Raw genomic sequence first — 230,686 nt, forward strand, 5'->3', positions numbered from 1 at the left:
CAGCGAAACCCTGGGTAAGGTCGCTGACGAAGCTGTGCAGATTTTCGGTGGCATGGGCTTGATGGATGAAGGCCCGGTGGAGCGTATCTGGCGCAACGCGCGGATCGAACGGATCTGGGAAGGCACTTCGGAAATCCAGCGCCATATCATCGCCCGCGAACTGTTGCGGCCCCTGTTGCGTTGATCGGCGCGGAGAACGCTCATGTCCCAGGCTATTCGCGACAATCTCAAGCGCCTGCTGGCGCCCCGGCACCTGGCGTTCGTCGGCGGGCGCAGCATGGCCCGTGCCCTCAAGCGTTGTGCCGAGGGTGGCTTTACCGGGCCGATGTGGCTGGTCAATCCGCAGCATGACCACCTCGAGGGTATTCCCTGTGTGCGCCGCGTCGCCGACCTGCCGTGCGGCCCGGACGCGGTATTTATCGCCACCCACCGTGAGCTGACGTTGACCTGCGTCGCCGAGCTGGCGGCTATCGGCACGGGCGGCGCCATCTGCTATGCCTCTGGCTTTGCCGAAACCGGTGCCAGTGGCGCGGCGTTACAGCAGCAGTTGCTGGCGGCGGCGGGGCAGATGGCCTTGCTGGGGCCCAACTGCTACGGCCTGCTCGACTACCTGCACCGCTCGGCGCTGTGGCCGGTGGCCCATGGCGGCAAGGCCGTCGAGAAGGGCGTGGCGGTGCTGACCCAGAGCGGCAACTTCGCCTATAACCTGTCGATGAGCGATCGCTCGTTACCGGTGGCCTATATGGCTTCGGTGGGTAACCAGGCGCAGCTGGGCGTTGCCGAACTGATGGATGTGTTGCTCGATGAACCACGCGTTACTGCCATCGGCCTGCACCTGGAAGGTTTGAAGAATGTGCCGGGGTTTGCCCGCGCCGCGCATAAGGCGCTGGAGAAGGGTATTCCGATTATCGCGTTGAAAACCGGCGTGTCGCAGATCGGTGCCGAGCTGGCGTTGAGTCATACCAGTTCGTTGTCCGGCTCCGATGTGTTGTACGACAGCCTGTTTGCGCGGCTGGGCGTGATCCGGGTCAGTGGCCCGGTGAGTTTTGTCGAGACGTTGAAGGCGGCAGCGTGCGGCAATCTACCGGGCGGCCATCGCCTGATTGCGCTGGCCTGTTCCGGGGGCGATGCCGGGCTGATCGCAGACTATGCCGAGCGCAACCGCCTGGCCTTGCCCAAACTGGATGAAAACCAGCGCGGTGAACTGGCGCAGGTGTTGCCCAGCTACGCCAACCTGGTCAACCCATTGGACTTCACCACTGCCATCTGGGGCGATAGCACGGCACTCAACAGCATGCTCGACACGGTCCTGCGTACCGACGCCGATGCTGCGATGCTGGTACTGGACTACCCGGCTGAATTCACCGGTGAGCGCCAGGAATGCGACCTGTTGCTCGAGCTGTTCTGCAATGCGCTCAGTCGGCACGGCAAGACCGGTTTCGTCACTTCGGCTTTTCCCGAATTGCTGCCGCTCCATGCCCGTGAGCGTTTGCATGCCCAAGGCATTGCTGCGTTGCAAGGTGTGGAGGACGCACTCGCAGCCTGGGGACGGATCGCTGGGTATCAACATCAGCGGCGCATCTTGCTGGCGCGGGGCGAATCCCGCCTCGCTCCGCTGTGCCCCCTCCCTTTGCAAGGCCAGGGCCTGGCGCTGGATGAGTGGGCGTCCAAGCAAGCCTTGCGGGTTTTCGGCTTGAACACCCCGGCCGCGGTTTTGAGTACACCGGGGCGGGCACTGGCCGATGCGAGCCTGTTGGGCTACCCGCTGGTGCTCAAAGCGGTCAGCGCTCAGTTACCGCATAAAACCGAAGCCGGGGCCGTGGCGCTGAACCTGCAAAACGGCGAGGCCCTGGCGACTGCGCTTGAGCAGATGCGCACGCACATTGCCGCGTACGCACCGGGTGTGGTCTTCGATCAATTGTTGCTGGAATCCATGGCGCCGCCGCCGTTGGCCGAGTTGATCGTCGGCATCAAGCGCGAGAATGACTTCGGCCTGGCCCTGGTGATTGGCGCCGGGGGCGTCCTGGTGGAATTGCTCAAAGACAGCCGCAGCCTGCTGCTGCCCACCACGGATGATGCGATCCGCCATGCTGTGCTCAGCTTGCGCAGCGCTGTCTTGCTGCAAGGCTTTCGCGGGCGCGAGGTGGCGGATATGGACGCGTTGGTCGCCGCCATCCGTGCAGTGGCCGACTACGCATGCGCCAACGCCGGGCAATTGCTGGAACTGGATGTAAACCCATTACTGGTCAATGCCCAGGGCGCCACGGCGGTCGATGCGTTGATTCGTTTAGGAGATGAGCATGCACGATAAAACGATGACCGGCGGCCAAGCCCTGGTGCGATTGCTGGCCCACTATGCGGTCGACACGGTGTTCGGCATTCCCGGCGTGCACACCCTGGAGCTGTATCGCGGGTTGCCTGGCAGCGGCATTCGCCACGTGTTGGCTCGCCACGAACAGGGCGCAGGCTTTATGGCCGACGGTTATGCGCGGGTCAGCGGCAAGCCGGGGGTGTGCTTTGTGATCACCGGGCCCGGCGTGACCAATGCGGCAACGGCCATCGGCCAGGCTTACGCGGACTCGATCCCGATGCTGGTGATTTCCAGCGTCAACCACACCGCCAGCCTGGGCAAGGGCTGGGGCAGCTTGCATGAGACCCAGGACCAGCGGGCGATCACTGCGCCGATCACTGCGTTTTCAGCGGTGGCCTTGAATGCCGAGGACTTGCCCGAATTGATCGCCCGTGCCTATGCCGTGTTCGACAGTGAGCGGCCACGGCCGGTGCATATCTCGGTACCACTGGATGTGTTGGCGGCGCCCATTCAAAGGGACTGGAGCCATGAGGTGGTGCGGCGTCCCGGGCGCGGCCTGCCTGCGGCGCACTGCCTGGATCAGGCGGCGGCGAAACTCTCTGCGGCCAGGCGCCCGATGATCATTGCCGGCGGTGGCGCGCTGGCGGCCGGTGCGGTGTTGCGGCGCTTGAGCACAGTGCTGGCGGCACCGTTTTTCACCAGTGTCGCGGGTAAAGGCCTGTTGCCGATCGATGACCCGTTGAATGCCGGTGCGACCCTTTGCGTGGCGCCGGGCTGGCAACTGATCAGCGAGGCGGATGTGGTGCTGGCAGTCGGCACCGAGATGGCCGACACCGATTATTGGTGCGAGCGTTTGCCGCTCAAGGGCGAGCTGCTGCGGGTGGATATCGACCCGCGCAAATTCAATGATGTCTACCCCTGTGCGGTGGCGCTTAACGGCGACGCCGAGCAGACCTTACGGGCCTTGCTGGAACGCCTGCCGTCTGCACCGCGCGACGCTGACGCGGCGGCATCACACGTCGCGACGTTGCAGCAGGCAATAGCGCGGGGGCACGGTCCATTGCAGTCGATCCACCAGGCCATTTTCGAGCGTATCCACGCCGAGTTGCCCGTCAACGCCTTCATCAGCAGCGACATGACCCAACTGGCCTATACCGGCAACTATGCCTTCCAAAGCCGCGCGCCGCGCAGCTGGCTGCACCCCACTGGCTACGGCACGCTGGGCTATGGCCTGCCGGCGGGCATCGGTGCCAAGTTCGCCGCGCCGCAACGCCCGGGGTTGGTGCTGGTGGGCGACGGCGGTTTTCTCTACACCGCCCAGGAACTGGCGACCGCCGTCGAGGAACTGGACAGCCCGCTGGTGGTACTGCTGTGGAACAACGACGCCCTTGGCCAGATCCGCGATGACATGCTGAGCCTGGAGATCGAACCTATCGGCGTGCTGCCGCGCAATCCGAATTTCGCGCTGCTCGGCCAGGCATTCGGCTGCACGGTGAACCAGCCACAGAACCTGGATGAACTGCAAACGGACTTGCGCAACGGCTTCAAGCGCAATGGCGTGACCTTGATCGAGCTGAAACATGCCTGTGCCTGTTGACCTTCAGAGGAGCAAGACCATGGGCGAACACCACATGACTCAAGCCATGCACCTACGGGACATCCTCAGACCCAGCGTCGTGGCCGAGCGGTTTGACTGGCCCAACGGGCGGCGCACACTGCTTGAGGAACTGACATGAAAGTTTTGATTGTGCATGCCCATCCGGAGCCGCAGTCGTTTACCGCCGCGTTGCGCGACCAGGCCATCGCCACGCTGCAAGGACTGGGGCATGCGGTGCAGGTCAGCGATTTGTACGCCATGAACTGGAACCCGGTGGCATCGGCGTCGGATTTTTCCACCCGAGAGAATCCCGACTACCTGGTGTACGCCCTGGAGCAGCGCCTGGGGGTGAAAAAGCAGTCGATAGCGGCGGATATCCAGGGCGAGCTGGATAAGTTGCTGTGGGCCGATCTGTTGATCCTTAATTTTCCGATCTTCTGGTTCTCGGCACCGGCGATGATCAAGGGGTGGATCGACCGGGTGCTGGTGTCGGGGGTGTGTTACGGCGGTAAGCGCTTTTACGATCAGGGTGGGCTGGCGGGCAAGCGGGCACTGGTCACGGTAACCTTGGGTGGGCGCGAGCATATGTTCGGCGAGGGGGCGATTCATGGTCCGTTGGAGGAGATGTTGCGCCCGATTCTGCGCGGGACGCTGGCGTATGTGGGGTTTGAGGTGCTGGCGCCGTTTGTGGCATGGCATGTGCCGTATATCAGCACGCAAGCGCGGCAGGATTTTCTGATGGGGTACGAGCAGCGGCTGCAAGGGCTGGCGGATGAGCAGCCCCTGGTGTTCCCGAAACTTGAGCAGTTCGACGAAGCGCTGCACCCCCTGTCCTGAACCGAACATCCCTCCGATGGGGGAGGGGGCCTGTCCCCTCCCAGATGCCCGTCAGTGGGCTGCGCGGTGTTCCCGCAAACGCTCTGCCGCATTGCGCAGCAACTGCTCGGTGCTATCCCACCCCAGGCAACCATCGGTCACCGACACGCCATAGTTCATCGATGTGCTCAACGGCTGGCAGCCTTCGAACAGATGACTTTCCAGCATCATGCCGATCAGAGCGGTATCCCCTTGCAGGCGTTGCTCCAGCACATCATTGAACACCGCCGGCTGACGCAGCGGGTCTTTGCCGCTGTTGGCATGGCTGCAATCGACCATGATCCGCGCGGCCACCTTGGCCTTGGCCAGGTCGAGTTTCACCTGGGCCACACTCTGCGCGTCGTAATTCGGCCCACGGTGACCGCCGCGCAGCACCAGATGGGTGTCGGGGTTGCCCGAGGTCTGGATGATCGCCGGGTGGCCCTGGCTGTCGACGCCGAAGTGTCGATGCGGGTGGGAGGCCGAGCGCATCGCGTCACAGGCAATCGCGACGCCGCCGTCGGTACCGTTCTTGAAGCCCACGGGCAGGCCCAGGCCGCTGGCCATTTCGCGGTGGATCTGCGATTCGGTGGTGCGCGCGCCAATGGCGACCCAACTGAGCAGGTCGTCGAAGTAGCCGGCGGCCATGGGTTGCAGCAGCTCGGTGGCAACCGGCAGGCCCAGGCGCAGCATTTCGCGCATCAGCTCGCGGGACAGGGTCAGGCCAGCGGCCATGTCGTCGCTGCCATCCAGGTGGGGATCGTAGGCCAGGCCTTTCCAGCCGATAGTGGTGCGCGGTTTTTCGACGTAGGCGCGGATCACCAGCAGCATCTGGTCGCTGACATCCAGGGCCAGCCTCTTCAGGTTGCGCGCGTATTCCATGGCCGATTTCGGGTCGTGGATCGAGCAGGGGCCGACAATCACCAGCAAGCGAGAGTCGTCGCCATTGAGGATGGCACGCACGGCTTGGCGATGGGCGTGGATCTGCTGGTCGAGGAACGGGCTGAGGGGCAACTGGTGCTTGAGCTCAAGCGCGCTGGGCAAGCGCTGGGTCAGGGCTTCATTGGCGCTGGTCAAGGCGCTGTTCAGGGCAGAGAGGGGCAGAGCGGCGACGGAGGAGTTCATATTCAAGGCTTCCTGGGCAAGCGGCGGGCTGTTCCCGCACGCTTGGCCCTACTGGGGTGTTCGACAATTGGCCGTATTGGCTACGTGAGTTGGCTTGCCACCAATAGGTGACCGATCGGAGGCGGCAGGCTGTCCCGAGCGGAGCTTGCTAAATCGCCATGCAGTGGAAGTGTCGTAGCGGTAATAAGTGGCGTAGTTCATGACGTGATTCCTTTAAGTGTTCTTGATCAATCAAAAAAAGTGGCGGCCTGAAAAAACAAAACCCCCGGTCGGGGAGCCGACCGGGGGTTAGATTTCTCTGGTAGGCGACCCCTTGAGTAGTGGGCGCCGATTTCAGGTATCAGGCGCGCCAGTGGCTAAACCAATACCCAAAATAAAAGCTGACCAGTGCGCTCAAACCGTTAACGCGGGTAGCCACGACCGAGCGCGGGGCGCTGGAAGCAGGGCAAACCTGGGTTTGGGTGAGTTGCAACATGGTATGTCTCCAAATGATGGGGGGAGCTTACTAGAGGCTTGCGGTTGGATTCAATCAGTAATTTCTATTACGTGGAGGTACTTACGACTATGGGGGGAGTGCCGATATGCTGGTCGCACTTCGATAATGATTGCGGGGACGCGACCATGACTGCCTTGACCCTTGCAGCAGCCCAAACAACTTCCATCGCGGGCGATGTGCCGGCCAATCTTCAGCGGCACCTGGCGTTCATGCGGGCGGCAGCCGGCCATGGCGTGCAATTGCTGGTGTTCCCAGAGCTGTCATTGACCGGGTATGAACCGTCCCTGGCGGATGAATTGGCCATAGCGCCTGAAGACGCACGGCTGGCGCCCCTGCGGGAAATGGCGCGAGAGCTGCGGTTGACGGCGGTGGTGGGCATGCCGATCCGATTGGCTCCAGGCACAGGCGTGTTGATCGGTGCCCTGGTGCTGGGGGCGGATGGCTCCTTGGGGGTCTACACCAAGCAGCATCTGCATCCCGGCGAAGAGGTGGCATTCATTGCGGGACAGGGCGGTGCAGCGTTGGCGTGGGGAGACGATCGGATTGCGCTGGCGGTGTGCGCAGATTTCTCCCACTCAAGTCATCCGCGCAATGCCGCGCAATCGGGAGCAAACGTGTATGCCGCCGGCGTGTTGATCAGCGAGGCTGGCTATGCTGCCGATACCACTCTGTTGCAGGGGTACGCGGCTGAGCACCGTATGCTGGTAGTGATGGCCAACCATGGGGCCCCAACGGGCGGCTGGACCTCTGCCGGGCAAAGTGCCATCTGGGCTGCCGATGGCCTGGTTGCTGCGGCGTCCGGCACTGGCGAAGCACTGGTCATTGCGCGTCGCGAGGCTGGGCGCTGGACCGGACGGCAGGTGGCGATCTGAAAAGGGAGGGCGTGACGGTATGACATTCCACTTGCGCGAGGCGACGGATCAGGACCGGCTGTTTGCACGTACGCTCACCCGTGAAGCGATGAATCGTTACTACGAGCAATTCGGTTTCATCTGGTCCAATGAAGGCTTCGATACAGCCTGGGCGGGACGAGAAAGCTGGTTGATCTGTCGCGACGATGCCGTGATAGGTTTTATCAGCCTGAGCCGGGACGATGAGGCGCTGTTCATCCGCGAGTTACACCTGGTCGAGGCGTTTCGCGGGCAAGGCGCGGGCAGTTGGGTGTTGGAGCAGATGGTCCTCAAGACTCGCGCGTTGGGTTTGAGGCTGCTGCGTCTGACGGTGTTCAAGACCAATCCTGCCAGGTTGCTTTATCTCCGGCACGGATTGAATGTCGTCCGGGATGAAGAGTGCTTCTGGCAAATGGAGCGTCTTTGTCAGACTCTCGACTAAAACAGGCACTGCACTTGAATTAGCGCATACTGGCTTCAGGAAACTACTTCTCTATCGCTGTGCTGGACTTCAGGTTCATCCAGGATAATCCCTTCTTTCATGCCCAACAGCACTGCCACCTTGTGGGCCTCTCCACGCCGTCCCTTTTTGCGCCCAGCGAGCACTTGATACGTGGTTGCCGGGTCCACGCCGTGTTCCCGGGCGAATGCTTGAACTGATTTACCTTGGTGTTCAAGCCAAGCCTTGGCTTGTGCAGCGGTGCGGATTCCGGGCATAGTTCAAAACCGTTCAAATTTGTTTAACCAAGGGATGAACGTATCACCTCTTGGGGTGTGCCAATTTAGGATCATACATCCAAATGAGTGGAATCGGTTCGCGTTTAAGGCAAGAAAGAGAGCGGCTTGGCCTGTCGCAAAAAGTTTTTGGTGAGATAGGAGGCGTAGAGGCCAACGCCCAAGGCAAGTATGAAAACGGAGGGCGCGCACCGAAAGCGGATTACTTGTCGCGCGTGGCAGCGAGAGGTGTGGACATCCTGTACGTGTTGACGGGCACTCCTACTCCGACGCAACTGGATAACCTGAGTCATCTCGAAGAAAAAGTCCTGGGCAACTACCGGGCAATGTTCAAGGAGGACCAGGATGCGATCCGGCGCTTGACCTCAACCTTGGCCGAGCTTTCATCGATAGTGAACGATAAACTCAAGCCGCTGCCCTAGGGTTCCTGACCTTTTGCCCAGGAAACAACGCTGTTCCTCACCCGAGGAACAGGCGCAGCGCGTTTAAACTCTATATATATGACACTTGCAACTAGGTCTGTGCCTTGGTTTTTGCTAAGGTGCTCGGCAACCTATAAGACCATATCGCGAGGTGTCTGCTTGATTAGGGTGCTAGTAGTCGATGACCATGATCTCGTTCGTACAGGCATTACACGAATGCTGGCTGACATCGATGGCCTGCAAGTAGTCGGCCAGGCTGAATCGGGGGAGGAGTCCCTGATCAAGGCTCGGGAATTGAAGCCGGATGTGGTGTTGATGGACGTGAAGATGCCTGGGATTGGCGGTCTTGGCGCCACCACCAAGTTGTTGCGCAGTCACCCGGACATCAAGGTTGTAGTGGTGACCGTATGTGAGGAAGACCCGTTTCCGACCCGCCTCTTGCAGGCAGGGGCGGCGGGTTACCTGACCAAGGGTGCGGGCCTGGCAGAGATGGTGCAAGCCATTCGCCTGGTGTTTGCAGGCCAGCGTTATATCAGCCCACAGATTGCCCAGCAGTTGGCCATCAAATCTTTCCAGCCCACCAGCGACTCGCCATTCGATGCGCTGTCGGAGCGGGAAATCCAGATCGCCTTGATGATTGTCGGTTGCCAGAAAGTACAGACAATCTCCGACAAGCTGTGCTTGTCGCCAAAGACCGTCAATACCTACCGCTATCGGATTTTCGAGAAGCTCGCCATCAGCAGTGATGTTGAATTGACCCTGCTCGCGGTCCGCCACGGCATGGTGGACGCCAGCGCCTGACATGACCACACCGTTTGATCCAAGTGCCTTCCTCTCAACCTGCAGTGGTCGCCCCGGCGTGTACCGCATGTTCGACAGCGAGGCACGCCTGCTCTATGTCGGCAAAGCCAAGAACCTGAAAAACCGCCTGGCGAGCTACTTTCGCAAGAGCGGCCTGGCGCCCAAGACGGCCGCCCTGGTGGCGCGCATCGCCCAGGTCGAGACGACCATCACGGCCAATGAAACCGAAGCGCTGCTGCTGGAACAGACGCTGATCAAGGAGTGGCGGCCGCCTTACAACATCCTGCTGCGCGACGATAAATCCTACCCCTACGTGTTTTTATCCGACGGTAACTTCCCACGCTTGAGCATTCATCGTGGCGCGAAGAAGCAGAAGGGCAAGTACTTCGGCCCTTACCCCAGCGCCGGCGCCATCCGCGAAAGCCTGAGCCTGCTGCAGAAGACCTTTTTCGTGCGCCAGTGCGAAGACAGCTTCTACAAGAACCGTACGCGGCCGTGCCTGCAATACCAGATCAAACGCTGCAAGGCGCCCTGTGTGGGCCTGGTGGAGCCGGCGGAGTACGCCGAAGATGTACGTCACTCGGTGATGTTCCTCGAAGGTCGCAGCAATGCCCTGACCGATGAACTGTCCGGTGCCATGGAGCAGGCAGCCAGCACCCTGGATTTCGAGCGCGCTGCCGAGCTGCGTGACCAGATCTCCCTGTTGCGCCGTGTGCAGGACCAGCAAAGCATGGAGGGCGGCACCGGCGACGTCGACGTGGTCGCGGCTTTCGTCAACCCGGGCGGCGCCTGTGTGCACCTGATCAGCGTGCGTGGCGGGCGGGTGCTGGGCAGCAAGAACTTCTTCCCGCAGACCGGTATCGACGAGGAAGTGGCCGAAGTCATGGCCGCCTTCCTTGGCCAGTACTACGTCAGCAGCCCCGAGCGCGACTTGCCGTCCGAATTGATCGTCAACGTGGTGCATGAAGATTTCCCCACATTGATCGAGGCGATCCACGAACTGCGTGGTCGCGAGCTGGACATCAGCCACCGCGTGCGCGGCACCCGTGCCCGCTGGCAGCAACTGGCCGTGACCAATGCCGAGCAGGCCCTGGGGGCACGTCTGGCCAATCGACAGCACGTGGCCGCACGCTTCGAGGCCCTGGCCGAAGTCCTCAACCTGGACGAGCCACCCCAGCGCCTGGAGTGCTATGACATCAGCCACTCCAGCGGCGAGGCGACGGTGGCCTCGTGCGTGGTATTCGGGCCGGAGGGGCCGATCAAGTCCGATTATCGGCGCTATAACATCGAAGGCGTCACCGCTGGCGACGACTACGCCGCGATGCACCAGGCCCTCACGCGCCGCTTCAGCAAGTTGAAGGACGGGGAGGGCAAACTGCCCGATATCCTGCTGGTCGATGGCGGCAAGGGCCAGTTGTCCATGGCCCGTGACGTGCTTAACGAACTGGCGGTGCCTGACCTGATCCTGCTCGGCGTGGCCAAGGGGACCACGCGCAAGGCTGGTTTCGAGACGTTGTACTTGAATGATGCCGCCCATGAGTTCACCTTGAAGGGCGACTCCCCCGCGCTGCACCTGATCCAACAGATCCGCGACGAGGCGCATCGTTTCGCCATTACCGGCCATCGTGCCCGTCGCGGTAAAACCCGGCGAACTTCAACGCTGGAAGGGGTTGCCGGGGTTGGCCCGACACGCCGACGCGATCTGCTTAAACATTTTGGTGGCTTGCAGGAGCTATCCCGTGCCAGCATTGACGAAATTGCCAAAGCTCCCGGTATCAGTAAAAAGCTCGCTGAGTTGATTTATGCCAATCTGCACAGCGAATAGAATGCCTTCTCACCTCGTAGCCAGTTGTGCCGATGAATATCCCTAATCTGATCACCGTTCTACGCGTTCTCCTTATTCCGATTTTCATTCTGTTGTTCTATTTGCCGTACGAGTGGAGCTATATGGCCTCCAGTTCGGTATTTGCTTTTGCTGCCGCAACCGACTGGCTTGATGGCTACCTGGCTCGCCGCCTGGAACAGAGCACGCCGTTCGGCGCATTCCTCGACCCGGTGGCCGACAAATTGATGGTCGCCGTGGCCTTGGTCCTCCTGGTGCAAGAGCACGGTAACCTGTGGTTGACCTTGCCGGCCGCCGTAATCATCGGGCGCGAGATCGTTGTCTCGGCCCTGCGCGAATGGATGGCCGAAATTGGTGCCCGTGCCCATGTGGCAGTCTCGAACATGGGCAAATGGAAAACCGCCGCGCAGATGCTTGCACTGGTGATCCTGCTGGCCAACCCGTCGGATTTCACCTTCTGGGTGCTGCTGGGCTATGCCTTGCTCCTGATCGCCGCTGGCCTGACGTTGTGGTCCATGCTCCAGTATTTACGCGCTGCCTGGCCGCATCTGCGTACCACCGTTGAAAAGAAATAAAACTTTTTTGAATCAAGGGGTTGACGGGTGGTGAGGATTCTATAGAATGCGCATCACCAAGACGCGGGAATAGCTCAGTTGGTAGAGCACGACCTTGCCAAGGTCGGGGTCGCGAGTTCGAGTCTCGTTTCCCGCTCCAAAATTTAAAAAAGCCACTCATCTGAGTGGCTTTTTTTTTGTGCCTTTGCCCCACTTGGAACATTTGAATACAGGACTCGGGCCCGTTGTGCATAACATCGCCGAGTCGTGCAGTTGTAGTTTCAGGCAAGGCCGACACTTGCCGAGGGCCTGGTACGTTTGACCCCCATCATGCGGTATGACCACCGAGCACTTCAGCCACCCAGTCGGCAATGTACTGACCGGCATTGATGCTGTTATCAAAACTTGAATGCTGCACACCCCCTTCGCGTTCGGTGAAAATTTTCAGCTCGCGTTTTGGACTGTTTACCAGTTGCTCATAGGTTCGGTGTGCCCACTTAAGCGGAATCTGCGAGTCCTTTTCACCGTGGGTGACCAGGAAGGGCACCTTGATGCGATCCAGGATGCCGTCCAGATGGACGTTCTCTGCGATGGTCATGAATTCGTCCGTATCCTTGGCGCCCCATACCCACGACACATGCGACCAGTAATGCGGCACCGGGAAACTGCCTTCCTTTTCCATGCGACGCTTCTGCACATCACGCCAGTCATGGTTGGCCCCCCACACTACGCCGCAAGCGAAGCGCGGTTCGAAGGCGACCGCGCGCGGGCAGTAATAGCCGCCGAGCGACACGCCTTCCAGGCCAATACGTTTGGCGTCGATGTCGTCGCGGGTTTCCAGCCAGTCCACCACGCGGCTGGCCCAATGCTCGCTGTCGAAACGCGCCGTCAGGTGATGCAGGCGCAGTGCTTCGCCCGTGCCGGGTTGGTCGATGATCAATGACGACACGCCACGTTTGGCCAGCCAGGCGGGCAGGCCGACGCGGTATTTCATTTCTTTGGTGGAATCCAGTCCATTGACCTGCACCAGAATCGGCGCCGGGCCGCTGACGCCTTCGGCACGAACCAGCAGACCGGAAAGGTGTTTGCCTTCGTAAGGGATCTCAACGCGCTCGCAGTTTTCTCGCGCCAGCTCGATACCGCGTTGGAAGGTGTGCAGAAAGCGTTGGTACAGCTGCGTGCGGCCAGGAGCACCATGGGCCTGCAGGCGTTCGCAGCTCAGGTAATAGGTGGCGGCGCGGTTGTATTTTTCGCCGGCTGACAGCATTCGGCCTTTGGCTTCGTCTTCTTCAGCCAGGCCGCACAGCTTGTCGGCCATGTTCGCCCAGGTTTCACGGAAGGCCTTGCTGCCGGCGGCGTCCGGCTGCTTGGCGGCTTCTTGCAGTGGCGCACACATCTCTTCGATTTCGCCGATGCGGGCGCCCATTTCAATGGCCAGATCGACGGAGAGATTCCATACGTAGTTGGTCGGGAAGTAGCGAAACATGAGGGTAATTGTCCTTGTGCAAGCAAAGGCAGACGGCCAGGTCTTGAGCGGTGATCGCCGGACCTGGCGGTTCGAAGCAGGCTAAGGGGAGGCCCATTGTTTGGCTAATCGCGAGTCAGGATGGGAGGTATTGCGAACGCAGATAGAACGTATGCGCGCCGTCGACCCGAGGGTTTCTACTCGCCCTTCAAGCAGCCACTACTGCTCCAACTCGTTGATGATTTGACTGATCTTCGCCCGCAGCCAACGGTGCATCGGATCCCCCTCCATGGTCCGGTGCCATAGCATGAACTCACGCATCACCGGGATCTTCACCGGGGGTTGCACGATGCGCAGCGGCAGGTAGTCGGCATAGAGCCTGGCCATGCGCTGGAGCATGGTGGCCACGCGTTGGGTGCCGACGATCAACTGCGGCAAGGTGTTGAAGTCGTGGGTCACCACTTCCATGCGCCGCGTGAAACCGTACTGGCTCATCAGCCATTCTTCGACGCTCAACTGCCGGTTTCGGCCGAAAATCACCGAGACATGGCCCATCTCGATGTACTGATCGAGGGTGATGCTGTCGCCCACTTGGGTGTTGCCGTCCCACACCACGCAAACATGCTCTTCTTCGAACAGCAGTTGCGATGGGTGGCCTTCGATCAGGTAGCGCTCGGGCACGATCATCATGTCGGCCTCGCCGCGCATCAGCAGCTCGGTGGAGGCATCGCCAGGGCCCAGCAGTTCGAAGGTAATGTGCGGGGCTTCCAGGGAGATCTTCTGGATCACCCGGGCAAACAGAACGCTGATCAGATAGTCCGACGTGATCAGGCGAAAATGGCGCTTGCTGGTGGCAGGGTCGAACACCGGTTTGGCGGTGATCGAGGACTGGATCGTCAGCAGTACCTGGCGCACGGGCGCCGCCAGTTCGCGGGCGTAGGGCGTGGGTTGCATCTTGCGCCCGACCTGCGCCAGCAGTTCGTCTTCGAAGTAGAGGCGCAGCCTGCCCAGTACGCCGCTGGTGGCGGATTGGGTCATGTGCAGGCGTTCGGCGGCGCGTGTGATGTTCTGCTCTTCCAGTAACACATCCAGCGCCACCAGGAGGTTGAGATCCAAGTGGTTAAAACGCATGGCGGTCTCGATTCTTGTATTTATTTTGTAAATACCTTCCGGCCTTCCTATCGCGCCGTCAAGCCCCCTGACGAGGGGCGTCGGCCTGTGTCTTTGGATTTTTCCCCGTCATTGGGTGCTGCGCGACCAGGTATTGCGTTTGCCGATAGGTCGCATCCCGACAAGCGATTAGTCAGTACGTTTTTGCCACTTCAGTATCGGCCCACAGTCGGTTGGCCGTGACGCTCTATCGACTCCACAACCAGCATCAGCAGCGCACTGCCAGGCATTGCTGTCCGGCCCGTGTGCTGAATAATTCAAATGGAGTGGTAACAATGAACATCATTGGCCTTGATGCCTTGATTTTTGGCGTCGACGACATTCAAGCCTGTACCCATTGCCTGCGTGACTATGGCCTGCAACCTGTCGATGTCGACAGCGAGGGCGGCCGTTTTGAAGCCCTCGACGGCACGGCCGTGATTATCCGTCGTGCTGACGATGCCCGTCTGCCGGCGGCCATCGGGCCAGCGCCCTCGATTCGTGAAACCATTTATGGCGTGGCCAGCGTCGCTGATCTTGAGGCAATCGCCGATGAGTTGGGGCGCGATCGCCTGGTGACCCGTGGCGCGGATGGTTCGGTGCACAGTGTGGACGATATGGGGTTTGCCCTGGGTTTCCAGATCAGTGTACGGCGCCCCTACAGCGCGCCAGCCGACCTGACCAATGCGCCGGGCCATGCCCCCCAGCGTCCGGTCAACCAACCGGGCATCACCCCCGACATGCAGGCCCTGCCACGTACCCTTTCCCATGTGGTGTATTTCGTGCCGGATGCGGCCAAGGCCGAGGCCTTTTACAAACGCCTGGGCTTCACGACCACCGACACCTTCGTGGGCGCCGGCCCGTTCATGCGTCCAGCCGGTTCCGATGACCACCATTGCCTGTTCATGATCCAGACGCCACCGCACATGAAGGGTTGCGAGCACTTCACCTTTCACATGGGCAGCGGCACGGAAGTGCTGCTGGCCGGGCGCCGTTTCGAACAGCAAGGCTGGACCAGCTTCTGGGGGCCGGGCCGTCACCTCTTCGGCTCCAACTGGTTCTGGTACTTCAACAGCCCGCTGGGCTGCCACATCGAATACGACGCCGACATGGACAAGCACGATGACGCCTGGCAAGCGCGCCAGGCGCCGTTGTCGGCGGATAACTCGCAGTTGTTCCTGTTCACGTCCCGGGAAAAATGGTTCCCCAGCGGCCCGCCGCCCAAGCAGGCCTGAGTGCGGATTTCGTCCATGAGTCACGACGTGATTGCGCTATGTCGCCTGGATGAACTGCTCGAAGGGCAGGCCCGCGGGTTCGATCCCCTGGGCACGGGAAAGGACAGCGTGTTTGCGCTGCGCCATGGCGGCGAGGTGCGGGTTTATCGCAACAGCTGCCCGCACCTGGAGGTGCGCCTGGAGTACCGCAAGGACCGTTTTCTCAGCGTCGATGGCAGCCAGATTGTCTGTTACGCCCATGGTGCCCGCTTCCTTCCGGACAGTGGCCTGTGCGTCTACGGGCCGTGTCTGGGCGAGCACCTGACGGCTTTGAAATGGCAGGTGCAGGCCGATTGGCTGGTGCTTGAAGCGGGTCAATTGGAGGCGTGTGCACCTGAGTCAACGTATCGCGGTTGCTGATACATCGTATCCCTACATGCGATTAGTCAAACGCCTGCTTTGCCGAGAAAGTGAGCACAACGCGCTAGCGAATGCGTGCAGAAACAGCCGGTAGTGAGGCTTCGGATCGCTCCGGCAGAACGCTTGCGTGAATAACAAGAATAAGAGTGAGACAAGCATGAACGCAGTGAAAAAGGTGCTTATCGTCGGTGGTGGTATCGGTGGATTGTGCGCCGCAATCGCGTTGCGTCGCCAGGCTATCGAAGTCGACCTGGTCGAGCTCAAGACGCAGTGGACAGTCTACGGTGTCGGCATCATCCAGCAGAGCAACGTTGTGCGTGAGATGGCCAAGTTGGGTGTGTTGGACGGTTACCTGGACGCTGCCTACGCGTTTGAGGATGTGACCATCAATACCACGGCCGGTGAACAGCTGGCGCGAATTCCCGGCCAACGCCTGGCGGGCCCCGAGTATCCGGCCAACGTCGGCATCTCGCGCCTGGCCCTGCATCAAGTCCTCAGCGAAACCACGATTGCCCTGGGTGCTTCGATTCGCCTGGGCCTGAGCGTGCAAAGCCTGGAGCAGGTGGACGAGGGCGTTGATGTGCTGCTCACCGATGGCAGTCGCGATTGTTACGACCTGGTGGTAGGCGCCGATGGTCTGTACTCGCGAATACGCGGTTTGCTGTTCGGTGAGCAGTACCGGCCGCGTTTCACCGGCCAGTCGGTGTGGCGCTACAACTTCCCACGCGCGGCTGGAATCGATCACCTGGCGACCTTCCAAGGCCCCGCCGGCAATGCCGGGCTGGTGCCGCTGGGACGCGACCAGATGTACCTGTTCGTCACCTCTCATGAACCCGCCAACCCGAGGATGGATGCCGCCACGCTGGCGACCCAGATGCGCCAGCGCCTGAACGGTTTCACCGGGCTGATCGGTGAACTGCGCGAGCAGATCCTCGACAGCGACCAGGTGGTCTACAAGCCGCTGGAGGTGGTGTTCGTCAGCGAGCCCTGGTACCGCGGCCGTGTCGTGCTGATTGGCGACGCGGTGCACGCCACGACGCCGCACCTGGGCCAGGGCGCTGGCATGGCCATTGAAGATGCGGTGGTGCTCGGCGAAGAGCTGGTCGCCGACGGCAGCGTCGAACAGCAGCTCGAACGCTTCATGGCGCGCCGATACGAGCGCTGCAAATTCATCAGCGAAAGCTCGGTGCTGGCCGGTGACAAGGAAATGACCCACGACAGCGGCTTCGACCGGATCGGCCTGGTCAGGCGGATGCTCGAAGTCACGGCAGAGCCCATCTAAGGCCCGGCAAGACCGAATTCGCGCTCCCACGGATGCTTTATGCCTGTGCAGGCTTGGCCCGGTTCGTCCGTGGGCGCTGTTTCACCTGAAGAACTGACATACAAAAACAATAAAGAGGGTTACTTCGATGGCTACTCGTAAGATCGCTGCGTCGCGGCGCGTCCCCTTCACCCTGACCCTTGCGGCCAGCCTGGGACTCGGCGCCACGGCCGCCCAGGCATTTCAGATCGATACCGGCAATCCCGATCTCAGCTTGCGTTGGGACAATACGCTCAAGTACAGCGCGGCCTGGCGCCTGAAGGACCCCAGCAGCAAGCTCAGCGAGGGGCAGACGGCGCTGAACCAGAACGACGGCGATCACAACTTCAAAAAGGGGCTGATTTCCGATCGCCTGGATATCCTTTCCGAACTGGACATCGGTTATCGCGACTTCGGCGCGCGGGTGAGCGGTGCAGCCTGGTACGACACCGTTTACCAGGAACGCAACGACAACCACGACGCGGCCAGTGCCAACCAGCGTTCGGTGGGCTTCGACGAGTTCACCAGTGACACGCGTCATCTGCATGGTGGCGATGGCGAACTGCTGGATGCCTTTGTCTACTGGAACGGTACCCTGGCCGACCGTGCCTTATCGGTTCGCGCGGGGCGCCACGGCCTTATCTGGGGCGAGAGCCTGTTCTTCGGTAGTAACGGCATCGCCGGTGCCATGGCGCCGGTGGACGTGGTCAAGGCGCAATCGGTGCCCAACACTCAGTTCAAGGAAATCACCCGGCCGGTCAACCAGCTCTCGACCGCCTACCAACTGACCGACAGTGTGTCATTGGGCGCCTTCTACCAACTGGAGTGGGAGGCCACCCGCTTGCCGGGCGCCGGCAGCTATTTCTCCACCAGCGATACCATCGGCGAGGGCAATGAACGGCTGATCACGGGCGGGCCGTTCCCGGATGTCCTTGGCGGTAATGCCAATAGCCCGGCGGCTTTTTTCCATGGCAAGGATAAGAAAGCCAGGGACTCCGGCCAGGGCGGTCTGCAGCTCAAGTTCAACACCGGGACGACGGATTACGGCCTGTACGCGCTGCAGTATCACGAGAAAACGCCCACATTGTATTTGAAACCGAATGCCACCGGGCCGAACTTCAGTACCGGGCAAATCGGCGAGTATTCCTGGGTCTACCCGGAAGATATCCGTGTCCTGGGCGCCAGTTTCGCGACCTCCATGGACGAGTACAGCTTTGCCGGCGAGGCTTCGATGCGCTGGAACATGCCGCTGGTGTCCAACGCCCAGACCGTCCTGCCGGGCGTTGAGGCGGACAACAACGATAACGCCTTGTACGCGGTTGGCCGGACGGCCCATGTCAACCTCAACGTCCTGGCATCGCTGGGCCCTTCCTTCGTTTCCAATGAAGCCAACCTGACAGGGGAAGTGGCCTGGAACCGCCTGCTGGCCGTGACCCGGAACCGCGCAGCCCTCGACCCCAACGCCACCGATGACGGCCTGGGCTTGAAGCTGGTGTACACGCCCACCTATCGCCAGTTCTTCCCCGGCATCGATATCAGCGTGCCGCTGGGCATCAGCTATTTCCCCATGGGCAAGTCGGCGGTGATCAGCGGGTTTGGTCCCGATAGAGGAGGGGACATGAACATCGGCGTCTCCGCCACCTACCTGGACCAAGTGACCGTGGGGCTGACCTACACGCACTACTACGGTCCCGAGGACACCAGCCTCAACGCCGCCAGCCAGTTCACTTACAAGCAGTCGTTGAAGGACCGGGATTACCTGGCCTTCTCCGTCAAGACCACGTTCTAAGAGGATTCGCGCATGACCATTCAGTTCACTCTAAAGGCCTTGTGCTTGACCCTGCTGGCTGTTGCCGCGCCGATGACGCTGGCCGCCAGCGCCGAACAAGCCGCCGCACTGGGCAAGACCCTGACGCCCTTTGGTGCCGAGAAAGCAGGCAATGCCGATGGCAGCATTCCCGCCTGGGACGGCGGCTACACCAAGGTCGATCCGGCCTACGTTCCGGGGGGCAAGCGCAGCGATCCGTTTGCCGCGGACAAACCCTTGTACAGCATCACCGCGCAAAACGTGGCCAAGTACGCCGACAAGCTCAGCGACGGCACCAAGGAGCTGTTCAAGCGCTTCCCGGACACCTATCGCATCGATGTCTATCCGACCCGGCGCACGGCGGCCGCGCCGCAGTGGGTGTATGACAACACCTTCAAGAATGCGACCCGCGCCAAACTGGTCAACAGCAGCGCCGGCCTGATCCCCGACGGTGCCTATGGCGGGATCCCGTTTCCGATTCCACAGAACGGTACCGAAGCCATCTGGAACCACTTGCTGAACTGGCGCGGCACCTCGGTGGCGGGGCATTTCCGCCACTATCTGATGACGGCCGACGGCAACCAGGTGATGACCAGCGACGGCTTGTTGACCCAGGAGATGCCTTACTACTTCCAGGAAGGTGGCCCTGAAAACTACTCGGGCGACTACTGGCTGGTGCGCTTCGTCAATCTCGGCCCGGCGATTCGTGCCGGCGAACAGATCTTGGGGCGTGAGAACATCAACGGCGACAAATCCCAGGCCCATGTCTATCTGAGCGGCCAGCGCCGGGTGCGCACGTTGCCCAACGCCTGCTGCGATACACCGACGCCGTCCACCGCTGGCGTCATGTCGTTCGACGAGCTGAGCGTGTGGGGCGGGCGCACGGACCGGTTCGACTGGAAACTGGTGGGCAAGCAGGAAATGTATGTTCCCTACAACACCAACAAGGTGCAGGCCGCCGCCCAGCCGCAAGACCTGTTCGCCAAGCACCATCTGAATCCTGACTACGTGCGTTGGGAGTTGCACCGCGTCTGGGTCGTCGAGTCGACGTTGGCCGCCGGCAAGCGTCACCAACTGCCCAAAGGCCGTTACTACCTCGACGAAGACACCTGGCAAGCCCTGCTCGGTGACCGTTGGGATGCCAGCGGTCAACTGGCCAAGACCCTCTGGTCCCTGCCGTCCGTACTGCCCGACCTGCCTGGCCTGGTGCAACTGTCTTCGGGTTTTTATGACCTGACTTCGGGGGCGTGGTTTATCCAGAACGTCTACGCCGGATTGCCGGATCAATATCGCGCGGTTGATCGCTACAAGGCCTCGGAGTTCTCGCCTGCGGCGATGGCCGGACGCGGCGTGCGTTAAACCTGAACCGAGCGTGAAGGGCATGCCCGTCGGCATGTCCTTGGGGTACGAGTGTTTGTCCGAGGTAGGTTATGAACAGAATCAGTCAGGCGGGTGCTTTGCTCCTGGCCCTGTATTTGCCCTTCGTCACGAGCCAGTGCCTGGCGGGGCAGGCTGCGGTGGGCGTGCCGCTCAATACCCCGGCCATGCGGGTACCGGCTGCGCAGAACAGCGTATTGATCGACCTGGCGCGTGCCGGTACACGCCTGGTGGCCGTAGGCGAGCGTGGCCTGGTACTGCTCTCCGACGACAATGGACAAACCTGGCGCCAGGCGTCGGTGCCGGTCTCGGTCAGCCTGACGGCGGTACGCTTCGTTGATGCACAAAAGGGCTGGGCGGTCGGCCACGCGGGCGTGGTGCTGGCGACGCTGGATGGTGGCGAGCACTGGACGTTGCAGCTCGACGGCGTGCGCGTGGCGCAGCTGGAACTGGACGCCGCCAAGGCGGACCAGGCCACGGCTAGCGACCCGGATGCCGCGCTGGTACGGATACAAAATGCCGAGCGTCTTGTCGCCGATGGTCCAGACAAACCTTTCCTGGCCCTGGAATTCGTCGATGCCCGCCGCGGGTTGATCGTCGGTGCCTACGGTTTGGCGCTGCTGACCACCGATGGTGGCGCCACCTGGCAGTCGCTCATGGGGCGTATCGCCAACCCGAACGGCTTGCACTTGTACGCCATCAGTCGGCAGGGCACACATTGGTTCCTGGCTGGCGAGCAGGGTTACCTGGCGCGCTCGGACGACGACGGGCTGTCGTTCAGTCAGTTGGACAGCCCCTACGAAGGCAGTTTCTTCACCCTGCAGAGCCGCGCCGATGGCGCACTGGTGGTCGCCGGCCTGAAGGGCAATGCCTTTGTCTCCCACGATGCCGGCGCAAGTTTCCAGCGCTTGTCAGTTCCCATACCCATCTCCTTCAACGACTCCATCCGCCTGGCCGACGGCCAGCTGCTGCTGGTCAACCAGGGCGGCACGCTGTTTCGCAACAGCGAGCAGACCGGGGCGGCGCTGCTGCCACTGGGCAACCCCTTGGGCAAGCCTGTTTCAAGTGTGATCGAGGCCGCCGATGGCAGCCTGATCGTTGCTGGTTTCACCGGGCTGCAGCGTCTTGCGCAGCCAGCCACTGCCGCTTCGGAGTGAGGTTATGACGTCTCCTGGTAATTTCCCCCAGTCCCCAGCCAATGCGTTCGAAGACTTCGATCCGCGTTCTGGCTCGGTGCTCGAACGAGCCCTGTTCAACCATCGCCTGTGGGTGTTGTTGCTGTGTCTGGCGACCACGTTGGTGCTGGGTTGGCAGTCCAGTCGTGTCGAGCTCAATGCCAGTTTTGAAAAAATGATCCCCACCCATCAGCCTTATATCGCCAACTACCTTGAGCACCAGAAGGAGCTGAGCGGGCTGGGTAATGCGGTGCGCATCGCCGTGGTCAACAAGCGGGGCGATATCTACGACAGCGCCTACCTCAAGACCCTGCAGGCGTTGAGCGACAAGATCTACCTGCTGCCCGGTGTCGACCGTGCGTACATGAAGTCGCTGTGGACACCGGCCACACGTTGGGTGGCGGTGACCGAAGCGGGCCTGGAGGGTGGGCCGGTCATTCCGGATAAATACGATGGCGGCGCCGCGAGCCTTGCGGCGTTGCGGCGCAATGTGCAGCTGTCCAATGAACTCGGCCAGTTGGTGGCGTTCGACCAGGCATCGAGCATCATTCAAGTGCCGCTGTTACAGCGAACCCCGGATGGCCGTGCGTTGGACTACACCCAGCTGTCGCAACAGCTGGAGGCGTTGCGTAGCCAATACCAGAGCGACAGCATCGACATTCGCATCACCGGGTTTGCCAAGAAAGTCGGTGACTTGATTGCCGGCCTGCGGCAGATCCTGATCTTCTTCGCCGTGGCGATCCTGATCACCACGGTCGTGCTTTATTGGTACACCCGCTGCATTCGCAGCACCTTGCTGGTGGTGTTCTGCTCGCTGGTGGCGGTGGTCTGGCAGCTTGGCTTGCTGCCGTTACTGAATTATCAACTGGACCCCTATTCGGTGCTGGTGCCGTTCCTGGTGTTTGCCATTGGCATGAGCCATGGGGCGCAAAAGATGAACGGCATCATGCAGGACATCGGGCGCGGCATGCACCGGGTGGTCGCCGCACGCTTCACGTTCCGCCGCCTGTTTCTTGCCGGGCTCACCGCGCTGCTTTGTGATGCGGTCGGTTTCGCGGTGCTGATGATCATCAAGATCCAGGTGATCCAGGACCTGGCGATGATCGCCAGCATCGGCGTGGCGGTGTTGATCTTCACCAATTTGATCTTGCTACCCATATTGCTCTCCTACGTTGGGGTCAGCCGCCGTGCGGCGCGATTGAGCCTGAAAAGCGAGCACGCTGAACAGGCCGGTCAGCATCGCCACGGGTTCTGGCGTTTCCTCGACCTGTTCACCCAGCGGCGCTGGGCGGCGTTGTGCATCGCCCTGAGCCTGGCGCTGGCGACGCTCGGCTTCATCGTCAGCCTGCAATTGAAGGTCGGTGATCTGGATGCCGGCGCGCCCGAGCTGCGGGCCGATTCGCGCTACAACCAGGATGATGCGTTTCTGACCCGGCATTACGGCGCCAGTAGCGATCTGTTCGCGGTCATGATCAAGACCCCCGCCAGCGCCTGTTCGCGCTATGACATCCTGAACAAGGTCGATGCCCTCGACTGGCAGTTGCGCACGTTGCCGGGTGTCGATTCGACCAATTCCCTGGCGATGCTCAACCGCCGCATGCTGGTCGGCCTCAGCGAAGGCAGCCCGAAGTGGTATGAGCTGCAGAACAACCAGGCGATGCTCAACATGGTCACCGCCGGGGCACCACGCGGGCTCTACAACGAAGACTGCAGCCTGCTGACGCTGTACGTCTACCTCTCCGACCACAAGGCGCAAACCCTCAGCCGCCTGGTGGATCACGTCGAGCAATTCGCCGCGGCGAACAATACCGACGAGGTCCAGTTCCTCCTGGCTGCCGGCAATGCCGGGATCGAGGCGGCGACCAACATTGTCGTCAAACAGGCCAACCGCGAAATGCTGTTCTGGGTCTACGGTGCGGTGATCCTGTTGTGCCTGGTCACCTTCCGCTCCTGGCGCGCCACGATTTGCGCGGTCATTCCGCTGATGCTCACCTCGGTACTCTGTGAGGCGCTGATGGTCTGGCTGAACATCGGCGTCAAGGTCGCGACCCTGCCGGTGATCGCCCTCGGCGTGGGCATCGGCGTTGACTACGCGCTGTACGTGATGAGCATCCTGCTTGGGCATATGCGCCAGGGCACAAGCCTGTCGCAGGCGTATTACCGGGCACTGCTGTCCACCGGCAAGGTGGTGATGCTGACCGGGGTGACCCTGGCGATCGGCGTGGCCACCTGGATGTTTTCGCCGATCAAGTTCCAGGCTGACATGGGGGTGCTGCTGGCCTTCATGTTCGTCTGGAACATGGTCGGTGCCCTGGTTCTGCTGCCGGCCCTGGCTCACTTCCTGTTGCCGAGCAAGCGTGTGAGCAAGGAACCGGTTGGGCACACAGTCGCGGATGAGCCCCACTGCCTGGTCACTGCGGCGCTGACGCCTGTCACCGCCGAGCAGAGGACCAGGGAACAGCACTCATCGTGCAAGAAGACAGTCTCTGTGGCGGCTAATCCGGTCGCGCCATAACAACAAGAAAGGACGTTGCGATGCCTCGTATGTATCTGTTCCGACAGCCTCTATGGCTTGACCTTATCGCCGGCCTGAGCGCCTTCGGCATGGCGTTCTGCGCGACCCAATCAGCGGAGGTGCGTGATGAACGTTGAACGCCAGGCGCGGCTGCCGCAGTCCTTGTTGCTCTTGCTCGGCAGTTGCCTGCCGGTGCTCGGTGCGGTGCTGCTGGCTCCCATCCTGCCGCGTATGCAGGAACACTTTGCCGACACGCCAGGTGTCGCGGTGCTGGTGCCCATCGCCCTGACGCTGCCGGCGTTGATGATTGCGCTGTTGGCCCCCGTCGCCGGGATCATCGCCGACCGATTGGGGCGCAAGCCGTTGCTGATCGGTGCGATGGTGCTCTACACGGTTTGTGGTGTGCTGCCGCTATGGCTGGAGTCGCTGCAGGTCATCGTGATCAGCCGCGCCGGCATCGGTGTGGCCGAGGCGGCGATCATGACCTGTTGCACCACGATGATGGGGGACTACTACAGCGGCGCGCGGCGTGAACGCATATTCGCGCTGCAAATGGTTGCGACCTCGCTGTCGGCGGCGATCTTCATTGCCGTCGGCGGTGTGCTCGGCGAGCACGGTTGGCGCACGCCGTTTGCCCTGTATGGGCTGGGGCTGGTGTTCCTGCCGCTGATGGCCTGGTTGCTGTGGGAGCCGCGCGCGCAGGCCGTTACCGCGGCAACCACGGCGGACAGGGCATTCCCCTGGCGCGCCCTGGCCCCCTTGTATGCCCTGGCATTCCTGGCTGGCTTGAGCCTGTTCATCGTGCCGGTACAAGTCAGTTATCTGCTCAACCTGCTGCATGTCGAAGGGTCGCAGCAGATCGGCCTGACCATGGGCGCCAGTCAGTTCGGCGTACTGGTCGGCGCCTTGAGTTTCCGTCTGTTGCGTGGTGTCCCGGCGCCTCGGCAGATGCTCCTGGCTTTCTTCGCGGCCGCTATCGGCGGCGGGTTGCTGGCGGTGGCCGACCGTCATGGGCTGGTGGTGGTCGCCGTGCTGATCAACGGCTTGGGCATCGGCCTGATGATGCCGACCCTGCTCACCTGGATCATGAGCCAGGTCGACTTCCAGCAGCGCGGCCGCGCGGCCGGCGGCTTCACGGCGCTGTTCTTTGCCGGTGAGTTCGCCAGCCCACTGGTGGTGCTGGCGATCACCGGCGGGGTGATCGGCGCCTTGCCTGCCGCACTGGGAATCATCGCAGGGCTTCAACTTGTGGTGGCCCTGGCCTGCCTTCGGTTGCGAGGCAGCGGGGCCGCTTTTGCCGGCGCGGTCGTCGCAGAGCCTGATCGCTGATCTGTCTATTCGACATTTCATGAAAACAAGAACAATGAGGAGATCATCATGAGTTATTTGCTCAACACCTGGTACATCGCTGGATGGGCAGACGAGCTGACGCAAGGTGGGATGCTTGGCAGGACCATCGTCGAGCAACCCATCGTGTTCTTTCGCAATAGCCAGGGTGTGATCCAGGCGCTCGCCGATCGTTGCCCACACCGTTTTGCCCCGCTGCACATGGGCAAGGTTGTCGGCGATAGCGTCCAGTGTCCGTACCACGGCTTGCGTTTCGATGGCAGTGGCCAATGTACGTACAACCCCCATGGCGATGGGACCGTCCCCAAGGCCGCCTGCGTTCGCGCGTTCGCGGTCGTCGAGCGGCATGGGGCGATCTGGGTCTGGCCTGGCGATTCGAGCCTGGCCAACGAGGCGCAGATCCCTGATTTTTCCTTCCTCGAACAGGCCCCACCCCATGCCAAGGGGCATGGGTATTTGCCAACCCGCGCGCACTACGAGTTGCTGTCCGACAACATCATGGACCTGAGCCACGTTGATTTCCTGCACCCCGATACGCTGGGTGGCGGGGCGTTGTCACGCACGCGCGCGACCATCGAGGAGTTGCCCAACGACCGCGTGCGCATCAGTTGGTGGGCGCCAGACGATGTCCCCCCACCGGCTTTCGGCGCTCATCTGGAAGACCCGAGCCGGGCAGACGTCTGGGCCGAAGTCATCTGGCACGCCCCCGGCCTGATGCTGCTGGGCAGTGGCGCCACGCCGCCCGGGCGCCCCAGGGAAGAGGGGCCCGTGACCTGGAACCTGCATCTGATGACGCCGCAGGACGCGACGAACACCCATTACTTCTTCGCCAACACACGCAGTTTCGAGCAGGACAATGCGCAGTTGAACACCTTCATCCAGGACATGTTGATCGGGATTTTCGCCGGTGAAGACAAGCCCATGGTCGAGGCTCAACAGCGCCAGATCGGCGAGGTTGAACTGCTGGGTCTTAACCCTGTGTTGCTGCCAGTCGATGCCGGGGCCGTGCGTTGCCGACGTGTTCTGCGTCGCTTGATTGCCGCTGAGCAGCCAGTGAGTGCCCCGAGATGATCGATGTCGTGGTGACCCGCAAGCGTCGCGAAGCCGAAGGCATCTACAGCTTTGAACTGGCCCCGGCCGAGGATTCCCTGCTGCCGGCTTTCAGTGCCGGCTCGCATATCGATGTGCACCTGCCCAATGGCCTGGTGCGCCAGTACTCGCTGTGCAATCACCCGGAAGACCGCCACCGCTACCTGCTGGGCGTGTTGCTCGACCCTGCGTCTCGTGGCGGTTCCCAGGCCATGCACGAGCAAGTGCACGAAGGCAGCCGGCTGCGGATCAGCGAGCCACGCAACCTGTTCCCGCTGGAGCATGGGGCGGGGTACAGCGTGCTGTTCGCGGGCGGCATCGGCATTACACCGATCCTCTGCATGGCCGAGCGCTTGGCGCGGATCGGCGCGCCTTTCGAGCTGCACTACTGCGGCCGCTCGGTCGGGCGCATGGCCTTTATCGAGTACCTGCGCCATTCGGCGTTCGCCGATGGCGTGCACGTTCATGTGGACGATGGCGAGGCTAGCCAGCGCCTGGACAGCGCTGGGGTTTTGTCCGCGCCGACCCGTGACCGTCATCTGTACGTCTGTGGCCCCAATGGCTTCATGGAGCACGTGCTCGGCACCGCGCGCGCGCAGGGATGGGCCGAAACGCAACTGCACCGTGAGTACTTTACCGCTACTGCTGACCCGGCGAGTGAGGCGGGCGGGTTCGAAGTGCAACTGGCCAGCACCGGACAGTGTTTCCAAGTGCCGGCCACGCTCAGCGTTGCCCAGGTGCTGCTGGAGGCCGGCATCGACATCCCTTTGTCTTGCGAGCAGGGCATCTGTGGCACCTGCATCACGCGCGTGCTGGAAGGCGAACCGGAGCATCGCGACATGTTCTTGACCGATGCCGAGCGGGCCCGCAACGACCAGTTCACACCGTGTTGCTCGCGTGCCAGGAGTGCCCGGCTGGTGCTCGATCTTTAAGGTTTTCCATTCATCCATCTCTACCCGCTGCGGTGTTTTGCCAACTGATTGAGGAGTCGAACATGCAACAACTTCCAGGTTTCAAACGCGTGGTCACCGGGCACGATGCCCACGGCCAGGCGGTGGTCGCGCTCAGCGGACCGACACCCAACAGCTTCCCGCTCAAGGCCGTGCCCGGTACGGTGTTCCATGAGATCTGGAACAGTGGCGCCAGCCCGGCTGTACTCGACAATGGCGAGGACCCCACCCGCAAGCCGCTTCAGTTGAGTCCGGCGCCGTTGGGCAGCGTTATCCGTGTGGTGGATATCCCGCCCGACAGCGTACAGAACCAAGTCAGCGCCGAGGATGCCGCGGCGGCCTTCGCCGAAATTGGCCAGGCCCATGCCGGCACGGGGCAGGCAGATTCCAAACACAAGCTGATGCACCGCACCGAAACCCTCGATTACGGCGTGGTCACGGAGGGGGAGGTCTGGTTGGTGCTCGATGGCGAGGAGGTGCATCTCAAGCGCGGTGACATCGTCGTGCAGCGAGGTACCAACCACGCCTGGAGCAATCGTACCGAGCAGATGGCACGCATGTTGTTTGTGCTGCTGGATGGCCGCTTCGCGCCCGAACTGCAAGGAGGCCAGGCATGAAGCTCAGTACCTTCAAGAATGATAGCCGCGACGGTCGCCTGCTGGTGGTGTCGCGCGACCTCGCCTGGGCGGCCGATGCCAGCGATATTGCGGCGACGTTGCTGGTTGCCATTGAACAATGGTCGAGCGTCGAAACCGCGTTACGCGCGCGCTACGACGCCTTGAATGAAGGCACCCTGGCCGGCGCCTTCGCCTTCGATCCGCAGCACGCTGCCGCACCCTTGCCACGTGCCTGGCAATGGCTGGATGCCTCGTCCTTCCTCAGTCATGGCGAGCGCATGCAGAAAGCGTTCGCGCTGGATCCGATCGAAGGTGTTGAACACACACCCTTGATGTATCAGGGCTGTGGCGATGATTTCCTGGGGGCCCACGACGACATCCTGCTGCCCAGTGAAAGCCACGGTATCGACTTTGAAGGTGAATTCGCGGTGGTGGTCGATGAGGTGCCCATGGGCTGCTCGGCGCAAGACGCCGCCGACCATATTCGGCTGATTGTGCAAGTCAACGATGTCAGCTTGCGTGCGCTCGCCCCCCGTGAAATGAAGACCGGCTTCGGGTTTATCCAGGCCAAATCCTCGTCAAGTTTTGCCCCGGTGGCGATCACCCCCGACGAGTTGGGCGAGGCCTGGCGGGACGGGCGTGTGCATTTGCCACTGAGGGTCGAATGGAATGGCCAGTGGTTCGGGCATGCCCACGGTGGCGCCATGCATTTCGGCTTTCATCAGTTGATCGCCCACGCGGCGCTGACCCGGCGCCTCAGGGCCGGCTGCGTGATCGGTTCTGGCACGGTTTCCAATGCCGACCCCACGGTTGGCGCGGCCTGCATCGCCGAACGTCGTGCCGTCGAGATGATCGAGCAAGGGGCGCCGCAGACGTCCTTCATGCGCTTCGGTGATCGCGTGCGCATGGAAGTTCTCGACCTGCGCGGGCAGTCGGTCTTCGGGGCGATAGACCAACGTGTCGTGCACGGAGGCCTCCCATGCGCGTGATGATTACCGGGGCCAATGGTTTTGTCGGCCGGGCGCTGGTCAACCGATTGCTCCAGGCGAATGAATGGCAAGGCCGTTCGATCAGCGCGTTGATCCTGCTGGATAAAGAGTTGGTGGGGTTTGCTGACGATAAACGCCTGCGTCGGCATTGCGGCAGTGTGACCGATGCCGCGTTATTGCGTCGCGCCCTGGCCGATGGCATTGATGTGGTTTTTCACCTGGTCAGCATCCCTGGGGGAGCGGCCGAGCAGCATTATTCACTGGGCTATCAGGTCAACCTGCTGGCAAGCCTGGAGTTGCTTGACCAGTTGCGCGCGCAGCCTGGCGCGCCGGTGCTGGTGTATGCGAGCAGCGTGGCGGTGTACGGCGGCGACCTGCCGGCGCGCCTCGATGAGCGCGCCGTGCCACACCCGCAGTTGAGTTACGGTGCGCACAAGGCGATGGTGGAAATGGCACTCAACGACCTGGCCCGACGAGGCGAGGTGGACGGCCGTGCCGTACGCCTGCCCGGCATCGTTGCCCGTCCACGTGAACCCAACGGGCTGCGCTCGGCGTTCATGAGCGACCTGCTGCATGCCTTCGCCGAAGGCCAGCCGTATTGCTGCCCGGTTTCACCGCAGGCGCAGGCCTGGTGGATGTCGGTGCGGTGTTGCGTGGATAACCTGTTACGGGCCGCCGAACTGCCGGCCGCCGAGCTTGGCGAGTCACGCGTCTGGCAACTCCCGTTGTTGCGCCTGTCCATTGCCCAGGTCATCGATGCCCTGGCCGCTGCCTATGGCCAGGAACGCCGTGCGCTGATCAGCTTCGCACCGGATGCCGGGCTGCAAGCGTTGTTTGGCAACTTCCCGGCCATGAAAACCCCTCTGGCCCGTGCTCTTGGCTTTCGCCATGACGGCTCGGCTGCCGCCTTGATACGAAACAGTTTGAATGCTGCTGCCCCGGCGCGTCGTGCGCGTGGGCGGGTGGCGCTTGGAGTGAGCGAACATGCAATCAACTAAACGCCGCCTGGTAGACCTGTCCGTTACCCTGGACAACAACCCCTACACCGATCCACCGCCGTTGCTGCCGAAAATCGACTACATGGACCATCAGCAAGGCTGGCCGGAGATGGCCGCGATGTTTCCCGGCCTGTCCAAGGCGCAACTGCCTGGCGACGAGTCCTGGGCGGCTGAGCGCCTGCAGATCACCACGCACAGCGGTACGCATATGGACGCCCCCTGGCACTATGCCTCGACCACGGATGGTGGCAAGCCGGCTTTCGGCATCGACGAGTTGCCGTTGGACTGGTGCCTGCAACCCGGCGTGAAGCTGGATTTCCGTCATTTGCCCGATGGCCATGTGGTCAGCGCCGCCGAAGTGCAGGCGGAGCTGGCGCGCATCGACCACGTGCTGCAGCCGTTGGACATTGTCCTGGTCAACACCCGCGCCGGCGCGCTGTTCGGTCAGCCAGGGTATCTGGATGCCGGGGTCGGTATGGGCCGCGAGGCTACGTTGTATTTGCTTGAGCGCGGCGTGCGTGTGGTCGGCACCGATGCCTGGAGCTGGGATGCGCCGTTCAAGTACACACGCGAACGCTTCGCGGCCACGGGCGATGCCTCGATCATCTGGGAAGGGCACAAGGCCGGGCGTGACATCGGCTACGGCCAGATGGAGAAACTGGCCAACCTGGAGTGCCTGCCGGCCCATGGTTTCCAGGTGTCCTGCTTCCCCTACAAGATCCGGCACGCGTCGGCCGGTTTCGTCCGCGCCGTAGCGATTTTCGAGGCGTGAACGTGCCGGCGGCCGCAGGAAAAAAACGCAGCAGCCTGTCCCAGGGGCTGGAGGCGCTGCTGTCCGGGCACATTCTGGAGGGGCGACTGCGTGGCGGTGAACAGTTGCCCACCGAGTCGGCCCTCATGCTTGAGCATGGGGTCAGCAGGACCGTGGTGCGCGAGGCCATGTCGCGTCTACAGGCTGCTGGAATGGTTGAGACACGCCACGGGATCGGCACGTTTGTGCGCGGCAGCGCCCTGTCGCTGGGGGCATTCATCGACCCGGCTACTCTTGGCATCCTCGATGATTCGCTGGCGATCATGGAGTTTCGAATCGGTCTTGAGGTTGAAGCTGCCGGGCTGTGCGCCCAGCGACGTCGTCCGGATCAGTTGGCCGGGTTGCGGGGGCTTCTCGATCAACTCGGACAGCCAGCCGTCAGTGTCAATGACAGGGCGGCGTTGGATTTTCAGTTCCATCTGAGCATTGCCCAGGCGACAGGTAATCACTACATCGCCAACACACTGGCCAACCTGGGCGTGATCATCATTCCGCGCAGTCGATTGGATTCTGCGCGTTTGTTTCATGATGAGCCGTTGCACTATGAACAGCGCATGCAAAGCGAGCATGAACAGATCTATCAGGCGATCCTCAACCAGGACGCTGAATACGCGCGCGCGGCCATGCGCCTGCACCTTCAGGACAGTCGCGAGTACCTGCAGCAGGCTCGCCAAGCGTTGAGACCATGAAGGACCTTCAGAGTGCCGATGTACCGGGCAATGGCTCGCACTATCCGGCAACAGCGCTGACCATCATCGATCCTCGCTGGACCTTGTTCGTGCGTGTCGTGGCGGCTGGAAGTCTCAGCAAAGCCGCGGTACTGCTGGATATGCCGCAGTCCATGGTGAGTCGCAATATTGCCTTGCTCGAGTCGCAATGTGGCGAGCGCCTGTTTCATCGCACGGGGCGCGGGGTGGTCCTGACCGAATTTGGGGAGCAACTGCTGCCGTGCATATCGGATCTTCTTGCGGACGCTGAAGGCCTTGCCGATGACATTCGCAACCTGCGGGGAAAGCCGGTGGGGGAGGTGGTCGTGGGCATGTTGCCGTCTGCGGTGCGTCGGTTTGCCGGGACGCTTTTTTCTGCGGTACGCGCCCAGATGCCCGGTGTGAGGTTGCACCTGATCGAGGGCGCGAGCGCTCAACTCGAAGAGCAGTTGCACGATGGTCGTCTGGATATGGCGCTGGTGCTGCGCGAGAGCGAGGCAAGCATCGGGCAGGCCCATCTTGTGGCCAGGCTGCCGTTGCACCTGGTAGGACCGGCCGCCGATCCGCTGTTCGTCAAGCGAGATATTGCATTAAAAAATCTATCGAGGTTGCCATTGGTCGTGCCTGGGCGACCGCATCTGTTGAGGGCCAGGCTCGACCATCTGGCCACCGAGCAAGGCGTGGAATTATGCGTTGCCGTCGAAGCCGACTCCGTGCAGCTCCAATATGAAGTCGTCGCCGCGGGTGGCGGCTATGCGATCGCCTCTGTGCTACCGGGCTCTCTGGACCCGCGACTGAGTTCGTCACGTATCGTCGAGCCGCTTCTCGAGCGCTTTGTGGTACTGGTCGAGTCACCACGTCGCCCCTTGACCCGTGCCTCCCGTGAAGTGCGACGCTTGATCGGCAGCCTGGCGATGCCATCGATTTGAGCGATAGCTGCTTTCGATCCCCAGCAGTATTCGGTGGGGGATGTGCCTCGTAGGGTGTCAGTCAATCACCGACTGATACCCGATTGCGAGGTTAGCGCTATGCATCACGCCCAACAGCACCACGTCGTGGCCCCGACGCTTTTTCTCAGCGATGCCGATGTGGCCTCGCTCGCCGACTGGAGCGCCGCCGTCGCGGCGCTCGCCCAGGCCTATGCCAGCCCCACCTCGGATGCCATGGTGCCGCCCCGTTCGATGGCGCGGGGCGATGGGATCTGGCTGCGCAGTTTGACCGCCGTACCACCGACTGGCGGCCATATGGGCTGCAAGCTGATTGCTGCATCCATGCGGGCACGTTGCGCCAGCTATTTGATCGCGTTGTTCAACCAGCAAACCATGGCGCTCAGTGCCCTGATCGACGGCAATCGGGTAACCGGATTGCGCACCGCGGCTACCGCTGCGCTGGCGGTGGATTTGCTGGCGCCCCAGCGTGCGCTGCGGGTAGGTGTGATTGGCGCGGGGTTCGAGGCGCGGGGCGCCTTGGATTGCCTCAAATCCGTGCGCGATGTCGCCCATGTTCGCGTGTTCAGTCCAACGCCTGCGAGCCGCGAACGGTTTGCCGATAGTTTCAGGCCGGGGCTGGATATTCACGCGGTGGGCAGCGCGCAAGAGGCCGTGCAGGACTGTGATGTGGTGATCTGTGCCGCCCGCAGCCGTGACGAGTCTCCAGTACTGCAAGGCGCGTGGCTTGGCCCGGGTACCACAATCGTATCGTTGGGTTCGACCTTGCCTGAACAACGGGAAGTTGACCCGGTCACGATGGAGCGAGCCGTGTGCATCGTCGCGGATATGCCGCAAGAGGTACTCCACGATACGGGGGATGCCATTGCGGCGATCACTGCCGGTGTCTATGTCGCCGACAAATTGGTCGCGCTGTCGGACCTGGTGGCAGGGCGTGTCATTCCGCGCCAGAACGACAGCGACATCGTTCTCTACAAATCGGTGGGCTCGGCCTTGCAAGACGTTGTCATTGCGCAAGTGCTGTACGAGCGCGCCCGGCAACAAGGCCTCGGCATCGAGTTGCCTGCCAGCATTGTCCCTGTCTCGAAATAACCCCTCCACTGTCCGAAGGAAAATCATCATGGCGACTTACAACAAAGCGGATGCCCGTGCCTGGGCGCGTGAAAACCTGGTGGGCTGCTCGGCTGTCACCCTCCCAAGCTTCAGTGCTGATCTGAAGCGCCTCAATGAGCGTGGCATACGCCACGACATCGAACATACGGTCGGGCTGGGCTACAGCGCCACGTTGCTGTGCAGCGAGCTGGCCATCTCTGCCCAGGAAAACGCGCAATTCACCGCTTGGGCGCGTGAGTCGGGGAAAAGCCTGATCCTGTTCTTCCACGCGGCTTTTGGCACGCTTGCCGAGAATATCGAGGCGGTGAAGCTCGCCGAGAATGCCGGTGCTGACATCGTCCTGCTGTCCTATCCGCCACAGTTCTGGCCGACCAGCGAGCAGGAAATCTACGACTACACCAAGGCATTCTGCGACGCGACGGACCTTGCCGTCATGCTCTTCCCGATTCCGCTCTGGGGCTTTGAGCGCGTGCATCCGGCGGGGATGTCATTGGAATTGGTCCGTCGCCTGCTGGCCGATTGCCCGAATATCGCCGCGATCAAGTCCGAGCAAGGGTTCCCATTGCCGGCGGGCATTTGCGAGATGTACCACCACTTCCGTGACCAAGTGGTGATCAGTTGCCCGATCGAAGGCGATGCGATCCCCTTGATGAGCCTGATGAAGCTGCAGTTTTCCGGCACCAGCAACACCGCCTGGATGAGCGACTACTACCCGAAAGCTTTCGAGCTGGCCCGCACGGGGCGTTTCGAAGAAGCGATGGAACTGTACTGGAAGGTCAATCCGGCACGCAGCGCCAATGGCGCCGCTGCGCAAAGCTATGCCGGCGGCACCGGTGTGCTCAACCGCACGATGTGGAAATACCAGGACTGGCTCGCCGGCTTCAACGGCGGCCCGCTCCGCGCCCCGGCGATGCGTGTGCCGGATCGCTTCATGAAGTCTCTGCGTCAAGGGTTGGTCGCGTCGGGGCTGCCAGTGACTTCGGACCCTGATGCCGCCTTCATGATCGGGCGTCACCCGTGCTGATCAGGAGGGTTGCACCGTGAAGCATTTACTTAAGGACCCGACACTGTGGCGTACCGGAGCCTACATCGCTGGAGACTGGTTGACCGAGACGCCACACGGTCGTTACACGCTGCGTAATCCGGTGGATCAAACGGTGCTGGCCGAGTTGCCGCGCTGTCGCGAAACTGAAGTCCGGCGCGCCATCGACGCGGCGCAGGAGGCCTTTGGGCCGTGGCGTCGCCTGACGGCCAAACGCCGTGGCGAGGTGTTGCGCCGTTGGTATGAGTTGATGGTTGAACATCGGGAGGATATTGCCACGCTGATTACCCTGGAGGAGGGCAAGCCCCTGGAGGAGGCGCGCGGCGAAGTCGATTACGCGGCGTCTTTTGTGCGCTGGTTTGGCGAGGAAGCCACGCGGGTTCGCGGCGAAATGATTCCCGGCGTAAAGGACACTCAGCGCATCGTTGTACTGCGCGAACCCATCGGGGTGTGCGCCGCGATCACGCCTTGGAACTTTCCCGCTGCCATGATTACGCGCAAGGCCGCCCCGGCCCTCGCGGCCGGCTGCACGATGGTCGTGAAACCGGCCAGCCAGACGCCCCTGACCGCACTGGCGCTGGCCGAACTCGCGCAACGCGCGGGTGTGCCGGCCGGTGTTTTCAGCGTGATCACGGGCAATGACACCCGCGACATTGCCGGTGAACTCACGGCCAACCCGTTAGTGCGCAAGCTCACCTTCACGGGCTCCACCGACGTGGGTCGGTTGTTGCTCGCGCAAGCGGCGCAGACGGTGAAGAAATGCTCCATGGAGTTGGGCGGCAACGCCCCGTTCATTGTCTTCGACGATGCTGATCTGGATGCCGCCGCTGACGGGGTGATGTTGGCCAAGTTTCGCAATGGCGGGCAATCGTGCATCGGTGCCAACCGGGTGCTGGTGCAGTCAGGGATTTATGATGCACTGGCCGAACGCATCGTCGAGCGCATGGCACGCCTGAAGGTGGGCAACGGCCTGGAACCGGGTGTACAGGTCGGGCCGTTGATCGATGACGCGGCGCTACGAAAGTCCCAGGCCCTGGTTGATGATGCGCTGGCGCAAGGGGCTCGACTGCTGTCCGGCGGCAAGCCCCACGTGCTGGGAGGAGGTTTCTTCCAGCCCACCCTGCTGGCCGATGTGACCCATGGGATGCGGATCGCTCGTGAAGAGATCTTCGGCCCGGTCATGCCGCTGTTGCGTTTCGACCGCGATGACGAAGCCATTGCGATGGCCAACGACAGCGAGTTTGGCTTGGCGGCCTATCTGTTCAGCCGTGATGCGGCACGCATCTGGCGCAACGCCGCTCGTATCGAATCGGGCATGGTGGGCATCAACTGTGGTTTGATTTCGAATGAGGTCGCACCCTTCGGTGGCGTCAAGCAGAGCGGTCTTGGGCGCGAGGGATCGCACCTTGGGATCGACGAATTTCTTGAAGTGAAATACCTCTGCTGGGACGGCTTGGAAAGCGTGTGAATCCGTGTCGTTGAAGGCCGATTGATTGCGGTTCGAATGAACTGCAATCAATCGGCTTTTTTATTTATCCGTAGGTACGCGGATAACACCGGGTTTTGTCGCAACGCCAAGACCCATCAGCTGAAGCGATACCTCGGATTGTGCAAAGCGATTTCAGCGCAGATAACCAATTCGATAGTCTCGTCGTTGATCTGACATTTTCCGTCGGAAACTCATGACTCTGCAGCATTGACTCGACGACGCCGCAACGCTCGTCGGTGTGCCATGCACTGTCAGCCCGAGTGAATAAGAATAATTAGGAGAGCGTGATGATTGCAGCAGTCAATAAGGTCCTGGTGATCGGAGGAGGGTTCTCCGGTATGACCGCGGCTATCCAGCTCGCCCGCCAGGGGGTGGAAGTTGACCTGGTCGAAATAGATCCTTTGTGGTGCCCTCTAGGGGCGGGAATTACCCTGAGTGGGCCCACGCTACGAGCGCTTGATACCGTTGGGATTCTTGAACAGGTGGCCGCGCAAGGGTATCTGTCGACCAATTTCGATGTGTTTTCACCGGCAGGCGACCTGATTGTGCAGTTGGCGCTTCGACCTCCGCTCAGTGATAAAGCGATTCCTTGTGGCGGCGGCATTCTGCGCCCGGTGCTGGCTCGTATTTTTGCCGACAAGACACGGGAAGTAGGCACCCATGTGCGCCTCGGCATCACGTTCGACGGCATCATCGAGCACGCGGATGACCTTGAAGTGTCTTTCACCGACGGCACCTCTGGGCGCTATGACCTGGTCATTGCCGCCGATGGTGTGCATTCGCAGATACGAAAGGCGTTTTTCCCCGAAGCGCCTGCGCCAAAACCCATTCACCAGAGTGTCTGGCGTGCTGTACTGAGGCGTCCGCCGGAAATCGTGCGGCCCAGTCACTGGCTCGGACGCACCAAGGTTGGCGTCAATCCGATTTCCGAAACGCACATGTACATGTTCCTCATGGAAAGCCGCGAGTTTTCCGAGTGGATCGATCCGGCCAGTTGGCCAGGTGAAATGGCGCGGCTGCTGGGTGAGTTCCCCGCCCCGATCCTGCAGGCGCTGGTGCCTCAATTGTATGAGCCGGGCGCCAATATCGACTATCGTCCGCTGGCCAATCTATTGGTGCCGTTGCCCTGGCATAAAGGCCGCATGGTGATGATTGGGGACACGGTGCATGCCACCACGCCACATCTGGCTTCCGGGGCTGGAATTGGTATTGAGAGCGCCATCGTGCTCGCCGAAGAGTTGCTCGCCAGCGCCGATCTACAGACTGCCCTGAACCGGTTCGAAGCGCGGCGTTGGGAGCGTTGCCAGCTCGTGGTCGAAAACTCCGCGCGGCTGTGCGAGATAGAAAAAAGTGGGGGTGACAAGGACGAGCATGCTCAGATCATGCGCGAGTCTACTGCGATGTTGGCCGAGCCCATCTGAATCAAATAAGTCGCTGTTCTGGTGCCTGGCACTTATGTCTATGGTGCGCGGCACAGGACGCGGACTCAGCGGCTTGAGTCCGCGTTGACGCGCGGTTGAGCACAGTTCCGTTGATTAAGTGTTTACCGGTTCAGGCCCATAATCACCACCTCTTTGACATATACGAAAAAAGACTCCGCTGACACCACAATCCCTTCGTCAGAAAGCTGTTGGAACAGTGCGCGCTGATACTGACGAAAACTGGAAAGAGCGCTTTCATTTTCAAACCACATGCTGCAAGCGCCTTCATATACCGTTATGTCGGGTCCGAAATAGGCGGTTACCCTGTCACCTTCGGGCAGGTATCTGGAACGAACATGTCGGCGGAGTGCACTTTGAAAGTCTGGGTGTCGGCTGATGATTGCCTCGTGCGCCGAATCCCATGCGCTGAAAAACGAATCCAAAGACACCGTTGGATTCTTTTTCAAAAAAATCATCACTTTGCTGTGGAGGGACCCTGCACTTGCAGGGACGGTTTCGACTTCATCCATCAACTGAGCGGCCTGGTTAGACAGGTCCGCGAAGTTTTTTGCATCAGGCCCTACGGTTTGTTGGGTATAGGGATCGCTGAACGTGTGAATCAAACCCGGCATATCATCAAAAAATAACTCCGTGATGGAGTCTCGGTGAAAATTTCTTGTATAGGTCACATCGGAGTCCATTCCGAACGCGCCGTCGATGATATGGTTTTGTACGTATCGTTTGACACTCAATGGTTTGGCTCGAGCGATTTTTCCGTGCTGATGCTCTATATATTCCAAAAACTCAGCATGGGTCATTCCAGGTTTTCGGCGTACGGCGGCTAGCATTTTAATCATGAGAGCTCTCGCGTTTATTGGACTGATTTTAAATGAATGTAGTGTCCTGAATATTTAATGCATATTTGTTATGCGCGATGTTCGGGCGTTACTTTATTCAGCAATAAAATATATAACCAGAACGGACTGGCGAACCAATCAGCGTTTCCGCTAGGAGGTATCGCGCAATAGCATGCTTGACGAGCCTTGGGTGGGTGGTGGCGCGCATTTCCATCGGCTCGGTGGCGAGCCAAATGGCATCGATGCGGATCACTGGAGCCGCTCGCGGACACCGTCGGCCTTAGTGCTGGAGTTCAGAAGGTGACTTGGCCGGACGTACTGTGCGGAGCCTCAGTAGCCATGATCGCGCTTGATCAAGCCTTGCATGGGCTTGCCGACCTGATGACGCCTGATATTGGCCAGCAATACCTCGAACGCGCTCTGCGGTGCCGTCATTGCGCCAACGTGCGGCGTCAGCCAGACATGTGGGTGCTGCCAGAACCGATGATCCGGCGATGGCGGTTCTTCGTTGAGCACGTCGAGAATGGCGTGGCTCAGTTGTCCGCTATCCAGCGCTTGAAGTAGATCGTCTTCCTTGAGATGACCGCCCCGGCCCAGGTTGATCAGGCTGGCACCCTTTGGCAGTGCGGCCAGCGTCCTCGCGTTTAGTATGTCGCGAGTGTCGTCGGTCAGTGGCAGTAGGCAGATCAGAATGTCGCACTGGCTGAGAAAGGACTCGAGCTGGTCGTCGCCGGCATGGCATTGCACACCGTCGATACTCTTCTGCGAGCGCGCCCAGCCATGCAACTGGAAGTTGAACGCACGCAGGCTCTGCAGCACCGCAACGCCCAGATTACCCAGGCCCATGACGCCGATCCGACGTTGCGCTGCCGGGGTCAGGAAGTGGTCTTGCCAGCGCCCGGCCTGTTGTTGATGCAGGTACAGAGGGATCTGTCGGTGCAGGCTCAACACGGCGAAGCAGGCGTACTCGACGATGCCTTGGGCAATGCCGGGGTCGAGCATGCGGACGACCTTGATAGGCTCTGGCAGCTCGCCGAGGTCGAATTGATCGACTCCCGCCGAGGTGGCGAAGATCACTTGCAGGTTCGGGAAGCGTTCATGCAGCTGTCGTGGCGGTTGCCAGGCGGCAAAGTAGCGTACTTGCGACGGGTCGCCAATGTCCGGCCAGAAGCGCACGTCGATGTCCGGCGCGTGTGTTTCGAACAGCGATTTCCAGGCGCGGCCACGGGCCTCGTCGACTTTGAATAGCAGGGTCATGGTGTCTCTCGCAAGCGCTGGCAAGGTGTTCAGACGATGCCAAAGTCACACGCAACAATCTCCCGTATCACGGGCCGTGAACGGAAGATTGCGCGTTATTTGCCGGTTCAGACCGCAGCGGCGATGGCCTTGCCCAAGGCTTCGGTGTTGCCCTTGCCGCCAATATCGGCCGTCAATGGTGCATTATCCGGCCCCATCGCCAGTACGGTTTCGATGGCAGCCAGCACCGCTGCGCCCGCCTGCGGGTGGCCCAGATGTTCGAGCATCATCGCGCCACACCAGATCTGTCCGATCGGGTTGGCGATGCCTTTGCCGGCGATGTCCGGCGCCGAGCCGTGCACCGGCTCGAACAGGCTCGGGAAGTTACGCTCCGGGTTGATGTTGGCTGACGGCGCAATACCGATGGTGCCTGTGCAGGCGGGGCCGAGATCGGAAAGGATGTCACCGAACAGATTGCTGGCGACCACCACATCGAACCAGTCCGGATGCAGGACGAAGTTCGCGGTGAGGATGTCGATGTGGTACTTGTCGACCTTTACCTCAGGAAATTTCTTGCCCATCTCGACGACGCGCTCATCCCAGTACGGCATGGTGATCGCGATGCCGTTGGACTTGGTGGCGGAGGTGAGGTGTTTCTTCGGGCGGCTCCGGGCCAGGTCGTAGGCGAACTTGAGAATGCGGTCGACGCCGACGCGGGTCATGACGGTCTCCTGTAAGACGATTTCCCGGTCGGTGCCGGGAAACATCTTGCCGCCGACGCTGGAGTATTCGCCTTCGGTGTTTTCCCGTACGACCCAGAAGTCGATGTCGCCGGGCGCGCGATTGGCCAGCGGCGCCTTTACCCCCGGCATCAGGCGGCACGGGCGCAGGTTGACGTATTGGTCGAACTCACGACGGAACTGCAGCAGCGAATCCCACAGGGAAATGTGATCAGGCACGACGTCTGGCCAGCCCACCGCACCGAAATAGATCGCGTCGTAGTCTTTGAGAATGTCGAACCAGTCGTCGGGCATCATTTTGCCGTGGGCCAGGTAGTAATCGGCGCTGGCGAAATCGAACCAGTCCCATTGCAGTTCCAGGTCGTGTTTGGTCGCCACGGCGTCGAGTACGCGCACGCCTTCGGGCATGACTTCCTTGCCGATGCCGTCGCCGGGGATCACCGCGATTTTGTACTGGGCTTTGCTCATGGGTTCGACTCCTGGGATTGATGTGGACTGATTGCCAGTGTATGCAGTGGCCCTGTATTAATAATTAGCCTTGAGCGAAAGCCATTCTTAGTTTTAAGGAAAGAATCATGGCGATGATCGATGACTTGAGTTTCTTCCAGCAGGTGGCGACACGCGGCAGTCTCACCGAAGTGGCGCGGCACCTCGGCCTGTCGTTGCCAGCGGTGAGCAAACGCCTGAGCCAGCTTGAAGCGCGTCTGGGCGTGCAGTTGCTGCAGCGCACCACCCGACGACTGTCGCTGACTCCGGAAGGGACCTTGTACCTGGAAGGAGGACGGCCGATCCTGCGGCAACTGGAAGAGCTGGAGAGTGCGCTCAATCGCCGACAGCCGACGTTGCAGGGACGCTTGCGGATCAACGGCACCCTGGGTTTCGGTCGACAACACCTGGCACCGGTGGTCTCCAGCTTCGCCCGATTGCACCCGGAGTTGGAGCTTTCCCTGGAGTTGTCCAGCCAGCCTTCGAGCTTGCTGGATGACCAGTTCGACATGAGCGTGTGCATGGGCGAGCCACCCGATTCGCGACTGATCGCTATGCGCCTGCTGGAAAACCCGCGCATTCTCTGCGCTTCTCCGCAATACCTTGAAGCTATGCCTGCTCTGTCAGGGGTGGAGGATCTGGTCCGGCATAACTGCATCGTGCTGCGTCAGTTCGGCAGTGATTACGCGATCTGGCGTTTCAGCAAGGATGGCCAGGATTACTCGCACAAGGTCAGCGGAACGCTGTCGAGCAACGATGGAGAAGTCGCGTTACGCCTGGCCCTGGACGGGCATGGACTGATCCTGCGTTCTCGCTGGAATGTTCAGGATCACCTTGAAAGCGGGCGCCTGCGGGCGGTTCTGAGCGATTACCAGGCGCCCAGGGCCGATATCTTCGTGGTCTATCAGCATCGCCGGCATACTCCGCAACGCATCTCGGTGTTCGCCCGTTACCTCGCGCAGGAGCTGGCCAGACGCTTGCCGTTCGCGGCGCTCACGTAGGCGAGTGGCCCGCGCGAACGAGGGCAGGTGCCTGTAGAAATAAGCATGATCTGAGGTTATGACATCTCTGACTATTCGTGCATTGCCCTCTGCTGTCATGCTCTTGTAACGTCGAAATGTCCCGCTCGGTCGAACAATAAAATCAAACCTGAGCAAAGCACGTGGGTGCAGGGTGTTCAGTCGAGGTTTTAACGCTGCCGAATTAATCTACGTCCAGGATGATTTGCCATGAAAACCTTGTCTGTTGCTCAAGCGTTCGGTTCCGTCATTTCCCTGTTGAGTCTTTCGGTGGCGTGCGCGATGCCCGCCGTGGCCGCGGAAATCACCTTTGTCTCCCAAGGCGGTGCTTACCAGGAGGCCCAGACCAAGGCCATTCTGGATCCGGCAGCCAAACTGCTGAACATTACCATCAAGCAGGACAGCGCCCCCGACGCCTGGCCGATGGTCAAGGCCCAGGGCGAAGCGAAAAAACCGGTCTGGGATGTGATCGATACACCACCCTCCAACTGCCTGCGCGGTGGCAAGGAAGGGCTTATCGAACCGCTGGACCTGAGCAAGCTGCCGAACGTACAGAACATGCCGGCGGCCTACCGCACTCCATATTCGGTGGCCTACGAGTTCTATTCGTCGGTCATTGGCTACAACAAGAAAAACCTGAAGAAAGTGCCGCAGACCTGGGCCGAATTCTGGGACGTGAAGAACTTCCCCGGCGTGCGTGCCTTGCGTAACGATCCGATGAGCACCCTGGAGGCGGCGCTGCTGTCTGACGGCGTGCCCCGTGACAAGCTTTACCCGCTGGATGTCGACCGCGCCTACAAGCGTCTCGAGCAGATCAAGCCGAACATTGCCGTGTGGTGGACCTCGGGTGGTCAGTCGGCGCAACTGCTCGCCGATGGCGAAGTCGACATGCTGATGATCTGGAACGGTCGAGCCAGCGCCGTGCAAAAGAGTAATCCGGACGTGGCCTTCACCTACAACGACGGCCTGCTGCAAAACACCCAGTTGTGCATCCTGAAAAATGCCCCCAACTATGCGGCGGCTGTGAAGTTCCTCAACGAAGCGGTATCGCCTGAATTGCAAGCCAACCTGCCGCTCTACATTGACTACGGTCCAGGTAACCCGGCGGCGTTCGCCACGGGGAAAATTACCCCCGAGCGGGCCAAGGAACTGCCAAGCTCGCCGGATAACGCGGCCAGGCAAGCGCTGATGTCGGAAGAGTGGTGGGCCTCCGCTGAAGGGATTGCCGCCAAGGATCGCTGGCTCAAATTCGTTCAGTAAGGTGTCGGCATGATCGATTATTTGATTCTGGGCGGTGGTTCGGCCGGCTGCGTGCTGGCCGCCCGGCTCTCGGAGGACCCCGACAAACAGGTGTGTCTGATCGAGGCGGGGCGCGATATTTCCCTGCACACGATGCCCGCCGAGATACGTAGCCGTTACCCGGGGCGCGCCTATCTGGATGCCAGCAATATCTGGCAGCGCCTGACCGCGTTGATGGGCCAGCGTGCCGGTGCCACCCGGCGCTATGAGCAGGCGCGGATCCTCGGTGGGGGCTCGGCGATCAACGCCCTGATGACCAACCGTGGTGCGCCCGCCGACTATGACGAATGGCAGGCGCTGGGGGCCGAAGGTTGGAGCTGGAACACCTGCCTGCCGTACTTTCGCAAGCTGGAAAACGACACCGACTTTTGCGGGCCACAGGACCAGGCGCTGCATGGCCGCGACGGCCCGGTCAGGATCCGGCGTACGCCATCGGAGCGCCTTTCGCCTTTCGTCAAAGGTGTGATGAAGGTCCTGGGCGGGCGTGGCCTCGAGCACAAGGCCGATCAGAATGGGCTCTGGGAGGAGGGCGTGTTCGTGGGTGCCATTGGCGTCAGCGAGCAGGGCGAGCGAATCCCGACATCGGTGTGTTATCTGACCGATGAGGTGCGCAAACGCCAGAACCTGACCCTGCGCACCCGCTGCGTGGTGGATCGGGTGTTGATTGAGGCCGGTCGGGCGACAGGCGCCAGGATTATCGACAGTCATGGCGTCGTCGAGTCCTTGCGGGCGCGTGAAGTCATCGTCTGTGCCGGTGCGATCCACAGCCCTGCGGTGTTGCTACGCAGTGGGATTGGTCCGGCGGACGACCTGACTTCTCTGGGCATTGCCCCGGTGGTGGACCGGCCAGGGGTGGGGGCCAACCTGATGGAGCATCCTTCGATTGCGGTGTCTGCGCTGCTCAATCGCGAAGGCCGCACGGCGTTTCCCGAAGAGCACCATGAGCAGGCCATCGTGCGTTTTTCATCCGGGCTGGATGACACGGTGCCGTGTGATATGCATGGCGCAATCCTTTCTCGATCAGGCTGGCATTCGATCGGTTATCGACTGGGCACGATGTTTTTCTGGGTCAACAAATCCTATTCCCGTGGTCATCTGCGCCTGACATCCAGCGATCCCCATGAGGAACCGCACGTACGCTTCGACATGCTCAGCGATGGCCGCGACCTCGAACGTCTGAAGCAGGCATTGCGCTTCGGCGCCCAGACCTTGTCGGCGCCCGCCTTGAACCGGGAATGCAGTGTGGTGTTTCCATCGAGTTACTCACCACGAGTGGCCAGGGTCGCAATGCCGGGCTGGTTCAATGCACTGCAACGCGGCGCCTTGAGCGTGTTGCTGGATATCGCCGGGCCGTTGCGGGGCTTGCTGATTCAGGGCCTGGTGACTCAGGGGGTCACCCTGAAAAAGCTGCTCGCCGATGACCAGGCCCTGACCGAGTTCGTGCAGCGCAATGTCGGTGGCACCTGGCACCCGTCAGGCACTTGCCGCATGGGGCGCGCCGATGATCCGCTGGCAGTCACCACCGGTGATGGCCGCGTGATCGGTGTCGCCGGGTTGCGGGTGTGTGACGCTTCGCTGATGCCTTCGATTCCCTGCGCCAATACCAACGTCCCGACCCTGATGATCACCGAGCGCATGGCCGATCTGATCAAGGCTGAGGCAAAAATGTCAGGCAGTGTGGCCACGGTGGCGGCTCGACTGTAGCCATCACCTGGCCGGCGAGCCTGTCAGGGCGGGGGCATCAAGCTCCCCAACCGACAATTCCCTTCACTTCCAGAAACGCCTCCAGCCCCCATTCGGCGTACTCACGGCCGTTGCCCGATTGCTTGTAGCCACCAAACGGCGCGCCGGAATCCCAACTCGGATAGTTGATGTACACACTGCCGGCACGCATTTGCAGGGCAACGTCGCGGGCCCGCGCCTGGTCCGTCGATTGAACGTAAGCCGCCAGCCCGAACACGCTGTCGTTAGCCATGCGGACTGCGTGCGCTTCATCCTCGTAGGCCTGGATGACCAGCACCGGTCCGAAAATTTCTTCGCGGGCGATGGTCATATCCTGGGTGACCTGGGCGAAGATCGTCGGCTGTACGTAGTAACCCTGGGGCAGGTGATCGGGGCGACCTGGACCGCCGCACACCAGTTGTGCACCTTCGTCGATGCCGATGGCAAGCATTCGCTGGATGCTGTCGTATTGGCGTTGACTGATCACCGGGCCCATGGTCGTGGCGTCCTTATCGGGCGCGCCAACGATATGTTTTTGCGCGGCGCGACGGGCGATGTCCACGGCCTGGTCGTGCAGCGCGACGGGCACCAGCATGCGCGTAGGCGCATTGCAGGATTGCCCGCTATTGCCAAAGCAACTGTCTACACCGTTGGTCACTGCCGCTTGCAGGTCGACATCGTCGAGCAAGATGTTGGCCGATTTTCCGCCCAATTCCTGATGCACACGCTTGACGGTCGGTGCGGCCAGGCGCGCGATTTCCGTCCCTGCGCGGGTCGAACCGGTAAACGAAACCATGTCCACGTGTGGGTGTGCAGACAGGGCAGCACCCACCGTCGGGCCGTCGCCGTTGATCAGGTTGAAAACGCCCGCCGGCACGCCGGCCTCATGCATGACCTCAGCGAACAGCAAGGCATTGATCGGTGCGATTTCACTCGGCTTGAGGACCATGGTGCAGCCGGCGGCGAGGGCCGGCGCGACCTTGCAGACGATCTGATTGATCGGCCAGTTCCAGGGTGTGATCAGCGCCACCACACCCACAGGCTCGTGGGTAATCAATGTGGTGCCACGGGATTTCTGGAACTCGAACGTGTCGAGGGTGCGCAGCAGTTGCTCCAGGTGACGTTTGCCGATCCCGGCTTGCCAGGCGTGGGACAAGGCTTTCGGGGCACCGACTTCCTGGACGATGGCGTCAGCGATTTCATCGTAGCGCGCCATGAAGACATCCAGAATCCGTTGCAGCAGTTGTTTGCGCTGCGCGGGTGACGTGCGCGAGAACCCTGGAAAAGCGCGCCGGGCGGCCATGACGGCAGACTCGACATCGTTCAGGTCTCCCATGGCGATTTCGCAGAATGCCTGCTCGGTGGCAGGGTTGATCACGGGCAGGCGATCGAAGCTGTGAGGCTCTACCCAGCGGCCATCGATGTAAAACTTCAAGGTGTTTTTCATAGCAGGGAAGGGTCTCGTGAGGGAGAGGAGTGCCGCGCCGAATATCCGTGGGTCGCCTTACGCAGCCGCTCACCAGAATAGGCGGGGTATTTTGTTCGGGACAATTTACTAATAGTTGTGCCAGGCATAAACTCAGGTCATGTCTAATCTACGTCGCAAGGTTCCCAGTTCCAGCTCATTGTTCGTCTTCGAGGCGGCCGCTCGATGTGGCAGCTTCACCCGGGCGGCGGATGAACTGTGCGTCAGCCAACCGGCCGTGAGTCGCATGTTGTCGCGCCTGGAAGAGCACCTTGGCGTGCAGCTTTTCGAGCGTGTTCATGGTGGGGCGAGGCTGACGGAAAGCGGCAGCATTTTGTACCGTCGCGTGCAGGAAGGCTTCAGTACCATCGAGTCGGCAATCAGTGAAATCGAGGCACGGGCGACGGGCATCGAGACCGTGACGCTGTCGGTGTCGACGGCGTTCACCACCCATTGGCTGATGCCGCGCATGAGTCGTTTCAGCCAGCGATTCCCCACTGTCGACATGCGCTATCAATTGATGTCCGGTAGGATCGGCGGCCCCTTGGTGGACGTCGATCTGGGCATGCGTTACCTCGAGGCGGGCAGCCTGAAGGCCACGGATACACTGGTTATTCCAGAAATTACCCTGCCTGTGTGCAACGCCCAGTACCTGGCGGATGTCGTTCAGGGCAAGGCTAAAAAACAGGTGCCGACGCTGATCAGCATGGACAACCAGGACCGCGGCTGGGCCGCCGCTTTTGAAACGCCGGGACGCGCCGACAACGCGCTGGTGTTCTCCGATTATGCCGTGGTGGTACAGGCCGCCTTGTTGGGCCAGGGCATGGCGCTGGGATGGTTGAACGTGGTGTCGAACTCCTTATGCAAAGGCGAGCTGGTGCCGGCGACGGACTCTTTTCGGGTCAACTCCCGGCGTTGCTGCCTGGTCGTTCCGGCCAATCGTCCAGTGCGCCCGATCGTGGAAAGCGTGCGTGACTGGATCATCGAGGAGATGCGTGAGGACATGCTCAGGATCGACGCGCTTTACCCTCATCTGGGGCTGCTTGCCGCCCTGGAATCGAGCCATTGAGCACAGGTGCGGCACGTCGAGTAAAAAAACAGTAGGTTATGCCTCAGGGGTAGGGCAAAACAAAATATTTCGCGAGAATGCGGGCAGATAATGGGCCTGTCCAGTCAGCTTCACCCTTACGACTTTTCTTGCGGAGCGCCCTATGTCTTTCAAGCAGTTCAAAGCCCTGACGTTCGACGTTGTCGGTACCCTGATCGATTTCGAAGCCGGAATCCTGGCCCATGTACGCGAAGTCGCGGGTGAAGCGGGCAAGGCCCGCAGCGACGACGACATCCTCAAAGCTTATCGCGAGGCCCGTGCCTCGACTGATTCGGGCTGGTGGCCGGATGACCTGGAGCGTTGCTACCACGTCATCGCGTCCAAGTTGGGGCTGCCGGACAACGACGACTATGCCAAGGGCCTGGCGCAGGCGGTGAAGAACTTCCCGGCCTTCCCTGATTCTGTCGAAGCGCTCAAGCGCCTGCGCAAGCACTTCAAGCTGGTGGCCACCACCAACTCGCAGATCTGGGCGCTGAACTACATGGCCGAAACCCTCGACCAGCCGTTCGACGTACGGGTCACCGTCGACGATGTGCGCTTCGAGAAACCCGATCCGCAGTTCTTTGCCTACACCCGTGGTGTGCTGGCGACCCAGGGCATTCTGTTCGAGAACATCCTGCACGTTGCCCAGAGTCAGTACCACGACATCGGCGTGGCCATGCGCCTGGGTTATCAGACCTGCTGGATCGAGCGTCGTTTTGCCCAGAAAGGCACCGGCGGCACCCTCGAATCGGAACGCACCGAGCCGCATTACCACTTCACTTCGCTGGCGCAATTGGCCGACGCGGTCGAGAAAGAGCTGGGTTGATCCCCTCGGCGCTTGGGCCTTGGCCGTGAGCGCCAATCCTTATTGAGTCGAGAGGCTGGCATGACTGTTCAGAGCTTATGGGCGGCCACCGCCCAACCGGCACCTGCGCTGCAATCCCTGGAAGGCGAGCGGCAGTGCGACGTGGTGATCATTGGTGCGGGTTACACCGGCCTCTCGGCAGCCCATCACATTGCCCGCAGTGGTCGCGAGCCCCTCATCGTCGAGGCCAATACCCTGGCCTGGGGCGCGAGCGGACGTAACGGCGGTGTGGTGTCACCGAAGTTCCGGGTGGGCTTTCCCACGCTCATGGCGCGCTTTGGTCGTGACACTGCGTTGCAGATGTACCACACCGGTTATGCCGCGGTGGACAGCCTGGTGGAGATGGTTGAAACCCTTGGCCTGACCGGGGCCGAGCTGCATCTGGGCGGGCACATCGCGGCGGCGCACAATGTCCACGCGCTGGGCGCGCTGGAGTCGACCGCGAACTGGATCAAGCGTGAAACCGGCGGTACGTCATCACGGATGATCTCGGCCGACCAGGTGCGGGAAATGACCGGCTCGACGATCTTCGCCGGCGGCCTGCTGACCCCCAATGCCGGCGGTATCCACCCTTTGAACTACGCGCGCGGCATGGCCCGCCACTTGGCCGGCCATAGCGTGAAAATGTTCATCAACAGCCCGGCCGAGCAGGTCCGTCGCGAAGGCGATCGGGTGATCGTGCAGACGCCGCAAGGGCGGGTCAGTGCCAAGCAAGTGATCTACGCTACCAATGGTTATTCCGACCAGACCCGCGCCACCGATACGCTGCACCGACGCTTGATTCCTTTCCGCAGCGCGATCATCGCCACTGAGTCACTGCCACCGCACATCCTTGCCACAATCATGCCGGGTGGGCAGGTGTGTGGTGACACCAAGCGCATGTTGCGCTGGTTCCGCGTTATCGGTGATCGCTTGATTTTTGGTGGGCGGGGAGCGTTCGGCAAAGGCGATTCACAAAGCGCCTTCGATGCTTTGCAGCGCAGCATGGGCGACGTTTTCCCGATCCTGCGCGACCAGCCTATTGCTTATCGCTGGTCGGGCCTGGTGGCCATGACCTTGGATTATCTTCCCCATGCCGGCCAGCTCGATGAACGCAGCTACTACGCCATTGGCTACAACGGTGGCGGGGTCGCGATGTCGACCTGGATGGGCAAGCAACTGGCCGCCATGACGGCGGGCGAGAAGGTCGAGCTCGGTTTGCTCGCGGGCGAGCATTTCAACCCCATTCCTCTGCATGCCTTCCGCGCGCCGGGCGTTCGCCTGGCGGCGGGCTGGCAGCAATTTCTAGACATCATCGGCCGATGAGCGAGCGTTAAGGTATGCCACCGATTCTGCATTACTCCCACCCCTACACTGATCGTCAATTGCCCTGCGCCGCATTCGCCCTGCAGGGCGATCCGCTGGCGGCCGGGCGAGTCATCAACTTCCACGACCCCGTGCAGGGCTATGCCGCAGGCAGTAGTGTCAGCACCGGTGCGAACCTGTTGATCGAGGCGTTTCCCTGGGTTGAACTGGGTGTGGTTGAAGCCGGAGAACTGCGTTTGCAGGGTGAGGGTTTTGACCTGCAACTGACGGCAGGGGATTGCTTCGTCGTGCCTCGTGGACTCCGTGTGCGTTGGCACCATCACGGGCAATTGCGCCGGCTGTTCATGGTGTTTCCGGGGCTTTCAGCCTCCACGCAAATGCCCCGCCTTCCGATCAGGATCGACCTGTCCCAGGCGCTTGCACCGGCGAGTCCGCCGGCAGCCAGTGTGCTGTTGACCGCGACGCCCAAGGCCTGGAGCGAAACCCTGTTCAGCGCCGGCAACCTGCGTGTCGGGCTGTGGCAATGCGAGGCGTACGCGCGCAAGCAGGTCGAGCCGGGTTACAGCGAGCTGATGTTTATCCTTGAAGGCTCGGTGACGTTGCGGGCTGAACAGGGCGACAGCCATCATGTGCGGGCGGGAGAAACGGTGATCGTGCCCCAGGGCGCCACCAATGCGTGGGTCAGCGAAGAGACCGTACGCAAGGTGTTCTGCATCTTGTCGTGAGTTCGGCAAAGGGCCGGCAGGATCCATCCGACCTGCAGCGGTGCGCTGGCCAACGATATGCATGGGTATCTACACAACTTTGGCATGGCCCTGAACCTGTGGCGAGGGAGCTTGCTCCCGTGACTGCTCGGGGGGCGACGGCTATCTAACGGATGCACCGCGACCTAAATGTGGGAGCGGGCGGTGCGACGATTCGACTTGCCCCCGATGGCGGGCTTTGGGCCGACCATTTTTTTGGATTGGATCAGGTACATATCCATTGCTGCGGTAACGGCAACTTAGGGTTCCGCTCTTACAGCGGGTCACTTTTGGAAAAGAGCCCGGGATGCCGGCCCAGCCAAAAGTAACCAAAAGGGCTCTTGCCCCACCACTCGGCACCTCGCCCAGGCTCGGTGTGCCCGCAATCCGACAGTGATTTGGGGGGCCGCCGCCACGCGCCATCCATGGCGCGGGGCGGCTAAACCGGCATCCCTGCCGGTTTACCCCCCAAATCACTGTCGAATTGCGGCCAGCGTGGTTTAACGGGGCGCCTGAGATCAAGATCAAGATCTAAAGCAAGATCAAGAGCGGCTCGCTTCGCATCGTGGTTAGCGTTGGTTGCTACACAGTTGTGTAGATACCCATGCAACGATATGGCCAGCCGCACCGCTGCAGGTTTTTTTTAGACCGCCCGAACCAGGCTGCGCAACGGCACGGTGCTCTTGACCACCGGCGATTTGATCACGATGTAGCTGAAGTACTTCTCGATGCCGATTTCCTTGTCGAGGATCGATTCCATCAGCTCCTGATAGTGCTGGATGCTGCTGCACAGGAAGCGCACCAGGTAGTCGTAGCCGCCGCTGATCAAGTGGCACTCGAGCACTTCGTCGATGTTGCGGATGCTCGATTCGAACTTCACGAAGTCGGCACGCTTGTGATCCGAGAGGGTCATTTCGGTGAACACGGTCACCGAGTTGGCGAACTTGGCCAGATTGACGTGGGCTTCATAGCCGCTGATGTACCCGGCGGCCTCCAGGCGTTTGACACGTTGCAGGCAAGGGCTGGGCGACAGTCCAACGGCTTCGGCGAGGCTGACGTTGGTCATGCGCCCGTCCTTCTGCAATTGGACCAGGATGTTGATGTCGATACGGTCGAGCTTGGTTGCAGCGTCCATTGATCAGTCCTCGCAATGTCAAATCAGGGCCGTCGTACTCAGGTGTGCAATGCCTTTTGATGGGCATGGGCCAAGTCAGCGAGGCTGGCGTATTCACAGCGCTTGCCGTCCATTGCCTGAGGCGAATGGTTCCACGGCTGGTCATGGCCGCGCCGTAGTGTGCAAACCGGAAAATCCACCCGCTCGTTCCACGGGTCATCGCTTTCCGTGCTGCGCACCGGTAATAGTTCCGATCGCTCCAGCCCCAGGCGATGCAACTCGCTCTCCAGGCTGTTGTGCCAATCCTCGTCGCTGGGTTCAATGATCGCATCGAATTCGACCGGCAAGCGACGGGCCAGGGCAAGTACATCGATACCCTGGGGTGGGGCAATCAGTATCAAACGGTAGAACTTGCCCAGGTACTGGAGGGCACCGGGGGCGTCTTCGAAAATCGGCCACCAGGATGAAGAGCTACTGAATGCCACACTTTCATCCCAGCCCGGAATGGTTTGCAAATGTTGCGCCACACGATGGTAGAGCTGGCCGTGGAAAGCCGCTGCGCTGATCTGCGGTGCACGGCTGGCAAGCTCTTGCGCCACCTGTCGGTAAGTACTGAGTAGCTGCGCATCACTGGCGCTGGATTCACTTTGCACTGCCAGCGGTCGCAGGCCTTCGAGGATGCCCCGTTCGCGGTCAACCAACGTGCTGAATGACAAGCCCAACGCCTTGTATTGGGTGACTCTCATGACTTGCTCCTGAGTAGGCCATGCCGGTTCCATCATGATTCAGCCCAGGGCCCGACACTGCCGGGACAGGTCGGGCCGGGTGTTACCGTTACTGCACTCAGCAGGCGGCCAACGCTTTGTCGAGCATCTGCAAGGCTTCTGCCACTTGCTCTGGAGTGGTCACCAGCGGCGCGAGGAAACGCACTACGTTGCGATGTACACCGCACTTGATCACCAGCAAACCGGCGTTTCGGGCTTCATCGATGACCTTTTGCGCCAGTGCTGCATCGGGGCTACGGGCGGCATCGTCGGCGATCATTTCGATCGCCTGCATGAAGCCCAGGCCGCGCACGTCACCGATTCTCGGGTAACGTTTCTGCAAGGCCAGCAACCCGTCATGCAGTTGGGCTGCCAGTGTCTCGCCCTGTGCCAGCAGATCCTGCTCTTCGAACAGGTCCAGCACGGCCAGTGCCGCAGCACAAGCTACTGCGTTGCCACCATAGGTGCCGCCCAGGCCGCCCGGCGTCGGTGCGTCCATTATCTCGGCGCGACCGACCACGCCAGACAGTGGCATGCCGCCGGCCAGGCTCTTGGCGACGGTCACCAGGTCGGGCTGGATGTCGGCATGCTGGAAGCCGAACATCGTGCCGGTACGGCCGAAGCCCGCCTGGATCTCATCGAGGATCAGCACGATGCCGTGCTGGGTGCAGCGGGCGCGCAGGGCTTGCAGGAATTCTTTGGGGGCCGCAAGGAAGCCGCCATCGCCCTGGACCGGTTCGATGATGATCGCGGCGACACGGTCCGGCGCCACGTCGGTGGCGAACAGCTCGTCCAGCTCGGCCAGCGCATCATCGCTGCTGACGCCGCGATAGGCGTTGGGGTAGGTGGCGTGATAGATCTCGGCGGGGAAGGGGCCGAAGTTCTGCTTGTAGGGCTGGCTCATGCCGGTCAGGGTCACGCCCAGCAGGGTACGGCCGTGGAAGCCACCGCGGAAGGAAATAACCGCGGTGCGATTGGTGTAGCCACGGGCGATCTTCACCGCGTTTTCGACGGCTTCGGCACCGGACGTGAACAGCACGCTTTTGTAGTGGGCGTCGCCGCCGATCAGTTTGTTCAGGCGCGCGGCGACCTGAATGTAGTTTTCGTAGGCCACCACCTGGAAGCTGGCATGGGAGATCTCGCCGACCTGCCGACGCACCGCCTCGACCACCTTCGGATGGTTATGGCCGACGTTGAGCACGCCGATGCCGCCGACGAAGTCCAGGTAACGCTTGCCATCGACATCCCACAGTTCGGCGCCCTGCGCGCGCGCCGCGACCACCGGGTGGGCGGTGGCGATACCACGCGGTACATGCTGTTCGCGCAGGGCCAGCAGGCGTTGGTTTTCAGTCAGTGCAGAATTCATCTCGATCTCCGTGAACGCCGAAGGTGGCGGGTGATGTCATCAGGATAAGGATTGCCCGGAACCACAAGCGCTGAACTTGGGGTGCCGCGCGCTGTGATCGACTGTTTTGCAGGGGTGTGACGAAATATTTCGCTGCGCAGGGCGCAGGGTATCGTTTGCGTCAGAAACGACATCGGCCCATGGCCGTGCGATTTGTCGGCGGGACCTTGAATGGTTGACGCCGGCAAACCGTGCTGCCATGGGCCGATAGGTTCTGGCTGAATCAAACCCCGGCGCGTGGCACGACGATGGTGTCTTCCGGATGCAGGCGCATCATCATGGGGGCGCCGATGGGCGGCAGGCTGAGGTTGCCTTCATGATGGCTGGGTTGGCGCAGGCTGACCGTTGGCCCACCTTCGAGGTCGACGAACACCTTCAGGCTTTCGCCCTGGAAAACGATGTCTGCCACGCGGCCACGCAGACGGTTCCACTCCGGCCCCGAGCTGTTGTTGTCCAGCAGCAGTTTTTCCGATTGCAGGGCCAGGAACACATCGCCCGATGCCGGCACCGGACGGGTGGTGCGCAGTGCTGTGCTGCCCAGGGTCAAGCCGTTGTCCGCACTGCGTTGCAGCGGCACCAGGGTGCTCTCGCCGATGAAGCTGGCGACGAAATCGTCGGCCGGGTGATCGTGCAGGCGGCGCGGTGTGTCGACCTGCACCAGCTGGCCGCCGCGCATGATTGCGATACGGTCGCTCATGGTCAGGGCTTCGCGCTGATCGTGGGTCACGTAGATCATGGTGGCGCCCAGGCGCTTGTGCAGGGCTCGCAGCTCGATCTGCATGATTTCGCGCAGTTGCTTGTCCAGGGCCGACAGGGGCTCATCCATCAGGATCAGCTTGGGTTCGAAGACGATGGCGCGGGCCAGGGCCACGCGCTGGCGCTGCCCGCCAGACAGCGCCGCGATGTTGCGGTCTTCGTAGCCCGTCAGTTCCACGGTCGCCAGGGCGCTCTTGACCCGGTCGCGGCTTTTGCTGGCGCTTTCGCCACGGGCACGCAGTGGAAAGGCCACGTTTTCGCCGACAGTCATGTGCGGGAACAGCGCGTAGTTCTGAAATACCACGCCGATTTCGCGTTTGTGCGGCGGCATCAGAGTGACGTCGCGTTCGCCGAATAAAATGCTGCCGGAACTGACCCTGATAAAACCACCCAGAATGCTCAACAAGGTGGTTTTGCCTGAACCGGACGGGCCCAGCAATGACATGAATTCCCCGGCTTCGACCTTGAGGTCCACGTTGTTCAAAGCCTTGAGGTTGCCGTAGTGCTTGCACACCTTGTTAACGCTGACCGATTCAAAACCTTCAGTGAAATTCATGAAGCGTCGTCCTCTGTAGAACCAGGGATTGCCCGATAAGCCTGCTGGTTATCTGAACACAGGCATGGGCCTGGTTCGTGCCGTTTTGGGGGGCCGGACCAACATGATCTGCTGTCCGGTGCGAGTGGGGGACCACAGGCTGCTTTATGCCCGCCTCAATCAGTCCAGGCCGCCGATGTGCCAGGCCTTTATCTCGAGAAACTCGTCCAGGCCATACTTGGAACCTTCGCGGCCGGTGCCCGATTGCTTCATGCCACCGAAGGGCGCCACCTCCATGGAAATGATCCCGGTGTTGAGCCCGACCATGCCGAACTCCAGGCGTTCGCCCATACGCCAGGCGCGGCGCATGTCCTGGGTGAAGTAGTACGCGCCGAGGCCGTAGGGCGTGGCATTGGCCAGGGTCAGTGCCTCGGCCTCATCCTTGAAACGGAAAAGTGGAGCGACCGGGCCGAAGGTTTCTTCCGTGGCCAGCAGCATGTCGGCGTTGGCGTCGCGCAGCACGGTCGGCTGCACATACAGCCCCTCGCCTTGAGGTACGCCGCCGATGGCGATGCTCGCGCCTTTCTCCAGGGCGTCGTTGATGTGCCGTGCCACCTTGTCCACGGCGGCGGCGTTGATCAGTGGCCCGATGGTGACACCGCTTTGCAGGCCGTTGCCGACTTTCAACTCGGCAACGGCAGCGCACAGGCGTTCGGCGAAACGATCGTAGATGCCGTCCTGCACCAGGATGCGGTTGGCGCACACGCAGGTCTGGCCGGCATTGCGGAATTTGCTTTGCATGACGCCGGCGATGGCCAGGTCAAGGTCGGCGTCGTCAAAGACAATGAACGGCGCGTTGCCGCCCAGTTCCAGGCTCAGGCGCTTGATGGTGGCGGCGCACTGGCTCATCAGCAACTGACCGATCCGGGTGGAACCGGTGAACGACAGTTTGCGCACATCGGGGTTGGCGGTCATCTCGCCGCCGACCCCGGCAGGCAGGCCGGTCAGGACGTTGAACACGCCGGCCGGGATGCCCGCGCGCTCAGCCAGTACCGCCAGTGCCAGGGCCGACAGCGGGGTCATCTCCGACGGCTTGACCAATACCGTGCAACCGGCCGCCAGGGCGGGGGCGCATTTGCGGGTGATCATCGCGTTCGGGAAGTTCCAGGGGGTGATGGCCGCGACGACGCCGATGGGTTGCTTGAGCACCAGAATGCGCCGGTCGGCGGCAGGCGAAGGGATCGTGTCGCCATAAACTCGCCGGGCTTCTTCAGCGAACCACTTGACGAAACTGGCGCCGTAGGCGATTTCGCCACGGGACTCGGTCAGCGGTTTACCTTGTTCGGTGGTCATGATCAGCGCCAGGTCTTCCTGGTTTTCCATGATCAGGCCAAACCACACCTCCAGATAGCGCGCGCGTTCGGCGGCAGGCACTTCGCGCCAGGCGACGAAGCGCGCTCGCGCGGCCTCGATCGCGCGGCGGGTTTCAGCGGCCTGCAACGCCGGCACCCGGGCAATCACGCTGCCATCGGTGGGGTTGGTCACGTCGATCGTCGCGCCGTCATCGGCCTCGATCCAGGCGCCGTTGACGTAGGCGCGTTCGACAAGCAGGGAAGGGTCACGCAGTTGGTTTTTCAACATGATCAGGGCCTTGAGGGTGCGAACGATGGGTCCATTGTAAAAAGCCCCGTCCAGTGGCCGATGCCGAGATACGCCTGCGCACGGGTGATAGATGCTGAAATGAGGCGCGTGACGGCAGGCTGTGCTGGGGCTGGAAATTGCCTGGGTCGTGTGATCGGCGGGTAAGGAACAAAGCCCCGGAAACGCCTTTGCCCGCGTGGGCGGTGCCGCGCGGACATTGATGATGTCCAGCACACCGCCCACGCGGGCAAAGGCGTTTTTGAGGAAGGATCAGTGCTTGTTGCGCCCGGCGATCAGCACCAGGATCAGGGAGGCCAGGATCAGGATCGAACTGATCGCGGCAATGGTCGGGTCGATCTCGTCGCGCAGCGCCGTGAACATGCGCTTGGTCAGCGTCTGGTTGTCGCCACCGGAGATGAACAAGGCCACCACGGTTTCATCCAGCGAGGTGATGAAGGCGAACAGCGTGGCCGACACCACGCTCGGCTTGATCTGCGGCAGGGTCACGGCCATGAACGCGCGGAAGCGGTTCATGCCCAGGCTGCGTGCCACCATTTCCTGCGACATGTCGAAATTACGCAGGCCGGCCAGCAGCGCGATGATCACATAGGGCAGGGCGAGCATAATGTGCGCCAGCACCAGCCCGGTCAGCGTGCTGATCAGGCCGACCCGGGCATACACGAAGAACACGCCGGCGGCGATCAGGATGATCGGCACCATCATCGGCAGCAGCAGAATGATCTGCAACGTACGCACCACCTTCAGGCTCGAGTTGTTGATGGCGTAGGCGGCCGCCATGCCGATCGGCAGGCTGATTGCCATGGTGAAGAATGCCGTGATCAGGCTGACCCGTGCCGCTGACATCCACTCCACACTGTTGAAGAACGCCTCGTACCAATGGAAAGACCATTGTTTGGGCGGGAACTGCAGGAAGCGTGCTTCGGAAAACGACATGGGCACCACGATCAACACCGGGATGATCAGGTACAGCAGGATCGCCGCGACCACCACGGTGAACAGTACGTGGGACAGGCGCAGGTGACGCAGGTTGGCAAGCAGGTTCATTTAGCGAGCTCCCAGAATGCGTTCGATGGGAATGAAGCGATTGATGCCCCAGAAAATCAGGAACACCACGAACAGCAGCACCAGGCCGACCGCACTGGCGGCGCCCCAGGCGTGGTACAGCTCGACGTTGCGTTGCACCAGCATCGACACCAGGATCGTGCGACCGCCACCGAGCAATTCAGGGGTGATGAAGAAGCCCAGGCAAATGACGAAGACCAGGATCGAACCGGCCATGATCCCGGGCGCCGCCATTGGCAGGAACACGCGGCGGAAGGTGTAGAAGGGTTTTGCGCCCAGGCTTTCCGACGCTTGCATGAGGTCCTGGGGAATCTTCTTCATCACCGAATACAGCGGCAGGACCATGAAGGGCAACATCACGTGCAGGGTGCCGATCACCGTGCCGGTGGTGTTGTGCATCAGTGTCAGGGGCTGGTCGATGATCCCCAGGTCCATCAGCGTCTGGTTGACCAGCCCGCGGCGTTGCAGCAGCACCAGCCAGGCATAGGCACGCACCAATACGCTGGTCCAGAACGGCAGGATCACGCAGATCAGGATGAGGTTGGCCCAGAGACCCTGCAGGCGCGAGGCGGCGTAGGCGATGGGGAAACCCATCACGACCGACAGGATGGTCACCATGAAGCTGATCTTGAAGGTCAGGGCGAAGGTGTCCCAGTAGATGGTTTCCTGGAAAATCCGGACGTAGTTGGCCAGGGAAAACCCTTCCTCGGTCTGGACCGACTGCAAGGCCAGCCAGCACAGGGGCATGATCAGCAGCACCACCACTATCACCAGCGCGGGGGTGAGTAGCAACAGCATCGAGGTGTGTTCCTTGCGCTCTTCGCGGGCCAGGGCCTGTTCGCTGCTCAACGGTGGTTGGGGCTGGTCGCTGGAGTCGGGCATGGATTTGGCGAGATAGGCGTTTGACATAAAGACCTCTCGTCACTGCAGGGGGCTGGAGGGAATCCAGCGCTGGCGGACAGTGCTGGCGGCAATCGTCCTCACGGACTGCAAGGTGCGGTGCTCGGATAGTGTCATGTAGGGAACTCCCAATGGTGGGCAGGTACGTAGGGCGAGCGCGAGTTGTCTGCATAGCTCACTCTGCGGGACCCTCAGGTCTAATGTACCGGGATGCCAACGAACGAAGCGGGTGGAATTGGCCGGTGCCGAAGTGCTTTATGTCGAAATCGGGGAGGCAGACGGCATGTCCTGCGCCGAGGCGTCTGGCCCGCGGCGCAGCATCAATCGGCGGTTATTTTTTCTGGACGAAGGCCAGCCAGCGCTCTTCAGCCTTGACCCCGTCCTGCGAGGCCCACCATTGCGCCGAGAGCAGGGCCTGGCGGGAGATGTTCTCGGGGGCGGACGGCAGCTTGGCTTCACGCTCGGCCGGGATCACGCCGGTCTTGAATGCCTCGGGATTCAACGGGCCGTAGTCGATGATCATCGGCAGTGCCGCCTGGAGCTGCGCATCGATGGCTTCGTTGACGAACTTCATCGCCGCCACCTTGTGCGGGGAACCCTTGAGTACGCACAGTGAGTTGGTTTCCAGCACGCCCTGGTTGTAATCGAAGGCCACCGGCGCCCCGGCGGCCTGCACGGCGGTGATGCGGCCATTCCAGGCCTGGATCATGTCCACTTCACCGTCGCTGATCAGCTGCGCCGACTGCCCGCCGGATGTCCACCAGGTGGCAATGTCGGGCTTGATCTGTTCGAGCTTCTTGAAGGCGCGATCAACGTCCAGTGGGTAGAGCTTGTCCACCGGCACGCCGTCTGCCAACAACGCGATTTCCAGGGTCGGGCGCGGCAAGTTGCGCAGGGAACGTTGGCCTGGAAACTTCTTGGTGTTCCAAAAATCGGCCCAGGTCTTGGGTACGTTGTCGCCCTTGAAGGCGTCCGTGCGATACGCCAGCACCGTGGAGTAACTGATGTAGCCGACGCTGTAGTCGTCCTTGAGGCTGTCGGGTATCTGCGCGGCGTTGGGAACCAGCGACAGGTCGAGCTTCTCGAACAGGCCTTCGGCCTCGCCTCGGATGCAATCACCAGTGGGCAGGTCGACCACATCCCAGGTGACTTTGCCGCTCTCGACCTGGGTCTTGATGATCGGATAAGCCTTCGGTGAACTGTCCTGCTTGAGCGTCAAGCCGAGTTTTTTCGCGGCCGGCTCGAGAATCGCCTTGCTCTGGGCGTCTTGGTAGGCACCGCCCTGGGAAACGAATGTGATGTCCTCGGCCATGGCCTGGGTAGCGCCACCGATGAACAGGGCCAGGCTCGCGAGTTTGAAAGCTGTAGTGCGCAATGTGCTCATGGAAAGACTCCGAATGGTTGGCAGATTTCTTGGGCGAGCTGTCGTTTTTGTTGTCGGTCGCTCTGCGGGACCATGGAGGTCTAATGTACTGGCTTGCCCACGAGTGAAGCGGCTATGAATGTGCGGATAAAAAGCTGTTTATTGCGAAATTCTCAACGGTCACGGTATTTCGTGCGTCGACTGCAGGGGAGGGCGTCGAGAGCGTCTCGTCCGTAGCGGTTTCGCTGGGGGATCTATCCGATGCGGTGTTTGGCGTGGCGTCGGCCTAGTTGGTGGGGCGCGGGCTCATGCAAGCATTGGTTGAAATTCTCTATGGCCGCGGGCGAAGCGGGCACTTTGATACTATGATGACTGTCAATCTCCATTCCGCCGGGTGGCTTCTCCAACCAGATCAACCAAATCAATCAGTCGATCCAGGCTGTCGGCAAGTGCAGGTGGATTGCTGTGGGTAAATCCTAAGAAGATGGAGAGCAGTATGAACACTCAACCCATCCACAAAATCTTATGGCACCTCGCCGGCTGCGTGACCGGGCTGGCAATGGTTGCCGCCAATCCAGCCCAGGCTGCCGACGGCGGCATCGCCGGTGGCCCTACCGCAAGCTATAGCATTGCCTTCAGCAACTCCTACGCGGGCAGCGATTTCCGCAAAGTGATGGTGAGCAATTGGCAGGCGATGGCGCTCCAGGCGCAGAAGGATGGCTTGATCCGGGAGGCTCCGGTGGTCAGCGCTAATAACTCGGCGTCGGAACAAGCGGCCCATATCCAGGACATGATCGTCAAGGGCGTCAATGCCATCGTCATCCTGGCCGCGTCTGACACGGCCCTCAATGGGGTGATCCGCGATGCCTGCAACGCCGGCATCGTGGTGGTGGTCATGGCCAGCCTGGTCACCGAGCAATGCGTCTATACCGTGGATTACAACTGGTCTGCCATGGGCCGTGTGGAAATGGATTACATCGCCGAGCGCCTGAAGGGCAACGGAACGTTGCTGGAGATCCGTGGCATTGCCGGCGATGCCACCGATAAAAACATCAGCGACGGCATTCGCAAGGCCGCCAGCGACTATCCGGGCCTGAGATTCGCCAAGACTGTATACGGGAACTGGACGGCTTCCGTGGCCCGCAAGGAGGTGGCGCTGGCGCTGCTATCGCTGCCCAACATTGATGCCGTGGCGACTCAGGGGGGCGACGGTTATGGGGCGGCCATGGCGTTCAAGGCGGCGGGCCGTCCGTTGCCGATCATCGTGATGGGCAACCGTCAGGACGAGCTCGCCCTGTGGAAACAGGAGCGCGATGCCAATGGCTACGAGACCGTCTCTGTCTCTGCCTCCCCGAGCGTCTCTCAGGTGGGTTTCTGGGTGGCCCAGCAGATCCTGGCGGGCAAGCAGGTGCCGAAGTTCGTCGAGGTGCCGCTGGTGCGTATCGATGCAAAAGACTTGGACGCCTGGCTCGCCACTATGCCGGTGGGCGGCGCCGCCAATCCTTTCTACAGCCAGGCTTCCGTTGCGGCGATGATCGACGCTGCCATCAACAACACGGTGTCGCCAGCGCCGCTGCCGGAGGTGACGAAACAGTAGCGGCGGGCGAGGAGGCGAAGCCCCGATGTTGACATTCAAATCGGCCACGGCCAGGCCCATTGCCGTCAGGATTGGCCTGGCAGTTGCCGCACTGGTGTTCTTGATGCTGGCGGTATCGCTGGTGAACCTCTACGGCCTGCGAGGCATGGTGCGTGCGGTGGATTCCGCCAGCCATTCCGCAGAAATTCTGGCCTCGGTCAACGGCGCCACCGGGCGGGTGGAAAACTTCATTGCCACCCGCGATCAGGAAAGCTTGTCCCAGGCCGAAGGCATGGTGGCGACGGCTATCACCGGCCTTGCCGCCATTCCGGTGGCAGAAGCGCAATCGCTCAAGGGCAGCCTGGAACGGCTCGCCGGGGCGATCGCCGCCTTGCGGGCGGCGACCCTGACCATGGATGGCGAAACGGAGAACATGACCGCCCACTACGAGCGAATGCGAGAGGCGACGATCGTCGTCGAACAGGGCATCGCCGATGGGCTGAAGACGCTTGGTGCCCGCGCCACTGACCACCAGGCGCGGGTGAGCAATATTGAGAGTGCCCACCGTATCCTGGATATCCTGCGCAACGGCGAACGGATCATCACCGCCAATGTGGCCAAGGTGCTGGTGACCGGTGATGGGGCGGCCGCCACTGCGGCGAGCAGCGCCTGCGCGGCATTGCCGCCCGTGGTCGAGCAATTGCGCGAGTTGATGGGAGCGCCGCAGGAGGTCGAGACCCTGGGGCAGTTGGCGACGGCGGTCGCTGACGCCTGCCTGGCGGTCGAGCAGCTTGGCGCGGCGCCCAAGCTTCGCGGTGGCGAGGCTTTGCGGCATCTCGGCACCGTTGGGGATGTGGCCGAACGCCTCGAAGTCATGCTGGGTGAAGTGGAGGAGCACGTTGCCCACGAAGCCAGCGACATTCAGGCCGCCACCGGTTTGCTGCAAAATGCGGCCGCATTGTCCAAGCGTTTCGCCGAGCGTGTGGCCACCCTGGAGGCGCAGACGTTGTCGTTTCGCCTGGCACCCTCGGCCGAGGTCGCCAGCGCTGTCGATGCCATCCTCGATGAACTCTCCCGTCTCGCGCGCGTTCTCCCTTCATCGGTAGGGCCGCAGACCGACGCTACGCCCCAGACGGTCAGCGATCAGATCGCCGGCTACCGGGCCGCATTCGCCAGGTTCCATCAGGCGAGCAACGCCTTGAGTGACGCGCGCGACCAAGTTCGCAACGAGGCCCGCAGCGCAGGCCTGTTGGTTGCACGCTTCGCTGGCCAAGCGCGTTCAGACGCCTTGGTCCACAAGGATCGCGGCATGCTCGCGACGATCATCGCGGGCGCCGTCGCCATCCTGCTGGCCGGTGCCATCGCCTGGAGCACCTCGCGGTTTGTTGCGCAGCCCATCGTTGCCCTGGCCTCGGTCATGCGCCGGCTCGCTGCCGGTGACCTGAGCGCCGAGATCGCCAGCGCCGGGCGCGGCGATGAGATTGGGATCATGACCCGTGCGGTGCGGGTGTTCCAGGAGAATGCTTTGCGCATCCGGGTGCTGGAGGCCGAGGCCGAAGCCGAACGACAGCAGGTCCAGGCCTCTTTGGAGAGAATGGTCGATGAACGGACCGACACGCTGCACCGGCAGACCGAGGTGTTGGAGGCGCAGGCCGTCGAACTCATTCAGGCGCGCAACCAGGCCGAGACGGCTAACCGGGCCAAGAGCGATTTCGTTGCCACGGTCAGTCACGAACTGCGCACCCCCCTGACCCTGATTCTCGCCCCCCTGGAGCAGCTCTCAGCGGTGACCACCCCGCCCGCGGACTGGCGTGTGCAAGTCGAGCGCGCCCAACGCAATGCGCTGCGCTTGATGAGCCGGGTGAATGAGATCCTCGACTTTTCCAAGGCCGAAGCCGGCAAGGTGGAGTTGTTTCCAACGTCCGTTGACTTGAACAAGGCGGTAGGTGTGCTGGCCGAGGATGCCGCGCTGGTGGCGCAGGGCAAAGGCTGCACCTTGACCTGCAGCATCGACGCCGCGCTCGGCACGGTGTTCCTGGACCCCCGACACTTCGAGAAGATCGTGCTCAACCTGGTGAGCAATGCTATCAAGTTCACGCCCGCTGGCGGCACCGTGCACGTGGCCGTGACGCCGATTGATGGCGAGCGATTTGAACTCGCGGTGCAAGACTCGGGGATTGGCATTGCGCCTGACAAACTGCCGTTGTTGTTCCAGCGTTTTTCCCAGATCGACAATTCCGCCACGCGCCATTACAGCGGCACAGGCATTGGTCTGGCCCTGGTCAAGTATCTGGCCGAACGGATGGGGGGCGAAGTTGGCGTCAACAGCGAGCCTGGACGCGGCTCATGCTTCTTTGTGCGACTTCCGCTGGGGGCCGAGCAAAGCATCGTGCCGATCGACGCCAGCAATAGGATGCACGAGCGGTCAGCACCGAGCACCACCGAGCAGCGCTACCTGCGTTTCGACGACGGCCGCCAAGGCAGTCGCGGCGACCCGGCGTCGACGCAAGTCGCAGACGACGAGCCCCACCCGGAACACGCCTTGCGATCCAAAGTACTGGTGGTCGACGACAACCCGGAAATGCTCAGCTACCTCAACGAACTTTTGCGCGACGACTACATTGTCGCCACCGCAGCCGATGGAGAACAGGCCTGGGCAATACTGCAGCGTCGCCCCATCGATGTCGTTCTCTCGGACGTGATGATGCCCAAGCTCGACGGCTTTGGCCTGACCGCCAGAATCAAAGCCAGCGCCGGCTTCGCTCATCTGCCCGTGATCCTGTTGACCGCCCGCGGCGGCAGCGAGGCCTGCGTCTCCGGGCTGGAGAGTGGCGCCGATGACTATATCGCCAAACCTTTCTCGCCGCTGGAGCTCAAGGCTCGCGTACGCGCGGCCCTGCGCATGAGCCAGGTGCAAGCCGAACTGAGCGCAAAATCCCGTCAGGCGGGCATGGCCGAAATTGCCACTACGGTGCTGCACAACGTCGGCAATGTCCTCAACAGCGTGAACGTATCGGCAGAGCTGGTCAGCGGTCAGATGCGCAACTCCAAAGCCCAGGGCCTGGGCAAGGTGGCTCAGCTGATGAACGAACACGTCCATGACCTGAGCGATTTCCTCACCCGAGACAACAAAGGGAAGATGCTGCCCGACTACCTGCTCAAGCTGGCGACAGTGGTGACGGCAGAACAACAGGGCATCATTGAAGAACTCGGGCAACTCACCAAGGGCATTGACCACATCAAAACCATTGTCGCAGCCCAGCAGTCCTATGCCGTTGCCGTCAGTGTCGTCGAGACAATCGCGATCTCGGAATTAATCGATGACGCCTTGCGCATGAGTGCCGGAGCACGGGGGCGTCAGGAGGTGACGGTGGTCAAGGACATTGCCGACTTGCCCCTGCTGTCGCTGGACCGGCACCGGGTGCTGCTGATCCTGATGAACCTGATCAGAAACGCCAAGCAGGCGTTGGACGGCGTGATCGATCGCAGCCCGGCCATCACGTTCAACGCCTCTGTTGCGCACGGGCCAGTATTGCGTATCACGGTGGCCGATAACGGCAACGGGATTACGCCAGAGCATCTGGTGCGCATCTTTTCCCATGGCTTCACGACGCGCCAGGACGGTCACGGTTTCGGCCTGCACAGCTGCGCGCTCGCTGCGCAGGAAATGGGTGGCAGCTTGACCGTGCGCAGCGACGGGGCTGGGCAAGGCGCAACCTTCATCCTCGATGTCCCCCTTGATGCCCAGCAGAGTAAGGGATGAACACTGAATCGGCGCATCTGGCTGGTCGATGATAGGTGCGTGGCTGAACCCGTGGCTTGCGTTGGGTACGCCTTCACGTAATACCGTCGATCAAAATATGTCGTTGTCCCCGACTGCACTGCTCGATCCGCGCTTCAACCTGGTACACCTCGCGTAGCATGCGTTCGGTGATCACCTCATGACTCGCGCCGCTGCCCTGGGCGGTGCCGTCGGCAATCACCAATACCTGATCGGCAAAGTGCAAAGCCTGGTTCAGGTCATGCAGGGCGATAAACACAATGACCTGCTGTTTACGGGCCAAGGCGCCCATGAATTTCAGCACTTGCACCTGGCGATGCATATCGAGGGCGCTGGTGGGTTCGTCCATCAACAGGATTTCCGGTTCGCGCACCAATGTCTGGGCGATGGACACCAGTTGCTGCTGGCCGCCGCTGAGTTCGCCCAGGTTGCGGAAGGACAAGTCGCTGATGCCAAGGGCGTCGAGCATCTCGTCCACCCGCTTCAGCTCGTCATCGTGGACGGTCCATTGCGGCGACAGTTGCTTGCGGGCCAGGAGCACCGATTCGTAGACCGTCAACCGCGCACTGGCATTCAAGCCCTGGGGCATGTAGCAGATGCCTTGCTGGCCCTTTTTCGAGTCCTGCAGGATCACCTGGCCAGGCCCGTCGATCAGCCCGGCCATGCGTTTGAACAGGGTGGACTTGCCCGCCGCATTGGGCCCCACCACCGCGACCACCTGGCCGCCGGTGAACGCGGCAGTGGTAACGCCACGGATAATCGTGCGCTGGCCATAGCGGGCACCCAGGTCTTGCAACTGAATCTTCACCATGCGTTTTTCTTCCCGCTGAGGATCAGAGATATGAAGAACGGCACGCCGATCAATGACGTGACGACCCCGATCGGGAAGATCGCGCCCGGGATCAGGGTTTTGCTCACCACCGAACTGGCGGACAGAATCAGTGCGCCGGTCAGCAGTGAGGCCGGCAGGAAGAAGCGCTGATCCTCGCCGATCAACATCCGCGCAATATGCGGGCCGACCAGCCCGATAAAGCCGATGGTGCCAACAAAGGCCACGGGGAACGAGGCGAGCAGGCTGACCATGATCAACGTTTGAAAGCGCAGGCTGCGTACATTGATCCCGAAACTGGCGGCCTTATCGTCGCCCAGTCGCAGCGCGGTCAGGGCCCAGGCGCGTTTGGCAAAGATCGGCAGGGTGATCACGATCACCAGGCAGATCACCCCAAGTTTCGGCCAGGTGGCTTTGGTCAAGCTGCCCATGGTCCAGAACACCACGGCTGCCACGGCTTGTTCGGTGGCGAAAAACTGCACCAGGGCCAATAACGCGTTAAACGTGAACACCAGGGCGATACCCAGCAGCACGATGGTTTCCGCGGTGACCCCGCGACGCATGCTCAGGAAGTGAATCAGCAACGCCGAGAGCATGGCCATGATGAACGCGTTCAGCGGCACCATGTACTGCGCGGCCAATGGAAACAGTGCCACACCAAACGCCAGCCCCATGGCCGCGCCAAAACTGGCGGCGGCAGAAATGCCCAGGGTGAAGGGGCTGGCCAGCGGGTTGTTGAGGATGGTCTGCATCTGGGCCCCGGCCAATGACAACGCCGCGCCCACCGCCACCGCCATCAGGGCGATCGGCAGGCGGATATCCCACATCACTACGCGAATCTGCGCGGGGGCACTGTCCGGCGCGATCAGCGCGCCCAGGACGTCGCTGAAGCTGTAGCTCGCCGGGCCCAGGGCCAGGTCGAGTAGCACGCTGCCCATCAACAGCAGGGCCAGGGCGCCGAGGATCAGGCGTTTGCGCAGGACCAGGCGCCTGTAGGTGTCGCGCTGGATCACCGCCGTCATGGCTTGAGGCTCACGAAGTAACCCGGCTCATAGGGCACTGGCAGGAATCGCTCGTGCAACTCGCGAAACGAAGCGTCAGGGTCCAGGTCGGTAAACAGTGTCGGATGAAACCATTTGGCCAATTGCTGGATGGCCACAAATTGATAAGGGCTGTTGTAGAACTGATGCCAGATGGCGTGGAATGCCTGGTCATCCTGCGCCTTGATCCCGGCATAGGCCGGACGCTGGGTATACCACGCCAGCTTGCGCCGGGCTTGTGCCATGTCGGCACCGGGGCCGACACCGACCCAACGGCCACCGGGAGCAAAGGCTTCCCAATTCGCGCTGGTGACCACCACGTGTTGCGGGTTGGCGACGATCACCTGCTCGGGGTTCAACTGGCCGAAGGTGCTGGGGATGATGTTCCTGGCAATGTTGTCACCGCCGGCCATGTCGACGAAAAGACCAAAGTTTTCATTGCCGAAACTCAGGCAACAATCTTCGGTGTAGCCGCCTATGCGCTCGATGAACACGCGCGGGCGCGAAGGGTGCTGCGCTTTGATGACGTCGGTGACGCGGCGGATCTGCTGGTTGCGAAAATCGATGAACGCTTCGGCGCGCGCTTCTTTGCCAAATAGCTGGCCGAACAGGCGCATGGTGGGCTCGGTGTTCTGCATGGGGTGGTTGCGAAAGTCGACGTACACCACGGGAATCCCCAAGGCGTCGAGTTTCTCGATGTAGCGGGCATCCTCGGTGGCGTGCTGGGCCTCGATGTTGAGGATGATCACATCGGGATGCAGGGAGATGGCCTGCTCGATGTCGAAGGTACCCTCTTCGAAACCGCCAAACGTGGGGATTTTGGCGATGGCGGGAAACTTACGCAGATAAGCGCCATAGGTGTCAGGGTCGGACTGGATCAAATCCTTGCGCCAGCCGACGATGCGTTCAATGGGGTTTTGCGTATCCAACGCGGCGACCAGGTACAACTGGCGGCCCTCACCGAGAATGACTCGCCTGACCGGCAGGTGCACCTTGACCTCGCGCCCGAGCAAATCGGTGACGGTGCTGCGCGCTGTATCCGGCTCGGCCGCTGTTGAAGCCAGTGACCAGCCTGCCAATCCAGCGAATAACAGCGCGGCAATGGCGTAGCTGCGTCGAACAATGGTACCCATGGTTAGAGCCTTTGCTGTGGCCGGGCCGGGGGGCGATTCAACTTGCCGAACGGCACCGAAGGTTTCAGAAATCGACCGAGGTCGACAGTAGAACGGTACGTGGTGAACCTTGAGAGAACGCGCCATAGGAGGCCACGCCCGACCAATACTCGCGGTCGAACACGTTCTGGACGGTGACGCGCAATATCGTCGGGCGCTGGGCGATGCGGGTGCTGTAGCGCGCACCGACGTCGAAGCGTGTCCACGGATCCAGCGCCTGCGTGTTGGCCTGGTCCACGTATTGGCTGGCGGTGTACAAGGCTCCGCTGGTCAGCGTCAGCCCCTCGACCTGCGGCACATCCCATTCGGCCCAGAGGTTGGCCTGGACATTGGGCACGCCAATCGGCTTGTTGCCTCTGTTGGCCGCCACGCCTGTTTCGGTCAGTTGTGCGTCCAGCAGGGTCACGCCGCCGAGCAGGCGCGTACCTGGGCCGGCCTCGCCGGAGACATTCAGTTCCAGTCCACGATTGCGCTGTTCGCCTTGGACCGAAAAGGCACCGCCTGACAGCTCGCCGCTAGGTTTCGTAATCTGGAACAACGCAAGGGTGGACATGACCGTGCCGTAGTCGAGTTTGACCCCGACTTCATGCTGGCGTGAGACGTAGGGGGCAAAGACCTGGCCTGCGTTCGAGGCCGTGGCCGGGGCGATATCGCCCTTGCTCAAGCCTTCGAGGTAGTTGTAATAGAACGACACCCGCTCCCAGGGCCGTACAACCAGCCCGAACAGCGGCGTAGTCTTGCCGTCGTCGTAAGCGGTGGTTACGGCGCCGGCGGTGTTGTAGTTGTTGGAGCGAATGCTCTGCTTGCGCAGGCCCGCAGTGACTTGGACGCGTTGGTCGAGTATCGACAAGGTGTCGGCAACAGCCACCCCGGACAATTCGGTTGCCGAGACTTTCGGCGTCGCTGGCGTTGCGATGTCAACCTTGGGGCGCTCGATCGGCTGGTAAATGTTCGACAGGATGGGCGTGCTGGAAATGATGCCGCGCGACAATTCATCGCGGTAGCGGGTGACTTGCAGCGTGCTGCTGTGGCTGATCGGCCCAGTGTCGAAACGCAGTCGGGCACCGACGTCGACCGTGTAGCGTCGTACCTTGAACTTGTAGTAGCCGGGCGTCGACGAGGTGTCGCCGGCGCTGTTGATGATGGTCGGGGTCTGGTCGGACAGGCGTGCCACATCAGACTTCCCACCGCCGGCATGGCCGAACAGGGTCAGTGCGTCGCTGAGGTCATATTCGCCGCCCAGCAGTGCCGATTCATCCAGGGTTTTCGACCAGCCCCACGCCTGGCTCACGTTGGTACGCCCGTTGGCGGCAGGGGGAATCGGCACACCGTCTGCAATCAGGAACGGGCGTGAGGCCGCGTCGAATTGTTCCTTTTGGGTGATCAGGTCCAAGGTGGTACGCAGGCGATCACCCTGGTAATCCAAGGCGATGGCACCGACCCCGACATCCCGCGATTGCTCATCGATCGCGGTATCACCTGCTTGTAGACGCCCATTGACGCGCACCCCGAATCGTCGATCTTCGCCAAACCGCCGGCTCACGTCGAGGTGAGTGCCGAGTTGAAAGTCCTGGGCGTAACTGGCGGTCACTCGCGTCAGGTCCTCGTCCAGGGAACGCTTGGGCACTACGTTGATGACGCCGCCGACAGCGCTGTTGGGCGACATGCCGTAGAGCAGGGCGCCGGGGCCCTTGACCACCTCGATGCGCTCGGCGTAGTCGGTAAATACGCGGTAATTGGAGGCCACGCCGTACACCCCATCGAACGCGAGTTCGCCGAGGTTGCCTTCGCCCACTGGAAAACCACGGATGAAGAAGGAGTCGACAATCCCGCCTGCCTGGCCGGTAGCGCGAACCGAGGAGTCGCGTTCGAGCACATCACCCACGGTTGTTGCTTGCTGGTCCTTTATCAGGGCTGCGGTATAGGTGCTGACGCTGAAGGGGGCGTCCATCACGTCCGTATTGCCGAGTAAGCCGAGGCGCCCGCCGGTGGCCACCTGGCCACCCGAGTACACGGGTGGCAGGCTGCTGCTGCCGGGTTTTTCCGGGGCCGTCACGGTGGTGGCCGACAACGTGACCGTGCGTTGGACCAGGGTGTAGCTGCCGTCGCTGCGCAACACCATCGCCAGGCCACTGCCGTCCAGCAGGCGGGTGACGGCTGCCTGTGTCGAATAGGTGCCGCTCAGCTCAGGGCTGGTCAGGCCTTGCGTGATCGACGGTTCGAATGACAGGGCAATGCCGGCGTCCACGGCAAAGTTCGAGAGCGTTGCACCGAGCGGGCCTGGGGCAATGTGGTAAGCACGCACCGCGACCGAATCCAATTGCACCGGCACCGCCGCTGAAGCCAGCGCGCACACGGACCAGGCCAGCAGCACGCTGAGTACTGCGCCGTGGACCATGGGTTTGAACGGACGGGCCGGACGCAGGGGCCGTGCTACGAGCATGAAAGGATGACCCAAAGGACAAGAGAAAAAGGCTGTTCCTACCTTTGCCAGCCGAGAGTGGAAAAAGTATCACCCGGCCACCGTTTATTTTGCGCACGGTCAGGCGGGAGACAAGGTCACCCAATAACCGCGCAAATGCCCGGTCACCAGCACGGGGTAAGTCTGCACCAGCATATTCAAGGTGCGATCGGTATCGCTGATCGGGAAAGCGCCGGAAACGCGCAGGTCGGCAATGGCCGGATCGCAGCGTATGAAGCCTCGGCGGTAGCGCGCCAGTTCAGCGACGAAGTCGGCCAGGCGCATCCTGTCGGCCATCAACATGCCTTGGGCCCATGAACCGGCGTAGCGGTCAGCCTGCGTCAGCGAACCAAACGTCTGCGCGGAAAAGTCGGTACGCTGCCCGGCATTGACGATCAGCGGGGCCGCCTGGCTGTTATCGGCCAGCGTCACTTTTACCGCGCCATCGAGTACCGCCAGGTGAGTGCGCGGGCTTGACTCACGTACAGTAAAGCGCGTGCCCAGGGCTTGCATGCGGCCTTGGCGGGTGCTGATCAGGAACGGCCGGGGCAGGGGGGGCGTGTCGACCGCGGTTTGCACCAGGATTTCGCCTTCGCGCAAGTGAATAAGCCGTTGGCGGTCGTCGAACACGACGTCGATGGCGGTATCGGTGTTCAGGGTGAGGTGCGAACCATCGGCCAGGGTAAGTTCGCGACGCTGGCCAACATCGGTGCGGTAGCCCGCTGACCATTGCTGCGATTGTGCCAGCTTCCAACCGCCCCAACTCACCGGCACCACCGCCAACAGGAGCGCCAGTTTGCCCAGCAGGGCGCGGCGTTCCGGGCTGTTCGGTCGATCGAGGGCCGACATCGCCAGGGAGGGTGGTAAACCGCCGAACTTGCTCTGCAGCAATGTTGCCCGTGACCACGCGCGGTTACGCTCGGGGGTGCTGATCTTCCAGCGTTCCCATTCGGCGCGTTCGTGGTCCGTCAGTTCGCGCTCGCTCAAGCGCATCAGCCACTCGGCGGCTTCTTCGAGTACCTGCGGGTCCAGCGGCGGCTCCTTGCGCAGACCGAGCATTCACTCCACCAGCATCAGGCATTGTACGAAAGCCTGTTTCATGTAGCGCTTGACGGTGATCAGCGATACACCCAGTTGCTCGGCGATGTCGTCGTACTTGAGGCCGTTGATCTGCGACAGCAGGAATGCGCGTTTGACCTGCGGCGCCAGGGTATCGAGCATGGCGTCGATTTCGTGCAGGGTTTCCAGCACCAGAAAGTGCGTCTCGGGCGACGGCGCTTCGTGGGCGGGCACGTTCGCCAGTGCCTCCAGGTAGGCGCGTTCCAGTGCCTTGCGCTGGTACCAGTTGATCAGGATACCCTTGGCCACGCAGCTCAAGTACGCCCGTGGCTGGTCAATCACCGTGACCTGTGATGCCAGGATCCGGGTGAAGGTGTCCTGCGCCAAATCCGCCGCATCCATGGCGTTACCCAGCTTTCTCTTCAGCGTGGCATACAGCCAGCCGTGGTGCCCGCTGTACAGGGCCTCGATTGCGCGCAGACGGTTGGGGTGGTTCGCGGAGAGGGTTTCGCTCATGGCGGCAGGTTTTATGTTATTGAGAAGTATTCCCAATGCTAGTTGACTAAGCGACTGGAACGCAAGCGCGATCATCTTCGGTCAATCCGGCGCATGGCAGGCGCGTCAAGGCGTCAATCAACCCATCGATTTCAGCTTCGGTGCTGTAGCGTGAAGCGTCACGCATCAGCGCCGCGCCGGTGTTGTTGAAATGGATCAGGTGTTCGACAGCGGGTGTGTCGGCACGCATGCAGTTCCTTGTTCAGTTGCTGTCTGCAACACGGCTGGAGCGCGTGGCCGCCGATCTGTACCGCAACGCCAGCATCGGCATCAGCGCTACCGCATAGGCCAGGCACACGAAAAGATAGGTGTATTGCAGGCCGTAGACCTGGTTGAGCAAGCCACCGATGGAGATGCCGGCAATCGAAGCGAATTGCGCGGTACTTTGGGCGATACCCAATACGTAGCCTTGGCGCGAGCTGTCGGCGGTTTTCGAGATCAACGCCATCAGCACGGGGGTGGTCGCGCCCAGCAGTACCCCCCAAACAAAGTAGGCGACGACAAATATGCCGGGATTGCGCGTAAATCCCGCCACGGCGGTTAACCCGATACAACCGACGACGATGTAGGTGATGCGCTGTAGCGTTTGTGCTTGAGACCGGTGCTCAAAGTAGCGCGACCAGGCGCTCGCCGAGAGGATGAAGCCCAGTGCCAGCAAGCCATAGCACAGGCCAACCACTGAGTGACTGACCTCGAATGTCGCGCTGACATACAGCGAGAACGAGGTCTGGGGCAGCATGCGCGCCAGCAGCAGAATCCCCATGACGCACAGCAGAGACAACTGCGGAAAGTCGCGCCATACCCTGCTGGTGCCCGAGGCAGGCGGGGCGGAAGTCGCCGCCGGTTTTTTGGGCACTGGGGGAACGTTCGGCAAGGTCACGGCGGCTATCAGGGTACACACGGCACAGAGTGCAGAGGCGACGATATTGATCCAGAAGAACGTCGCGTAATCGAGGATCAAGCCGCCAACGACCGCGCCCAGCAGTGAGCCGACATTCGTCGATATCTGCAAAATCGCAAACAGCCGGGCCCGCCGTGACGGCGCTTCGATACTGACCCCATACGCTTGCGCAGGGGCGATATAGCCGGCAAACGCACCTTGCAGGAAACGCAGGACCAAGATGACCCAGATATCAGTGGAAAACGCCAACCCGAGCTGGGTCAAGGACAACCCTGCGAGTGCGCGGATCATCATCAATTTATGCCCGTGTCGATCACCGATACGCCCCCAGAACGCACTGGTCACCATGATGCCCAGCATCGGCCCGACGTACACGGCGATGCTGGCGAAGCTGAACACCGACTCCGAAGAGGCCAGCCCACGCAGGTGCACGGGCCAGAACGGCCCGCTCATTTCCATCGCGCCCATGGAGACCAGTTGGATCGCGAACAGAAGATAAATGAGGATTCTCACACTCGAACCCTGGATAACACCGGTTTGGGACATGAGACGGCCTCGGTGGTTGAACAGCTGCGAACGGGTTAGTCAGGGGGGGTTGTCAACGGTAGTTGGCGTCCTGCATCCAATGCATGTGCAGCGGCGCGATAGCGTCGACATGTACCGCGAGGAGGATGCCAGGCCGCACAGGCGGTTGTCAGGTGTAACCGCGCTCTTGCAGTAGCGGAGCGCATGTTCGGCTATCGCCAACATTGCGGATCAGCAGGCTGCGTTCGCTGGGTTTTCAAAAAAAACAGGTCGGGATGATACTTTTTCCCATGTCGACTGGCATTAAGAGTAATTCCTATTTCCCTCGTTGAAAGGATCCTCTTGTCATGCCTGTTGTCAGTCGACCCAGCGGTGAACGCGTGTTAACCCTTGCCATTCGGACCGCCCTGTTGAATTTCGTCATGGTCGCCGCGGGCGCCAATGCCTGGGCTGAGACGCAAGCGCCTGTCGCCACGGAGGCCGATACGCCCCCCCTGACCCTCGACACCACCACGATCGACGGCCGCTACAACGGCCCGACAGCGTTGCCCGAGGTGCTCGCCGGCGGGCAGGTGGCGCGTGGTGCACGCCTGGGCATGATGGGTAACAAAGACGTGATGGACACGCCTTTCAACGTCACCAGCTACACCGCCAAAACCCTCGCTGACCTGCAAACCGTGACCGCTGCCGATGCCCTGGAGCGCGACCCCTCGGTGCGCTCGACGGGGCAGACAGGCGGGATCGTCGACTCGTTCTTCATTCGCGGCTTTGCCATCGGCGAAGGCAACTTGGGTGAACTGGCCTACGACGGCGTTTATGGCGTAGCGCCTAACTATCGGGCGTTTACCGAATACGCCGAGCGCATCGAAGTGCTCAAGGGGCCGGGCGCCTTGATGTATGGCATCTCTCCCAACAGTGGGGTTGGTGGTGTCATCAATATCGTGCCTAAGCGGCCGCTGGAGGAGGACCTGACTCGTTTTACCGGCAGTTACGCCTCGGACTCCCAAGTGGGCGGGCACTTGGATATCAGTCGCCGGTTTGGTGAAGAAAACCAGTTTGGCGTACGTTTCAACGGCAGCCTTCAAGGCGGGGATACGGCCGTTGACAACCAGAGTCGCGACGTAGGGATCGGTGCGATTGCCCTGGATTACCGCGGTGAGCGGTTGCGCCTGAATCTCGACTACATCAGCCAGAAAGAGAGCTTTGAAGGCGCCTCGCGCCCCTTCACCGTCGCACCCGGTGTGCAGGTGCCTTCGGCCCCAGACGGCCGTACAAGCCTGCCGCAAAAGTGGGGTTGGTCAGACACCCAGGAGCAGTCGGCTTTGCTGGGCGGTGAATATGACCTGAGCGATTCACTCACGGTGTTCGCCCATGCGGGTGGGGGGCGCTCGGATGTGAAACGCATGTCCGACCAAGTGCCACGTATCCTCAATGATGCCGGCGACACCAGTAATATACCTGGCTACTACAAATTCAATGTTGATCGTTCCACCGCGGATATGGGGATCCGCGGGCTGTTTGCCACGGGCCCGGTGACCCATATCACCACGTTGATGGCCACCCGTTACCAGGATGAACTCTCGCGGGGCATCACTAACGGCACGGACATTCGCTCGAATATTTACCATCCGGTGGACACACCCAAGCAGTACATCAGCACCCCGAAGGTGCTGCGCATCTCCGAGTCGGAGTTGTCCGGCGTGGCGCTGACCGACACCCTGGGCTTTCTGGATGATCGCTTCCAACTGACCTTGGGCGTGCGCCGACAATACATCGAGTCGCGCAACTACAATGCTGCCGGCGCCGTCAGCTCCCGCTATAAAGACAATGCCACTACGCCTTTGGTCGGCGTGGTGGTCAAGCCGTGGGACGATGTGTCTTTCTACTACAACTACGTGGAAGGCTTGAGCAAAGGCGACATTGCCCCAGGCACGGCGGACAACTCCGGGGAAACCTTCGCACCCTATAAGTCCAAGCAGCACGAGATTGGCGTGAAGTACGAGCACGCTACCTTCATGACCACCCTGGCACTGTTCCAGATAGAAAAGCCCAGCGGCGAGGTAGGCGCTAACAATCTGTTCTCGGTACAGGCAGAACAGCGTAACCGTGGCGTCGAGCTGAGCGTGTTCGGTGAGGTGGCGCCGGGCACGCGCTTGATGGGCGGTGTGACCTTCCTGGAGGGTGAGTTGACGGATTCGGCCACTGCCGCCAACCGCGGCAATAAACCGGTGGGAGTGCCGGATATCCAGGCCAACCTATGGGCAGAATATGACACCCCGTGGCTGGAAGGTTTTACCCTCACCGGCGGTGCGATCTATACCGACAGCCAGTACGTCAACCAGGCCAACACCCAAAAGCTGGATGCCTGGACCCGTATTGATGCAGGCGCGCGCTATGCCACCAAAATCGAAGGGCGGCCGACGACTTTCCGCGCCACGGTACAGAACGTATTCGACCGTGAGTATTGGTCTGGCGTGGCCTCCTATGGTGCATTTTCGCCAGGGTATCCGCGCACTTTGCAACTCTCGGCTACCGTCGATTTTTGACGGGGGCCGGTACGCGGGACGCGCGGGGCGAGTTGGCCGCGGTCCCGACACCACCCGGACTCACGACGCGCAGCAACGGCGCCGCTGCTGCGACTCGAGTGTTACTGCGCTTGCAGTTGTGCCCATTAACGGCGCACCCCTTGAGCTATTTGGTAGCACCGCGCCTTGACCCCATGCGCCAGGCTGACGCGGGTTTTCTGGCGATTGCTGCCGAATCAATCACTTGACGCGTAACCTGAGAATTGGCACGCATCCTGCTTTTTTTGTATTCGTGGATAATTGGATACAAAAATTCAAAAGGTGCTGTCCGATGCAATTTGCCTCCGCTTACGTTGACCGCCAGCCCCTCACCGCCGAGGAGGAGGCCTACAGTTTTCTGCTCAATGCCATTTGCAACGGCCGTTATCGCAAGGGTGATCGCCTGATTGCAGAGGACATTGCCACCGAGCTCGGGATGAGCCGCATGCCGGTACGCGAGGCTTTTCGCCGCCTGGACGCGCAGGGCCTGGTGACCCTGCGGCCCAACCGTGGCGCGGTCGTCAGCGGCGTGGATATCGATGAATTGCACGAAGTGTTTGAAATGCGCAGCGCCCTCGAAGGCTTGGCGGTGCGCGTTGCCACCAGCCGTATCGGCGAACGCCAACTGGCGGCGCTGGAGCGCCTGCTGGACGAGATGGACGATTACCGCGACGACAGCGCCGAGTGGGTCAGCCGCCACCGTGCCTTCCATGAATTGCTCTGCAGCCTCAGCGGGCGTCCGCGCTTGATGAAGCAGATCTCGGCGCTGTACTCGCTGGTCGAGGCGCCCATGCGGTTGTGGTTGCAGCACGGTGACAAACCGCTCAGCGCACGCCAGGAGCACGCGGTGATCCTCGATGCCATTCGTGCCGGGGATGCCGCCCGTGCCGAAGCGGTGGTGCGCGAACACATCGAAGGCACCGTGCCGGCGCTGATTCAATTCCTGCAATCGGAAAAATAGAAGCGGGCCCAAGCCCGACTGTGTTTTGACATTGAGTCCTGCCCCCGTTGTTCAACGAACTGGAGTGTCTGGTCATGCATAAACGCCGCGCCTTGCTGGTGGCTGTAACCCTGGGTCTCTGCACGCAAGGGGCGTTTGCCGCGCCCCAGGTGCCGGAGCGCCTGCAGAAAGTCGATAAGCTCACGTATTGCTCGGGGATGGATTCACCGCCCCTGGTGTCCTTCGACGAAAACCAGAAACCGCGCGGGCTCACCGTCGACCTGGGCCTGGAAATTGCCAAGCGCCTGGGTGACAAGCCGGTGCAGTGGCGGGTGATTCCGTTCTCCGGGCTGGTCCCGGCGCTGCTCGCCCAGCAGTGCGACATGATCGTCGACCAGCTGTTCGACAAGCCTGAGCGGCGGCAGGTCATCGACATCGTCAATTACATGTATTCCAGCCAGTCGGTGGTGGTCCCCAAGGGCAACCCCAAGGGCATCAAGGCGCTGGATGACTTGTCCGGGCACAAGGTGGCCGTGCTCAACGGCTCCACCATCAAGACCCTGCTCGATACCCAGAATGAAAGCCTGGCCAAGGCCGGCAAGCCACCGATGAAGCTGGTGGTCTACAACACCGACACCGATGCATTCCAGGCGCTGCGCATCAACCAGGTCGACGCCTACGGCACCACCGTGGAGACCGCCGGTTACTACGCGGCGATGGCGCCGGAGCTGTTCCAGGAAGGCGTGCCGGCTTTCAGTCGCATCCTCACCGGCCTGGGGATTCGCAAGGACGACCCGCAACTGACCGCCGCCGTTCAGCAGGTGATCAGTGATATGCGCAGTGACGGCAGCTATGGGCAATTGCTGAACAAATGGCATGTCAGCAGCGACACACTCGACTGAGGTTTGCCAGCGATGAATTTCAATTGGGATGTGTTCTGGCAGTACCTGTTGCAGCCGAGCGGGGTGTACCTCACCGGGCTCTGGCTGACCTGCCTGATCAGCGTGCTGGCGATGGCGCTCGGTTGTGTCCTGGGGCTGGCGGCCGCGCTGCTGCGCTTGTCGAAAAACCCGCTGTTGCACCTGCCGGTGCGTTTTTATGTGTGGTTGATGCGCGGTACGCCGTTGCTGGTGCAGATCGTCTTTCTCTACACGGCCTTGGCGGCGGGCGGCATCTTCCGCTTTGAGGACATTGCGCTGTTCGGCCTGGTCGTGCCCGGCAATATCCAGGCGGCGATCATTGCCCTGGGTCTCAATGAAGGGGCGTACATGGCCGAGATCATCCGCGCCGGCATCGGTGCGGTGGACAAGGGCCAGTATGAAGCCGGGCGCTCCCTGGGCATGCCGTTCGCCAAGCTGATGCGCCGCATCGTGTTGCCTCAGGCGTTCCGGGTGATCGTGCCGCCGCTGGGCAACGAGTTCAATGTGATGCTCAAGAACACCACCCTGGTCAGCGTGATTGGCGTGCAAGAGTTGCTGCTCAGCACCCAGATGATCACCTCGGCGACCTTTCGCGTATTCGAGCTGTACCTGGTGGTCGCGCTCTACTTCTTGACGCTGACGACCCTGTGGGGCTTTTTCCAGCGCTGGCTGGAGACGCGTTTCAGCCAGTCCGATCGGCCTGCCGCACCGCCGCCGGCATCCAGCCGCATGTTCGGCCGCAGCACCTTGAAATTGCTGAGGGGACGTTAACCATGGCGCACCAAAGTGAAGAACTGATCATCGAAGCCCTGGATATCCACAAATCGTTTGGCACGCTGCAGATTCTCAAGGGGATTTCGCTGCAGGTGCGACGCGGCGAGGTGGTGGTGCTGATTGGCGCCTCCGGTTCCGGCAAGACCACTTTTATCCGCTGCATCAACCTGCTGGAAGACATCCAGGCTGGACGCATCCGCGTCAACGGCCGCGCCATGGGTTATCGCGAGCGCAGCGACGGCAGCCTGGTGCGCGATTCGGAGCGCAACATTGCCCGGCAACGTCGCGACATCGGTATGGTGTTCCAGCGCTTCAACCTGTTCCCCCATATGACTGCCCTGGAAAACATCATCGAAGCCCCGATCCAGGTGCTCGGCGTACCGCGTGCCGAGGCGCTGGAACAGGCCCATGGCTTGCTGGCACGGGTCGGGCTGGCGGACAAGGCCAGCCATTACCCATCGATGCTTTCCGGTGGTCAGCAGCAACGGGTCGCGATTGCCCGTGCCCTGGCAATGAAACCCCAGGCCATGTTGTTCGACGAACCCACCAGCGCGCTCGACCCGGAAACCGTCGGCGAAGTCCTGCAGGTCATGAAGACGCTGGCCGAAGAGGGCATGACCATGGTGGTGGTCACCCATGAAATGGGCTTTGCCCGTGAAGTGGCCGACCGTGTGGTGGTGCTCGATCAGGGAGAACTCATCGAGCAAGGCCCGCCGGAGCAGATTTTCAGCCACCCCAGCCACCCGCGTACCCGGGCCTTTCTCAGCCGCGTGTTATGACCCTTGCAAGGAAAATCACCATGCGTTTATCGCGTTTGTTTGCTGCTCTGTGCTGTGCCGCCCTTGTCCCCGTGACCCAGGCTGCCGAGTCGGTGGTGAAGGTCTATAACTGGTCCGATTACATCGGGCCCGACACCGTGAAGAACTTCGAGAAAGACAGCGGCATCAAGGTGCAGTACGACATTTTCGACACCAACGAAATGCTCGAAGCCAAGTTGCTTTCCGGGCACTCGGGGTATGACGTGGTCGTGCCGTCCAGCCAGTTCCTGTCCAAGCAGATTCGCGCCGGCGCCTACCAGCCGCTGCAACGCGCGCTGCTGGATAACTGGAAGCACCTCGACCCGCGCCTGATGCAACGCCTGGAAGCCGCCGACCCCGGCAACCGCTACGCCGTGCCGTATATGTGGGGCACCGTGGGCATCGGCTACAACGCAGAAAAAGTGCGCGCCGTGCTGGGCAAGGACGTGGTGCTGGACTCGTGGTCGATGGTCTTCGAGCCTGGCAACCTGGCCAAGCTGAAAAGTTGCGGCGTGGCCTTCCTCGATGCGCCGGTGAAGATCATTCCCCAGGTCATGCTCTACCTGGGCCTGGACCCCAACAGCGTCAAGCCCGACGACTACAAGCAAGCCTCCAAACGCCTGATGGCGCTGCGGCCGTCGGTGACCTACTTCAACTCGTCGAAATACACCGCTGACCTGGCCAACGGCGATATCTGCGTGGCCGTCGGTTATTCCGGCGACGTGATGCAGGCTCAGAGCCGGGCCAAGGACGCCGGTAAAAACATCGACATCCGCTACCTGATGCCCAAGGAAGGCGTGAACCTGTGGTTCGACATGCTGGCGATTCCCAAGGACGCCGGTAACACAGCCAATGCCCACGCCCTGATCAACTACCTGCTGCGTCCCGACGTGATCGCGCCGATCAGCGACTACGTCGGCTACGCCAACCCGAACAAGGACGCCACGCCGCTGATGGACCCCAAGGTCAGCGGTAACCCGGGGATCTACCCCGGCGATGACGTCATCAGCCACACCTTTGTCTCCGCCGACCTGCCGGAAAACATCCAGCGCCTGATGACCCGGGAATGGAACCGGATCAAATCCGGCCAATAAATCGAAGAGCCTTTGCTATGTTGAAATTTTCTGCTCACGAGTACCCCTATCCATCGCAACGCCAGTGCGTGTTCGCGCGTCGCGGTATGGTCGCCGCATCCCAGCCCCTGGCCGCCCAGGCGGGTATCGAGATCATGCAAAAGGGCGGCAATGCCATCGACGCGGCGATTGCCACGGCGGCGGCGCTCACGGTGGTGGAGCCCACCGGCTGCGGCCTGGGCGGCGATGCCTTTGCCTTGGTGTGGTGCAAGGGCCAGTTGCACGGCCTGAACGGCAACGGCCACGCGCCGGCCGCCTTGAGTATCGACGCGGTCAAGGCCGCGGGGCACGATCGGATGCCGCTGTACGGCTGGACCCCGGTCACCGTGCCCGGCTGCCCGTCGGCCTGGGCGGAGCTGTCGCAACGCTTCGGCAAGCTGCCGTTTGCCGAGCTGCTGCAACCGGCCATCAGCCTGGCGCGTGATGGTTTCCCGCTGTCGCCGGTGGTTGCCCATCAATGGCAGATCGCGCTGGATGAATTCACCCCCCATCGCGACCCGGTGCTGGACGCCTGGTTCGATACCTTCCTGATCGACGGCCGCGCGCCTCGGGCAGGGGAGATCTTCCGCAACCCGGCCCAGGCGCGCACCCTGGAAGAACTCGCCACCAGCCGTTGCGAAAGCCTGTATCGCGGCGCCCTGGCCGCACGCCTGGATGCCCATTCGCGGGCCAGCGGTGGCTACTTGCGCGCCAGTGATCTCAAGGATTACCGCGCGCAGTGGGTGGACCCGATCCACATCAACTACCGTGGCGTGGACGTGTGGGAAATCCCACCGAGCGGCCAGGGCATGGTGGCGCTGATGGCGCTGAAAATCCTCGAAGGCTTCACCTTTGATCACCGCGACAGCCAACAGACCTGGCACCGCCAGCTCGAGGCGATGAAGCTCGCCTACAGCGACGGCCTGCACTACATCACCGACCCTCTGCATATGCGCGTGGCAGTCGCCGACCTGCTCAGCGACGACTACAGCGCGCGCCGCCGCGCGCAGATCGGCGAACAGGCACAGCCGCCCAAACCCGGTGACCCGCACGCCAGCGGCACGGTGTACCTGGCCACGGCGGACGCTGAAGGCAATATGGTCTCGTTCATCCAGAGCAACTACCACGGCTTCGGCTCCGGCGTGGTGCTGCCCGACAGTGGCATTGCGCTGCAGAACCGTGGGCAGGAATTCAGCCTCGACCCGGCCCATGCCAACTGCCTGGCCGCGGGCAAGAAAACCTTCCACACCATCATCCCCGGCTTCCTCACCAAGGACGGCCAAGCCCTTGGCCCGTTCGGCGTGATGGGCGGCTATATGCAGCCCCAGGGCCACGTGCAGATGGTGATGAACCTGGTGGACTTCGGCCTCAACCCCCAGGCCGCGCTGGATGCGCCACGCTGGCAATGGCTGGGCGACATGAAGGTCGGCATCGAGCAGGGCGCCTCCCGTGACCTGGCCAATGCCCTGGCCCGGCGTGGGCATCACGTGCAGATCGCCAGCGACCTGACCGACTACGGGCGTGGGCAAATCATCCTGCGCGACCCGGTCAGCGGGGTGCTCTGCGCAGGCACTGAACCGCGGGCGGACTCCCATATTGCCGTGTGGTAACCGCCTGGCGCAGCCCTCGTCTGAGCATGTCACGGCGACTCGTAGCGGGTCGTCGAGGCTTTCCTATGGCACGGGCTTTCGGCCCAGATTGCCCGGCAGCGGCATCCTCCGCAGCCGGCAATCCGCTGGGATTCAAAGGCGGTGGAATTAGCGTTTCTTGATAAAAAGTTTTATTGACTAAAATAAAATATCGGGTAATTATTTCCCTGCATCTGCTTTCATGCAGAGTCATCTTCAGGGTTATCCCGATGAGTCATACACCCCCGTCTTTTCTTGCGACTCTTTACATCGAGGCCACTGAGTCGCCCTCGGCCAATCGCATCACCCCCCAGCTGATGCAGGGCTTCCCCGCCGAACCCAAACACCGAGTCACGTGGCACAACTGGATGCGCGCACCCTTCAGCCAGTGGGGCTTCCGTCATCTGGCGCGGCTGCGTCCCACCATCGATGTGGCGGCGGGTCCAGGGCCTGCCGGTCAGCTCAAGGAAGCGCCCAACGCGCTGGATCAGCTGTGTTTCGACAGCGAATGCGGGTTGAGCATCAGTGTTATCGAACACCTTGTCGCCAGCCAGACCGACGCCTTTCTGGTGCTGCAGGGCGACACGGTGTTGTTCGAGCGCTACTTCAACGGCCAGCGTGCGGATGACCGGCACATCATGTTCTCGGTGACCAAGTCGCTGATCGGCACCCTTGGTGAACAGCTGGTTTCCAACGGCACGCTCAAGCCCGAGCTGTCCGTCGCGTACTACGTGCCTGAGCTGGTGGGCAGTGCGTTTGGCGATGCCACGGTGCGTCAGTTGTTCGATATGGCGGTGGGCATCGACTACAGCGAGGTGTATGACGACCCCAGCTCTGAGAGCTCGCAGTATGGTTATGCCTGCGGCTTTCAACCGGCACCGGCGCAGTACGCCCAGTTCGACTCGTTGTACCAGTACTTGCCGTCTCTCAAGAAGCGCGGCAGCCACGGTGGTTTTTTCCATTACGTGACCGCAACCACCGAAGCCTTGGCATGGGTCATGGAACGTGCCTCGGGCAAGGCCTGCAGTCAGATGCTGGAAGAGATCTGGGCTCGCCTGGGATGCGACCGCGACGGTTATTTCATGGCCGATCCCTGGGGCCGTAACGTGGCCGGGGCGGGCTTCAGTGCAACCTTGAGAGACATGGCACGTTTCGGCCGCCTGCTGGCCAACGACGGTCGCCAGGACGGCGTTGAGCTGCTGTCGCCCGAGACCGTGGCCCGTATCGCCGCCGGCGCTGATCCTGCGGTCTACGCGCAAAATGCCGAGTTCTCGAGCTGGACGCCGGGTGCGTCCTATCGCAGCCAGTGGTACGTGTTCAACGACCACAGCCAAGCCCTGATGGCTGGGGGCATCCACGGCCAATACCTGTTTATCGACAAGCCGTCCGGCGTGGTGATCGTCAAGCAATCGTCGCTCACCGATGCGGTCAGCCCGTTCGATAACGACAGCGTGCGCATGCTGCGCGCGATCGCCGCGCAACTGAGTCACTGACCCACGCCTAAAAAATAAGAGTTTTGCGTTCTATTCACCTGGCTTGCCCAGGTGTTGGCGGCGCTCTGCGTCGCCATTGACTGCCCTGTAACAACAATAATTCCACAGGAGCTTCTTATGGTTTTCACCAAGCGTTTTTCCCGAGCGCTGTTAGCGCTCGGCTTACCCCTGACCAGTCATGTCGCGTTGGCGGGCTACACCTTTGAGGACGGCGATCTCAAGGGTGAAGTCAATCTCACGGTGGGCGGGGCGACGCTGTTTACCCGTGGCGTCAACTTCGGCAGCGGCCAGGTCGATGCGCGCAACGGCAAAAACGGCGGCGCCAGGATCAACTGGCAAGAGGTCTACGTAAAACCCGGGGTCAAACTCGAGTATGCGCTGCAACCGGACTTCAGCCTGCTGGCGGGCGGTTCCCTGGTGGGCGCGAGCACGTTCGGCGATGGCGATGCGGGGGGCTTCAGCCGCAGCTCCGACGGCAAGGTCGCTGCCGAAGAACTCTACGGCGGTTTTCGCGCCGGCGAATGGAAGTTCACCGCCGGCCGCCAGAACTACATGATCGGTACCGGGTTCATCGTCATGGACGGTAACCTCGACCAATACAAGGATGGCGCCTACTGGCTCGGCCCGCGAACCGCGTTCAAGGATTCGGCGATCCTGGCCTGGGATCATGGCGCGCTGAAGTCCCAGGCCTTCACCTTGCGCACCGATGATGACTTGGGCGATTTCCGCATGACCGGCGTCAACCTCGATTACAACCTCGATGACCAGGTGACGCTCGGCGCCATGGCCATGAAGGTCAATGCCCTTGGCCCCAGGGGCAGCACGCTCCCGCGCCGTCGGGACGGCATGCAGGTGTACAACCTGCGGGCGCTCAACGCCAAGGTGCCCGGCGTACAGGCGCTGACGCTGAATGCCGAGTACGCGCTGGAGCGCGGCAGCGGCGAGGGGGTCGACTACGATGCCAACGCCTGGTACGCCCAGGCCGACTACGCCTTCAGCACCGTGCCGCTGACGCCGATCCTCGGCTACCGTTACGCGAGCTTTTCCGGCGACGACAACCTCACCGACAACCGGCAGAAAGCCTGGGATTCGCTGAGTAAAGGCTTCGTCGACTGGAGCACATGGCTGGTCGGGGACGTGGTCGGCAACTACCTGCTGTTCAACAGCAACGAAAACGTCCAGCAGTTCTCCCTCAAGACCCACCTCAACGAAACCCTGACCCTCGGCGCGATCCACTACCAGTTCTGGCTGGACGAGAAAAACTACATGGGCGCACCGGTCAGCGATCGGCGCTTTGCTGACGAAAGTGTGGTTTTCCTCGACTGGACGCCCACGCCGTCGTTCTATACGTCGCTGTCCTACAACTGGGTCAAGCCACTGGCCGCCGCCAAACAGGTATTCGGCGATGACCAGACGTTCAGTGCGCTGGAACTGTATTTCACCTATCGCTATTAAGTGCCGCGAGCCATCGTGGCCGCGCTGGAGTGTTTGGATCATGAACAGGTTTTTGCGTAATACCTTGCTGGGCACTGTCACTTCGTTGCTGATCAGTGGTTTTTGCCTGGCTGAAGAGCGGACGGTACGGATCTACAACTGGATCGAATACCTGCCACCCGAAGTGCTCAAGAGCTTCCAGGAAGAAACCGGCATTCGTCCGATTTACGATGTGTTCGACAGTTCCGAAACCATGGAGTCCAAGCTGCTGACGGGCAATTCCGGGTATGACGTGGTGTTCCCCGGCACCGCCAACCTGGGGCACTTGATCACCGCCGGAGCGGTGCAGCCACTGGACCGCAAGCAGTTGCCGAACTGGCAGCACCTGGACCCGCAGTTCATGCAATCCCTCGAAGCGGTGGGTGACACCGGCAACCGCTACGCCGCGCCTTACCTCTGGGGCACCACATTGATCGGCTACAACGTCGACAAGGTGCGCAAAGCCCTGGGCCCCGACGTGCAGATGAACAGTTGGGACATCATCTTCAACGAAGAAAACCTCGCCAAGCTCGCCAGCTGCGGGGTCGGCTTCCTCGACGCCGGCAACGAGATCCTGCCGATTGCCTTGCACTACAAGGGCCTCGACCCCAATAGCCAGAAGCGCGAGGACTATGTGCAGGCTCAGGCCGCGATGATGAAGATTCGCCCTTACATCACCTACTTCAACTCGTCGCGCTACGGCATGGACCTGGCCAACGGTGATATCTGTGTGGGCGTGGGCTGGTCCGGCGGTGTCGCGCTGGCCAAGCAATTGGCGGATGCCGCTGGCAAGGGCGTCAAGGTCGAGATGGCATTGCCCAGGGAAGGCGCGCCGATGTGGTCGGATGTGATGATGATCCCAGCCAATGCGCCCGACCTTGCAGAGGCTCATGTGTTCATCAATTACATCCTGCGCCCGGACGTGATTGCGCGCATCAGCAACAAAATCGGCTATCCCAACCCGAACAAGGACGCCACCGCGCTGGTGGACGCCAGCATCCGTAACAACCCCAACATGTATGTGCCGGAGCCCGCGCGCAAGACCCTGTTCGCCCTGGAGCCGATCCCGGCTGCGGTGGAACGCATCCGTACCCGCACCTGGACCGCCATCAAGAGCAACCGCTGATCAGTGTGGCCCGGTGCGTGCGCGCCGGGCTTGGAGCTTGCCATGACTGAACGGATGGACATTGCCCCCAACTTGCAGCGGGTGCTGACCCTTCGCGTCGCGATAGGGCCGGGTGTGATGCTGGGCGACAGCATTGAAGGCCTGCGCTGCAATTACCCGATTGTGGGCGGGGATTTCGACGGGGTCGGCATCAGCGGCCAGGTCCTGGCGGGCGGAGAAGATTGCTTTCTTTTGCGCCCGGATGGCGTCGGTCAACTGGATGCTCGCTACAGCTTGAGGACCGACGAAGGTGAGGTGATCAACATCCGTAACCTGGGGGTGCTGAGCATGACCGAGTACGGGCGCCAGTTGGAGCGCGACGGCCAATGGCCGATTCCTGAGACGGAGTACCGCTGCACCTGCACGCCGGTGTTCCAGGTGCCCAAGGGGCGGCTGGACTGGCTCACCCGTTCAAGTTTTATCGGCCTGGTGCATTACCCGGGCGCCGACCAGGTGGTGATTCGTTGCTATCGCTTTTACTGAGCCCCGACCCTGAAAGCTTTCAGGCCTGCATTCCGTAGAACAGCAACTCGGTGATACGCCTGACCTGGGTAGAGTGCGCGTCGATATCCGGGTGTTCCTGGTTCACCAGCCGGAACAGTTGCAGGTGGGAATAGTCGTTCAACAGGAACGCGGCCAACTCCACATCGAGTTGCGGGCGCAGTTTGCCGGCCCGTTGCAGTTCGCGCAGCAGCTCGCTGATTTCGGCCCTGAGCGCATCGTTCATGGCCCGATAACCTTCGGGCAGTTCATTGCTGCCACCGAACAGGATCAATGGCAGCAGTTCGCGCCACAGGCTGGGGTGCATGACTTCCAAGGCATAACCCGTCAGCAGCCGTTCCAAGTGGCACAGCGCCTCGACCGGGTCCTCTATTTCCCGGATCAGGCTGCGCGTGTCAGTGATGGCGCGTTGATCGGCGTGGTGCAGGATTTCCAGGATGATTTCCTGCTTGTTGCCGAAGTACTTGAACACCGTGGGCGGCGACACCCCGGCCTGGCTGGCGATCTGTTCGATGGTGGTGTTCTGGAAACCCTGGCGCTCGAACAGTTCGATCGCCGCCTTGCTGATGGCTTGCCGGCGTTCGGCTTTCTGACGTTCACGCAGTCCGCTCACGGGAGGTCCTTGTCACGAGTAAAAAGAGGGGCATCAGGCGCTTGTCGGCCCGGTATCCCTGCAAAATACTTAATTGGGTAAAGCTTTTAAAGCTCTAATTGCCATTCAAGGCGCCTGCCGCCGATGTTTCTTCAGGCGGTAGGCAAATTGCGCCCGGCTCAGTCCCACGAGCCTGGCCGCAGCGGCCAGGTTGCCTGCGTTCTGTTGCAGCGCCTCATTGATCAGGCGCGATTCCAGGCCCTCGATGGAAAACCCCTGTTCCAGTTGGCCAAGCGTATCCAACAGTGCAGGGCGGGGCACTTGCCCGGTGTTTGACAGGCTGCCGTGATCGTCCAGGCCATAGGGATCGGCCGGCATCGGCTCGTTGCGAAACAGGTGCACCAGGTCGATGGCCTGGCCTTCGTTACTGGCGATCAGGCCGCGCTCGATCAGGTTTTGCAGCTCGCGCACATTGCCCGCGAAGTCGTAGCGCAGCAACACCTTCAGGGCGCGCATGGTCAGGCCCACGGGGGTGCGCGCATATTCCTGGCAGAAGCGCGTCAGGAACGCGTTGATCAACAGCGGGATGTCGTCGCGGCGTTCCCGCAGGGGCGGCAGGGCGATGGGGTAGACATTCAGCCGGTAGAACAGGTCTTCGCGAAACGTGCCGTCAGCGACGGCTTTGCGCAGGTCCAGGTTGGTAGCGGCGACCACCCGCACATCCACCTTGATGCCGCGCACGCCGCCGACCCGTTCGATCTCGCGCTCCTGCAAGGCCCGCAGCAGTTTGCTTTGCCCGGTCAGGCTGAGGCTGGTGATTTCATCCAGAAACAGTGTCCCGCCCTGGGCTCGCTCGAAACGTCCGGGACGTGAGTGTGTCGCGCCGGTATACGCCCCACGCTCGACACCGAAGAGTTCGGCTTCGATCAGGTTATCCGGGATGGCCGCGCAATTGAGCGCCACGAACGGGCTGTCACGGCGACAGCTGAGCTGGTGCAACTGGCGTGCGAACATCTCCTTACCCACCCCTGACTCACCGCTGATCAGCACGGTGGCGGGCGTCAGCGCGACGCGCTGCAGGGCCTGCATCGCGGCATTGAACGCGGCACTGGCGCCCACCAACGGCGGTGGCTGGCTGCCGCTGGCACGGTTGCCCATTGCGCTATCGAGCGTAGGGGCGGCGGCGGGGCGGCTGACGGTCTGGGACACATTCAGGTAGCGCAGGTCCTGCTCGACGTCGCCCCATTGCTCGGCCGTCTTGCCGATCACCCGGCAACTTCGGTGGCCCATGCCGCGGCACTCCACTTCGCGGAAAATCACCATTTGCCCGAAAAGGCCACTGACGAAACCGATGGCATAGCCCGTCTCTGTCCAGCACACCGGATCCTGGCCGATGCCATAGGCACCTACATGTTCGTCGGCTTCGCATGAGTGGTGCCAGAGAAACTCGCCTTCGTAGAAGCCTGAGTCGGCGTCGAACTTGAAGTGCAGGGGCTCGACCTTGGTCATGCCTTCCAGGGTGTGCAGATGTGTGCCGGCGCGAAACACTGCTGCGGCATCCGCCTGTGGCCAGCGTTCGCGGATCAGCCGGGCATCCCGCGCACCGGACGCGTAGCCGGCACGGGTGAACAGGCCGCGCGCCTGTTCCAGCCCCAGGCGCTCGATGACCTCCCTGCGCAGGGCACCAAACGACGAGCTGTGCAGCAACAACATACGTTGATCGTTGAGCCAGATCCGCCCGTCTTCGGGAGAAAAGAACAGGCAGTCGGTCAGTTCCGCCGGCGTCGGTGAACTGCTGTCGCTGAGTTGGCGGCTATCGCCCCTCGGATGGTAAGACGCGGTGGCCACCCGGTCGTCGGGCAGCGCGCCGTGGGGATTAGTCATTGTTATGCCCCTGCAAAGCGAGTGAACGATATGAGCAACTGCGAAGATAGTTATTAAACATAACCTTATCAATTGAACAAGTGCCAGCGACCTGGTTTTTACCGCCGCGCTGCGGGGTGTCCATGGGCCGTGCGTGGCAACCCTTGGTCCAGAGCCTTCGGCGCGTTATGTCAGCGCCAGGGTGTGCAAGCGGCACAGCCTTTGCTCAAGGCTTGATGCGGCGTTTGCACCGTGTGCAGGCGATGACAATTACAAGAACCGGGAGTTGCCATGTCAGTGTCTGAAACCACCCATTTTCTACAGCGGGCCCTTGAGTCCGAATGCCTGTTCAACGGCGATTGGAGACCCGCTTCGGGAGCCCTGAGCGCGGTGATCGAACCGGCCACCGGCGAGCCGTTGATGCAGTGCGCCATGGCCAACCCAGCCGATATCGCCATCGCTTGCCGGAGTGCGGCCCTGGCGCAGCCGGCATGGGCCGCCCTCGGCCCACGGGAACGCGCCGAGGTGTTTCGCAAGGCGGCGGACCTGGCTCAGCAGGCCTTTGCCGAACTGGCGCTGTACGTCGCGCGGGAAACCGGCGGCGCGCTGTTCAAGGGCGAACACGAGGTGCGCGAGGCCATTGTGCTGCTGCATCAGGCGGCGGGGCTGTTGTCCCAACCCCATGGGCTGGTGCTGCCCAGTGCGGCCGGTCGCCTGTCTTACGCCCGGCGTCAGCCCCATGGCGTGGTCGGGGTGATTTCACCGTTCAATTTCCCCCTGGTGCTGTCGCTGCGCTCGGTGGCGCCGGCCCTGGCTGCGGGGAATGCGGTGGTGCTCAAGCCCGATCCACAGACGCCGGTCAGCGGTGGTTTTATCATCGCCCGGCTGTTTGAAGAGGCGGGTTTGCCCAAGGGGCTGTTGCACGTATTGCCCGGTGCCGCGCCGGCGGGTGAAGCGCTGTGCCGCGACCCGAATGTGCGGATGATCGCGTTCACCGGTTCCACGGCGGCCGGGCGCAAAGTCGCCGAGGTGGCCGGGCGGCATCTGAAAAAGGTCGCGCTGGAACTGGGCGGCAAAAACCCCCTGATCGTTCTTGAAGACGCTGATCTGGACCTGGCCGCGAGCAACGCAGCCTGGGGCGCCTGGCTGCACCAGGGGCAGATCTGCATGGCGACCGGCTTGATTCTCGCCCATGAATCCATCGCCGAACGCCTCACGCGCAAGTTGGTGGACAAGGCCCGGGCACTGACCGTGGGCAATGCCGCGCGAGGTGAAGCCGCACTCGGTCCGTTGATCAATCAACGGCAATTGCAGCGCGTGCACGAGATTGTCAGCGACAGCCTGCAGGCCGGCGCGCGGTTGGAGGCGGGCGGCGAATACGACCGGTTGTTCTACCAGCCCACCGTACTCAGTGGTGTGCGTCCAGGCATGCGCGCCTTCGAGGATGAAATTTTCGGCCCGGTGGCGACGGTCGTCAGTTTTACCACCGACGAGGAGGCCATCGAACTGGCCAACCGCACCGAGTACGGCCTCTCGGCGGCCATCATCTCGCCGTCGGTCGGGCGCGCCATGGCCATCGGCGAGCGGCTCGACTGCGGCCTGCTGCACATCAACGACCAGACCGTGGCCGACGAATGCATCAACCCTTTCGGTGGGCGCGGTGCCTCCGGTAATGGCGGCAGCGTGGGCGGGCCGGCCGACTGGGACGAATACAGCCAGTGGCAATGGGTCACGGTGAAAAATACGCCGCCGACCTATCCCTTCTGAGCCCCGGCCCATGGGGTTGAAACACGCATGCCTATACAAAAACAAGAGGGCTTGAACATGAACCTGCACAACAAAACCTTGATCGTCACCGGTGTCGCTTCCGGCATTGGCGCCGAGCTGGCACGGCTCGCGCGTTTCCAGGGGGCGACGGTGATCGGTGTCGATCGCCATGCACCGCAACTGACCCTGGATGGCTTCTTCCAGGCCGACCTGGGCGATCCGGCCAGCATCGATGCGCTGGTGACGCGCCTGCCGGCGCGCGTCGATGGGCTGTGCAACATCGCCGGCGTGCCCGGTACGGCGCCGGTGCAAACGGTGGCCGAGGTCAATTACCTGGGGTTGCGGCATCTCACCCAAGCGCTGCTGCCACGCATGCCGGCGGGCGGCAGCATCGTCAATGTCGCCTCGGTCCTCGGTGCGCAATGGCCGCAACGCCTGGAACTGCACAAGGCCCTGGCCGCGACGCACAGCTTCGAGGCCGGGCAGCAGTGGCTGGCGGTCAATCCGGTGGAGCAGGCCAGCTGTTACCAGTACTTCAAGGAAGCGCTGATCGTGTGGAGCTTCCAGCAATCCCAGGGCTGGTTTCGTGATCACTCGGTACGTATCAACTGCGTCGCGCCGGGGCCGGTGTTCACCCCGATTCTCGGCGATTTCGTCAGCATGCTCGGGCCGGAGCGGGTGGCCGCGGACAACCAGCGCATGACCCGCCCGGCCCTGGCCGATGAGGTGGCCGCGGTGATCGCCTTCCTCTGCTCGGACGCTGCGCGCTGGGTCAACGGGGTCAACCTGCCGGTGGATGGTGGGTTGGCGGCGACCTACGTGTAAAGGTTGTAACGGCGGTAAACCCCGGTGCGGATCCACCGTGCCGGGGGTCTTGAACAACAACAAAAATACAGGACATACAAGATGCTCAAGCCTATCTTGCGGGCGGTTGCGGCCATGACTTTTGTCGCACTGACATCGACTGCACACGCTTACGATTTGCCCGGACTCAACCTCGGCCTCACCAGTTTCTACGACGGCTCACCGGCCCCCGCGGGCCCTGGCTGGTACCTGGAGGAATACCTGACGTACTCCCGGGCCAGCCGCTTCAATGATGCCAACGGCCACAAGCTGGCACTGCCCAAGCAGGACCTGGAAGTGGTGGCGCCTACCACCCAGATCATCTACCTCGGCCAACCCCTGGCCAATGGTGCGATGCCGGGATTCACCCTGATCAACACCTCCCTGGCCCACGTGGATGTCGACGATGGGTTGAACAATGCGGCGCTGAGTTCGCGGGCTGGCTTTGGTGATGTGATTATGGGGCCCTTCCTGCAACTGCCGACCCTGAGCCGCGCCGACGGCAGCCCACTGCTGACCCAACGTGTCGAAGCCGATATCTCGGTGCCGGTGGGGGCGTATGACCGCAAGCGCTCGATCAACCCCGGCAGCAATTTCTGGTCATTCAACCCGTATTACGCGGCGACGTACTGGTTCAACCCGCAGTGGTCGGCGAGCGGGCGTTTCATGTACCTGTGGAATGGCAAGAATGATGACCCGCAGGCCGGCTTTGGGGATGTTTCCGATACCCAGGCCGGCCAGGCGTTGCATGCCAACCTGACGCTGCAATATGCCTTGAGCCAGCAACTGAGCGTGGGGGTGAACGGCTACTGGTTGAAGCAGATCACCGACACCAAGGTCGATGGGCACGCCGTGAGCGGGCGTCGGGAGAAGGTCTGGGCCGTGGGCCCAGGCCTGGTCTATGCCTTCAACAAGGAGAACGTGCTGTCGGTGAACGCTTACTTCGAGCAGCAGGCTGAGAACCGCACGCAGGGCAACAAGCTGGTGCTCAACTGGCTGCACAAGTTCTAGGCCTTGGTGTGCCCGGCCGCTCCCGGTGTGGACAGGTTCAGTGGCGCCGTACGCACCATCACACTGATGATGGTCAGTGCGGCGATCACTACGCCGGGGGAGGTCGCCAGCAGTACCCCGGCGGTGCCGGCGCCAGCGGCAAGCAGTTGCCCGGCCGCCAGCGGCCCGGCTACCGAACCCAGGCGGCCGACGGCCACCGCTGCACCGACACCGGTGGCGCGCACCGAGGTGGGGTAGGAGGGCGGTGCCGACGCGTACAGCACCAACTGCGCGGCCATGACGAACAGGCCGGCGGCAAACCCGGCAATGGCCATGGGCACGATGCCCACCGACAACCCGACCCCTGCCAACGCCGCCAGCAACCCGGCATACACGGACAGCACCACTTTGACGGCATTGCACCGGTCCAGCAGCACGCCACCGAGCAGCGAACCCAGGGCGCCGCCGATATTGAAGAGCATCTGCACCATGCCCGCCTGGGGTTTGCTGAAACCTTGCTCCAGCAACAGCGACGGCAGCCAGTTCAGCAGCATGTACATCACGGTCAGGGTGAAGAAGTAGCTGAGCCACAAGGCCAGTGTGGTGCGGGCGCGACCTTCGCCGAACAGCGCCTGGCCGGTGGAGGGGCGGGCGCCGGGGGTGTTGTCGCGCTGTTGGCGAAAGGCGGTGGATTCAGGCAGCAACAGGATCATCAACGGCACGGCGAGCAAGGGGGCCAGGCCGCCGATGATGAAGGTGGTCTGCCAGTGTTCACTGGAAAACATCGCCACCACGGCCGCCAATGCGCCACCCAACGGTACGCCGCAGTACATGACGCTGATGGCGGTACCACGGTTGCGTTCGCTGACCGCTTCGGCGCACAGCGCGATCAGGTTGGGCAGCGCGGCGCCCAGCCCCAGGCCGGTGAGAAAACGCACCAACAGCAGGTTCGGGTAGCTTTCCACAAACGCAGTGCTCAGGGAGAACAGGCCGAACAGCAGCACGGCGATCACCAGGATTTTCTTGCGCCCGATGCGGTCAGCGACCCAACCACCGAAGAACGCCCCCGGCAGCAGGCCAATGATCCCGATGCTGAATACCCAGCCGAGCATCTTCGGGTCCAGGGCAAAACTCTGGCGCAATCCTGCGGCAGCGGTTCCGGCGGCTTGCAGATCGAACCCCTCGATCAGCGCAACGATAAAGCACAACGCGATAGTCAGCGTCGAACGACGCGATGGACTGTCCATGGGCAAACCTCATTGTTGTTTTTGTTGTGGTGGCAAGCACGAATGGCTGCTGGTTATTAAGATAACAAAGATAACTAAAAAATGAATGGCGGATGAAAATTGCCAAAATCAATAAATAAGTACTTTAAATACAGGTAGTTGTGGTTCGTATCTGTGCTCGACTTAAAAATAGATATCTTTATTAATGTTCGATTATCGGTCATTCGCAGTTGACGAGCAGCGTCGGCTGTTTCCATTCTTTGTTCGCCAAGCCCAGTGGGCCGAGCCTGCGCCACCCCAAAAACAACAACAAAAAATGGACAACGAACATGCCAGAACTCCCTATGGAAGACGCCGTAGCCGTCGCCCGTGTGCCGAACAACCCTGCGTGCCTGCTCATGGCGTTGCTGGCCTTGAGCGTGCTGCCCACCCCGCTTTGGGCGGCAGGCTTTGTCGACGACAGCCACGGCACGTTGACCCTGCGCAATTACTACCTGGACCGCGACTACAAGGACGACGGTGCGAAGACCGCCGCGCGGGAATGGGCCCAGGCATTTATCGTCAACCTGGAGTCGGGATATACCCCAGGCCCGCTGGGTTTTGGCCTGGATGTCCGCGGTCTGATGGGGGTCAAGCTCGACTCGTCGCCGGACCGCAGCGGCACCGAGTTGTTGCCGGTGTCGGCCAGTGACAAGCGTGCCGCCGATGAATACTCGCGCCTGGCACCGACCGCCAAGTTGCGGTTTGCACAAACCACCGTAAAGACCGGCGACGTATCGATCTTCCTGCCGTTCGCCTTTGCCAGCCCCTCGCGCCTGTTGCCGCAAACCTTTCGCGGCACCACCTTGAGCTCCAAGGACATCGATGGCCTGACCCTCAATACCGGCTACATCGACCGCATCAACAAGCGCGATTCCACCGACTACCAGGCCATGACCATCGCCTCGCCCAACCGGCGTTTCAACCCCACCGCCACCACCTCGCACCTGGCGTACGTGGGCGGTGATTACCAGGTCAACAAAGACCTCAGCCTGCGCGTCTATCACTCGCAAATCGCGGACCTCTACCAGCAGGACACCCTGGCGCTGCTGCACAATCTGCCCGTGGGCGATGGCGTGCTCACCAGCGACCTGCGCAGTTTCTTCAGTCGCGAGGACGGCAGCGCCAAGGCGGGCAATGTGGATAACCGCAACCTCTCGGCGTTATTCGGCTACCGCCTGGGCGGTCACCGATTCAGCCTGGGCTACATGCATTCCAGTGGAGAGACGGCCACGCCCTATATCTCCGGCACCGAGCTGATGGGCATGAGTGAGCTGACCATGAGTTCGGACTTTCTCAATGCCAAGGAGCGCACGTGGCAAGCGATCTACGACTATGACTTCGCGGCATCCGGCCTGCCTGGGCTGAAGAGCCGGCTGCGGTATGTGCGTGGCGACAACATCGAACTGGCAGCGTTCAACGCCGAGGATCGCAAGGAGCGCGAGTTCCAGATGGAGCTGGGCTACGTGATCCAGAGCGGCCCGCTGAAGAACGTCGGGTTGATGGCGCGCAAGTCGATCTACCGCAATGACTTCCCAGGCGGCGCGGCCTTTCGCGATGAAAACCAGACCCGGTTCCTGGTGCTCTACACCGTGGCGCTCTGGTAAGCCGGTCAGTCCTGATAGACCTTCTTCAGCAAGCGCAGCAGCTCTTCACGTTCCTGGCCGTCGAGGGCGGCCGTGGCGTCGAGGTCGCTCTGGGCGGCAATGTCCTTGAGCTCCTTGAGCAGGGTTTCGCCGGTCTTGCTGAGGAAGATCCCGTAGGAACGCTTGTCCGGCTTGCAACGCACTCGCACCGCGAGCGCACGGCTTTCCAGCTTGTTCAGCAACGGCACCACCTGGGGCGGCTCGATGGCCAGGGCGCGAGCCAGGTCGGCCTGCATCAGGCCAGGGTTCTGCTCGATGATCGCCAGGGCCGAGAACTGGGCGGGGCGCAGGTCGTGGTCGGAAAGACGGCCAATCAGGTTCTGGAACAACTTGAGCTGGGCGCGACGCATGGCGTAACCGATCAGGTCGTCCAGGGCCGAATCCATTGGCACGCGTGCCTCGTTGGGATCAGGCAGGGCCTGGCTGGCGTCGGCGAGGTTGGAAGGCTTGGCCATTAACAGTGCAATCCTCAGAAGGTGGAGGTTAAGAAGGCTATCTAGTTTGCCGAGGTTGGAGCGCCATGGCTATGCCGGCTTTTCATAACGCCCGCACAGCGTAGGTTTTACAGCGAAAAAATATTGGTTATGCGGATTAATAGTTAATTGACATAACTATATTTGCGGTTTAATTTCGAATCATCTTCAAACCCAGAACAAGAGCGTACCGCCATGAGCAATTACGAAGGCCGTTGGACCACCGTCAAGGTTGAGATCGAAGAAGGCATTGCCTGGGTCATTCTCAATCGTCCGGAAAAGCGCAACGCCATGAGCCCGACCCTGAACCGGGAAATGATCGACGTGCTGGAAACCCTCGAGCAGGACCCTGCCGCCGGCGTGCTGGTGTTGACCGGTGCCGGCGAAGCCTGGACCGCTGGCATGGACCTCAAGGAGTACTTTCGCGAGGTGGACGCCGGCCCGGAAATCCTCCAGGAGAAAATCCGCCGCGAAGCCTCGCAATGGCAATGGAAGTTGCTGCGCATGTACGCCAAGCCCACCATCGCCATGGTCAATGGCTGGTGCTTCGGTGGCGGCTTCAGTCCACTGGTGGCCTGCGACCTGGCGATCTGCGCCGACGAAGCCACTTTCGGCCTCTCGGAAATCAACTGGGGTATCCCGCCGGGCAACCTGGTGAGCAAAGCCATGGCCGACACCGTGGGCCATCGCCAATCGCTGTACTACATCATGACCGGCAAGACGTTTGGCGGGCAGAAAGCCGCCGAAATGGGCCTGGTCAACGAAAGCGTGCCCCTGGCCCAACTGCGCGAAGTGACCATTGAGCTGGCGCGCAACCTGCTGGAGAAAAACCCGGTGGTGCTGCGTGCCGCCAAGCATGGCTTCAAGCGCTGCCGCGAACTGACCTGGGAGCAGAACGAGGATTACCTCTACGCCAAGCTCGATCAGTCGCGCCTGCTCGACACCGAAGGCGGCCGCGAGCAGGGCATGAAGCAGTTCCTTGACGACAAGAGCATCAAGCCTGGCCTGCAGGCGTATAAACGCTGAAGGGCGCGGCCACCTGGCCGCGCCGTTGTACCCTGCTTGAACGTATTCCCGATAAAGACAATAAAGAGGAATCACCATGCTGGACGTGCCCCTGTTGATCGGCGGCCAGGCGTGCCCCGCCCGTGACGGTCGAACCTTCGAACGCCGCAACCCGGTGACCGGTGAAGTGGTCTCGCGGGTTGCCGCCGCGACCCTGGAAGATGCCGATGCCGCCGTAGCGGCCGCTCACGCCGCGTTCCCCGCGTGGGCGGCGCTGGCGCCCAACGAACGCCGCACCCGCTTGCTCAAGGCTGCCGAGCAATTGCAGGCGCGCAGCGCCGAATTCATTGCCGCCGCCGGCGAGACCGGCGCCATGGCCAACTGGTATGGCTTCAACGTGCGCCTGGCGGCCAACATGCTGCGCGAAGCCGCGTCGATGACCACCCAGATCACCGGTGAGGTGATCCCCTCCGATGTGCCCGGCAGCTTCGCCATGGCCTTGCGTCAGCCGTGCGGCGTGGTGCTGGGCATTGCGCCGTGGAATGCCCCGGTGATCCTCGCCACCCGTGCCATCGCCATGCCGCTGGCCTGCGGCAATACCGTGGTGCTCAAGGCCTCGGAGCTGAGCCCGGCAGTGCACCGCCTGATCGGCCAGGTGTTGCAGGATGCCGGCCTGGGTGACGGCGTGGTCAACGTCATCAGCAATGCCCCGGCGGATGCCGCCGCGATTGTCGCGCGGCTGATCGCCAACCCGGCCGTGCGCCGGGTCAACTTTACCGGCTCGACCCATGTGGGGCGGATTGTCGGCGAGCTCTCGGCGCGTCACCTCAAGCCGGCCTTGCTGGAGTTGGGTGGCAAGGCGCCGTTGCTGGTGCTCGACGACGCCGACCTCGACGCTGCGGTCGCGGCGGCGGCCTTTGGGGCTTATTTCAACCAGGGCCAGATTTGCATGTCCACCGAACGCCTGATTGTCGACGCCAAGGTCGCCGATGCGTTCACCGCCAAGCTCGCGGCCAAGGTCGCGACCCTGCGCGCGGGTGACCCCGCTGCGCCGGATTCGGTACTGGGTTCGCTGGTGGACGCCAGCGCCGGCACACGCATCAAGGCGCTGATCGACGATGCCCTGGCCAAGGGCGCACGCCTGGTGACGGGCGGCCAGCTGGAGGGCAGCATCCTGCAGCCGACCCTGATCGATGGCGTTACCGAACACATGCGCTTGTACCGCGAAGAATCCTTCGGCCCGGTGGCGGTGCTGCTGCGCGGTGACGGTGATGAAGCCTTGCTGCGCCTGGCCAACGATTCCGAGTTCGGCCTTTCGGCGGCGATCTTCAGCCGTGACACCGGGCGTGCACTGGCCCTGGCGCAACGGGTCGAGTCGGGCATTTGCCATATCAACGGCCCGACCGTGCATGACGAGGCGCAGATGCCGTTCGGTGGCGTCAAATCCAGCGGCTACGGCAGCTTTGGCGGCAAGGCCTCGATCGAGCACTTCACGCAATTGCGCTGGGTGACCTTGCAGAACGGGCCGCGGCATTACCCGATCTGAGCAGGCGTCGCGACATAACAATAACGAGGCGGCTTTGATCCGCCTTGCTGGAGGACACCCTTGTGAGTTCCGAATTCAGACCGCAACCCCAGCCCGCACCGCGCTATCGCGAGGTCTCCATCGGCCACGCACCGGTGGCGGTCACTGAAGAACACGGCGTGCTGCATATGCGCTCCCTGGAGCCCCTGGCCGAGTTGCCAGCGCGCCTGCTCGATCGCCTGGTGCATTGGGCCCAAGTGCGCCCCGAGCAGACATTTATCGCGGCGCGCCAGGCCGGCGCTGATTGGCGCCGGGTCAGCTACCGGGAAATGCTCGACAGCGTGCGCGCGATTGCCCAGGGCCTGTTGAACTATGGGCTCTCGGCGGATAAACCGTTGGCACTGTTGTCGGGCAACGACATCGAGCATTTGCAGGTGGCGCTCGGCGCGATGTACGCCGGTATTCCCTACTGCCCGGTATCGCCGGCCTATTCGTTACTGTCCCAGGATTTCGCCAAGCTGCGCCATGTCTGTGGCTTGCTGCAGCCAGGGCTGGTGTTCGTCAGCGACGCGGCGGCTTACCAGCGCGCCATCGACGCCGTCTTGCCGGCCGAGACCCCGCTGATCAGCGTGCGCGGCCATGTGCCTGGACGCACTCAGGTCAGCTTCGCCAGCCTGCTGCAAACGCCGGGCGGCGCCGAAGCCGACGCGGCGTTCCAGGCCACCGGCCCCGACAGCATCGCCAAGTTCCTGTTCACCTCGGGCTCGACCAAATTGCCCAAGGCGGTGATTACCACCCAGCGCATGCTCTGTGCCAACCAGCAAATGCTGTTGCAGACCTTTCCAGTGTTCGGCGAAGAACCGCCGGTGCTGGTGGACTGGCTGCCGTGGAACCACACGTTCGGCGGCAGCCACAACGTCGGCATTGTGCTCTACAACGGCGGCACCTTTTACCTCGATGATGGCAAGCCCACGGCCCAGGGCTTTGCCGAGACCCTGCGCAACCTCAAGGAGGTTTCGCCCACCGCCTATTTGACGGTGCCCAAGGGTTGGGAAGAACTGGTCAACGCCCTGGAACAGGACGCCGAGTTGCGCGAGCGTTTTTTTGCGCGCATGAAACTGTTCTTCTTCGCCGCCGCCGGCCTTTCGCAAAGTGTCTGGGACCGCCTTGACCGCGTGGCCGAGCTGCACTGTGGTGAACGCATCCGCATGATGGCCGGGCTGGGCATGACCGAAGCCGCACCGTCCTGCACCTTCACCACCGGGCCACTGTCCATGGCCGGTTATATCGGTTTGCCCGCGCCGGGCTGCGAGGTACGCCTGGTGCCGGTGGACGGCAAGTTCGAAGGGCGCTTTCGCGGGCCGCACATCATGCCGGGGTACTGGCGCGCCCCCCAGCAAACCGCCGAGGTCTTCGACCAGCAGGGTTTTTATTGCTCGGGGGATGCAATCAAGCTGGCCGACCCGAATCAGCCGCAACTGGGGCTGATGTTCGACGGGCGAATTGCCGAGGATTTCAAGCTGTCCTCCGGGGTGTTTGTCAGCGTCGGTCCGTTGCGCAATCGCGCGGTACTCGAAGGCTCGCCCTTGGTGCAGGACCTGGTGGTTGCGGCGCCGGACCGCGAATGCCTGGGCGCCCTGGTATTCCCCCGGCTCTACGAGTGCCGTCGGCTGGCGGGGCTGGACGCGGCCGCCAGCGACGCCGAAGTGCTCGCCAGCGCGCCGGTGCGCCAGTGGTTCGGCGAGTGGCTGCAGCGCCTCAACCGCGAGGCCACCGGCAATGCCAGTCGCCTGGAATGGATTGCCCTGCTCGACGAGCCCGCGTCCATCGACCGTGGGGAAATCACCGACAAAGGCTCGATCAACCAGCGTGCGGTACTGCAATGGCGCGCGGCCAAGGTCGAGGCGTTGTATCGCGGTGAAGACGCGTCGATCCTGCGCGCCGAGCGCCAGCCTTGAACCGCGTCGGGCAGTACTCGGCGTTTGCCGACGTGGCGATTTTCGAGGCAGTGCGCACGCCATGGGTGGACCTGGGCGGAGCACTGTCCCAGGTGTCGCCCATCGACCTTGGGATCAAGGTCGGCCGTGAAGTGCTGGCCCGCGCCGGCATCGACCCCTTGGCAGTGGACAGCGTACTGGCCGGCTCCATGGCCCAGGCCAGCTTCGATGCCTACTTGCTGCCACGGCATATCGGCTTGTACAGCGGTGTGGCGCAAGCGGTCCCGGCACTGGGGGTGCAGCGCATCTGCGCCACCGGTTTCGAGCTGTTGCGCCAGGCCGCTGAACAACTGCGCGACGAGGTGCAACTGGCGTTGTGCGTGGCCAGTGAGTCCATGTCGCGCAACCCGATTGCGGCCTACACCCACCGGGATGGGTTTCGTCTCGGTGGCGAGGTGCAATTCAAGGATTTCCTCTGGGAGGCCCTGTACGACCCGGCCCCGGGCCTGGACATGATCGCCACCGCCGACAACCTGGCGCGCCGTTATGGCCTGAGCCGCGAGGCCGTGGACCGTCACGCCTGCGACAGCCATCAGCGTGCCTTGCAGGCGCAACGTGACGGCGCCTGGGCGGAAGAAATCGTCACGGTCGACAACCAGGTGTTCGAGCTTGAGGGGTACCAGCCCAGGGGCATCAGCCTCGCGCGCTGGGCCGGTGCCGTCAGCGTCGACAGCCACCCACGACCCACCGACCTTGCGGCCCTGGCGCGCTTGCGCACCGTGCATCCAGACGGCGTGCAAACCGCCGGCAACAGTTGCGCGGTGGTCGATGGCGCGGCGGCGGCGCTGGTGGGGCGCGCCTCGGCCTGTACGCATCCGCCCCTGGCCCGGCTGCTGGCCAGCGCGGTGGTCGGTGTGGCCCCCGAGTTCATGGGCATCGGCCCGGCACCGGCGATCCGCCTGTTGCTGCAACGCAGCGGGTTGAACCTGGGCGACATCGACCGCTTCGAGATCAACGAAGCCCAGGCCGCCCAAGTACTGGCGGTGGCCCATGAACTGGAGCTGGACAGCACCCGCCTCAACGTCCAGGGCGGCTCGCTTGCGCTGGGGCATCCACTGGCCGCCACCGGCCTGCGCCTGGTGATGACCCTGGCCCGGCAACTGCGCCAGCACAACCTGCGCTACGGGATTGCCTCGGCGTGTGTGGGCGGCGGGCAGGGCATGGCGTTGCTGATCGAGAACCCTACCTATCGCGCTTGAGTGCGCGATTCTTTTTTTGTCGATGAGGTGTCCCGATGTGGAGCTATGAGGCGCCCCTGCGCGATATGCAATTTGTCCTTGAACACTGGTTGCAGGCGCCCGATACCTGGCAGCGCAACCCGGCGTTCGCGGCCCTGGATCTGCCGCTGGCGGTACAAGTGCTGGAGGAGGCGGCACGCTTCAGCCAGGGCGTGCTGGCGCCGTTGAACGGCCACGGTGATCGCCAGGGCTGCCGCTGGCAGGCGGGCCAGGTCAGCACCCCGGACGGCTTCGTCGCGGCCTATCGCGCCTATGTCGAGGGCGGATGGCCGGCGCTGGCGTGTGCCGAGGAGCAGGGCGGGCAGGGCTTGCCGCAATTGCTCGACGCGGCGCTGCAAGAGATGCTCTACGCCAGCAATCATGCCTGGGCCATGTACACCGGGATCGCCCATGGCGCCTACCTGTGCCTCAAGGCCCACGCTGCTCCGTGGTTGCAGGCGCGCTACCTGCCCGACATTGTCAGTGGCCAGGCCTTGCCCACCATGTGCCTGACCGAGCCCCAGGCCGGCAGCGATGTCGGCTTGCTGCGCTGTCGTGCTGAACCCCAGGCAGATGGCAGTTATCGCCTCAACGGCAGCAAGCTGTTTATCTCCGGCGGCGAGCACGACCTCACGGCCAATATCCTGCACCTGGTGCTGGCGCGCCTGCCCGATGCGCCGCCGGGCAGTCGAGGGATTTCGCTGTTCCTGGTGCCCAAGCAACTGGACGATGGCCAGGCCAATGGTGTGCACTGCGATGGCATCGAACACAAGATGGGCATCAAGGGCAGCGCCACCTGCTCCCTGGTGTTCGACGCCGCCCAAGGCTGGCTGATCGGCGACGTCAATCGCGGCCTGGCGGCGATGTTCGTGATGATGAACTCGGCGCGCCTGCATGTGGGCCTGCAAGGCCTGGGGCATGTCGAGGCCGCTTGGCAGAACGCCCGGCAATACGCCGCCGAACGCGTGCAGATGCGCGCGCCGTCAAGGCCGGAAGAAGTGGCGGCCCAGGCGGCTGATCCGATCCGTTATCACCCGGCCATGCGCCGCGTGTTGCTGGAGTTGCGCGCCACCAGCGAGGGGATGCGCGCGATTGGCTATTGGGCTGCGCACCTGCTTGATCAGGCCGAGCATGACCCGCACTCGTCGGCCGCCCAGTTGGCGCCGTTGCTGACGCCGATCATCAAGGCGTTTTTCACCGAACAGGGCTTTCGCCAGGCCAGCCATGCGCTGCAGGTGTTCGGCGGTTACGGCTACGTCACCGAGTTCGCCATCGAGCAAACCCTGCGCGACAGCCGCATCGCGATGATCTATGAGGGCAGCAACGAGATCCAGGCCAATGACCTGCTGCTGCGCAAGGTGCTGGCGGATGAGGGCCGCGCCTTTGGCCTGCTGCTGGCCGAGTTGCGCACGGAAGCCGCGCAGGGCGGGGAGTGCGGCGAGTGTGCCGGTTTTGCCCAGGCACTGGGCAGCCTGTGTGACGCGTTGGCGAGTGTGGTCGAGGCCATCGGTGAACGAGCGCTGGATGACAGCGAGTACCCCTATCGAGCCGCGCCGGACTTTCTCCAGTTATGTGGCGTGGCGCTGCTGGCCTTTGCCTGGGCGCGGGCCGCACGGGTCTCCAGGGCACTGCCCGAAGACGATCCATTGCGAGCCGCCAAGCTGCAAAGCGCCGGGTTCTTTTTCGATTACCTGCCGTCGCGTTTGGCGCAGCACCTCGGGGCAATCGACGGCGCGCGCGCAGCGCTGGCGTTCGTCTGACGGCGCCGGGCGCTTGCGGTACTATGGCGACTCACGTTTTCTGGAAGTTGCCTGGATGAGTAAACCCGGTCAATTGGTGCTGGTTGCACTGCGCAAGATGATCGCCAGCGGGGAGTTGGCGGCGGGGGAGCGCCTGATGGAGATTCCCACGGCGCAGCGGTTCGGTGTGTCGCGCATGCCCGTGCGCATGGCGTTTCGTACCCTCGAACAGGAAGGGTTGCTGGTGCCGTTCGGCGGGCGTGGGTATCAGGTCCGTTCGGTCAGCCCGGACGACATTGCCGGCGCCGTCGAAGTGCGTGGCGTGCTTGAGGGCCTGGCGGCGCGTCAAACCGCCGAGCGCGGTTTATCTGCTGCGGCGCGCGCGACACTGGAGCGCTGCCTGGTGGAAGGCGACCAACTGTTCGACAAGGGCTACGTGACCGAAGACGACCTGGAGGTCTATCACGACCTGAACATGCGCTTTCACCACGTCATCGTCGAAGGCAGCCATAACCCGGCGATCGCCGACGCCCTGGCACGCAACGATCACCTGCCGTTCGCGTCGGTGACCGCACTGGCGGTGGATCGCGAGGACATGGCCCGCGAATACCGGCGCTTCAACTATGCCCACATGCAACACCACTCGGTCTTTGATGCCCTGGTCAATCGCCAGGGCGCGCGGGCCGAAGCCATCATGCGCGAGCACGCCAATGCGACCTTGCGCTATGCCGAGATCTTCAGCTCGGCCACCGCCGACGCGCGCATGAAGGTGATTTTGCCCGCGTCGTGACACCTGTCAGATATCGAGCACCAGCAGCGCGGTCTTCGCGCGTGAGCAGCAGGGCGTGAACTGATCATTCAACGCCTGTTCCTGCTCGGTGAGGAACAGATCGCGATGTTCCGGTATGCCTTCCAGCACGCGGGTCAGGCAGGTGCCGCAAATGCCTTGTTCGCACGACACGGCAATCTCGATACCGTGGCTTTCCAGGACCTGGACCACCGTCTTGTCGGCCGGGATTTCGAAGACTCGGCCGCTGCTGGCGACTTTCACCGAAAAGCCCCCGTCGAGGCTGCTGTCCACCGGCGCCGCGGTGAAGTATTCGCGGTGCAGGCATGCCTCCTGCCAGCCCTGGGCCCGAGCGCTGTCGAGCACATGCTGCATAAAACCGCCGGGGCCGCACACATACAGGTGGACGTTGGCTTCGGGCTTCGCCAGTACCTGGGCGGCATTCAAGGCCGTGTGGGGCTGCTCATCGAAATGCAGGAACACCCGCTCGGCAAATGGCGATGTTTTCAGACGCTGCACAAACGCCGCGCGGTCTTCGGCGCGGGCACAATAATGCAATTCGAAGTCGGCACCCGCGTGAGCCAGGCGCTCGGCCATGCACAGGATCGGGGTGATGCCGATGCCACCGGCAAACAGCAGGCTGCGCCGTGCGTCGTGGGCCAGGGGAAACAGGTTGCGTGGTTCGCTGATGGTCAGGTGTGTGCCCTCGTGCACCCGTTCGTGCAGGCTGCGCGAGCCGCCCCGGGAAGCCGGGTCCTTGAGCACACCGATCAGGTAGCGATGGCGTTCTTCAGGGTGATTGCACAGCGAATACTGGCGCACCTGTCCATCCGGCAGGTGCACGTCGATATGCGCGCCGGCACTGAAGGCCGGCAGCGGTTTGCCGTCGACGCTGGCCAGTTCGTAGCTGCAAATATCCTGGGCTTCGTTGTTGCGCGATACCACCACCACATCGATCATCTTCAGTCCTCGCAAGGGGTTGTGCCGTTCAGGCGGTGGTCGTGGCGATCAGTTGCGGTTCGAGGGCGCGTTCCTTGGCGATCAGTCGCTCCAGGATCTTGCGTGACTGCACGCCGCCGGCATCGATATTCAGTTTGAGCAGGTTGCGCGTCGGGTGGGCCAGCAGGTTCTGTTGCTGGCGTTCAAGCATCTCCAGGTCTTCGCTGAAAATCTTGCCCTGGCCTTCGCGAATACTGGCGGTCAGTGCTTCATCGTGGGGGTTGAAGTTGCGCGCCATGCCCCAGAAATACCAGATGGAGGTCTCGGTTTGCGGGGTGATGAAGTCGACCACGATGCTTGCCGCCTTGTGCTCGGGCGCGGCGTGGTAGCCGCCCTTGCCGGCGTGGGCCACGCCGACTTCGATGAGCACATGGCTGGGCGGGGTGAAGCGGCAGATCTGCCAGCGGTCCACCGGCACGTCATCGGCCAGGTTATTGCCGCGCAGGGCCATGCGCCAGAACGGCGGGGCCATGATGTTTTCCATATGCCGCGCGGTGACCACTTCGTCGCCTTCGACCGTGGTGACAGGTGGCGCTTCGTCGATTTCCTTCTGGCCGATGCTGGAGGCGTGGACGTAGGTTTCGTGGGTCAGGTCCATCAGGTTGTCGATCATCAGGCGGTAGTCGCACTGGATATCGAACAGCCCGCCGCCATAGGCCCATTCATCACTCACCGCCCATTCCAGATGATGGATCAGTGCCGGATCGGCCTGGGCCTGATCGCCGGGCCACACCCAGATGAAGCCGTAGCGTTCGACGGCGGCGAACGTCTTGTTGCAGGGAAAGCCGCGCACCCGCTGGCCTGGCATTTCCACGGTCTTGCCATCGCCGCCCATGACCAGGCCGTGGTAGCCGCAGACCAGGTTGCCGTTTTCCACATAGCCCAGCGAGAGCGGCGCACCGCGATGGGGGCAGAAGTCCTCGACCGCCACGACGGCGCCTTCCAGCCCACGATAAAACACCATTTTTTCACCGCAGATCTGTCGACCCAACGGCTTTTGCGCGATTTCATCGGGGGTGCAGGCAACATACCAAGTGTTCTTGGGGTACATGGCGACTCTCCAGGCGAGTGATTATTCTTATTTAATGGATCCATTAAATGAGTGCTCGAATGGAGAGTCAATCTTGAATCGCTTTTTATCGGGCGATTATCGATCATTTTTTAAGTTATTGGATCCACTGGTCGGCGTTCATCACTGCCTTGAGTTGTTCGGCAAACGCTGTTTCATTTCACTTCAGGCAACGTAGAGCCCCCATCCACCACCAGGGTTTGCCCGGTGATGTAAGCCGCCAGGTCAGACGCCAGGAACAGCATGGCCCCGGCAATATCCTGAGGGGCGCCGAGCCGCCCCAGGGGGACTCGGCCGGTGATGTCGGCGTTGACCTGCGCGTCGCCAAGGTTGTCCATGGCCGGCGTGGCGATCATCCCCGGCTCGACACCGTTGACGCGCACCTGGTAGGTGGCCAGTTCCAGTGCGGCGTTGCGAATGAAACCATTCACCCCGGCCTTTGAGGCTGCGTAATGGCTGAGCCCTGGGTAGGCGACCCTTGGCCCGGTGACCGATGAAGTGACCAGCACGCAGCCACCCCCTTGGCGCTGAAACATGGGCAGGGCTGCCTGAGTCAACCAGAACAGCGCCGAAAGATTGACTGCCAGTGTGCGTTCCAGCATGGACGGGGTGATCTGCGCGAACGCTGTCAACGGAAAGTAGCCGGCGTTGTGCACCAGGATATCCAGGCGCCCCCAGCGTCGTTCTATCTCCCCAACCAACTCGAACACCGCTGCCGCATCGGCCATATCAACGCCTGTGGCCTCGACCCGGCACGCGTGTGCCGTCAGCTCTGCGGCCAGCGCCTGGGCTTGCGTGACGCGCAGGTCGGCGATCATCACCCGCGCGCCACGCCAGGCGAACGCTTCGACGATGGCGCGGCCGATACCCTGCGCCCCACCGGTCACCAGTACCGTCTTTGCGCTGAAATCCAATGCTTCATGCATGTGTGTGCTCCAGGCGGGCATAGGCCAGCGTCGGTACATCGACAATGCTCGAACCGCCATCGGCGACGACGCTCGCACCGGTGATGATCGAGGCGTCGGGGCCGGCCAGGAAGCGGCATACCCTGGCGATTTCTTCTGCGCTGGCCGGGCGACGCAACGGCACATCGGCACATACGCGTGCGTAGGCTTGTTGCAGTGTTTCGCCATGGAAATTCATCAATGGCTGCATTTCTTCGTCAGCCATCGGTGTGGTGACCCAGCCTGGGCACACCGCGTTGACGCGCACCCCACGTGGCCCGTAGTCGCGGGCCAGGGAGCGATTGAGCCCGAGCAGTGCGTGCTTGGCGGTGGTGTAGCCGCACACGTCGGGGCCGGCGGCCAACGAGGCGAGGGAGCCGAGGAGAACGATGTTGCCGGCACTGGCGATCAGCAGCGGCAGGCAGGCCCGGGCGCTGTAGAACGCGCTGTCCAGGTTGCTGCGCAACGCGGCTTCCCAACTCGACGGGCGGGTCTCGGTGGCGCTGCCCAGGCCATGCCCGCCGGCGCAGGCCAGCAGCACATCGAGGCGACCGTAGTGGGCTTGAATCTGCGCGATAAAACCCTCCCAGGTGTCTGGGCAGGCGGCATCGCCCACCAGGATCAGGCCTCCGGTTGTCTGCGCAACCTGCTCCAGGAGCGCGCGCCGACGGCCGATCAACACCAGGTTGGCACCTTCGGCGGCGTACAGGCGGGCGCAGGCGGCACCGATGCCCGTGCCGGCACCGGTGATGACGACGGTACGTGGATCAGGCATCGGGATACTCCGTGCGGTTAAGGACCTGGCAGTAGGAACTGACCGGGAAATTGGACAGGGCGTCGAAGGACGCACCGGCATACCCGAAGATCTTGCCGTCGCTGCGATGCTGTTGCAGGTCGATCAACACCAGGCCGAGGGTCGGGATGATCTTTTCGCGCCAGACGAACAGGTACAGTTGATCGGCAATCTTGTAGGCGTGGCAGCGGTCGGTATCGCACAGGCCTTGCTCGACGCCCTTGAGGCACTGCCAGGCATAGAACTGATCGTTCAGATAGACGTGTTCGTACACTTCGCTGGGGCTATAGCGATACAGGTTGCGCAAGCCCGTCAGTTCCTGGGTGGGCCCGTGGGGGCACAGGCCTGCCTGCCAGGGCTGATCCAGGCTGCCGTGCAGGAACTCCACTTCAACCGAGGTCAGGGCCTTGCCGGCCAGGGCGCGACTGTACAAACCTTCTTCGGTTTGCGCGCGGTCCGGCAGGCGGCCGATCACGGCGGTGAACGACGACGTGGTGGTATCCAGCACCAGGCTGATCGACCAGGCCTGAGTGTCTTCGTGCTTGATGAAATCGACCAGATACAGGCCGGAGCGCACGGACGTGGCGCGGTACACGGCCGAGCCGCTGGAATGACCGTCGGCGGCGTTCCAGTGCAGGGCCTCGGTGTCAAAACGATGTTCGATCTGCCAGCCGTTGGCGAAGTTCAGCGTGAAGGTCCTGCCGCTGAGGTCGGCAAGGTTGGGCAGGATAAATGCGTCGGGGGCAAAACCGTCGGCGAGGGCGCCTACGGTGATCCAGTTGGAGGGTGTGGCCATTGCATGACTCCGGTTGATGGAATAGACAACCCGGATCATGGGGTGGCGCGCGAGGCTCGCCTATCAACCGAAGGGTTGAGGCGGCTTAGAGAAACAGCGCGGCGACCAGTTCGGTACGGCTGCTGACGCCCGTCTTGCGGAACAGGTGGATCAGGTGGGTCTTGATGGTGGGCAGGCCGACATCCAGCTCCAGGGCCAGTTGCTTGTTGCTCGCGCCCTGACGCAACAACCAGGCAATCTGGCGCTCCTTGGGCGTGAGCCCGGCCAGTGCATCGTCGCAGGGTTGCATATTGGCCACCGCCATTTGCAACAAGGCCTGCAAGGCGTTGAGCTGAGTCAGTTGGTCGGTGGTGAACACCCCTTGCTCCGCCGTGCGCAGCAAGGAGATAGCCGCCTGAGGCTGGTCGGCGCGATGGGCGACGATCTCCACCACATCGACCACGCCGTAGCGTTGCAGGAAGTCTTGATAGCGGCGGCTGTCACGTAGCGGCTGGCGGGCCATGGCGAAAACCAGCGGTACCACCGCCAGCCCGCTGGACAGGCAATTGCGCGGTTGCAACGGGTCGAATTGGCGGTAGTTGTCGAGGTAGTCGCGATGCATCTCACCGCTCATGCCTTGCAGCCTGAAATCATGCGCTTGCAGCTGGCGGTCGACGCAATAGAACGCTGCCTGGCTGGCGGGCACCAGTTGAGTGAACGCCTTCAGGCAATGGCTGGCGACTTCCTGAGCGGGGATGGCGTGCATGGTCGGTCACCTGGTTGGAAGAAACGCTGCCGGCCGAAGCCGGCAGAGGGGGGCGATCAGGCTACCGCGAAATAGTGCTTCACAAAACTCTCGCTCACCACCTCCCACAGCACCGGCGTGCCCTTGGTCACGAACCAGCTGTCGCCGGCCTTGTAGCGGGTGCTCTGGCCGGTGCTTTCGTCGGTCAAGACCACTTCGCCAGTGACCACCGTGGCTTGCTCGGCGAACGGGTAGGTCATCCGGAACTTGCCTTGGGTGGTGCCGAAATAGGCGCTGCTGACGGGGTCGGTGGGGGCACCGAAGGTCATTTTGCCAAAGGCCTTGACCTCACCTTCGAGGATCTCGGAGCCCAGGTCGGCAACCGTGCCCCAGGCATCCAGGTCCGACAGTTGGACATCTTTCTTGAGGGTGGTAACGGGCATGGCGGTTCTCCTGTGAATGAAAAAGGGGGCTTAACGGCTAATGCCAGTCAAGAGATAGAACGGGCAAACAGTCACCTGTGGCGAGCGAGCTTGTTGTGGCGAGCGGGCTTGCCCCGCGTTGGGCTGCGAAGCAGGCCCAATAAGGCCGCCGCATTTCTCCTGGTGGAACCGGGAGACTGGTTTTAGGGCCGCTACGCGCCCCAACGCGGGGCAAGCCCGCTCGCCACAACAAGCCCGTTCGCCACAGTAAGTCCGCTTGCCACAGTTACAGTGTTCCTCCTTGACTGACGGGCATCAGGCTCAACGGCGACCGTTGAAATAGCCTGATAGTTGATGAAGGCTTTTGCCGGCTGTCAGCAGCAACGGGCGTATGTGGTCCTTGCCCAGAATCTGCGCATGCTTGACCGAGCTGATCAGGTCGTAGCGCGAAGAGCCTTCGCTCATGCCTTCGGCCAATACCTTGCAGATGATGTGGCTCGGGGTGACCCCGAAGCCCGCGTAGCCCTGCACATAAAAGGCATTGGGGCGCCCGCTGAGCGTGCCGATCTGCGGGAACAAGTTGGCCCCGGTCGCCATCGGCCCGCCCCACGCCAGGTCGATTTTCACGTCCTTGAGGTACGGGAAAATCTTCAGCATCAGGTTGCGGTTCCAGGCTTTGAGGTCCAGCGGAATGTGCTCGACAAAAGGCGTGGCAGCACCAAACAGCAGGCGGTTTTCGTTGGTGACCCGGTAGTAGTCGATCACCGGTCGAATGTCGCTGTAGGCGCCGCGTATCGGGCTGATTCGGCGGATCATCTCGTCCGACAGCGGTTCGGTCATCAACTGGAAGGCGTAGGTGTTTAGGGTGGTCTTGTGCAGCTCGGGTTCCAGTTTGTTGAGGAAGCTGTCGCAGGCCCACAACAATTTGGAGGCTTTCACCGAGCCCCGGCCTGTGCGCACGGTGATGCGCTCGCCATAGCTGACTTCCAGGGCCGGGCTGTGTTCATAGATACGCACGCCGTGTCCGACCAGCGCCTTGGCTTCGCCCAGCAACAGATTCAGTGAGTGAACATGCCCGCCGCCCATGTGCAACAGCGCGCTGCTGTAAGCGTCGGAACCGATGATCTGCTTGACCTCGGACCCCGCCATAAAGCGGATTTCGTCCTGGGTATTGATCGACTTGAAGTCCTTCTCCCAGGCGCGCAGGGTTTTTTCCTGGCGGGCGTTGAAGCCCATGTAGCCATAGCCGTGGCAGAAGTCTGCGTCGATCGAGTACTTGGCGATGCGATCCTTGATGATGCCAGCACCCAGCTCGCTGATTTCAAAGATCTCGCGCAGCCCTTGCTCGCCCACCTGCTGCTTGATTTTCTCCAGGTCGTGGCCGATCCCCGCCATGATCTGGCCACCGTTGCGGCCCGTGCCGCCGAAGCCCAGGTAGCGGGCTTCCAGCACCACGATATTGGTGATGCCTTTTTCGGCGAGTTCGAGTGCGGTATTGATCCCCGAAAAGCCACCGCCAATCACCACGACATCCGCTTCCACGTCCTGCTCGAGTGTGGGGAAGCTGAGGTTGTATTTCTTGGTCGCCGAATAATAGGTAGGCGTTTCAATATTGATCATGGCGCAGCCTGGAAAAGTGAAAGAAAACTCGCTGCAGAGCCGACGAGAGGCTCTGTTCCGCTCAGGTGCTATTAAGTCCCTTCCGAGCGGCAGATGTCTTGACGCTGTGTGCCGCCAGTCTTGACCGTGGCTGCCACCATCAACCATGAATCCGGCCTGGCAGTAAAGCTGCACACAGCAATCGATTGTCGATCGCTGACTGATTGCGCCCACCCCTGTCCAAGTCGCGCAAACGTATCCACGATGCGAAGCGAGCCGCTCTCGCTCTCGCTCTCGCTCTCGCTCTCGCTCTCGCTCTTGATCTTGATCTTGATCTTGATCTTGATCTTGATCTTGATCTCAAGCGCCCCGTTAAACCACGCTGGCCGCAATCCGATATTGATTTGGGGGGTAAACCGGCAGGGATGCCGGTTTAGCCGCCCCGCGCCATGGATGGCGCGTGGCGGCGGCCCCCCAAATCAATGTCGGATTGCGGGCACACCGAGCCTGAGCGAGGTGCCGAGTGGTGGGGCAAAGCGTTTTTGGTTACTTTTGGCGCTCTTCTGTATGGACCGGACACATGGTTGACGGGTGTGCGGGGACATGGTGGACACTTTTCGGCGAGCCAATTTCGCCGGAAAGCCATCATGCCCTGGGACACGAGAGATGCCATGAGCCTGAAAGAAGAGTTTGTTGCCTTAGCAGGGCAACCCGGCAGCAACAAACGAGAACTATGCCGACGGTTCGGTATCAGTCCGCAGACGGCTTACAAGTGGCTTAACCGCTACGCGACGCTCGGCCATTCAGGGCTGCAAGATAAATCCCGAAAACCGGCTACCAGCCCCAAGCTGACCACGCCGGCCCTGGAAGCGCAGGTCATAGCGCTCAGACAAGACCATCCAGCATGGGGTGGGCGCACGATCAGCAGCCTCTTGAAAAAGCAGATTGCTCCCAGCACCGTTACCAATGTCCTGCACCGGCACGGGCTGATTCAGCCGACTACGAAGGAGCAAGAGGCAAAGCTGAGGTTTGAACACGAGGCGCCCAACAATCTTTGGCAGATGGATTTCAAAGGGCATTTCCCGACGCAAGAAGGCAGATGCCATCCCCTGACTTTACTGGACGACCATTCACGTTTCAGTTTGGCTATTCAAGCTTGTGATAACGAGCGTGGAGCCACGGTGAAAGAAAGGTTGACCGAGGTATTCCAGCGCTTCGGATTACCGGCTCGCATCAACGTTGATAACGGACCGCCTTGGGGCTCTCCACGTAACCCTGGTGAAATCACAGAGCTGAGTATCTGGTTGATTCGTCTGGGTATTCGGATCAGTTTCAGCCGCCCTTACCACCCACAAACCAATGGAAAGATTGAGCGTTTCCATCGCTCACTCAAGGCCGAAGTACTTGAAGGGCGTCAGTTTTCCACGCTCAAGGAAGCTCAAGCAGCATTTGATCGGTGGCGTGATGTTTATAACCTGCAACGGCCCCATCAGGCGCTGGACTACAAGGTGCCTATGGACCGGTATAGAGCCAGCCCATGGGCTTATCCGCAACAGTTACCAACCTTTGAGTACGGACCGGACGACGTATTAGCCAAGGCTTATCACAGCCGTTTTCGTTTTCAGAAACGCTACTTCAGCATCGCCAAAGGTTTGGCTGGGCATCACATCGCAATACGGCCCAACACTGAAGGTGATGGACTGTTTGACGTGTTTTTCTGCCATCACTTCCTACGAACGATCGACGTGAGCAAACCTGACTATGGTCCATAATGTGTCAACCATGTCCCCGCACATGTGTCCACCATGTGTCCGGTCCATACAGCGCTCTTCCAAAAGTGACCCGCTGTAAGAGCGGAACCCTAAGTAGCCGTTACCGCAGCAACGGATATGTACTCATTCCACTCCAACATCCTGGTCGGCCCCGAGGCCGCCATCGGGGGCAAGCCCCCTCCCACATTTAAGCCGAGGAGCATCAGTTAGATAGTCGTGGGCTCCCGAGCCGCCAAAGGTTCAGGGCCAGACTGTAAGAGCGGAACCCTAAGTAGCCGTTACCGCAGCAACGGATATGTACTCATTCCACTCCAACATCCTGGTCGGCTGTCAGGCCGCCATCGGGGGCAAGCCCCCTCCCACATATAAGCCGCGGAGCATCAGTTAGATAGTCATAGGCTCCCAAGCCACCACAGGTTCAGGGCCACACCAAAGCCGTGTAGATCCCCACCCCTGGCAACCCCCCCACTATCCATTTTCGGCACAAATGCGCAAACCCCCCACAGGGCGGAATGGAACTTGCGTAATAACCGACCCGTAAGCCTTGCAACTGAAAAAGGTTGGGTCAATGAACAACAACAATATGCTGGTGCCCACCGCCTCTGCGCTGGTTCGATCGACATTACCCTTCCAGCGTTGGCAGACGAACGACATCGATGAGCACGCTCGTAATATGGACGGTTGGCACGTTCGCTATGACCAACTATCACCGGGCCCCTTTACAGGGGAGCTGATCGAATTCCGCTCGGGCTGGATGCAACTGGCACGCGACCGCTCTAATCAGGCCATGATCAAAAGGGGAACGGCCTGGAAAGGCGCGATCACGTTCAGCTTGCCCCTGAGTGCCAGCGGCGCGCTGTATTGTTCGGGGCATCCGATCCATGAGCCTAGCCTGCTGGTCGCCCATGGCGAAAATCTTCCCGAACTGCTCACGCCACAACACTTGGATTTGCTCAGTGTGGCGATTGAAGAACAGGCGTTGGAGCATGTCCTGGAGCGTCAGGGCAGCCAGTTTCGAATTACCGATCTTCCCAAGTGTTACCGCCTGGGCAACTCATCGGTGCAACGTGAACTCATGGCGCTATTCGATGAACTGGCGGGCTGCGATCAGGGGCGTGATGCGGTGCTGGGGCATGACTCTATCCGTCGCGGCATACGCGATGCGGTGATGCTGCACTTGTTGGAATTGGTGGCGCCGGATCAAGCGCCGCCGCTCAATCCCACGGCTCGCAAAAGGATGGTCGACCGCGCCCGCGAATACGCGTTGAGTCACCTCGACGAGCCGCTGTCGATCCTCGACCTGTGCAATCACATCGGCGCCAGCCGACGCAAGCTCCAGTACTGTTTTCAGGAAACCCTGGGGATCAATCCGGTGGCTTATCTGCGTGCGCTGCGCCTCAATGCGGTGCGACGTGAACTGCGAATGAGCACCCAAGCCCATGGCGTACAGGAAGTGGCGGCGCGCTGGGGGTTCTGGCACCTGAGCCGGTTCTCCAGCGATTACCGCACGATGTTCGGCGAAAGCCCTTCACAGACCCTGCGTCGCACTCAACTCTGCTGAAAACGGATAACCGGCTCACGTCACGCGTTACTAGGATGGCCCACACCACTTGATGGGAGGGGCATTCGATGATTAACAAGAATAATGCAAGCACCGTGCGTGTGACGCTGTTTACGCTGGGACTGGTCGGTTGCTGCGCCAGTGTGCACGGCACCGAGAATGGTTCGCCGACCACGGCCGTTGGTGTCTACGATTTCGGCGCGGGGATGATGCCGCCCGCCACGCCTTTTGGGACAGTGGGGGTGCGAACAGCGTTTTACTCGACCAATGTGCAGAAAGATCGCCACGGACGTTCAGTTGACAACCATCTTTCTCTGGATGTCTTGTCCATCGCGGCCGCGTATATGCGCATGACGGATCACACCGTGCTGGGCGCTAACTATGGGTTCGGCATGGTGGTGCCATTTTTCAAGATGGACGCTTCCCTCCAGGTACCGACACCGGCCGGCCCGCTGAACCTGGAAGCCGATCCGTTTCGATTGGCCGACGTGCAATTTCTACCGGTGATCCTGCAATGGAATCTATCGCCGAATCTGTTTATCAACACCCAGTTGCAGATCCAGACGCCCACCGGTGACTACGACAAGAATCGTCTGGTCTCCCCAGGGCTCAATCACTGGACGTTCTCGCCGATCGTCAACGCTACTTACATCACCGACAGTGGCTTTGAGGTTTCTTCCAGCTTTGAAGTCGACGTCAACACCCGTAACCCTGCCACCGATTACAAAAGCGGTGTGGAGTATCGGCACGAGTTTGCCGTCGGTCAGCATGTGGGGCCGTGGATCCTGGGCCTGGGGGGGTACTACTACCGCCAGTTCACCGACGACGATGCGCCCGGGCTGCAATCGGGCAACCGCGCGCGGGTGCTGGCCGTCGGCCCGGCAGTGAGCTACTTCAAGCCCGGCCTGCCGGCTGTGTGGCTGCATGCCTACAAGGAAACCGACGCCGTCAACCGTGCCCAGGGTTACACCGTGGCGCTGCGTATTTCTCAAAGCTTCTAAGGGGCTGGCCATGAACTCATCACATTCCGATTTCCCCGCACCACGGCAAGCCACCGGGCGCCGTGAAGGGCTGGTGCTGATGCTGGGCAGCAGCCTGACCATCATGGGCGCGGCCATGGTGGCGCCGATCCTGCCCAAGCTCGGTGCCGAGTTCGGCCCGCTGGAACCGCGTGCCGACTTGTTGGTGCCGTTGGCGGTCACCGGGCCGGCACTGGCGATTGTGCTGTGCGCGCCCCTGGCCGGCTGGTTGGCCGACCGGGTCGGGCGCAAGGCGTTGCTGGTGATCGCCACCCTGTTATATGCCGTGCTCGGAGCCATCCCGGCCCTGCTGGATAACTTGCCCTCCATCGTCGGTGTACGCCTGCTGTTCGGCGCGGCGGAGGCGGTGGTGATGACCTGTTGCGCCACGCTGATTGCCGACTATTGGCACGGCGAGGAGCGGCTGCGCTACATCAATCGGCAAGTGGTCACCATCGGTCTGGTCGGCTCGCTGTTCTATGTGGTGGGCGGCGCATTGGGCGAACACTCCTGGCGCCTGCCATTCCTGTTGTACCTGCTGCCACTGTTGTTGGTGCCGATGATGATCAAGGTGCTGTGGGAACCCGCGGTCGCCCGCCGACCCGTCGAGGTGGCTGAACAGGGCAGGGTGGCCGTGCTGCCCCTGGTGCTCGGTTATCTGCTGATCCTCAGCGGGATGGTCCTGAGCTTTATCGTGCCGATCCAGGCGCCGGTTTTACTCGTCAGCCTCGGCGTTACCTCAAGCACGATGATCGGGCTGTCGGCGGGGGGCAGCCTGCTGGCGACCCTGGGCGGTTCGTTAGCCTGGCCGCTGCTGCGTCGGTGCATCGGTATCCCCGGCTGCAATGCGCTGTTGCTGAGCCTGTTGGGCTTGGGGTTGTGGCTGCTGGTGCGAGCGCCGAGCTACACCATGGTGTTGCTGGCAGTGCTGATCCACGGCCTGGGCGCCGGGCTCCTGGTGCCTAACGCGATGGCGCCGGTGATGAATGCCCTGAGTGCGAAAACCCGCGGGCGCGGTTTGGGCGGGTTCACGGCTTTTCTGTATTTCGGTCAATTTGTCAGCCCGCTGGTGGTGGCCTTGCTCAGCGTTTACTCGGGTGACGTACGTCGTTCAATCCTGTGGCTGGCCTGCGCCAGCTTCGCCTCGGCCCTGGCATGGGCCCTGGCAGGCCTGCAAGCGCGGCGCAAAGCGCTCACCCAGGCATTCAGATCAAGTCATTCATAATCAATAGGAGATGAACATGGACATCCACAACCTGCTGGACAGCGAGGACGCCACCGGTTTGGCCGAGTGGGTCAGGCGTGGTGAGGTGCAGCCCGGCGAGCTGCTGGAAGCGGTGATTGAGCGTATCGAACGGATCGAACCGCAGCTGAATGCGGTGGCCGAGCGGCTCTACGATTCGGCGCGGCAGGCGGCACGCGCGTCGCGACCCGCTCACGGTGTGTTTGCCGGGGTGCCGACCCTGGTCAAGGACCTGTTTTCGCCGGTCAAGGGGGCCGCGATGACCAATGGCTCACTGGCGTTGGGAGGCGCGCGCGCAGACGTTGAAGCCGAAATAGTCACCCGTTTGCGCGGCACCGGTTGTTTGATTCTCGGCACCAGCACCTCTCCGGAATTCGGCACGTCCTACTCCACCGAGTCCACTCGCTTTGGCGCGACGCGCAACCCCTGGAACCTCGAGCATAGCGCGGGCGGTTCCAGCGGCGGCGCGGCGGCCCTGGTTGCTGCCCGTGTCGTCCCCTTTGCCCATGGCAACGATGGTGGCGGCTCCTTGCGCGTCCCTGCGTCATGTTGCGGTGTCTTTGGTTTTAAGCCGAGCCGTGGCCTGCTGCCGTCGGGGCCGATGATTGGCGAGGGCTGGGCCGGCATGGGCACCCCCCATGGGATTACCCTGTCGGTCCGTGACAGCGCCGCGTTGCTGGATGCCACGGCCGGGATCGACCTGGGCGCCCCTTACGCGGCCCCCCTGTCGGCACAGCCCTATGTCTGCGCAGTGCAACGTGACCCTCGACCGCTGCGGATTGCGTTGGTCGAGCAACTGGGACCCTGGCCGACCTCCGATGAGTCTGTGGACGCCGTGCGCCAGGCTGCCAGTGTGTGCCAAGCCTTGGGCCATCGTGTTGAGCCGGCCACGTTGCCGGTGGTGCTGCCGGAGTTTCTCGATAAGGTCTTCACCATCATTGGTGCAGGTACCCGGCATTACGTCGAGGTGTTGGGCCAGATGCGCGGATGTGCGGTACGGCCTGAGGAACTGGAGGCGCGCACCCGGATCATTCTGCGCACCAAGGGCGACGTCAGCGGCGCGCAGTACGCCGGGGCGGTGGAGTGGATACATGCCTTGGGCCGCCAATTGGCGATGTTCATGCAGGACTACGACGTGATACTCACGCCAACGTTAGCGCGTGAACCGGTACGGATAGGTGAGCTGGACCTGCAAGACGATCGCTTGAGCCTGGAGGCGTTGGTTGAGCGTTTCCACAGTTATTCGCCGTTCACGGCGGTGTTCAACGCCAGCGGGCAACCGGCGATGTCGGTGCCGCTGTACTGGAGCGCTGCGGGCTTGCCGATGGGCGCGCACTTCGCCGGTCGTTTTGGCGAGGAAAGTACCCTGTTCGCACTCGCCGCGCAGTTGGAGCGCGCCCAACCCTGGCGCGGGCGAATCCCGCCGTTCAATGCCTGCCGGCGGCCCGCTTCAGCGCTGTAATCAGGGGCGAAACAGGGTGGCTGCCAATGGTTATCAACGCGTACCACGGGTAGCCCCCTGTCGTTATTTTTGATCTTGAGCTACCCTTCAGATAAGGATTACAAATTATTTCGGAAAAGCTCCAGGCGTCACCACACAAATGCTCCAGCCTGCGGTAGGCCGACTGGTCGGCGTAGGCCAGGCAAGTCGGTGGCGCGATAGTCCATCCAGTCATTGCTGAGTGTTTTACCGCAGGAAGCACAGGGAAGAATCATTCGCGAAGGACAGGCAAAGGAGCTGCAGTGGCTGACGATGAAATGCTGCAAACCCTCGAGAGCGTGCTCGCCTGCCTGTCAGGTGCTGTGGTCGCGCTGGATCGAGCTGCTCGGGTGGTCGCAGGCAATCCCGCGTTCTCACATCTGCAAATCCAAAACGGCGTTCGCCCCGCCACGGGCTGCGAATTTATCTCCCTCCTGCGGTCCGAAGACCATGGGTTGTTTTACGCTGCCCTGGAAAAGGCGGCGGGGAAAACGCGCGCTGTTTTCGCGGCGTTGAGCCGGGTGTCGTGCGGGTTGGACATCTCGCTCACGGTATGGCGCGACGATTATTTTATTGTCGAGGTCATTGCCCGCCAGGCGCCATCGCCCCCGCAATCGAATACCGAAAGTTTCTCGGACATTCCGCTCAGGTCCATTTTCGATTCCTCGGGTACCGGCCTGGCGCTGGTGGCGCTGGACGGTCGTTGGCTACGGGCCAATGGCGTCATCTGCACGCTGCTGGGCTATAGCGAGGCGCAACTGCAAGCCACCACGTTCATGGCGCTGACCCACCCCGAGGACCGCGAGGTCGGCAAGCAGTTGATCGACGAACTCAAGCGCGGTGCAAGGCCAGGCGCTACGTTGCATAAACGCTATATCCATCGCGACGGGCGCGTGGTGTGGGTCAGGTTGACCGTGGGCCTGGTACGGGATGATCAAGGCCAGCCGGTCTGCTTCGTGTCCCAACTGGAGGACATCACCGAGAATTGGCAGCTTCGCGAAACCTTGATGGGCAGCGAACTCAAATTTCTCACCCTCGCGGAAAACTCACCCAACATCATTGTTCGCTACGACCGCAATCTGTTACGCACTTACGTCAACCCGACCTTTCTGCTCTTGACTGGCCGGTCTTATGACGAGTCGATAGGCGTCAGCCCTGGCGAGGGCGCAGGTCACTATCTCAACCAGCTGCGTCATGTGGTTGCGACGGGGGAAACGGCGCAATTCCTCGACAGCTGGACCTTCGAGGGCAGTACCGAGTATGTCAGTTGTGCGGTCAGCCTGATGGCCGAGCGCAGTCATAGCGGTGAGGTGATCGGCGTGCTGGCGCTGGCCCACGACATTACCGAGCTGCGCAAGCAACAGGTCCTGGAAGACGCGCGCCTGGGGATTTTCGAAAAAATGGCGACCGGCGGGGCTCTGGAGGAGACGCTGGCGTTGCTGGTGGGCTATTTGCAAATGGCCTTGCCCCATCGGTCCTGCGGGGTACGGCTGGCAGAGCCGCTCGGCATCGGACTGGCGACGTACAAGGCCCCTGCTGGACTGGCGGCATCCAGTCCCGCTGCTGGCTGGTGCGAACCGATCGTCGACAAACAAGGGCGCGTCCTGGGCATTTTCGAGTTGTCCCTGTCTCCCGGCGACGAGCCGGATGAGAGCGATATCCTGCGCGTACGCCAGACGTGTCACATCGCGGCGATCGCTATCGAACGCTGGCAGTCGGAGTCGTTACTCCGGGAGCGCGAGCGTCGTTACCGGGACATTTTCGACCACACCCTGGACATGCTGTGCCTGCTGGAAATGACCTCGGTCGGTGACCTGCGTTGCGTCGAGGTCAACCCTGCGTTGTTGCGCGCGCTGGGCAAAGCGCATGGCGAGGTGATCGATGAGAGCCTGGCGTCGATCTTTGGTCGGTTGAGCGCGCAAAAAATCCAGGCGCTTTGTGAGCAATGCACGGTGGTCGGACGCGTGATCGAGTCGGATGAGGGCATGGTGCTGCGTGACGAAGTTCGTCAACTGCACTTGACCCTGGTGCCGGTAGCGGACTCGGCCCGGGTGGCTCCGCGGATCCTGGTGATCAGTCGCGACATTACCCTGTTGGCCAGGGCTCGGCAGAAAGAACTCGAACGCCAGCACGACATCAACGCCCTGGTTGAAAACAGCCCGGACGCTATCGTGCGCGTGAGTGCGCATGGCCAAGTGCTGTACGTCAATGCGCAGCTGAAAAAATGGGTGGGCGGGGCGTGGCCGGAACTGATCGGAATGCCCATGGATGCGGTGGCCCCCCTGAACAACCAGGCTCAGCTGTTTCGCGAATTGGTGGCTCAGGTGATCCAGCAGAATAAAGCGACGGAGCAGGAGTTTCTCCTCTCGGGGTTGAAGGCCGCGCCCAAAGTCGTGCTGATCCACTTTGTGCCGGAGGTCGACGGCCAGCGGGTAGTCAGCGTGCTGGCGGTGGGGCGCGACATTTCCAAGCTGCGTGCTGCCGAGCGGCGCCTGGCCAATTCGAATGCACAGTTGCGTGATCTGTCGACCCGCCGCGAAACGGCGCGCGAAGAGGAGCGCAAACTGATCGCCAGGGAAATCCATGACGAACTGGGCCAGCACCTGACCGCACTGCGCATGGGCATATCGCTGTTGAGGTTTCAGTTCGGTGCCAGCACGCCCGAACTTACCCCGCAGGTCGAACGGCTGATGGTACTGACCGATAAGACCATCCAGGTCGTACGGGATGTCTCCACCAGCCTGCGACCGTCTGCGCTGAACCTGGGGCTGGTCTCCGGCCTGGAATGGCTGACAACCGAGTTTGTCACCCTGACCCGGGTTCCTTGCACGTTGCACCTGCCTTCGATTCCCCTGACGCTCCCCGATACACACATCACCGCAGCGTTTCGCATCGTGCAGGAATCGTTGACCAATATCGCTCGCTACGCCGAAGCGACACAGGTCAGCGTCACCCTGAGCCCGCAGGAAACCCACTGGCTGCTGGAGGTCCAGGATAACGGCAAGGGGTTTGACCCGGATGCCGTTGGCCGCAAGACCTTAGGGTTGGCCGGGATGCGCGAGCGTGGCCTGATGCTGGGCGGCAAAGTGATTATTTTCAGCCATCCCGGACACGGCACTACGGTGCAAGCGTTCATTCCGATGCACAAGGATACGTACTGATGATTCGCATGCTGATTGCCGATGACCACACCATCATGCGCGAAGGGCTCAAGCAGTTGTTCATGCTGGTCGCCGACGTCCAGGTGGTGGCCGAAGCCGAGAGTGGTACCCAAGTGATCGAGCTGTTGCGCCAGGTCGAGATCGACCTGCTGCTGCTCGACATGAACATGCCGGGTATCAGTGGCGAGATCCTGATTGCCCGGCTGCATACCCAGTACCCGGATCTGCCGATCCTGGTGTTGAGCATGCATAACGAGATTCACATCGCGCAACGCGCACTGCGCGCCGGTGCGCTCGGCTACCTCACCAAGGACCGCGACCCCGAGACGCTGTTGGCTGCCATGCGTCGCGTGGCCAGTGGTCAACGCTATCTGGACCCCAACCTGGCCGAGCAGATTGCCCTGCAGAGCAGTGGCTTGAAGCAACACACCTACGTGGAAAGCCTGTCCGATCGCGAGTTCCAGATCCTGCGCTTGCTGGCGCATGGCATGAGCGTCAACCAGATTGCCGAGCAGTTGGTCATCAGCAACAAGACCGTCAGCACCCACAAGACGCGGCTCATGGAAAAGATGGGTTTCAGCTCCACCGCAGACATTGTGCGCTTCGCCATGACCTTGGGTATTTCGTGATCAACCCCCGCGGGTAGGGATTTTCCTACCCGGACTCCCGGTATCCCTACCCCAGAATAGGGATGGTCCGATGGCAGCAGTGCCATTATTGGGCCAGCATCTGTCTCAGGCAATCGAACAGCCGATCAACCGGCGACGAGATGCTTTGAATGGGAGACAGACCGTGAGCGAACAGACCACCCCGCCTTCGACCGCTTTGACGCTGTTTCCCGTGGCTTTGGCCGGTCTGCTCGGTGGCCTGGCAGTTGCCTACAGCAATGGCTTCAGTGCGTGGTCAGTGGGCGTGGCGAGTCTGTTGTTGGCGCTGTGCATCGGCCTGGGCTTTTGGGCGAACCGGGGCTACCAGGTCCAGTGGGCCCGCCTGCGCCAGCAGCTCGATCAGCCGGCAGTGGCCTCGGCGGCGTTGGCCGTCGATAACGGCCTGGCAGACGTGTGCCTGAGCGTGCTTCCGATCTGGTCGCGGCAGATAGAAGCGGCTCGAGCCATCAGCGAAACCTCCATCCTCAAGCTCAGCGAACGTTTCGGCACGCTGTCCTCGAACATCAGCCACAGCGTGGCCAGCAATGGCGGGCAAGACGCCTCCCAACAATTGGTCGACTTGCTGGAAGTCGGCCAGCAGGACCTCAACTCCATCGTGGTGGCCCTGCGCACCGCGCTGTCGAATAAAGAGAGCGAACTCAAGGAAGTCATGCAGCTCTCGGGTTTCACCGAGCAACTTCAGCAGATGGCCAAGTTCGTCGGTGACATCGCCAGTCAAACCAACCTGCTGGCCCTCAATGCGGCCATCGAAGCGGCGCGAGCCGGTGAGGCCGGGCGAGGTTTTGCGGTAGTCGCCGATGAGGTGCGCAAGTTGTCGAGCATGTCCGGCGAAACCGGGCGCAAGATCAGTGAAACCGTGATCACCGTCAACGCTGCTATTGCCCGTACGGTGCAGATGTCCCGCCACCACGCCGAGCAAGACACCGTGACCCTCGCCGATTCGGAGCGCGTGGTCTCTCAGGTCATCGAACATTTTCGCGCTACCGCCCAGACCCTCGTACGCAACAGCCATGACTTGCAGCAGCAGAGTACCTGCGTCGCCGACGAGATTGCCGAGGTGCTGGTCGCCTTGCAGTTCCAGGATCGCGTCAGCCAGATGTTGACCCTGATTACCGGCGACCTGGGCAAGCTGCAGCAGCAACTGGACGAGCGCCAAGCGTCGAGCCTGAGTGGGCATGCGCTCCCTCCGATGCGCAGTGACCGTTGGCTGCAAGAGCTTTCAACGGCTTACACGATGCCGGAGCAGCACGCCATTCATGACGGTCAGCCGCACGCCAAGGCCGAGGCCAACGAAATCACCTTTTTCTAGAGGAGTTTTTCCGATGAGCAAAACCATTCTGATCGTCGACGACTCGGCCTCCATCCGGCAGGTGGTGAGCATCACGCTCAAAGGCGCCGGTTATGACGTCATCGAAGGCTGTGATGGCAAAGACGCACTGAGCAAGCTGGACGGCCGCAAAATCCACCTGATTGTCAGTGATGTGAACATGCCCAACATGGACGGCTTGAGTTTCGTCAAGGCCGCCAAGCTGCTGCCGGCCTACAAGTTCACGCCGGTCATCATGCTGACCACCGAGGCCGGTGATGCGATGAAGCAGCAAGGCCAGGCTTCCGGTGCCAAGGCGTGGATGGTCAAGCCCTTTCAGCCCGCACAAATGCTTACCGCCGTCTCCAAGTTGATCCTGCCATAGCGATGACCAGCGACTGCTGGCCAGGAGGTCTCCATGAAAAGCCCCACCCCGATGCTCCGTCGTATCCAGGTCATGGAAGGCCCCCTGACGATCTACACGGCGACTGAACAAAAAGACGTGTTGTTGTCGTTGTTTCCCCTGGCCCATGAGGTCGAGTTGGACTTGTCCAATGTCGACGAACTGGACAGCGCCGGCTTGCAACTGTTGATCCTCATCAAGCGCGAGTCGCTCAAAGAGGGCACGCAGTTGTTGCTGAGCAACCCCAGCCCGACGGTGATCGAAGCGATACGGCTCAGCGGCCTTGACGACTACTTCACCAATGCCTCTTTCCCCCTGTCGGTCGGAGCATGATCGTATGGCCCAGCCCATGAACATGGATGACGTGCTGCAGACTTTCATTGCCGAGAGTCGCGAACTGCTGTTGCAGATGGAAGATGCGCTGCTACAGATCGAGAAGTCGCCGCAGGACCTGGACACCATCAACGGCCTGTTCCGCGTCGCCCACACCATCAAAGGCTCGGCCGGCTTGTTTGGCTTGATGCCCATCGTTGAGTTCACCCATGTCGCCGAAAGCGTCCTGGATCGGGTACGCAGCCTGGAAGTGCGGGTCGACGAGGCGTTGAGTGCGTTGTTCCTCGACGCCCGTGACCATATCGGCCAATTGATCGACCTGCTGGCCGAGGATGGCAACCTCGATCGATTGGACGAACCGTTGCAGGTCCAGGGCCAACGCCTGGGTGAGCGGCTTGCCCTGTACCTGGACGGCTCGGTCGCGACCGCTTCGCCCACCCCTAAAGGGGAGCCGTCGTCGACGGATGAGCAAGGGGCAAGTCCTGGCCACTGGCATTTGTCCCTGCGCTTTGGCCCGGATGTCCTGCGCAATGGCATGGACCCCTTGGCGTTCCTGCGCTACCTGAGCACGTTGGGGCGCTTGCTGCATACCGTCAGCCTGTTCGACGCGTTGCCGCCCCTGGCGTCCATGGACCCGGAAACCAACTACCTGGGGTTTGAACTCGCGCTGGCCAGCGACGCTTCCCGTGAGGTCATCGACGGCGCCTTTGATTTTGTGCGCGACGACGCGATCGTGCAGATCCTCGCACCCCACGCCACTGTCCAAGTCTGCCGCGCGCACATCGATGCATTGCCGGAAGACAAGGCTGCGTTGCTCGAGCTGCTGGTGCGTTGCGGCACATTGACTGAGCCCCAGGCCGTACTCGTCGCTCAGGAGGGCGAGCACGCAGCGGCCGAGACGCGCGACGAGCCTGATGCAACACAGGACTCGAACGCGCCGGTGATCAAGGCCGGCAAGAGTGCAGCGAGTCATGAAAGCAACCTGATTCGGGTCGATGCCGGCAAGCTGGATCAACTGATCAACCTGGTCGGCGAGCTGATCATCGCCGGCGCCGGAGCCAACCTGGTGGCGGTGCGTAGCGGGATTGGCGAGATGATCGAGGCCACCAGCCTGTTGTCGCGGTTGGTGGAGGAGGTCCGTGACTCGGCATTGACATTACGCATGGTGCAGATCGGCGCGACGTTCACGCGTTTCCAGCGTGTGGTGCGGGACGTATCCAAAGAGCTGGGCAAGGACATCGTGCTGCACATCGGCGGTGGCGAGACCGAGCTGGACAAGACGGTTGTCGAGCGTATCGGCGACCCGCTGACGCACCTGGTGCGCAATGCCATGGACCATGGCATCGAACCCGCGTCCACGCGCCTGCAACGTGGCAAGCCGGCCCAGGGCACGGTGCGCCTGAACGCCTATCACGAATCCGGCAGCATCGTGATCGAGGTGTCGGACGACGGCGGTGGCCTGGCCAAGGACAAAATCCTCGCCAAGGCCCGCGAGCGTGGCCTGGTGGGCGAAGGCCAGCAACCCGCGGACAAAGACATTCTGAATCTGATTTTCGAGCCGGGTTTTTCCACCGCCGACCAGGTCAGCAACCTGTCGGGGCGCGGCGTGGGCATGGACGTGGTGAAGCGCAATATCACGGCTTTGCGCGGCAGCGTGAGCCTCGAGAGCGAAGAGGGGCAGGGCACCACGGTGCGCATTCGCCTGCCGCTGACGCTGGCAATCATCGACGGTTTCCTGATCGGGGTGGGCAAGGCGTCCTATGTCATCCCGCTGAACATGGTCGAGGAGTGCATCGAGCTGGCGCCGGAGCAATCGGCAGGCACCGGCTACCTGGACCTCAGGGGCGATGTGCTGCCGATCTTGCGCCTGCGGGACATGTTTGATGTGCAAGAACCTGGAGGTAACCGAGAAAACGTGGTCGTCGTGCAATACGCAGGCCTGCGTGCCGGCCTGGTGGTCGATCGCTTGCAGGGGGAGTTTCAGACCGTGATCAAACCATTGGGCAAAGTGTTTGGTGAGGCCCATGGACTGGGCGGGTTCACGATCCTTGGCAGTGGAGCCGTCGCCCTGATTCTGGATATACCCAATCTGTTAGGACTCGTTGCCAAGGACGCCACCTACCGTTCGATCCCAAGTCCTTTATCGACTCAATGAAGCGTCACCAGGAGTTCCTCGCCATGACCGTTATCAGAAACATCATGTTGTTGGTTTTCACGGCCGTACTGGGTGTTGTCGTGTTGGGCGGCACCAGCTTTTACCTGACCGATAAAATCAATACGAGCGCCAGTTATGCCAATGCCAACACGGTCCCCAGCTTGCTGGACATCGACCGTGCCGCCGCGGCCTTCACCGACCTTCATGCCTTGCAATGGCAGCATTTGAACGATCCCGAGAAAAATGTCGTGCCGAGTTACGCCGAGAGCGTGGCCCAGCGTTTCAGTGTCATTGCCAAAGCCCTGGATCACTATCAGGCCGAGTTGATCTCCGACGACCATGACACCGCACTGTTGAAGCAACTGCGTGGTCGCCTGGAGGAGTTCGCCAGCTTGCAGGCGCGTTTCGACACGTTCGTCGCCAGCGGCGATCAAGCCTCGGCCCGTGCCTTGATCGAGGCGAGCCAGCCCTTGCAAAACGCGGCGCTGACGGCGATCAGTGATCTGCGCGAATACAACCTGGAACTGGGGCGCAAGGGCCAACTGCTCGCGACCGCCACCGAGAAGAATGCACGCTACATCATCCTGTTGGTGAGTGGCCTGACGCTGTTGGCAACCCTGCTGATCGGTGGGTTGCTGGGGCGTAGCCTGATGCGCCAGCTCGGTGCCGAGCCGTCGGTGGTTCGAGCCTTCGCTGCACGTTTGTCCGCCGGCGAGCTGACGGCAAAGGCAACGCTGCGCCAGGGTGACACCACTAGCCTGATGGCGAGCATGCAGCAGTTGGGCGCGAGCCTGCATGAATTGATCGAGCAGATGGACCGTATGTCCAGTGAGCACGACAAGGGTGACATTGACGTGCAGATCGATGCTGGCCGCTTTCATGGCAGTTATCGTTCCATGGCCCAGGGCATCAACGATATGGTCAACGGCCACATCGCGGTCAAGAAAAAAGCCATGGCCTGTATCCGTTCGTTCGGCGAAGGCGATCTGTCGGCACCCCTCGAGCGCTTCCCAGGCAAAAAAGCCTTTATCAACGAAAACATCGAGCTGTTGCGCACCACTATCCTGGCGCTGATCAATGAGATGCAACACATGTCCAGCGAGCACGAAAAAGGTGACATCGACGTCATGATCGATGTGGATCGCTTCTCGGGCTCGTACCGTGATATCGGCCAGGGTATCAATGACATGGTCAGCGGCCATATCAGCGTGAAGAAAAAGGCCATGGCCTGTATCCGTTCGTTCGGCGAAGGCGATCTGTCGGCGCCGCTTGAGCGGTTCCCAGGCAAAAAAGCCTTTATCAACGAGAACATCGAGCAACTGCGGGCTAACGTCCAGGCACTGATCGAAGACACCCGCCAGATCAGTGACAGCGCGCTGATCGGCAAGCTGGACACCCGCCCTGACGTGACACGGCATCAGGGTGACTTCCGCCGCATCATCCTCGGCATCAATGGTTCGCTGGATGCGATCATCGTGCCGATTACCGAAGCCATGGAGGTGTTGTCGGCGATTTCCGGCGGCGACCTGACCCGTAGCATCAACGGCGACTATCAAGGCAAGTTCCTGGAGCTCAAGCACTCCGTCAACGGCACCGTGGAAAAACTCTCGGAAATCATCGCCGAAGTGCGCGGCTCGGCGGACTCGCTGTCCAGTGCCTCGGAAGAGATCTCCGCGACGGCCCAGAGCATGGCTCAATCGGCGTCCGAACAGGCCGCATCGGTGGAACAGACCTCGGCATCGATGGAGCAAATGTCGGCGTCCATTGCCCAGAACACCGAGAATGCCAAGGTGACCGATGGCATGGCGGGCAAGGCCAACAAGGAAGCGTCCGAAGGCGGTCGAGCCGTCAAGGATACCGTGGCAGCGATGAAGACCATCGCCGAGAAAATCGGCATCGTCGATTCCATTGCCTACCAGACCAATCTGTTGGCGCTCAACGCCGCCATCGAAGCCGCGCGTGCTGGCGAGCATGGCAAGGGGTTCGCGGTGGTGGCGGCAGAAGTGCGCAAACTGGCCGAGCGCAGCCAGATTGCCGCGCAGGAAATCGGTGAAGTGGCCAAGAACAGCGTGGCCTTGGCTGAACGCGCGGGCAACCTGCTGGACGAGATCGTGCCGTCGATCGCCAAGACGTCGGACCTGGTGCAGGAAATTGCAGCCGCCTCGGAAGAGCAATCCATCGGCTCCGAGCAAATCAACAGCGCGATGTCGCAGATGAGCCAACTGACCCAGCAAAACGCGTCGGCTTCCGAGGAACTGGCTGCGACGGCCGAGGAGATGAGCGGCCAGGCCGAGCAGTTGCAGGAACTGATGGGCTTTTTCACCGTACAGACCAAGCGCGCCGGGCGGACGGTCTCGATGCCCGCCACCAGCCGTGCGACGTTCACCCATGATCAGGACAGCCATTCAGAGAGCGGTGGTTTCGTCCGCTTCGGGAGTTGACCCATGAGTGCCTCAGCCGTTATGTCGGGCACTTTCGAGCCACCACTGCAAGCCGAGGAACCCTTGCAGTACCTGACCTTCCTGGCGGCCCAGGAGATGTATGCGGTCAACACCCTGAGTGTTCGCGAAATCATCGAATACAACCAGGTGACCAGCGTGCCGATGATGCCGGCGTTCCTGCGCGGGGTCATCAACCTTCGCGGTTCGGTGGTGCCGGTGGTGGACCTCAAGGCCCGGTTTGGCCAGGGGACGACGGTCTTGGGCAGCCGCACGTGCATTGTCATCCTGGAGGCGGCGAAGGAGGGCGAGTCCCAGGTCCTGGGGGTGGTGGTGGACTCGGTCAGCGAAGTGATTGAGATACTCGATGCGGATATCAAGCCCGCCCCCGCCTTCGGTAATCACATTCGCACCGACTTCATCCGGGGGATGACCAAGGTGCGAGGCGACTTTGTCACGCTGCTGCAAATTGAGCATGTTTTGTGTGTCGATGAGATGGCCGGCTTGATGAAAGTGTGACGCGAACGGCCGCGCCCCCAGGCGCAGGCGGACAGTAACTGATCCGAGGTGAATCATGGCGCTATCCATCGAAAATCCAGGCAATGCCACGGCCTCGAGCCCAGGCCAGTACCTCACCTTTGAGCTGGGGGAGGAGATGTTCGCCGTGGGCACGCTCAACGTACGAGAGATCATCGAGTATGGGCCGATCACCAGTGTGCCCTTGTTGCCCCCCAGCATTCGCGGGGTGATCAACCTGCGAGGCGCCGCGGTGCCGATACTGGATCTGGGGGTGCGCTTTCGCGGCGAACGCACCGTACAGACCTCAAGGACCTGCTTTGTGATCCTGGAGGTGCAGGCCAATGCCGTGCGCAAGCCGGTGGGCATCATTGTGGATGCGGTCAGCGAAGTGCTCGAGATCGCCGGGCAGGACATCGAACCCTCGCTGAACTTCGGTACCGACGTCAGGGCTGATTTCCTGTTGGGCATCGGCAAGCTGGAGAGCGGTTTCGTGCTGTTGCTGGATGTCGGTCGGGTGCTGTCCCTGGAGCAGGTCGATGCACTGGCGAACCTTGAGTCCTCGCTGCCTGCGACCGTCTGATTCTTTCTTGGAAACGTCCTTATGAACGTGATTCTGTCCGACGCCGAGTTTCAGCAATTTCGCAATCTCATTCATCAGATCGCGGGCATCAGCCTGTCCGATGCGAAGAAACAGTTAGTGAGCGCTCGGCTGGCCAAGCGTTTGCAAGTGTTCAAGCTCACGAACTACGGCGCTTACTACAAGGTGCTGATGCAGGACAGTGCGGAACTGCAGGTGGCGATCGACATGCTGACCACCAACGAAACCTATTTCTTCCGCGAGCCCAAGCATTTTGATTTCCTGCGTGATGTGGCGCTGCCCGAACTGCGCGGCAGCGGGCCGTTGCGCGTATGGAGTGGCGCGTGCTCGACCGGGGAGGAGCCCTATACCCTGGCGATGGTCCTGGCGGACAACCTCGCCGGTCGGCCCTGGGAAATTGTTGCGTCGGACATCAGCAGCCGGGTATTGGACAAGGCCCGCCTAGGGCGCTACCCCCTGGACGGGACACGCGGGATTCCCGAAGCACTGCTGCATAAATATTGCCTCAAGGGTGTCGGTACCAACCACGGGTGTTTCATGGTCGAACCGGCGCTGGCGTCGCGGATCGACTTCCAGGCGATCAATTTGAATAACCCGTTGCCGAAACTGGGGATGTTTGACGTCATCTTCCTGCGCAACGTGATGATCTATTTTGACAACGACACCAAAGTGCAGGTCGTCAAGCGGCTGGTCAGCCACCTCAAGCCGGGTGGGTATTTCATTGTCAGTCACTCGGAGAGCCTCAATGGCATCACCGATGAGCTGCGGCTGGTCAAGCCTTCCATCTACCGGAGGCCACATGCCTGATTCCCGCGAGGTGTTCCTGAATCCCGGCGAGTGGTTTTTCGGCGCTGGCTCGATTCGGCTACGAACCGTGCTGGGGTCGTGTGTGGCCCTGGTGTTCTGGCATCCCCGGCACTTGCTGGGCGGCATGTGCCACTACCTGCTGCCGCAGCGCGCGGTGGCCAAGCCCGGTGTGCTGGACGGGCGCTACGGCAATGAGGCACTCGAATTGTTGCTCGCACGGATACACGCGAGCAAGGTCCGGCCTGCCGAGTTCAGGATCAATGTCTACGGTGGTGGGGACATGTTTCCCGGGCTTGCGCGTGCGGATAACCACTACGTCGGGCAACGCAATGTCGAGCAAGCCAGGCGACTGCTCGACCTGCACCAGTTGCCTTGCCACAACTTCCACGTGGAAGGCGTGGGGTATCGCACCGTGGTGCTCGATCTTGCCACTGGCAACATTGAACTCAACTACCTGGCCCTGCAACGACCCCCCGGCAGACCCCATGGAGAGCGTACGACATGAGCCTTATCAAAGTGCTGATCATTGACGACTCCGCCGTGGTTCGCCAGGTACTGACGGCGACCCTGGGACAAGACCCCGCTATTGAAGTGATTGGCGCAGCCGCGGACCCGGTGTTCGCCATGGAAAAAATGAACAAGCAATGGCCGGATGTCATTGTGCTGGACGTCGAGATGCCACGGATGGACGGCATTACGTTCCTCAAGAAATTGATGGCCGAACACCCCACGCCGGTGGTCATCTGCTCCACATTGACCGAGAAGGGCGCGGCCACCACCATGCAGGCGCTGGCTGCCGGCGCGGTGAGTATCGTGACCAAGCCACAACTCAATTTGCGCCAGTTTCTGACCGACAGCGCCGATGAACTGGCCGGTGCCGTCAAGGCCGCAGCCCGGGCCAACATGAAGCGGATGGTGCCGTCCGGGGAGCGGGTCCCCGTCAGGTTGAATGCCGACGCCATACTGCCTGGGAGCACTCAGGCGATGGCGCGCACCACCGAAAACATCGTTGCCATCGGAACGTCCACGGGAGGGACGCAAGCGTTGGAGCTGGTGTTGACCGCCTTGCCCAGGGTCTGCCCAGGCATTGTGATCGTGCAGCACATGCCTGAACACTTCACGGCGGCGTTTGCCGAGCGACTCAACCGACTGTGCGAGATCGAGGTCAGAGAAGCCAGGCATGGCGACCGGGTCATGCCCGGCTGTGCGCTGATTGCACCCGGTGGCCGGCACATGTTGCTCAAGCGCAGTGGTGCCCAATACCAGGTAGAAATTGTCGACGGGCCTCCCGTCAGTCGGCATCGCCCTTCGGTGGATGTGCTGTTTCGCTCGGTTGCCCGCAGTGCGGGAGGCAACGCCCTGGGCATCATCATGACGGGCATGGGGGACGATGGCGCCCGCGGCTTGAAGGAAATGCACGACAACGGTGCCCGCACCCTCGGCCAGGATGAACAGTCCTGTGTGGTGTACGGTATGCCCAAGGAGGCCTTCAAGCTGGGGGCCGTGGAGCGTGAGCTGCCCCTTGAGCATATTGCGGCGGCGATTTTGCAGTCGACGCATCAGCGTCGCTGAGGCTTCGGTCCGTGTGTGAGGGGCGGCAGGACACCCTGCGCCCCAGGCTCAAAGACTCGCGTTTCGAGAATGTGGTCTGGGGTTCGGGCTAGAGCTTTTTCGCCATGTCCCTTAACACGAACTTCTGGATCTTGCCGGTCGAGGTCTTCGGCAACTGCGTGAACACCACCGTGCGCGGGACCTTGAAGCCCGCCAGGTGTTCTCGGCAGAAACTGATGATCTCGGCTTCGCGGACGTGGGGGTGGTCGGCCTTGAGGGTGATGAAGGCACAGGGCGTTTCACCCCATTTCTCATCGGGGCGGGCGACGACGGCTGCTTCCATGACGGCCGGGTGGCGGTACAGCACACCTTCGAGTTCGATGGTGGAGATATTCTCGCCGCCGGAAATGATGATGTCCTTGAGCCGGTCGCGGATTTCCACATAGCCGTCGGGGTGGGTCACCGCCAGGTCGCCGGTGTGGAACCAGCCGCCTTCGAACGCTTCGGCGGTGGCGGTCGGGTTCTTCAGGTAGCCCTTCATCACGGTATTGCCGCGCATGAAAATCTCACCGATGGTCTGGCCATCATGGGGCGTGGGTTCAAGGGTTTTCGGGTCGGCGACCATCACGCCTTCCAGGGTCGGGTAGCGCACACCTTGGCGTGCCTTGATCTGCGCCCGTTCTTCCAGGGGCAGGGCATCCCATTCGGCGTGCCAGGCGCAGAGGGTCACCGGGCCATAGACTTCGGTCAGGCCATAGACGTGGATGACCTTGATGCCCATTTCTTCCACGGCACCGATCACCTTGGCCGGTGGAGCGGCGCCGGCGACCATGGCGTTCACCGGGTGGTCGATGGCGGCCTTGGCCGAGTCCGGCATATTCACCAGCGCGTTGAGCACAATCGGCGCACCGCACAAGTGGGTGACCTGGTGCTCGCGGATCAGATTGAGGATTTTCTGCGGATCGACTCGGCGCAGGAACACATGCACCCCGGCCAAGGCCGTGATGATCCACGGGTAGCACCAGCCATTGCAGTGGAACATCGGCAGGGTCCACAGGTACACGGGGTGGTTGCCGATCGCCCAGATCATCTGGTTGCCCAGGGAGTTGAGATAGGCGCCGCGGTGGTGATAGACCACGCCCTTGGGGTTGCCGGTGGTCCCCGAGGTGTAGTTCAGCGAAATGGCCTGCCATTCATCCTCCGGCCACTGCCAGGCGTAGTCCGGATCGCCTTCGGCCAGGAAGGCCTCGTAGTCCAGTTCGCTGACCGGCTGGCCTTCGCCGTATTCCGGGTCGTCGACGTCGATCACCAGCGGCGGATGGTCCAGCATGCCAATGGCGGCATGCACCACGTCATGGAACTCGCGGTCGGCGATCAGTACCTTGGCTTCGCCGTGGGCCAGCATGAACGCGATAGCCTCGGCATCCAGGCGCACATTGAGTGCATTGAGGACCGCGCCAATCATCGGCACGCCGAAATGCGCTTCGAGCATGGCCGGGATATTGGGCAGCATGACGGCCACCGTGTCGTTTTTGCCAATCCCGCGACCAGCCAGGGCAGACGCCAGGCGTCGGCAGCGACGATAGGTTTGCGCCCAGGTGGCGCGCACCGATCCGTGGATCACGGCAGGGTAGTCGGGATAGACGCTGGCGGTGCGTTCGATGAAGCTCAACGGCGAGAGGGCGATGTGATTGACGCTGGTCGGCGCGAGGCCTTGCTCGTAAATGGACATGGTGCAAATACCCGGTGGCTGATTATTAGCTCTATTGGTCGAGGTGCTGGTGCTGGCCGCTCGGCGGACAACGCTGGCCTTGAGGCTTTAGCGTAGGCAAGCCGGCCCCAGCAGGAAAAGCGCGGTGACTTCTCCGGCCGCTTTTATATACTGTTCGCACGGATATATGGAAGTACTACCTGAGTTGTATAGTATATCTACTATATGTCGCTCACCGGCTTTCCCTTTGCATAGGTTCGATGATGATAGGCAACTCTGTGCGCGTGCCGCGCTGCTCGCCGCTGCTCGATCATGACCCGCAGCCGAGCCTCCTGTTGGACGCCCAGGCCCGGCCGCTGGAACTCAATGCGGCGCTGCGGGTATTGCTCGAGCAGCTGTCCCTGGCCGAGTGCGAAAGCCTGTTGCCGGTCAATTACGTGTCGCTCGTCCAGGCGTGCCTGGGGCAGGCGCGGGCGATCGAAAATGTCGAGGCGCAGTGCGCCGACCGCATCCTGGTGTGGACCTTTATTCCCGACCCTGGGGACAAACGCGTACTGGCCCGTTGCCGGGACGCCAGTGCGCAGATTGCCGCCGAGCGCGAATCGGTCAAGGCCAGGCGCTTGTACCGGCTGATCATCGAAAACACCACCGACCTGATTTCCCGGCACACGCCCGACGGCTGTTTTCTCGATGCCTCGCCGGCGTCCTGGGCGTTGCTGGGGTATTGGCCGGGGGAGTTGCGTGGGCGCCCGGCGCAACGACTGTTTCACCGCCAGGGCTTGGCCAGGCTGGCGCGTCGCGCCCGTGAGGGCCTGGAGCAGGACGGTTACTACACGATGACCTATCGCGTCCGCCATCGTCAGGGGCATTACCTGTGGTTCGAGACGGCCTGCCGGGCGATCCGCGAGACCTACACGGGGGCGGTGGTGGAGGTGGTCAGCGTGTCCCGCGATATTACGGCCAGGGTCCAGGCCGAGGAGACCACCCGGCGCCTGGCCGAGGTGGTGGAGGCCCACACCGACCCCGTGTTGTTTATCCAGCCCGGCGGGGCCGTGACCTATCTCAACCCTGCCGCTCGCCGCATCCTGGGGTTGCTTGAATCGCCGCAGATGCCGAGCCTGGCGCAGTTTCTCGGCAGCGAGGTCCTGGCCTGCCTGCACCGCGAAGGCTGGAGCAATGCGGAACGCCATGGCCGCTGGAGCCTCGACACGCGCCTGCAACCGCTGGGTGGGGCGGTGACGGTGCCCGTGGTGCTGATGTTGCTGGCGCATCGCTCTGCCAGCGGCGAGCGTTTTTATTCCCTGGTGGTTCGCGACCTCACTGAACGGGAGTTGCGCGAGGCTCAACAGCGTCATCACCAGGATGAACTGGCCCACACCGCGCGCCTGGTGACCCTGGGGGAACTGGCGTCGGGCATTGCCCATGAAATGAACCAGCCCCTGGCCGCCGTGGTGAACTACGCCAACGCCAGCCAGCGTTACCTGAGTGCCCTGGGCAGCGACTCCCCGGCGGCCGAACGGGTGGCGCAGGGCCTGGAGCGGATCTCCGTGCATGCCAACCATGCCGCGCAAGTGATCAAGCGCCTGCGCGCATTCTTGCGCAAGGGCCGACGGCGCATGGAGGCGTTGAACCCCCGGGAGGTGGCCCGCGAAGCGGTACGCCTGTGCGCCTGGGAGGCCGGCGATTGCCAGGTGACGATCGAGGATCGCCTGCCGGATAATCTGCCGCTGATCTACGCCGACCGCGTGCTGCTGGAGCAGGTGCTGTTGAACCTGCTGCGCAATGCCATCGAGGCGAATCGCGAAGCCCATCCCGGCCGGCCCTCGCGCCTGGTCATCGGCGCCGCGGCGCAGCGTGACGGCTGGGTGCAGATCGACGTCAGCGACCAGGGCCCCGGTGTATCACCGGCCCAACTGGAGCAGATATTTACCCCGTTCTACACCAGCAAGGCCAATGGCCTGGGCCTGGGCTTGTCCATGAGTCGCAGCATCATCGAAGGTTTCGGTGGCGAGTTGCAGGCTGTGCCGATGTCGGCAGGCCTGCAAATGTGCTGTCGCTTGCCGGCACATGCCCAGGGCGGTGCAACACAACAACAACAGGAATGAAGGCATGGTCAGCGTGACGGAACAGGTGGTGTATGTGGTGGATGATGACCAGGGGATGCTCGACTCGACCGTCTGGTTGCTGGAGTCGGTGGGCCTCAAGGCGCTGCCGTTTACCAGTGGCCGCGACTTTCTTGAGGCCTGCGACAGCCGCCTCAATGCCTGCGTGCTGCTGGATGTGCGCATGCCCGGCATGGGCGGCCTGAATGTCCAGGAGCACATGCGCAGCCGAGACTTGCACCTGCCGGTGATTTTCGTCAGTGGCCACGCCGATGTGCCGATCGTAGTCCGTGCCTTCAAGGCCGGTGCCCATGACTTTATCGAAAAGCCCTACAACGAACAGTTGCTGCTGGACAGCGTGCAGCAAGCCCTGAGCAAAGCCGATCAACGCCACAGCCTGGGCGAAGGGCCTGCGCGGGTCCAGGCGCTCCTGCAACAACTGACGCCACGGGAGCGCGATGTGTTGCTCCCGCTGGTGCAGGGCTACACCAACCGGGAAATCGCCGAGCAGTTGGGTGTCAGCGTCAAGACCATCGATCTGTATCGCGCACGGGTGATGAAACGCATGGCGGCCAGTCATTTACCGGAGCTGGTGGGCATGGCGATTGCCGCCGGCCTGGTCGACCCCCTGCACCTGCGCTGAGGCGGCTCAGGCCACGGCAACCTGCAGGCTCGGCCGCTCACTGGGCCTTGTCGCCAGCATGCGCTCGATGGCACCGGTGAGCAGGTTCTCCAGCAGTTCGGTGCGTTCCGCCTCATCCAGCGCCTGATCGGCCAGCCAGCTCGGCGCGTTGTTCAGCAGCGTGGCGATGGCGTGGCCAGCGGCTTGCAGGGCCTGGGCACTCAGGCGCCGCGGCCGGCCGAGCATCTGCAACAGTCGGCGTTCGTATTGTTCGCGCAACTGCCGCACCCGCAGTTGCTGGTCTTGCGTGAGACAACCGCTGTCACGCTCCACCAGGCGGAAATGCCAGGGCATCTCTTCATGCAGCCTCAGGTGCGCGTGGATCAGCCGTTGCAGATTGTCCTGGCGCGAGCGTGGTCGCTGCTCGACGCGCCCCAGGGTGGTCAGCAGTTCTTCGTAGAACTCTTCGATCAGGTCCAGCAGCAGATGCTGCTTGCTGGGATAGTGGTGATACAGCGAGCCCGGGGTGAGCCCCAGGCTACTCGCCAGCTCGCGCATGCCGACTTGACCGAAGCCTTTGCTGGCCAGCAGTTCCAGGGCCTTGTTGCGGTGTTCGCACAGGCGCGAGCGATATTCAGCCATAGCTATGGAAGCCGCGCCCGGTCTTGCGCCCCAGGTAACCGGCGGCGACCATCTCCCGCAGCAGCGGGGCGCTGCGGTATTTGCTGTCCTGGAAGCCGTCGTAGAAGGCCTCCAGGATCGCCAGCAGGGTATCCAGGCCGATCAGGTCGGCCAGTGCCAGCGGGCCGATCGGCTGGTTGCAGCCCAGGCACATGCCGGCGTCGATGTCTTCGGCGCTGGCCAGGCCCTCCTGGAGCACCAGGATCGCTTCGTTGATCATCGGCACCAGGATGCGGTTGACCACAAAGCCTGGGCGATTGCCGGCGGTGATCGCGGTTTTGCCCAGGTACTGGGCCAGCTCGATGGCCTGGGCGTGGGTCGCGTCACTGGTCTGCAGGCCCCGGATCACTTCGATCAGGCCCATCACCGGCACCGGGTTGAAAAAATGCAGGCCGATAAAGCGCTCGGGGGCGTTGACGCTCGCTGCCAGTTCGGTGATGGACAGCGACGAGGTATTGGAGGCAATCACGCACCGCTCATCGACGTGCGCGGCGATCTGTTGCAACACGCGTCGTTTCAGCTCGAGGTTTTCCGTGGCGGCCTCGATCACCCATTGCACAGGCGCCAGGCTGGTGTAGTCGGTGCTGGTGCGGATCTTGTCCAGGGCGGCGTGCTTCTGCGACTCGCTGAGCAGCCCCTTGCTGACCTGGCGATCAAGGTTCTTGCCCACCGTGGCCAGGGCTTTTTCCAGGGCACCGGCGCAGATGTCCAGCAAGGTCACGTTAATGCCGGCCACTGCGCAGACCTGGGCGATGCCGTTACCCATGGTGCCCGCGCCGATTATGCCGATAGTCTGCAAATTCATCGTCAGTCTCTCTTCTCAAGGTGCGCTGCCTTTGCAGGGCAGGCACGCCTTGCAATACGGAGCATTGGGCGAGAGTCTAGGGCCCGACAATGTGGCGGCCTATGCCGTAACCTGTCAGTTGTATTGGCGTTTCTTACCATGTTCACGCTACAGGACCCCAGAATGATGCCCACGCGGGAAAAGGATTCGGTTGCCGTCTACTTCGTGCAGGTCATGATCCATGCGCTGCGCGACCAGCCTGAGCGGCAGGCCGCGGTGCTGGCCGAAGCGGGCATTGCGCCGGCGCTGCTGAATCAGCCCGAGGCCCGGGTGCCGGCCAGTGCGTTTGCGGCGTTATGGCTGATCCAGATTCGCGAGTTGAACGACGAGTTCTTCCGGCTCGACTCCCATGGCATGCCGCCGGGCAGTTTCGCCCTGATCTGCCGGGGGCTGATCCAGGAACCGAACCTGGGCAAGGCACTCACCCAGTGCCTGGCCAGTTTCTCCCTGTTCCTGCGCGATTTTCGCGGCAGCCTCAGCGTGCAGGGCAAGCGCGCGGTGCTGCGCCTGGAGGCCGGCGGCGGCGATGACGACACCCGTCGTTATGGCGAAGAAACCTTTCTGGTGCTGATGATCAGCCTGCTGTGCTGGTTGGGTGGCCGACGCGTGCCCATCGATCGCGCCGATTTCCGCCATGCCCGTCCGCCCCAGAGCGACGACCTGTTGCTGTGGGGCTACAACCTGACGTTTGGCGCCGAGCGCACCGAAATCGAATTTGCCAGCAGCTACCTGCACCTGGCCGTGGTCCAGGACCTGGCTTCGCTCAAGGTGTTCCTGCGCAGCGCGCCGCAATGGCTGGTGATCCGCTTTCGCAACCCACATGGCGTCTCGACCCAGGTGTACCAGCGCCTGCGTGGCAGTCATTACAGCCAATGGCCGGCCCTGGAGGACTTGGCGGTGGACTTGCACATGAGCCCCAGTACCTTGCGCCGACGCCTGGAGCGCGAGGGCTGTTCGTTTCAGGAGATCAAGGATGAAGTCCGGCGCAGCATGGCGCTGGAGCTGCTGTGCCAGACACGGGCCAGCATTGGTGAAATCGCCGCGCACAGTGGTTTCCAGGAGCCCAGCGCGTTTCATCGGGCCTTCAAGAAGTGGACCGGTGAAAGCCCTGGCCGTTACCGCGACCGCGTCCAGGGCAAGCCCTAATGCCATTCAGTCAGGGCTTTTTTGTAGGAGCGAGCTTGCTCGCGAAGAACTCACAGGCGCCGCGTTCATTCAGGAAGCACGCGTTATCGTTGACGTTTTTCGCGAGCAAGCTCGCTCCTACAAACAAGCCTTAACTGAATGAGCCCGCTCCCCACCGTTACAGTGTTCCTCCTTCAGTGAGAGTGTCCGTTTACGTCAGTTTTTCGACGGATTTGGTAATTGCCAGGGCGCACTCGCTCAACGCTCAATAGCGCTATGTGCTGCGGGCTCCGCAGTACACCTGGGTTTTTGCCGATGGCCGTCTGGGTCAATCGCCAGCGGCGAAGGCGGTAGCAGCCTGTCTAACGAGTCAACGAGGAAAGCAGCAATGAGTGGTTATGCCCATCCGTACCGCGATACCGAATTCGTGCTGGAGGAATTGGTCGGGTTTGAGCGGTTATGCGCGAGCGCCGGGCTTCAGGATGTCAATAACGAGCTGGTCTCGGCCATTTTGAGCGAGGCCGGCCGCTTGGGTTCCGGCGTGCTGGCACCGCTCAACCGGGTCGGCGATACCCAGGGGGCGCGGTTGGGCGAGCAGGGTGTGCAGGAAACGCCGGGGTTTGCCGATGCCTATCGGCAGTTCCAGGAGGGCGGCTGGCCCTCGTTGACGGCGGCGGAGCAGCATGGCGGGCAGAACCTGCCCAACGTGATCGGCACGGCCGTCAATGAAATCTGGCACAGCGCCAATATGGCGTTCGCCCTGTGCCCGATGTTGACCCAAGGCGCCATCGAGGCCATCGCCCATCACGGCTCGGCCGAACTGCAGGCGCACTACCTGCCCAAACTGGTCAGTGGCGAATGGACCGGCACCATGAACCTCACCGAACCGGATGCTGGCTCCGACCTGGCCGCGATCAAGAGCCGGGCGGTCCCCCAGGGCGATCATTACCTGATCAGCGGCCAGAAGATCTTCATCACCTGGGGCGACCACCAGATGACCGACAACGTCGTGCACCTGGTGCTGGCGCGGTTGCCAGAGGCTCCGGTGGGCGTCAAGGGCCTTTCATTGTTCGTGGTGCCGAAGTTCTTGCTCGACGCCCAGGGCCGGCCAGGTGCGCGCAATCATGTGCAGTGCATTTCCCTGGAACACAAACTGGGCATTCATGGCAGCCCCACCTGTGTGATGAACTTTGGTGACCCCGAAGGGGCCGTCGGCTATTTGCTCGGTGAACCGCACACGGGCCTGGCCTGCATGTTCACCATGATGAACCACGCCCGCCAGAGTGTCGGGTTGCAGGGGCTGGCGATTGCCGAACGGGCCTACCAGCAGGCGCGTCAATACGCCAAGGACCGCCTGCAAGGCTCGCGTAAGGACGGCAGCCGTTTCTCGATCATCCACTTTCCGGATGTGCGCCGGATGTTGTTGCAGATGAAAGCGTCCATCGAAGCCATGCGCGCGTTGGCCCTGGTGGCCGCGGCGGAAGTCGACCGTGCCGCGTGCGCGGCCACCGCGGACCTTGCGCGCCAGCATCAGGGCCGGGTCGACCTGTGGACCCCGATCGTCAAGGGCTGGCTGACCGAGTTGGCCCAGGAGGTCACCTCCCTGGGCGTGCAAATCCACGGCGGCATGGGGTTTATCGAAGAGACCGGCGCGGCCCAGCATTATCGTGACGCCCGTATCCTCACCATTTATGAAGGCACCACCGGTATCCAGGCGCTTGACCTGGTAGGGCGCAAGACCCTGCTGAACCAGGGCGAGCTGTTGAACAACCTGCTGGATGAAATGCATGAAACCGTCGAGCAACTGCACCGCATCGACGCCCTCGCGTACCAGGCGGTGACGCTGGAGGCCGCACTCGGGGCCGGACGCCAGGCCTTGTCCCTGTTACTCGACCAGGCCAAACACGATGGGGATTGGGCGGGCAGCGTCAGCGTTAACTACCTGATGCTGTTCGGCTACCTGTCGGGCGGCTGGCTCATGGCGCGCTCGGCGGTGCAGGCGCATGGGCGCCTGGCCGCCGGCACGGGCGACGCCAGCTTCCTTGAGGCCAAGGGCATCAGCGCACGTTTCTATGCCGAGCAACTGCTGCCCCGCGTGCACGTCTTGCTGGCGGCGATCAGCGCCGGGAGCGCGAGCATCATGGCGTTGGAGGAAGAGCAGTTCTGATCGCCGCGTTGTAGCGTTTGCAGCCGGGGGTACCTCACGGCTGCAGACGCCATTGGCCAGGGCGGCGTCAGTTGCATGTGTTATGAGGTAATAACGTCGAAATTGGCCGCTGTGGCGATAAATGGGGACAAAAACGCTGCCTGCCATTCAACATTCATAAAAACGTAACAACACTGCTGCAAAGTTCGGGAGCCCTTAAACACAAGGAGTTCCCTTAATGAAAAGCTTGATGAAGTCTGTTGCACTCGCCGTTACGGTATCGCTGTGCGGCACCACGGTGTTCGCTGCCGAGAGCGTCCGCCTGACCGGCTCCGGCGCCAGTTTCCCTGCACCGATCTACCTCACCTGGTTCAAGGACTTCAGCAAGAAAAGCGAAGGTGTCACCGTGGATTACCAATCCAAGGGCAGCGGCGCGGGTGTACAGGACTTCCTGAATAAAACCGTCGACTTCGCCGCCAGTGACTCGGCGATGAAAGACGAAGACATCGCCAAGGTCGCCGAAGGCGCGCAGTTGCTGCCGATGACCGCGGGCGAAATCGTGCTGGCCTACAACCTGCCGGGCAACCCCAAGGGCCTGAAGCTGCCACGGGATGTGTACTCCAACATCTTCCTGGGCAAGATCACCAAGTGGAACGATCCGCAGATCGTCGCCGCCAACCCTGACCTGAAACTGACCGATACGCCGATCACCGTGGTTGTGCGTGCAGACTCCAGCGGTACCACGGCGGTCTTCACCAAGCACCTGGCAGCGATCAATCCGCAGTTCCAGAAAGAGCTGGGTGAGGGCAACACCGTCAACTGGCCAGCCAGCGACAAATTCATCAAATCGCCCAAGAACGATGGTGTGACCGCCACCGTACGCCAGACCCCGGGCGCTATTGGCTACATCGAATACGGCTTCGCCAAGCTGGCCAAGGTTGACTTTGCCCAACTGCAAAACAAGGCCGGTCATTACGTCGTGCCGAACGCCGAAAGCGGTGCCGAAGCCCTGGCCGCGGTGAAAATGCCGGAAAGCCTGGTGGCCTGGCTGCCGGACCCGGACGGTGCCAAGTCGTACCCGATCACCTCCTACACCTGGATGATCTTCCGCAAGCAGAACGGCAACCCGGCCAAGGCCAAGGCCATGCGTGAAATGGTCGAGTACAGCCTGACCGAGGGGCAGAAAATCGCCGACTCGATGGGTTATATCCCGCTGCCGAAATCGGTCGTGGACCAGGTTCGCAAAGCGTCCGCCAACATCCAGTAACGCGCTTAGGGCCTCTCTCGGTGTGTGCTGCCAGCCATGCCGGGAGCGTTTCCCCCCTGTTCCGGAACTCGCCAATGAACACACCTTTTGTCGTACCGGTTAACCCGGATTCTGCCTGCCAGCCACCGTCTACGAAGGATTTCCTGGTTGACCGGACCTTCCGTGCGCTTGCGCGAATAGGGGTGGTGCTGGTGCTGGCATTGGTCTTTGCCTTGGTCTTCGAGGTGGGACGCAAAGCCCTTCCCGGCATGGAAAAGCACGGTTTTGACGTATTGCTCGGCAGCGTCTGGGACGTCAACCAGGGCAAGTACGGCATTCTGCCGGCTATTTGGGGCACGCTGTACAGCGCCCTGATCGCCTTGTTGATCGCCGGATTTTTCGGCGTCAGCATGGCGATTTTCCTGACCCAGGACTTCCTGCCCGCCAAGCTGGCCGCCGTGTTTCGTACCATCGTCGAATTGCTCGCCGCGATCCCCAGCGTGGTGTACGGCCTGTGGGGCATCTACGTGGTGATCCCGGCCATTCGCCCGCTGACGGCCTGGTTGAACACTGAACTGGGCTGGATCCCGTTTTTCGGCACGTCCTTGAGCGGGCCGGGGCTGCTCCCGGCGGCGCTGGTACTGGCCATCATGATTCTGCCGACCATTGCCGCGGTGTCCCAGGACGCCCTGACCGCCGTGCCGATGAAAACCAAGCAAGCGGCCTATGGCATGGGCACCACCCATTGGGAAGCGATCCTCAAGGTGATGGTCCCGTCCGCCGCCACCGGTATTTTCGGCTCGCTGGTCCTGGGCCTGGGCCGCGCGCTGGGTGAAACCATGGCCCTGGCCATGCTGGTCGGTAACGCGAACAACATCTCCCTGTCGCTGTTTGCCCCGGCCAATACCCTGGCGGCCTTGCTGGCGCTGAACTTCCCCGAAGCCGGGCCGAACGAGATCGAGGTGTTGATGTACGCGGCACTGGTGCTGATGTTGATCACGCTGATCGTGAACGTCTTCGGCTCCATGATCATGATGTATGCCCAACGGGGTAATAAGTGATGACTGATCTCACTGCAGCAACCGACCTGACCGCGCCCGCAGGCGCGATGCCCAGCTTGCAGCGCAAGTTCGAAGGCCGCGCCCTGCGTAGCCTGGTATTGACCACTCTGGTCTGGGGCGGCGCGCTACTGGCCAGCGTGCCGCTGATCTCCGTGCTCTACATGCTGATCATGCGCGGCGGGGCGCGCCTGAGCCTGGAAGTGTTCACCGAGTTGCCTCCGACGGGGTTCGAGACGGGTGGTGGCTTCGGCAACGCCATGGCCGGCACCTTTGTGATGGTCGGTATCGCGGCGGCTATCGCCGTACCGGTCGGCATCATGGCGGCGATCTTCCTGGCCGAACTGGGGCCGGACAGCAAGCTGGCCAACGCCTCGCGCTTTGCCGCCAAGATGCTCACGGGGCTGCCTTCCATCCTGGCCGGGGTGTTTGCCTATGCCCTGGTGGTGATGACCACCGGGACCTACTCGGCCCCGGCGGGCGGCGTGGCACTGGCGGTCCTGATGCTGCCCATCGTGGTGCTGACGGCGGAAGAGTCGATGAGGATGGTGCCCAAGATCATGAAGGATGCGGCCTACGGCATGGGCTGCACACGCTCGCAGGTCATCTGGAAAATCGTCTTGCCCACCGGCCTGCCGGCGATCCTCACGGGCGTCATGCTGGCCGTGGCGCGAGCGGCGGGCGAAACCGCGCCGTTGTTGTTTACCGCGCTGTTCAGCAACTACTGGATCTACCACGACGGCAGCCTGGCCGTCATGAATCCGACGGCCTCGTTGGCCGTGCTGATTTACAACTTTTCAGGCATGCCCTTCGACAACCAGCTTGAGCTCGCCTGGGCGGCCTCGCTGGTGCTGGTCATGATCGTGCTGGTCGTAAATATCGTCAGCCGTATTTTCGGCAAGCCCAAGTATTGAGAACGGGAGCACCTGAATTTTGAACGTATCAACTGCGCAACGAGCCGCTCCGTTTGTCACCCAGGCGCCTGTGGTCATGGACTGCAAACTGGACAAGATTTTCTACGGCAACTTCATGGCCGTGCGTGACAGCCATGTGCCGATCGAAAAAAACAAGATCACCGGCTTCATCGGGCCTTCCGGCTGCGGCAAAAGTACCGTGCTGCGTAGCCTCAACCGCATGAACGATCTGGTGAAGGGCTTTCGCTTCGAGGGCCATGTGCATTTCCTCGGGCAGGACGTCTACGGCAAGGGCGTTGATCCAGTGGTCGTGCGCCGCTATATCGGCATGGTGTTTCAACAGCCGAACCCGTTTTCGATGAGCATCTTCGACAACGTCGCCTTCGGCCTGCGCCTCAACCGCTACAAGGGCGACCTGGGTGATCGCGTCAAGCACGCCCTGCAAGGCGCCGCGCTGTGGGATGAGGTCAAGGACAAGCTCAAGGTCAGCGGCCTGTCGCTGTCCGGTGGCCAGCAGCAACGGCTGTGTATCGCCCGCGCCATCGCCACCGAGCCGGAGGTGCTGTTGCTCGACGAGCCTTGTTCCGCGCTGGACCCGATCGCCACCCGCCGGGTCGAGGAACTGATGGTCGAGTTGAAGAAGGACTACACCATCGCGCTGGTCACCCACAATATGCAGCAGGCCATCCGCGTGGCGGACACCACGGCCTTCTTCTCGGTGGACATTTCCCAGGGCACGCGCACCGGCTACCTGGTGGAGATGGGCCCCACCGCGCAGATTTTCGACAACCCGCGCGAACAAATGACCGGGGACTACATCAGCGGCAAGTTCAGCTGACCCACTTATCCAACGTTTCTCAGGATTGCCAATGCCTGCAACACGTCGTCTTGATTTGCCCGCGATCGAACGCGCACTGCGTGAGGTACAGAGCCGCTTTGCCGAACTCAGCCGGCACTTTACCGAGCCGCGCGACCCCTTGACGGACGAAGTGCTGCACAACGTGCTTGAAGGCTACGCGCTGATTGACGATTATGTCGCTCGCGGCGTCGACCTGTTCGATCTGCAGCAACTGAACCTGATGCTGGAGATCAACGCCACCGTGCTCTGCGGCAAGGACCCGGTGCGTCGGCTGGAATACGCCCAGCACCTGGCGGCCACCGAGGAGCACTTTTTCAACAACGTTGAAGGTGGCATCAAGGACTTGTACAACTGGTATTGCGCGTATCGCAGTGAGTCCGTGTGGAAGCGTGCCGCGGGTGTGTATGTGCGCATCCTCAGCAAGCCGCAATTGTTCATCGAGGGTAACAACCGCAGTGGCTCGCTGATCGTCAGCTACTTGCTGATGCGCGCCGGGTTGCCGCCGTTCGTGCTGACGCTGGATAACGCCGAGGGCTATTTCAACCCGTCCTCGGTCATACGCAACTCCGCCAAGCATGGCGTCAAGGCGTTGTACGAATTGCCCAAGATCAAGAAAAAATACGCTGCGTTCCTGGAAGATAAGGCGCCTGATCCAATGAAGTTTTTCCTGAGCGACACCGCCGTGCCTGCCTATCAGGGAGGCCTTTGATGGGACGGTATTCAGTGACCGACACGCTCCAGCGCCTGTTCAAACGCCCGCGCATCCGTATCTCGTTTGATATCGATGACACGTTAGCCTGCCAGCTCCACCATAGCGCCGTCGAACGCAGCCGGCTGCCGGCCTGTGTCCACCGGTTGCTCGGCGAGCCGCTGCGCCTGGGGACACGCGCCCTGACCCGCGAACTGCGCCGCCAGGGTTGCAGCATCTGGGTCTATACCTCGTCCGGTCGCACACCGTCCTATATTCGGCGTTGGCTCATGCTGTATGGCATCCGTGTCGACGGTGTGGTCAACAGCGTGCTGCACAACCGTGCGCTGACGGTGCATGGCCTGTCGAATACCCCCTCCAAATTTCCGCCGGCCTTCGATATCGACTTGCATGTCGATGATTCCGAAGGTGTGCGCAGTGAAGGCCATGACCATGGTTTCCGCGTGGTCGTGGTGGACCCGCAGGACGAAAACTGGGCACAGCGAGTGCTGGATGCCGTCGCTCATGTCCAGGCGCAACTCGCCCGGCAGCAACCGCTCAGGCACCCACAGCCTGCGCGACCACGGGCGCAAGTGTTCTCCTCCTGAGCATGGGTATCTGCTTGGGCTCAACGCTGAACACCCGGTAGATAGGGGCTGTTGTGGCGAGCGGGCTTGTTGTGGCGAGCGGGCTTGTTGTGGCGAGCGGGCTTGCCCCGCGTTGGGCTGCGCAGCAGCCCCAAAACCAGCCTCTACAGAGTGTCTGATACACCGCGCTCTTCTTGACTGGGGCTGCTGCGCAGCCCAACGCGGGGCAAGCCCGCTCGCCACAACAAGCACTCTCACCACAGCAAGCCCTTTCACCACAATAGGCCCGCTCGCCACAACAGGTCTGTCTGCCGGGGCGATCGCCGGAATACGCCTTTCAGCGCATATGCAGAATAATCGGGCTGCTGCTGGCCGGGTCTGTATGCCCGCGCAGCTTGGCCACCGCCTTCGCGTCGACCGCGCCACCGCTGTTGCCCCAACTGCTGCGCACGAAACTCAGAACCTCGGCGATTTGCGCGTCGGTCAGTTGCTCGCGGAAGGCCGGCATGCGGTAAGCGTCCGGCACGCCGGCGGCGACGATGCGTTGCGAGCCGTTGAGGGTGATGTTGATCGCCGAGGCGTCTTCCTTGGCCAGTGCCGAGGTGGCGCCGGCCAGCGGTGGCATCCACTCGGGTTGGCCCTTGCCGTCAAGGCCGTGGCAGGAGGCGCAGCGGGTCGCGTAGGTGTGCGCGCCGGGGGAGTCCGGGCGCGCTTCGGCGGTCACGTAGTGCCAGGGTGTGCCGTCGCGCTGCGGGTCGCCGGGCAGTGACTTGAGGTAGCGCGCGATGGCCGCCAGGTCGTCGTCAGCCATGAACTGGGTGGAGTTGTTGAAGGCTTCGGTCATCGAACCGTAGACCACCGCGTGTTGATTACGCCCGCTCTTAAGGAACTGCACGATCTCCGGTTCGCTCCAGCGCCCCAGTCCGGTGTTGGGGTCCTGGCGCAGGCTGGGGGCGTACCAACCGTCGAGCAGGGCGCCGGCGAGGAACGGCGCGCCGGATTCGTCGAGGGCCTTCTCGTTGAAAGCCAGGCCGCGCGGCGTGTGGCAGCTGCCGCAGTGGCCCGGCCCCTGGACGATGTAGGCGCCGCGGTTCCACAGCGCGTCCTGGCTGGGCTTGGCCGCGTAGGTGGCGGTCGGCGCGAACAGGCCATTCCACAGCGCGATGGGCCAGCGCATATTCAGCGGCCAGGGAATATCGCTGGGGATATTCGGCTGCTTGGCCGGTTGCACGCCATGCATGAAAAACGCGTACAGCGCACGCACGTCATCGTCGCTGAGCTTGGCATAGGACGGGTAGGGCATGGCCGGGTAGAGGCGTCGACCACCTGGCGCTACGCCGTGGCGCACCGCGCGGTCGAAGTCGGCCAGGCTGTAGGCGCCGATGCCGGTGCCCTGGTCGGGGGTGATGTTGGTGGCGTGGATAGCTCCCAGCGGCGTGGCCATCTCCAGGCCGCCGGCAAACGGCGCCTTGCCCGGCAGGCTGTGGCAGGCCACGCAGTCGCTGAGGCGGGCGACGTACTCGCCACGGCTGATCAGGGCCGGCTCGTTACTGGCGGCCGCTTCCTGTGCGAAGGGTGAAGCGGGCTGACGGTTGACATACCAGGCCAGCAGCGCGGCGGCGACCAGGCCGGCCAGCGCGAGCCAGCCTACGGTTCTTGCGAATCGGCGGTTGTTCATGGGCGTTCCTTGTCGGTTAGCTGAAGGTGTATCGGCTCAATGGCAGGCTGCGGATGCGCTGGCCAGTCAGCTGCGCGACCGCATTGGCCACCGCCGGCGCCACGGCAGGCAGCGGTGGTTCGCCGATACCGCCCATCTTTTCGCCACTTTCGACGATCTTGACGTGCACCTGGGCCATGCGCGAAGGCGGCAGGATCGGGTACAGGTCGTAGTTGCGCGCACGTGGCTTGCCGTCCACGTACACCGCTTCCTCCAGCAAGGTTTGCGACAGGCCCAACGCCACGGCGCCATTGACCTGGGCCTCAATGATCGCCGGGTTGACGATGCTGCCCGGATCGATGGCTTCCCAGATCTGGTGCACCTTGACCTGGCCCTTGTCGATCGACACTTCAGCGATCACTGCGGCGTGGGAGCCGAACGGCGAAGCCATGGCCACGCCGCGCGCGCGTCGAGTGCCGTCTTCGGCGGTGTAGGGGCCACGCTTCCAGCCACCGGACAGCTCGCCCACCGCGTTGAGCAAGGTGGTCAGCCGTGGGTTGTCGCGCAGCAGGTGCAGGCGCAGCTCAAAGGGATCGCGGCCGCCTTTGTCCGCCAGTTCATCAAGGAACGCTTCGTAGAAGAAGTCGTTGAGCGAATTGCCCACCGAGCGCCAATAGCCGAGCATGGCCGGGCCCTTGACGTAGATCTGCGCGATGCGTTTGTTGGGGATGGCGTAGCTCTTGCCCGACAGCCCTTCAAGGGCCGTGGGGTCGAGCTTTTCGCCCTGTTTGCCGGCGATGGCTTCGGTGGGGCCTTCGGTGGCGCTGACTGCCTCGATTGCCACGGGCAAGCCTTCGGCGTCCAGCGCGGCGCGGAACTTGACCACCGCCACCGGGCGCAGCACATCGCGCAGAAACTCTTCCTCGCGGCTCCAGATCAACTTGATCGGACGGCCCACCGCCTTGGCCAGGGCGATGGCCTGCGGGTACGGGCTGGCCGAGTCATACAGGAAATGGCGGCCGAAAAAGCCGCCCAGCAGGGGCGAGTGCAGGTTGATTTTGGACGGGTCGAGACCGGCGCGCTTGGCGATGTCGGCGCGGAACAGGTCGGGCGCCTGGTTGGGCAGCCAGATGTCCAGCGTGCCGTCGGGGTTGAAGCGTGCCAAGGCCGACGGCGGCTCCAACTGAGCGTGGTTGACGTATTGATTGTGGTAGGTGGCTTCGACCTGAGTCTTGGCGCCTGCCAGGGCGGCGGCGACGTCGCCTTGGTTTTCGTCGTCGCGGGCTGGGCCTTGTTGGGCCGCAAGAAAATCACGGTACGTGTCGCTGGAAAAATTCGCCGGCATCACGCGCACGCTGGCATCGGCGGCAGCTTCCTGCCAGTCGACCTGGATCGCCTCGACGGCGCGCTTGGCGTGCCACCAGCGTTCGGCCACGACGGCGACCGCCCCAGGCAGTTGATGCACCGAGTGCACGCCTTTCATGGCTTCGACCTGGGCCTGGTTGCGCAGGCCGCCCACGCTCATGCCCAGGCGCGGCGCGTGCTGCACGGCGGCGTGGAGCATGCCGTCGACCTTCATGTCGATGCTGTATTGCGCCTTGCCGGTGGATTTGTCATAGGCATCCAGGCGCTTGACCGGCTTGCCGATCCAGCGGAACTGGCTCGGGTCGCGCAGGGTGATGCTGGCCGGGTCGGGCACCGGCATGTCCAGCGCGCGACTGGCCAGCTCGCCGTAGCCCAGTGAGCGGCCAGACGCGGCATGAACCACACGGCCCGGCTGGGTGGTCAGCTCGGCCAGCGGTACGCCCAACTGCTCGGCGCCGGCCTGCAACAGCATGGCGCGGGCCAGGGCGCCGAGGCGGCGCATGGTCGGGTAACTCATGCGCACCGACATGCTGCCGCCGGTAATGCGCATGCCGTTTTCCATCACCACATACGCTTCACCGGGCGGCGCGGCTTCGACGATGAACGTGGCGGGGTCGGCGTCCAGCTCTTCGCCGACAATCTGCGCCATCGCGGTATGGGTGCCTTGGCCACCTTCCATGAAGGGGCTGAGCAGGCGCACGCTGCCGTCCGGGCGGATCTCCAGGAACGCCGGCACCTGGGTGCCGCGTTCCGCCGTGGCGGCGGCCTGCACCCGGGCAGAGCCCAGCGGCAAGCCGAATCCGATGACCAGCGCGCCCACGGCCGTGCTGGCCAGAAAGCGCCGGCGCGACAGGTTGATGGGCTCGCTCAGCGACAGGTCGGGTAGCTCGTAGCGCGTGTTCATCAGGCGTTCTCCTGCTTGGCCAGGTCATGCACCGCGGTACGAATGGCGTTATAGGTGCCGCAGCGGCACAGGTTGACCATCGCTGCTTCGATCTGCGCATCACTCGGCGCGGGGGTGTGCTTGAGCAGCGCGGTGGCGGCCATCACCTGCCCGGACTGGCAGTAACCGCATTGCGCCACTTGATGCTCGACCCAGGCGGCGACCACCCGCTGGCCCACCGCATCGGCCTCGATGGCCTCGATGGTGGTGATCTCGCGACCGACCACACCCGCCACCGGCGTGACGCAGGAACGCACCACGTTGCCGTCCACCAGCACCGAGCAGGCGCCGCATTGCGCCAGGCCGCAGCCGTACTTGGTACCGGTCAGCCCAAGGTCATCACGGATGACCCACAGCAATGGCGTGTCGGCGTCGGCATCGACCTGATAGGACTTTTGGTTGATTCGTAGCTCCATGATGCATGGCTCCGTGGCTCATCGGCTGATCTTCGGTCGGTGGGGCTTTTTTCTTATGCGAGCGACAGGCGCTCATTGTCGAACTCTAGACCAGGGGGCAAGGGCTATCTATCAAAGCGCCGATAAGTCGGAGGATCAGGCAAGTATTCAAGAGGATTGGGCGATCGCGGCGCGGCAGGCCGCTCCCGGTGCGGACCTGTTCGGCTTTCGGGGGGCGTCTGGTTGGGGGCGGTGTATCAGTTGGCAAAGCAGCCGTAGGCGTGGCGGAACATCCCCACCGGCCTACGGCTCATATCAATCAACGAAACGCTGGCACGACCTGCTCGATAAACAGCGCCAGGGATTTCTTCTTCTCGGCGTGGGGCAAGCTGTTGTCGCACCAGAAGCTGAACTCATCCACGCCCAATTCCTGGTAGTACTTGATGCGCGGGATGATCTCTTCGGCGGTGCCGATCATCGCGGTCTTGTGCAGGCTGTCCAGTTCGAACTCGGGGCGGGCGGCGAATTTTTCCTCCGGGCTTGGCGCCAGGAAGCCGTTGACCGGCACCTCTTTGTTGCCGAACCAGGCATCGAAGGTGCGATAGAACTTGGAGATCGCCTTGGCCCCGACTTTCCAGCCCTCTGGATCGTCGGCGGCGTGTACGTGGGTGTGGCGCAGCACCATCAATTGCGGGCGCGGCACCGCCGGGTTGTTGTCCAGGGCGGCCTGGAATTTGTTCTTCAGGTCGAGCACCTCTTCATCGCCTTTCATCAGCGGCGTGACCATCACGTTGCAGCCGTTGGCCACTGCGAAGTTGTGTGAGTCCGGGTCGCGGGCGGCGATCCACATCGGCGGGTTGGGCTTTTGGATCGGTTTGGGCACGCTGGTGGAGGTGGGGAACTTCCAGAGGTCGCCATCATGGGCGTAGTCGCCCTGCCACAGTGCGCGCACCACCGGCACCATTTCGCGCAGGGCCTGGCCACCGCTGGAGGCGGGCATGCCGCCGGCCATGCGGTCGAATTCCACCTGGTAAGCGCCACGGGCCAGGCCGACTTCCATGCGGCCGTTGCTGATCACGTCGAGCAAGGCGCATTCACCCGCCACCCGCAGCGGGTGCCAGAACGGCGCGATGATGGTGCCGGCGCCCAGGTGAATGGTGGTGGTCTTGGCCGCGAGGTAAGCCAGCAACGGCATCGGGCTGGGCGAGATGGTGTATTCCATGGCGTGGTGCTCGCCAATCCATACGGTGCTGAAACCACTGGCTTCGGCCATCAGGGTCAGTTCGGTCAAGTCTTCGAACAGCTGGCGGTGGCTGATGCTTTCATCCCAGCGCTCCATGTGTACGAACAGGGAAAACTTCATGACGCTTACCTCGGATCTATTGTGATCGGCCTGTCGACTGCGGGCCCTTGAATGCTCACGCCCTTGTGAAGCCTGCCAGTGATGACGGCTGTTCGGCGGATTGATTGTTGGTATACCATAATACGGAATATCCGCAAAACTTTTCTCTCCAACGGTCGCACTCTCACCTCACAAGGAAGGCGAGCTAGATGAACATAAAACAAAAATTGATCCTGGCCTTTACGGTGATCGCCAGCCTGCCGGTGATTCTGGTGGCTGTGATGATCATCCTCAACGTGCGTCATGAAGCACGGGATGGCTTTATCGACGGCAGCGAGCGCGAGATCCGCCAGGTCGACAACGCCATGCAGCTGTTTTTCGAGGGCATCAGCCAGAACGTCGCCTACCTGGCAGCGCACCCGCAGTTGCAGGGCATTGATGGCGATGTGAAACGCTACCTGGCCGCCGATGCTGCGCGCGTCGCCCCCGGCGTGCGTGACGAGCAGGTGTTCAAACTGTTCGAAGGCTTGGCCAAGAGTCATTCGGCCTATACCTATCTGTCCTTGGGCACCGAAGACGGTGGTTATGTGTTCTGGCCCGGCGACCCCCAGCTCGCCAGCTACGACCCGCGCACGCGTCCCTGGTACAAAACCGCGATGGCGCAGCCGGGCAAGACCCTGCGCACCCAGGCCTACTACTGGGCCGCCGACGATGTGGTGCTGGTCAGCACCGTGCAAAGTTTCAACAGCCGCCAGTGCAAGCCGGGTGGGGTGGTGAATATCGACGTATCGCTCAAGCAACTGACCGACCTGGTCAAGCAGATCAAGTTGGGCGAGAGCGGCTACCTGATGCTGATGGAGGCCGACAATACCGTACTGGTCGACCCGAATGACCCGTCCCACAACTTCAAGGCGCTGGGCGAGTTGGGCGAGGGCTACCGGCAGTTGAGCGAGGCCGGCCCGGGTTTGGTCCAGGTCGAGCTGGCGGGGGAGCGCTACATGGCGCTTGTCTGGCCATCCAAGGCGTTGGGCTGGCGATTTGTCGGGGTGATGCGCGAAAGTGAAGTGATGGCCGGCGCGGCGCGCCTGACCTGGCTGATCGCAGCCATCGCGCTGGTGTGCGCGGTGCTGTTTGCCGGGGTCGGGGCCTGGTTTGCCGGGCTGATCGTCAAGCCGATTCGCGGCGTGGCCAGTGGCCTGGAAGGTATCGCTCAAGGCGAAGGTGACCTGACCGCGCGCCTGGCGATCAAGGGCCGCGACGAGACGGCGCAACTGGCCGGCTGGTTCAACCAGTTCCTCGAAGCGATCCGCACGCTGATTCAACGCATCGGCCAGGCCGCCGGGCAGATCCACAGCAGCTCTGGCAGTGCCACTGAAGTCTCGGTGGAAATGGCCGAAGTCGCCTCGCGCCAGCGCGAAGCGGTGGACATGGTCTCCACCGCGTTTCATGAAATGGTCGCCACTTCCAACGAAGTCGCGCGTTCCTGCAGCCAGGCCGCCGACTCGGCCGACAACGGCCAGCGCCAGGCCCATACCGGGCAGCAACAGATCGACGCGGCGGTGAACAGCGTGGGGCGCCTGAGCGAAGAAATCGGCCACTCCGCCCAGGCCATGGAGCAACTGGAAAAAGACAGCAACGACATCCAGTCGATCCTCGGCACCATCCGCTCCATCGCCGAACAGACCAACCTGTTGGCGCTGAACGCTGCCATCGAAGCCGCGCGGGCGGGTGAGCAGGGCCGTGGTTTTGCGGTGGTGGCGGACGAGGTGCGCGCGTTGGCCAAACGCACGTCGGACTCCACCGGCGAAATCGACGGGCTGCTGGGTAACCTGGCGCGGCGCACGCACCAGATGGGCAAGCAGATGCATGCCAGCCTAGAGGTGTCCCAGGAAACGGTGGTGTCGATCAACGACGCTCGCGAAAGCTTCGGGTTGATCCGTGAGTCGGTGGACGTGATCCGCGACATGAACACGCAAATCGCCACCGCCGCAGAAGAGCAGCACCAGGTGGCCGAAGACATCAATCGACATATCAGCCAGATTCACGGGGATGCGCAATTGGTGGCAAGCCTGGCCGACGCCACACGCCAGGATGCACAGCAATTGACGGCGTTGTCGCAGACGTTGAATCAACTGGTCAGCCGGTTTCGAACCTGACCTGTATCTGGCCGTCATCCCGCAATCAAACTGTGGGAGGGGGCTTGCCCCCGATGGCGGTGGGGCAGCGACAAATAAGCTGGCTGTTCCACCGCGATCGGGGGCAAGCCCCCTCCCACAGGATTGTGTGTGTTGCTTAGGCCAGTGTCCTGCCGGCGCTGATCAGCCGGTTTCGAACCTGCCCTGCATCTGGCTGACACTCTGCCAATCAAACTGTGGGAGGGGGCTTGCCCCCGATGGCGGTGGGTCAGCGACAAATAAGCGGGCTGTCCCACCGCGATCGGGGGCAAGCCCCCTCCCACATGTCTAACCGAGTACACCAGACACGACTCCGGTTGGCTCTAAGGCACACAGAAGCCAGAGCAAAACCAGACCGAGGGCTACCTGATGATTGTGTGGCTCAGGCCGGCAGCGGCAGGGCGCCCATCTTGCCGTGGCAGTACACCAGTGGCCCGGCGTTCTGCTGGGGCACGATCAGGTTCTTCACCGAGCCGACCATGATCGCGTGGTCGCCGCCTTCGTATTCGCGCCACAACTCGCACTCGATCACCGCCGTGGCATTGGCCAGGATCGGGTTGCCCAGTGCGCTCAAGGTCCATTCGATGCCTTGCGCCTTGTCCTTGCCCTTGCGCGCGAACGCGTAGGCTTCGCTTTGCTGGCCTGCGGAAAGGACGTGGATGGCAAAGCGCTTGTTCTTGATCAGCACCGGGTACGAGTCGGAACTGTAGTTGGGGCAAAACAACACCAGGGCCGGGTCCATGGATAACGAGCTGAAGGCGCTGGCCGTCAGCCCGACGATTTGCCCGTCGTCATCCAGCGTGGTGATCACGGTGACCCCGGACGGAAACGAACCCATCACTTGTTTGTAGATGGCGGCATCGATCATGGGACGGTCCTCTGCGGGTTGAGCGGCTTTTATAGGTTTGTAGGTATGATGGTATACCGTAATACAATCCGTGCAACCGCTTTTTCAATCGCCCGATGAACGTCGATCCTGGCTCTTACAGCCAATAAATACGGGGACTATGCCAGGAAATAACCGCGTGCCCTGTGGCACACTTGCGGATCAGATGCGCGCTGAGACTACGGATCAGTCTTGTGAAAATGTTGGAATACCATAATATGGTGTTCATCTGAGGGGCGGCCGCAGAGCTCCCCCGGTTTGGCGTCAAACAACTATAAGATCAGACAAACGCGAGTTCATTTCCATGCCCCAGATGTCCCGGCAAGACCCCCTGATCGAGCATCACACGGTCGATTACGTCCCCCTCGCAGAGCGCCATGGAAAGGCCCGCGACCTGTTCACCTTATGGTTCAGCACCAACATTGCACCGCTGCCCATCGTCACCGGCGCCATGGTGGCCCAGGTGTTCCATCTCAACCTGGTGTGGGGGCTGCTGGCGATTGCCCTTGGGCACCTGCTCGGCGGCATCGTGATTGCCCTCGCATCGGCGCAGGGCCCGCGCATGGGCATCCCGCAGATGGTGCAGAGCCGGGGCCAGTTCGGCCGTTACGGTGCGTTGCTGATCGTGTTCTTCGCCGCGCTGATCTACATCGGTTTCTTCATTTCCAATATCGTGCTGGCGGGCAAGTCCATCGTCGGCATCGTGCCGTCGGTCCCGGTGCCGGCAAGCATCCTGATCGGCGCGCTCGCCGCCACGGCTATTGGCGTGATCGGCTACCGCTTTATCCATAGCCTCAACCGTATCGGTACCTGGGTGATGGGCAGCGCGTTGCTGGCGGGGTTCGTCTACATCTTCGCCCATGACCTGCCGGCGGACTTCCTCACCCGTGGCGGCTTCAACGCGGCCGGCTGGCTGGCCACCGTATCGCTGGGGGTGATCTGGCAGATCAGCTTTTCGCCCTACACCAGCGACTACTCACGCTACCTGCCGGCGGATATCGGCATCACTCGGCCATTTATCGCGACTTACCTGGGCGCGACCCTTGGCACCATCCTGTCCTTCGCCTTTGGCCTGGTCGCGGCATTGGCCACCCCCGAAGGCACCGAAGCCATGCTCGCCGTCAAGCAAGCCACCGGCTGGCTGGGGCCGATCCTGATGGTGCTGTTCCTGCTCAACATCATCAGCCACAACGCTCTGAATCTGTATGGCGCGGTGCTGTCGATCATCACCTCGGTCCAGACCTTCGCCAGCCACTGGACCCCCAGCATCAAGGTGCGCGTGCTGCTCTCAGGCGTGATCCTCGCCGGTTGCTGTGTCGTCGCGTTGGGCGCGTCGGCGGACTTCATTTCGCAATTTATCGGCCTGATCCTCGCGCTGTTGCTGGTACTGGTGCCGTGGGCCTCGATCAACCTGATCGACTTCTACGTCATCAAGCGCGGGGTCTATGACATTGCCTCGATCTTCCAGGCGGATGGCGGGGTGTACGGGCGTTTCAACCTGCATGCGATCGTGGCGTATTTCCTTGGCATCCTTGTGCAACTGCCGTTTGCCAATACCTCGCTGTATGTGGGGCCGTGGGCCAACCTGGTGGAAGGCGCGGATTTGTCGTGGCTGGTGGGGTTGGTGGTGACGTGTCCGTTGTATTACTGCCTGGCGACACGGAATCAAGCAGCCAAGCAGGTAGCGGCGCGGTTGAAGTACGTAGAGTAAAACTGCGCGTTGGAGTTTCCTTGGTGGCGTAATGCTATTAACCTTGCTCTCTTTTGAAGGTCTTAGGGAAGAGAGCGATGCAGTTTTTTGAGCGCAGTGCCGAGCCGCCGCCGAAATTTTTCCGTGGAAGCGTAGCGAGTGGGGCCCGGCACCGGTTGCTGCAATTTTTTGAATTGGATCCGGTAGAACGTGCGCAGACGCGTTTTTCAGATCATGCGCTCGACCTCAAGGACGGTACCGTGTTCGATGGGCTCGGGCGTTTATTTCGGGGTAAGTGCGCATTTTGTGAAACTCGGGGTGAGACATTTCCCTATCGGTTTCGACCGTCAGCTTCTGCAACGCCGGAAGCTAAAAATAGTCATCTGTATTACAGCTGGCTTGCTAATGCCTGGGAGAATATTTACCCGATTTGCCATCGCTGTGTACCACGCCAATCAGAATTTTTCCCAGTAACAGGCAACCGTGTACGTCTGCCTGATATTGACGATATTCAGTGGTACGTTGATGAGGATTTGGGATCGTGGCGGGGCTACCCTATTGCCGAAAGACAGCTTTTAATCGACCCCTGTCGTAACGAGCGCTTTTACGATTATTTCTTTATATCAATTACAGGCATGTTGCAAAAGCAGGGGGCAAGGGGCGCCCTAACAATTGAGCACTTCAAGCTTAATCGTGAAGATTTGGTGGAAAAACGCCGTATCAGGTTGGGGGAGTATCGAAGGTTGCTTCTGACTCCCGACACCACTGAACGCCTGGTAGTTGTTGAGGGAAATTTTCCGATTTTCGACTTCTCCAATCTGGAGTTTGGTGGTTTGTGGTATTTACAGTGCCGAATGATAGTTCAGCATTTATCACGTGCACTTAAGAAAAAGGTAGATGTTTCGCGTACCAAAGTGGGTCATTCATTTCGTGCCCTGTCCCTGCATAAAGGTTTTGATGAATATCGGGAAATATTGCAGAGCTGGATTGAAACGGGTGATTTTGGCCGTTACCCGTCGATCGCAATAACTCAGCCGGAGCGTGTCGAACCAACGAGTATGTCGGACGAGCAACTGCCCGTTACTCCCTCGGTATACCCTTCTTTGCTTTCAATTGAGCTGACCCATTTTAAAGCCATCGATTATCTCAAGTTGCAACTGACTCTTCCAAGCGCGGATTCGGTATTAAGCAGTGAACCAATGCATTCGGCCATGTTGATCCTAGGAGAAAATGCCACTGGAAAAAGCTCGATTCTTGAGGCTACCGCTCTTGCATTGTCTGACCGGAAAACTCGAAAGGCTCTAGGGCTGAAAGCTAGCGACCTAGTGCTAGATTCGACTCAGCTAGGTGCGAAAAACCAGGATGGGATGCTTTCAGCTCAGATTCGCCTCGGCTTTGACGAGGGTCCCGATACTGTGTTGGAGATCAATAAAGCGGGTTGGAAACCGCAGACATCGTTTTTGCGTCCCCCAGTGTTTGCCTATGGCGCATTTCGCCAGTACCAAAAAAATAGCGATAAATTCAAGCTTGGACATTCGGTGTTCAACCTGTTCAATTCCAACCGCCTATTACCAGACCCCGAGCCTTGGCTGTTGGCGTTAAAAGATGATGACCTCAATGAGGTGACGCGTGCCTTACGCTTTATTATGACTGTCGAGGAAAATATCCAGGTCATTGAGAAATCTGAGGACGAACTACGTTGCTTTATTGTCACAGTGCAAGGCGGTGTGAAGGTCAAGACACCCCTCACGCAGGTGTCCTCGGGATACCGTTCCGTGCTAGCAATGGTCTGCGACATCATGCGCAGGCTGATGGACCGCAGCACTAACCCGCACTATCAAAGTCTGGAAAACGCCCGTGCCATTGTGCTGATCGACGAGGTGGAAGCCCATCTGCACCCACGTTGGAAAATCCAAATCATGGGGGCTTTGCGCATGGCGTTGCCAAAGGTCACCTTCATCGCGACAAGCCATGACCCACTGTGTGTGCGCGGCATGCGTAACGGAGAAGTTATAGTCGTTCATCGCACTACAACGACTTCAGACGGGGAGGGGGGCGACACGGAGCAAAGGGCGCTTGTAGAGCAATTGCAACATCTGCCCGACATTAGCCAATTAACTATTGAGCAACTGTTGACCTCAGATTTTTTCAATGTTGCCTCAACCGACCAGCCAGTGATGAATCTGAAAATGGCCAAGCTTGCCGACTTGTTGAGCGCAAGCTATCGGGGCGAACTTTCCGACCCTGAAGATCAGCAACTAGTTGCGCGTTTCAAGCAGGAGATCAACGACGTTTTGCCGGTGGGTACAACTCGTGGACAACAGGTGGTGCAAGAGGCGGTCGCTAGATTTCTTCAGGCCCGGACCACTGCTTCCAGCGAGCAATTAAAGGCATTAGATGAAGCGGCCAAACGTGAAATCCTAGACCTCCTGGAGGGCTTCTGAGCATGCGTTATGTGGACCGAAGTCAATACTCCACGCCAAAGGTGATGGTCGCCGTTCTTGGCCACCGTTCGGAGGCGGAGCTTGAGTTGGTGAAGGTGGAGGCATACATCAAGGAAAAAGCGCGAATCCGCGCGCTGAACGAGCAGAACAAAGCGCAGGCAAAACTGGCAGGACTAAAGCCTCCCGCGACCGTCGCTAAACCGCCATCGCCCTTTCAGTTATACGGGCACGATAGCGTCCGTGCGCGACTCAATGAGATGTTCCACCGCAAGTGTGCCTACTGCGAGAGTCTCTATTACGCAACGTCGGCGATGGAAGTTGAGCATTACCGACCCAAAGAAAGCGTGCAAGGCGAAGCGGATCACGAGGGTTATTGGTGGCTAGGTGCTGCTTGGGACAACTTGTTGCCCAGTTGCATCTACTGCAACCAACGTCGCAGCCAAAGCTTACCTAGGGCATCAGGCAAACCTGTGGTGCTGCTGGAACATAAAGGGCAGTTCGAGGATCCACGTTCCGCATTCACGGGCAAAGGTACGCATTTTCCGGTCTTGGGAGCACGTGTAACCGACCGGACGGGTGATAGCTCCAAGGAGCTCCCCTTGTTGCTGAACCCATGCCTGGATCAGCCGAAAGATCACCTGGATTACTACATAGATTTCAAGAATATCATCGGGCTGATGTTGGCTAGGCCGAATGTGGGCGCAATCCCTTCGAGCATCGGACTCGACCCGAAAACCCGGGAAGAGTTTCGTGATGAGTTGGCTTTGACCCTCAGGCACAACCTCGATCTGCGAGGTTCGGTCTCGATTCTGATCTACGGCCTTAACCGCCTGGGGTTGGTGCAGGATAGAACTCGCGTGCTACGTCAGCTGATGTTCATGGAAAGTCAGGTGGTGGAAATTACCACCTTTATCAAAAAATTGAAGTTGCGGGCGTCCAAGCCCGCATACGATTACGCCGACGAGGACAAGCTTATCGAGCAGGGATTGAAGCACCTGCGCGACCGTACCGTACAACAAATGAAATCCATGGCCAAACCCCAGGCACCTTACTCCATGATGGTTCGGGCCTATCTTGAATGCTTTACGGCACGCCTAAACTGACTGATCCACGCCGCCAAACTCCTCCAACGCATCCACTAACGCGCCCTCGAAGTATTCCTTCGAGGCGCGATCCCACAGGATATGAAACGCCGGCACCTCCACGCTCCCTGTGTGGATGACAATCGCATTGACCCGCGCCACCGACGTCTGCGCCACCGTTCCCGGTTTGAACGCCGGGTGGCTGAGGTCGACGCCGCACAGCTTGGCCATGACCTGGGCAATCACACCGCCGCTGAGCCGCACACAGGCATGGCTGTCCTGGCGCGGCAGCAGGTAGTTGGCGCGGTGGTCGAGTTCCCAGCGCGCTTCTTCATCGGCGATGCGCTGGCCCTCATCCTGGGGGCTGCCCAACAACAGGTATTCGTTCTGCGACAGGCGCGCCACCCAACCGCCGTCGGCCTGCGCGAGTGCGCGGTTGGGCGCATCGGGCAGGGTGAAGCCGCGTGCGTTGAGGTACTCGGCGCTTTGCGTACCGCGAAAGCCAACCCGGGGCAGGTCGGTCTGATCTTGCAACTGGCAGGCAGGCGTGAACAATTCGTGGGCTTTCAGACTGGTCATGGCTTAACCCTCCTGGCGTTGGTTGGTGGGGTCGAAGAACGGCAGTTGCACCACCTCGGCCTGGACGACGATGCCGCCCTCGACGCGAATCGGAATGCGCTGCCCCGGTGTGCTCTGGTCGATCCCGGCATAGGCCAGGCCGATGATACGGCCCAGGCTGCTGGAGTATTCGCAGGAGGTGACGTTGCCGCTGATGTCCGCGCCGTTGAGCACCAGGTGGCCTTCCAGCGGTTGTACGCTGCCCTTGGGCAGGCTGAAGCCCACCAGTTTGCGTTTCAGCGGCTGGGCTTCGAGGATGTCCACCGAGCGGCGGCCGACGAAAAACGGCTTGGTGCGGCTCACTGCCCAGCCCATGTCGATTTCCGCCGGGTGGGTCATGCCATCGGTGTCCTGGCTGATGATCACGTGGCCTTTTTCCAGGCGCAGCAGGCGCTGGGTCTCGACGCCGAAGGGGCGAATGTCAAAGGCCTTGCCGGCCGTCATCAACGCGTCCCACAACGCCAGGCCGTGGCGCGCCGGTACGTGGATTTCATAGCCCAGTTCGCCGACGAAACCCACCCGCAGCAGGCGGGCCTTGATCCCGGCCACCGTGCCCTGGCGCACGCCCAGGTAGGGGAAGCCTTCGGCACTGAGGTCGAGGTCGCTGCACACCTGTTCCAGCACCTTGCGCGAATCCGGCCCGGCCACGTTCACCGCACAGATCGCTGCCGTGACGTTGGTCACGTCCACGTCCAGGCGCCACTGCGCGTTCCACTTGAGCATCTGCTGGTAGATGCGGTCGACGCCGCTGGTGGTGGCGGTGACGTAGAAATGCTTGTCGGCCAGCCGCGCGCACACGCCGTCGTCGATCACCACGCCGTGTTCATTGGTCATCAGCGCATAACGCGAACGGCCCACCGGCTGCTTGAGGAACGCAAAGGTGTACATGCGGTTGAGCAGTTCGGCGGCGTCCGGGCCGCGTACATCCAGGCCGCCCAGGGTCGACACATCGATCAGGCCAACCTTGTTGCGCACGTGCAGCGCTTCGGCCTGCATGCAGGCTTCGCGGTCCTCGGGCTTGCCATAGTAGGCCGGGCGTTGCCAGATACCGGCAGGCATCATCTTCGCCCCGGCTTGCACATGGCGCGCGTGCATCGGCGTTTGGCGGTAGGGGTCGAAGGCACGCCCGGCGACATGCGCGAGTTTTTCCGCCACGAATGGCGGCCGTGCGGTGGTCACTCCGGTTTCACTGATATTGCGCTGGGTCGCCCAGGCCACCAGCCGCGCGGTCGGCAGCGCCGAGTGGCGCCCCTGGGACGGGCCCATGCCGACCGTGGAGTAACGCTTGACCAACTGCACATCGCGGTAGCCGATGCGGGTGGCGTTGACGATGTCCGCCACTTGCAGGTCTTCGTCAAAATCCACGAAGTCCTTGCCCTTGGGGTGCGGGAAGATTGGCCAGTGGAAGTTGACCTGGGCTTCGCTGCGCAGCGGCACGCGCGGGCTGGCAGTCTTCAAGCCGAGGGCGAGCACACTGTCGGCGGCGGCATTGGTGGCGTCTGCCAGCACGTTGTCCAACTGGTGCCGACCGTGCACGGAGCCGGCCACATTCAGGTTCTGCGGTAAACCGCTGAGGCTGAACTCCGCACGCGAGTCGTCATAGGCCAGCTTGCCACCGGCCTGGCACAGCAACTGATAGACCGGCATATAACCGGCGGACATGCACAGCAGGTCGCAGTCGATCACTTGCCCGCTGGCGCTGACCTGGCCCTGGCCGGTGATCTGACGCACGTCGACGCCCTTCACATGGCGCAGGCCTTTTTCATGCAGGGCCTCGAACACCGTGCTGTTGGTCAGGCACGGGATCTTACGCTGGGCCAGGGCCGCGGGCAGGGCGTTGTCTGCCGGAGCGTGACGCAGGTCGATCACGGCGGCCACGTCGACGCCCTGGTCATGCAGGTCGAGGGCGGCGAGGTAGCCGTCATCGTTGCCGGTGAGCACCACGGCGCGCTTGCCGGGCTTGACCGCATAGAGCTTCATCAGGCGTTGCGCGGCACTGGTGAGCATCACCCCCGGTAGATCGTTGTTGCGGAAAACCACCGGTTGGTCGAACGAACCGCTGCACACCAGGCACTGTTGCGCGCGCACCTTATACAGGCGCTTGCCCTGGATCACCGGCAGGTAGTTGTCGGTAAACCAGGCATTGCAGGTGGCATCGGTGAGCACTCGGATATTCGCGTGCTGCTGCACCGCGTCCAGCAACTCGCGGCGCAAGGTGTCGGCGCGGGTGCCGGCGATATCGAAGCGCGCATAGGTCAGCGACCCACCGAGGATCGGCTGCTGTTCGATCAGCAACACCTTGGCTCCGGCATTCGCGGCGGTCAGCGCGGCCTGCAAGCCGGCGGGGCCGGCACCGATCACCGCGAGGTCGGTAAACAGGTAGGCCTTGTCGTAGTACTCGGGTTGGAACCTCAGGTCGAGCACGCCCAGGCCGGCTTTTTTACGGATGATCGGCTCCCAGACTTTCCACATGCCCTTGGGCTTGTAGAACGAGCGATAGTAGAAACCCACCGGCATGAACCTGGAGAACTTGCCCAGGTAGGCGTCCTTGTCGTTGTCCAGCGAACCGTTGACGTTCTGCGCCGTCACGGCCAAGCCGGCGGACAGCGCGTGGGCATCGGCCAGCACGTTGGGTTCGCGGGGCAGTTGCACCAGGCTGTTGGCGTCCTGGCCGGCCATGGTCAAGGGGCCGCGTGGGCGGTGGTATTTGAACGAACGCGACATCAGGAAGCGCCCGTTGGCGAGCAGGGCACTGGCGATGCTGTCGCCCTGCAAACCTTGGTAGGGCAGGCCGTCGAAACTGAAATCGAGTGGCTGGTCACGCTGGATCAGCAGGCCCATAGGGGCGGGGAGGCGGTTCATCCGGCGATCTCCTTGGCGGTGGTGAAGTCGACGCGGGTGGTGAATAACTCGCGGGGATCGAAGGTGCGCAGGATTTCATCGGTGACCGTGTGGCGTTCGGCGAGGAACCAATAGCTGGAGGGCGTGTGCATCCACCATTCACGCACCACACCGGCGAGGTTGTCGGTGTTGAACACGTAGTCGGCCCATTCGGCATCGCTGCACGTCACTGGGTCGGGCATCGGTTTGAATTCACCGCCATAGGTGAACTCGCTGATATTGCGTGGCCCGTTGAGCGGGCACATCATGATTTTCATAGTCCGCTCTCCGTCAGTGACTGGCCGCCGTGGCGCCCATCTCGTTGACTTGCTGGAAGGTCGAGAAACGTTCGAGACCAAACGGCTTGATCAGCTCCGGCACCTTGCCGCCGCTGGCGACCAGCTCGGCCATGGTCTTGCCGCAGATCGGCGTGGCCTTGAAGCCCCAGGTGCCCCAGCCGGCGTCGAGGTAGTAATTTTTTACCGGCGACAGGCCCATGATCGGGCTGTAGTCGGGGGTCATGTCGGTGATCCCGGCCCACTGGCGCATCAACTTGGCATTGGCGAGGAAGGGGAACATCTCGATGGCATGGGCCAGCAGGCTTTCCTTGAGGTCCAGGGTCGAGCGCGTGTTGAACAGCGGGTAAGGGTCGGAGCCACCGCCGAACACCACTTCGCCGCGGCTGGTTTGCTGCACGTAACAGTGCAGCGCCGAGGAACTGACCAGCGGATCGAGGAACGGCTTGAACGGCTGGGTGACCATGGCTTGCAGTGGGAAGGTCTGGATCGGCGAGCGAATGCCGGCCTTGGCCATCAGCAGCGAGCTGTGCCCGGCAATCGCCTGCACCGCGCAGCCGCACCGGATGGTGCCGCGATTGGTCTTCACCGCCGTGATGGCGCCGTTCTCGATCACCAGGTCCTGCACTTCGGTGAGCTGATGGATTTCCACGCCGCGCTTGGCCGCCTGCTTGGCGTAGCCCCAGGCCACGGCGTCGTGGCGCGCGGTGGCGCCGTCGATATGCCAGAGCCCGGCGATCACCGGCAAGTGGCCGGGGTCGAGGTTGAGGCTGGGCACCAGCTCGCGGATCTGCTGGCGGTCGATCATCTCGGTACGCCCGCCGAAGTGCTTGTTGACCTCAGCGCGCTGGCGGAACGAACGCACGGTGGCGTCGGTGTGGGCCAGGGTCAATTGGCCGCGCTCGGAATACATGATGTTGAAGTCGAACTCGTTGGACAGCGACTGGAACATCTTCACCGACTCGGCATAGAAACGAACGCCCTCGCTGGTGAGGTAGTTGGAGCGGATCACCGCGGTGTTGCGCGCCGTATTGCCGCCGCCCAGGTAAGACTTTTCCAGCACTGCGATATTCGTGATGCCGTGGTACTTGGCCAGGTAGTAGGCGGTCGCGAGGCCATGGCCGCCGGCGCCGATGATCACGACGTCATAGCTGGCCTTGAGTTCCTTGGGCGGTGGCAGGTCCACCTCCACCGGGTACTCCGAACTCAGTCCGTATTTCAATAGATTGAATGGCATACGGCCTCCGATTGGCTGCGTAGGGCGTGGTATTGCGCGAGGGCGGCGGCCACGGTGTTTTTCATCAGGAAGGCAATGGTCATCGGCCCGACACCGCCGGGCACCGGGGTGATGGCGGCGACATGGGGCAGGGCGCTGTCGAAGTCGACATCGCCCACCAGGCGGCTGCGGCCGTCGTCGTCAATGCGGTTGATGCCGACATCGATCACCACCGCGCCAGGCTTGAGCCAGCTGGCGTCGATCAAGCGTGCACGGCCTACGGCGGCGATCACGATATCGGCCTGTTTGCACAGGGCCTGGGCATTTTGGCTGCGCGAATGCAGCACGGTCACCGAGCAGTCCGCCTTGAGCAGCAGCGCGGCCATGGGTTTGCCGACGATGTTCGAGCGGCCGATCACCACCGCGTGTTTGCCGCGCAGGTCGCCGCAGGTTTGCTCCAGCAGGTACAGGCAGCCGCTCGGCGTGCACGGCGTGAGTACCGCGCGCCCCTGGCTGAGGCCGCCGACGTTCTGGCTGTGAAAACCATCGACGTCCTTGTCCGGTGAGATGGCCTCCAAGGCACGCAGTTCGTCCATCTGCGCCGGCAACGGCAATTGCAGGAGGATGCCGTGGATCGCCGGGTCGGCATTCAGTTGGCCGATCAGGATCAACAGTTGTTCGGTGCTGGTGTCATCGGGCAGGCGATGCTCCACGGAGCGGATGCCCACCTCTTCGGCGCGCAGGATCTTGTTGCGCACATAGACCTGGCTGGCCGGGTCGTTGCCCACCAGGATCACCGCCAGGGCCGGTTGAATGTCTTGCGCATGCAGGTGCGCCACGTCCTCGCGCACTTGCAGCAGCACCTGCGCGGCGGCGGCTTTGCCGTCGATCAGTGTGGGCGCGCTCACCGGAACACCACCGTTCTGTCCTGGTTGAGGAAGACGCGGTGCTCCAGGTGGTACTTGACCGCCTTGGACAGGGCCACGGTTTCGGTGTCGCGGCCGATGGCGACGAGGTCGTCGGGCTTGTACACGTGGTCGACGCGCTGTACTTCCTGCTCGATGATCGGGCCCTCATCCAGGTCGCTGGTCACGTAGTGCGCGGTGGCGCCGATCAGCTTCACGCCGCGTTGATAAGCCTGGTGATAGGGCTTGGCGCCCTTGAAACCGGGCAGGAACGAATGGTGGATATTGATCGCCCGCCCCGACAGTTGCCGGCACAGGTCGTCGGAGAGGATCTGCATGTAGCGCGCCAACACCACCAGTTCGGTGCGGGTGTCGTCGACGATCTTCATCAGCTCGGCTTCCTGCGCGGCCTTGTTGTCCTTGGACACCGGCAGGTAGATAAAGCGAATACCCTCACGCTCGGCCATGGGCCGCAGGTCGAGGTGGTTGGAGACGATGGCGGTGATGGTCATGTCCATCTCGCCCTTGTGGTAGCGGTAGAGCAGGTCGGTGAGGCAGTGGTCGAACTTGCTCACCATCAGCATCACGCGCATCGGCTCGCGGGTGTCGTACAGTTCCCACTGCATATCGAAGGCCTGGGCGACCTCGGCGAAACCGTCCCTGATCTCTTGCAGGTTGCCCGCATGGCCATCGTTGAAACGGAACACCGCGCGCATGAAGAAGCGGCCGCTGAAGTCATCGTCGAACTGCGCCATCTCCCCGATGTAGCACGCCTTGTCTGCCAGGTAGGTGGTGACGGCAGCGACAATGCCGGACACCGCGGGACAAGTGACTTTGATGATGAAATGGTTTTTTTCGTGTTGCATGACACGTCCTCGGGATGATGGCGGCAGCTCATCGCATAGCGAAAAAATGTCTGAGGACAGCAGGCTCATTCCTTGAGCGCGTTTTCTTGTGGGGAATAAAATATTCCTGAAGTGGCTTTATAGGGGAATGGGGGCGGGGCGTCTAGGGGTTTTGGGAAAGATTTTTAACTGGGGGGAAATTTTTGGGTTGGGTTGGGTTGAGTACATATCCGTTATTTAGGTAACGGCGGCTGGCGGTTCCGCTCTTACAGCGGGTCACTTTTGGCAAACGCAAACGCCCCAAAAGTAACCAAAAGGTCTGTGCCCACCACTCGGCACCTCGCTTAGGCTCGGTGTGCCCTCACTCCGGCTTTGGAGCGTGGGCCGCCGTCATGGGCCATCCCTGGCCCAGGACGGCTAACCCGGCGTCCTGCCGGGTTACCCACGCTCCAAGCCTGCGTTCGGCCAGCGTGGTTTAACGGGGCGCCGAAGATCAAAAGCCAAAGCGCGGCGGCCTTCGAGCCGACCGGTGTTGTGGCTGGTGTACTCGGTTAAGTGTGGGAGGGGGCTTGCCCCGATGAGGGCGTGTCAGTCACTTATTTGTTAGCTGACCCGGCGCTATCGGGGCAAGCCCCCTCCCACATTTGGATCTCCACAGGTCAGATATCTCCATAAGTCAGGTAGACCTCATTCTGCTTTTGCTCTGCTTTTGCTCTGCTTTTGCTCTGGCTTTTGATCTTGATCTTAGGCGCCCCGTTAAACCACGCTGGCCGAACGCAGGCTTGAATCCGTGGGTAACCCGGCAGGACGCCGGGTTAGCCGTCCTGGGCCAGGGATGGCCCAGGACGGCGGCCCACGGATTCAAGCCGGAGTGAGGGCATGCCGAGCCTAGGCGAGGCACCGAGTGGTGGGCAGGAGCCCTTTTGGTTACTTTTGGGGCTCTTTTCCAAAAGTGACCCGCCGTAAGGGCGGAACCGCCAGTGGCCGTTACCGCAGAAACGGATATGTACACGAAACCCCCACCCCCAAAATAACGGATATGCCCACGATCACTCCTTATCCCCCCCATAATTCATAATCGACAACAACCGAATCGGCACCCGCACCAACTCCTCCGGCCCATGAGGAATTTCCCCCTCAAACGTCAAGCTGTCCCCAGCCTCCATCCGATACAGCTGATTGCCATGCCGATAAATCAACTCCCCCTCCAGCAAATGCAAAAACTCCGTCCCCGGATGAGCAAAGGTCGGAAACTCCTCACTGGCGTCATCCATGCTCACCATGTACGCCTCGAAACTCTTCTTCGGCCCGCGCGTATGGTTGAGCAGGTGATAGGTATGCCCCTTCTCGGTCCCCCGGCGCACCACTTCCATGCCCTGGTCAGCCTTGACCAGCAAGGCGCTGCCATCCTGCTGGTCGTATTCGCTGAACAACTTCGATAACGGCAGCCCGAGCACATCGCACAGGCGGCTCAAGGTATCGAGGCTGGTGGACACCTGGGCGTTCTCAATCTTGCTCAACATGCCCTGGCTGATATCGGCAATCTTCGCCACGTCGGACAGCTTCAGGTCCTGGGCCTGGCGCTGGCGTTTGATCTGCAGCCCCAGGTATTGCTCGAGCTTGAGGCGCGGGGCGGTTTCGGTGGACATGATCATCGGCTCCTGCACGGTTTCCGTTCAGTAATATTATTTTCGCACTGGGAAAGTGCAAGGTCTGGCGCTTGAAGGCCACCCCGCTGTACGTATTCCTGCGGGGAAAAGAATTTTCCCATATATACAGCACAAAAGCGCTTTCACCGGCACATCAATCCGCCGCTCGCGAATCTGGCAAGGGTATTGCATTCCTGTTGGGAAACTAACTTTCTTTTTAGGAATAAAAAGACAGCCTAGGCCCACCCACACGGTTTTGCCTTTCGCGAGGAGTGACACGCAATGTTGCCAGCAGAAACCCAGCGCATCATCGACAAGCACGGGATCAAGTACGTGCTTGCGCAGTTTGTGGATATACACGGGGCGGCCAAGACCAAGTCGGTGCCGATCTGTGGGCTCAAGACCGTGGCCGAAGAGGGCGCGGGGTTCGCCGGGTTTGCCATCAGCGGCATGGGCATGGAGCCTCATGGCCCGGACTTTATGGCGCGCGGCGATCTCTCGACATTGACCCCGGTGCCCTGGCAGCCAGGTTATGGGCGCGTGGTGTGCGTCGGTCATGTCGACGGCCAGCCCCATCCCTACGACAGCCGCTACGTGTTGCAACAGCAGGTGCAGCGCCTGCAGGACAAGGGCTGGACGCTGAACACCGGCCTGGAACCCGAATTCAACCTGATGCGCCGCGACGAGCAGGGCAAGTTGCAACTGGTAGACCCCAGCGACAACCTCGACAAGCCTTGCTACGACTACAAGGGCCTGTCCCGTTCGCGGGTGTTCCTCGAGCGCCTGACCGAAGCCTTGCAGGCGGTGGATTTCGAGGTCTATCAAATCGACCACGAAGACGCCAACGGCCAGTTCGAGATCAACTACACCTACAGCGACGCCCTGACCTCGGCCGACCGTTTCACCTTCTTCCGCATGGCCGCCGGCGAGATCGCCAATGACCTGGGCATGATCTGTTCATTCATGCCCAAGCCCGACCCGAAACGCGCCGGCAACGGCATGCATTTTCACCTGTCGATCAGCAGCGCCGAGAACAAAAACCTGTTCCATGACGCCAGCGATCCGAGCGGCATGGGCCTGTCGAAGCTCGCCTATCACTTCGCCGCCGGTTTGCTCGCCCATGGCCCGGCGCTGTGTGCGTTCGCCGCGCCCACGGTCAACTCGTACAAGCGCCTGGTGGTCGGCAACTCGTTGTCCGGCGCCACCTGGGCCCCGGCCTTTATTGCGTTTGGCGCCAACAACCGCTCGGCCATGGTGCGCGTGCCGTATGGCCGCCTGGAGTTCCGCCTGCCGGATGCCGGTTGCAACCCGTACCTGGTCAGCGCCGCGATCATCGCCGCGGGCCTGGACGGTATCGATCGCCAGTTGGAAATCGACCACGTCTGCAACGAAAACCTCTACAGCCTGAGCCTTGAGCAGATCGCTGAACGCGGCATCAAGACCCTGCCGCAATCCCTCAAGGAAGCCTGTGACGCGCTGGAAGCCGACGCGCTGTTCGCCGAAGTACTTGGCCCGCAGATCGTGGGCGAGTTCATCAAGCTCAAGCGCATGGAGTGGGTGGAGTACAGCCGCCATGTGAGCGACTGGGAAATCCAGCGCTATACCGAATTTTTCTGACACCGTGTGACGGAGACTTGTTATGTGTGGAATCGTAGGCCTGTACCTGAAGAATCCGCGGCTGGAACCCCAGCTCGGCCAGCTGTTTGAACCCATGCTGCAAGCCATGACCGACCGTGGCCCGGACAGCGCCGGTTTTGCCATCTACGGCGATGAAGTCGCCGATGGCTGGGTCAAGCTGACCCTGCAAGCCACCACCGAAGCCTTCGATTGGAAAGGCTTGATGGGCGAGCTGGAAGGGCGCCTCGGCTGTTCCCTGGACTGGTTCCAGAACGCCAGCGCCGCCGTGTTGAAGATCCACGCCGACGAAGCCCTGGTGCGCCAGGCCCTGGCCGAACTGGCGCCGAGCGTACGCATCATGAGCGCCGGGCAGAGCATCGAGATCCTCAAGGGCATGGGCCTGCCCGAGGAGATTTCCCAGCGCTTCGGCCTGGCGAGCATGCAGGGCAGCCACATCATCGGCCACACGCGCATGGCCACCGAAAGTGCGGTGACCATGGAAGGCAGCCACCCGTTTTCCACCGGCGCCGACCTGTGCCTGGTGCACAACGGCTCGCTGTCCAACCACTTCCGCCTGCGCCAGGAACTCAAGCGCGAAGGCATCCACTTCGAAACCGACAACGACACCGAAGTCGCCGCCGGCTACCTGACCTGGCGCCTGCAACAGGGCGATTCGCTCAAAGAGGCGCTGGACCATTCCCTGGAAGACCTCGACGGCTTCTTCACCTTCGCCATCGGCACGCGCAACGGTTTTGCGGTGATCCGCGACCCGATTGCGTGCAAGCCGGCGATCCTCGCCGAGACCGACGACTACGTCGCCATGGCCTCCGAGTACCAGGCGCTGTCGAGCCTGCCGGGCATCGAGAACGCGCGGATCTGGGAGCCGGCACCGGCCACGTTGTACATCTGGGAACGCCAGTCGGCTTAAGGAGCGCACACATGAAAACCATCGATCTTTCCACCGCCACCGTGCGTGACCTCAACCAGGCGCTGCACGCCCAGGCCATCGACAACGAATGGCGCGTGATCCATTCCAACGGCAAGCACAACCTCGCGGTGGGCGTGAACCAAGCCGTGTCCATCGATATCGAGGGCCACGCCGGCTACTACTGCGCGGGTATGAACCAGCAGGCTTCGATCACCGTGCACGGCAATGTCGGCGTGGGCTGCGCCGAGAACATGATGTCCGGCTCGGTACGGGTCAAGGGCAGCGCCTCTCAGGCGGCCGGGGCCACGGCCCATGGCGGCTTGCTGGTGATCGAGGGCGATGCGGGCGCGCGTTGCGGGATTTCCATGAAGGGTATCGACATCGTCGTCGGCGGCAGCATCGGCCACATGAGCTGCTTCATGGGCCAGGCCGGGCGTTTGGTGGTGTGTGGCGATGCCGGCGATGCGCTGGGCGATTCGCTGTACGAAACCCACATCTACGTCAAAGGCACGGTGGAGTCCCTGGGCTCGGACTGCGTCGAAAAAGAGATGCGCAGCGAGCACCTCAAGGAGCTGCAAGAGCTGCTCGACCGTGCGGGTTTCGCCCACCAGGCGGCGGACTTCAAGCGCTACGGCTCGGCCCGTCAACTCTACAACTTCAAAGTCGATAACGCCTCCGCGTACTGATCAGGAGCTCCACCATGACTGAACAAACCCCTCCGGTCCTGCGCGAGTCGGCCACCTTCGACCGCCTGACCATCCAGGAAATCCAACGCGCCGCCGAAACCGGCATCTACGACATTCGCGGCGGCGGCACCAAGCGCAAGCTGCCGCACTTCGATGACTTGCTGCTGCTTGGCGCCAGCGTGTCGCGCTACCCGCTGGAAGGCTATCGCGAGAAGTGTGGCACCGACGTGATCCTCGGCAACCGCTTCGCCAAGAAGCCGATCCACCTGAAGATCCCAGTGACCATCGCGGGCATGAGTTTCGGCGCGCTGTCGGCCAATGCCAAGGAAGCCCTGGGCCGTGGCGCGACCATCGCGGGCACCAGCACCACCACCGGTGACGGTGGCATGACCCCGGAAGAGCGCGGCCAGTCCCAGCATTTGGTCTATCAATATTTGCCGTCGCGCTACGGCATGAACCCGGATGATTTGCGCAAGGCCGACGCCATCGAGATCGTCCTCGGCCAGGGCGCCAAGCCCGGCGGTGGCGGCATGTTGCTGGGCATGAAGGTCACCGAACGCGTGGCCGGCATGCGCACCTTGCCCATCGGTGTGGATCAGCGCAGCGCCTGCCGCCACCCGGACTGGACCGGGCCGGATGACCTGGCGATCAAGATTGCCGAGCTGCGCGAAATCACCGATTGGGAAAAACCGATCTACGTGAAGATCGGCGCGAGCCGGCCGTATTACGACGTGAAGCTGGCGGTCAAGGCCGGTGCCGATGTGATCGTGCTCGACGGCATGCAAGGCGGCACCGCCGCGACCCAGGAAGTGTTTATCGAGCATGTGGGCATTCCGATTTTGTCGGCCATCCCGCAAGCGGTACAGGCTTTGCAAGAGATGGGCATGCATCGCAAGGTCCAGTTGATCGTGTCGGGCGGGATTCGCAACGGTGCCGACGTGGCCAAGGCCATGGCGATGGGCGCGGATGCGGTCGCCATTGGTACGGCGGCGCTGATTGCCCTGGGCGATAACCACCCGAGGCTGGACGCGGAACTGAAAAAGATCGGCTCGGCCGCCGGCTTCTACGACGACTGGCAGAACGGCCGCGACCCGGCCGGTATCACCACCCAGGACCCGGAGCTGTCCAAGCGCCTCGACCCGGTGGAAGGTGGGCGGCGGTTGGCCAACTACCTGCGGGTGATGGTGCTGGAGGCGCAGACCATGGCGCGTGCGTGCGGCAAGTCGCACCTGCACAACCTCGACCCCGAGGACCTGGTGGCGCTGACCGTGGAATCGGCCGCCATGGCCCGCGTGCCGCTGGCCGGGACCAGCTGGGTGCCGGGTTCGAGTTACTGAATTACCCCCCCTGTGGGAGCGAGCTTGCTCGCGAAGATCGTCAACGATAACGCTGGCACCCTGGATGAACGCGTTGCCTGGACGTTTTTCGCGAGCAAGCTCGCTCCTACACACTTCTGTTGCAGGAGCTTTGAACATGGTCAATCGTCTTCTCGGCAAATCCCTCTTCGGTTTATTCGCGGCCGGTGCCTTTGCACCCTTGGCGTACGCTGCTGATGCACCCACCTTGAACACCGGCAGTACCGCCTGGATGGTCACCGCCGCCGTGCTGGTGCTGTTCATGTGCTTGCCGGGGCTCGCGTTGTTCTATGGCGGCCTGGTCCGCGCGAAAAACATGCTTTCGCTGTTCACCCAATGCTTTGGCATCGCCGGGTTGGTGGGCGTGCTGTGGGTGATCTACGGCTACAGCATGGTGGTCGACACCACCGGCATGGTCGAAGGGCAGGTGACCTTCAACAGTTTTGTCGGCGGCCTGAGCCGTGCCTTCCTGGCCGGCATGACCCCGGAGAGCCTGGTGGGGGATATTCCGGAAGGGGTCTTCGTGACCTTCCAGATGACCTTCGCCATCATCACCCCGGCCCTGATCGCGGGAGCCTTTGCCGAACGCATGAAATTCTCGGCGGCGCTGCTGTTCATGGCCATCTGGTTCACCCTGGTCTATGCCCCAGTGGCGCATATGGTCTGGGGCGGTTCGGGGGCCTTGATGCATAACTGGGGTGTGCTCGATTTTGCCGGCGGCACCGCCGTGCACATCAATGCCGGTGTGGCGGCACTCGCCGCGTGCCTGATCCTCGGCAAGCGCAAGGGCTACCAGAACACGCCGATGCCTGCGCATAACCTGAGCCTGACCATGGCCGGCGCGGCGATGCTCTGGGTCGGCTGGTTCGGCTTCAATATCGGCTCCGGCGGTGGCCTCAGCGGTACCTCGGGCATCGTCATGCTCAATACCCAACTGGGCGCGTGCGCCGGGATTCTCGGCTGGATGTTCACCGAGTGGTTCAAGGTCGGCAAACCCAGTGCCCTCGGCCTGGCCAGCGGCGCGTTGGCCGGCCTGGTGGGGATTACCCCGGCGTGCGCTTATGTGGGGGTGGGTGGTGCGTTGGCCATCGGTCTGCTGTGCGGGGTGTTCTGCTACTTGAGCGTGACCGTGTTGAAGCGCCGCTTCGGCTACGACGACAGCCTCGATGTGTTCGGCCTGCATGGCATCGGCGGCATGATCGGCGCGGTGTTGACTGGCGTGTTCTGTGTTCCGTCCATGGGTGGCCTGGTGGAAGGTGTGACCATGGGGGGGCAGGTGGTCGCCCAGCTCAAGGGGGTGTTGTTGACCACGGTGTATTGCTTTGTGGTCAGTTGGATCATTCTCAAAGTGGTCAATGCCCTGGTCGGCTTGCGGGCCCATGAGTCGGTGGAAGAGATGGGCCTGGACCTGGCCGAGCACAACGAGCGCGCCTACAACCACTGAGAACCCTGTAGGAGCGAGCTTGCTCGCGAAGATCGTTAACGATAACGCGGGCATCCTGGATGACCGCGTTGCCTGGACGTTTTTCGCGAGCAAGCTCGCTCCTACAGGTGCAGCGCCGGCGCTCGGGGCAGGGCTTTGCGCTGCAACTGGCTCGCCACCAGGGTGTTCTTCAGCCTGCGTGCCCATGAGTCGGTGGAAGAAATGGACCTGGCCGCCTAAAACCACTGAGAACCCTGTAGGAGCGAGCTTGCTCGCGAAGATCGTTAACGATAACGCGGGCACCCTGGATGACCGCGTTGCCTGGACGTTTTTCGCGAGCAAGCTCGCTCCTACAGGTACAGCGCCAGCGCTCGGGGCAGGGCTTTGCGCTGCAACTGGCTGGCCACCAGGGTGTTTTTCAGCAGGTAGGCAATCGTCATCGGTCCCACACCGCCCGGCACCGGCGTAATCGCGCTGGCCACGGTGCGGGCGCTGGCATAGTCCACATCCCCCACCAGCCTCGTGCCGGTCTCGGTGGTGATGCGGTTGATCCCGACATCAATGACCACTGCGCCAGGCTTGAGCCAGCTGGCATCGATCAATTGTGGCCGGCCGACGGCGGCGACGACGATGTCGGCCAAACGGCACAACGCTGGGGCATCGACGCTGCGTGAGTGCACCACGCTGACCGAGCAGTGGGCCTGCAATAGCAGGGTCGCCATGGGTTTGCCGACGATGTTCGAGCGGCCGATGACCACCGCGTGCAAGCCGCTCAAGTCGCCGCAGGTTTCGTGCAGCAGGCGCATGCAGCCGCTGGGTGTGCAGGGCGTGAGCACCTCGATGCCTTGCACCAGGCCGCCGACGTTTTCGCGGTGGAAGCCATCCACGTCCTTGATCGGGTCAATCGCGTGGATCACCGCTGCCTCGTCGATATGCGCCGGCAGTGGCAATTGCACCAGGATGCCGTTGACCGACGCATCGGTATTCAACTGGGCAAGCAGGTCCAGCACCTGCGCCTGGCTGGCATCTTCCGGCAGCCGGTATTCCAGGGAGCGAATCCCGGCTTCCTTGGCCCGCAGCAGTTTATTGCGCACGTAGACGTGGCTGGCCGGGTCATCGCCCACCAGCAATACCGCCAGGGCCGGGTAGATCTGCTGCGAGGCAAGCAGCAGGACCTCTTCGCGAACCTCGTCGAGCACCTGGGTGGCGATGGCCTTGCCGTCGATATCGCGGGCAAGCGTGGGGAGAGAGCTGGTCAAAAGCGTCACCATTGTCTGGGGAAATAAGGAGCTGAGGGATAACAATCCCTCAGCCATAGGCAGGCCAGAAGGCTCAGGCTACCAGTTGATGGCAGGCATACACCACCAGCACACCGGCCACCAGCGTGGCATAGGGCAGCCAGCCGGCGCGGCGTTGGCCGTCGTCGGCCTGGATATACAGGTCGGTGAGCATGGCGGCGGGGAAGTGGCCCTTGTCCTGCACATAGTGGCGGTAGCAGAACACCGGCAGGATCAGCAGCGCCAACAGCAAACCGGTGACCAGCGTGCCCGCGCCCCAGATATCCGCGCCCAGGCCCATGCAGGCCAGGTTGACGAAACTCAGCACGCCGCCGGCCGCCAGCAGCACGGTGGGAGCTTTGTACGGGCGTACCCAGTCGGGGCGGTCCAGGCGGTGGATCCAGCCGGCATTGAGGTTGAGGAAGTTGAAGATGATGTAGCTGACGTTGGATGCCGCCAGCACGAACACGTAGTCCGACATCAGCAACAGCAGCAGGTTGAATGACAGGTCGGTCCACATTGCCGCCGTCGGCGCGCCATGCTCGTTGGTGCGCCCCAGGTACTTGGGCAACCAGCCATCCACCGAGGCCTGATACAGGGTGCGCGACGAACCGGACATCGAGGTCATGATCGCCAGCAACGTCGCCAGCACCAGCATGATCAACACGATATTGGCGACCACCTTGCCGCCACCGATGCTGTCGGCCATCACCTGGCCAACCCCCATGCCGCTGTAGATCGCGGGCGAGAGCAGGCCGCTGTACACCGCCGGCGTCACGACTGCGCCACTGGCGTCGAGCACCGCCGGGGTCACCAACTGGCCCAGCCCCAGGCTGCCCTGGAACGCCAGCGGTACCAGGGTGAACACCAGGATGCACAGCAGGCCGGCGTAGAAGATCGCCTTGAACGTGTCGCGCTTGGGGTCCTTGAATTCGCGGGTGTAGCACACCGCCGTTTCAAAACCGTAGGTGGACCACGCCGCCATGAACAGCCCACCGGCCATCAGCGACCAGCCGGAAATATCCCAGGGCCCATCGATGACTTGCCCGGCCGCGTCATGGGCCAGGGGGTAGAGCGGCAGGAAGTTGGCCTGGGCCGCATCCCCGGTGAACAAGGGCACCACGCCCACCAGCAGCAGCGGAATCAACGAGGTGACGCCGAGCACCAGGGTCAGGCGCGCCGAACGCAGGATGCCGCCGTGCTGCACGGCAAACACCGTGAGCAAAATTAACAAACCAATGGCGAACGTCGCGTTGATGCGCAGCGACAGACCGCTCTTGACCCAGCCCAGGTCCAGCAGGGTCAGTTGCCAGGTGTTGATCAACGCATCGGCGGGAAACAGCGCCGTGAGGATATACCCCGCCGCCAGCCCCGAGCCGATGGACAGCACCGGTGACCAGGCCAGCCAGTTGCACCACACCGACACCGGCGCGATCAGCTTGCTGTAGCGCACCCAGGCCACCGCGCCGTACACCGAGGCGCCGCCGGATTTGTGCGGGAACAACCCGGCGATCTCGGCGTAGGTGAAGGCCTGGATAAACCCGAACAGGATCGACACGATCCACACGATCCACGCCGGCTTGCCCACCGTGGCGGCAATCGCACCGATGGAGAACAGCACCAGCGCGGGCACGCCACTGGCGACCCAGAAGGCCCCGCGCCAATCGATCTTGCGGTGCAGGCTGCCCACCGAGCCGGCAGCCTGCGGTACAGCCTCGAACGTCGTCGCTTCCATCTTCGTATTCCCATGTCTGAATAGCGGTTAGGTTGGGGCAGTCAAAATGGGGTGGCACACACGTTTCGGGACGATCAGCTACGTACCCGGCTTTTGTCCGGGTCGTAGAAAATCGCTGCGCTGACCGTGGCGCTGATGCGCTTCTGCAGGCCATCGACTTTGCCAATCTCCAGTTCAGTGCCGGGCTCGGCGCAGCTCACGTCGACCCGGCACAGCGCGATATTGCTGGCCAGCAGCGGTGAGCGGCAGGCACTGGTGATTACCCCGACCTGGGCCCGGCCCTGGTACACCGGGTCGCCATGCCGGGCCGTCTCGTTGCCGCTCAGGTGCAGGCCGACCAGCTTGTGGCTGGGGTGGGCGCTGCGCCGCAACAGGGCATCGCGGCCGATGAAGTCATCGGTCTTGCTCTTGAGCGGTACGCTGAAACCGATGCCCGCCTCGAACGGGTCGGTCTGGTCGCTGAACTCGTAGCCGGCAAAGATCAGCCCGGCTTCGATGCGCAGCAGGTCCAGGGCCTCCAGGCCCAGCGGGACCAGGCCCAAGGGTTGGCCGAGTTGCCAGATGCGGTCCCACACCCGTTCGGCGTCTTCGGGCTGGCACCACACCTCAAAGCCCAGCTCGCCGGTGTAGCCGGTGCGCGAAATCATCAACGGGCAGCCGTCGAAACCGTCCAGCCGGCCGACCAGGAAGCGGAACCAGCCGAGGGTTTCCAGGCTCGGCTGGGTGGGCGGGGTCCAGACCATCTGCTTGAGCAGCTCGCGACTCAGGGGCCCTTGCACCGCCAGGTTGTGGATCTGCTCGCTGGCGGACTTGACCCACACCTTCATGCCCAGTTTCTGTGCCTGCTCGCGCAACCACACGCCGGCATAGTCTTCGCCGCAGATCCAACGGAAGTTGTCCGGGCCCAGACGCAGCAGGGTGCCGTCGTCGAGCATGCCGCCGTGGGCGTGGCACATCGCCGAATACACCACCTGGCCCACCGCCAGGCGCCGCACATCGCGGGTCAGGCAGTACTGCAACAGGGCTTCGGCGTCGGGGCCGATGATTTCGAATTTGCGCAGGGCGGTCAGGTCCATCACCGCCACCCGTTCGCGGCACCCGAGGTATTCCTCGGTGGCGCCGTAACCGTCGTAGCGCAGCGGCAGCCACCAGTTGCGGTAGTCGGTGAAGCTGCCGGTGAGGGCGCTGGTGCGTGAGTGAAACGCGGACTCACGGGTGAGAATCGGGTCGGCATCCGCCGTGGTTCGAGTGCTCATGGCGATGGAAAAACGCTCCTTCTCGCTGTAGATGCGGACATGGATATCGGTCGGGTTCCAGCCATTGGCCGGGTCGATGTCATCCGGGCACGAGGTACTGCCACACAGCAGGTCGGTCATGGCCCGCAGCAGCACGTAGTCACCGGGCCGCGACCAGGGCTCGTCCAGGGTCATCTGCTGGTGCGCATCAATCCCCGTATTGAAGAAAAAGTTGATCGCCGGCCAACCGTTGCGGGCCTGCACGCCATAGGGCGCAAGGACCTGGCTGAGGTTGTCGCTGCAGTTGTCGTGCCCGAAATACCCATGGGTTTCGTAGTAGCGCGCCGCGCAGGCCAGGGCGAATGAATCGTGGCGCCCGACGGTGTCTTGCACCACCTCCAGCATCGGTTGCATGTGGCGGTCGAAAAACTTCGAGAACAGCCCCGGTGCCGGGTAGGCGCTGCCGTTCAGGGTGCGCGTGACGGTCTGGTCCAGCTCCAGCTCCACGCCGCGATCCAGGGCACGGCGGTCGAGGGCGACGAAGTCCGAACACTGGCGGCCGGCCACATCCAGCACCTGCACGTACTGGCCCTTGGCGACGGTGTAGCTGCGGGCCGTGCCCGCGCGCAGGGTGAATTCGTCCAGCACGTCGCCCAACGGCTCGGGCAGGGCCGGTACCAGCAGCGGCGACGGGTTGGCCCGCGTCACCCGCAGGCGCAGTTCGCTGGGCCGGTATTGCCGGTCGACGGCGGTGGCCTCGGCGGGCGCGGCGACGATCACCAGCAGCGCGTCCTGGGCGACAAACTGCCGGCTGTGGCCGGGCGGGCTGTCGGCGTCCCACAGCGAGGCGGCCAGCGGCAATGCCTGGGCGTCGATGCCGCGCCGCTGGAGCGCCAGGCCGATACGCCCTGGCACACTGCACGCCGTTGACCCGCGCAGGCCCCAGCTCGCCAGGGCGCTGCGACCGCCGGCGTCGAGGGCCAGCAGTGCGCAGGGTTGCCGGCCTTCGACGTCGATCACGTGCAGGCCGTCGCCGGGCTGCAAGTCCACCAGGGTCACGCCGCCGGCGGCCACGCGGTAGCGCTCCAGGTTCGGCGCGCGGGCAAACAGCCCGGGCTCTCGGGGATGGGAAATACGCGGTGCATTCATCATCAGCCGACCGACTTGATGGGCGTCGCGGGCGCGCCCAGGTACGCTGCCATCGAATCATCCAGGGCCTGCAACCACTGCGTGTGGTGGGGCGGCGACTGGGTGCCGGTCATCAGCGAGCGGTAGGACTTGTCGCGATAACCCATGATGTTTTCCGCCTTGTCGTGCTTCCAGTGCAGAAAGGTTTCGTTGACTCCGGCGATGTCGAAATCCGGGTAGTCGGTGGCGTCCACCAGGTGCTGGATATAGGCGCCCTGGTATTCGAACATCTGCTGGTTGGTTTCCAGGGTCTGTTCCCGCACGTGCCATTGCTGGCTGTCGGCGACCATCTCGGCCTGGCTGGGCAGTGGGATGCGCCCGAGGATCACATCGCGGGCATACCAGGCCTGGGCATCGAACATGTTGAAGGAGTACCACTGGTCCTGCATGCCGAGGTAGATCAGGCGGGGGTTGGGTTCCCAGAACACACCCTTGTAGAGGTTCATCGGCCACAGGCGGTTGTCGGTCTTGAGGCTCAGTTCATCGGGCAGGAATGGGAAGTGGTGCTTGTAGCCGGTGCACAGGATCACCGCGTCGATGTGCTTGCTGCTGCCGTCGGCAAAGTACGCGCGGTTGTTTTCCAGGCGCTGGAGCAGTGGTTTTTCTTCCCAGTTGTCCGGCCAGGCATAGCCCATGGGGGCGGTGCGGTAGCAACTGGTGATGCTGCGCGCGCCGTATTTGTAGCATTGCGAGCCGATATCCTCGGCCGAATAGCTGCTGCCGACAATCAGCAGGTCCTTGTCCTTGAACTCCAGGGCCTCGCGAAAATCATGGGCATGCAGGATGCGCCCGGCGAATTGCTCAAAGCCTTCGAAGTACGGCACCTTGGGCGTGGAGAAGTGGCCGCAGGCGTTGATCACGTAGTCGAATGCTTCGCAGGTCAAGGTGTCGGTGTTGTAGTCGTGGGCATACAGGCTGAAGCGCTGGGTCTGTTCGTCGAAGGTGACTTGGCGCACCACGTGGTTGAAGCGGATGTAGTCGCGTACCCCGGCTTTCTCCACCCGGCCCTTGATGTAGTCCCACAGCACCTCGCGCGGCGGGTAGGACGCGATGGGCCGGCCGAAATGTTCTTCAAAGGTGTAGTCGGCAAATTCCAGGCATTCCTTGGGGCCGTTGGACCACAGGTAGCGGTACATGCTGCCGTGCACCGGCTCGCCGTTCTCGTCGAGGCCGGTGCGCCAGGTGTAGTTCCACATGCCGCCCCAGTCCTGCTGTTTCTCGAAGCACACCAATTCGGGGATGGCGGCACCTTTGTCGCGGGCCGACTGGAACGCGCGAAGTTGCGCCAGGCCACACGGGCCGGCGCCGATGATTGCAACACGTAGGGTCATGAGCGTGCCTCCTGAAGGGTTCAGCGAAAGATCACTGTCTTGTCCTGGTTGATGAACACCCGGTGTTCCAGGTGGTATTTCAGGGCCTTGGAAAGGGCCACGGTTTCGGTGTCGCGGCCGATGGCGACCAGCGAGTCGGGCAAGTGGGTATGGTCGACGCGCTGGATTTCCTGCTCGATGATCGGGCCCTCATCCAGGTCGCTGGTGACGTAGTGGGCGGTGGCGCCGATCAGCTTGACGCCACGGTCATAGGCCTGGTGGTAGGGCTTGGCGCCCTTGAACCCTGGGAGGAACGAGTGATGGATATTGATCGCCCGCCCCGACAGGTGCTGGCACAGGCCGTCGGACAGGATCTGCATGTAGCGCGCGAGCACCACCAGGTCGGTCTGGGTGTCTTCGATGATGCGCATCAGCTCGGCTTCCTGGCTGGCCTTGGTGTCCTGGGTGATCGGCAGGTAGATGAAGCGGATGCCTTCGCGCTCGGCCATCGCCCGCAGGTCCAGGTGGTTGGAGACCACGGCGGTGATGTGCATGTCCATCTCGCCCTTGCGGTGGCGGTAGAGCAGGTCGGTGAGGCAGTGGTCGAATTTGCTGACCATCAGCAGTACGCGGGTCGGTTGGCGTGAGCTGAACAACTGCCAGTGCATATCGAACCCGCCGGCCAGGTCGCCCAGGCCTTCGCGCAGGGCGCCGATATCGCCGCTGACGCCGGTGTTGAAGCGGAACACCGCGCGCATGAAGAACTGCCCGGTGAACTCGTCGTCGAACTGCGCCAGCTCGCTGATGTAGCACTGCTGCCGGGCCAGGCAGGCGCTGATCGCGGCGACGATCCCGGACGCCGCCGGGCAGGTGATCTTGAGGATGTAATGTTCGCGGGAGGCGTCCATCGAAGGCTCCTGAATACAGTGAAGGAAGGCTCAGCCCTTGGCCGTGCGCTTGGTTTTTTGCGGGTCATCGAAGGGCAGGGCGTGGGTGCTGGCGCTGGCCTCAAGGCTGCCGCGCACCTGCACGGCAATACCGGGTTCGGAACAGGCGACGCTCATGCGCGCGATGGCCATCGAGCGTTTGCTCAGGCGCGAATACATGCCGCAGGTGATCACGCCGACTTGCCGGTTGCCCTGCCACAAGGTGTCGCCGGCCTCGGCGGCACGCACGCCCTCAAGCAGCACGCCGGTGATCTTGAAACGCTCCTGGCCGCGCAGGCGCAGGTGTTCTTCGGCGCCCCGGAACGCGCTTTTGCCCGGCGAAACGGTGAAGTCCAGGCCCATTTCCCAGAGGGTGTCGCCGGCCTTCTGGTCGGCGAAGGGGTACATCTGCGAGTTGTCGTAGGGGAAGAACATCAGCGAGCTTTCCACCCGCAGCCAGTCCAGGGCGGTGAAGGCGCAGGGGATGATCCCCAGGCCGGCGCCCTGTTCGAGGATGCTGTCCCACAGGAACGGCGCGTCGGCGGCCTTGCAGAAAATCTCGTAGCCGCGCTCACCGGTGTAGCCGGTGCGGGAGATCATCACCGGGCGCTCGAACAGGCGGGTTTGCAGGTGGTGGAAGTACGCCAGTTGGCGGATGCCGGGCACGTGTTCGGCGAGGAAGTCCACCGCCAGCGGGCCTTGCAGCGACAGGTCGTGCAGGTCGTCATCGAACAGCACCGCCACTTGCCGGCCCAGGGCCGAGCGCACCAGCATTTCATGCCCGCTGCCGGCGCCATGCACCACCATGAACGCATTGGGCCCGGTGCGGTAGACGATGCAGTCATCGACGAATTTGCCGTCCTCGTCGAGCATCGAGGCGTACACCGATTTGCCGGGGTAGAGCTTGGCGATGTCGCGGGTGGTCGCCCACTGCAACAGGCTCTCGGCGTGGGGCCCCACGTAATGGACTTTTTTCAGCCCCGACACGTCCATCAGGCCGGCGCGGGTGCGGATCGCTTCGTGGTGGTCGGCCAGTGCACTGCTGTAGGTCCAGGCGGTGCCCATGCCGTTCCAGTCTTCAAGGTTCGAGCCAAGGGCGCGGTGCCGTTCGGCCAATGCAGAGATACGCCAGGAGTGGGTCATGTGATGCTCCTTGTCGGGAAAATGAGGTCACGCGAGTGGATCAAACTGGCTCAGCCACTCGACCAGCGTGCGGCGGTAGCGGGTCATGCCCTTGTAGTCGGCGATGGGGTCGGGCAGGTCGCGCAGCACGCGGTGCAGGCGACAGCCCCAGCCGGGTTGCGTGACCAGCTCGTCCAGGCTGATCAGGTAGGTACGGATGCTGAACATCACCGCGTGGCTGCGCGGCAGGCGCGCCATCACTTGCAGCTCGACCCGCAGGTGCACCTGCTGCCCGACGTTCTGCGCGGTGATCTGGCCGCGATCGGCGCCCCATTGATGGAACGTCTCGGGGGATGAATCCAGGCGCGGGTTGATGGTCAGGGTCCAGTTCAAGCGTCGCACGGGCTGGCCGACCTGCAGGTTGAGCAGGTACTTCAGCGCGCGGTCGAACACGCCCATCTGATGGGCCATGGGCACCGGTGCGTGCCATTGCTTGAAACTCATGCCGGCATCGAACGCCAGCGACCAGTCGGCCGGGCTGGTGACCAGGCCGGCGTCCATGTACAGGTCGCCGTCGCGCTGGTCGAGCAGGGCGAAATCCCCCTGCACCTGGCGGCCGATGTACTCCAGCGGTGCGCAGGGCAGGCTGGTGGCGTCGCCGAAGATGAAGGGCTGGTCGATGTCCAGCAGGTGGTTGCGCCAATGCCAGTGCTCGCCGTCTTGCGTCAGGCTGAACCACTGCGGGTAGTCGGCGGCCAGGTGCTGCATGAGCATCTGCAACGCATCCCAGGCCGCCACTTGCATGTGCGGCATCACCAGGTAGCGGCGCGGGTCCTGGTCCAGCACCAGGGCGCGTTCGGCCATTTCCGAGCGGTAGTGCTCGTCGATGTCGAAGGCGTGCTCATAGATCGAGCCGGGGTCGCGGGAGGTGGCCGGTTCGATATTCACCGAGTACAGGTAGCTGTCCTCGATGAAGGGAAAGGGGAAGCGCCGGATCGCCGCCGGGCTGTTGCGAAAGCTGAAATCGTCGCGATAGCTCAACACGGGGCTCGATTGCAGGGGCATGTCACTCACTCCTAGAGGTCCAGCGAAACGCAGGGGCCGTGGCCGCGCGAGACGCAGGGCATCAGAAATTCGGCCTGCTCGGCCGGGCTGAGGAAACTGTCACGGTGTTCGATGGCGCCGCCGTTGTGCCGGGTAATGCACTGGCCGCAGACCCCGCCACGGCACAGGTTGGGCACCTGTAGTCCTGCGTGCTCCAGGGCTTCGAGCAGGCTTTGCTCTGCCTCGACCCGCAGGCGCCGGCCGCTGCGCAGCAGGTGCAGGTCGAACGGCTGGCCCGGCTGGGCACCCTTGAAGGCTTCGGAATGCACGCGCTTGGGCGACCAACCGAGGCGGGTGGCCTCAAGCTCGACCGCGTCGAGCAGAGACTGCGGGCCACAGCTGTAGACGTGGCTGCCCAGTGGCCGGTTGGCGAGGATCCGGTTCAGGTCCGGGCGCCGTTCGTAGCTGTGCAGGCGCGGGCCGAGGCGTTGTTGCAACTCGTCGAGATAGGCGTCGCTGAGGCCCGGGCGGAACAGGTAATGCAGTTCGAAGTCGGCCTGCTGCTGTTCCAGCGCGGCGATATAGGCCATGAACGGCGTGATACCGATCCCGGCAGCGATGAGGATATGCCGGCGCGCGGTGCCGTGGGGCGCGAACAGATTGGCCGGCGGCGAGAGCTGCAAGGTGTCGCCGACCCGCACCTGCCGATGCAGGTACTGCGAGCCGCCACGCGAAGCGTCTTGCAGGCGCACGGCGATGCGGTAGTGGTGCAGGTGCGCCGGGTCGCTGGTCAGCGAATAGGCGTTGCGCACCGTGCCGTCGGCCAGCGGCAGATGCACTTGCACATGGCTGCCGGGCGAGAAGCCGGGCAGGGTACCGTCGCAGGCGGTCAGGGTGAGTTCGCGCACCACCGGCGTGAGCATTCTTGCGGCGCTGACCTGAACCTTGAGGGCCGCGCTCATGGCTGGAACCCTGCATAGGGCTGGTCGGGGTTGTGGCACACGCCGAGGTAAGCCCCCAGGCGCCGAGAGAAATGCGTACGCACTTCAAGCCCGACGTGGCAGCCGATGCAGTTCAATGAGGGCGCTGGCCCGGCAGCCTGGGTCAGGCCACAGTGGGCGCAATACACCTGGCGTAGGCCGGGCGTGGCGCAGGTCATGCTGATCTCGTCGTCTTCCAGGCCAGCGGCGCGGGCTTGCGCATGGATACGCCAGACAAAGGCTTCATCTCCCAGCAGGTAAAGCCGGCACCCCACGGTGGCGCTGCTCAATGCCTGTTGCAAGCGGCGCGCGAAGTCGGGTTGTTCGCCGTTCAGCAGTACCGGCTGGTCCAGCGTGGCGACCACCTCCGTGCAGGCGGTCGCCGATTGCATCACCACGATGGGGCGGCTGAGGGTGTGCGTCATGCGGGCTCCTCCAAGGTGCGTTTTGTTTCCTGTTGGGAGAGATACTTTCCTATGGGGAAAATCTTCTCAATCTGGAAAAAGGGCTATGCCTTTGGAGATAAGCCTTGCCCCAAGGGCGTTCGGGGCATGGAAGTTGCTGGGCTTGAGGTCACGCCGAGCAACGGGACGGGGAGTTATCGAAGAGTGCGAATACGACCGCAATGGTGGCCGCTCTGGTTGGGGCCTGTGCGCCGCGAACAGGCGCGCAGCGTGCGCCGGCTGTTGGCCGGGTTGCCCCTGCACGCTGACGGTGCCTTGTCGGATTTCCTGGACCGTTTCGACGCACTGCTACCCCGCGCCAGGCTCAACCTGATCCTCGGCGGCGAAGACCTCAGCCCGACACGCCGCGCTTTGATCGAAGGCTGCCAGGACGCCGCGACCTGCCCCTGGCGCAATGCAGCTGTGGCGCAAACGCCCCAGGCCTGCGGCCCGTGCCGGCAACGCGGTGTGCATCGCCTGGTGTGCGCCTTGCCCGAGGGCCAGAAGGGCGTGTTGCTGCTCGACACGCCCAGGCGAGCCGGTGCCAGCTGGCGCCAGTTGTTGGAAGAGGCAGCGCAGGCCGTCGGCGTAACCGTGCGCCTGCGCGGCCACGCCCGTGAGCAGCAGCGCAAACAGGCGACCTCCCGCCACGGTGCCCTGGCCCGTGAGCTGCACGATTCGGTGGCGCAGCAGTTGGGTTACCTGTCGTTCCAGGCCCATGGGTTGCAGTCGCAGTTGGGCGCGCCAGCCCTGCACGACCTGTGTGCCGGCCTGAGCCAGTTGCAACGCCAGGTGCGCGAGCTGATCACCAGTGCGCGCCTGACCATGGACGGGCGCTCGCTGCGCCAGGCCCTGGCCGATTCGGTGGCGGAGTTCTCGCGGCGTTGCATCATCGTGTTCGAACTGGACAACCGCCTGCCGGACGATGCCCTGGGCCCGGAAACCGAATTGCAGGTCTTGCAGATCATTCGCGAGGCCCTGGCCAATGCCGTGCGCCATTCCCACGCGCGGCACGTGCGCATTGAGCTGCGCCAGACCCAGGACGGCGACGCTTCAGTGTCGGTGGAAGACGATGGCATCGGCCTGAGCCCGGCATCCGACGAACATAATCATTTCGGCCTGGCGATTATCCGCGAGCGCGCCGCCAGCCTCGGCGCGCGCCTGAGCATTGAAACGATCCGCCCGCACGGGGTGCGCGTGCACCTTGGCCTGCGCCGCCACCACGACCTGCCACAGGGGAGCCTCGATGGATTGCACGACCTTATTACTGATCGATGATCACCCATTGTTTCGCAAGGGCCTGGCGCAGTTGTTCGACGCCAGCGACGACTTTGAAGTGGTGGGGCAGGCAGCCAGTGGCCGTGAAGGCATTAACCTGGCCGTGAGCCTGACGCCGCAACAGGTCCTGCTCGACCTGCACATGCCCGGCCTCAGCGGTTTGCAGGTGCTGGATGAACTGCGCCAGTTGCGCCTGGAGTGTCAGGTGGTGGTGCTCACCGCCTCGATGGACCGCGCCGAGCTGCTCACCGCCTTGCGCCTGGGCGCCAGCGGCTATGTGCTCAAGGAAACCGAGCCCGAGGCGTTGCTGGCGTATATGCGCAACTGTCACAAGGGCGCGATCGTGCTGGACTCGACCCTGATTGCCTTGCTCGCCGACCAGGCCGAGCCTGCGCCGGCGTGTGAGGCCGCGGGCAGCGAAAACCTCACCGAACGCGAAGGCCAGACCCTGGCGCTGATCGCCGCCGGCATGAGCAATAAACAGATCGGCCGGGAATTGGGGATCAGCGACGGCACGGTGAAAATCTATGTGCGCAGCCTGTTGCAGAAGCTTGGCCTGCATTCACGGCTGGAGCTGGCGGCCTGGGTGCACAGCGGCGCCTTGATGAAACACGAGGAGCGCCATTAAATGAGGGATAGCCCTGAAGCGTTTGCGCCCCTGCCGATTGACCTGATGGATTGCTTTCCCGCCGCCTTATTGCAACTGCGCGACAACGGCCAGATCGCCCACTTCAACCTGGCCTGGGCCGAGCTGATGGGGCCGCCGGGTGCCGAGCGCAACCTGATGGACTATGTGCACCAGGAAGACCGCCCGCTGTGGCGCCAGGCCCTGAATGAACTGCGCCGCCGCCCCGAGACCTCGTTCAACCAGCGCCTGCGCTTCGTGCACCCCAGCGGCGAGCTGCGCTGGTTCGAGATCAGCCTCAAGCGCGGCCCCCAGGGGTTCTATCTGGTGGCCAGCGACATCACCGCGCATAAACGCCGTGAAATTGCCTTGCAGGCCAGCCAGCGCAGCAGCATGAGCCTGCTCGACAGCATGCCGGGGCTGATCTACCGCGGGCGCAACAACCGCGACTGGACCATGGAATTCGTCAGCGCCGGCTGCCTGGAGTTGACCGGCTACCCCGCCGAGCGCCTGGTGGACAACCATGAGTTCACCTACAACAGCCTGATCCTGGCGCAGGATGCCGACTACGTATGGCGCGAGGTGCAATATGCGCTGTCACGGCATGAGCCGTTCGAGCTCAATTACCAGATCCGCTGCGCCGACCGCTCGATCAAGCACGTGTGGGAGAAGGGCGTGGGGATTTATGCCGATACCCGCGAGGTGCTGGGGATCGAGGGGGCGATTTTCGAGCGCAAGCTTTAACGGGTAAACGCCGTTCAAATGTGGGAGGGGCGGTGCGACGATTCGACTTGCCCCCGATGGCGGAGTGTCAGTGAATGCATCTTTGGCTGACCCACAGCCATCGGGGGCAAGCCCCCTCCCACAAGGGTGACTCAGTGCGCGCCGGCGGCCTTGTTCAGGTCGCTTTCAGCCCATTCGGTATACACACACGCATCCGCCGTGGCCCAGCGCACGCGCACCGGGTCGCCGGCCTTGAGGGGCATGCCCGCGGCAGACAGCGCCTTGACCGTCATCGACGTGCCGCCGAGGGTTTTCACCGTGCAGGTCTGGCTTTCGCCGAGGAACAGCACTTCACCGACGATGGCCGACACTTCATTCCAACCGGCGGCCAAGGGCTGTGCGGTGGCCTGTTCGACGCTCAGCGCCAGGGCTTTTTCCGGGCGCACCATCAGCAGTACCTCCTGCTCGGTGTGCAACCCGCTGGTCAGGCGGATCGACAGGGATTGGCCTTCGAACGACGCCGCCGCATTGCCCTGGGCCTTGAGCTTGAGGAAGTTGGAGTTGCCCAGAAACGACGCGACGAAGGCGTTCGGCGGGTTCTGATAGAGGTCGAAGCCGCTGCCCAGGCCGACGATCTTGCCGTGGCTGAAAATCGCGATGCGCTGGGACAGGCGCATGGCTTCTTCCTGGTCGTGGGTCACGTAGACGATGGTGATGCCCAGGCGCCGGTGCAGTTGGCGCAGTTCGTCCTGCAGGTCTTCACGCAGCTTCTTGTCGAGGGCGCCGAGGGGTTCGTCCATCAGCAGGATGCGCGGCTCGTACACCAGCGCGCGGGCGATGGCGACCCGTTGCTGCTGGCCGCCGGACAGTTGCGAAGGGCGGCGATGCGCAAATTGCTCAAGCTGCACCAGCTTGAGCATGGCGTCGACGCGCTTCTCGCGTTCGGCGCTGGCCAGTTTGCGAATCGCCAGGGGGAAGGCGATGTTGTCGCGTACCGATAGGTGCGGGAACAGCGAGTAACGCTGGAACACCATGCCGATGTCGCGCTTGTGCGGCGGTACGTTGACCAGCGATTGGCCGCTCACCAGGATCTCGCCGCTGCTCGGTGTTTCAAAACCGGCGAGCATCGACAGCGTGGTGCTTTTGCCCGAGCCGCTGGAGCCGAGGAAGGTGAGGAATTCGCCGTCCTTGATATCCAGCGAAATGTTGTCGACGGCGGCAAATTCGCCGTAGTGCTTGTTCAGGTTGCGCAGGCTGACCAGGGGTTGGCCATGGCTTCGCGCGACATCGTTGATCACTGCACTCATGTTCTTCTCCTCGGCGCTCAGGCGCGGGTTTCGGTACGCCGGCGAACGGCGGCGGCAATCACCATGACCAGTACCGAGAGGCCGATCAGCAGCGTCGAAGCGACGGCGATCACAGGCGTCAGGTCCTGGCGCAGGGTGGTCCACATTTTCACGGGAAGGGTTTGAAGGGTCGGGCTGGCCATCATCACGCTGAGCACCACCTCGTCCCACGAGACCAGAAAGGCAAACAGCGCACCGGCCACCATTCCTGGGCGAATCGCCGGAAAGGTCACCTTGAACACCGCCTGCAAACGCGAGGCGCCGCAGATCACCGCCGCGTCTTCGATCGACTGGTCGAACAGCTTCAGCGAGTTGATGATCGAGATGATCGTGAACGGCAGCGCGACGATCACATGGCTGACCACAAAGGCGAACATCGTGCCGGTGTAGCCGAGCTTGAGGAACAGCGCGTACACCGCCACGGCGATGATCACCAGCGGCACGATCATCGGCAGCGTGAACAGGCCGTAGAGCAGCTCACGGCCGGGGAAACGCCCGCGCACCAGGGCAAACGCGGTGGGCAGGCCCAGGGCGACGGCGAACACGGTGGTCAGCACCGCCACCTTGAGGCTGGCCATCGCGGCATTCATCCAGTCGGCGTTGGAGAAGAACTGGCCATACCATTTCAGCGTCCAGCCCGGTGGCGGGAACACCAGCCATTGCGACGAGCCGAACGAGAGCAGCACGATGAACACGATCGGCAGCAGCAGGAACAGGCCGATCAAGCCGGTGGTGGTGTAGAGGCCCAAGCGCATTCTGCGGCTCATGGCATTGGGAGTCAGGAGCATGACGGCTTACCTCGCGTTGCTGGCGCCAACCGGGGATTCCGGCTGAAGCTTCAGGTAGAAGTAGAACAGCACCAGGGTGATGAAGATCAGCAACGCGGCGCCGGCACTGGCCAGGCCCCAATTGAGGAACGATTGCACCTGCTGGATGATGAACTCGGGCAGCATCATGTTCTGCGCACCGCCGAGCAGCGCCGGGGTGACGTAGTAACCGAGGGACATCACGAACACCATCAGGCCGCCGGAAAACAACCCCGGCCGGCACAGCGGCAGGAACACCCGGAAGAAGTTGGTCCACGGGCTCGCGCCGCAGATCGAGCCGGCCTGCAGGATCATCGGGTCGATGGCCTGCATGGTCGCCTGCAACGGCAGCACGATGAACGGGATCATGATGTAGCTCATGCCGATCACCACGCCGGTGAGGTTGTGCACCATCTCCAGCGGCTGATCGATGATGCCCATCGCCATCAGCGCCTTGTTGATCACCCCGGAGGCTTGCAGCAAGACCAGCCAGGAATAGGTGCGGGCGAGCAGGCTGGTCCACATCGATAGCAGCACGATGTTCAGGATCCAGCGCCCCCAGCCGCGCGGCACCAGGGTAATCGCCCAGGCCAGCGGGAAGCCCAGCAGCAGGCTGAACAGGGTCACCAGGCCCGCCACCGAAAAGGTGTTGAGCAGCACCCGTGCATAGGCCGAGTTGGCAAACAGTTGTTCATAGTTGCCCAGGCCCGGCACCGGCTCCAGCACGCCACGCAGCAGCAGGCCGATCAGCGGCGCCAGGAAGAACAGGCCGAGGAACAGCAGGGCCGGGATCAGGTTGCTCGACCCCCGCCAGCGCTGCGCCAGGGACGGCGCACCGGCCTTGGAGGAAACCGCGCCGGCAGCGCCGAGGGCGCTCCCGGTCGGTGTGGTTGCCGTCATTTTCATTTGACTAGCCATTCATTCCACCGTGTCGCAATGGCCGGACCGTTCTTGGCCCAGTAGGCGAAATCGAGGGTGATCTGATCCTTGACGTAGGCGGTCGGCAGGTTCGGCGCCAGCACCGAGTCGAGGCGCTGCACACTGTCGATGTTCACTGGAGCATAGGCGGTCAGGTTGGAAAAGTCGGCCTGGCCTTTGGCGCTGCTGGCACTGGCCAGGAACTTCATCGCGGCGGCTTTGTTCTTCGTGCCTTTAGGCACGACGAGGATGTCGGCCATCACCAGGTTCTGCTTCCAGCTCACGCCCACTGGCGCGCCGTCTTCCTGCAGGGCGTGGATGCGACCGTTCCAGAACTGGCCCATGCTGACTTCGCCGGAGGCCAGCAGCTGCTGCGACTGTGCACCGCCGCCCCACCAGACGATGTCTTTCTTGATGGTGTCGAGTTTCTTGAAGGCGCGGTCCAGGTCCAGCGGGTAGAGCTTGTCGGCCGGTACGCCGTCGGCGAGCAGGGCCAGTTCGAGCACGCCAGGGCTCGGCCATTTGTAGAGGGCGCGTTTGCCGGGGTAGGTCTTGGTGTCGAACAGCGCGGTCCAGTCCTGGGGCTTGCTGGCGCCGAGCTTGCCTTCGTTGTAGCCGAGCACGAAAGAGAAGAAGAACGAGCCCACGCCATGGTCGGAGACGAAGCGCGGGTCGATCTTGTCGCGCTGGATCACCGAGAAATCCAGGGGTTCGAGCAGGCCTTCGGCGGCGGCGCGCAAGGCGAAGTCGGCCTCTACATCCACCACGTCCCACTGCACGTTGCCGCTTTCGACCATGGCCTTGAGTTTGCCGTAGTCGGTGGGCCCATCCTGGACCACGGTAATGCCGCTGGCCTTGCTGAACGGGTCGGCCCAGGCCTGCTTCTGCGCATCCTGGGTGCTACCGCCCCAGCTCACGAAATTGATGCTTTCGGCCGCCAGGGCCGCGTGGGTGGCCGTCGCCAGTAAACCGGCAAACAGCACCGCGGTTGTACGTTTGTTCAACACCATGTTCACGCCCTCATTTGTTTTGTTATTGAGCGGGCTGGTAATGCCCGCCTATCGGGAGCAGTAGGTCAATCAGGGCCTCAGTCGGGGCCCCAAAAGGCGACCGTGCCAAGGGCTGTTATTGGTGCTATCCCTGGCGGGCGCACTTGGCGAAAGCGTTCGGTCTATGGAATATCATATTATGGTATTCCAAACTTTGTGCAAGCATTTTGCCTTACCGGTTATCCGTCATTCGGTGAAGGGAATGCTCTCGACCACCTCCAGGTCGTAGCCGGTCAGCCCGGCGTATTTGAGGGGCGGGCCGAGGTGACGCAGCTTGCCGACGCCGAGGTCCTGCAAGATCTGCGCCCCGGTACCCACTTCCGAATAGATGCGCGACTGCGAACGGTTGAACTGGCGTGGCGCCTGGGTGAGTTGTGGCACACGCTCCAGCAGCGCCTGGGACGACTCATGGTTGGCCAGCACCACCACCACGCCGCAGCCTTCGGCGGCGACGCGTTGCAACGCGGCCCACAGGGTCCAGTTGGACGGGCCGCTGTAGTCGGCGCCGACCAGGTCGCGCAGCGGGTCGATCACATGCACGCGCACCAGCGCAGGGGTATCGCGGCGCAACTGGCCCATGACCATTGCCATGTGCACGCCGCCGTCGATGCGGTCTTCGAAGGTGATCAGGCGGAACGTGCCATGCACCGTGGGCAAATCCCGTTCGCCAATGCGCACCACGGTACGCTCGGTGCTGAGGCGGTAGTGGATCAGGTCGGCGATGGTGCCGATCTTGATCCCATGTTTGCGCGCGAAAATTTCCAGGTCGGCGCGGCGCGCCATGGTGCCGTCGTCGTTCATCACTTCAACGATCACCGAGGCCGGTGTGTGCCCGGCCAGGCGCGCCAGGTCGCAGCCGGCTTCGGTGTGGCCGGCGCGGGTCAATACGCCGCCGTCCTTGGCGCGCAACGGGAAGATATGCCCCGGTTGCACGATGTCGGCGGGCCCGGCATTGACGTCAACGGCCGCCGCCACGGTGCGCGCGCGGTCAGCGGCAGAGATGCCGGTGGTCACGCCGCTGGCGGCTTCGATGGACACGGTGAACGCCGTACTGAACACGCTGCCATTGCTCGGCACCATCTGCTCGAGGCCCAGGCGCTGACAGTGTTCGTCGGTCAGGGTCAGGCAAATCAAGCCACGGGCTTCGCGAGCCATGAAACTGATAGTCTCGGCGGTGCAGCAGGCAGCGGGCAGCAACAGGTCGCCTTCGTTTTCCCGGTCTTCGTCGTCCACCAGGAGCACCATCTTGCCCTGGCGATAGTCTTCGATGATGTCTGCGATGCTGTTGAAGGGCATGTCAGTGTGCTCGTTTTGTTGGTTGTATGTATTATGGTATACCACAAAAACTCAACAAGAGGATGTCACGATGAAGGCTTACTGGATTGCCCATGTGGATGTGTCCGACGCAGAGCAGTACACGCAGTACACCCAACGCGCACCGGCAGCGTTTGCCAAGTTTGGCGGGCGGTTCCTGGCCAGGGGCGGGCGCAGCGAGGCGATGGAAGGCGGGCCGGCACGGCAGCGCAATGTGGTGATCGAGTTCGATAGCTACGAGCAGGCGGTGGCGTGCTACGAGTCTGCTGAATATCAGGAGGCGAAGGGGTACCGTGAAGGGGCGGGGGTGGCGCAGATCGTCATCGTGGAAGGGCTGGCACCTTAGGTCATCAGGCCAAACATAGGACCAAATGTGGGAGGGGGCTTGCCCCCGATGGCGGTGTGTCAGCCAACCTCTCTGCCAACCGTGCCACCGCCTTCGAAGCCTCGCTAAAGCTCGACATCTCCCACAGGGGATTGGTGGTATCCATGCGATCTACCGCCGGGCTGCTTTCTACCTGCCAACAGCGGGCCAGTGTGGGAGGGGGCTTGCCCCCGATGGCGGTGGGTCAGTCACCTTATTCAGCGGCTGACACACTGCTATCGGGGGCAAGTCGAATCGTCGCACCGCCCCTCCCACATTTGGTCCGGTGTTTGGCTGTGAGATCAGCGGATAAAGTGGATCTTGCCGCTGTCGTCATTGCCGATGTAGATGCCATACACCCCGGCCTGGCGTTCCTCGATATACCGTTCGAGGATCTGCCGGATCGCCGGGTAGTAGATGCTGTCCCAGGGAATGTCCTCGGGCGCGAAGAACCGGTAGTCGAGGGTTTCCGGGCCGAACTGGCCGGTGATTTCCAGCGCGATGGCGCGGAAGATGATGTACACCTCGCTGATCGTCGGCACGCTGAAGATCGAGTAGGGCGAGACGATTTCCGCGCGCACGCCGCTTTCTTCCCAGACTTCGCGCAACGCGGCTTGTTCAGTGGTCTCGCCGCCTTCCATGAAGCCGGCCGGTAGGGTCCAGGTGCCGGGACGGGGCGGGATCGCCCGTTGGCACAGCAGGTATTTGCCGTCCTGCTCGATGATGCAGCCGGCGATGATCTTGGGGTTGATGTAGTGGATATAGCCGCAACCCCGGCACATCAGGCGCTCATGCGTATCGCCCGGTGGCAACTGGCGACCGAGGTCACTGCCGCCGCATTTCGGGCAATAGCTTGGGCTGAACATGGTCAGTGGCCTATGCGCGGTTCTTTGAGCGCGATGGGCAGGGTGATCTCTGGAATCTTGCCGGTCTCTTCCTGCTTGCGCTTGAGGTAATCCAGGGCCACGGCAGCGGCTGCGCGCACGTGATCGACACAGGCTTGGTGCGCCGCGAGCGGGTCGCCGCTCTTGATTGCCTGGACCATGCGTTCCATTTCCTGGTTACTGGCGCCGCGGCGGTTTTCCTGGGACACCGAGGTGGCGCGCAGGTAGCTGATACGCGCCTGCAACTGGCGCAGTTGCGTGGCCGCCACGTGGTTGCCGGAGCCTTCGAGCAAGACGTCGTAGAAGCCTTGCACCGAGTCGATCACCTGTTGCAGTTCGCCGTCCTTGAGGGCCTTGCGGTTCTCCTCCAGGGCTTTTTCCAGGGCCTTGATGTCCTTGGCCTTGGCGCGCAGGGTGAACAACTGCACGATCAAGCCTTCGAGCACGCAGCGCAGTTCATAGATGTCGACCGCGTCGGCCAGGGTGATGATCGCGACCTGCGGGCCTTTGGCATCGGCAAACTCCACCAGGCCCTCGGACTCCAGGTGACGCAGGGCTTCGCGCACCGACGTGCGGCTGACGCCCAGGCGATCACACAGGTCGCGTTCTACCAGGCGGTCGCCCGGCAGGAGCTGGAAGTTCATGATGGCGCTGCGCAGTTTCTCCAGCACGATTTCGCGCAGGGTGACCGGGTTGTGATTGACCTTGAAGCTGTCGTCGAGTGGCAGGCGTTTCATGGGGTCTGCTCTGAAGGTGGCTGTCCCTGCAAAACGAGCACCGGCAGCGGTGCTCGATCGATCAAAACAGCCAAGGGTTAACGGGTGGCCTCTGCATCGGCTTCGGCGAAAGCTTCCCGGGCCAGCCGGAAGCTGTCCACGGCGGCGGGAACCCCGCAATAAATGCCGACCTGAAGCAGAATTTCGCGTATTTGTTCACGACTCAGCCCGTTACGCAAGGCGCCACGTACATGCAGCTTGAGCTCGTGAGGTCGATTGAGGGCCGAAATCATTGCCAAGTTTATCATGCTGCGTTCTTTAAGCGACAAACCCTCACGGCCCCACACATGGCCCCAGCAGTACTCGGTGACCATCTCCTGCAAGGGCCGGGTGAAATCGTCGGCATTCTCGAGGGAGCGCTGCACATAGGCTTCGCCCAGCACCTGGGTGCGGATTTTCAGGCCCTGCTCATATTTGTCGTTGCTCATCGTACTGTGCTCCTCAGGCCAGGGTGGGCAGCGGGCCCAGCTTGCCTTTGTGGTAGATCATCGGCGTGACCGGTTGCGCGGGCAGGATCAGGTTCTTCACTGCGCCGACGATGATCGCATGATCACCGCCATCGTATTCGCGCCACAACTCACACTCGATGATCGCCGTGGCCTTGGCCAGCAACGGGTTGCCCAGGTCGCTGAGGTGCCACTCGATGCCCTTGGCCTTTTCCTTGCCCTTGCTGGCGAAGGCATAGGCTTCGGCGGTTTGGTCGGCCGACAGCAAGTGAATCGCAAAGCGCTTGCTGTCGCGCAGCACCGGGTAGGTGTCCGAGGCGTAGTTGGGGCAGAACAGCACCAGGGCCGGGTCGATCGACAGCGCACTGAACGCGCTGGCGGTAATGCCCACGATGCCGCCGTCCGGGTCCAGGGTGGTGACCACCGTGACGCCGGAGGGGAACGAGCTCATGACGTCTTTGTAAATGCCGGGTTCGATCATGGTCGGGGTCTCTTAACGCATCACAAAAGGATCAGGCATGGGTGCCTGGGAGAGGTTGATCCACACCGTCTTCAGCTCGGTGTAGGCCAGCACCGAATCGATGCCGCTTTCGCGTCCGTAGCCGCTGTTCTTGAAGCCGCCGATGGGCGCCATGGCCGAGACGGCGCGGTAGGTGTTGACCCAGATGATCCCCGAGCGCACGTCCCGGGCCAGGCGGTGGGCGCGGCCCAGGTCGCGGGTCCAGATGCCGGCGGCGAGGCCGAACTGCGAGTCGTTGGCGATCGCCAGGGCTTCGGCTTCGTCCTTGAAGCGGATCACCGAGGCCACCGGGCCGAAGACTTCTTCCTGCATGATCTTCATCGAGTTGCGGTCGCACTCGAACAGGGTCGGCTCATAGAACCAGCCGGCCCCCAGGTTCTGCGGGCGCTTGCCGCCGGTGCGCAGGCGCGCGCCTTCGGCGATGGCGTCGGCCACCAGGCCCTCGACCACGGCCAGTTGCTGCGCAGTGGCCATGGGGCCCATCTCGCTGGCATCTTCCTGGGGGTTGCCGATGCGAATGCGCTGGGCGCGCTCCACCAGGCGCTCGACGAATTCGTCGTAGATCTCGTCCTGTACCAGCAGGCGCGAACCGGAGACGCAGCTCTGCCCGGAGGCGGCGTAGATCCCGGCAATCGCGCCGTTGATGGCGCTGTCGAGGTCGGCGTCGGCAAAGATGATATTCGGTGATTTACCGCCCAGCTCCAGCGATAACTTGGCGAAGTTCTCGGCACTGCTGCGCACCACATGGCGCGCCGTGGCTGCACCGCCGGTAAAGGCGATCTTGCGCACCAGCGGATGGCGGGTGAGGGCGGCCCCGGTGCTTGGGCCGTAGCCGGTCACCACGTTGACCACGCCCGGCGGAATCCCGGCTTCAAGGGCCAGGCGCGCGAGTTCGAGGATGGTCGCCGAGGCATGTTCCGACGGCTTGATCACGATGGTGTTGCCCGCCGCCAGGGCCGGCGCCAGCTTGATCGCCGTGAGGTACAGCGGGCTGTTCCAGGGAATGATCGCGGCGACCACGCCCATGGGTTCATGCACGGTGTAGGCAAACAGGTCGGGCTTGTCCAGGGGCAGGGTGCCGCCTTCGAGTTTGTCGGCCAGGCCTGCGGTGTAATGGAAGAACTCCGGCAGGTAACTGACCTGGCCACGGGTCTCGCGGATCAGCTTGCCGTTGTCGCGGCTTTCCAGCTGCGCCAGGCGTTCCTTGTTGTCGGCGATCAGGTCACCCAGGCGGCGCAGCAGTTTGCCCCGCGCGGTGGCGGTGAGGCCGCGCCAGGCCGGGCTGTCGAAGGCCTGTTGCGCAGCCTGCACCGCGCGTTCCACGTCGGCTTCATCGGCATCGGGCAACTGTGCCCAAGGTTCGGCCAGAGCCGGGTTGAGGCTGTCAAAGGTCTTGCCGGACAAGGCATCGACCCATTCTGCGCCGATGCACATCTGGAAGCGTTCAAGCGTCATGCCACGATCCCCTTTATCGGGTGTTGTTGGGAGTGCGCCGTCTGGAGGAAGTCCAGCAGCAGCTGGTTGACCAGGCGCGGCGATTCAACCGGCATCATATGCCGTTGCTCGGGCAATACCGCCACGGTTGCGCCGGGAATACGCTCCGCCAATTGGCGGGCCATCTGCGGTGTCGAGCCGGGGTCCAGCTCGCCGGTGGCCACCAGGGTCGGCACCTGGATGCTGCCCAGGTCGTCGGCGCGGTACATGTCCTGGGTCGCGAACAGCTCGTAGGTGGTCAGGTAGCCCTGGGGGTCGTTACCGGCCAGGGTCTGGCGCAACGCGGCGATCTGCGCCGGGTTGGCCGCCTGGTATTCACGGCTGAACCAGCGCGAGAGGGCCGCTTCGGCATTGGCATCCGGCCCATGCTCGGCGGCCTGGGCGGTGCGCGCAATCACCCCGGCGCGCTGTTCGGGGCTGCGGTTGAACACGCTGTTGAGCACTACCAGGCTGTTGAGGCGTTCCGGGTAGTGCAGGGCAAAGGCGCGCGCCACCAGGCCGCCCATTGAGAAACCGATCACCGTCGCCAGGGGCAATTGCAGGTGATCGAGCAGCTCCAGCAGTTGGTCGGCATAACCGAGCAGCGGTGTGCCGCTGTCCGGGCGCGGGCTGGCGCCATGGCCGAGCATGTCATAGGTGATCACGCGGTAATGGGTGGCCAGGCCAACCACCTGGCCGCCCCACATCTCTTTATTCAGGCCCACGCCGTGGATCAAAACCACAGGCTGGCCTTGGCCGGTCGCCAGGTAACTGGTGCCAGCCGGGGTACGTTCAGCGGTGAGCCGAATCATGGAGCGCTCCTGCATGCCTTTTTTGTTGGAGTGACGGTCTTGGCTTACTGGGTTTTTTCCGCCGCCAGCTCTTCGAGGTCGATGTAACGGTTGCCGATGCGCGGGTGCAGGCGGCCACCGTCTGCGCAGCCCAGCACCACCACGATTTCATCGGCGCGCGGCGCGTCTTCGATCTGCATTTCCAGGGTGATGTAGTGCGAGCGCAGGCCTTCGTCGTCCTTGTGCATCATCGGGATCTGGATCGACGTGCCCGGGCCACCGCGTTTGTTGGTGAAGCTCAGGTAGCTCTTGGCCTTGACCGCTTCGCGATAGTGGTTGCCGAAGCGCAGGGTATGGATGATCGCCGACGCGTGTTCGATCTCGCCGTCAGCCCCGACCACGGCGGCCTTGCCGTAGGCTTCGATCTTCTGCGCGCCACCAATGATGCCCACCAGGCGCTCTACCATCAGTGCACCGAGGTCCGAGCAGTTGGCACGGATCTCCGGTTTCAGGTCTTCGACAAACCCGCGACCCAGCCAGGGGTTTTTCAACACGACCGCCAGGCCAACCATGGTGACGGGAGTGTCAGAGGCCTTGCCGCCTTCAATAAAGGTTTCTTCTACGTAGCTGACGATCTTGCGGATTTCGAAACTCATGAGCTGCTCCGTCGGGTGTGAGTGGGTCCGTGTATGATGGTATACCATAATACCTTAAGTGCAAGAGCCAGCGATGGGCCGTCGATAAATACCGCGACAAAAGGTCAGGTGGTACACCTTTTCAGGGGGGGGCGAGGCGTGTGCTCGGGACGCCTGGCTCAGCAGGGCGAGGGAGCGCCAATGAGCGCGGACCGTCCAGCGATGATCACTGGGCTTGCGGGTGGGCTGGAGGCGTGCGTCAGGGCTGCGCGCGCGAGGCCGGCATGGCCGTGGCGCGGATATAACGTGCCGGCGACGTGCCCAGGGTCTTGCGGAACATGCTGATGAATGAGCTGACCGACTCATAGCCAAGCGCTTCAGCGGTGTGCTGTACCGACTCGCCTTCGGCCAGGTTTTGCAGCGCTACGATAATTTGCCATTGCTTGCGCCACTGACCGAAGGTCAGCCCGGTTTCACGTTTGACCAGGCGGGCCAGGGAGCGCTCGCTCATGGCCACTTGGCGCGCCCACTGGGCCATGGTGCAGCGGTTGGACGGGTCCTGGGCCAACCCGCGCGCGATCACGCGCAACTGCGCCGTCGCGGGCAGCGGCAGGTACAACTGTTCCGTCGGGGCAAGTTCCAGCTGTTCGAGCAGCACACTGGCCAAGCGCGCGTTGGCACACGCTGGCGGGTAGTCCTGGGCCTGGGCGCTGAGGTGCAGGATCAGCTCCAGGATCAGCGGCGACAGCACCAACGTACAGCACTGTTGCGGTAGCGCCGCCGCGCCGGGCTCCACAAAAACAAAGCCGACTTTACCGTTGGCCGTGACCCGGTTGCTGTGGGCCACGCCACCCGGAATCCACACGCCGAACCCTGACGGCACCATCCACACCCCATCCTCCACCGTGCACACGATGCCGCCGTGATAAGCCACTACCAGCTGGCCTTTGCGGTGGGTGTGTACGGGAAACTCGGTGTCGTTGCGCTGGGCGCCCAGCATTAATGCCACGGCAGGTTGGTCGAGGCGATCGAGTTCGAACTGTTCAATCGTGGCGTGATTTGTCTCGTGCATGCCCCATCACCGCAACTTGGCTGAATTTGATTATATTCTGGCAGCATACTCAATATCGGCAAAGGTGCGTATTACCTAACATCGTCAGCAAGGCCATCGCGTTGATGGTCGACGGCGAGACCCACCGATGCTCAGCGAAATCACGATTGCCAACCTCTATATCCCGCCTTTGCTGGTTTACCTGGGGGTTTCAGCCCTGGTCTACGGGCTGCTGGAACGCACCATCCGCCGCTGGCTGGAGTGGGCCTGGCACCCGAGCCTGGCGCGTTTTTTTGTCTCGCTCATCATCCTTTCGACGTTAGTCCTGATGGTCTAAGCGAGGCGCCATGTCTATCAATAACCTCTTCAAGACGCTCGCCACGCTGGTACTGGGGCTGGTTGCGCTGCTGTTCTGTACGCAGTTGTGGCGAGCCTACGTATTGGCGCCCTGGACGCGCGACGGACGTGTCAGTGCACATGTCATCCGGATGGCCCCGGAGGTGTCCGGCCAGGTCGAACACGTACTCGTGGGGGATAACCAGTGGGTCGCCAAGGGCGCGTTGCTGTATCGGATCGATCAGCGCGCCTATCTGCTGGCCCAGCAACAGCGCGCCGCCGAGCTGGCAGAGGCACGTAGCGTGCTCGCGCAACGTACGGCACAGCTCCAGCGCCGCAGCCAACTCGGCGATGCGATTGCACGGGAAGAAACCGATAACGCGGCGCGGGACCTGGCAGTGGCCAAGGCCCGCCTGGAGGCGGCCCAGAGCCAGTTGGCCCAAGCCCGGCTGGACCTCGAGCGTACGACCATTCGTTCGCCGGTCGATGGTTACGTGACTCAACTGCGCCTGCAGCCAGGTGACTACGCCGTCGCCGGCACGACCAATGTGTTTGTGGTCGATGCGCACAGCTTCTGGGTCACTGCTTACTTTGAAGAAACCAAGCTTCCCGGTGTGCGACTGGGGGCCGCCACGTCGATCAAACTCATGGGGTTTGCGCCTTTGCTTGAAGGCCATGTCGCCAGTATCGGGCGGGGCATCGCCGATGGTAATGAGCTGCGCAGCGAGGGCGGTTTACCCCAGGTGGCCCCGACGTTCAGTTGGATACGACTCGCCCAGCGGGTGCCCGTACGGATTGAATTGGACAGCGTGCCCCCAGGCGTGGAGTTGGCGGCGGGGATGACGGCCAGTGTCGAAGTGAGTGAGGCCGGCGCCGAGCGACATTGGCGGCTGTCACGCTGGCTTCAGGCATTTATGTGATGAAGGGCCGCCTGTTGAGCGTGTTGAGTGGGCTGCCGCTGCCATGTACGCCGCAGACGCTGGGCTACGTGTCGCGCAGTGTCGCGGCGGCCACCCTGGCCCTGTGGCTGGGCTTGCAACTGCACCTGGATGCGCCGTTCTCGGCGGCGTCGACGGTGTTGCTGCTGATTCACCCGATCCAGGGCGCCGTGGTCGGCAAGGGTTTCCATCGTGTGCTGGGCACGCTGGTGGGGATCGTCGCGGCCTTCGTGCTGACCGCCCTGTTCGCCCAGAAAATGCTGCTGTTTATCCTTGGGGTCGGTGTGTGGCTCGGTCTCTGCGTCGGCGCCATGACGGTGCTGCGGCACTATCACGCTACCGCGGCCGTGGTCGCCGGTTACACCGTATGCCTTGCCCTGGGCCCGGCGATTGTCGCCCCCGAGCAAAGCTTCGAGCATATCGTGACACGCGGGACTGCGGTGGTACTCGGGGTCTTCAGCCTGAGCTTGGTGGCGACGCTGTTCAGCCGCAAGACCGTCGAGCAGAAGCTAAATTGGCTGCTCATCAGCGTGACGTCCCGCACGATACGCTGGCTGGCGATTCGGTTGAGTGGCGAGCAGGACGCGCACCCGAGCCTTGCCGCTGGGCCACTCTCGCTTGAGATCAGCCAGGTAGATGATCTGCTCGGCATCGGCCGGGGCGAGTCCGCGCTGATCCGCTCCCGGCTGCCGATGCTGCAGGCGGGGCTTGCGTACCTGCAGGGCGTGGTCCTGGCCGAGAGTACGTCCCATCGGTCTGCATTACCCGCCATTGCCCGCATTGGCAGGGAGCTGCAACCGCTGGGCGACGGGCTGGCCGACGCCACGCAGGATTTTTCCACGGCAGCCGAGCGCGTCAGGGCCATGCAACATTGGCTGGCGGGCGATCTTGAGCGGCACGCGAGCGATGCAGAGTACCTGGATGAATCCTTGGCAGACCTGTGCAGCGCCTTGTTGAGTTTTGCCAGCCTGCAACGCAATACCCAAGTGCCTGCCCGTGCAGTGGGCTTTCACCGACACTATGGGGACGCGCTGCGCAACGGCCTGCGAGCGTTGCTGGCGATTTTGGCGACGGCGGCCATCTGGTACCTGACCGGCTGGGACCAAGGGCCAACGCTGTTGGCGGTCGTGGGGCCATGTTGCACATTGCTGGCCACCAGCGCCGCACCCACCCAGGGCATGCGCGGTTTTATCAAGGGCACGCTCTACGGCATCCTGGCGGCTGCGGCCTGCAAGTTTCTACTGCTGCCTCACATCAGTGGGTTTGCGCTGCTCAGCGTAGTGCTCGCCGCGTTCTGGATATTCGGCATGCATGCCACGACCCGACCGCGCCATGCGCTGCAAGGCATTGCCTACCTGATCGCGTTCAATACCCTGGTCAGCACCGGGGAGACGGCGCACTACGACTTTGTCGAGTTCGCCAATCAAGCACTGGCCTGGATGGTGGCGCTTGCCGTTTGCCTGCTGGCTTTCCAACTGTTTCCGAAGAAATCCGCCAGCCCCATACGGGCACTCAGGCAGGCGCTGGAGAGGGACACACGACGCTTGCTGCGTCATGGCAGCCGATTGGATAGGCTCGGATGGCAGGCGAAGCAACAACATCGAGTGGTGTCGTTGCTGGCCTTATTGGGCGCAGATCAGCCACAGGCTGACCCAGCCGGCTATGTGTCGTTGCAATTGAGCCGGAGCCTGGGGCGGCTGCAACGCAAGACCGGCCAATTGGCGCCGGGGTCGGCGATTGCCGAATGCGCGCAAAGGGGCGCTCGGCGACTGTCCAGGCATGCCTTGAACACCGCAGTGAACGCGGCCCAGGCCCGGCGAACGGCGAAATCGATGCACAGGCTGGGTGCCGCGCATCTCGCTGCGTGCTACGAGGAACTGGCTGGGTTGTTGGAACAATACGGGCGGGGCCCTGACCATTCGATGAATGAGCGGGCACGCCCGAATGCCAGTCAGTTAAGAGATAGAACGAGCAAACAGTAAGTAACCTGTGGCGAGCGGGCTTACTGTGGAGCGGGCTTACTGTGGCGAGCGGGCTTGCCCCGCGTTGGGCTGCGAAGCGGCCCCAAAACCTAACGATTTAATATGCCTGGATAAACGCGGCGGCCTTATTGGGGCTGCTTCGCAGCCCAACGCGGGGCAAGCCCGCTCGCCACAGTAAGCCCGCTCAACACAGTTACAGTGTTCCTCCTTAACTGACAGGCACGCCCTGTACGCAAGATTATTTAAACCTTCTCACTGAGCGACAGGTCGATAGCTGGAGATACTTCGCCAGGTGAGGGAACGTCAATGATAGGGGTTGTGATACCTGCCCATAACGAAGAACGGCATATCAGCGAGTGCCTTGCTTCTGTGCGACTTGCCAGTGAGCATCCGGCGTTGCGGGGCCAGCGGGTTGAGATACTGGTGGTGCTGGACGCCTGCTCGGACGGCACGGTCGAGCAGGTGGCGGCGCGCGGGGCGAGCATGCTCGAGGTGTGCTTTCAGAACGTCGGCAAGGCCAGGGCCGTGGGCGCTGAACACTTGCTGGAGGCGGGTGTGCAATGGCTTGCCTTCACGGATGCGGACACACGGGTGCCCTGTGATTGGCTGGTGCGCCAGATCGAATGTGGCGCTGACGCGGTGTGTGGCACCGTCGAAGTGGACAGTTGGAGCGAGCATGATGAAAGCGTGCGCTCGCGCTACCTGGAGCTGTACCAATTCATCGAAAACCATCGCCACATCCACGGTGCAAACCTGGGCCTGAGTGCCGATGCCTACCGCAACGCCGGTGGCTTTCAACACCTGGTCACTCATGAAGACGTGCGGCTTGTGGCCGACCTTGAGCGGACCGGCGCGCGAATCGCCTGGACCGCCACCAACCCGGTGATCACCAGCGCGCGCCGCGACTACAAGTGCCGTGGCGGTTTTGGCGAATACCTGATGTCCATGCTTGCGCCCCACGGCCCGGAGTTGCCTGCCGGCGGCCCGCCGCTGGTTACTCTTTGACGTCCATGAATTCCTTGGCCCATGCCACATAGCTTTCCGGCAGGGTGTAGGTATGCGTCAGCTCCGTGGCGCTCAGGTTCGAGGTGCTGTGGGTCAGCTGACGCTGGGCGCGCAGGCTGTCGTAGGTCGCCTTGATCGACGCAAAGTAGGCGCCATGGCCGGCCACGATCACGCGCACACCCAAGCGGGCCAGGCGCTCGGCGTCATTGAGCTTGGGGTTGCCATAGGTCACCAGCATCAACGGTACCGTGAGGTTTTCCGCGATTTTCTCCAGGTGCTCGAAGTCGCTGATACCCACCATGCAGATGCCGTCGGCACCGGCTTTTTCGTAGGCCTTGGTACGTTCAATCACGGCTTCGGTGGGCAGCACGCCGGCGTTGGTTCGCGCGATGATCGACAGCTCGGGGTCGACCCGGGCTTCGAGGGCGGCCTTGACCTTGCCGATACCTTCCTCGACGGAAATCAGGTCGGTCGATTTGCGCCCGAATTGCGCCGGCAGCAGGGTGTCTTCAATGGTCAACGCCGCGACGCCGGCACGTTCCAATTCTTCGACGGTGCGCATCACGTTCAAGGCGTTGCCGTAGCCGTGGTCGGCGTCTGCGATGAACGGTAACTGGGCGACACGGCCGATGCGGGTGGCCTGTTCGACGAATTCGCTCAGGGTGATCAACGCAAAGTCGGGCGCTGCGAGTACCTGCAACGAGGCGACGGAGCCGCCGAGGATACCGACTTCGAAACCCAGGTCCGCCGCGATTCGCGCGGACATCGGATCGAAAACAGATGCTGTCTCCACGCATTTTTGTGCGCCAAGCAGTTCACGGAAATTACGACGAAGAGCGGAGTGGGACATTTTTGGCATGATCTATCCTGGTGCTGGTCATCGTCGAAGTACGATCAATGCCTATTCATAAACCAGCGAGACTACCACGCGCCAAAATACAGAGTCATGACGTTTGAGAATAGGGTATGCGCCACGCACATACTGATGCACCGTTATAAAGCACGCCTGTTTTCCTGATGCCTGTCAGGCCCCTGCACTGCGCCCCGAAAGAGCGCACCGCGCTTTTTTCACTGATGATTTTTTGCCTGCCCCTGCGATGCTTCGCGACCTTGTCATGGGCGCGAGGGCGGTCGTGTGATGCCTGGAAATGGATGGCGACGAAGTGTTCGCGTGTGGATTGACGCGAAATACACAAAAGTCCATTATGGAATTATAAGTACAAAAAATGCTCGCCGGCGTCACCTTTTCTTCACTCTTGCCAAACCAACAACAACTTGCGAGAACACGATCATGAAGAAGCGCTCCCTTATCACCGCCCTGGCCCTGAGCCTGCTCGCTTCCAGCCATGTGCTGGGCGCCGAGAAAACCCTGCGCATTGGCATCGAGGCGGCTTACCCGCCGTTTGCCTCGAAGACCGAGGACGGCAAGATCGTCGGGTTCGACTACGACATCGGCAATGCGCTGTGCGCGCAGATGAAAGCCAAATGCGTGTGGGTTGAAGGCGAGTTCGACGGGCTGATTCCGTCGCTGAAAGTGAAGAAGATCGACATGGCCTTGTCGTCCATGACCATCAACGAGGACCGTAAGAAGTCGGTGGATTTCAGCCACAAGTATTACTTCACCTCATCGCGCCTGGTGATGAAGCAGGGCGCGGTGGTGGATGACCAGTACGCCAGCCTCAAGGGCAAGACGGTCGGCGTGCAACGCGCCACCACCACCGATCGTTATGCCACCGAGGTGTTTGAACCGCAGGGCATCAACGTCAAGCGCTACAGCAATAATGAAGAAATCTACATGGACCTGGCGGCAGGGCGCCTGGACGCGATCTTTGCCGACACCATCCCCCTGAGCGACTTCCTGTCCATGCCGCGCGGCCAGGGCTACGCCTTTGTCGGCCCGGAGCTCAAGGACCCGAAATACGTGGGCGAGGGTGCCGGGATCGCAGTGCGCAAGGGCAATACTGCGTTGGTCAGCGAGTTGAATGCGGCCATCGATGGCATTCGTGCCAGTGGCGAGTACCAGAAGATTTCCCAGCACTATTTCAAGTCGGATATCTACGGCGATTGAGCGTCATAGGCGGGCAAAATGCGGGAGCAAGCTTGCTCCCGATAACCATAGGCATCTACACAACTTTTCAGCCCCTGACCAATCTCCCTGTGGCCAGCGAGCTTACTGTGGCGAGCGGGCTTGTCCCGCGTTGGGCTGCGAAGCAGCCCCAGACAAGAAAAACGCGGTATATCAGACACCCTGTAGAGGCTGATTTTAGGGCTGCTACGCAGCCCAACGCGGGACAAGCCCGCTCGCCACAAGCCCGCTCCACAGCAAGCCAGCCCGATCACCACAACAGCGCTATTTGCCGGGCCTTCAGCCCTTGAGTTCCTTCAAGTGCTTGTAGACCGTCGCCCGCCCCATCCCCAATACATTGGCCACATAGTTCGAGGCGCTCTTGCCCTTGAAGGCGCCTTCGGCATGCAGCGCCAGTACCAGCTCGCGCTTATGATCTCGGGTCAGCAGGTTCAGGCTCAATTGGCGTTCGCGCATCCACGCATGCAGGAAGGTGTTGATGCGTTCCTGCCAGTCATCGCGAAACAGCGAATCCGGTTGCGGGATCAGCTTGCTCGGTGACAGGAACAGGTCGAGCGCGGCCTTGGCATTTTCAAACAGCGAGATATTCAGGTTGATGCACAGCACCGCCAGCGGGCGACCTTTGTGGTCGTGCAGCACGGTGCTCAGGCTGCGAATTTTCTGGCCGTCCCAGTTGAGCTTTTCGTAGGGACCGATATTCACTTCGCGCACATCGTCGGACAGCATGTCTTCCAGCGCCGAGTCGTCGCCAATGGCGCGTTTCGACAGGTTGTTGGCGATGTAGTCGACCTTTTGCGTGCGCAAGTCGTGCAGCACGGCCTCGGCATGGGGAAAGAACAGCGTGGCGATCGCATCGGCGATCGCACGGAAGTTCTGCAGGACCTTGTCTTGTTCAGCGGTGTTCATCAATGGGGCTCCAGGCGCTCGGGGGAGAGCATACCAGCGTCCAGGCCGAACCGCGCCAGTGGCTCCGGCAACGCCGCGCCGCGCACCAGGGCCGCGCTGGCCTGGCCCATGGCGGGCGAGGTCTGGATGCCATAACCGCCTTGCGCCGCGACCCAGAACAGGCCGGGCACCCGAGGATCGAAGCCGGACAGCAAGTCACCGTCGTGCACAAAACTGCGCAGGCCGGCCCAGGTGCGGGTCGGGCGTCGGATGGTCAGGGTGGTGGCCTCTTCGATCTGGTAGATCCCCATGGCGATGTCCAGCTCTTCGGGCTGGATGTCCTGGGGTTCCACCGGGTCGGCGTTGGCCGGTGAGCCGAGGAACATGCCGGCGTCGGGTTTCATGTAGAAGGCTTCGTCGAGCGCAACCAGCATCGGCCAGGCGTGGCTGTCCACGCCCTCGGGGCCGGCGAAGATAAACGCTGAACGGCGCTTGGGTTGCAGGCCGATGGAAGCCGCACCGGCCAACCCGCCGATATGGTCGGCCCAGGCCCCGGCGGCGTTGATGATAATTGGCGCGGTGAAGGTTTCCTGTTGGGTTTGTACGTGCCACAGGCCGTCGGCGTCACGGCTCAGGCCCAGCACGTGGTGGTCGGTTCGCACCTCGCCCTGGTGGCGGCGGATACCGCGCAGGTAGCCCTGGTGCAGGGCGTCGGTGTCGATATCGCTGGCGGTCGGGTCATAGATCGCCCCGTGGACTTTCTCGCGACGCAGGATCGGCAGCCGCGCGCAGGCTTGGTCGGCACTCAGCTGTTCGACCTGCGGCACGGTGGCCTTGGCGCTGAGGTATTGGCGGTTCAACTCGGTCGGGTCGCCGATGAAGTCCACCGTCATCTCGCCCCGTGGCGTCAGCAGCGGGTGCTCGCAGAACCCGGCGGGCGGATTGTCGAAAAACTCACGGCTGGCCAGGGTCAGCGCCCGCACTTGCGGGGTGCCGTAGGCGGCGGTGTAGAGCGCCGCCGAACGCCCGGTGGAGTGATAGGCGGGGTGCGATTCACGTTCCAGCACCAGCACTTTGCCGTGGGGCGCCAGCCAGAAACCCGTGGAAGCGCCGGCGATGCCGCCACCGATGATGATGAAGTCTGCGTGGCTCATGCTCGTCTCCTGATAGGTGGGGTCAGCGCTGCAACTGATAGAGCGCATTGGCCAGGGCGATGTCTTCCAGGCCCAACCCGATAGAGCGGAAGAATACGTGGCGGTCATTGTTCGGGCGCTGCGCCATTTCCGTCAGCAGCTCGGGCAGGTCGCCCATGACGGCGCTGGCGTCCCAGCCGTGCTGTTCGCTGGCGATCAGCATGTCGCCCGCCGCGCCGGGTGTGGTCTGGCGGTAGTCGCAGAATACCTGCATGTCGTTAAGGGCGTGGGGCGGTACTTCATGGGCGCGAGGGGCGTTGGTGCTGATCGAGGTGATCAGTGCCGGTTTGCTCAAGCGCGCCGGGTCGAGCACCGGGCCGGCCGATGAGGTGCAGAGCAGGATCACGTCGGCATCCTCCACCGCGGCTGCGCAACTGCTGGCGATGACCAGGCGCGGATCGAGGCTGCCGAGCTGCGCGAGGGTCGTGGGGGAGGCGTTGGCCAGGCTTGGCGAAAACAGGCTGATGTGCTGCCAGTCGCGCAGGTTCTGCACGTAGCGCAGGTGCGCCTGGGCGACCTTGCCGCTGCCGATGATCGCCAGGCGCCGTACCGCCAATGGCGCCAGTGCCTCCACCGCCAGGGCCGTGGTGGCGGCGGTGCGAGCGGTGGTCAACTCACCGGCATCACACAGCAGCAACGGTTGGCCGGTGTGCATCGACATCAACAGCGTCCATGCGGTCACCAGCGGCCCTTGCTCGCGCACGATGTAGGGCGAGGTCTTGACCCCGTACACCCCGTCTTCGGCCAGCACGCCCAGGTAGTTGATAAAGTCGCCGGCGCCCTGGGGAAACTCCACCCGTTGCTGTGCGGGCTGCACCGCCTGCCCGGCGGCGAGGTCGTGAAACAACTTGCGCAGGATCTGCGGTACATCGACTTGAGCGAGTAACTCGCGGGCCTGGGCCTGGTTGATCACATAAGGCGTGCTGGACATGGGTTTGCTCCGCATTAAACTATTTTGTCCATTATGGACTTTTAGTTATGCGGAGCAATATCCCGGTGAAAAAAAGCTGTCAGGCCAGTTGCACCCGCCGCAGCCGGCCGCTCAGTGCCACCACGCTGTTATCCGGCGCCGGTATCGGCCGCCCCGTCAGCCCCATGCCTTCACTGATCACCACCGCATCCTGGACCTGGCACAGGTTGGACGGCGTATCCAGCCCGCGCGCCAGTACGGCGACCTGCCCGGTGTCCAGGTTGCAGCTCAACAGCCGCCCGCTGAAGCGGGTAAAGCCGCCGTGCAGGACGGCACCGTTCCAGTCCGGCGGCAAGGGTTGTTGCAGGTGGCTGCACAATTCCAGCACCAGCAAGTTGCCGTCCGGGCACCACGCCAACCCGGTGGGCAGTTGCAGCCCGTCAATCAGCACCTCGATCCGACCGCTGGCCGGGTGTACCCGAATCACCTGGCCGGCCTTGTCGGCGAAGTCGATGCCCTGGCGCGCCGGGTCGCCCCGCAATTCACCGGAGAACAGGCTGATCAGCACCGCGTCGGTCTGCGGTTCGTAGACCAGGGTCACCGGTACGGCCTCCTGGCCTTGTTCCAGTTCGGGCAGTTGCATCCGCACCTGCTCGTCCTGGCCGTCGCTGAACTCCACCAGTTGGTTGGTATCGGGCTTGACCGCCAGCCAACTGCGTCGGGTTGGGTGCCAGCACAGCGCATTCAGGTTGCCACGGCTGTGGAACACCGGTTCGGGCGGGCTGTATTGCAGGTCCAGCAACTTGGAGCCACTGATATAGTCGGTCTGGCTGACCATGCAGTGCCCGTCACCGCAGGCGATGTCTGACAGGCCCATGATTTCATCGCGCAGCATGCGTGCCTGCATGTTCATCGCGCGAAACCCTTGGGCAAGGCATTCACCGGGCAGGTAGGCGCCGGGTCGTTGCGGGTCCGGTTGCAGCAGGCTGATACGCCCGCTGAAGGGTTGGTCCGCCAGGCCCGAACCGGCCTCGGCCAGTAACAGGCTGCCATCGGCCCGCAGGCAGACGCCGCGCGGGTTGAGCAGCCCCTCGGCGATCAGTGTGCTGGGGCGCAGGGTTTCGTCGGGGTGGGCGGGGATATGCCAGGTCATGGGATCGCTCTCCTATTGGGGTGGCTGCCACGGTTCGCCGGTGAGATAGGCGCGCAACAGGGCGCGTTGGCAGGGCGACATCGAGCGCACCACCGGCATGAACAACGTGGTGCCTTTGTAGGTGTCGGCGGTGCGGGCGAGGATCGCGTTCTTGGCGCCCATCACCGCATCCGGTTGGTTCAATGCCACATAGCGCGACATGGCCGGGAAGGCCAGGTAGTGAAAGCGCAGGACATTTGGGTACATGAGTTCCCAGGTAATGGTTGTGCCCTTGGGAATGCCGAAGTCGGTCTGGGCGTACTTGCGGAAATTGGTGAAGTAGCCGCTGCTGTCAAGGCCATTGGCGGTGCAGGTCAAGGCGGCGAAACCCGCCTGGGCCGCGGTGCCGGGCTTGACGCTGACCGGTACGCTGACAGCCAGTTGCCCGGCCTTCACCGTCAGCGTGGTGGGGACATCGAGGAAGTCGTAGTTTTGCGGGTCGGTGTAGAGCGCCGGAGGCGTGACCGTCAGGCCGATATCGGTGGTGTCGGGCACCGGGCCGCCCAGATAGCGGACCTGCAAGGTGATCGACAGGCCATCGGGGTAGTCCTCCAGGTAGACATTGCGCTGATCACCGTACACCCGGTAGGTCGATTCGATCGCGTTCAGCGTGGTCCCGGCCACCGTGCCCGGTGCGGTGATGGACAAGGGCGAGACCTGGGTCGCCTGTTGTTGGCTGGGGCTCAGGGGCACGTCGACGATACCGCCATACACGTAGTAGTCGACCAACGGGCTGCTGGTGGGGTCGAGGGTGGTCAGCAGGGTGGTGCCGGCGCTGATACTGACGGTGCCGTAATTGGCGTTCGGCCCGATCGCGCTGGTGATGTCGTCCCTGACCGCCCGGAAGGTTTCCTTGGGGATGACGTTCACCATGTCCAGGCTCAGCAGGCCATTGCTGGCCAACTCGGCATAGGCTGCATTGGACGTGCACTGGTTGACCAACTGCCGCCCCGGCTGGCAGGTCAGCGGCTCGTCGGCGAATGCCGGGGCCAGGGTGCCGATGACCCGGCCAATACTGGGGTTGGGCGTGTATTGGCCCAAGGCGTAATCGGCGTTCAGTTGTTCGGTGGTCATCAAGGGGCACATCTCGAACATCACGAAACGCAGCACGATGCCCGTCGCGCCCGGTGCCTGGATGATCGATTGCAGGCCAGGGCTGCTGGTGTTCCAGCTGACGATACTGCTCAGCGGGAAGGTCAGCTGGAACGTGCCACTGGCGTGGAACGAGCCCGGTGCGTCCATGGTGCCCGGCAGCAGCACGCGGCCCTGCACGTCGAAACTGCTGCACACGGTATCGCAGTGGATCAGCAATTGGACGTTGTCGCTGGCGCCGATCTGCAGGCCACCGACGAAGATCTGGGTGGTGGTGGACGCCGTCGGGTCCAGGTCCACCATCATCGGCCCGGAGTGGGGGCCCTGGCCGGTCACCGGGTCTACCGAACCGAGCAGGTAGACCGCCTGGCCCACCAGGTCGCCGGTGGTGCTGATGCTGCCCGGGCTGCCTTGGGAACTGATCAAGGCGTCCTGGGTTTCCACCAGGTGCTGCCCGTGGTGGTTCCAGCCGCCGAGGGTGTAGCGTGTTCCGCCGGGGGTATTGAGCATGTCGTTCAACTGGTCGTCGCTGAAAGCCTCGGCTTGCGGCGCCAGGGTCGAGGTGGCCAGGTCAAACACCGGCCAGCTGTGTTCCGTGCCTTGGGGCAGGCATGGGGTGTTGTTCGACACGCTGACATCCGTGCTGATGCCGCCCCAGAAATTCAGGCGAGGTCCATTCAGAATACTCATGGTCTATTCCTTTTCCTTGGACGGGCGGGTACCCGGGGCGTTGGCGAATTTGAACAGGTAGGAGAAATCGGAGGTGAACAGGCTCTTGGCCGGTGTGGCCATGGAGTGGCATGTCATGCAACTGCTGTTGGGCTGGATGTAGCTTTCCATGGTCACGTTGGCCGACAGCGCGGGCGTTGGCGTGCCCAAGGGGTTGCTCGGGTCGTTCGGCCGCAGCGGGCGCTGGGTGGTGATCAGTTGGTAGTACTTGAGCACGCTGTTTTGCAGGCCCGGCTCGGCGCGGTAGCGTTTGTTGACGTCGTCGGTCAGCGCGGCAATCGGGGTGAACCGGCTCAGCGGGTCGGGCGTCTGGAACGTGGTGCCCGGCAGCGGCACGCAGACCAGTTGGGCGTCCTGGGGCTGCCAGGTGCAGGGCGACTGGTTGACGTGGGCGGCGCTGGGGTTGAAGTAGCTGTAGGGCGGGCTGGTGGTCGCATTGGACGGTACGTTGTCGATCTGCTCGAAGGTCGACCAGACCCACTGCGGGTAGCCGGCCGGCTTGGTGATGATGTGCAGGCCCACCAGCCCCAGGTACGCCTGCTGGGTACCGATGCGCTGGCCCTGCTCGTTGAACGTGGCAACCTGCGCCAGTTGGGTCAGGTAGCGGCTGGCATTGTCACTGGGCGTCAGGATGCGCCAGCTGGATTTGATCTCGATGACCCCGTTGGGGAACTGGATGTTGTTGGCCTTGGACACCACATCGGCGTTGTAGAAGCGGTTGGCGACGATGTAGTTGTAGGAGGTCTCGTTGGCCGCGATGTCGTAGTAGGTCGGGTTGCCGGCCTGGTCGATCAGCCAGCCGCCGACGGCCTGGTCAATGAAGGTCTCCTGTCGCGTGTTTTTCAACGCGGCAATGTTGATGATGCCCAGGGTTCTGGCCGCCAGCGGGGTGTTCCATGGGCCAGGGTCGGCCGCATTCGGCAAGAAAATTTCCTCGACGGTCTTGTAGGTCTGCCACACGGTATAGCCCGCATCGCCGGGCTGTTGACTGCAATTGGGCGTGCCGCGTTGGCCGTCCTGGGCCGGCCAGTTCAACGCGATGAACATCTGCCAGCTGTATTGATCGAACTGGTCCTGGCTGGCGGTGGCGACCGGTGCACTGCTGGGCGGCTGGCAGTTGAGTGGGGTGGCCAGCGTCGACGCCGCAGGCGTTTCCCTGGCCAGCGCCGGCGGGCTGGCCAGGCCGATGACTATCACGGCACAACAAACGAGGCTTTTCATGGCGATCCTTCCTTGGGGGTCAGGGTTTGCGCTGCATCAGCTGGTTCCACTGCGCCTTATGCCCGTTACTCTGCGCCGCTGTCTTGCCCGCCAAACGCCGCGGGGCTGAGCAGCAGCAGGAGCAGAAACAGTCGACTCAAGAGGCTGGTGTTCATATGACACTCCTTTGAAGTCCGGGTGACAGGTGCGTCACCCGGTGGTCCTGTCCGAGGCTTACGAGTAGTCGCTCATACTGAGCGGGACGGGTGGGTAATTGCGCTTCACCAGGGCCTGCGCCCACAGCTCCAGCACGGCGCGCCGGCTTTGCGGCATGTCGCGGGTGATGGGCATCGCCAGGGTGCTTTCCTCCTGGTACTCCTTGCTGATCAACACAATCAGCTGGTCGACGGCACCTTCGATGCGCGTCAGGGAATTGAGCGGCATGTACTTGCTCATGATCGGGTACAGGTAATAGAACGGTTGCAGGATGAAGGGGTAGATAAAGCTCTCCCAGATCAGTTGGCCGGCGTCTTCACGTTGGTAGACCTGGTTCCATGCGTCGACAAAGTCCTGCTGCATCTGCGGCTCCAGCGGCAACACGCGCAGTGGCGCGAGGAAGTCGGTGAAGGCCTGGTTGAGCGGGAAACTGAACGGGATCACCGGTGCCTGCTGGCCTTCCTGCACAAAGAAACGCAGGGTCGGAAAGCCAGGGGCCTGGGCGGTGACCGTCAGGTTGGCAATGCCGTTGGCGTCGGTCTGGATCTGGGTCACGCTGTACTGCACCGTGTTGCTGAGCGGGTCTTGCAACGTGCCTTGCCGGGGGATCGGGTTGGCGAACGACAGGCACGGGCTGAGGGCGACGGAGGCGGGTGTCGGCAGGAATTGCTGGTAGGTCACCGGCACCGTTTGATCGTCTGATTCGACGATCCGCGTGGCCATGAGCTGGCGACCGGTGCCCTCGGTGACTTCGGCGAGCAGTGTCGACGTGCCGTTGAATTGCGGGAGGTTGGCGCTGTTCTTGATCGGGTTTTGCGGGTCGTTGTTGAACAGCGTGAAGTCGGCCGCGTTGCTGAACGCCAGGTAGTAATCGGTGGTGCACAGCATGTAGGCATTGCTGTACTCCGCCACCCACAACACGGTCCCGGCCGGCGCTGGCAGGCCATCGTATTGCACCATGATCTGCAATGTCTTGGTGTCGCCCACGTCGATGAAGCTGGCGCTCTGCACCACTTCGGCTGTCCACATTTGCTGGGTGGCGGCGGGGGGCGTGGTGGCGCCTTGCAGTTGCAGTTCCAGCGTGCCGGTTTGCAGCTGCGCCTGGGCCTGGGCGGTGAGGGGCAGGTCGAGGATACCCGCACGTTGGTCGAACGCCGCCTGCTGGTAATCGTCATAGCCGAAGCTGGCCAACGGGCTGAATTGCTCGCCCTGCCGGATACCGATCTGGTAGTTGCCGGCCTGGAACTTGGCCGCCACCGGGATGGGCGCGGTCTTGTCGACCGGGTAGAACGGAAAGGCGTTGCCCAGGTCCAGCGACAACGTATCGCCATGGGCCTGCGCCGAGATCACGCCGAGTTTGGCCGAGGTGGTTTGCGTGGGCGAGGTGATCGGCACCGGGTTGGCCGGGATCAGGCGCCGACCGGCCGGGGCGGTGGGGAATTCACCGTCCAGCCACAGGCCCAGGGTGCCGACCGTGCGGCTGTAGGCCGGGTTGAAGAAAATATCGCCGACGTTATCCAGCCCTTGTTGATACATCGCCGTCACCTTGGCCAGGGCTTCGGGGCTGGAGGAGTGGGTGTCGATGGGCGGGTAGTTATTGAAAATACCGTTCCTGTCGTAGCACGTCAGGTAGGTGGAAAAGCGAAACATCAGCCCCTTGGCTTTTTGTTGTTCCATCTGCGCCTGCAGGTTTTGCAGCAAGGCCGAGTTGCCGATGACCCAGGCCAGGTTCTCTTTCGGGAAACAGGTCTGCCAGGTGGTGGTGACGTAGCTCAGCCCGCCAAGGTTGGCCCAGTTGAAGTTCAGGAAGCGGTCGAGCATGCGGTGCTCGCGCTTGAGCGTCAGGCCACATTGGTCGGTGCCCAGCACCAGTTTGTCGAAGTACAGCGCAGTGAACGTGTTCTGCCAGGGGCTCACGTCGACAAAGCGCGCCGGTGTGGGCGCGTTGCTGCCAAACGGGTTGCCGAGCAATTGGAAGCTCTGGTTGATCAGCGGGTCCTGGCTCACATACCCCCCGGTGGGCAACTCGCCGCCGGTGACCACGGACTGGATCTGGTTGTAGCTCACGGTGCCGCAGGCATTGTCCCCGAACAGGTTCCATTCGCCGGGGATCATCGGCGTGGTCAACTGCGAGGCGTTGCCCGGTACTTGCAGGACATAACCGGGGATCTGGCTGTGTGGCAGTGGCGCGATCGTCCACGGCAGCAAGGTGCTGGCGGCGTTCTGCGGGGTGACGTTGAAGCTGTCCAGGAACCGCCAGTTCATCTGCATCTTCACCGCATCGTAGAGCGGGTACATGTCGTTGTTGTTAGCGGTCGGCGGGTTCCAGAACAGATGGCCGCCCAGGTAGATACGCGGGAAATTCAATACGCTCATGTCAGGCTCCTTAGCGTTGCCACTGGGCGCGTTTGAGCGACCAGACAAAGTCCAGTTTGTGGTAACCGACAAAGTCGGTGGCCGGCAGTAGGGCGGTGGGGTACACGATGCCGCCCTGTTCCTTGAGGGCGAAATTGAAGTAGCCCTGTTTCGCCGAGTACGCGGCTGTAGCGTGGCAGGCGAAACACGACGATTGGCTCTGGAAGGCCGACTCCAGCTGGGAATTGGCGAGCAGGGTGGGCGTGGTGTTGGACTGCACGCCAATCAACTCGTACTGCGCCAGTTCGGCGTACTGGGCCTGGAAGAGCGTGTTGACCGGCTGTGCCGCCGGTGTCGGCCCGGTGCTGTTGGTCATCGGCGTGGGCGGCACCGCATTGGTCACGGTGTACTGGCTGTTGTGGCGGTTTTCGAAGGTGGTCCAGACCCAGTCGGGGTTCAGCTTGTTGATCACATGCAAGCCGCTCAAGGCGGCATAGCCCACCTGGTACTGTTCACCTTGCTGGTAGTAGGCCTGGGCGATGTAGTAGCCATCGTTGGCCAGTTGCTGCTGGTAGCTGGGGTCGTTGCCGATCCACAGCCACGCGGCTTTCAGTTCCCAGGCGGTGGCGGGGAAGTTGAGATCGCTGGTCAAGGCGGCCTGGCCGTTCACGTTGTAGACCTTCTGCTGCACGATGTAGTCGAACGTGTCCGCGCCCATCAACAACTGGAAGCGCACCGCCTGGCCTTGCTGGTCCTTGGGGACCTGGCCGCCCATTTCCAGGATCAGCCCGTCCACCTGCTGCGTGGCATTGAGGTTGTGAAAGGTGCGACTGAGGTTCATGCCCAGCGCCTTGGCCTGTTGCAGCACGGCGTCTGGCGGCGGCGTATTTTGGTTGTACGGCTGGGGCGGGGCGCCGTTGGCCAGGTACACCTGGTCCGAGGGTTTCAGGGTTTCCCAGACCCGGTCGGGGCTCTGCGCGCTGGCGGGCTGGTTCAGGCAGGCAAACCAGTTCCAGGCCAGGGTGTCCGGGCTTTGCACAAAGGCCGCCCGGGTCTTGTCGAGGTTGCCTCCAAATTGCAGGAAGTTGCTGCAATCGAAGGGGTTGGTGTCCTGTGCCTGGGCCAACCCGGCCAATGCACTGAGGACCGTTATAGAGAAGGCTCGCCGCATGAAAGCTCCTTGGCAATGGCCAGTTCGGTGTGTGGGCGCCCCAGGAAGTGTTCCAGGAGCAGTTGCTTCACTGCCGTCGCCGCAAGCTGCTGCGGTATCGGCAGATCACAATTGGTGATCAGCAGGGGGCCGGTCTGCACGCTGGTCGGCAGGCGCCCGTGGCTGCCGCGGACCAGGGAGGTGTCCAGCGGGATCAGGTCCATGTAGTAGCGAAATCCGAGCTTTTTTTGCAGCAGGCGGCGCGCCACTTTCAGCATGGGGAACCGAATCGCCGGGTCGATAAACAGCTCGACCGGGTCGTAGCCAGGCTTGCGATGGATGTCCACGGTGCGGGCAAAGTCGGGGGCCTTGCGGTCGTCGAACCAGTAGTAGTAATCAAACCAGCTGCCGGCGGCGGCCACGGCCACCAGCTCGCCGCTGCGCGGGTGATCCAGTTGCCAGGCGCGTTGCTCGGCTTTGTCCAGCACCTGCTCGATGCCGGGCTGGCGCTGCAACAGGGCTTTGACCCGAGGGATGTCCTGTGCCTGCTTGACGTAGACATGCGCAACCTGATGATCAGCCACCGCGAAGGCCGCGCTGGCGCCGGGGTCGAGCAGCTCCCAGCTCAGGGATTGGCGCACCTGCAACCAGCCTTCGGTGCGCAATACACGGTTGATCGACACCGATTGCTCGACGGCCTCGATGCCATATTCCGACAGCAGCATCACCGCGGCGCCCTGCACCTTGGCGAAGGCCAGCAGCCGGCCGACTTCACGGTCGATGGCCCGCACTTCGTCGACGATCGACGGGTGATCCGGGCCCAGGCGCTGCAAGCTGTAGTCGAGATGGGGCAGGTAGACCAATTGCAGGTGGGGACGGTTGATCTGGAACTCGGCAATGGCGCAATCGACGATCCAGCGGCTCGACGCGATGCCGGCCGCCGGGCCCCAGAACCCGGGAAACGGGAACTCGCCAATCTGCTGTTCGATCTGTTCATGCAGCCCGGGCGGTGACGAGTACAGGCCGAACTGTTTACGCCCGTCCGCCGGGTAATGCGGGCGCGGGGTGATGGCGGCGTCCACGTCGGCGTACATGTTGTACCACCAGAACAATTGGCTGCAGCGAAAAGCCGGGAACTCGCGCTTGAGCGTGTGCCAGACCTTTTCGCCCTGGACCAGCGCATTGGGTTGCAGCCAGAAGCGCACTTCGGCCTGGTCGCGAAAGTACCAGCCATTGCCGACGATACCGTGTTGCGACGGCGGTGCCCCGGTCAGGATCGACGCCTGTACCGTCGACGTCACCGCCGGGAACACCGGTTGCAGGTGGGCCAGCTTGGCAGTCCTGAGCAGGGCATTGATCTGCGGCGTGGCTTCGCCCAACAACGAGGGCGTCAAGCCCACCACATTGATCAACAACAGCGGTTGCTCAGAGGGCATGGGCGTAGGCCTCCTGGACCGCAGCGTGCAACAGGTTGCGCTGGCGCAGTTGGTCTTCGACCCAGCGCAGTTCAGCAGCGATGCCCTCCAGTTGCGCCGGCTCGGTGGCCGGGCGCAGTTGGGCGGGCAACACGCCCCAGCTGTAGGTCTCGACTTCCAGCACCGGCCGACAGTCCACATGGCCCGCCAGGTAGTCGAAGGTCTGCGCCAGGGCGACCTGGCTGCCCGTCAGCTCCGGCAACAGCAGGTGTTCACTGAACAGCGGGATGTGGAAATGAATGCGCAGCTCCGTGAACTGCGCGCAGTCACTGAGGGCCGCGGGCAAGTCGGCCCAGGCAACCAGGCGACCTTGCGCATCGAGTGCCTTGACCTGATGCAGGTAGGTCGCCTCGGCAAAATGCCCCAGGGTCTTGAGCACGTGGTCGCGGCGCTGATCGCCTTGAGGCGGCAAGCGGCAAATCATCGCGTTGGACAGCTGGATCTTGCCCACCGGCACCCGCGCCTGGTGCAGCCGCGTCAACGACTCATAACAGTCTTCGAACATCACGGCCTGGTGGCATACATCAAAACACAGCGCCAGGTACTCATGGTGTGGGTCGAAGGTTTGCCGTTGCTGGAAGAAGGCGATGGCCTGCGCGGTGTTTTCCAGCACGCAGTCCGGTTCCATTTCCAGGCAGAACAGGATTTTCTTGCCGGTTTGCCGATGCAGCGCGGCGAGTGCGCGGGTGAGTTGGCTGAGGTGCGCATCGGCGCGTGCCTGCCGTGCTGGGGTCCAAGTGGCGGCGTAGCCCAGGGGCACCGTGGAAATCACCCCCTGCGCGCAATCGGCTGGCAAGGCCTGGGCGAGGATTCGCGCCAGGTCCAGGCTGTACGCCAGGCGTTGTGGGTCGGCCCAGTCGGGCAGGTACACCTCGGCTTTCACCGCGCCCTGATGGAATTCGCCATAGGGGAAGCCGTTCAGCGAGGTCAGGCGCAGGCCGCTGTGTTGCAGCAATTGCAGGAACGATTCACGCGCCGACGCCTGTTGCAGTTCGGCCGCCGCGCGCGCGCAAATCCACAAGCCGCTGTCCTGTTCGTCGAGCCCGCGCAAGCGCCGCACGCCCTGGAAGTGCCGCGCGATCGAGGCCCGCAGCCCGGCGAGGTCACGGGTGGGGTGGACGTTGCTGCAGTAGCCGACCCGGGGGGCTGTCCAGCCGCTGACGGCGTTCATTTGATCACCGGGTCCTGGCCGCGCAGGGCCGAGTTTTCCTGCCATTGCTTGCGCTGGTCGATGGGCAGCGGGGTGCTGACGAGGGCCTTGTCCAGTTGCCCGCTTTGGGCAAAGAAGTCCACCGGGTTATGGAACAGCACCTGTTCGACCTGGGCCTGGGTGAACCCGGCCGCCAGCATCGCTTCGCCGGTCTTGGGCACTTTCAGCGGGTCGCTGATGCCCCAGTCGGCAGCGCTGTTGACCACCATTTTTTCGGTGCCGTATTCCTGGAGCAGGGCGACCATGCGCTGCTCGGACATCTTGGTGTTGGGGTAGATGGAGTGCCCGCGCCAACAGTCGCTGTCCAGTACCAGCGGCAAGGTCAGCTCGTTGAGGTGGTCAATGATGACCAGGTGCTCGGCAATCCCCACCTCACGGATCACCGCCAGGGTGCGTTTAGTGCCGCCGATTTTGTCGCGGTGCGGCGTATGCACCAGTACCGGCAGGTTGAATTGCTTGGCCAGTTCCAGTTGCGCGGCGAGAAAGCGATCCTCTTCGGGGGTGATGTCGTCATAGCCGATTTCGCCGACGGCCACTACGCCGTCCTTGACCAGGTAGCGCGGCAAAATCCCCAGCACTTCATTGGCGATCGATAGGTCATTGGCCTCCTTGGGGTTCAGGCCGATGGTGCAGAAATGGTGGATGCCGAACATGCTCGCGCGAAAGCGCTCCCAGCCCAGCAGGGTGTCGAAGTAGTCGACGAAACTGCCGACACTGGTGCGCGCCTGGCCCTGCCAGAAGGCCGGCTCGATCACCCCGGTGATCCCGGCGGCGGCCATGTTCTGGTAGTCGTCGGTGGTGCGGCTGACCATATGAATGTGCGGGTCGAAATACTTGAGCATGGTGGATCCTCGTCAAGGGAAAAGGGGCGGCACTGGGCGTCAATTCAGGTACGTGTGCCATTCCGGCGGCAGGCACAGGCCGCGCAGGCGTTGCAGTTGTGCCGGGCTGAGCAGGTTGAAGGCGATCACCCGGGGCAGGCCGGGGGACACGCTGCGCCCGGCGGCGAGCTGTTCGTCCAGCAGGTCGAGGGCCAGCTGGTTGAGGCTGACGCTGTGGCGCTGCGCCAGGCCGACCAGGCGCGTGATGTCCAGGCCCATGCCGAGTGCTTTGAGCACCAGTTGGTGAAAGGCGTGCTCCGGGTAGTGACGCGACGGGTAGGCGGAGTCGAGGGCGAGGGCGGCAAACACCTGGGGGTTGCTGGTGCGCCCGGCCTGCAGCGCCAGCGCCAGGCACTGCCCGTCGCTGTCGAGCCAGTCGAGAGCGTTGAGCAAGGCGATTTTTTCCAGGTCGTCGCCCCACAGGAACAGCTGGCGCAGCAGTGCCAATCGCTCGGCAGCGGCGCAGGTCTCCAGCACCTGGGCCAACAGCAAGGCCCGCGCCAGCGCGACCACGGGCGCTTTCAACTGGCGCTTGCACTGGCCGCTCAACAGTGCGGCCGTGTCGGCGTCCGGCTGTTGCACAAGCCGTTGCTGCGCCTGCTGCCACCATTGTTGCTCGGTGTTATCCAGCTGCTGGCTCAAGTTTTGGCGATGTTCGGTGAGGCAATCCTGGCGCATGTTCATGTCGGCTTGATCCAGCGTTGAAAGTGGGGCAGCAGGAAAAACACCAGCACACATAACAGGCTGCCAACCGGCTGGTCGGCCACGGCCAGTACCAGTGCATCGAACAACGGCAGGGCGGCCAGGCCGGCACCGATAAACGCGCGAACCTGGCGCTGTTGCGGGTTGGCCAGGTGTTGGTGGTAGTGCCAGCCCAACCAACCGAGCCACAACAGCAGCACCGGCCAGAACCACAGGTTGTTGGAGTAGATCGCCAGGGCCAGCGGGCTGAGCATCAGCAGCAACGGCAGGCGGCTGATCAGCTGGTTGCGGTGTTCCTGGCGTGCCAGGTAGGTGAGGCCGCTGATGTACACGCCGAGCAGGATCGCGCAGAGCCAGATCGGTTCCGGTGGCACCGCCAGGCTGGCGGCGGCGGTGAGGTACAGCGCCGAGCGACAGGCCCCCATCAGCCACACGCTGTGGGCGTACTTCTTGTGCAGCAGGTTGTAGCCGAAGATGCAGCCCACCAGCAGCAGTACGCCGCCGAGCAACCAATGCGGCTCATCGATCAAGCGGCTCAGGCCCAGCACCGCGGCAGCGGCCAGGCTCAGCAACAGCGCGGTCGCCACGCCGACTTGCTGGCGGCTGGCCAGGCCCAGGGTGATCGGGCGCGGGTTGTGGTGTTGCCGGTCCCAGTCGGCATCGAGCAGGTCATTGAGCAGCATGCCCGCCAGGTACAGCAGCGACAGGGTGATCAACAGCAACCCCCACACCAGCCATGACGGCGGCGCCAGGGCGCCGGCACTGCTGGCGAGCAGGGCGGCGGCCAGGGTGTTGGTCCACACCGTGGGCAGGTTGGAGACGCGGCCAAGGGTCATCCAGGTTTTCATCGGGCTCATTGTGCGTAGCCCTCACCCAGCGGCAGCGCGGCATCGCTGCGACTCAGCAGGCGTTGCAGGGCAGCTTCCATCTTCGCGTTGTCGATTTCGTGCAGGTCCACCGACTCACCGATGCGGCAGAGCATCGGGATCGACAGTTGCCCGCCCAGGTGCTGACGGAATTCCTCCAGCCCGAGCAATACCGGCGAGCGACCTTGCGCGTCCCGCAAGGCCAGCTCCGGTGGGCACAGGTTGAAACCGAGCGTGAGCAACAACTGCATGATCCGTTCGATGTCGGCATCGCCCAGCAGCCCCAGGGCATTGGCGTACACCCCATCCAGGGCCATGCCCACCGCCACCGCCTCGCCATGGCGCAGGCGGTGATGGCTAAGGTTTTCCAGTTTGTGCGCGGCCCAGTGCCCGTAATCCAGGGGCCGGCCGTTACCGCGTTCGAAGGGGTCGCCGGCCCCGGTGATGTGGTGCAGGTGCAGTTCGGCGCAGCGGCGAATGGCGTAGCGGCTGGCAGCGTGATCGAAATGGGCGAGGGCGTCGGCGTGCTGTTCCATCCATTCGAAAAAAGTCCGGTCCTTGATCAACGCCACCTTCACCGCCTCGGCCAGCCCGGCGATCTGGTCGCGGCGGGTGAGGCTGGTCAGCAGTTGAAAGTCATTGAGCACCGCCGTGGCGGGGTAGAAGGCGCCCAACAGGTTCTTCTGGCCGAAGGCATTGATGCCGTTCTTCACGCCGATACCGGCATCGTTCTGCGCCAGCACGGTGCTCGGGATACGGATCAGGCGAATGCCACGATGGAAGGTGGCGCAGGCGTAGCCCACTGCATCCAGCACCGCGCCGCCGCCCAGGGCCAGCACGTAGCAATGCCGGTCCAGGCCGTGTTGCAGCATGTCGCTGTACAGCCGTTCCAGTACCTGCGCGTGCTTGCTCAGTTCACCGGCCGGCAGCGCAATCGGTGCCGCCTGCAGATGCAAGTCGGGATACGCGGCAAAGTAGCTGTCGATCTCTTCCAGCAGGTGCGGTGTGCTGAGCAACAGTTGTTCATCGGCGAACACCAGTACCGTCACCGGGCCGCTGTGCTGGGCGGTGAGTTGGCGATGCAGGCAAGGGTTGAGCGGGGCGAACAGGTGGTCGGTGAACACCACCGGGTAGTCATAACGGACTTCGAAGCGCCCGTGCAGCGCTTGCTCGGCGTGCGGCTTGCGCGCGGCCTTGAACAGGCTGTAGCCCGCCACAAACACCACCGGCAACACCATGCTGGCGAGGATCGTCACCAGCAGCGCGTTTTGCTCGATCAGGAATGTACCGATAGCCGTGTAGGCCAGGGCCAGGCCCGCGTTGGCCAGGGTGGTGATGACTGTAAATGCCCGCAGCGGATAGCGCTGCATGCCGGCGGCCACCACCGAGGTTTCCGCCAGTACCGGTACGCCACGCAGGCAAATCAGCGAGAGTGTGCCCAAGCGATACGCCAACTGCCCCGGTTGGCGCTGATGCAGGCCCAGGCGGCCTGACAGCAGGCGAAAATACCCGGCCCCCAGGGCGTACCCCAACCCGGCACCGAGGCACAGGCCAATGAAAATCACCAGGTAACCGCCCAGGCTGCCCAGCATCGCCACCGCCAGCAGCGCCACCAGGCTCGACGGTACGGGCAGCACCACGTCCAGCGCGAGCAGGGCAATCAGCAGCAGCGCCAGGTTGAATGTTTGCGTGGGGGTCGTCGGCTGATAGAGGTTGAGGTGTATCAGGACGTCTTGGATCTGTTGTTCGAACAACAGGAAGCTGGCGATGACCAGCCCCGAAAAGCACAGCAATGACAGCCAGAAATGTTCAACTGGCCCCTTTTTCGAGAACGCACGATACCACCGGCTGCGCTTCATCAAAGCATCCCTTTTGAGTGTTAAGACTTAAATTCCGTGTCTTGTGTTAACGCTGCGTCTGGTCGGTTTTCAGAGCAATAAAATTCCTCGCCTGGATGGCTGTTTATACGGGCAATGGCTGATTGCCTTCATGGTATGGATGAACTTAGTCGGTTGTGGTTTTTTTGCAAGTTTGTCGGGCGACAGCGTTTTAAAACGGGACTGAAGGCTGGTCGAGACGGGTTTTATGTGATGGGATTTATATATTGAATACAACGAGTTGCATGGTGTTTTGAATGACGCCAATAACCCGTCAAACGTGTTTGTCTTGAATGAGTCATTGATGTTCAAGTGCGCGAAGCGTGTTGTTTTCGGGGATGAATTATTGCCGTTCGCTATATAGCGTTGTTCCACGTTGTATTTGTCGAGAATGATTCCGTTTAATGCGGGCATGCTCGAACCGTGGAGTTGTTTCGGGAGCGTCCAGCAACTAAAGGGACCTGCGTTATTGGCCTTTAAACCCGTTGTGTGCAGCGTTGCCCGCAATGCTGCGGGGTGCGCACGGATGCGATCAAGAGGCCACTGAGCCGGCGTGCGCTAACCGAGGAAACGAAAGCCGCTAGAGAGTTTTTCCTTGAGGTAACCCACCAGCGCACTCACCGACTTGGGTACATGGGGCGAGTAGGGCCGAATCAGGTAGATCTCATCGGCAAACGCGCCCTTGAGCGTCCAGTCCTTGAGCACCTGCACCAGTTTGCCGCCGGCCAGGGCGGCGTGGGCGCTGAAGTCCGGGAGCAGGGCGATGCCCAGGTGGTTGAGCGCCGCGTCGCGCAAGGCTTCGCTGTTGTTGGTGGAGAAGCTGCCGGCGATGGGCACGGTGACCCGTTCGACTTTCCTGCTGCCGCGCTCGAAGGTCCAGGCCGGTTGGTCGGTGCCGCGCGGGTAATAGAGGCAGTTGTGTGCGCTGAGGTCGGCGGGCGCGCGCGGTTCACCGTGGCGTTGCAGGTAGTCACGGCTGGCAACCAGCACTGAGGTGGTGTCGCACAGCTTCCAGGCCACATGGGTTTCCGGTACCTGGAAACCGTGGCGCACCGCCAGGTCGTAGCCTTCGGCGGCCAGCGAGCTCAAGGCGTCCGACACGTCCAGCTGGATACGCACCTGCGGGTAGTGCTGGAGGAACTCCGACAGGTGCGGCACCAGCTGTTGCCGGGCGAATGCCACGGGGGCGGTCAAGCGCACCAGGCCACGAATCTCGCCGGCGGAATCGCGCACGGACGAGAAGCTGCGGGCGATTTGCTCATAGGCACCGCGCACTTCACGGGTCAACGACAACCCGGCATCGGTCAACCGCACGCTGCGCGTGGTGCGCGTCACCAGGCGTGTGCCGGTGGCTTTCTCCAGGTCGGAAATACGCTGGCTGACCGCGGATTTACTCACCCCCAGGCGCGCGGCCGCAGCGGTGTAGGTGCCGTGTTCCTCCAGCACTGAGAGCCAGTGAATGTGGGTCCACAGCCCTTCGATCTCGGATTTTTCCATGGGGTTATTGTTCGCCTATGAGGACAATCAGTTCTGGATTCTGCTCTGGTTTGGAACAAACCGAAAGCCTATCGTGTGTCCCAACGCAACCCACCTGGGATCTACTGCCATGACTACAACAATCGAGCACTACATCAACGACCAGCGCGTCAGCCGCGATGATCGCTATCAGGACGTCTACAACCCGGCCACCGGCGAAGTGACCGGCCGCGTCGCCCTGGCCAGCCGGCAGACGGTCGATGAGGCCGTCGCCGCCGCGCAAGCCGCGTTCACCCGTTGGGCTGACACCCCACCGATCCGCCGCGCCCGCGTATTGTTCGAATACCTGCACCTGCTGCGTGAGCGCAAGGACGACCTGGCGCGCATCATCGTTGCTGAACACGGCAAGGTCTTCACCGATGCCCAGGGCGAAGTCGACCGTGGTATCGACATCCTCGAATTCGCCTGTGGCATTCCCAACCTGCTCAAGGGCGAACACTCCGACCAGGTTTCCCGTGGCATGGACAATTGGACGATGCGCCAGCCCCTGGGCGTGGTCGCCGGCGTCACACCGTTCAACTTCCCGGTGATGGTGCCGATGTGGATGTACCCGATCGCCATCGCGGCGGGCAACACCTTCATCCTCAAGCCAAGCCCGACCGACCCGAGCGCCTCGCTGTTCATGGCCGAGCTGCTGCATGAAGCTGGCCTGCCCAAAGGTGTATTCAACGTGGTGCAGGGCGACAAGGAAGCGGTGGACGCGCTGATCGCACACCCGGACGTCAAGGCCGTGAGCTTTGTCGGCTCCACGCCGATCGCCCAATACATCTACGAAACCGGCGCGCGCAACGGCAAGCGCGTCCAGGGCCTGGGCGGCGCAAAGAACCACATGGTGGTAATGCCCGACGCGGATATCGAGAAAACCGTCGACGCGCTGATGGGCGCCGCCTACGGCAGTGCCGGCGAACGCTGCATGGCCATCTCCGTCGCGGTGCTGGTGGGCGATGTGGGCGACAAAGTCATCGCCGCCCTGACCGAACGAGCCAAGCAACTGCGCATCACCGACGGCCGCGACCTCAAGGCCGAAATGGGCCCGATCGTCTCGCGCGCCGCCCTGGAGCGCATCAGCGGCTACATCGAACAAGGCGTGCAGGCCGGCGCGCAACTGCTGCTCGACGGACGTGACTATGTGCCTACCGAAGCGGGCCTGGAAAACGGCTTCTGGCTCGGCGCGACCTTGTTCGACCACGTGACCAAAGAGATGAGCATCTACCGCGAAGAAATCTTCGGCCCGGTGCTGGCCTGTGTGCGCGTGAATGACTTTGCCGAGGCGGTGAAGCTGGTCAACGACCACGAGTTCGGCAACGGCGTCAGCTGCTTTACCCGCGACGGCAACATTGCCCGCGAGTTTGCGCGGCGTATCGAAGTGGGCATGGTCGGCATCAACGTACCGATCCCGGTGCCGATGGCCTGGCACGGGTTTGGTGGCTGGAAGAAGAGCCTGTTTGGCGACATGCATGCCTACGGCACCGAAGGCGTGCGCTTCTACACCAAGCAGAAGTCGATCATGCAGCGCTGGTCGGAAAGCATCGAGCAGGGTGCGGAGTTTGCGATGCCTGTGTCCAAATAACGCTTGGAAGAACACCGCAGGGCAAATGTGGGAGGGGGCTTGCCCCCGATGGCGGTGGATCAGTCGTAGAGATGTCGACTGACCCACCACCCTCGGGGCCAAGCCCTAATGCCATTCAGTTAAGCGTACATCGCCTTCTGTAGGAGCGAGCTTGCTCGCGAAAAACGTCAACGATAACGCGTGTTTCCTGAATGAACGCGGCGCCTGTAAGTTCTTCGCGAGCAAGCTCGCTCCTACAAAAAAGCCTTAACTGAACGGCATTAGGGCAAGCCCCCTCCCATTTTTTTGACTGCGCAAGGGTTGACGATTCAGTGATTCAAGAATACTGTACATAAACACAGTGTTTAAGCGCTGATCGACCAACACTCGGCAACTTCAGCCATGCCAAACACTGTGTGCAAGTTAACGGATTAACTTGATGCACAGGCTCGTTATACCGAGCCGTTTTATATCGAGAGAGGGAACTCATGTCCTATCCAGAACGCAAACTCATCGGCTTGACCGGTTTCACCCTGGCGCAGAATGCCAATATCCTTTCTGAACGTAATTGTTTTGGCGAGCGCAGCCAAAACAAAGGCATGTTGGGTGACAAGGGCAGCGGGATGTTCACTGATACAAACAGTGTGCCGCCGATCACCCATCAGAAGTCGCCTAAAACACAATGGACGGCAACTTCCAACGACGCCCAAACCTTGAAGGCGGCGGCGCAAGCCAAGGGCTTTACCCAGAAGAACGCCGGGGCCAAGGCCGCGGCGCGGGTGTTCGGTG

The 230,686-nt window shown here is 62.2% G+C and carries 194 protein-coding genes, 1 tRNA gene and 6 pseudogenes (2 of these 201 running past the window's edge); 112 read left to right on the plus strand and 89 right to left on the minus strand.

From position 1 onward, the window contains the following. From AB7933_RS12400 to AB7933_RS12415, 4 genes are all read left to right on the plus strand, one after another. Positions 1-184, plus strand: the end of a protein-coding gene (locus AB7933_RS12400; RefSeq protein ID WP_024074532.1) for an acyl-CoA dehydrogenase family protein. It extends 977 nt beyond the left edge of the window; only the last 184 of its 1,161 coding nucleotides appear in the window; the start codon falls outside the window, past its left edge; its stop codon occupies positions 182-184. Between the two features lie 18 nt (positions 185-202). Further along, positions 203-2,311, plus strand: coding sequence for an acetate--CoA ligase family protein (locus AB7933_RS12405; protein WP_024074533.1), 2,109 nt, complete (start codon positions 203-205; stop codon positions 2,309-2,311). Further along, positions 2,301-3,908: a 5-guanidino-2-oxopentanoate decarboxylase gene (locus AB7933_RS12410; protein WP_024074534.1), complete on the plus strand. Its 1,608-nt coding sequence runs from the start codon at positions 2,301-2,303 to the stop codon at positions 3,906-3,908. Before AB7933_RS12405 ends, AB7933_RS12410 begins: the two co-directional genes overlap by 11 nt. A 135-nt stretch (positions 3,909-4,043) precedes the next feature. After that, positions 4,044-4,745: an NAD(P)H-dependent oxidoreductase gene (locus AB7933_RS12415; RefSeq protein WP_024074536.1), complete on the plus strand. Its 702-nt coding sequence runs from the start codon at positions 4,044-4,046 to the stop codon at positions 4,743-4,745. 51 nt (positions 4,746-4,796) lie between these two features. Here the strand turns inward: AB7933_RS12415 and AB7933_RS12420 are convergent, their stop codons facing one another. Then, positions 4,797-5,888, minus strand: a complete 1,092-nt coding sequence (locus AB7933_RS12420) for a 3-deoxy-7-phosphoheptulonate synthase (protein ID WP_024074537.1) — start codon at positions 5,886-5,888, stop codon at positions 4,797-4,799. A gap of 621 nt (positions 5,889-6,509) precedes the next feature. On the opposite strand from AB7933_RS12420, the gene AB7933_RS12425 reads away from it, so the two are divergent. Further along, the gene (locus tag AB7933_RS12425) at positions 6,510-7,256 is read left to right on the plus strand and encodes a carbon-nitrogen hydrolase family protein (protein ID WP_024074538.1); all 747 of its coding nucleotides are present in this window, start codon (positions 6,510-6,512) and stop codon (positions 7,254-7,256) included. A 19-nt stretch (positions 7,257-7,275) separates the two neighbouring features. Next, positions 7,276-7,716, plus strand: coding sequence for a GNAT family N-acetyltransferase (locus AB7933_RS12430; protein ID WP_024074539.1), 441 nt, complete (start codon positions 7,276-7,278; stop codon positions 7,714-7,716). A 35-nt stretch (positions 7,717-7,751) separates the two neighbouring features. Here the strand turns inward: AB7933_RS12430 and AB7933_RS12435 are convergent, their stop codons facing one another. Beyond that, complete coding sequence (locus AB7933_RS12435) at positions 7,752-7,991, minus strand: DNA-binding protein (RefSeq protein ID WP_024074540.1); 240 nt, start codon at positions 7,989-7,991, stop codon at positions 7,752-7,754. A gap of 83 nt (positions 7,992-8,074) precedes the next feature. Here AB7933_RS12435 and AB7933_RS12440 point away from each other — a divergent pair, with 83 nt between their 5' ends. The 5 genes from AB7933_RS12440 (at position 8,075) to AB7933_RS12460 (ending at position 11,789) form a co-directional block, all read left to right on the plus strand. Continuing rightward, positions 8,075-8,431, plus strand: coding sequence for a helix-turn-helix domain-containing protein (locus AB7933_RS12440; protein WP_024074541.1), 357 nt, complete (start codon positions 8,075-8,077; stop codon positions 8,429-8,431). A gap of 159 nt (positions 8,432-8,590) precedes the next feature. Beyond that, positions 8,591-9,232 carry a response regulator transcription factor GacA gene (gene gacA / locus AB7933_RS12445; RefSeq protein WP_003190387.1) on the plus strand — a complete coding sequence of 214 codons (642 nt, stop codon included), beginning with the start codon at positions 8,591-8,593 and terminating at the stop codon, positions 9,230-9,232. 1 nt (position 9,233) lies between these two features. Continuing rightward, the gene (gene uvrC, locus AB7933_RS12450; protein ID WP_024074542.1) at positions 9,234-11,057 is read left to right on the plus strand and encodes an excinuclease ABC subunit UvrC; all 1,824 of its coding nucleotides are present in this window, start codon (positions 9,234-9,236) and stop codon (positions 11,055-11,057) included. Between the two features lie 32 nt (positions 11,058-11,089). Then, a complete protein-coding gene (gene pgsA / locus AB7933_RS12455; protein WP_012723427.1) occupies positions 11,090-11,650 on the plus strand; it encodes a CDP-diacylglycerol--glycerol-3-phosphate 3-phosphatidyltransferase in 561 nt (186 codons plus the stop codon). A 63-nt stretch (positions 11,651-11,713) separates the two neighbouring features. Next, a tRNA-Gly gene (locus AB7933_RS12460) sits at positions 11,714-11,789 on the plus strand. A 168-nt stretch (positions 11,790-11,957) separates the two neighbouring features. Here AB7933_RS12460 and AB7933_RS12465 read toward each other — a convergent pair. Continuing rightward, positions 11,958-13,115 (minus strand): alpha/beta hydrolase family protein, encoded by a 1,158-nt coding sequence (locus AB7933_RS12465; RefSeq protein WP_024074543.1) that lies wholly within the window; start codon positions 13,113-13,115, stop codon positions 11,958-11,960. Between the two features lie 198 nt (positions 13,116-13,313). Continuing rightward, a complete protein-coding gene (locus AB7933_RS12470; RefSeq protein WP_024074544.1) occupies positions 13,314-14,225 on the minus strand; it encodes a LysR family transcriptional regulator in 912 nt (303 codons plus the stop codon). Positions 14,226-14,539: 314 nt separating this feature from the next. Here AB7933_RS12470 and AB7933_RS12475 point away from each other — a divergent pair, with 314 nt between their 5' ends. The 20 genes from AB7933_RS12475 to AB7933_RS12570 all read left to right on the plus strand — a co-directional run bounded on the left by AB7933_RS12475 (position 14,540) and on the right by AB7933_RS12570 (position 37,571). Next, on the plus strand, positions 14,540-15,478 hold the full coding sequence (locus tag AB7933_RS12475; protein ID WP_024074545.1) for a VOC family protein: 939 nt from the start codon (positions 14,540-14,542) through the stop codon (positions 15,476-15,478). Between the two features lie 15 nt (positions 15,479-15,493). Continuing rightward, complete coding sequence (locus tag AB7933_RS12480) at positions 15,494-15,877, plus strand: Rieske (2Fe-2S) protein (RefSeq protein ID WP_041160892.1); 384 nt, start codon at positions 15,494-15,496, stop codon at positions 15,875-15,877. A 157-nt stretch (positions 15,878-16,034) separates the two neighbouring features. Continuing rightward, positions 16,035-17,159: an FAD-dependent oxidoreductase gene (locus AB7933_RS12485; RefSeq protein ID WP_024074547.1), complete on the plus strand. Its 1,125-nt coding sequence runs from the start codon at positions 16,035-16,037 to the stop codon at positions 17,157-17,159. A 127-nt stretch (positions 17,160-17,286) separates the two neighbouring features. Continuing rightward, positions 17,287-18,966 (plus strand): DUF1302 domain-containing protein, encoded by a 1,680-nt coding sequence (locus AB7933_RS12490; protein WP_024074548.1) that lies wholly within the window; start codon positions 17,287-17,289, stop codon positions 18,964-18,966. 12 nt (positions 18,967-18,978) lie between these two features. Further along, positions 18,979-20,343 carry a DUF1329 domain-containing protein gene (locus AB7933_RS12495; RefSeq protein ID WP_024074549.1) on the plus strand — a complete coding sequence of 455 codons (1,365 nt, stop codon included), beginning with the start codon at positions 18,979-18,981 and terminating at the stop codon, positions 20,341-20,343. A 71-nt stretch (positions 20,344-20,414) separates the two neighbouring features. Beyond that, complete coding sequence (locus AB7933_RS12500) at positions 20,415-21,518, plus strand: WD40/YVTN/BNR-like repeat-containing protein (protein ID WP_024074550.1); 1,104 nt, start codon at positions 20,415-20,417, stop codon at positions 21,516-21,518. 4 nt (positions 21,519-21,522) lie between these two features. After that, positions 21,523-24,051 carry an efflux RND transporter permease subunit gene (locus tag AB7933_RS12505; RefSeq protein WP_024074551.1) on the plus strand — a complete coding sequence of 843 codons (2,529 nt, stop codon included), beginning with the start codon at positions 21,523-21,525 and terminating at the stop codon, positions 24,049-24,051. 126 nt (positions 24,052-24,177) lie between these two features. After that, positions 24,178-25,380 (plus strand): MFS transporter, encoded by a 1,203-nt coding sequence (locus tag AB7933_RS12510; RefSeq protein WP_024074553.1) that lies wholly within the window; start codon positions 24,178-24,180, stop codon positions 25,378-25,380. 48 nt (positions 25,381-25,428) lie between these two features. Then, on the plus strand, positions 25,429-26,469 hold the full coding sequence (locus AB7933_RS12515; protein ID WP_024074554.1) for an aromatic ring-hydroxylating dioxygenase subunit alpha: 1,041 nt from the start codon (positions 25,429-25,431) through the stop codon (positions 26,467-26,469). Next, positions 26,466-27,419 (plus strand): PDR/VanB family oxidoreductase, encoded by a 954-nt coding sequence (locus AB7933_RS12520; protein WP_024074555.1) that lies wholly within the window; start codon positions 26,466-26,468, stop codon positions 27,417-27,419. The genes AB7933_RS12515 and AB7933_RS12520 overlap by 4 nt, the downstream gene beginning before the upstream one ends. 62 nt (positions 27,420-27,481) lie before the next feature. Then, positions 27,482-28,054: a cupin domain-containing protein gene (locus tag AB7933_RS12525; protein ID WP_024074556.1), complete on the plus strand. Its 573-nt coding sequence runs from the start codon at positions 27,482-27,484 to the stop codon at positions 28,052-28,054. After that, positions 28,051-29,043: a fumarylacetoacetate hydrolase family protein gene (locus tag AB7933_RS12530; RefSeq protein ID WP_024074557.1), complete on the plus strand. Its 993-nt coding sequence runs from the start codon at positions 28,051-28,053 to the stop codon at positions 29,041-29,043. The genes AB7933_RS12525 and AB7933_RS12530 overlap by 4 nt, the downstream gene beginning before the upstream one ends. Beyond that, positions 29,034-30,041 carry an NAD-dependent epimerase/dehydratase family protein gene (locus tag AB7933_RS12535; protein WP_024074558.1) on the plus strand — a complete coding sequence of 336 codons (1,008 nt, stop codon included), beginning with the start codon at positions 29,034-29,036 and terminating at the stop codon, positions 30,039-30,041. Before AB7933_RS12530 ends, AB7933_RS12535 begins: the two co-directional genes overlap by 10 nt. Next, a complete protein-coding gene (locus AB7933_RS12540; protein WP_024074559.1) occupies positions 30,028-30,813 on the plus strand; it encodes a cyclase family protein in 786 nt (261 codons plus the stop codon). Before AB7933_RS12535 ends, AB7933_RS12540 begins: the two co-directional genes overlap by 14 nt. Continuing rightward, positions 30,810-31,541 carry a FadR/GntR family transcriptional regulator gene (locus tag AB7933_RS12545; RefSeq protein WP_041160893.1) on the plus strand — a complete coding sequence of 244 codons (732 nt, stop codon included), beginning with the start codon at positions 30,810-30,812 and terminating at the stop codon, positions 31,539-31,541. Before AB7933_RS12540 ends, AB7933_RS12545 begins: the two co-directional genes overlap by 4 nt. Then, positions 31,538-32,488 (plus strand): LysR family transcriptional regulator, encoded by a 951-nt coding sequence (locus AB7933_RS12550; protein WP_024074561.1) that lies wholly within the window; start codon positions 31,538-31,540, stop codon positions 32,486-32,488. The genes AB7933_RS12545 and AB7933_RS12550 overlap by 4 nt, the downstream gene beginning before the upstream one ends. Positions 32,489-32,587: 99 nt before the next feature. Further along, complete coding sequence (locus AB7933_RS12555; RefSeq protein ID WP_024074562.1) at positions 32,588-33,598, plus strand: ornithine cyclodeaminase family protein; 1,011 nt, start codon at positions 32,588-32,590, stop codon at positions 33,596-33,598. Positions 33,599-33,626: 28 nt separating this feature from the next. After that, a complete protein-coding gene (locus AB7933_RS12560; RefSeq protein ID WP_024074563.1) occupies positions 33,627-34,643 on the plus strand; it encodes a dihydrodipicolinate synthase family protein in 1,017 nt (338 codons plus the stop codon). Between the two features lie 16 nt (positions 34,644-34,659). Further along, the gene (locus tag AB7933_RS12565; RefSeq protein ID WP_024074564.1) at positions 34,660-36,129 is read left to right on the plus strand and encodes an NAD-dependent succinate-semialdehyde dehydrogenase; all 1,470 of its coding nucleotides are present in this window, start codon (positions 34,660-34,662) and stop codon (positions 36,127-36,129) included. A gap of 308 nt (positions 36,130-36,437) precedes the next feature. After that, positions 36,438-37,571 carry an FAD-dependent oxidoreductase gene (locus AB7933_RS12570; RefSeq protein ID WP_024074565.1) on the plus strand — a complete coding sequence of 378 codons (1,134 nt, stop codon included), beginning with the start codon at positions 36,438-36,440 and terminating at the stop codon, positions 37,569-37,571. Between the two features lie 122 nt (positions 37,572-37,693). On the opposite strand, the gene AB7933_RS12575 is transcribed toward AB7933_RS12570, so the two are convergent. The 3 genes from AB7933_RS12575 to AB7933_RS12585 form a co-directional block, all read right to left on the minus strand. Continuing rightward, positions 37,694-38,428 carry an EthD domain-containing protein gene (locus AB7933_RS12575; protein ID WP_024074566.1) on the minus strand — a complete coding sequence of 245 codons (735 nt, stop codon included), beginning with the start codon at positions 38,426-38,428 and terminating at the stop codon, positions 37,694-37,696. A 330-nt stretch (positions 38,429-38,758) separates the two neighbouring features. Continuing rightward, positions 38,759-39,685 carry a 2-hydroxyacid dehydrogenase gene (locus AB7933_RS12580; RefSeq protein ID WP_024074567.1) on the minus strand — a complete coding sequence of 309 codons (927 nt, stop codon included), beginning with the start codon at positions 39,683-39,685 and terminating at the stop codon, positions 38,759-38,761. Positions 39,686-39,792: 107 nt separating this feature from the next. After that, on the minus strand, positions 39,793-40,872 hold the full coding sequence (locus AB7933_RS12585; RefSeq protein ID WP_024074568.1) for a tartrate dehydrogenase: 1,080 nt from the start codon (positions 40,870-40,872) through the stop codon (positions 39,793-39,795). A gap of 107 nt (positions 40,873-40,979) precedes the next feature. Between AB7933_RS12585 and AB7933_RS12590 the strand changes: the two genes are divergently transcribed. The 3 genes from AB7933_RS12590 to AB7933_RS12600 all read left to right on the plus strand — a co-directional run bounded on the left by AB7933_RS12590 (position 40,980) and on the right by AB7933_RS12600 (position 44,912). Then, on the plus strand, positions 40,980-41,891 hold the full coding sequence (locus AB7933_RS12590) for a LysR family transcriptional regulator (RefSeq protein ID WP_024074569.1): 912 nt from the start codon (positions 40,980-40,982) through the stop codon (positions 41,889-41,891). 228 nt (positions 41,892-42,119) lie between these two features. Continuing rightward, positions 42,120-43,169 carry an ABC transporter substrate-binding protein gene (locus tag AB7933_RS12595; RefSeq protein WP_024074570.1) on the plus strand — a complete coding sequence of 350 codons (1,050 nt, stop codon included), beginning with the start codon at positions 42,120-42,122 and terminating at the stop codon, positions 43,167-43,169. 9 nt (positions 43,170-43,178) lie between these two features. After that, complete coding sequence (locus AB7933_RS12600; protein WP_024074571.1) at positions 43,179-44,912, plus strand: GMC family oxidoreductase; 1,734 nt, start codon at positions 43,179-43,181, stop codon at positions 44,910-44,912. Positions 44,913-44,949: 37 nt separating this feature from the next. Here the strand turns inward: AB7933_RS12600 and AB7933_RS12605 are convergent, their stop codons facing one another. After that, entirely contained in the window at positions 44,950-46,377 is a 1,428-nt protein-coding gene (locus AB7933_RS12605; RefSeq protein WP_024074572.1) for an aldehyde dehydrogenase family protein, read from the minus strand. Between the two features lie 139 nt (positions 46,378-46,516). Here AB7933_RS12605 and AB7933_RS12610 point away from each other — a divergent pair, with 139 nt between their 5' ends. From AB7933_RS12610 to AB7933_RS12625, 4 genes are all read left to right on the plus strand, one after another. Then, entirely contained in the window at positions 46,517-47,464 is a 948-nt protein-coding gene (locus AB7933_RS12610; RefSeq protein ID WP_024074573.1) for a LysR family transcriptional regulator, read from the plus strand. Positions 47,465-47,606: 142 nt separating this feature from the next. Continuing rightward, on the plus strand, positions 47,607-48,311 hold the full coding sequence (locus AB7933_RS12615) for an HAD-IA family hydrolase (protein WP_024074574.1): 705 nt from the start codon (positions 47,607-47,609) through the stop codon (positions 48,309-48,311). A gap of 60 nt (positions 48,312-48,371) precedes the next feature. Then, complete coding sequence (locus AB7933_RS12620; protein ID WP_024074575.1) at positions 48,372-49,655, plus strand: NAD(P)/FAD-dependent oxidoreductase; 1,284 nt, start codon at positions 48,372-48,374, stop codon at positions 49,653-49,655. A gap of 14 nt (positions 49,656-49,669) precedes the next feature. After that, complete coding sequence (locus tag AB7933_RS12625) at positions 49,670-50,380, plus strand: cupin domain-containing protein (protein WP_024074576.1); 711 nt, start codon at positions 49,670-49,672, stop codon at positions 50,378-50,380. 661 nt (positions 50,381-51,041) lie between these two features. On the opposite strand, the gene AB7933_RS12630 is transcribed toward AB7933_RS12625, so the two are convergent. From AB7933_RS12630 to AB7933_RS12665, 8 genes are all read right to left on the minus strand, one after another. Further along, complete coding sequence (locus tag AB7933_RS12630) at positions 51,042-51,533, minus strand: Lrp/AsnC family transcriptional regulator (RefSeq protein WP_024074578.1); 492 nt, start codon at positions 51,531-51,533, stop codon at positions 51,042-51,044. 38 nt (positions 51,534-51,571) lie between these two features. Then, positions 51,572-52,258: a hypothetical protein gene (locus AB7933_RS12635; RefSeq protein WP_024074579.1), complete on the minus strand. Its 687-nt coding sequence runs from the start codon at positions 52,256-52,258 to the stop codon at positions 51,572-51,574. A 97-nt stretch (positions 52,259-52,355) separates the two neighbouring features. Beyond that, positions 52,356-53,642: a 4-aminobutyrate--2-oxoglutarate transaminase gene (gene gabT / locus AB7933_RS12640; RefSeq protein ID WP_024074580.1), complete on the minus strand. Its 1,287-nt coding sequence runs from the start codon at positions 53,640-53,642 to the stop codon at positions 52,356-52,358. Positions 53,643-53,904: 262 nt separating this feature from the next. After that, positions 53,905-54,993 (minus strand): ABC transporter ATP-binding protein, encoded by a 1,089-nt coding sequence (locus tag AB7933_RS12645; RefSeq protein WP_024074581.1) that lies wholly within the window; start codon positions 54,991-54,993, stop codon positions 53,905-53,907. Between the two features lie 159 nt (positions 54,994-55,152). After that, positions 55,153-56,613, minus strand: coding sequence for an NAD-dependent succinate-semialdehyde dehydrogenase (locus tag AB7933_RS12650; protein ID WP_024074582.1), 1,461 nt, complete (start codon positions 56,611-56,613; stop codon positions 55,153-55,155). 270 nt (positions 56,614-56,883) lie between these two features. Beyond that, positions 56,884-57,678 (minus strand): ABC transporter permease, encoded by a 795-nt coding sequence (locus AB7933_RS12655; RefSeq protein WP_024074583.1) that lies wholly within the window; start codon positions 57,676-57,678, stop codon positions 56,884-56,886. Beyond that, the gene (locus AB7933_RS12660) at positions 57,679-58,605 is read right to left on the minus strand and encodes an ABC transporter permease (protein WP_024074584.1); all 927 of its coding nucleotides are present in this window, start codon (positions 58,603-58,605) and stop codon (positions 57,679-57,681) included. 322 nt (positions 58,606-58,927) lie between these two features. Then, positions 58,928-59,980 carry an ABC transporter substrate-binding protein gene (locus tag AB7933_RS12665; protein WP_024074585.1) on the minus strand — a complete coding sequence of 351 codons (1,053 nt, stop codon included), beginning with the start codon at positions 59,978-59,980 and terminating at the stop codon, positions 58,928-58,930. A 475-nt stretch (positions 59,981-60,455) separates the two neighbouring features. On the opposite strand from AB7933_RS12665, the gene AB7933_RS12670 reads away from it, so the two are divergent. From AB7933_RS12670 to AB7933_RS12685, 4 genes and pseudogenes are all read left to right on the plus strand, one after another. Then, a complete protein-coding gene (locus tag AB7933_RS12670) occupies positions 60,456-61,556 on the plus strand; it encodes an ABC transporter substrate-binding protein (protein WP_024074586.1) in 1,101 nt (366 codons plus the stop codon). Between the two features lie 1,288 nt (positions 61,557-62,844). After that, a pseudogene (locus tag AB7933_RS12675) lies at positions 62,845-63,894 on the plus strand (sensor histidine kinase); the annotation flags it as partial. 207 nt (positions 63,895-64,101) lie between these two features. Next, positions 64,102-64,437: pseudogene (locus tag AB7933_RS12680) on the plus strand (response regulator transcription factor); the annotation flags it as partial. 519 nt (positions 64,438-64,956) lie between these two features. Then, positions 64,957-65,298, plus strand: a pseudogene (locus AB7933_RS12685) (ATP-binding protein); the annotation flags it as partial. 73 nt (positions 65,299-65,371) lie between these two features. Here the strand turns inward: AB7933_RS12685 and AB7933_RS12690 are convergent. From AB7933_RS12690 to AB7933_RS12725, 8 genes are all read right to left on the minus strand, one after another. Beyond that, positions 65,372-66,127, minus strand: coding sequence for an ABC transporter ATP-binding protein (locus AB7933_RS12690; protein ID WP_024074588.1), 756 nt, complete (start codon positions 66,125-66,127; stop codon positions 65,372-65,374). Further along, positions 66,121-67,167, minus strand: coding sequence for a FecCD family ABC transporter permease (locus AB7933_RS12695; RefSeq protein WP_024074589.1), 1,047 nt, complete (start codon positions 67,165-67,167; stop codon positions 66,121-66,123). The genes AB7933_RS12690 and AB7933_RS12695 overlap by 7 nt, the downstream gene beginning before the upstream one ends. Continuing rightward, on the minus strand, positions 67,164-68,318 hold the full coding sequence (locus AB7933_RS12700) for an ABC transporter substrate-binding protein (protein ID WP_024074590.1): 1,155 nt from the start codon (positions 68,316-68,318) through the stop codon (positions 67,164-67,166). The genes AB7933_RS12695 and AB7933_RS12700 overlap by 4 nt, the downstream gene beginning before the upstream one ends. 64 nt (positions 68,319-68,382) lie before the next feature. Then, complete coding sequence (locus AB7933_RS12705; protein WP_371128908.1) at positions 68,383-70,755, minus strand: TonB-dependent siderophore receptor; 2,373 nt, start codon at positions 70,753-70,755, stop codon at positions 68,383-68,385. A gap of 144 nt (positions 70,756-70,899) precedes the next feature. Continuing rightward, complete coding sequence (locus AB7933_RS12710; protein WP_024074592.1) at positions 70,900-71,877, minus strand: FecR domain-containing protein; 978 nt, start codon at positions 71,875-71,877, stop codon at positions 70,900-70,902. After that, positions 71,878-72,393: a sigma-70 family RNA polymerase sigma factor gene (locus AB7933_RS12715; RefSeq protein ID WP_024074593.1), complete on the minus strand. Its 516-nt coding sequence runs from the start codon at positions 72,391-72,393 to the stop codon at positions 71,878-71,880. Between the two features lie 46 nt (positions 72,394-72,439). After that, positions 72,440-72,622 carry a hypothetical protein gene (locus AB7933_RS12720; protein WP_024074594.1) on the minus strand — a complete coding sequence of 61 codons (183 nt, stop codon included), beginning with the start codon at positions 72,620-72,622 and terminating at the stop codon, positions 72,440-72,442. Positions 72,623-72,634: 12 nt separating this feature from the next. After that, positions 72,635-73,879, minus strand: coding sequence for an MFS transporter (locus tag AB7933_RS12725; RefSeq protein WP_024074595.1), 1,245 nt, complete (start codon positions 73,877-73,879; stop codon positions 72,635-72,637). Between the two features lie 326 nt (positions 73,880-74,205). Here AB7933_RS12725 and AB7933_RS12730 point away from each other — a divergent pair, with 326 nt between their 5' ends. The 11 genes from AB7933_RS12730 (at position 74,206) to AB7933_RS12780 (ending at position 87,207) form a co-directional block, all read left to right on the plus strand. Further along, positions 74,206-76,404: a TonB-dependent receptor gene (locus AB7933_RS12730; protein WP_024074596.1), complete on the plus strand. Its 2,199-nt coding sequence runs from the start codon at positions 74,206-74,208 to the stop codon at positions 76,402-76,404. A gap of 310 nt (positions 76,405-76,714) precedes the next feature. Beyond that, a complete protein-coding gene (locus AB7933_RS12735; protein WP_024074597.1) occupies positions 76,715-77,383 on the plus strand; it encodes a GntR family transcriptional regulator in 669 nt (222 codons plus the stop codon). 74 nt (positions 77,384-77,457) lie between these two features. Beyond that, a complete protein-coding gene (locus AB7933_RS12740) occupies positions 77,458-78,264 on the plus strand; it encodes an ABC transporter substrate-binding protein (protein WP_024074598.1) in 807 nt (268 codons plus the stop codon). A 12-nt stretch (positions 78,265-78,276) separates the two neighbouring features. Further along, positions 78,277-79,053: an amino acid ABC transporter permease gene (locus AB7933_RS12745; RefSeq protein ID WP_024074599.1), complete on the plus strand. Its 777-nt coding sequence runs from the start codon at positions 78,277-78,279 to the stop codon at positions 79,051-79,053. A gap of 2 nt (positions 79,054-79,055) precedes the next feature. After that, the gene (locus tag AB7933_RS12750; protein WP_024074600.1) at positions 79,056-79,835 is read left to right on the plus strand and encodes an amino acid ABC transporter ATP-binding protein; all 780 of its coding nucleotides are present in this window, start codon (positions 79,056-79,058) and stop codon (positions 79,833-79,835) included. Between the two features lie 20 nt (positions 79,836-79,855). Then, positions 79,856-80,947 (plus strand): polyamine ABC transporter substrate-binding protein, encoded by a 1,092-nt coding sequence (locus tag AB7933_RS12755; protein ID WP_024074601.1) that lies wholly within the window; start codon positions 79,856-79,858, stop codon positions 80,945-80,947. 17 nt (positions 80,948-80,964) lie between these two features. Then, positions 80,965-82,575, plus strand: a complete 1,611-nt coding sequence (locus AB7933_RS12760) for a gamma-glutamyltransferase family protein (protein WP_024074602.1) — start codon at positions 80,965-80,967, stop codon at positions 82,573-82,575. A 248-nt stretch (positions 82,576-82,823) separates the two neighbouring features. Beyond that, complete coding sequence (locus tag AB7933_RS12765; RefSeq protein WP_024074603.1) at positions 82,824-84,086, plus strand: serine hydrolase domain-containing protein; 1,263 nt, start codon at positions 82,824-82,826, stop codon at positions 84,084-84,086. Between the two features lie 117 nt (positions 84,087-84,203). Then, entirely contained in the window at positions 84,204-85,541 is a 1,338-nt protein-coding gene (locus tag AB7933_RS12770) for an alginate export family protein (RefSeq protein ID WP_041160894.1), read from the plus strand. A 40-nt stretch (positions 85,542-85,581) separates the two neighbouring features. Next, positions 85,582-86,685 (plus strand): polyamine ABC transporter substrate-binding protein, encoded by a 1,104-nt coding sequence (locus AB7933_RS12775; RefSeq protein ID WP_093235486.1) that lies wholly within the window; start codon positions 85,582-85,584, stop codon positions 86,683-86,685. 42 nt (positions 86,686-86,727) lie between these two features. Further along, positions 86,728-87,207 (plus strand): DUF3237 domain-containing protein, encoded by a 480-nt coding sequence (locus AB7933_RS12780; RefSeq protein WP_024074606.1) that lies wholly within the window; start codon positions 86,728-86,730, stop codon positions 87,205-87,207. A gap of 19 nt (positions 87,208-87,226) precedes the next feature. Here the strand turns inward: AB7933_RS12780 and AB7933_RS12785 are convergent, their stop codons facing one another. Next, positions 87,227-87,838, minus strand: a complete 612-nt coding sequence (locus AB7933_RS12785; RefSeq protein ID WP_024074607.1) for a TetR/AcrR family transcriptional regulator — start codon at positions 87,836-87,838, stop codon at positions 87,227-87,229. A 105-nt stretch (positions 87,839-87,943) separates the two neighbouring features. Beyond that, positions 87,944-89,701 (minus strand): sigma-54-dependent Fis family transcriptional regulator, encoded by a 1,758-nt coding sequence (locus tag AB7933_RS12790; protein WP_024074608.1) that lies wholly within the window; start codon positions 89,699-89,701, stop codon positions 87,944-87,946. A gap of 270 nt (positions 89,702-89,971) precedes the next feature. Here AB7933_RS12790 and AB7933_RS12795 point away from each other — a divergent pair, with 270 nt between their 5' ends. The 3 genes from AB7933_RS12795 to AB7933_RS12805 all read left to right on the plus strand — a co-directional run bounded on the left by AB7933_RS12795 (position 89,972) and on the right by AB7933_RS12805 (position 93,301). Beyond that, complete coding sequence (locus tag AB7933_RS12795) at positions 89,972-91,447, plus strand: benzaldehyde dehydrogenase (protein WP_024074609.1); 1,476 nt, start codon at positions 89,972-89,974, stop codon at positions 91,445-91,447. 57 nt (positions 91,448-91,504) lie between these two features. Further along, the gene (locus AB7933_RS12800) at positions 91,505-92,272 is read left to right on the plus strand and encodes a coniferyl-alcohol dehydrogenase (RefSeq protein ID WP_024074610.1); all 768 of its coding nucleotides are present in this window, start codon (positions 91,505-91,507) and stop codon (positions 92,270-92,272) included. A gap of 81 nt (positions 92,273-92,353) precedes the next feature. Next, positions 92,354-93,301, plus strand: coding sequence for a SphA family protein (locus AB7933_RS12805; RefSeq protein ID WP_305453203.1), 948 nt, complete (start codon positions 92,354-92,356; stop codon positions 93,299-93,301). Here the strand turns inward: AB7933_RS12805 and mhpT are convergent. Then, positions 93,298-94,527, minus strand: a complete 1,230-nt coding sequence (gene mhpT, locus AB7933_RS12810) for a 3-(3-hydroxy-phenyl)propionate transporter MhpT (RefSeq protein WP_024074612.1) — start codon at positions 94,525-94,527, stop codon at positions 93,298-93,300. The two genes, AB7933_RS12805 and mhpT, sit on opposite strands and share 4 nt — an antisense overlap. 308 nt (positions 94,528-94,835) lie before the next feature. Between mhpT and AB7933_RS12815 the strand changes: the two genes are divergently transcribed. Then, the gene (locus AB7933_RS12815) at positions 94,836-96,152 is read left to right on the plus strand and encodes an OprD family porin (protein ID WP_024074614.1); all 1,317 of its coding nucleotides are present in this window, start codon (positions 94,836-94,838) and stop codon (positions 96,150-96,152) included. Between the two features lie 5 nt (positions 96,153-96,157). Here AB7933_RS12815 and AB7933_RS12820 read toward each other — a convergent pair whose 3' ends face one another. Then, positions 96,158-96,646 (minus strand): MarR family winged helix-turn-helix transcriptional regulator, encoded by a 489-nt coding sequence (locus AB7933_RS12820; protein WP_024074615.1) that lies wholly within the window; start codon positions 96,644-96,646, stop codon positions 96,158-96,160. Positions 96,647-96,859: 213 nt separating this feature from the next. Here AB7933_RS12820 and AB7933_RS12825 point away from each other — a divergent pair, with 213 nt between their 5' ends. The 6 genes from AB7933_RS12825 to AB7933_RS12850 all read left to right on the plus strand — a co-directional run bounded on the left by AB7933_RS12825 (position 96,860) and on the right by AB7933_RS12850 (position 104,937). Beyond that, on the plus strand, positions 96,860-97,690 hold the full coding sequence (locus AB7933_RS12825; protein ID WP_010567568.1) for a p-hydroxycinnamoyl CoA hydratase/lyase: 831 nt from the start codon (positions 96,860-96,862) through the stop codon (positions 97,688-97,690). A 76-nt stretch (positions 97,691-97,766) separates the two neighbouring features. Continuing rightward, on the plus strand, positions 97,767-99,215 hold the full coding sequence (locus AB7933_RS12830; RefSeq protein WP_024074616.1) for an aldehyde dehydrogenase: 1,449 nt from the start codon (positions 97,767-97,769) through the stop codon (positions 99,213-99,215). A 62-nt stretch (positions 99,216-99,277) separates the two neighbouring features. Continuing rightward, positions 99,278-101,152, plus strand: coding sequence for a feruloyl-CoA synthase (locus tag AB7933_RS12835; protein ID WP_024074617.1), 1,875 nt, complete (start codon positions 99,278-99,280; stop codon positions 101,150-101,152). Continuing rightward, a complete protein-coding gene (locus AB7933_RS12840; protein WP_024074618.1) occupies positions 101,149-102,390 on the plus strand; it encodes a thiolase family protein in 1,242 nt (413 codons plus the stop codon). The genes AB7933_RS12835 and AB7933_RS12840 overlap by 4 nt, the downstream gene beginning before the upstream one ends. A gap of 35 nt (positions 102,391-102,425) precedes the next feature. Beyond that, entirely contained in the window at positions 102,426-104,168 is a 1,743-nt protein-coding gene (locus AB7933_RS12845) for an acyl-CoA dehydrogenase (RefSeq protein WP_024074619.1), read from the plus strand. Positions 104,169-104,223: 55 nt separating this feature from the next. Continuing rightward, the gene (locus AB7933_RS12850; protein WP_024074620.1) at positions 104,224-104,937 is read left to right on the plus strand and encodes a GntR family transcriptional regulator; all 714 of its coding nucleotides are present in this window, start codon (positions 104,224-104,226) and stop codon (positions 104,935-104,937) included. Positions 104,938-104,943: 6 nt separating this feature from the next. Here AB7933_RS12850 and AB7933_RS12855 read toward each other — a convergent pair whose 3' ends face one another. From AB7933_RS12855 to AB7933_RS12890, 8 genes are all read right to left on the minus strand, one after another. Continuing rightward, on the minus strand, positions 104,944-105,894 hold the full coding sequence (locus AB7933_RS12855) for a PDR/VanB family oxidoreductase (protein WP_024074621.1): 951 nt from the start codon (positions 105,892-105,894) through the stop codon (positions 104,944-104,946). Between the two features lie 28 nt (positions 105,895-105,922). Further along, the gene (locus AB7933_RS12860; RefSeq protein WP_024074622.1) at positions 105,923-106,984 is read right to left on the minus strand and encodes an aromatic ring-hydroxylating oxygenase subunit alpha; all 1,062 of its coding nucleotides are present in this window, start codon (positions 106,982-106,984) and stop codon (positions 105,923-105,925) included. Between the two features lie 173 nt (positions 106,985-107,157). Then, on the minus strand, positions 107,158-107,928 hold the full coding sequence (locus tag AB7933_RS12865) for an SDR family oxidoreductase (protein WP_024074623.1): 771 nt from the start codon (positions 107,926-107,928) through the stop codon (positions 107,158-107,160). After that, positions 107,921-108,721 (minus strand): SDR family NAD(P)-dependent oxidoreductase, encoded by an 801-nt coding sequence (locus AB7933_RS12870; RefSeq protein ID WP_024074624.1) that lies wholly within the window; start codon positions 108,719-108,721, stop codon positions 107,921-107,923. The genes AB7933_RS12865 and AB7933_RS12870 overlap by 8 nt, the downstream gene beginning before the upstream one ends. Then, positions 108,714-109,535, minus strand: coding sequence for a molybdenum cofactor biosynthesis F family protein (locus tag AB7933_RS12875; RefSeq protein WP_041160895.1), 822 nt, complete (start codon positions 109,533-109,535; stop codon positions 108,714-108,716). The genes AB7933_RS12870 and AB7933_RS12875 overlap by 8 nt, the downstream gene beginning before the upstream one ends. An 85-nt stretch (positions 109,536-109,620) precedes the next feature. Next, a complete protein-coding gene (locus tag AB7933_RS12880; RefSeq protein WP_024074626.1) occupies positions 109,621-110,280 on the minus strand; it encodes a response regulator transcription factor in 660 nt (219 codons plus the stop codon). Between the two features lie 56 nt (positions 110,281-110,336). Further along, positions 110,337-110,702 carry a cupin domain-containing protein gene (locus tag AB7933_RS12885; RefSeq protein ID WP_024074627.1) on the minus strand — a complete coding sequence of 122 codons (366 nt, stop codon included), beginning with the start codon at positions 110,700-110,702 and terminating at the stop codon, positions 110,337-110,339. Between the two features lie 300 nt (positions 110,703-111,002). Then, complete coding sequence (locus AB7933_RS12890) at positions 111,003-112,301, minus strand: NAD(P)/FAD-dependent oxidoreductase (RefSeq protein WP_024074628.1); 1,299 nt, start codon at positions 112,299-112,301, stop codon at positions 111,003-111,005. Between the two features lie 626 nt (positions 112,302-112,927). Between AB7933_RS12890 and AB7933_RS12895 the strand changes: the two genes are divergently transcribed. The 18 genes and pseudogenes from AB7933_RS12895 (at position 112,928) to AB7933_RS12980 (ending at position 133,315) form a co-directional block, all read left to right on the plus strand. Beyond that, the gene (locus AB7933_RS12895) at positions 112,928-114,052 is read left to right on the plus strand and encodes an IS481 family transposase (protein WP_024073683.1); all 1,125 of its coding nucleotides are present in this window, start codon (positions 112,928-112,930) and stop codon (positions 114,050-114,052) included. Between the two features lie 568 nt (positions 114,053-114,620). Beyond that, the gene (locus AB7933_RS12900) at positions 114,621-115,613 is read left to right on the plus strand and encodes a helix-turn-helix domain-containing protein (protein WP_024074631.1); all 993 of its coding nucleotides are present in this window, start codon (positions 114,621-114,623) and stop codon (positions 115,611-115,613) included. A 68-nt stretch (positions 115,614-115,681) separates the two neighbouring features. Beyond that, positions 115,682-116,614, plus strand: a complete 933-nt coding sequence (locus tag AB7933_RS12905) for a SphA family protein (protein ID WP_024074632.1) — start codon at positions 115,682-115,684, stop codon at positions 116,612-116,614. Positions 116,615-116,624: 10 nt separating this feature from the next. Further along, complete coding sequence (locus AB7933_RS12910) at positions 116,625-117,857, plus strand: MFS transporter (protein WP_024074633.1); 1,233 nt, start codon at positions 116,625-116,627, stop codon at positions 117,855-117,857. A gap of 16 nt (positions 117,858-117,873) precedes the next feature. Further along, positions 117,874-119,337: an amidase gene (locus tag AB7933_RS12915; RefSeq protein WP_024074634.1), complete on the plus strand. Its 1,464-nt coding sequence runs from the start codon at positions 117,874-117,876 to the stop codon at positions 119,335-119,337. A gap of 281 nt (positions 119,338-119,618) precedes the next feature. Next, positions 119,619-122,516: a PAS domain-containing sensor histidine kinase gene (locus AB7933_RS12920; protein ID WP_024074635.1), complete on the plus strand. Its 2,898-nt coding sequence runs from the start codon at positions 119,619-119,621 to the stop codon at positions 122,514-122,516. Continuing rightward, positions 122,516-123,145, plus strand: coding sequence for a response regulator (locus AB7933_RS12925; RefSeq protein ID WP_024074636.1), 630 nt, complete (start codon positions 122,516-122,518; stop codon positions 123,143-123,145). Before AB7933_RS12920 ends, AB7933_RS12925 begins: the two co-directional genes overlap by 1 nt. Before the next feature lie 70 nt (positions 123,146-123,215). Then, positions 123,216-124,493: a methyl-accepting chemotaxis protein gene (locus AB7933_RS12930; protein WP_081329170.1), complete on the plus strand. Its 1,278-nt coding sequence runs from the start codon at positions 123,216-123,218 to the stop codon at positions 124,491-124,493. A gap of 13 nt (positions 124,494-124,506) precedes the next feature. Next, positions 124,507-124,875, plus strand: coding sequence for a response regulator (locus AB7933_RS12935; protein ID WP_024074638.1), 369 nt, complete (start codon positions 124,507-124,509; stop codon positions 124,873-124,875). A 33-nt stretch (positions 124,876-124,908) separates the two neighbouring features. Then, the gene (locus AB7933_RS12940; RefSeq protein ID WP_024074639.1) at positions 124,909-125,226 is read left to right on the plus strand and encodes an STAS domain-containing protein; all 318 of its coding nucleotides are present in this window, start codon (positions 124,909-124,911) and stop codon (positions 125,224-125,226) included. A gap of 4 nt (positions 125,227-125,230) precedes the next feature. Then, on the plus strand, positions 125,231-127,381 hold the full coding sequence (locus tag AB7933_RS12945; RefSeq protein WP_024074640.1) for a chemotaxis protein CheA: 2,151 nt from the start codon (positions 125,231-125,233) through the stop codon (positions 127,379-127,381). A gap of 23 nt (positions 127,382-127,404) precedes the next feature. Then, positions 127,405-128,655 (plus strand): annotated as a pseudogene (locus AB7933_RS12950) (MCP four helix bundle domain-containing protein); the annotation flags it as partial. 192 nt (positions 128,656-128,847) lie between these two features. Then, positions 128,848-129,822, plus strand: a pseudogene (locus AB7933_RS12955) (methyl-accepting chemotaxis protein); the annotation flags it as partial. A gap of 3 nt (positions 129,823-129,825) precedes the next feature. Then, entirely contained in the window at positions 129,826-130,338 is a 513-nt protein-coding gene (locus tag AB7933_RS12960; RefSeq protein ID WP_093235893.1) for a chemotaxis protein CheW, read from the plus strand. A gap of 55 nt (positions 130,339-130,393) precedes the next feature. Continuing rightward, positions 130,394-130,918, plus strand: coding sequence for a chemotaxis protein CheW (locus tag AB7933_RS12965; RefSeq protein WP_024074643.1), 525 nt, complete (start codon positions 130,394-130,396; stop codon positions 130,916-130,918). A 21-nt stretch (positions 130,919-130,939) separates the two neighbouring features. Next, a complete protein-coding gene (locus AB7933_RS12970; protein ID WP_024074644.1) occupies positions 130,940-131,743 on the plus strand; it encodes a CheR family methyltransferase in 804 nt (267 codons plus the stop codon). Beyond that, the gene (locus tag AB7933_RS12975) at positions 131,736-132,248 is read left to right on the plus strand and encodes a chemotaxis protein CheD (RefSeq protein ID WP_024074645.1); all 513 of its coding nucleotides are present in this window, start codon (positions 131,736-131,738) and stop codon (positions 132,246-132,248) included. Before AB7933_RS12970 ends, AB7933_RS12975 begins: the two co-directional genes overlap by 8 nt. Continuing rightward, on the plus strand, positions 132,245-133,315 hold the full coding sequence (locus AB7933_RS12980; RefSeq protein WP_024074646.1) for a protein-glutamate methylesterase/protein-glutamine glutaminase: 1,071 nt from the start codon (positions 132,245-132,247) through the stop codon (positions 133,313-133,315). The genes AB7933_RS12975 and AB7933_RS12980 overlap by 4 nt, the downstream gene beginning before the upstream one ends. Positions 133,316-133,403: 88 nt before the next feature. Here the strand turns inward: AB7933_RS12980 and AB7933_RS12985 are convergent, their stop codons facing one another. Then, positions 133,404-135,026, minus strand: coding sequence for an acyl-CoA synthetase (locus AB7933_RS12985; RefSeq protein ID WP_024074647.1), 1,623 nt, complete (start codon positions 135,024-135,026; stop codon positions 133,404-133,406). Positions 135,027-135,265: 239 nt separating this feature from the next. Here AB7933_RS12985 and AB7933_RS12990 point away from each other — a divergent pair, with 239 nt between their 5' ends. Continuing rightward, entirely contained in the window at positions 135,266-137,110 is a 1,845-nt protein-coding gene (locus AB7933_RS12990) for a PAS domain-containing sensor histidine kinase (protein ID WP_024074648.1), read from the plus strand. Positions 137,111-137,114: 4 nt separating this feature from the next. Next, entirely contained in the window at positions 137,115-137,750 is a 636-nt protein-coding gene (locus tag AB7933_RS12995; protein ID WP_024074649.1) for a response regulator transcription factor, read from the plus strand. Between the two features lie 6 nt (positions 137,751-137,756). On the opposite strand, the gene AB7933_RS13000 is transcribed toward AB7933_RS12995, so the two are convergent. Further along, positions 137,757-138,371 (minus strand): TetR/AcrR family transcriptional regulator, encoded by a 615-nt coding sequence (locus tag AB7933_RS13000; protein ID WP_024074650.1) that lies wholly within the window; start codon positions 138,369-138,371, stop codon positions 137,757-137,759. Then, entirely contained in the window at positions 138,364-139,215 is an 852-nt protein-coding gene (locus AB7933_RS13005; RefSeq protein WP_024074651.1) for a 3-hydroxybutyryl-CoA dehydrogenase, read from the minus strand. The genes AB7933_RS13000 and AB7933_RS13005 overlap by 8 nt, the downstream gene beginning before the upstream one ends. A gap of 162 nt (positions 139,216-139,377) precedes the next feature. On the opposite strand from AB7933_RS13005, the gene AB7933_RS13010 reads away from it, so the two are divergent. The 8 genes from AB7933_RS13010 to AB7933_RS13045 all read left to right on the plus strand — a co-directional run bounded on the left by AB7933_RS13010 (position 139,378) and on the right by AB7933_RS13045 (position 147,898). Further along, a complete protein-coding gene (locus AB7933_RS13010) occupies positions 139,378-140,400 on the plus strand; it encodes an AraC family transcriptional regulator (protein ID WP_024074652.1) in 1,023 nt (340 codons plus the stop codon). 367 nt (positions 140,401-140,767) lie between these two features. Next, complete coding sequence (locus AB7933_RS13015) at positions 140,768-142,546, plus strand: acyl-CoA dehydrogenase (protein WP_024074653.1); 1,779 nt, start codon at positions 140,768-140,770, stop codon at positions 142,544-142,546. A gap of 217 nt (positions 142,547-142,763) precedes the next feature. After that, on the plus strand, positions 142,764-143,792 hold the full coding sequence (gene pstS, locus AB7933_RS13020) for a phosphate ABC transporter substrate-binding protein PstS (RefSeq protein ID WP_024074654.1): 1,029 nt from the start codon (positions 142,764-142,766) through the stop codon (positions 143,790-143,792). A gap of 74 nt (positions 143,793-143,866) precedes the next feature. Further along, entirely contained in the window at positions 143,867-144,832 is a 966-nt protein-coding gene (gene pstC, locus AB7933_RS13025) for a phosphate ABC transporter permease subunit PstC (RefSeq protein WP_024074655.1), read from the plus strand. After that, the gene (gene pstA / locus AB7933_RS13030; RefSeq protein ID WP_024074656.1) at positions 144,832-145,743 is read left to right on the plus strand and encodes a phosphate ABC transporter permease PstA; all 912 of its coding nucleotides are present in this window, start codon (positions 144,832-144,834) and stop codon (positions 145,741-145,743) included. The genes pstC and pstA overlap by 1 nt, the downstream gene beginning before the upstream one ends. Before the next feature lie 76 nt (positions 145,744-145,819). Then, entirely contained in the window at positions 145,820-146,581 is a 762-nt protein-coding gene (gene pstB / locus AB7933_RS13035) for a phosphate ABC transporter ATP-binding protein PstB (RefSeq protein WP_017847588.1), read from the plus strand. A 31-nt stretch (positions 146,582-146,612) separates the two neighbouring features. After that, positions 146,613-147,311 carry a hypothetical protein gene (locus tag AB7933_RS13040; RefSeq protein ID WP_024074658.1) on the plus strand — a complete coding sequence of 233 codons (699 nt, stop codon included), beginning with the start codon at positions 146,613-146,615 and terminating at the stop codon, positions 147,309-147,311. Further along, positions 147,311-147,898 carry a hypothetical protein gene (locus tag AB7933_RS13045; protein WP_024074659.1) on the plus strand — a complete coding sequence of 196 codons (588 nt, stop codon included), beginning with the start codon at positions 147,311-147,313 and terminating at the stop codon, positions 147,896-147,898. The genes AB7933_RS13040 and AB7933_RS13045 overlap by 1 nt, the downstream gene beginning before the upstream one ends. 316 nt (positions 147,899-148,214) lie before the next feature. Here AB7933_RS13045 and AB7933_RS13050 read toward each other — a convergent pair whose 3' ends face one another. The 4 genes from AB7933_RS13050 to AB7933_RS13065 all read right to left on the minus strand — a co-directional run bounded on the left by AB7933_RS13050 (position 148,215) and on the right by AB7933_RS13065 (position 153,600). Continuing rightward, the gene (locus tag AB7933_RS13050; RefSeq protein ID WP_024074660.1) at positions 148,215-149,555 is read right to left on the minus strand and encodes a c-type cytochrome; all 1,341 of its coding nucleotides are present in this window, start codon (positions 149,553-149,555) and stop codon (positions 148,215-148,217) included. A 16-nt stretch (positions 149,556-149,571) separates the two neighbouring features. Beyond that, the gene (locus tag AB7933_RS13055) at positions 149,572-151,803 is read right to left on the minus strand and encodes a xanthine dehydrogenase family protein molybdopterin-binding subunit (protein WP_024074661.1); all 2,232 of its coding nucleotides are present in this window, start codon (positions 151,801-151,803) and stop codon (positions 149,572-149,574) included. Beyond that, a complete protein-coding gene (locus AB7933_RS13060; RefSeq protein ID WP_024074662.1) occupies positions 151,803-152,258 on the minus strand; it encodes a (2Fe-2S)-binding protein in 456 nt (151 codons plus the stop codon). Before AB7933_RS13060 ends, AB7933_RS13055 begins: the two co-directional genes overlap by 1 nt. A gap of 298 nt (positions 152,259-152,556) precedes the next feature. After that, complete coding sequence (locus AB7933_RS13065) at positions 152,557-153,600, minus strand: LLM class flavin-dependent oxidoreductase (protein ID WP_024074663.1); 1,044 nt, start codon at positions 153,598-153,600, stop codon at positions 152,557-152,559. A gap of 260 nt (positions 153,601-153,860) precedes the next feature. On the opposite strand from AB7933_RS13065, the pseudogene AB7933_RS13070 reads away from it, so the two are divergent. Next, positions 153,861-154,877, plus strand: a pseudogene (locus AB7933_RS13070) (cache domain-containing protein); the annotation flags it as partial. 129 nt (positions 154,878-155,006) lie between these two features. Continuing rightward, positions 155,007-155,735 carry a methyl-accepting chemotaxis protein gene (locus AB7933_RS13075; protein WP_371128942.1) on the plus strand — a complete coding sequence of 243 codons (729 nt, stop codon included), beginning with the start codon at positions 155,007-155,009 and terminating at the stop codon, positions 155,733-155,735. A 400-nt stretch (positions 155,736-156,135) separates the two neighbouring features. Here the strand turns inward: AB7933_RS13075 and AB7933_RS13080 are convergent, their stop codons facing one another. Next, a complete protein-coding gene (locus AB7933_RS13080; RefSeq protein WP_024074665.1) occupies positions 156,136-156,621 on the minus strand; it encodes a flavin reductase family protein in 486 nt (161 codons plus the stop codon). 322 nt (positions 156,622-156,943) lie between these two features. Here AB7933_RS13080 and AB7933_RS13085 point away from each other — a divergent pair, with 322 nt between their 5' ends. The 3 genes from AB7933_RS13085 to AB7933_RS13095 all read left to right on the plus strand — a co-directional run bounded on the left by AB7933_RS13085 (position 156,944) and on the right by AB7933_RS13095 (position 161,876). Further along, the gene (locus AB7933_RS13085) at positions 156,944-158,350 is read left to right on the plus strand and encodes a purine-cytosine permease family protein (protein WP_024074666.1); all 1,407 of its coding nucleotides are present in this window, start codon (positions 156,944-156,946) and stop codon (positions 158,348-158,350) included. Between the two features lie 77 nt (positions 158,351-158,427). Beyond that, positions 158,428-160,773 carry an AAA family ATPase gene (locus tag AB7933_RS13090; protein ID WP_150054871.1) on the plus strand — a complete coding sequence of 782 codons (2,346 nt, stop codon included), beginning with the start codon at positions 158,428-158,430 and terminating at the stop codon, positions 160,771-160,773. A 2-nt stretch (positions 160,774-160,775) separates the two neighbouring features. Further along, positions 160,776-161,876, plus strand: a complete 1,101-nt coding sequence (locus AB7933_RS13095; protein ID WP_024074668.1) for an HNH endonuclease — start codon at positions 160,776-160,778, stop codon at positions 161,874-161,876. On the opposite strand, the gene AB7933_RS13100 is transcribed toward AB7933_RS13095, so the two are convergent. The 7 genes from AB7933_RS13100 to AB7933_RS13130 all read right to left on the minus strand — a co-directional run bounded on the left by AB7933_RS13100 (position 161,868) and on the right by AB7933_RS13130 (position 170,264). Next, positions 161,868-162,434, minus strand: a complete 567-nt coding sequence (locus AB7933_RS13100; protein WP_024074669.1) for a sarcosine oxidase subunit gamma — start codon at positions 162,432-162,434, stop codon at positions 161,868-161,870. The genes AB7933_RS13095 and AB7933_RS13100 overlap by 9 nt on opposite strands. A 3-nt stretch (positions 162,435-162,437) precedes the next feature. After that, the gene (locus AB7933_RS13105) at positions 162,438-165,335 is read right to left on the minus strand and encodes a 2Fe-2S iron-sulfur cluster-binding protein (protein ID WP_024074670.1); all 2,898 of its coding nucleotides are present in this window, start codon (positions 165,333-165,335) and stop codon (positions 162,438-162,440) included. Next, on the minus strand, positions 165,332-165,631 hold the full coding sequence (locus AB7933_RS13110; protein WP_024074671.1) for a sarcosine oxidase subunit delta: 300 nt from the start codon (positions 165,629-165,631) through the stop codon (positions 165,332-165,334). Before AB7933_RS13110 ends, AB7933_RS13105 begins: the two co-directional genes overlap by 4 nt. A gap of 13 nt (positions 165,632-165,644) precedes the next feature. Continuing rightward, positions 165,645-166,886 (minus strand): FAD-dependent oxidoreductase, encoded by a 1,242-nt coding sequence (locus tag AB7933_RS13115; RefSeq protein ID WP_024074672.1) that lies wholly within the window; start codon positions 166,884-166,886, stop codon positions 165,645-165,647. Continuing rightward, positions 166,868-167,773: a bifunctional methylenetetrahydrofolate dehydrogenase/methenyltetrahydrofolate cyclohydrolase FolD gene (gene folD, locus AB7933_RS13120; protein ID WP_024074673.1), complete on the minus strand. Its 906-nt coding sequence runs from the start codon at positions 167,771-167,773 to the stop codon at positions 166,868-166,870. The genes AB7933_RS13115 and folD overlap by 19 nt, the downstream gene beginning before the upstream one ends. Then, positions 167,770-168,636: a formyltetrahydrofolate deformylase gene (gene purU, locus AB7933_RS13125; RefSeq protein ID WP_024074674.1), complete on the minus strand. Its 867-nt coding sequence runs from the start codon at positions 168,634-168,636 to the stop codon at positions 167,770-167,772. The genes folD and purU (AB7933_RS13125) overlap by 4 nt, the downstream gene beginning before the upstream one ends. A 1,028-nt stretch (positions 168,637-169,664) precedes the next feature. Continuing rightward, on the minus strand, positions 169,665-170,264 hold the full coding sequence (locus AB7933_RS13130) for a helix-turn-helix domain-containing protein (RefSeq protein ID WP_041161149.1): 600 nt from the start codon (positions 170,262-170,264) through the stop codon (positions 169,665-169,667). Between the two features lie 282 nt (positions 170,265-170,546). On the opposite strand from AB7933_RS13130, the gene glnT reads away from it, so the two are divergent. The 5 genes from glnT (at position 170,547) to AB7933_RS13155 (ending at position 176,294) form a co-directional block, all read left to right on the plus strand. Continuing rightward, complete coding sequence (gene glnT, locus AB7933_RS13135) at positions 170,547-171,881, plus strand: type III glutamate--ammonia ligase (RefSeq protein WP_024074677.1); 1,335 nt, start codon at positions 170,547-170,549, stop codon at positions 171,879-171,881. Positions 171,882-171,903: 22 nt separating this feature from the next. Next, a complete protein-coding gene (locus tag AB7933_RS13140; RefSeq protein WP_024074678.1) occupies positions 171,904-172,809 on the plus strand; it encodes a class II glutamine amidotransferase in 906 nt (301 codons plus the stop codon). 11 nt (positions 172,810-172,820) lie between these two features. Beyond that, positions 172,821-173,495, plus strand: coding sequence for a protein glxC (locus AB7933_RS13145; protein ID WP_024074679.1), 675 nt, complete (start codon positions 172,821-172,823; stop codon positions 173,493-173,495). A 14-nt stretch (positions 173,496-173,509) separates the two neighbouring features. Then, entirely contained in the window at positions 173,510-174,832 is a 1,323-nt protein-coding gene (locus tag AB7933_RS13150) for an FMN-binding glutamate synthase family protein (RefSeq protein WP_024074680.1), read from the plus strand. Positions 174,833-174,968: 136 nt separating this feature from the next. Further along, the gene (locus AB7933_RS13155; protein ID WP_041160897.1) at positions 174,969-176,294 is read left to right on the plus strand and encodes an ammonium transporter; all 1,326 of its coding nucleotides are present in this window, start codon (positions 174,969-174,971) and stop codon (positions 176,292-176,294) included. A 329-nt stretch (positions 176,295-176,623) separates the two neighbouring features. Here AB7933_RS13155 and AB7933_RS13160 read toward each other — a convergent pair whose 3' ends face one another. The 9 genes from AB7933_RS13160 to AB7933_RS13200 all read right to left on the minus strand — a co-directional run bounded on the left by AB7933_RS13160 (position 176,624) and on the right by AB7933_RS13200 (position 187,515). Then, complete coding sequence (locus AB7933_RS13160) at positions 176,624-177,544, minus strand: bifunctional 5,10-methylenetetrahydrofolate dehydrogenase/5,10-methenyltetrahydrofolate cyclohydrolase (protein WP_024074682.1); 921 nt, start codon at positions 177,542-177,544, stop codon at positions 176,624-176,626. A gap of 61 nt (positions 177,545-177,605) precedes the next feature. Continuing rightward, the gene (locus tag AB7933_RS13165; RefSeq protein WP_024074683.1) at positions 177,606-179,285 is read right to left on the minus strand and encodes an APC family permease; all 1,680 of its coding nucleotides are present in this window, start codon (positions 179,283-179,285) and stop codon (positions 177,606-177,608) included. 74 nt (positions 179,286-179,359) lie between these two features. Next, complete coding sequence (locus AB7933_RS13170) at positions 179,360-181,669, minus strand: DUF1989 domain-containing protein (RefSeq protein ID WP_041161151.1); 2,310 nt, start codon at positions 181,667-181,669, stop codon at positions 179,360-179,362. Between the two features lie 2 nt (positions 181,670-181,671). Beyond that, positions 181,672-183,039, minus strand: coding sequence for an NAD(P)-binding domain-containing protein (locus AB7933_RS13175; RefSeq protein WP_024074685.1), 1,368 nt, complete (start codon positions 183,037-183,039; stop codon positions 181,672-181,674). A gap of 20 nt (positions 183,040-183,059) precedes the next feature. Further along, positions 183,060-183,926, minus strand: a complete 867-nt coding sequence (purU, locus tag AB7933_RS13180) for a formyltetrahydrofolate deformylase (protein WP_024074686.1) — start codon at positions 183,924-183,926, stop codon at positions 183,060-183,062. Between the two features lie 30 nt (positions 183,927-183,956). Then, complete coding sequence (locus AB7933_RS13185) at positions 183,957-185,087, minus strand: aminomethyltransferase family protein (protein WP_024074687.1); 1,131 nt, start codon at positions 185,085-185,087, stop codon at positions 183,957-183,959. 27 nt (positions 185,088-185,114) lie between these two features. Beyond that, positions 185,115-186,131 (minus strand): heme-dependent oxidative N-demethylase family protein, encoded by a 1,017-nt coding sequence (locus AB7933_RS13190; RefSeq protein WP_041160898.1) that lies wholly within the window; start codon positions 186,129-186,131, stop codon positions 185,115-185,117. 11 nt (positions 186,132-186,142) lie between these two features. Continuing rightward, the gene (locus tag AB7933_RS13195) at positions 186,143-187,072 is read right to left on the minus strand and encodes a PDR/VanB family oxidoreductase (RefSeq protein WP_024074689.1); all 930 of its coding nucleotides are present in this window, start codon (positions 187,070-187,072) and stop codon (positions 186,143-186,145) included. After that, on the minus strand, positions 187,069-187,515 hold the full coding sequence (locus tag AB7933_RS13200) for a dimethylamine monooxygenase subunit DmmA family protein (RefSeq protein WP_024074690.1): 447 nt from the start codon (positions 187,513-187,515) through the stop codon (positions 187,069-187,071). The genes AB7933_RS13195 and AB7933_RS13200 overlap by 4 nt, the downstream gene beginning before the upstream one ends. Before the next feature lie 225 nt (positions 187,516-187,740). Here AB7933_RS13200 and AB7933_RS13205 point away from each other — a divergent pair, with 225 nt between their 5' ends. The 3 genes from AB7933_RS13205 to AB7933_RS13215 are packed head-to-tail and all read left to right on the plus strand — an operon-like array spanning position 187,741 to position 190,180. Next, positions 187,741-188,811: an ATP-binding protein gene (locus AB7933_RS13205; RefSeq protein WP_236646004.1), complete on the plus strand. Its 1,071-nt coding sequence runs from the start codon at positions 187,741-187,743 to the stop codon at positions 188,809-188,811. Then, positions 188,780-189,439, plus strand: a complete 660-nt coding sequence (locus AB7933_RS13210) for a response regulator (protein ID WP_024074692.1) — start codon at positions 188,780-188,782, stop codon at positions 189,437-189,439. Before AB7933_RS13205 ends, AB7933_RS13210 begins: the two co-directional genes overlap by 32 nt. After that, positions 189,440-190,180, plus strand: a complete 741-nt coding sequence (locus AB7933_RS13215) for a PAS domain-containing protein (RefSeq protein ID WP_024074693.1) — start codon at positions 189,440-189,442, stop codon at positions 190,178-190,180. Between the two features lie 131 nt (positions 190,181-190,311). On the opposite strand, the gene AB7933_RS13220 is transcribed toward AB7933_RS13215, so the two are convergent. The 5 genes from AB7933_RS13220 to ribBA all read right to left on the minus strand — a co-directional run bounded on the left by AB7933_RS13220 (position 190,312) and on the right by ribBA (position 195,574). After that, the gene (locus tag AB7933_RS13220; RefSeq protein WP_024074694.1) at positions 190,312-191,466 is read right to left on the minus strand and encodes an ABC transporter ATP-binding protein; all 1,155 of its coding nucleotides are present in this window, start codon (positions 191,464-191,466) and stop codon (positions 190,312-190,314) included. A gap of 17 nt (positions 191,467-191,483) precedes the next feature. Next, complete coding sequence (locus AB7933_RS13225) at positions 191,484-192,293, minus strand: ABC transporter permease (RefSeq protein WP_010567348.1); 810 nt, start codon at positions 192,291-192,293, stop codon at positions 191,484-191,486. 6 nt (positions 192,294-192,299) lie between these two features. Further along, positions 192,300-193,217, minus strand: coding sequence for an ABC transporter permease (locus AB7933_RS13230; RefSeq protein ID WP_024074695.1), 918 nt, complete (start codon positions 193,215-193,217; stop codon positions 192,300-192,302). Continuing rightward, complete coding sequence (locus AB7933_RS13235; protein WP_024074696.1) at positions 193,214-194,239, minus strand: ABC transporter substrate-binding protein; 1,026 nt, start codon at positions 194,237-194,239, stop codon at positions 193,214-193,216. The genes AB7933_RS13230 and AB7933_RS13235 overlap by 4 nt, the downstream gene beginning before the upstream one ends. Positions 194,240-194,464: 225 nt before the next feature. Further along, positions 194,465-195,574, minus strand: coding sequence for a bifunctional 3,4-dihydroxy-2-butanone-4-phosphate synthase/GTP cyclohydrolase II (gene ribBA / locus AB7933_RS13240; protein ID WP_024074697.1), 1,110 nt, complete (start codon positions 195,572-195,574; stop codon positions 194,465-194,467). Positions 195,575-195,644: 70 nt separating this feature from the next. On the opposite strand from ribBA, the gene AB7933_RS13245 reads away from it, so the two are divergent. After that, positions 195,645-195,938, plus strand: a complete 294-nt coding sequence (locus AB7933_RS13245) for a DUF1330 domain-containing protein (RefSeq protein ID WP_024074698.1) — start codon at positions 195,645-195,647, stop codon at positions 195,936-195,938. 320 nt (positions 195,939-196,258) lie between these two features. Here the strand turns inward: AB7933_RS13245 and AB7933_RS13250 are convergent, their stop codons facing one another. From AB7933_RS13250 to AB7933_RS13285, 8 genes are all read right to left on the minus strand, one after another. Next, a complete protein-coding gene (locus AB7933_RS13250) occupies positions 196,259-196,822 on the minus strand; it encodes an NUDIX hydrolase (protein WP_024074699.1) in 564 nt (187 codons plus the stop codon). A 2-nt stretch (positions 196,823-196,824) separates the two neighbouring features. Further along, on the minus strand, positions 196,825-197,577 hold the full coding sequence (locus AB7933_RS13255; RefSeq protein ID WP_024074700.1) for a GntR family transcriptional regulator: 753 nt from the start codon (positions 197,575-197,577) through the stop codon (positions 196,825-196,827). 77 nt (positions 197,578-197,654) lie between these two features. Next, the gene (locus AB7933_RS13260) at positions 197,655-198,044 is read right to left on the minus strand and encodes a carboxymuconolactone decarboxylase family protein (RefSeq protein WP_024074701.1); all 390 of its coding nucleotides are present in this window, start codon (positions 198,042-198,044) and stop codon (positions 197,655-197,657) included. Positions 198,045-198,057: 13 nt separating this feature from the next. Further along, positions 198,058-198,543, minus strand: a complete 486-nt coding sequence (locus AB7933_RS13265; RefSeq protein WP_024074702.1) for a flavin reductase family protein — start codon at positions 198,541-198,543, stop codon at positions 198,058-198,060. A gap of 12 nt (positions 198,544-198,555) precedes the next feature. Further along, a complete protein-coding gene (locus tag AB7933_RS13270) occupies positions 198,556-200,037 on the minus strand; it encodes an aldehyde dehydrogenase (protein ID WP_024074703.1) in 1,482 nt (493 codons plus the stop codon). Beyond that, positions 200,034-200,867, minus strand: a complete 834-nt coding sequence (locus AB7933_RS13275) for an alpha/beta fold hydrolase (protein WP_024074704.1) — start codon at positions 200,865-200,867, stop codon at positions 200,034-200,036. Before AB7933_RS13275 ends, AB7933_RS13270 begins: the two co-directional genes overlap by 4 nt. Before the next feature lie 44 nt (positions 200,868-200,911). After that, positions 200,912-201,502, minus strand: coding sequence for an amino acid synthesis family protein (locus tag AB7933_RS13280; RefSeq protein ID WP_024074705.1), 591 nt, complete (start codon positions 201,500-201,502; stop codon positions 200,912-200,914). Positions 201,503-201,740: 238 nt separating this feature from the next. Continuing rightward, positions 201,741-202,553: an AraC family transcriptional regulator gene (locus tag AB7933_RS13285; protein WP_024074706.1), complete on the minus strand. Its 813-nt coding sequence runs from the start codon at positions 202,551-202,553 to the stop codon at positions 201,741-201,743. A 127-nt stretch (positions 202,554-202,680) separates the two neighbouring features. Between AB7933_RS13285 and AB7933_RS13290 the strand changes: the two genes are divergently transcribed. From AB7933_RS13290 to AB7933_RS13305, 4 genes are all read left to right on the plus strand, one after another. Further along, on the plus strand, positions 202,681-202,869 hold the full coding sequence (locus tag AB7933_RS13290) for a DUF1656 domain-containing protein (RefSeq protein WP_041160899.1): 189 nt from the start codon (positions 202,681-202,683) through the stop codon (positions 202,867-202,869). A 10-nt stretch (positions 202,870-202,879) separates the two neighbouring features. Then, on the plus strand, positions 202,880-203,788 hold the full coding sequence (locus AB7933_RS13295; protein WP_024074707.1) for an HlyD family secretion protein: 909 nt from the start codon (positions 202,880-202,882) through the stop codon (positions 203,786-203,788). Then, the gene (locus tag AB7933_RS13300) at positions 203,788-205,788 is read left to right on the plus strand and encodes an FUSC family protein (protein WP_024074708.1); all 2,001 of its coding nucleotides are present in this window, start codon (positions 203,788-203,790) and stop codon (positions 205,786-205,788) included. Before AB7933_RS13295 ends, AB7933_RS13300 begins: the two co-directional genes overlap by 1 nt. Positions 205,789-206,094: 306 nt before the next feature. Continuing rightward, positions 206,095-206,793 carry a glycosyltransferase gene (locus AB7933_RS13305; RefSeq protein WP_024074709.1) on the plus strand — a complete coding sequence of 233 codons (699 nt, stop codon included), beginning with the start codon at positions 206,095-206,097 and terminating at the stop codon, positions 206,791-206,793. Here the strand turns inward: AB7933_RS13305 and AB7933_RS13310 are convergent. Next, on the minus strand, positions 206,783-207,652 hold the full coding sequence (locus AB7933_RS13310) for an isocitrate lyase/PEP mutase family protein (RefSeq protein ID WP_024074710.1): 870 nt from the start codon (positions 207,650-207,652) through the stop codon (positions 206,783-206,785). The genes AB7933_RS13305 and AB7933_RS13310 overlap by 11 nt on opposite strands. A gap of 432 nt (positions 207,653-208,084) precedes the next feature. Here AB7933_RS13310 and AB7933_RS13315 point away from each other — a divergent pair, with 432 nt between their 5' ends. Beyond that, positions 208,085-208,861 (plus strand): ABC transporter substrate-binding protein, encoded by a 777-nt coding sequence (locus AB7933_RS13315; RefSeq protein WP_024074711.1) that lies wholly within the window; start codon positions 208,085-208,087, stop codon positions 208,859-208,861. Between the two features lie 297 nt (positions 208,862-209,158). On the opposite strand, the gene AB7933_RS13320 is transcribed toward AB7933_RS13315, so the two are convergent. The 15 genes from AB7933_RS13320 to AB7933_RS13390 form a co-directional block, all read right to left on the minus strand. Further along, complete coding sequence (locus AB7933_RS13320; RefSeq protein ID WP_024074712.1) at positions 209,159-209,785, minus strand: helix-turn-helix transcriptional regulator; 627 nt, start codon at positions 209,783-209,785, stop codon at positions 209,159-209,161. After that, positions 209,785-210,918, minus strand: a complete 1,134-nt coding sequence (locus tag AB7933_RS13325; protein ID WP_024074713.1) for an NAD(P)/FAD-dependent oxidoreductase — start codon at positions 210,916-210,918, stop codon at positions 209,785-209,787. The genes AB7933_RS13320 and AB7933_RS13325 overlap by 1 nt, the downstream gene beginning before the upstream one ends. 22 nt (positions 210,919-210,940) lie before the next feature. Further along, on the minus strand, positions 210,941-211,888 hold the full coding sequence (locus AB7933_RS13330) for an ornithine cyclodeaminase family protein (protein ID WP_024074714.1): 948 nt from the start codon (positions 211,886-211,888) through the stop codon (positions 210,941-210,943). 79 nt (positions 211,889-211,967) lie between these two features. After that, the gene (locus AB7933_RS13335) at positions 211,968-213,020 is read right to left on the minus strand and encodes a hypothetical protein (RefSeq protein WP_024074715.1); all 1,053 of its coding nucleotides are present in this window, start codon (positions 213,018-213,020) and stop codon (positions 211,968-211,970) included. A 12-nt stretch (positions 213,021-213,032) separates the two neighbouring features. Next, positions 213,033-214,841, minus strand: coding sequence for a hypothetical protein (locus AB7933_RS13340; RefSeq protein WP_024074716.1), 1,809 nt, complete (start codon positions 214,839-214,841; stop codon positions 213,033-213,035). Positions 214,842-214,844: 3 nt separating this feature from the next. Further along, positions 214,845-216,101, minus strand: a complete 1,257-nt coding sequence (locus AB7933_RS13345; protein ID WP_024074717.1) for a hypothetical protein — start codon at positions 216,099-216,101, stop codon at positions 214,845-214,847. 213 nt (positions 216,102-216,314) lie between these two features. After that, a complete protein-coding gene (locus AB7933_RS13350) occupies positions 216,315-218,672 on the minus strand; it encodes a hypothetical protein (RefSeq protein ID WP_024074719.1) in 2,358 nt (785 codons plus the stop codon). 10 nt (positions 218,673-218,682) lie between these two features. Continuing rightward, a complete protein-coding gene (locus tag AB7933_RS13355; RefSeq protein ID WP_024074720.1) occupies positions 218,683-219,822 on the minus strand; it encodes a hypothetical protein in 1,140 nt (379 codons plus the stop codon). Beyond that, the gene (locus AB7933_RS13360; protein WP_024074721.1) at positions 219,801-221,237 is read right to left on the minus strand and encodes an alkaline phosphatase family protein; all 1,437 of its coding nucleotides are present in this window, start codon (positions 221,235-221,237) and stop codon (positions 219,801-219,803) included. The genes AB7933_RS13355 and AB7933_RS13360 overlap by 22 nt, the downstream gene beginning before the upstream one ends. After that, a complete protein-coding gene (gene eboE, locus AB7933_RS13365) occupies positions 221,227-222,447 on the minus strand; it encodes a metabolite traffic protein EboE (protein WP_024074722.1) in 1,221 nt (406 codons plus the stop codon). The genes AB7933_RS13360 and eboE overlap by 11 nt, the downstream gene beginning before the upstream one ends. Then, positions 222,444-223,328, minus strand: a complete 885-nt coding sequence (locus tag AB7933_RS13370; protein WP_024074723.1) for a TatD family hydrolase — start codon at positions 223,326-223,328, stop codon at positions 222,444-222,446. Before AB7933_RS13370 ends, eboE begins: the two co-directional genes overlap by 4 nt. A 39-nt stretch (positions 223,329-223,367) precedes the next feature. After that, the gene (locus AB7933_RS13375) at positions 223,368-224,051 is read right to left on the minus strand and encodes an EboA domain-containing protein (RefSeq protein WP_024074724.1); all 684 of its coding nucleotides are present in this window, start codon (positions 224,049-224,051) and stop codon (positions 223,368-223,370) included. Beyond that, positions 224,048-224,917, minus strand: a complete 870-nt coding sequence (locus AB7933_RS13380) for a UbiA family prenyltransferase (protein WP_041160900.1) — start codon at positions 224,915-224,917, stop codon at positions 224,048-224,050. The genes AB7933_RS13375 and AB7933_RS13380 overlap by 4 nt, the downstream gene beginning before the upstream one ends. A 5-nt stretch (positions 224,918-224,922) precedes the next feature. After that, positions 224,923-226,794, minus strand: a complete 1,872-nt coding sequence (locus AB7933_RS13385; protein WP_024074726.1) for a 3-dehydroquinate synthase — start codon at positions 226,792-226,794, stop codon at positions 224,923-224,925. Positions 226,795-227,370: 576 nt separating this feature from the next. Next, on the minus strand, positions 227,371-228,309 hold the full coding sequence (locus tag AB7933_RS13390) for a LysR family transcriptional regulator (RefSeq protein ID WP_024074727.1): 939 nt from the start codon (positions 228,307-228,309) through the stop codon (positions 227,371-227,373). 109 nt (positions 228,310-228,418) lie between these two features. Between AB7933_RS13390 and AB7933_RS13395 the strand changes: the two genes are divergently transcribed. Further along, positions 228,419-229,918, plus strand: coding sequence for a CoA-acylating methylmalonate-semialdehyde dehydrogenase (locus AB7933_RS13395; RefSeq protein WP_024074728.1), 1,500 nt, complete (start codon positions 228,419-228,421; stop codon positions 229,916-229,918). 467 nt (positions 229,919-230,385) lie between these two features. Further along, positions 230,386-230,686, plus strand: the 5' portion of a protein-coding gene (locus AB7933_RS13400) for a hypothetical protein (protein ID WP_024074729.1). Its footprint extends 5 nt past the window's final position; only the first 301 of its 306 coding nucleotides appear in the window; it begins with the start codon at positions 230,386-230,388; the stop codon falls past the right edge of the window.

Source organism: Pseudomonas gorinensis, assembly GCF_042015035.1.
GTDB lineage: Bacteria > Pseudomonadota > Gammaproteobacteria > Pseudomonadales > Pseudomonadaceae > Aquipseudomonas > Aquipseudomonas gorinensis.

What these genes read in the sequence shown, in the direction of transcription:
- AB7933_RS12405 (WP_024074533.1), top strand. Translation starts at nt 203, where the DNA reads ATGTCCCAGGCTATTCGCGACAATCTCAAGCGCCTGCTGGCGCCCCGG.
- AB7933_RS12410 (WP_024074534.1), top strand. Translation starts at nt 2,301, where the DNA reads ATGCACGATAAAACGATGACCGGCGGCCAAGCCCTGGTGCGATTGCTG.
- AB7933_RS12415 (WP_024074536.1), top strand. Translation starts at nt 4,044, where the DNA reads ATGAAAGTTTTGATTGTGCATGCCCATCCGGAGCCGCAGTCGTTTACC.
- AB7933_RS12420 (WP_024074537.1), bottom strand. Translation starts at nt 5,888, where the DNA reads ATGAACTCCTCCGTCGCCGCTCTGCCCCTCTCTGCCCTGAACAGCGCC.
- AB7933_RS12425 (WP_024074538.1), top strand. Translation starts at nt 6,510, where the DNA reads ATGACTGCCTTGACCCTTGCAGCAGCCCAAACAACTTCCATCGCGGGC.
- AB7933_RS12430 (WP_024074539.1), top strand. Translation starts at nt 7,276, where the DNA reads ATGACATTCCACTTGCGCGAGGCGACGGATCAGGACCGGCTGTTTGCA.
- AB7933_RS12435 (WP_024074540.1), bottom strand. Translation starts at nt 7,991, where the DNA reads ATGCCCGGAATCCGCACCGCTGCACAAGCCAAGGCTTGGCTTGAACAC.
- AB7933_RS12440 (WP_024074541.1), top strand. Translation starts at nt 8,075, where the DNA reads ATGAGTGGAATCGGTTCGCGTTTAAGGCAAGAAAGAGAGCGGCTTGGC.
- uvrC (WP_024074542.1), top strand. Translation starts at nt 9,234, where the DNA reads ATGACCACACCGTTTGATCCAAGTGCCTTCCTCTCAACCTGCAGTGGT.
- pgsA (WP_012723427.1), top strand. Translation starts at nt 11,090, where the DNA reads ATGAATATCCCTAATCTGATCACCGTTCTACGCGTTCTCCTTATTCCG.
- AB7933_RS12465 (WP_024074543.1), bottom strand. Translation starts at nt 13,115, where the DNA reads ATGTTTCGCTACTTCCCGACCAACTACGTATGGAATCTCTCCGTCGAT.
- AB7933_RS12470 (WP_024074544.1), bottom strand. Translation starts at nt 14,225, where the DNA reads ATGCGTTTTAACCACTTGGATCTCAACCTCCTGGTGGCGCTGGATGTG.
- AB7933_RS12475 (WP_024074545.1), top strand. Translation starts at nt 14,540, where the DNA reads ATGAACATCATTGGCCTTGATGCCTTGATTTTTGGCGTCGACGACATT.
- AB7933_RS12480 (WP_041160892.1), top strand. Translation starts at nt 15,494, where the DNA reads ATGAGTCACGACGTGATTGCGCTATGTCGCCTGGATGAACTGCTCGAA.
- AB7933_RS12485 (WP_024074547.1), top strand. Translation starts at nt 16,035, where the DNA reads ATGAACGCAGTGAAAAAGGTGCTTATCGTCGGTGGTGGTATCGGTGGA.
- AB7933_RS12490 (WP_024074548.1), top strand. Translation starts at nt 17,287, where the DNA reads ATGGCTACTCGTAAGATCGCTGCGTCGCGGCGCGTCCCCTTCACCCTG.
- AB7933_RS12495 (WP_024074549.1), top strand. Translation starts at nt 18,979, where the DNA reads ATGACCATTCAGTTCACTCTAAAGGCCTTGTGCTTGACCCTGCTGGCT.
- AB7933_RS12500 (WP_024074550.1), top strand. Translation starts at nt 20,415, where the DNA reads ATGAACAGAATCAGTCAGGCGGGTGCTTTGCTCCTGGCCCTGTATTTG.
- AB7933_RS12505 (WP_024074551.1), top strand. Translation starts at nt 21,523, where the DNA reads ATGACGTCTCCTGGTAATTTCCCCCAGTCCCCAGCCAATGCGTTCGAA.
- AB7933_RS12510 (WP_024074553.1), top strand. Translation starts at nt 24,178, where the DNA reads ATGAACGTTGAACGCCAGGCGCGGCTGCCGCAGTCCTTGTTGCTCTTG.
- AB7933_RS12515 (WP_024074554.1), top strand. Translation starts at nt 25,429, where the DNA reads ATGAGTTATTTGCTCAACACCTGGTACATCGCTGGATGGGCAGACGAG.
- AB7933_RS12520 (WP_024074555.1), top strand. Translation starts at nt 26,466, where the DNA reads ATGATCGATGTCGTGGTGACCCGCAAGCGTCGCGAAGCCGAAGGCATC.
- AB7933_RS12525 (WP_024074556.1), top strand. Translation starts at nt 27,482, where the DNA reads ATGCAACAACTTCCAGGTTTCAAACGCGTGGTCACCGGGCACGATGCC.
- AB7933_RS12530 (WP_024074557.1), top strand. Translation starts at nt 28,051, where the DNA reads ATGAAGCTCAGTACCTTCAAGAATGATAGCCGCGACGGTCGCCTGCTG.
- AB7933_RS12535 (WP_024074558.1), top strand. Translation starts at nt 29,034, where the DNA reads ATGCGCGTGATGATTACCGGGGCCAATGGTTTTGTCGGCCGGGCGCTG.
- AB7933_RS12540 (WP_024074559.1), top strand. Translation starts at nt 30,028, where the DNA reads ATGCAATCAACTAAACGCCGCCTGGTAGACCTGTCCGTTACCCTGGAC.
- AB7933_RS12550 (WP_024074561.1), top strand. Translation starts at nt 31,538, where the DNA reads ATGAAGGACCTTCAGAGTGCCGATGTACCGGGCAATGGCTCGCACTAT.
- AB7933_RS12555 (WP_024074562.1), top strand. Translation starts at nt 32,588, where the DNA reads ATGCATCACGCCCAACAGCACCACGTCGTGGCCCCGACGCTTTTTCTC.
- AB7933_RS12560 (WP_024074563.1), top strand. Translation starts at nt 33,627, where the DNA reads ATGGCGACTTACAACAAAGCGGATGCCCGTGCCTGGGCGCGTGAAAAC.
- AB7933_RS12570 (WP_024074565.1), top strand. Translation starts at nt 36,438, where the DNA reads ATGATTGCAGCAGTCAATAAGGTCCTGGTGATCGGAGGAGGGTTCTCC.
- AB7933_RS12575 (WP_024074566.1), bottom strand. Translation starts at nt 38,428, where the DNA reads ATGATTAAAATGCTAGCCGCCGTACGCCGAAAACCTGGAATGACCCAT.
- AB7933_RS12580 (WP_024074567.1), bottom strand. Translation starts at nt 39,685, where the DNA reads ATGACCCTGCTATTCAAAGTCGACGAGGCCCGTGGCCGCGCCTGGAAA.
- AB7933_RS12585 (WP_024074568.1), bottom strand. Translation starts at nt 40,872, where the DNA reads ATGAGCAAAGCCCAGTACAAAATCGCGGTGATCCCCGGCGACGGCATC.
- AB7933_RS12590 (WP_024074569.1), top strand. Translation starts at nt 40,980, where the DNA reads ATGGCGATGATCGATGACTTGAGTTTCTTCCAGCAGGTGGCGACACGC.
- AB7933_RS12595 (WP_024074570.1), top strand. Translation starts at nt 42,120, where the DNA reads ATGAAAACCTTGTCTGTTGCTCAAGCGTTCGGTTCCGTCATTTCCCTG.
- AB7933_RS12600 (WP_024074571.1), top strand. Translation starts at nt 43,179, where the DNA reads ATGATCGATTATTTGATTCTGGGCGGTGGTTCGGCCGGCTGCGTGCTG.
- AB7933_RS12605 (WP_024074572.1), bottom strand. Translation starts at nt 46,377, where the DNA reads ATGAAAAACACCTTGAAGTTTTACATCGATGGCCGCTGGGTAGAGCCT.
- AB7933_RS12610 (WP_024074573.1), top strand. Translation starts at nt 46,517, where the DNA reads ATGTCTAATCTACGTCGCAAGGTTCCCAGTTCCAGCTCATTGTTCGTC.
- AB7933_RS12615 (WP_024074574.1), top strand. Translation starts at nt 47,607, where the DNA reads ATGTCTTTCAAGCAGTTCAAAGCCCTGACGTTCGACGTTGTCGGTACC.
- AB7933_RS12620 (WP_024074575.1), top strand. Translation starts at nt 48,372, where the DNA reads ATGACTGTTCAGAGCTTATGGGCGGCCACCGCCCAACCGGCACCTGCG.
- AB7933_RS12625 (WP_024074576.1), top strand. Translation starts at nt 49,670, where the DNA reads ATGCCACCGATTCTGCATTACTCCCACCCCTACACTGATCGTCAATTG.
- AB7933_RS12630 (WP_024074578.1), bottom strand. Translation starts at nt 51,533, where the DNA reads ATGGACGCTGCAACCAAGCTCGACCGTATCGACATCAACATCCTGGTC.
- AB7933_RS12635 (WP_024074579.1), bottom strand. Translation starts at nt 52,258, where the DNA reads ATGAGAGTCACCCAATACAAGGCGTTGGGCTTGTCATTCAGCACGTTG.
- gabT (WP_024074580.1), bottom strand. Translation starts at nt 53,642, where the DNA reads ATGAATTCTGCACTGACTGAAAACCAACGCCTGCTGGCCCTGCGCGAA.
- AB7933_RS12645 (WP_024074581.1), bottom strand. Translation starts at nt 54,993, where the DNA reads ATGAATTTCACTGAAGGTTTTGAATCGGTCAGCGTTAACAAGGTGTGC.
- AB7933_RS12650 (WP_024074582.1), bottom strand. Translation starts at nt 56,613, where the DNA reads ATGTTGAAAAACCAACTGCGTGACCCTTCCCTGCTTGTCGAACGCGCC.
- AB7933_RS12655 (WP_024074583.1), bottom strand. Translation starts at nt 57,678, where the DNA reads ATGAACCTGCTTGCCAACCTGCGTCACCTGCGCCTGTCCCACGTACTG.
- AB7933_RS12660 (WP_024074584.1), bottom strand. Translation starts at nt 58,605, where the DNA reads ATGTCAAACGCCTATCTCGCCAAATCCATGCCCGACTCCAGCGACCAG.
- AB7933_RS12665 (WP_024074585.1), bottom strand. Translation starts at nt 59,980, where the DNA reads ATGAGCACATTGCGCACTACAGCTTTCAAACTCGCGAGCCTGGCCCTG.
- AB7933_RS12670 (WP_024074586.1), top strand. Translation starts at nt 60,456, where the DNA reads ATGAACACTCAACCCATCCACAAAATCTTATGGCACCTCGCCGGCTGC.
- AB7933_RS12690 (WP_024074588.1), bottom strand. Translation starts at nt 66,127, where the DNA reads ATGGTGAAGATTCAGTTGCAAGACCTGGGTGCCCGCTATGGCCAGCGC.
- AB7933_RS12695 (WP_024074589.1), bottom strand. Translation starts at nt 67,167, where the DNA reads ATGACGGCGGTGATCCAGCGCGACACCTACAGGCGCCTGGTCCTGCGC.
- AB7933_RS12700 (WP_024074590.1), bottom strand. Translation starts at nt 68,318, where the DNA reads ATGGGTACCATTGTTCGACGCAGCTACGCCATTGCCGCGCTGTTATTC.
- AB7933_RS12705 (WP_371128908.1), bottom strand. Translation starts at nt 70,755, where the DNA reads ATGGTCCACGGCGCAGTACTCAGCGTGCTGCTGGCCTGGTCCGTGTGC.
- AB7933_RS12710 (WP_024074592.1), bottom strand. Translation starts at nt 71,877, where the DNA reads ATGCTCGGTCTGCGCAAGGAGCCGCCGCTGGACCCGCAGGTACTCGAA.
- AB7933_RS12715 (WP_024074593.1), bottom strand. Translation starts at nt 72,393, where the DNA reads ATGAGCGAAACCCTCTCCGCGAACCACCCCAACCGTCTGCGCGCAATC.
- AB7933_RS12720 (WP_024074594.1), bottom strand. Translation starts at nt 72,622, where the DNA reads ATGCGTGCCGACACACCCGCTGTCGAACACCTGATCCATTTCAACAAC.
- AB7933_RS12725 (WP_024074595.1), bottom strand. Translation starts at nt 73,879, where the DNA reads ATGTCCCAAACCGGTGTTATCCAGGGTTCGAGTGTGAGAATCCTCATT.
- AB7933_RS12730 (WP_024074596.1), top strand. Translation starts at nt 74,206, where the DNA reads ATGCCTGTTGTCAGTCGACCCAGCGGTGAACGCGTGTTAACCCTTGCC.
- AB7933_RS12735 (WP_024074597.1), top strand. Translation starts at nt 76,715, where the DNA reads ATGCAATTTGCCTCCGCTTACGTTGACCGCCAGCCCCTCACCGCCGAG.
- AB7933_RS12740 (WP_024074598.1), top strand. Translation starts at nt 77,458, where the DNA reads ATGCATAAACGCCGCGCCTTGCTGGTGGCTGTAACCCTGGGTCTCTGC.
- AB7933_RS12745 (WP_024074599.1), top strand. Translation starts at nt 78,277, where the DNA reads ATGAATTTCAATTGGGATGTGTTCTGGCAGTACCTGTTGCAGCCGAGC.
- AB7933_RS12750 (WP_024074600.1), top strand. Translation starts at nt 79,056, where the DNA reads ATGGCGCACCAAAGTGAAGAACTGATCATCGAAGCCCTGGATATCCAC.
- AB7933_RS12755 (WP_024074601.1), top strand. Translation starts at nt 79,856, where the DNA reads ATGCGTTTATCGCGTTTGTTTGCTGCTCTGTGCTGTGCCGCCCTTGTC.
- AB7933_RS12760 (WP_024074602.1), top strand. Translation starts at nt 80,965, where the DNA reads ATGTTGAAATTTTCTGCTCACGAGTACCCCTATCCATCGCAACGCCAG.
- AB7933_RS12765 (WP_024074603.1), top strand. Translation starts at nt 82,824, where the DNA reads ATGAGTCATACACCCCCGTCTTTTCTTGCGACTCTTTACATCGAGGCC.
- AB7933_RS12770 (WP_041160894.1), top strand. Translation starts at nt 84,204, where the DNA reads ATGGTTTTCACCAAGCGTTTTTCCCGAGCGCTGTTAGCGCTCGGCTTA.
- AB7933_RS12775 (WP_093235486.1), top strand. Translation starts at nt 85,582, where the DNA reads ATGAACAGGTTTTTGCGTAATACCTTGCTGGGCACTGTCACTTCGTTG.
- AB7933_RS12780 (WP_024074606.1), top strand. Translation starts at nt 86,728, where the DNA reads ATGACTGAACGGATGGACATTGCCCCCAACTTGCAGCGGGTGCTGACC.
- AB7933_RS12790 (WP_024074608.1), bottom strand. Translation starts at nt 89,701, where the DNA reads ATGACTAATCCCCACGGCGCGCTGCCCGACGACCGGGTGGCCACCGCG.
- AB7933_RS12795 (WP_024074609.1), top strand. Translation starts at nt 89,972, where the DNA reads ATGTCAGTGTCTGAAACCACCCATTTTCTACAGCGGGCCCTTGAGTCC.
- AB7933_RS12800 (WP_024074610.1), top strand. Translation starts at nt 91,505, where the DNA reads ATGAACCTGCACAACAAAACCTTGATCGTCACCGGTGTCGCTTCCGGC.
- AB7933_RS12805 (WP_305453203.1), top strand. Translation starts at nt 92,354, where the DNA reads ATGCTCAAGCCTATCTTGCGGGCGGTTGCGGCCATGACTTTTGTCGCA.
- mhpT (WP_024074612.1), bottom strand. Translation starts at nt 94,527, where the DNA reads ATGGACAGTCCATCGCGTCGTTCGACGCTGACTATCGCGTTGTGCTTT.
- AB7933_RS12815 (WP_024074614.1), top strand. Translation starts at nt 94,836, where the DNA reads ATGCCAGAACTCCCTATGGAAGACGCCGTAGCCGTCGCCCGTGTGCCG.
- AB7933_RS12820 (WP_024074615.1), bottom strand. Translation starts at nt 96,646, where the DNA reads ATGGCCAAGCCTTCCAACCTCGCCGACGCCAGCCAGGCCCTGCCTGAT.
- AB7933_RS12825 (WP_010567568.1), top strand. Translation starts at nt 96,860, where the DNA reads ATGAGCAATTACGAAGGCCGTTGGACCACCGTCAAGGTTGAGATCGAA.
- AB7933_RS12830 (WP_024074616.1), top strand. Translation starts at nt 97,767, where the DNA reads ATGCTGGACGTGCCCCTGTTGATCGGCGGCCAGGCGTGCCCCGCCCGT.
- AB7933_RS12845 (WP_024074619.1), top strand. Translation starts at nt 102,426, where the DNA reads ATGTGGAGCTATGAGGCGCCCCTGCGCGATATGCAATTTGTCCTTGAA.
- AB7933_RS12850 (WP_024074620.1), top strand. Translation starts at nt 104,224, where the DNA reads ATGAGTAAACCCGGTCAATTGGTGCTGGTTGCACTGCGCAAGATGATC.
- AB7933_RS12855 (WP_024074621.1), bottom strand. Translation starts at nt 105,894, where the DNA reads ATGATCGATGTGGTGGTGGTATCGCGCAACAACGAAGCCCAGGATATT.
- AB7933_RS12860 (WP_024074622.1), bottom strand. Translation starts at nt 106,984, where the DNA reads ATGTACCCCAAGAACACTTGGTATGTTGCCTGCACCCCCGATGAAATC.
- AB7933_RS12865 (WP_024074623.1), bottom strand. Translation starts at nt 107,928, where the DNA reads ATGCATGAAGCATTGGATTTCAGCGCAAAGACGGTACTGGTGACCGGT.
- AB7933_RS12870 (WP_024074624.1), bottom strand. Translation starts at nt 108,721, where the DNA reads ATGCCTGATCCACGTACCGTCGTCATCACCGGTGCCGGCACGGGCATC.
- AB7933_RS12875 (WP_041160895.1), bottom strand. Translation starts at nt 109,535, where the DNA reads ATGGCCACACCCTCCAACTGGATCACCGTAGGCGCCCTCGCCGACGGT.
- AB7933_RS12880 (WP_024074626.1), bottom strand. Translation starts at nt 110,280, where the DNA reads ATGCACGCCATCCCCGCTCAGGAAGTCGCCAGCCATTGCCTGAAGGCG.
- AB7933_RS12885 (WP_024074627.1), bottom strand. Translation starts at nt 110,702, where the DNA reads ATGCCCGTTACCACCCTCAAGAAAGATGTCCAACTGTCGGACCTGGAT.
- AB7933_RS12890 (WP_024074628.1), bottom strand. Translation starts at nt 112,301, where the DNA reads ATGATCAATATTGAAACGCCTACCTATTATTCGGCGACCAAGAAATAC.
- AB7933_RS12895 (WP_024073683.1), top strand. Translation starts at nt 112,928, where the DNA reads ATGCCCTGGGACACGAGAGATGCCATGAGCCTGAAAGAAGAGTTTGTT.
- AB7933_RS12900 (WP_024074631.1), top strand. Translation starts at nt 114,621, where the DNA reads ATGAACAACAACAATATGCTGGTGCCCACCGCCTCTGCGCTGGTTCGA.
- AB7933_RS12905 (WP_024074632.1), top strand. Translation starts at nt 115,682, where the DNA reads ATGATTAACAAGAATAATGCAAGCACCGTGCGTGTGACGCTGTTTACG.
- AB7933_RS12910 (WP_024074633.1), top strand. Translation starts at nt 116,625, where the DNA reads ATGAACTCATCACATTCCGATTTCCCCGCACCACGGCAAGCCACCGGG.
- AB7933_RS12915 (WP_024074634.1), top strand. Translation starts at nt 117,874, where the DNA reads ATGGACATCCACAACCTGCTGGACAGCGAGGACGCCACCGGTTTGGCC.
- AB7933_RS12925 (WP_024074636.1), top strand. Translation starts at nt 122,516, where the DNA reads ATGATTCGCATGCTGATTGCCGATGACCACACCATCATGCGCGAAGGG.
- AB7933_RS12930 (WP_081329170.1), top strand. Translation starts at nt 123,216, where the DNA reads ATGGCAGCAGTGCCATTATTGGGCCAGCATCTGTCTCAGGCAATCGAA.
- AB7933_RS12935 (WP_024074638.1), top strand. Translation starts at nt 124,507, where the DNA reads ATGAGCAAAACCATTCTGATCGTCGACGACTCGGCCTCCATCCGGCAG.
- AB7933_RS12940 (WP_024074639.1), top strand. Translation starts at nt 124,909, where the DNA reads ATGAAAAGCCCCACCCCGATGCTCCGTCGTATCCAGGTCATGGAAGGC.
- AB7933_RS12945 (WP_024074640.1), top strand. Translation starts at nt 125,231, where the DNA reads ATGGCCCAGCCCATGAACATGGATGACGTGCTGCAGACTTTCATTGCC.
- AB7933_RS12960 (WP_093235893.1), top strand. Translation starts at nt 129,826, where the DNA reads ATGAGTGCCTCAGCCGTTATGTCGGGCACTTTCGAGCCACCACTGCAA.
- AB7933_RS12965 (WP_024074643.1), top strand. Translation starts at nt 130,394, where the DNA reads ATGGCGCTATCCATCGAAAATCCAGGCAATGCCACGGCCTCGAGCCCA.
- AB7933_RS12970 (WP_024074644.1), top strand. Translation starts at nt 130,940, where the DNA reads ATGAACGTGATTCTGTCCGACGCCGAGTTTCAGCAATTTCGCAATCTC.
- AB7933_RS12975 (WP_024074645.1), top strand. Translation starts at nt 131,736, where the DNA reads ATGCCTGATTCCCGCGAGGTGTTCCTGAATCCCGGCGAGTGGTTTTTC.
- AB7933_RS12980 (WP_024074646.1), top strand. Translation starts at nt 132,245, where the DNA reads ATGAGCCTTATCAAAGTGCTGATCATTGACGACTCCGCCGTGGTTCGC.
- AB7933_RS12985 (WP_024074647.1), bottom strand. Translation starts at nt 135,026, where the DNA reads ATGTCCATTTACGAGCAAGGCCTCGCGCCGACCAGCGTCAATCACATC.
- AB7933_RS12990 (WP_024074648.1), top strand. Translation starts at nt 135,266, where the DNA reads ATGATGATAGGCAACTCTGTGCGCGTGCCGCGCTGCTCGCCGCTGCTC.
- AB7933_RS12995 (WP_024074649.1), top strand. Translation starts at nt 137,115, where the DNA reads ATGGTCAGCGTGACGGAACAGGTGGTGTATGTGGTGGATGATGACCAG.
- AB7933_RS13000 (WP_024074650.1), bottom strand. Translation starts at nt 138,371, where the DNA reads ATGGCTGAATATCGCTCGCGCCTGTGCGAACACCGCAACAAGGCCCTG.
- AB7933_RS13005 (WP_024074651.1), bottom strand. Translation starts at nt 139,215, where the DNA reads ATGAATTTGCAGACTATCGGCATAATCGGCGCGGGCACCATGGGTAAC.
- AB7933_RS13010 (WP_024074652.1), top strand. Translation starts at nt 139,378, where the DNA reads ATGATGCCCACGCGGGAAAAGGATTCGGTTGCCGTCTACTTCGTGCAG.
- AB7933_RS13015 (WP_024074653.1), top strand. Translation starts at nt 140,768, where the DNA reads ATGAGTGGTTATGCCCATCCGTACCGCGATACCGAATTCGTGCTGGAG.
- pstS (WP_024074654.1), top strand. Translation starts at nt 142,764, where the DNA reads ATGAAAAGCTTGATGAAGTCTGTTGCACTCGCCGTTACGGTATCGCTG.
- pstC (WP_024074655.1), top strand. Translation starts at nt 143,867, where the DNA reads ATGAACACACCTTTTGTCGTACCGGTTAACCCGGATTCTGCCTGCCAG.
- pstA (WP_024074656.1), top strand. Translation starts at nt 144,832, where the DNA reads ATGACTGATCTCACTGCAGCAACCGACCTGACCGCGCCCGCAGGCGCG.
- pstB (WP_017847588.1), top strand. Translation starts at nt 145,820, where the DNA reads ATGGACTGCAAACTGGACAAGATTTTCTACGGCAACTTCATGGCCGTG.
- AB7933_RS13040 (WP_024074658.1), top strand. Translation starts at nt 146,613, where the DNA reads ATGCCTGCAACACGTCGTCTTGATTTGCCCGCGATCGAACGCGCACTG.
- AB7933_RS13045 (WP_024074659.1), top strand. Translation starts at nt 147,311, where the DNA reads ATGGGACGGTATTCAGTGACCGACACGCTCCAGCGCCTGTTCAAACGC.
- AB7933_RS13050 (WP_024074660.1), bottom strand. Translation starts at nt 149,555, where the DNA reads ATGAACAACCGCCGATTCGCAAGAACCGTAGGCTGGCTCGCGCTGGCC.
- AB7933_RS13055 (WP_024074661.1), bottom strand. Translation starts at nt 151,803, where the DNA reads ATGAACACGCGCTACGAGCTACCCGACCTGTCGCTGAGCGAGCCCATC.
- AB7933_RS13060 (WP_024074662.1), bottom strand. Translation starts at nt 152,258, where the DNA reads ATGGAGCTACGAATCAACCAAAAGTCCTATCAGGTCGATGCCGACGCC.
- AB7933_RS13065 (WP_024074663.1), bottom strand. Translation starts at nt 153,600, where the DNA reads ATGAAGTTTTCCCTGTTCGTACACATGGAGCGCTGGGATGAAAGCATC.
- AB7933_RS13075 (WP_371128942.1), top strand. Translation starts at nt 155,007, where the DNA reads ATGGTCTCCACCGCGTTTCATGAAATGGTCGCCACTTCCAACGAAGTC.
- AB7933_RS13080 (WP_024074665.1), bottom strand. Translation starts at nt 156,621, where the DNA reads ATGATCGATGCCGCCATCTACAAACAAGTGATGGGTTCGTTTCCGTCC.
- AB7933_RS13085 (WP_024074666.1), top strand. Translation starts at nt 156,944, where the DNA reads ATGCCCCAGATGTCCCGGCAAGACCCCCTGATCGAGCATCACACGGTC.
- AB7933_RS13090 (WP_150054871.1), top strand. Translation starts at nt 158,428, where the DNA reads ATGCAGTTTTTTGAGCGCAGTGCCGAGCCGCCGCCGAAATTTTTCCGT.
- AB7933_RS13095 (WP_024074668.1), top strand. Translation starts at nt 160,776, where the DNA reads ATGCGTTATGTGGACCGAAGTCAATACTCCACGCCAAAGGTGATGGTC.
- AB7933_RS13100 (WP_024074669.1), bottom strand. Translation starts at nt 162,434, where the DNA reads ATGACCAGTCTGAAAGCCCACGAATTGTTCACGCCTGCCTGCCAGTTG.
- AB7933_RS13105 (WP_024074670.1), bottom strand. Translation starts at nt 165,335, where the DNA reads ATGAACCGCCTCCCCGCCCCTATGGGCCTGCTGATCCAGCGTGACCAG.
- AB7933_RS13110 (WP_024074671.1), bottom strand. Translation starts at nt 165,631, where the DNA reads ATGAAAATCATGATGTGCCCGCTCAACGGGCCACGCAATATCAGCGAG.
- AB7933_RS13115 (WP_024074672.1), bottom strand. Translation starts at nt 166,886, where the DNA reads ATGCCATTCAATCTATTGAAATACGGACTGAGTTCGGAGTACCCGGTG.
- purU (WP_024074674.1), bottom strand. Translation starts at nt 168,636, where the DNA reads ATGCAACACGAAAAAAACCATTTCATCATCAAAGTCACTTGTCCCGCG.
- AB7933_RS13130 (WP_041161149.1), bottom strand. Translation starts at nt 170,264, where the DNA reads ATGTCCACCGAAACCGCCCCGCGCCTCAAGCTCGAGCAATACCTGGGG.
- glnT (WP_024074677.1), top strand. Translation starts at nt 170,547, where the DNA reads ATGTTGCCAGCAGAAACCCAGCGCATCATCGACAAGCACGGGATCAAG.
- AB7933_RS13140 (WP_024074678.1), top strand. Translation starts at nt 171,904, where the DNA reads ATGTGTGGAATCGTAGGCCTGTACCTGAAGAATCCGCGGCTGGAACCC.
- AB7933_RS13145 (WP_024074679.1), top strand. Translation starts at nt 172,821, where the DNA reads ATGAAAACCATCGATCTTTCCACCGCCACCGTGCGTGACCTCAACCAG.
- AB7933_RS13150 (WP_024074680.1), top strand. Translation starts at nt 173,510, where the DNA reads ATGACTGAACAAACCCCTCCGGTCCTGCGCGAGTCGGCCACCTTCGAC.
- AB7933_RS13155 (WP_041160897.1), top strand. Translation starts at nt 174,969, where the DNA reads ATGGTCAATCGTCTTCTCGGCAAATCCCTCTTCGGTTTATTCGCGGCC.
- AB7933_RS13160 (WP_024074682.1), bottom strand. Translation starts at nt 177,544, where the DNA reads ATGGTGACGCTTTTGACCAGCTCTCTCCCCACGCTTGCCCGCGATATC.
- AB7933_RS13165 (WP_024074683.1), bottom strand. Translation starts at nt 179,285, where the DNA reads ATGGAAGCGACGACGTTCGAGGCTGTACCGCAGGCTGCCGGCTCGGTG.
- AB7933_RS13170 (WP_041161151.1), bottom strand. Translation starts at nt 181,669, where the DNA reads ATGAATGCACCGCGTATTTCCCATCCCCGAGAGCCCGGGCTGTTTGCC.
- AB7933_RS13175 (WP_024074685.1), bottom strand. Translation starts at nt 183,039, where the DNA reads ATGACCCTACGTGTTGCAATCATCGGCGCCGGCCCGTGTGGCCTGGCG.
- purU (WP_024074686.1), bottom strand. Translation starts at nt 183,926, where the DNA reads ATGGACGCCTCCCGCGAACATTACATCCTCAAGATCACCTGCCCGGCG.
- AB7933_RS13185 (WP_024074687.1), bottom strand. Translation starts at nt 185,087, where the DNA reads ATGACCCACTCCTGGCGTATCTCTGCATTGGCCGAACGGCACCGCGCC.
- AB7933_RS13190 (WP_041160898.1), bottom strand. Translation starts at nt 186,131, where the DNA reads ATGCCCCTGCAATCGAGCCCCGTGTTGAGCTATCGCGACGATTTCAGC.
- AB7933_RS13195 (WP_024074689.1), bottom strand. Translation starts at nt 187,072, where the DNA reads ATGAGCGCGGCCCTCAAGGTTCAGGTCAGCGCCGCAAGAATGCTCACG.
- AB7933_RS13200 (WP_024074690.1), bottom strand. Translation starts at nt 187,515, where the DNA reads ATGACGCACACCCTCAGCCGCCCCATCGTGGTGATGCAATCGGCGACC.
- AB7933_RS13210 (WP_024074692.1), top strand. Translation starts at nt 188,780, where the DNA reads ATGGATTGCACGACCTTATTACTGATCGATGATCACCCATTGTTTCGC.
- AB7933_RS13215 (WP_024074693.1), top strand. Translation starts at nt 189,440, where the DNA reads ATGAGGGATAGCCCTGAAGCGTTTGCGCCCCTGCCGATTGACCTGATG.
- AB7933_RS13220 (WP_024074694.1), bottom strand. Translation starts at nt 191,466, where the DNA reads ATGAGTGCAGTGATCAACGATGTCGCGCGAAGCCATGGCCAACCCCTG.
- AB7933_RS13225 (WP_010567348.1), bottom strand. Translation starts at nt 192,293, where the DNA reads ATGCTCCTGACTCCCAATGCCATGAGCCGCAGAATGCGCTTGGGCCTC.
- AB7933_RS13230 (WP_024074695.1), bottom strand. Translation starts at nt 193,217, where the DNA reads ATGAAAATGACGGCAACCACACCGACCGGGAGCGCCCTCGGCGCTGCC.
- AB7933_RS13235 (WP_024074696.1), bottom strand. Translation starts at nt 194,239, where the DNA reads ATGGTGTTGAACAAACGTACAACCGCGGTGCTGTTTGCCGGTTTACTG.
- ribBA (WP_024074697.1), bottom strand. Translation starts at nt 195,574, where the DNA reads ATGCCCTTCAACAGCATCGCAGACATCATCGAAGACTATCGCCAGGGC.
- AB7933_RS13245 (WP_024074698.1), top strand. Translation starts at nt 195,645, where the DNA reads ATGAAGGCTTACTGGATTGCCCATGTGGATGTGTCCGACGCAGAGCAG.
- AB7933_RS13250 (WP_024074699.1), bottom strand. Translation starts at nt 196,822, where the DNA reads ATGTTCAGCCCAAGCTATTGCCCGAAATGCGGCGGCAGTGACCTCGGT.
- AB7933_RS13255 (WP_024074700.1), bottom strand. Translation starts at nt 197,577, where the DNA reads ATGAAACGCCTGCCACTCGACGACAGCTTCAAGGTCAATCACAACCCG.
- AB7933_RS13260 (WP_024074701.1), bottom strand. Translation starts at nt 198,044, where the DNA reads ATGAGCAACGACAAATATGAGCAGGGCCTGAAAATCCGCACCCAGGTG.
- AB7933_RS13265 (WP_024074702.1), bottom strand. Translation starts at nt 198,543, where the DNA reads ATGATCGAACCCGGCATTTACAAAGACGTCATGAGCTCGTTCCCCTCC.
- AB7933_RS13270 (WP_024074703.1), bottom strand. Translation starts at nt 200,037, where the DNA reads ATGACGCTTGAACGCTTCCAGATGTGCATCGGCGCAGAATGGGTCGAT.
- AB7933_RS13275 (WP_024074704.1), bottom strand. Translation starts at nt 200,867, where the DNA reads ATGATTCGGCTCACCGCTGAACGTACCCCGGCTGGCACCAGTTACCTG.
- AB7933_RS13280 (WP_024074705.1), bottom strand. Translation starts at nt 201,502, where the DNA reads ATGAGTTTCGAAATCCGCAAGATCGTCAGCTACGTAGAAGAAACCTTT.
- AB7933_RS13285 (WP_024074706.1), bottom strand. Translation starts at nt 202,553, where the DNA reads ATGCACGAGACAAATCACGCCACGATTGAACAGTTCGAACTCGATCGC.
- AB7933_RS13290 (WP_041160899.1), top strand. Translation starts at nt 202,681, where the DNA reads ATGCTCAGCGAAATCACGATTGCCAACCTCTATATCCCGCCTTTGCTG.
- AB7933_RS13295 (WP_024074707.1), top strand. Translation starts at nt 202,880, where the DNA reads ATGTCTATCAATAACCTCTTCAAGACGCTCGCCACGCTGGTACTGGGG.
- AB7933_RS13300 (WP_024074708.1), top strand. Translation starts at nt 203,788, where the DNA reads ATGAAGGGCCGCCTGTTGAGCGTGTTGAGTGGGCTGCCGCTGCCATGT.
- AB7933_RS13305 (WP_024074709.1), top strand. Translation starts at nt 206,095, where the DNA reads ATGATAGGGGTTGTGATACCTGCCCATAACGAAGAACGGCATATCAGC.
- AB7933_RS13310 (WP_024074710.1), bottom strand. Translation starts at nt 207,652, where the DNA reads ATGCCAAAAATGTCCCACTCCGCTCTTCGTCGTAATTTCCGTGAACTG.
- AB7933_RS13315 (WP_024074711.1), top strand. Translation starts at nt 208,085, where the DNA reads ATGAAGAAGCGCTCCCTTATCACCGCCCTGGCCCTGAGCCTGCTCGCT.
- AB7933_RS13320 (WP_024074712.1), bottom strand. Translation starts at nt 209,785, where the DNA reads ATGAACACCGCTGAACAAGACAAGGTCCTGCAGAACTTCCGTGCGATC.
- AB7933_RS13325 (WP_024074713.1), bottom strand. Translation starts at nt 210,918, where the DNA reads ATGAGCCACGCAGACTTCATCATCATCGGTGGCGGCATCGCCGGCGCT.
- AB7933_RS13330 (WP_024074714.1), bottom strand. Translation starts at nt 211,888, where the DNA reads ATGTCCAGCACGCCTTATGTGATCAACCAGGCCCAGGCCCGCGAGTTA.
- AB7933_RS13335 (WP_024074715.1), bottom strand. Translation starts at nt 213,020, where the DNA reads ATGACCTGGCATATCCCCGCCCACCCCGACGAAACCCTGCGCCCCAGC.
- AB7933_RS13340 (WP_024074716.1), bottom strand. Translation starts at nt 214,841, where the DNA reads ATGAGTATTCTGAATGGACCTCGCCTGAATTTCTGGGGCGGCATCAGC.
- AB7933_RS13345 (WP_024074717.1), bottom strand. Translation starts at nt 216,101, where the DNA reads ATGAAAAGCCTCGTTTGTTGTGCCGTGATAGTCATCGGCCTGGCCAGC.
- AB7933_RS13350 (WP_024074719.1), bottom strand. Translation starts at nt 218,672, where the DNA reads ATGAGCGTATTGAATTTCCCGCGTATCTACCTGGGCGGCCATCTGTTC.
- AB7933_RS13355 (WP_024074720.1), bottom strand. Translation starts at nt 219,822, where the DNA reads ATGCGGCGAGCCTTCTCTATAACGGTCCTCAGTGCATTGGCCGGGTTG.
- AB7933_RS13360 (WP_024074721.1), bottom strand. Translation starts at nt 221,237, where the DNA reads ATGCCCTCTGAGCAACCGCTGTTGTTGATCAATGTGGTGGGCTTGACG.
- eboE (WP_024074722.1), bottom strand. Translation starts at nt 222,447, where the DNA reads ATGAACGCCGTCAGCGGCTGGACAGCCCCCCGGGTCGGCTACTGCAGC.
- AB7933_RS13370 (WP_024074723.1), bottom strand. Translation starts at nt 223,328, where the DNA reads ATGCTCAAGTATTTCGACCCGCACATTCATATGGTCAGCCGCACCACC.
- AB7933_RS13375 (WP_024074724.1), bottom strand. Translation starts at nt 224,051, where the DNA reads ATGAACATGCGCCAGGATTGCCTCACCGAACATCGCCAAAACTTGAGC.
- AB7933_RS13380 (WP_041160900.1), bottom strand. Translation starts at nt 224,917, where the DNA reads ATGAAAACCTGGATGACCCTTGGCCGCGTCTCCAACCTGCCCACGGTG.
- AB7933_RS13385 (WP_024074726.1), bottom strand. Translation starts at nt 226,794, where the DNA reads ATGAAGCGCAGCCGGTGGTATCGTGCGTTCTCGAAAAAGGGGCCAGTT.
- AB7933_RS13390 (WP_024074727.1), bottom strand. Translation starts at nt 228,309, where the DNA reads ATGGAAAAATCCGAGATCGAAGGGCTGTGGACCCACATTCACTGGCTC.
- AB7933_RS13395 (WP_024074728.1), top strand. Translation starts at nt 228,419, where the DNA reads ATGACTACAACAATCGAGCACTACATCAACGACCAGCGCGTCAGCCGC.